This window comes from Sulfitobacter sp. S223 (assembly GCF_025143825.1).
Classification (GTDB): domain Bacteria; phylum Pseudomonadota; class Alphaproteobacteria; order Rhodobacterales; family Rhodobacteraceae; genus Sulfitobacter.
Genome location: NZ_CP083560.1, coordinates 1,192,390 through 1,423,075, shown reverse-complemented (window position 1 = coordinate 1,423,075; position 230,686 = coordinate 1,192,390). Strand labels below are relative to the sequence as shown.

207 protein-coding genes, 4 tRNA genes and 2 pseudogenes (2 of these 213 running past the window's edge) are annotated in these 230,686 nt (G+C 56.9%); 102 read left to right on the top strand and 111 right to left on the bottom strand.

The genetic code is table 11. The annotated features are described in order from the left end of the window. Positions 1–786, top strand: partial view of a 3-deoxy-D-manno-octulosonic acid transferase gene (locus K3757_RS06820; RefSeq protein ID WP_311201751.1) — the 3' portion only. The gene continues 480 nt to the left of window position 1, outside the view; only the last 786 of its 1,266 coding nucleotides appear in the window; its start codon lies off the left edge, out of view; the stop codon is at positions 784–786. Further along, positions 783–1,823 carry a glycosyltransferase family 4 protein gene (locus K3757_RS06815; protein WP_260000427.1) on the top strand — a complete coding sequence of 347 codons (1,041 nt, stop codon included), beginning with the start codon at positions 783–785 and terminating at the stop codon, positions 1,821–1,823. The genes K3757_RS06820 and K3757_RS06815 overlap by 4 nt, the downstream gene beginning before the upstream one ends. Positions 1,824–1,885: 62 nt before the next feature. Here K3757_RS06815 and K3757_RS06810 read toward each other — a convergent pair whose 3' ends face one another. The 6 genes from K3757_RS06810 to K3757_RS06785 all read right to left on the bottom strand — a co-directional run bounded on the left by K3757_RS06810 (position 1,886) and on the right by K3757_RS06785 (position 9,368). Next, positions 1,886–3,049 (bottom strand): M20 aminoacylase family protein, encoded by a 1,164-nt coding sequence (locus K3757_RS06810; protein WP_260000425.1) that lies wholly within the window; start codon positions 3,047–3,049, stop codon positions 1,886–1,888. A gap of 76 nt (positions 3,050–3,125) precedes the next feature. Beyond that, on the bottom strand, positions 3,126–4,292 hold the full coding sequence (locus tag K3757_RS06805; protein WP_260000423.1) for a M20 aminoacylase family protein: 1,167 nt from the start codon (positions 4,290–4,292) through the stop codon (positions 3,126–3,128). A 26-nt stretch (positions 4,293–4,318) separates the two neighbouring features. Next, entirely contained in the window at positions 4,319–5,671 is a 1,353-nt protein-coding gene (locus K3757_RS06800; protein ID WP_260000421.1) for an FAD-binding oxidoreductase, read from the bottom strand. Beyond that, on the bottom strand, positions 5,662–6,825 hold the full coding sequence (gene argE, locus K3757_RS06795) for an acetylornithine deacetylase (protein ID WP_260000419.1): 1,164 nt from the start codon (positions 6,823–6,825) through the stop codon (positions 5,662–5,664). The genes K3757_RS06800 and argE overlap by 10 nt, the downstream gene beginning before the upstream one ends. Next, positions 6,822–7,532: an SDR family NAD(P)-dependent oxidoreductase gene (locus tag K3757_RS06790; protein ID WP_260000417.1), complete on the bottom strand. Its 711-nt coding sequence runs from the start codon at positions 7,530–7,532 to the stop codon at positions 6,822–6,824. The genes argE and K3757_RS06790 overlap by 4 nt, the downstream gene beginning before the upstream one ends. A 3-nt stretch (positions 7,533–7,535) precedes the next feature. Then, positions 7,536–9,368, bottom strand: coding sequence for an ABC transporter ATP-binding protein (locus tag K3757_RS06785; protein ID WP_260000415.1), 1,833 nt, complete (start codon positions 9,366–9,368; stop codon positions 7,536–7,538). 352 nt (positions 9,369–9,720) lie between these two features. Here K3757_RS06785 and K3757_RS06780 point away from each other — a divergent pair, with 352 nt between their 5' ends. From K3757_RS06780 to K3757_RS06770, 3 genes are all read left to right on the top strand, one after another. Next, entirely contained in the window at positions 9,721–11,439 is a 1,719-nt protein-coding gene (locus K3757_RS06780; protein ID WP_260000413.1) for a peptide ABC transporter substrate-binding protein, read from the top strand. 106 nt (positions 11,440–11,545) lie between these two features. Further along, entirely contained in the window at positions 11,546–12,613 is a 1,068-nt protein-coding gene (locus tag K3757_RS06775) for an ABC transporter permease (protein WP_260000411.1), read from the top strand. Then, positions 12,606–13,607, top strand: a complete 1,002-nt coding sequence (locus tag K3757_RS06770; protein ID WP_260000409.1) for an ABC transporter permease — start codon at positions 12,606–12,608, stop codon at positions 13,605–13,607. Before K3757_RS06775 ends, K3757_RS06770 begins: the two co-directional genes overlap by 8 nt. A gap of 89 nt (positions 13,608–13,696) precedes the next feature. Here the strand turns inward: K3757_RS06770 and K3757_RS06765 are convergent, their stop codons facing one another. The 3 genes from K3757_RS06765 to K3757_RS06755 form a co-directional block, all read right to left on the bottom strand. Further along, positions 13,697–14,986 (bottom strand): DUF3422 family protein, encoded by a 1,290-nt coding sequence (locus K3757_RS06765; protein WP_260000407.1) that lies wholly within the window; start codon positions 14,984–14,986, stop codon positions 13,697–13,699. 252 nt (positions 14,987–15,238) lie between these two features. Further along, the gene (locus K3757_RS06760; protein WP_260000405.1) at positions 15,239–16,678 is read right to left on the bottom strand and encodes an NAD(P)(+) transhydrogenase (Re/Si-specific) subunit beta; all 1,440 of its coding nucleotides are present in this window, start codon (positions 16,676–16,678) and stop codon (positions 15,239–15,241) included. Positions 16,679–16,691: 13 nt separating this feature from the next. Then, positions 16,692–18,266 carry a Re/Si-specific NAD(P)(+) transhydrogenase subunit alpha gene (locus K3757_RS06755; RefSeq protein ID WP_260000403.1) on the bottom strand — a complete coding sequence of 525 codons (1,575 nt, stop codon included), beginning with the start codon at positions 18,264–18,266 and terminating at the stop codon, positions 16,692–16,694. 321 nt (positions 18,267–18,587) lie between these two features. Between K3757_RS06755 and K3757_RS06750 the strand changes: the two genes are divergently transcribed. Further along, positions 18,588–19,340 (top strand): SDR family NAD(P)-dependent oxidoreductase, encoded by a 753-nt coding sequence (locus K3757_RS06750; protein WP_260000401.1) that lies wholly within the window; start codon positions 18,588–18,590, stop codon positions 19,338–19,340. Positions 19,341–19,421: 81 nt separating this feature from the next. Here the strand turns inward: K3757_RS06750 and K3757_RS06745 are convergent, their stop codons facing one another. The 5 genes from K3757_RS06745 to K3757_RS06725 all read right to left on the bottom strand — a co-directional run bounded on the left by K3757_RS06745 (position 19,422) and on the right by K3757_RS06725 (position 23,564). Then, the gene (locus tag K3757_RS06745; protein WP_260000399.1) at positions 19,422–20,201 is read right to left on the bottom strand and encodes a gamma-glutamyl-gamma-aminobutyrate hydrolase family protein; all 780 of its coding nucleotides are present in this window, start codon (positions 20,199–20,201) and stop codon (positions 19,422–19,424) included. Positions 20,202–20,324: 123 nt separating this feature from the next. Then, positions 20,325–20,750: a heme-binding protein gene (locus tag K3757_RS06740; protein WP_260000397.1), complete on the bottom strand. Its 426-nt coding sequence runs from the start codon at positions 20,748–20,750 to the stop codon at positions 20,325–20,327. An 86-nt stretch (positions 20,751–20,836) separates the two neighbouring features. After that, entirely contained in the window at positions 20,837–22,966 is a 2,130-nt protein-coding gene (locus K3757_RS06735) for a malate synthase G (protein WP_260000395.1), read from the bottom strand. 116 nt (positions 22,967–23,082) lie between these two features. After that, positions 23,083–23,241, bottom strand: coding sequence for a DUF2256 domain-containing protein (locus K3757_RS06730; RefSeq protein WP_260000393.1), 159 nt, complete (start codon positions 23,239–23,241; stop codon positions 23,083–23,085). 83 nt (positions 23,242–23,324) lie between these two features. Further along, entirely contained in the window at positions 23,325–23,564 is a 240-nt protein-coding gene (locus K3757_RS06725) for a hypothetical protein (protein ID WP_260000391.1), read from the bottom strand. A gap of 123 nt (positions 23,565–23,687) precedes the next feature. Between K3757_RS06725 and pepN the strand changes: the two genes are divergently transcribed. Genes pepN through K3757_RS06705 form a run of 4 tightly spaced genes read left to right on the top strand, consistent with a single transcriptional unit; the run spans position 23,688 to position 27,954 of the window. Then, on the top strand, positions 23,688–26,240 hold the full coding sequence (gene pepN, locus K3757_RS06720; protein WP_260000389.1) for an aminopeptidase N: 2,553 nt from the start codon (positions 23,688–23,690) through the stop codon (positions 26,238–26,240). Next, a complete protein-coding gene (locus K3757_RS06715) occupies positions 26,237–26,974 on the top strand; it encodes an SDR family oxidoreductase (protein WP_260000387.1) in 738 nt (245 codons plus the stop codon). Before pepN ends, K3757_RS06715 begins: the two co-directional genes overlap by 4 nt. Positions 26,975–26,992: 18 nt before the next feature. Next, positions 26,993–27,523 (top strand): hypothetical protein, encoded by a 531-nt coding sequence (locus K3757_RS06710; protein WP_260000385.1) that lies wholly within the window; start codon positions 26,993–26,995, stop codon positions 27,521–27,523. Positions 27,524–27,561: 38 nt separating this feature from the next. Beyond that, positions 27,562–27,954 carry a hypothetical protein gene (locus K3757_RS06705; protein ID WP_260000383.1) on the top strand — a complete coding sequence of 131 codons (393 nt, stop codon included), beginning with the start codon at positions 27,562–27,564 and terminating at the stop codon, positions 27,952–27,954. Positions 27,955–27,959: 5 nt separating this feature from the next. Here K3757_RS06705 and K3757_RS06700 read toward each other — a convergent pair whose 3' ends face one another. Then, positions 27,960–28,808 (bottom strand): lytic transglycosylase domain-containing protein, encoded by an 849-nt coding sequence (locus K3757_RS06700; protein WP_260000381.1) that lies wholly within the window; start codon positions 28,806–28,808, stop codon positions 27,960–27,962. Positions 28,809–29,039: 231 nt separating this feature from the next. On the opposite strand from K3757_RS06700, the gene K3757_RS06695 reads away from it, so the two are divergent. From K3757_RS06695 to gatB, 3 genes are all read left to right on the top strand, one after another. Then, positions 29,040–30,503 (top strand): hypothetical protein, encoded by a 1,464-nt coding sequence (locus K3757_RS06695; RefSeq protein WP_260000379.1) that lies wholly within the window; start codon positions 29,040–29,042, stop codon positions 30,501–30,503. Positions 30,504–30,568: 65 nt separating this feature from the next. Continuing rightward, a complete protein-coding gene (locus K3757_RS06690) occupies positions 30,569–32,119 on the top strand; it encodes an AMP-binding protein (protein WP_260000377.1) in 1,551 nt (516 codons plus the stop codon). A gap of 317 nt (positions 32,120–32,436) precedes the next feature. Next, positions 32,437–33,948: an Asp-tRNA(Asn)/Glu-tRNA(Gln) amidotransferase subunit GatB gene (gene gatB, locus K3757_RS06685; protein WP_260000375.1), complete on the top strand. Its 1,512-nt coding sequence runs from the start codon at positions 32,437–32,439 to the stop codon at positions 33,946–33,948. A gap of 116 nt (positions 33,949–34,064) precedes the next feature. Here the strand turns inward: gatB and K3757_RS06680 are convergent, their stop codons facing one another. Next, positions 34,065–36,743 (bottom strand): PAS domain-containing sensor histidine kinase, encoded by a 2,679-nt coding sequence (locus K3757_RS06680; RefSeq protein ID WP_260000373.1) that lies wholly within the window; start codon positions 36,741–36,743, stop codon positions 34,065–34,067. 383 nt (positions 36,744–37,126) lie between these two features. On the opposite strand from K3757_RS06680, the gene K3757_RS06675 reads away from it, so the two are divergent. Then, positions 37,127–37,606 (top strand): thioesterase family protein, encoded by a 480-nt coding sequence (locus K3757_RS06675; RefSeq protein ID WP_260000371.1) that lies wholly within the window; start codon positions 37,127–37,129, stop codon positions 37,604–37,606. Positions 37,607–37,927: 321 nt separating this feature from the next. Next, complete coding sequence (locus tag K3757_RS06670) at positions 37,928–38,416, top strand: DUF4177 domain-containing protein (protein WP_260000369.1); 489 nt, start codon at positions 37,928–37,930, stop codon at positions 38,414–38,416. Here K3757_RS06670 and K3757_RS06665 read toward each other — a convergent pair. Beyond that, a complete protein-coding gene (locus K3757_RS06665) occupies positions 38,413–38,670 on the bottom strand; it encodes a BolA family transcriptional regulator (RefSeq protein ID WP_260000367.1) in 258 nt (85 codons plus the stop codon). The two genes, K3757_RS06670 and K3757_RS06665, sit on opposite strands and share 4 nt — an antisense overlap. Positions 38,671–38,765: 95 nt before the next feature. On the opposite strand from K3757_RS06665, the gene K3757_RS06660 reads away from it, so the two are divergent. Together K3757_RS06660 and cobS (K3757_RS06655) are read left to right on the top strand one after the other, a co-directional pair. Next, positions 38,766–39,392 carry a J domain-containing protein gene (locus tag K3757_RS06660; protein WP_260000365.1) on the top strand — a complete coding sequence of 209 codons (627 nt, stop codon included), beginning with the start codon at positions 38,766–38,768 and terminating at the stop codon, positions 39,390–39,392. Positions 39,393–39,693: 301 nt separating this feature from the next. Next, positions 39,694–40,680: a cobaltochelatase subunit CobS gene (gene cobS / locus K3757_RS06655; RefSeq protein ID WP_260000363.1), complete on the top strand. Its 987-nt coding sequence runs from the start codon at positions 39,694–39,696 to the stop codon at positions 40,678–40,680. Between the two features lie 72 nt (positions 40,681–40,752). Here the strand turns inward: cobS (K3757_RS06655) and K3757_RS06650 are convergent, their stop codons facing one another. Next, positions 40,753–41,025: a hypothetical protein gene (locus K3757_RS06650; protein ID WP_260000361.1), complete on the bottom strand. Its 273-nt coding sequence runs from the start codon at positions 41,023–41,025 to the stop codon at positions 40,753–40,755. 308 nt (positions 41,026–41,333) lie between these two features. Between K3757_RS06650 and cobT (K3757_RS06645) the strand changes: the two genes are divergently transcribed. From cobT (K3757_RS06645) to K3757_RS06635, 3 genes are read left to right on the top strand one after another with little or no spacing between them, the layout of a single operon-like run. Then, positions 41,334–43,208 carry a cobaltochelatase subunit CobT gene (gene cobT / locus K3757_RS06645; protein WP_260000360.1) on the top strand — a complete coding sequence of 625 codons (1,875 nt, stop codon included), beginning with the start codon at positions 41,334–41,336 and terminating at the stop codon, positions 43,206–43,208. A gap of 43 nt (positions 43,209–43,251) precedes the next feature. Next, on the top strand, positions 43,252–45,042 hold the full coding sequence (locus K3757_RS06640; RefSeq protein WP_260000358.1) for an aminopeptidase P family protein: 1,791 nt from the start codon (positions 43,252–43,254) through the stop codon (positions 45,040–45,042). A gap of 31 nt (positions 45,043–45,073) precedes the next feature. After that, positions 45,074–45,418, top strand: coding sequence for a DUF427 domain-containing protein (locus K3757_RS06635; protein ID WP_260000356.1), 345 nt, complete (start codon positions 45,074–45,076; stop codon positions 45,416–45,418). On the opposite strand, the gene K3757_RS06630 is transcribed toward K3757_RS06635, so the two are convergent. From K3757_RS06630 to K3757_RS06555, 16 genes are all read right to left on the bottom strand, one after another. Further along, a complete protein-coding gene (locus tag K3757_RS06630; RefSeq protein ID WP_260000355.1) occupies positions 45,415–47,103 on the bottom strand; it encodes a chloride channel protein in 1,689 nt (562 codons plus the stop codon). The genes K3757_RS06635 and K3757_RS06630 overlap by 4 nt on opposite strands. A gap of 75 nt (positions 47,104–47,178) precedes the next feature. Continuing rightward, positions 47,179–48,828 (bottom strand): DNA repair protein RecN, encoded by a 1,650-nt coding sequence (gene recN, locus K3757_RS06625; RefSeq protein WP_260000353.1) that lies wholly within the window; start codon positions 48,826–48,828, stop codon positions 47,179–47,181. 36 nt (positions 48,829–48,864) lie between these two features. After that, positions 48,865–49,737 (bottom strand): outer membrane protein assembly factor BamD, encoded by an 873-nt coding sequence (locus tag K3757_RS06620; RefSeq protein WP_260000351.1) that lies wholly within the window; start codon positions 49,735–49,737, stop codon positions 48,865–48,867. 170 nt (positions 49,738–49,907) lie between these two features. Beyond that, positions 49,908–50,831, bottom strand: coding sequence for a UDP-3-O-acyl-N-acetylglucosamine deacetylase (gene lpxC, locus K3757_RS06615; RefSeq protein ID WP_260000349.1), 924 nt, complete (start codon positions 50,829–50,831; stop codon positions 49,908–49,910). Positions 50,832–51,038: 207 nt separating this feature from the next. Next, positions 51,039–52,718, bottom strand: coding sequence for a cell division protein FtsZ (ftsZ, locus tag K3757_RS06610; protein ID WP_260000347.1), 1,680 nt, complete (start codon positions 52,716–52,718; stop codon positions 51,039–51,041). A 535-nt stretch (positions 52,719–53,253) separates the two neighbouring features. Further along, complete coding sequence (ftsA, locus tag K3757_RS06605; RefSeq protein ID WP_260000345.1) at positions 53,254–54,588, bottom strand: cell division protein FtsA; 1,335 nt, start codon at positions 54,586–54,588, stop codon at positions 53,254–53,256. Beyond that, positions 54,585–55,475 (bottom strand): cell division protein FtsQ/DivIB, encoded by an 891-nt coding sequence (locus tag K3757_RS06600; RefSeq protein ID WP_260000343.1) that lies wholly within the window; start codon positions 55,473–55,475, stop codon positions 54,585–54,587. Before K3757_RS06600 ends, ftsA begins: the two co-directional genes overlap by 4 nt. Further along, complete coding sequence (locus K3757_RS06595) at positions 55,463–56,344, bottom strand: D-alanine--D-alanine ligase (protein ID WP_260001204.1); 882 nt, start codon at positions 56,342–56,344, stop codon at positions 55,463–55,465. Before K3757_RS06595 ends, K3757_RS06600 begins: the two co-directional genes overlap by 13 nt. A gap of 125 nt (positions 56,345–56,469) precedes the next feature. Next, entirely contained in the window at positions 56,470–57,387 is a 918-nt protein-coding gene (gene murB, locus K3757_RS06590; protein WP_260000341.1) for a UDP-N-acetylmuramate dehydrogenase, read from the bottom strand. Next, on the bottom strand, positions 57,384–57,662 hold the full coding sequence (locus K3757_RS06585) for a hypothetical protein (protein WP_260000339.1): 279 nt from the start codon (positions 57,660–57,662) through the stop codon (positions 57,384–57,386). Before K3757_RS06585 ends, murB begins: the two co-directional genes overlap by 4 nt. Positions 57,663–57,669: 7 nt before the next feature. After that, positions 57,670–57,930, bottom strand: a complete 261-nt coding sequence (locus K3757_RS06580) for a DUF2484 family protein (RefSeq protein WP_260001202.1) — start codon at positions 57,928–57,930, stop codon at positions 57,670–57,672. Further along, entirely contained in the window at positions 57,930–58,181 is a 252-nt protein-coding gene (locus K3757_RS06575) for a DUF2484 family protein (protein ID WP_260000337.1), read from the bottom strand. The genes K3757_RS06580 and K3757_RS06575 overlap by 1 nt, the downstream gene beginning before the upstream one ends. Then, positions 58,178–59,593, bottom strand: a complete 1,416-nt coding sequence (gene murC / locus K3757_RS06570; protein ID WP_260000334.1) for a UDP-N-acetylmuramate--L-alanine ligase — start codon at positions 59,591–59,593, stop codon at positions 58,178–58,180. The genes K3757_RS06575 and murC overlap by 4 nt, the downstream gene beginning before the upstream one ends. After that, positions 59,590–60,645, bottom strand: coding sequence for a UDP-N-acetylglucosamine--N-acetylmuramyl-(pentapeptide) pyrophosphoryl-undecaprenol N-acetylglucosamine transferase (locus K3757_RS06565; protein WP_409202580.1), 1,056 nt, complete (start codon positions 60,643–60,645; stop codon positions 59,590–59,592). Before K3757_RS06565 ends, murC begins: the two co-directional genes overlap by 4 nt. Before the next feature lie 47 nt (positions 60,646–60,692). Beyond that, positions 60,693–61,859, bottom strand: coding sequence for a putative lipid II flippase FtsW (gene ftsW / locus K3757_RS06560; protein ID WP_260000330.1), 1,167 nt, complete (start codon positions 61,857–61,859; stop codon positions 60,693–60,695). A 123-nt stretch (positions 61,860–61,982) separates the two neighbouring features. Then, positions 61,983–62,507 carry a peroxiredoxin-like family protein gene (locus K3757_RS06555; protein WP_260000328.1) on the bottom strand — a complete coding sequence of 175 codons (525 nt, stop codon included), beginning with the start codon at positions 62,505–62,507 and terminating at the stop codon, positions 61,983–61,985. Between the two features lie 110 nt (positions 62,508–62,617). Here K3757_RS06555 and K3757_RS06550 point away from each other — a divergent pair, with 110 nt between their 5' ends. After that, complete coding sequence (locus K3757_RS06550) at positions 62,618–63,796, top strand: aminoacetone oxidase family FAD-binding enzyme (RefSeq protein WP_260000326.1); 1,179 nt, start codon at positions 62,618–62,620, stop codon at positions 63,794–63,796. A gap of 3 nt (positions 63,797–63,799) precedes the next feature. Here the strand turns inward: K3757_RS06550 and murD are convergent, their stop codons facing one another. After that, on the bottom strand, positions 63,800–65,197 hold the full coding sequence (gene murD, locus K3757_RS06545; RefSeq protein WP_260000325.1) for a UDP-N-acetylmuramoyl-L-alanine--D-glutamate ligase: 1,398 nt from the start codon (positions 65,195–65,197) through the stop codon (positions 63,800–63,802). A 55-nt stretch (positions 65,198–65,252) separates the two neighbouring features. On the opposite strand from murD, the gene K3757_RS06540 reads away from it, so the two are divergent. Beyond that, positions 65,253–66,167, top strand: a complete 915-nt coding sequence (locus K3757_RS06540; protein WP_260000323.1) for a glutaminase — start codon at positions 65,253–65,255, stop codon at positions 66,165–66,167. A 66-nt stretch (positions 66,168–66,233) separates the two neighbouring features. Here K3757_RS06540 and mraY read toward each other — a convergent pair whose 3' ends face one another. The 7 genes from mraY to mraZ form a co-directional block, all read right to left on the bottom strand. Further along, positions 66,234–67,316 (bottom strand): phospho-N-acetylmuramoyl-pentapeptide-transferase, encoded by a 1,083-nt coding sequence (gene mraY, locus K3757_RS06535; RefSeq protein ID WP_260000321.1) that lies wholly within the window; start codon positions 67,314–67,316, stop codon positions 66,234–66,236. Positions 67,317–67,392: 76 nt separating this feature from the next. Further along, on the bottom strand, positions 67,393–68,820 hold the full coding sequence (murF, locus tag K3757_RS06530) for a UDP-N-acetylmuramoyl-tripeptide--D-alanyl-D-alanine ligase (RefSeq protein ID WP_260000318.1): 1,428 nt from the start codon (positions 68,818–68,820) through the stop codon (positions 67,393–67,395). Further along, positions 68,817–70,289, bottom strand: coding sequence for a UDP-N-acetylmuramoyl-L-alanyl-D-glutamate--2,6-diaminopimelate ligase (locus K3757_RS06525; protein WP_260000316.1), 1,473 nt, complete (start codon positions 70,287–70,289; stop codon positions 68,817–68,819). The genes murF and K3757_RS06525 overlap by 4 nt, the downstream gene beginning before the upstream one ends. Positions 70,290–70,317: 28 nt before the next feature. Beyond that, the gene (locus K3757_RS06520) at positions 70,318–72,111 is read right to left on the bottom strand and encodes a penicillin-binding protein 2 (RefSeq protein WP_260000314.1); all 1,794 of its coding nucleotides are present in this window, start codon (positions 72,109–72,111) and stop codon (positions 70,318–70,320) included. Next, positions 72,108–72,458, bottom strand: coding sequence for a cell division protein FtsL (locus K3757_RS06515; protein ID WP_260000312.1), 351 nt, complete (start codon positions 72,456–72,458; stop codon positions 72,108–72,110). The genes K3757_RS06520 and K3757_RS06515 overlap by 4 nt, the downstream gene beginning before the upstream one ends. Next, positions 72,455–73,438, bottom strand: a complete 984-nt coding sequence (gene rsmH / locus K3757_RS06510; protein ID WP_260000310.1) for a 16S rRNA (cytosine(1402)-N(4))-methyltransferase RsmH — start codon at positions 73,436–73,438, stop codon at positions 72,455–72,457. Before rsmH ends, K3757_RS06515 begins: the two co-directional genes overlap by 4 nt. Positions 73,439–73,444: 6 nt before the next feature. After that, complete coding sequence (mraZ, locus tag K3757_RS06505; RefSeq protein ID WP_260000308.1) at positions 73,445–73,948, bottom strand: division/cell wall cluster transcriptional repressor MraZ; 504 nt, start codon at positions 73,946–73,948, stop codon at positions 73,445–73,447. Positions 73,949–74,824: 876 nt separating this feature from the next. Here mraZ and K3757_RS06500 point away from each other — a divergent pair. Then, positions 74,825–75,574 (top strand): hypothetical protein, encoded by a 750-nt coding sequence (locus K3757_RS06500; RefSeq protein ID WP_260000306.1) that lies wholly within the window; start codon positions 74,825–74,827, stop codon positions 75,572–75,574. Positions 75,575–75,579: 5 nt separating this feature from the next. Here the strand turns inward: K3757_RS06500 and K3757_RS06495 are convergent, their stop codons facing one another. Then, positions 75,580–76,653 (bottom strand): Mrp/NBP35 family ATP-binding protein, encoded by a 1,074-nt coding sequence (locus K3757_RS06495; protein WP_260000305.1) that lies wholly within the window; start codon positions 76,651–76,653, stop codon positions 75,580–75,582. Positions 76,654–77,163: 510 nt separating this feature from the next. On the opposite strand from K3757_RS06495, the gene K3757_RS06490 reads away from it, so the two are divergent. Continuing rightward, entirely contained in the window at positions 77,164–77,382 is a 219-nt protein-coding gene (locus tag K3757_RS06490; RefSeq protein WP_260000303.1) for a DUF1127 domain-containing protein, read from the top strand. A 280-nt stretch (positions 77,383–77,662) separates the two neighbouring features. Next, on the top strand, positions 77,663–78,289 hold the full coding sequence (locus K3757_RS06485) for a hypothetical protein (RefSeq protein ID WP_260000301.1): 627 nt from the start codon (positions 77,663–77,665) through the stop codon (positions 78,287–78,289). Between the two features lie 3 nt (positions 78,290–78,292). Here K3757_RS06485 and K3757_RS06480 read toward each other — a convergent pair whose 3' ends face one another. Next, positions 78,293–80,704, bottom strand: a complete 2,412-nt coding sequence (locus tag K3757_RS06480; protein WP_260000299.1) for an ATP-dependent helicase — start codon at positions 80,702–80,704, stop codon at positions 78,293–78,295. A gap of 219 nt (positions 80,705–80,923) precedes the next feature. Here K3757_RS06480 and K3757_RS06475 point away from each other — a divergent pair, with 219 nt between their 5' ends. The 3 genes from K3757_RS06475 (at position 80,924) to K3757_RS06465 (ending at position 86,101) form a co-directional block, all read left to right on the top strand. Continuing rightward, positions 80,924–82,066: an alpha-hydroxy acid oxidase gene (locus K3757_RS06475; protein ID WP_260000296.1), complete on the top strand. Its 1,143-nt coding sequence runs from the start codon at positions 80,924–80,926 to the stop codon at positions 82,064–82,066. 189 nt (positions 82,067–82,255) lie between these two features. Continuing rightward, positions 82,256–85,696: a pyruvate carboxylase gene (locus K3757_RS06470; protein ID WP_260000295.1), complete on the top strand. Its 3,441-nt coding sequence runs from the start codon at positions 82,256–82,258 to the stop codon at positions 85,694–85,696. A 330-nt stretch (positions 85,697–86,026) separates the two neighbouring features. Further along, a tRNA-Gly gene (locus K3757_RS06465) sits at positions 86,027–86,101 on the top strand. Between the two features lie 204 nt (positions 86,102–86,305). Here K3757_RS06465 and comE read toward each other — a convergent pair. From comE to K3757_RS06415, 10 genes are all read right to left on the bottom strand, one after another. Continuing rightward, positions 86,306–86,860 (bottom strand): sulfopyruvate decarboxylase subunit beta, encoded by a 555-nt coding sequence (comE, locus tag K3757_RS06460; RefSeq protein WP_260000293.1) that lies wholly within the window; start codon positions 86,858–86,860, stop codon positions 86,306–86,308. After that, the gene (gene comD / locus K3757_RS06455; RefSeq protein ID WP_260000290.1) at positions 86,857–87,363 is read right to left on the bottom strand and encodes a sulfopyruvate decarboxylase subunit alpha; all 507 of its coding nucleotides are present in this window, start codon (positions 87,361–87,363) and stop codon (positions 86,857–86,859) included. The genes comE and comD overlap by 4 nt, the downstream gene beginning before the upstream one ends. A gap of 31 nt (positions 87,364–87,394) precedes the next feature. Further along, entirely contained in the window at positions 87,395–87,808 is a 414-nt protein-coding gene (locus K3757_RS06450) for a universal stress protein (protein WP_260000288.1), read from the bottom strand. 18 nt (positions 87,809–87,826) lie between these two features. Then, the gene (locus tag K3757_RS06445; protein ID WP_260000286.1) at positions 87,827–88,804 is read right to left on the bottom strand and encodes an alcohol dehydrogenase catalytic domain-containing protein; all 978 of its coding nucleotides are present in this window, start codon (positions 88,802–88,804) and stop codon (positions 87,827–87,829) included. After that, positions 88,801–89,556 carry an SDR family NAD(P)-dependent oxidoreductase gene (locus tag K3757_RS06440; protein WP_260000284.1) on the bottom strand — a complete coding sequence of 252 codons (756 nt, stop codon included), beginning with the start codon at positions 89,554–89,556 and terminating at the stop codon, positions 88,801–88,803. Before K3757_RS06440 ends, K3757_RS06445 begins: the two co-directional genes overlap by 4 nt. Beyond that, on the bottom strand, positions 89,549–90,856 hold the full coding sequence (hisD, locus tag K3757_RS06435; protein ID WP_260000282.1) for a histidinol dehydrogenase: 1,308 nt from the start codon (positions 90,854–90,856) through the stop codon (positions 89,549–89,551). The genes K3757_RS06440 and hisD overlap by 8 nt, the downstream gene beginning before the upstream one ends. Before the next feature lie 10 nt (positions 90,857–90,866). Further along, entirely contained in the window at positions 90,867–92,195 is a 1,329-nt protein-coding gene (locus K3757_RS06430) for a TRAP transporter large permease (RefSeq protein WP_260000280.1), read from the bottom strand. A 10-nt stretch (positions 92,196–92,205) separates the two neighbouring features. Then, complete coding sequence (locus K3757_RS06425) at positions 92,206–92,718, bottom strand: TRAP transporter small permease (RefSeq protein WP_260000278.1); 513 nt, start codon at positions 92,716–92,718, stop codon at positions 92,206–92,208. A 112-nt stretch (positions 92,719–92,830) separates the two neighbouring features. Continuing rightward, the gene (locus K3757_RS06420) at positions 92,831–93,979 is read right to left on the bottom strand and encodes a TRAP transporter substrate-binding protein (RefSeq protein WP_260000275.1); all 1,149 of its coding nucleotides are present in this window, start codon (positions 93,977–93,979) and stop codon (positions 92,831–92,833) included. Between the two features lie 22 nt (positions 93,980–94,001). Next, positions 94,002–94,187 carry a hypothetical protein gene (locus K3757_RS06415; RefSeq protein ID WP_260000273.1) on the bottom strand — a complete coding sequence of 62 codons (186 nt, stop codon included), beginning with the start codon at positions 94,185–94,187 and terminating at the stop codon, positions 94,002–94,004. 152 nt (positions 94,188–94,339) lie between these two features. Here K3757_RS06415 and K3757_RS06410 point away from each other — a divergent pair, with 152 nt between their 5' ends. The 8 genes and pseudogenes from K3757_RS06410 to K3757_RS06375 all read left to right on the top strand — a co-directional run bounded on the left by K3757_RS06410 (position 94,340) and on the right by K3757_RS06375 (position 102,441). Further along, positions 94,340–95,365 carry a LacI family DNA-binding transcriptional regulator gene (locus K3757_RS06410; protein WP_260000271.1) on the top strand — a complete coding sequence of 342 codons (1,026 nt, stop codon included), beginning with the start codon at positions 94,340–94,342 and terminating at the stop codon, positions 95,363–95,365. A 124-nt stretch (positions 95,366–95,489) separates the two neighbouring features. After that, positions 95,490–96,449, top strand: a pseudogene (locus K3757_RS06405) (DNA cytosine methyltransferase). Between the two features lie 9 nt (positions 96,450–96,458). Next, positions 96,459–97,361 (top strand): NaeI family type II restriction endonuclease, encoded by a 903-nt coding sequence (locus tag K3757_RS06400; RefSeq protein WP_260000269.1) that lies wholly within the window; start codon positions 96,459–96,461, stop codon positions 97,359–97,361. A 74-nt stretch (positions 97,362–97,435) separates the two neighbouring features. Continuing rightward, positions 97,436–98,677, top strand: coding sequence for an FAD-binding oxidoreductase (locus K3757_RS06395; protein ID WP_260000267.1), 1,242 nt, complete (start codon positions 97,436–97,438; stop codon positions 98,675–98,677). Between the two features lie 25 nt (positions 98,678–98,702). After that, the gene (locus tag K3757_RS06390) at positions 98,703–99,692 is read left to right on the top strand and encodes a TRAP transporter substrate-binding protein (RefSeq protein WP_260000265.1); all 990 of its coding nucleotides are present in this window, start codon (positions 98,703–98,705) and stop codon (positions 99,690–99,692) included. Between the two features lie 60 nt (positions 99,693–99,752). After that, entirely contained in the window at positions 99,753–100,466 is a 714-nt protein-coding gene (locus K3757_RS06385) for a TRAP transporter small permease (RefSeq protein ID WP_260000263.1), read from the top strand. Further along, positions 100,463–101,776: a TRAP transporter large permease gene (locus K3757_RS06380; RefSeq protein WP_260000261.1), complete on the top strand. Its 1,314-nt coding sequence runs from the start codon at positions 100,463–100,465 to the stop codon at positions 101,774–101,776. The genes K3757_RS06385 and K3757_RS06380 overlap by 4 nt, the downstream gene beginning before the upstream one ends. Further along, a complete protein-coding gene (locus tag K3757_RS06375) occupies positions 101,773–102,441 on the top strand; it encodes a hypothetical protein (protein ID WP_260000259.1) in 669 nt (222 codons plus the stop codon). The genes K3757_RS06380 and K3757_RS06375 overlap by 4 nt, the downstream gene beginning before the upstream one ends. On the opposite strand, the gene K3757_RS06370 is transcribed toward K3757_RS06375, so the two are convergent. Together K3757_RS06370 and K3757_RS06365 are read right to left on the bottom strand one after the other, a co-directional pair. Next, positions 102,434–102,766, bottom strand: a complete 333-nt coding sequence (locus K3757_RS06370; RefSeq protein WP_260000257.1) for a hypothetical protein — start codon at positions 102,764–102,766, stop codon at positions 102,434–102,436. The two genes, K3757_RS06375 and K3757_RS06370, sit on opposite strands and share 8 nt — an antisense overlap. Then, complete coding sequence (locus K3757_RS06365; RefSeq protein WP_260000255.1) at positions 102,766–103,005, bottom strand: Lrp/AsnC ligand binding domain-containing protein; 240 nt, start codon at positions 103,003–103,005, stop codon at positions 102,766–102,768. The genes K3757_RS06370 and K3757_RS06365 overlap by 1 nt, the downstream gene beginning before the upstream one ends. Positions 103,006–103,133: 128 nt before the next feature. Between K3757_RS06365 and hisB the strand changes: the two genes are divergently transcribed. Both hisB and hisH read left to right on the top strand, forming a co-directional pair. Then, the gene (gene hisB / locus K3757_RS06360; RefSeq protein ID WP_260000253.1) at positions 103,134–103,721 is read left to right on the top strand and encodes an imidazoleglycerol-phosphate dehydratase HisB; all 588 of its coding nucleotides are present in this window, start codon (positions 103,134–103,136) and stop codon (positions 103,719–103,721) included. Further along, positions 103,722–104,360, top strand: a complete 639-nt coding sequence (gene hisH / locus K3757_RS06355) for an imidazole glycerol phosphate synthase subunit HisH (protein ID WP_260000251.1) — start codon at positions 103,722–103,724, stop codon at positions 104,358–104,360. 84 nt (positions 104,361–104,444) lie between these two features. Here hisH and K3757_RS06350 read toward each other — a convergent pair whose 3' ends face one another. Next, positions 104,445–104,828 carry a DUF2147 domain-containing protein gene (locus K3757_RS06350; protein WP_260000250.1) on the bottom strand — a complete coding sequence of 128 codons (384 nt, stop codon included), beginning with the start codon at positions 104,826–104,828 and terminating at the stop codon, positions 104,445–104,447. Positions 104,829–104,964: 136 nt separating this feature from the next. On the opposite strand from K3757_RS06350, the gene hisA reads away from it, so the two are divergent. From hisA to K3757_RS06335, 3 genes are read left to right on the top strand one after another with little or no spacing between them, the layout of a single operon-like run. Beyond that, positions 104,965–105,684: a 1-(5-phosphoribosyl)-5-[(5-phosphoribosylamino)methylideneamino]imidazole-4-carboxamide isomerase gene (hisA, locus tag K3757_RS06345; protein WP_260000248.1), complete on the top strand. Its 720-nt coding sequence runs from the start codon at positions 104,965–104,967 to the stop codon at positions 105,682–105,684. 19 nt (positions 105,685–105,703) lie between these two features. After that, the gene (gene hisF, locus K3757_RS06340) at positions 105,704–106,465 is read left to right on the top strand and encodes an imidazole glycerol phosphate synthase subunit HisF (protein ID WP_260000246.1); all 762 of its coding nucleotides are present in this window, start codon (positions 105,704–105,706) and stop codon (positions 106,463–106,465) included. Further along, entirely contained in the window at positions 106,462–106,767 is a 306-nt protein-coding gene (locus K3757_RS06335; protein WP_260000244.1) for a phosphoribosyl-ATP diphosphatase, read from the top strand. Before hisF ends, K3757_RS06335 begins: the two co-directional genes overlap by 4 nt. A gap of 16 nt (positions 106,768–106,783) precedes the next feature. Here the strand turns inward: K3757_RS06335 and K3757_RS06330 are convergent, their stop codons facing one another. The 3 genes from K3757_RS06330 to rlmB form a co-directional block, all read right to left on the bottom strand. Then, positions 106,784–107,251: a CoA-binding protein gene (locus K3757_RS06330; protein ID WP_260000242.1), complete on the bottom strand. Its 468-nt coding sequence runs from the start codon at positions 107,249–107,251 to the stop codon at positions 106,784–106,786. 211 nt (positions 107,252–107,462) lie between these two features. After that, the gene (locus K3757_RS06325; RefSeq protein ID WP_260000240.1) at positions 107,463–107,696 is read right to left on the bottom strand and encodes a hypothetical protein; all 234 of its coding nucleotides are present in this window, start codon (positions 107,694–107,696) and stop codon (positions 107,463–107,465) included. A 65-nt stretch (positions 107,697–107,761) separates the two neighbouring features. Next, on the bottom strand, positions 107,762–108,538 hold the full coding sequence (rlmB, locus tag K3757_RS06320; RefSeq protein WP_260000238.1) for a 23S rRNA (guanosine(2251)-2'-O)-methyltransferase RlmB: 777 nt from the start codon (positions 108,536–108,538) through the stop codon (positions 107,762–107,764). A 186-nt stretch (positions 108,539–108,724) separates the two neighbouring features. On the opposite strand from rlmB, the gene K3757_RS06315 reads away from it, so the two are divergent. The 5 genes from K3757_RS06315 to K3757_RS06295 all read left to right on the top strand — a co-directional run bounded on the left by K3757_RS06315 (position 108,725) and on the right by K3757_RS06295 (position 116,515). Then, positions 108,725–108,808 (top strand) — tRNA-Tyr (locus K3757_RS06315). A 564-nt stretch (positions 108,809–109,372) separates the two neighbouring features. Next, positions 109,373–112,288, top strand: a complete 2,916-nt coding sequence (locus K3757_RS06310; protein WP_311201750.1) for an ABC transporter transmembrane domain-containing protein — start codon at positions 109,373–109,375, stop codon at positions 112,286–112,288. A 165-nt stretch (positions 112,289–112,453) separates the two neighbouring features. Next, positions 112,454–114,322, top strand: coding sequence for a thiamine pyrophosphate-binding protein (locus K3757_RS06305; RefSeq protein WP_260000234.1), 1,869 nt, complete (start codon positions 112,454–112,456; stop codon positions 114,320–114,322). A gap of 42 nt (positions 114,323–114,364) precedes the next feature. After that, positions 114,365–116,011 (top strand): FAD-dependent oxidoreductase, encoded by a 1,647-nt coding sequence (locus K3757_RS06300; RefSeq protein ID WP_260000232.1) that lies wholly within the window; start codon positions 114,365–114,367, stop codon positions 116,009–116,011. Positions 116,012–116,059: 48 nt separating this feature from the next. Beyond that, positions 116,060–116,515 carry a VOC family protein gene (locus K3757_RS06295; protein ID WP_260000230.1) on the top strand — a complete coding sequence of 152 codons (456 nt, stop codon included), beginning with the start codon at positions 116,060–116,062 and terminating at the stop codon, positions 116,513–116,515. Between the two features lie 61 nt (positions 116,516–116,576). Here K3757_RS06295 and K3757_RS06290 read toward each other — a convergent pair whose 3' ends face one another. Beyond that, complete coding sequence (locus K3757_RS06290) at positions 116,577–117,797, bottom strand: NAD(P)/FAD-dependent oxidoreductase (protein ID WP_260000228.1); 1,221 nt, start codon at positions 117,795–117,797, stop codon at positions 116,577–116,579. A 77-nt stretch (positions 117,798–117,874) separates the two neighbouring features. Beyond that, on the bottom strand, positions 117,875–121,213 hold the full coding sequence (locus K3757_RS06285) for an adenylate/guanylate cyclase domain-containing protein (protein WP_260000226.1): 3,339 nt from the start codon (positions 121,211–121,213) through the stop codon (positions 117,875–117,877). Between the two features lie 472 nt (positions 121,214–121,685). Between K3757_RS06285 and K3757_RS06275 the strand changes: the two genes are divergently transcribed. After that, positions 121,686–121,820: a hypothetical protein gene (locus tag K3757_RS06275; RefSeq protein ID WP_260000224.1), complete on the top strand. Its 135-nt coding sequence runs from the start codon at positions 121,686–121,688 to the stop codon at positions 121,818–121,820. Between the two features lie 517 nt (positions 121,821–122,337). Then, positions 122,338–122,552: pseudogene (locus K3757_RS06270) on the top strand (IS3 family transposase); the annotation flags it as partial. 67 nt (positions 122,553–122,619) lie between these two features. On the opposite strand, the gene K3757_RS06265 reads toward K3757_RS06270, so the two are convergent. The 6 genes from K3757_RS06265 to K3757_RS06240 all read right to left on the bottom strand — a co-directional run bounded on the left by K3757_RS06265 (position 122,620) and on the right by K3757_RS06240 (position 132,090). Next, positions 122,620–123,687 (bottom strand): serine protease, encoded by a 1,068-nt coding sequence (locus K3757_RS06265; RefSeq protein ID WP_260000222.1) that lies wholly within the window; start codon positions 123,685–123,687, stop codon positions 122,620–122,622. 62 nt (positions 123,688–123,749) lie between these two features. Then, the gene (locus K3757_RS06260) at positions 123,750–125,951 is read right to left on the bottom strand and encodes a S8 family serine peptidase (RefSeq protein ID WP_260000220.1); all 2,202 of its coding nucleotides are present in this window, start codon (positions 125,949–125,951) and stop codon (positions 123,750–123,752) included. Positions 125,952–125,974: 23 nt separating this feature from the next. Beyond that, positions 125,975–127,216, bottom strand: a complete 1,242-nt coding sequence (locus tag K3757_RS06255; protein WP_260000218.1) for a matrixin family metalloprotease — start codon at positions 127,214–127,216, stop codon at positions 125,975–125,977. A gap of 45 nt (positions 127,217–127,261) precedes the next feature. Further along, the gene (locus K3757_RS06250) at positions 127,262–128,926 is read right to left on the bottom strand and encodes an amidohydrolase family protein (protein WP_260000216.1); all 1,665 of its coding nucleotides are present in this window, start codon (positions 128,924–128,926) and stop codon (positions 127,262–127,264) included. 34 nt (positions 128,927–128,960) lie between these two features. Beyond that, positions 128,961–130,739, bottom strand: coding sequence for a heme peroxidase family protein (locus K3757_RS06245; protein ID WP_260000214.1), 1,779 nt, complete (start codon positions 130,737–130,739; stop codon positions 128,961–128,963). Between the two features lie 508 nt (positions 130,740–131,247). Then, on the bottom strand, positions 131,248–132,090 hold the full coding sequence (locus tag K3757_RS06240) for a LuxR family transcriptional regulator (RefSeq protein WP_260000212.1): 843 nt from the start codon (positions 132,088–132,090) through the stop codon (positions 131,248–131,250). A 587-nt stretch (positions 132,091–132,677) separates the two neighbouring features. On the opposite strand from K3757_RS06240, the gene K3757_RS06235 reads away from it, so the two are divergent. The 13 genes from K3757_RS06235 (at position 132,678) to queF (ending at position 143,867) form a co-directional block, all read left to right on the top strand. Next, positions 132,678–132,854, top strand: coding sequence for a Flp family type IVb pilin (locus K3757_RS06235; RefSeq protein WP_260000210.1), 177 nt, complete (start codon positions 132,678–132,680; stop codon positions 132,852–132,854). A gap of 136 nt (positions 132,855–132,990) precedes the next feature. Further along, entirely contained in the window at positions 132,991–134,013 is a 1,023-nt protein-coding gene (cpaB, locus tag K3757_RS06230; protein WP_260000208.1) for a Flp pilus assembly protein CpaB, read from the top strand. A 9-nt stretch (positions 134,014–134,022) separates the two neighbouring features. Continuing rightward, the gene (locus K3757_RS06225) at positions 134,023–135,543 is read left to right on the top strand and encodes a pilus assembly protein TadG-related protein (protein ID WP_260000206.1); all 1,521 of its coding nucleotides are present in this window, start codon (positions 134,023–134,025) and stop codon (positions 135,541–135,543) included. Beyond that, positions 135,540–136,055 (top strand): TadE/TadG family type IV pilus assembly protein, encoded by a 516-nt coding sequence (locus K3757_RS06220; RefSeq protein ID WP_260000204.1) that lies wholly within the window; start codon positions 135,540–135,542, stop codon positions 136,053–136,055. The genes K3757_RS06225 and K3757_RS06220 overlap by 4 nt, the downstream gene beginning before the upstream one ends. Next, entirely contained in the window at positions 136,052–136,699 is a 648-nt protein-coding gene (locus K3757_RS06215) for a TadE/TadG family type IV pilus assembly protein (RefSeq protein ID WP_260000202.1), read from the top strand. Before K3757_RS06220 ends, K3757_RS06215 begins: the two co-directional genes overlap by 4 nt. Continuing rightward, positions 136,699–137,910 carry an AAA family ATPase gene (locus K3757_RS06210; RefSeq protein ID WP_260000200.1) on the top strand — a complete coding sequence of 404 codons (1,212 nt, stop codon included), beginning with the start codon at positions 136,699–136,701 and terminating at the stop codon, positions 137,908–137,910. Before K3757_RS06215 ends, K3757_RS06210 begins: the two co-directional genes overlap by 1 nt. A 12-nt stretch (positions 137,911–137,922) precedes the next feature. Continuing rightward, positions 137,923–139,320 (top strand): CpaF family protein, encoded by a 1,398-nt coding sequence (locus K3757_RS06205; RefSeq protein WP_260000198.1) that lies wholly within the window; start codon positions 137,923–137,925, stop codon positions 139,318–139,320. After that, entirely contained in the window at positions 139,317–140,285 is a 969-nt protein-coding gene (locus K3757_RS06200) for a type II secretion system F family protein (RefSeq protein ID WP_260000196.1), read from the top strand. Before K3757_RS06205 ends, K3757_RS06200 begins: the two co-directional genes overlap by 4 nt. 15 nt (positions 140,286–140,300) lie before the next feature. Further along, complete coding sequence (locus K3757_RS06195; RefSeq protein ID WP_260000194.1) at positions 140,301–141,284, top strand: type II secretion system F family protein; 984 nt, start codon at positions 140,301–140,303, stop codon at positions 141,282–141,284. 340 nt (positions 141,285–141,624) lie between these two features. Continuing rightward, positions 141,625–142,326, top strand: coding sequence for a 7-cyano-7-deazaguanine synthase QueC (gene queC, locus K3757_RS06190; RefSeq protein ID WP_260000192.1), 702 nt, complete (start codon positions 141,625–141,627; stop codon positions 142,324–142,326). Further along, on the top strand, positions 142,326–142,679 hold the full coding sequence (gene queD, locus K3757_RS06185) for a 6-carboxytetrahydropterin synthase QueD (RefSeq protein ID WP_260000190.1): 354 nt from the start codon (positions 142,326–142,328) through the stop codon (positions 142,677–142,679). The genes queC and queD overlap by 1 nt, the downstream gene beginning before the upstream one ends. After that, entirely contained in the window at positions 142,676–143,386 is a 711-nt protein-coding gene (gene queE, locus K3757_RS06180; protein WP_260000188.1) for a 7-carboxy-7-deazaguanine synthase QueE, read from the top strand. Before queD ends, queE begins: the two co-directional genes overlap by 4 nt. A 19-nt stretch (positions 143,387–143,405) precedes the next feature. Beyond that, a complete protein-coding gene (gene queF, locus K3757_RS06175; protein ID WP_260000185.1) occupies positions 143,406–143,867 on the top strand; it encodes a preQ(1) synthase in 462 nt (153 codons plus the stop codon). A gap of 338 nt (positions 143,868–144,205) precedes the next feature. On the opposite strand, the gene K3757_RS06170 is transcribed toward queF, so the two are convergent. Further along, positions 144,206–144,571: a helix-turn-helix domain-containing protein gene (locus tag K3757_RS06170; protein ID WP_260000184.1), complete on the bottom strand. Its 366-nt coding sequence runs from the start codon at positions 144,569–144,571 to the stop codon at positions 144,206–144,208. 124 nt (positions 144,572–144,695) lie between these two features. Between K3757_RS06170 and K3757_RS06165 the strand changes: the two genes are divergently transcribed. The 8 genes from K3757_RS06165 (at position 144,696) to K3757_RS06130 (ending at position 152,435) form a co-directional block, all read left to right on the top strand. Next, complete coding sequence (locus tag K3757_RS06165; RefSeq protein WP_260000182.1) at positions 144,696–145,337, top strand: NAD(P)H-dependent oxidoreductase; 642 nt, start codon at positions 144,696–144,698, stop codon at positions 145,335–145,337. 393 nt (positions 145,338–145,730) lie between these two features. Next, the gene (hemP, locus tag K3757_RS06160; protein WP_260000180.1) at positions 145,731–145,895 is read left to right on the top strand and encodes a hemin uptake protein HemP; all 165 of its coding nucleotides are present in this window, start codon (positions 145,731–145,733) and stop codon (positions 145,893–145,895) included. Continuing rightward, positions 145,892–146,362: a hypothetical protein gene (locus K3757_RS06155; RefSeq protein ID WP_260000178.1), complete on the top strand. Its 471-nt coding sequence runs from the start codon at positions 145,892–145,894 to the stop codon at positions 146,360–146,362. The genes hemP and K3757_RS06155 overlap by 4 nt, the downstream gene beginning before the upstream one ends. A gap of 12 nt (positions 146,363–146,374) precedes the next feature. Continuing rightward, entirely contained in the window at positions 146,375–147,637 is a 1,263-nt protein-coding gene (locus tag K3757_RS06150; RefSeq protein WP_260000176.1) for an imelysin family protein, read from the top strand. 47 nt (positions 147,638–147,684) lie between these two features. Next, positions 147,685–148,683, top strand: coding sequence for a porin (locus tag K3757_RS06145; RefSeq protein WP_260000174.1), 999 nt, complete (start codon positions 147,685–147,687; stop codon positions 148,681–148,683). Positions 148,684–148,814: 131 nt separating this feature from the next. Next, positions 148,815–150,323 (top strand): di-heme oxidoredictase family protein, encoded by a 1,509-nt coding sequence (locus tag K3757_RS06140; protein WP_409202579.1) that lies wholly within the window; start codon positions 148,815–148,817, stop codon positions 150,321–150,323. Further along, complete coding sequence (locus tag K3757_RS06135; protein ID WP_260000172.1) at positions 150,320–151,336, top strand: imelysin family protein; 1,017 nt, start codon at positions 150,320–150,322, stop codon at positions 151,334–151,336. The genes K3757_RS06140 and K3757_RS06135 overlap by 4 nt, the downstream gene beginning before the upstream one ends. Position 151,337: 1 nt before the next feature. Beyond that, on the top strand, positions 151,338–152,435 hold the full coding sequence (locus K3757_RS06130; protein WP_260000170.1) for a DUF1513 domain-containing protein: 1,098 nt from the start codon (positions 151,338–151,340) through the stop codon (positions 152,433–152,435). Positions 152,436–152,516: 81 nt separating this feature from the next. On the opposite strand, the gene K3757_RS06125 is transcribed toward K3757_RS06130, so the two are convergent. Then, positions 152,517–154,676, bottom strand: coding sequence for a hypothetical protein (locus tag K3757_RS06125; RefSeq protein ID WP_260000169.1), 2,160 nt, complete (start codon positions 154,674–154,676; stop codon positions 152,517–152,519). Between the two features lie 662 nt (positions 154,677–155,338). On the opposite strand from K3757_RS06125, the gene K3757_RS06120 reads away from it, so the two are divergent. Beyond that, entirely contained in the window at positions 155,339–156,343 is a 1,005-nt protein-coding gene (locus tag K3757_RS06120; RefSeq protein WP_260000167.1) for a hypothetical protein, read from the top strand. 85 nt (positions 156,344–156,428) lie between these two features. Here K3757_RS06120 and K3757_RS06115 read toward each other — a convergent pair whose 3' ends face one another. Continuing rightward, on the bottom strand, positions 156,429–157,076 hold the full coding sequence (locus K3757_RS06115; RefSeq protein WP_260000165.1) for a hypothetical protein: 648 nt from the start codon (positions 157,074–157,076) through the stop codon (positions 156,429–156,431). Positions 157,077–157,333: 257 nt separating this feature from the next. Between K3757_RS06115 and K3757_RS06110 the strand changes: the two genes are divergently transcribed. Continuing rightward, the gene (locus K3757_RS06110) at positions 157,334–158,614 is read left to right on the top strand and encodes an O-acetylhomoserine aminocarboxypropyltransferase/cysteine synthase family protein (RefSeq protein WP_260000163.1); all 1,281 of its coding nucleotides are present in this window, start codon (positions 157,334–157,336) and stop codon (positions 158,612–158,614) included. Between the two features lie 152 nt (positions 158,615–158,766). Further along, positions 158,767–161,526: a hypothetical protein gene (locus tag K3757_RS06105; protein WP_260000161.1), complete on the top strand. Its 2,760-nt coding sequence runs from the start codon at positions 158,767–158,769 to the stop codon at positions 161,524–161,526. Between the two features lie 114 nt (positions 161,527–161,640). Here K3757_RS06105 and hppD read toward each other — a convergent pair whose 3' ends face one another. Next, entirely contained in the window at positions 161,641–162,735 is a 1,095-nt protein-coding gene (gene hppD, locus K3757_RS06100; RefSeq protein ID WP_260001198.1) for a 4-hydroxyphenylpyruvate dioxygenase, read from the bottom strand. A gap of 138 nt (positions 162,736–162,873) precedes the next feature. On the opposite strand from hppD, the gene K3757_RS06095 reads away from it, so the two are divergent. Beyond that, complete coding sequence (locus tag K3757_RS06095; protein WP_260000159.1) at positions 162,874–163,329, top strand: Lrp/AsnC family transcriptional regulator; 456 nt, start codon at positions 162,874–162,876, stop codon at positions 163,327–163,329. A 24-nt stretch (positions 163,330–163,353) separates the two neighbouring features. Beyond that, positions 163,354–165,261: a monovalent cation:proton antiporter-2 (CPA2) family protein gene (locus tag K3757_RS06090; RefSeq protein WP_260000157.1), complete on the top strand. Its 1,908-nt coding sequence runs from the start codon at positions 163,354–163,356 to the stop codon at positions 165,259–165,261. 10 nt (positions 165,262–165,271) lie between these two features. On the opposite strand, the gene cobT (K3757_RS06085) is transcribed toward K3757_RS06090, so the two are convergent. Further along, positions 165,272–166,282: a nicotinate-nucleotide--dimethylbenzimidazole phosphoribosyltransferase gene (cobT, locus tag K3757_RS06085; protein ID WP_260000155.1), complete on the bottom strand. Its 1,011-nt coding sequence runs from the start codon at positions 166,280–166,282 to the stop codon at positions 165,272–165,274. 81 nt (positions 166,283–166,363) lie between these two features. On the opposite strand from cobT (K3757_RS06085), the gene cobS (K3757_RS06080) reads away from it, so the two are divergent. Beyond that, positions 166,364–167,113: an adenosylcobinamide-GDP ribazoletransferase gene (gene cobS, locus K3757_RS06080; protein ID WP_260000153.1), complete on the top strand. Its 750-nt coding sequence runs from the start codon at positions 166,364–166,366 to the stop codon at positions 167,111–167,113. A gap of 60 nt (positions 167,114–167,173) precedes the next feature. Here cobS (K3757_RS06080) and K3757_RS06075 read toward each other — a convergent pair whose 3' ends face one another. The 5 genes from K3757_RS06075 to K3757_RS06055 all read right to left on the bottom strand — a co-directional run bounded on the left by K3757_RS06075 (position 167,174) and on the right by K3757_RS06055 (position 172,188). Beyond that, on the bottom strand, positions 167,174–167,686 hold the full coding sequence (locus K3757_RS06075; protein ID WP_260000152.1) for a CarD family transcriptional regulator: 513 nt from the start codon (positions 167,684–167,686) through the stop codon (positions 167,174–167,176). Positions 167,687–167,943: 257 nt separating this feature from the next. Then, positions 167,944–168,279, bottom strand: a complete 336-nt coding sequence (gene fdxA, locus K3757_RS06070) for a ferredoxin FdxA (RefSeq protein WP_260000149.1) — start codon at positions 168,277–168,279, stop codon at positions 167,944–167,946. A 54-nt stretch (positions 168,280–168,333) separates the two neighbouring features. After that, on the bottom strand, positions 168,334–168,723 hold the full coding sequence (locus K3757_RS06065) for an RNA-binding S4 domain-containing protein (protein WP_260000147.1): 390 nt from the start codon (positions 168,721–168,723) through the stop codon (positions 168,334–168,336). Further along, complete coding sequence (locus tag K3757_RS06060) at positions 168,720–171,617, bottom strand: helicase-related protein (protein WP_409202578.1); 2,898 nt, start codon at positions 171,615–171,617, stop codon at positions 168,720–168,722. Before K3757_RS06060 ends, K3757_RS06065 begins: the two co-directional genes overlap by 4 nt. Before the next feature lie 19 nt (positions 171,618–171,636). Then, the gene (locus tag K3757_RS06055) at positions 171,637–172,188 is read right to left on the bottom strand and encodes a tetratricopeptide repeat protein (RefSeq protein ID WP_311201749.1); all 552 of its coding nucleotides are present in this window, start codon (positions 172,186–172,188) and stop codon (positions 171,637–171,639) included. An 80-nt stretch (positions 172,189–172,268) separates the two neighbouring features. Between K3757_RS06055 and K3757_RS06050 the strand changes: the two genes are divergently transcribed. The 5 genes from K3757_RS06050 (at position 172,269) to K3757_RS06030 (ending at position 178,079) form a co-directional block, all read left to right on the top strand. After that, on the top strand, positions 172,269–172,559 hold the full coding sequence (locus K3757_RS06050) for an SCP2 sterol-binding domain-containing protein (protein WP_260000143.1): 291 nt from the start codon (positions 172,269–172,271) through the stop codon (positions 172,557–172,559). Positions 172,560–172,570: 11 nt separating this feature from the next. Further along, positions 172,571–173,518 carry an alpha/beta fold hydrolase gene (locus tag K3757_RS06045; protein ID WP_260000141.1) on the top strand — a complete coding sequence of 316 codons (948 nt, stop codon included), beginning with the start codon at positions 172,571–172,573 and terminating at the stop codon, positions 173,516–173,518. A 38-nt stretch (positions 173,519–173,556) separates the two neighbouring features. After that, the gene (locus K3757_RS06040; protein WP_260000139.1) at positions 173,557–174,582 is read left to right on the top strand and encodes a ligase-associated DNA damage response exonuclease; all 1,026 of its coding nucleotides are present in this window, start codon (positions 173,557–173,559) and stop codon (positions 174,580–174,582) included. Continuing rightward, on the top strand, positions 174,579–176,177 hold the full coding sequence (locus tag K3757_RS06035; protein ID WP_260000137.1) for an ATP-dependent DNA ligase: 1,599 nt from the start codon (positions 174,579–174,581) through the stop codon (positions 176,175–176,177). The genes K3757_RS06040 and K3757_RS06035 overlap by 4 nt, the downstream gene beginning before the upstream one ends. An 81-nt stretch (positions 176,178–176,258) precedes the next feature. Continuing rightward, entirely contained in the window at positions 176,259–178,079 is a 1,821-nt protein-coding gene (locus K3757_RS06030) for a M3 family oligoendopeptidase (protein ID WP_260000136.1), read from the top strand. A gap of 457 nt (positions 178,080–178,536) precedes the next feature. Here the strand turns inward: K3757_RS06030 and K3757_RS06025 are convergent, their stop codons facing one another. The 3 genes from K3757_RS06025 to K3757_RS06015 all read right to left on the bottom strand — a co-directional run bounded on the left by K3757_RS06025 (position 178,537) and on the right by K3757_RS06015 (position 181,070). Then, positions 178,537–178,806: a DksA/TraR family C4-type zinc finger protein gene (locus K3757_RS06025; RefSeq protein WP_260000134.1), complete on the bottom strand. Its 270-nt coding sequence runs from the start codon at positions 178,804–178,806 to the stop codon at positions 178,537–178,539. A gap of 161 nt (positions 178,807–178,967) precedes the next feature. Next, positions 178,968–179,864, bottom strand: coding sequence for an RNA polymerase sigma factor RpoH (rpoH, locus tag K3757_RS06020; RefSeq protein WP_260000132.1), 897 nt, complete (start codon positions 179,862–179,864; stop codon positions 178,968–178,970). Between the two features lie 171 nt (positions 179,865–180,035). Beyond that, positions 180,036–181,070, bottom strand: a complete 1,035-nt coding sequence (locus tag K3757_RS06015; RefSeq protein ID WP_260000130.1) for an RluA family pseudouridine synthase — start codon at positions 181,068–181,070, stop codon at positions 180,036–180,038. Between K3757_RS06015 and K3757_RS06010 the strand changes: the two genes are divergently transcribed. Then, positions 181,069–181,353, top strand: coding sequence for a DUF6476 family protein (locus K3757_RS06010; protein WP_260000128.1), 285 nt, complete (start codon positions 181,069–181,071; stop codon positions 181,351–181,353). The two genes, K3757_RS06015 and K3757_RS06010, sit on opposite strands and share 2 nt — an antisense overlap. Positions 181,354–181,444: 91 nt before the next feature. On the opposite strand, the gene K3757_RS06005 is transcribed toward K3757_RS06010, so the two are convergent. Both K3757_RS06005 and K3757_RS06000 read right to left on the bottom strand, forming a co-directional pair. Then, positions 181,445–181,521 (bottom strand) — tRNA-His (locus K3757_RS06005). Positions 181,522–181,631: 110 nt separating this feature from the next. After that, positions 181,632–182,132: a GNAT family N-acetyltransferase gene (locus K3757_RS06000; RefSeq protein WP_311201748.1), complete on the bottom strand. Its 501-nt coding sequence runs from the start codon at positions 182,130–182,132 to the stop codon at positions 181,632–181,634. 65 nt (positions 182,133–182,197) lie between these two features. Between K3757_RS06000 and K3757_RS05995 the strand changes: the two genes are divergently transcribed. Beyond that, positions 182,198–182,398 carry a DUF6324 family protein gene (locus K3757_RS05995; protein WP_260000126.1) on the top strand — a complete coding sequence of 67 codons (201 nt, stop codon included), beginning with the start codon at positions 182,198–182,200 and terminating at the stop codon, positions 182,396–182,398. Here K3757_RS05995 and K3757_RS05990 read toward each other — a convergent pair. Further along, positions 182,395–182,841, bottom strand: a complete 447-nt coding sequence (locus K3757_RS05990; protein WP_260000124.1) for an MmcB family DNA repair protein — start codon at positions 182,839–182,841, stop codon at positions 182,395–182,397. The genes K3757_RS05995 and K3757_RS05990 overlap by 4 nt on opposite strands. 115 nt (positions 182,842–182,956) lie before the next feature. Between K3757_RS05990 and K3757_RS05985 the strand changes: the two genes are divergently transcribed. After that, positions 182,957–184,237 (top strand): hypothetical protein, encoded by a 1,281-nt coding sequence (locus K3757_RS05985; protein ID WP_260000122.1) that lies wholly within the window; start codon positions 182,957–182,959, stop codon positions 184,235–184,237. Further along, positions 184,234–184,977 (top strand): hypothetical protein, encoded by a 744-nt coding sequence (locus K3757_RS05980; protein ID WP_260000120.1) that lies wholly within the window; start codon positions 184,234–184,236, stop codon positions 184,975–184,977. The genes K3757_RS05985 and K3757_RS05980 overlap by 4 nt, the downstream gene beginning before the upstream one ends. 212 nt (positions 184,978–185,189) lie before the next feature. Here K3757_RS05980 and K3757_RS05975 read toward each other — a convergent pair whose 3' ends face one another. From K3757_RS05975 to K3757_RS05950, 6 genes are all read right to left on the bottom strand, one after another. Further along, positions 185,190–185,417: a hypothetical protein gene (locus K3757_RS05975; protein WP_260000118.1), complete on the bottom strand. Its 228-nt coding sequence runs from the start codon at positions 185,415–185,417 to the stop codon at positions 185,190–185,192. 271 nt (positions 185,418–185,688) lie between these two features. Next, entirely contained in the window at positions 185,689–185,832 is a 144-nt protein-coding gene (locus K3757_RS05970; protein WP_260000116.1) for a hypothetical protein, read from the bottom strand. A gap of 60 nt (positions 185,833–185,892) precedes the next feature. Continuing rightward, positions 185,893–186,381, bottom strand: a complete 489-nt coding sequence (gene nusB / locus K3757_RS05965) for a transcription antitermination factor NusB (protein ID WP_260000114.1) — start codon at positions 186,379–186,381, stop codon at positions 185,893–185,895. Further along, positions 186,378–186,929, bottom strand: a complete 552-nt coding sequence (locus K3757_RS05960) for a 6,7-dimethyl-8-ribityllumazine synthase (protein WP_260000112.1) — start codon at positions 186,927–186,929, stop codon at positions 186,378–186,380. The genes nusB and K3757_RS05960 overlap by 4 nt, the downstream gene beginning before the upstream one ends. A 4-nt stretch (positions 186,930–186,933) precedes the next feature. Continuing rightward, complete coding sequence (gene ribB / locus K3757_RS05955) at positions 186,934–188,055, bottom strand: 3,4-dihydroxy-2-butanone-4-phosphate synthase (RefSeq protein ID WP_260000110.1); 1,122 nt, start codon at positions 188,053–188,055, stop codon at positions 186,934–186,936. Positions 188,056–188,167: 112 nt separating this feature from the next. Then, positions 188,168–188,758, bottom strand: a complete 591-nt coding sequence (locus K3757_RS05950) for a riboflavin synthase (protein WP_260000108.1) — start codon at positions 188,756–188,758, stop codon at positions 188,168–188,170. 101 nt (positions 188,759–188,859) lie between these two features. Here K3757_RS05950 and K3757_RS05945 point away from each other — a divergent pair, with 101 nt between their 5' ends. The 3 genes from K3757_RS05945 (at position 188,860) to K3757_RS05935 (ending at position 193,514) form a co-directional block, all read left to right on the top strand. Then, positions 188,860–190,152 (top strand): capsule biosynthesis protein, encoded by a 1,293-nt coding sequence (locus tag K3757_RS05945; RefSeq protein ID WP_260000106.1) that lies wholly within the window; start codon positions 188,860–188,862, stop codon positions 190,150–190,152. 192 nt (positions 190,153–190,344) lie between these two features. After that, a complete protein-coding gene (locus tag K3757_RS05940) occupies positions 190,345–191,475 on the top strand; it encodes a polysaccharide biosynthesis/export family protein (RefSeq protein ID WP_260000104.1) in 1,131 nt (376 codons plus the stop codon). Between the two features lie 8 nt (positions 191,476–191,483). Next, the gene (locus K3757_RS05935; RefSeq protein WP_260001195.1) at positions 191,484–193,514 is read left to right on the top strand and encodes a capsular polysaccharide biosynthesis protein; all 2,031 of its coding nucleotides are present in this window, start codon (positions 191,484–191,486) and stop codon (positions 193,512–193,514) included. Here K3757_RS05935 and ribD read toward each other — a convergent pair. Both ribD and nrdR read right to left on the bottom strand, forming a co-directional pair. Then, positions 193,511–194,605: a bifunctional diaminohydroxyphosphoribosylaminopyrimidine deaminase/5-amino-6-(5-phosphoribosylamino)uracil reductase RibD gene (gene ribD, locus K3757_RS05930; protein ID WP_260000102.1), complete on the bottom strand. Its 1,095-nt coding sequence runs from the start codon at positions 194,603–194,605 to the stop codon at positions 193,511–193,513. The two genes, K3757_RS05935 and ribD, sit on opposite strands and share 4 nt — an antisense overlap. Positions 194,606–194,612: 7 nt before the next feature. Beyond that, complete coding sequence (gene nrdR, locus K3757_RS05925; protein ID WP_260000099.1) at positions 194,613–195,080, bottom strand: transcriptional regulator NrdR; 468 nt, start codon at positions 195,078–195,080, stop codon at positions 194,613–194,615. A 190-nt stretch (positions 195,081–195,270) separates the two neighbouring features. On the opposite strand from nrdR, the gene K3757_RS05920 reads away from it, so the two are divergent. Further along, entirely contained in the window at positions 195,271–195,942 is a 672-nt protein-coding gene (locus K3757_RS05920) for an SDR family oxidoreductase (protein ID WP_260000097.1), read from the top strand. Here the strand turns inward: K3757_RS05920 and K3757_RS05915 are convergent. The 13 genes from K3757_RS05915 to K3757_RS05855 all read right to left on the bottom strand — a co-directional run bounded on the left by K3757_RS05915 (position 195,939) and on the right by K3757_RS05855 (position 210,333). Next, positions 195,939–196,355, bottom strand: coding sequence for a secondary thiamine-phosphate synthase enzyme YjbQ (locus K3757_RS05915; protein WP_260000095.1), 417 nt, complete (start codon positions 196,353–196,355; stop codon positions 195,939–195,941). The two genes, K3757_RS05920 and K3757_RS05915, sit on opposite strands and share 4 nt — an antisense overlap. Positions 196,356–196,378: 23 nt before the next feature. Next, a complete protein-coding gene (locus tag K3757_RS05910; RefSeq protein WP_260000093.1) occupies positions 196,379–196,801 on the bottom strand; it encodes a hypothetical protein in 423 nt (140 codons plus the stop codon). A 205-nt stretch (positions 196,802–197,006) separates the two neighbouring features. Next, positions 197,007–199,001, bottom strand: coding sequence for an RNA polymerase sigma factor RpoD (gene rpoD / locus K3757_RS05905; protein ID WP_260000091.1), 1,995 nt, complete (start codon positions 198,999–199,001; stop codon positions 197,007–197,009). Between the two features lie 172 nt (positions 199,002–199,173). Continuing rightward, complete coding sequence (gene dnaG / locus K3757_RS05900; protein ID WP_260000089.1) at positions 199,174–201,162, bottom strand: DNA primase; 1,989 nt, start codon at positions 201,160–201,162, stop codon at positions 199,174–199,176. Between the two features lie 51 nt (positions 201,163–201,213). Further along, positions 201,214–201,705 (bottom strand): DMP19 family protein, encoded by a 492-nt coding sequence (locus tag K3757_RS05895; RefSeq protein WP_260000087.1) that lies wholly within the window; start codon positions 201,703–201,705, stop codon positions 201,214–201,216. Further along, the gene (locus K3757_RS05890; protein ID WP_260000085.1) at positions 201,690–201,992 is read right to left on the bottom strand and encodes a hypothetical protein; all 303 of its coding nucleotides are present in this window, start codon (positions 201,990–201,992) and stop codon (positions 201,690–201,692) included. The genes K3757_RS05895 and K3757_RS05890 overlap by 16 nt, the downstream gene beginning before the upstream one ends. A gap of 33 nt (positions 201,993–202,025) precedes the next feature. Then, on the bottom strand, positions 202,026–202,562 hold the full coding sequence (locus tag K3757_RS05885; protein WP_260000083.1) for a sarcosine oxidase subunit gamma: 537 nt from the start codon (positions 202,560–202,562) through the stop codon (positions 202,026–202,028). Further along, complete coding sequence (locus tag K3757_RS05880) at positions 202,555–205,479, bottom strand: sarcosine oxidase subunit alpha family protein (protein ID WP_260000081.1); 2,925 nt, start codon at positions 205,477–205,479, stop codon at positions 202,555–202,557. Before K3757_RS05880 ends, K3757_RS05885 begins: the two co-directional genes overlap by 8 nt. Beyond that, a complete protein-coding gene (locus K3757_RS05875; RefSeq protein ID WP_260000079.1) occupies positions 205,476–205,751 on the bottom strand; it encodes a sarcosine oxidase subunit delta in 276 nt (91 codons plus the stop codon). The genes K3757_RS05880 and K3757_RS05875 overlap by 4 nt, the downstream gene beginning before the upstream one ends. After that, a complete protein-coding gene (locus K3757_RS05870; protein WP_260000077.1) occupies positions 205,748–206,188 on the bottom strand; it encodes a hypothetical protein in 441 nt (146 codons plus the stop codon). Before K3757_RS05870 ends, K3757_RS05875 begins: the two co-directional genes overlap by 4 nt. Before the next feature lie 14 nt (positions 206,189–206,202). After that, positions 206,203–207,456 carry a sarcosine oxidase subunit beta family protein gene (locus tag K3757_RS05865; protein WP_260000075.1) on the bottom strand — a complete coding sequence of 418 codons (1,254 nt, stop codon included), beginning with the start codon at positions 207,454–207,456 and terminating at the stop codon, positions 206,203–206,205. Positions 207,457–207,585: 129 nt separating this feature from the next. Beyond that, positions 207,586–208,644, bottom strand: coding sequence for a bifunctional transcriptional activator/DNA repair enzyme AdaA (locus tag K3757_RS05860; protein ID WP_260000073.1), 1,059 nt, complete (start codon positions 208,642–208,644; stop codon positions 207,586–207,588). Positions 208,645–208,899: 255 nt separating this feature from the next. Further along, complete coding sequence (locus K3757_RS05855) at positions 208,900–210,333, bottom strand: Glu/Leu/Phe/Val dehydrogenase (protein WP_260000071.1); 1,434 nt, start codon at positions 210,331–210,333, stop codon at positions 208,900–208,902. 211 nt (positions 210,334–210,544) lie between these two features. On the opposite strand from K3757_RS05855, the gene K3757_RS05850 reads away from it, so the two are divergent. From K3757_RS05850 to K3757_RS05830, 5 genes are all read left to right on the top strand, one after another. Continuing rightward, entirely contained in the window at positions 210,545–211,012 is a 468-nt protein-coding gene (locus K3757_RS05850; RefSeq protein ID WP_260000069.1) for a YbaK/EbsC family protein, read from the top strand. A gap of 327 nt (positions 211,013–211,339) precedes the next feature. Further along, positions 211,340–212,764, top strand: coding sequence for a TadE/TadG family type IV pilus assembly protein (locus tag K3757_RS05845; protein WP_260000067.1), 1,425 nt, complete (start codon positions 211,340–211,342; stop codon positions 212,762–212,764). 8 nt (positions 212,765–212,772) lie between these two features. After that, positions 212,773–213,303, top strand: a complete 531-nt coding sequence (locus K3757_RS05840; RefSeq protein WP_260000065.1) for a TadE/TadG family type IV pilus assembly protein — start codon at positions 212,773–212,775, stop codon at positions 213,301–213,303. Continuing rightward, entirely contained in the window at positions 213,303–213,860 is a 558-nt protein-coding gene (locus K3757_RS05835; protein WP_260000063.1) for a TadE/TadG family type IV pilus assembly protein, read from the top strand. The genes K3757_RS05840 and K3757_RS05835 overlap by 1 nt, the downstream gene beginning before the upstream one ends. A 654-nt stretch (positions 213,861–214,514) precedes the next feature. Then, a complete protein-coding gene (locus K3757_RS05830) occupies positions 214,515–214,850 on the top strand; it encodes a hypothetical protein (protein ID WP_260000061.1) in 336 nt (111 codons plus the stop codon). A 205-nt stretch (positions 214,851–215,055) separates the two neighbouring features. On the opposite strand, the gene K3757_RS05825 is transcribed toward K3757_RS05830, so the two are convergent. Together K3757_RS05825 and K3757_RS05820 are read right to left on the bottom strand one after the other, a co-directional pair. After that, on the bottom strand, positions 215,056–215,571 hold the full coding sequence (locus tag K3757_RS05825) for a hypothetical protein (RefSeq protein WP_260000060.1): 516 nt from the start codon (positions 215,569–215,571) through the stop codon (positions 215,056–215,058). Between the two features lie 138 nt (positions 215,572–215,709). Continuing rightward, complete coding sequence (locus K3757_RS05820) at positions 215,710–216,660, bottom strand: NAD(P)-dependent oxidoreductase (RefSeq protein WP_260000058.1); 951 nt, start codon at positions 216,658–216,660, stop codon at positions 215,710–215,712. Between the two features lie 221 nt (positions 216,661–216,881). On the opposite strand from K3757_RS05820, the gene K3757_RS05815 reads away from it, so the two are divergent. Then, complete coding sequence (locus K3757_RS05815; RefSeq protein ID WP_260000056.1) at positions 216,882–217,793, top strand: pirin family protein; 912 nt, start codon at positions 216,882–216,884, stop codon at positions 217,791–217,793. A gap of 4 nt (positions 217,794–217,797) precedes the next feature. Here the strand turns inward: K3757_RS05815 and K3757_RS05810 are convergent, their stop codons facing one another. Further along, positions 217,798–218,379: a TetR/AcrR family transcriptional regulator gene (locus tag K3757_RS05810; RefSeq protein WP_260000054.1), complete on the bottom strand. Its 582-nt coding sequence runs from the start codon at positions 218,377–218,379 to the stop codon at positions 217,798–217,800. A gap of 100 nt (positions 218,380–218,479) precedes the next feature. Between K3757_RS05810 and K3757_RS05805 the strand changes: the two genes are divergently transcribed. The 7 genes from K3757_RS05805 to K3757_RS05775 all read left to right on the top strand — a co-directional run bounded on the left by K3757_RS05805 (position 218,480) and on the right by K3757_RS05775 (position 225,600). Then, the gene (locus tag K3757_RS05805; RefSeq protein ID WP_260000052.1) at positions 218,480–218,776 is read left to right on the top strand and encodes a hypothetical protein; all 297 of its coding nucleotides are present in this window, start codon (positions 218,480–218,482) and stop codon (positions 218,774–218,776) included. Between the two features lie 77 nt (positions 218,777–218,853). Next, entirely contained in the window at positions 218,854–220,140 is a 1,287-nt protein-coding gene (locus tag K3757_RS05800) for a homoserine dehydrogenase (RefSeq protein ID WP_260000050.1), read from the top strand. A gap of 30 nt (positions 220,141–220,170) precedes the next feature. Next, positions 220,171–221,922, top strand: coding sequence for a single-stranded-DNA-specific exonuclease RecJ (gene recJ, locus K3757_RS05795; protein WP_260000048.1), 1,752 nt, complete (start codon positions 220,171–220,173; stop codon positions 221,920–221,922). An 80-nt stretch (positions 221,923–222,002) separates the two neighbouring features. Beyond that, positions 222,003–222,077: transfer RNA gene (locus K3757_RS05790), tRNA-Glu, on the top strand. A 331-nt stretch (positions 222,078–222,408) separates the two neighbouring features. Continuing rightward, positions 222,409–223,155 carry a sugar transferase gene (locus K3757_RS05785; RefSeq protein WP_260000046.1) on the top strand — a complete coding sequence of 249 codons (747 nt, stop codon included), beginning with the start codon at positions 222,409–222,411 and terminating at the stop codon, positions 223,153–223,155. Positions 223,156–223,206: 51 nt separating this feature from the next. After that, positions 223,207–224,157, top strand: coding sequence for a CpsD/CapB family tyrosine-protein kinase (locus K3757_RS05780; RefSeq protein ID WP_260000044.1), 951 nt, complete (start codon positions 223,207–223,209; stop codon positions 224,155–224,157). 147 nt (positions 224,158–224,304) lie between these two features. Next, positions 224,305–225,600, top strand: coding sequence for a DUF874 domain-containing protein (locus K3757_RS05775; RefSeq protein ID WP_260000041.1), 1,296 nt, complete (start codon positions 224,305–224,307; stop codon positions 225,598–225,600). Here the strand turns inward: K3757_RS05775 and K3757_RS05770 are convergent, their stop codons facing one another. Next, positions 225,601–226,947, bottom strand: a complete 1,347-nt coding sequence (locus K3757_RS05770) for an oligosaccharide flippase family protein (RefSeq protein WP_260000039.1) — start codon at positions 226,945–226,947, stop codon at positions 225,601–225,603. Between the two features lie 114 nt (positions 226,948–227,061). Between K3757_RS05770 and K3757_RS05765 the strand changes: the two genes are divergently transcribed. Continuing rightward, the gene (locus K3757_RS05765; protein WP_260000037.1) at positions 227,062–228,258 is read left to right on the top strand and encodes a glycosyltransferase; all 1,197 of its coding nucleotides are present in this window, start codon (positions 227,062–227,064) and stop codon (positions 228,256–228,258) included. On the opposite strand, the gene K3757_RS05760 is transcribed toward K3757_RS05765, so the two are convergent. Together K3757_RS05760 and K3757_RS05755 are read right to left on the bottom strand one after the other, a co-directional pair. Then, entirely contained in the window at positions 228,255–229,091 is an 837-nt protein-coding gene (locus K3757_RS05760) for a glycosyltransferase (protein WP_260000034.1), read from the bottom strand. The genes K3757_RS05765 and K3757_RS05760 overlap by 4 nt on opposite strands. Continuing rightward, positions 229,088–230,686 carry the 3' portion of a hypothetical protein gene (locus tag K3757_RS05755; RefSeq protein ID WP_260000031.1) on the bottom strand. Its footprint extends 927 nt past the window's final position, so the window shows 1,599 of its 2,526 coding nt (coding positions 928–2,526); its start codon lies off the right edge, out of view; it ends in the stop codon at positions 229,088–229,090. Before K3757_RS05755 ends, K3757_RS05760 begins: the two co-directional genes overlap by 4 nt.

Genomic DNA, 230,686 nt, shown 5'->3' with positions numbered 1-230,686 from the left:
CTACAGGCTTGGGCCAAACGTCCGCGCCTTGCCGCCTATCTGCTTGAGGTTTTTGATCTCATCCTCACCCAAAATGATGCGATGGCAGAGGCGATGGTTCGTATCCATGCGCCACCAGCGCGGGTGGCACGCGGCCAGAACCTGAAATCCTTTGCGGGCCCATTGCCCCGCGACGAAGACCTCTTATTCGAGGCCCGCGCAGCTTTGGGACACAGACCTGTCTGGGTCGCAGCCTCCACACACGCGGGCGAAGAGCAGATAGCCCTGTCTGCTCATAAAAAGCTGCTCAAGACACATCCCGACCTGATGCTCATTCTTGTGCCCCGCCACCCCGAGCGCGGCACAGAGGTGGCACAGCTGATTGCCGATACGCAGATGGAATACAGCTGCCGCAGCCGTGGGGACATGCCGGGTGGCGCAGTCTATCTGGCCGACACGCTGGGTGAATTGGGCAACTGGTTCGCATTGAGCAAGATCGTCTTTCTTGGCGGCTCATTGATGCCTATTGGCGGCCACAACCCTTTCGAGGTCGCGCAATCCGGCGCTACGGTATTGTCGGGGAACCACGTTTTCAATTTTGCCGAGACCTATTCCGCGATGGAAGCGGCGGGCGCTGCGCGACTGGTCGCTGATGCCGATGATATGGCTGTGCAAGTGGATACGCTGCTGCGTGACGACCACGCCCGCGACAAGGCTGTGGCCGCGTCGAAAGGGTTCGCACAACAAGAGACTGGCAAGCTTGATACAATCGCTGCCCGCCTGATCAAAGCACTGAGGCTCGCATGACCAAACACCCACCGATTGACGTAATCGCCCCGAACTTCAAACGTCGCCTTTCCGGTGTTACGGCCACGGTGGTGCGGCTGGTGCCCGTGCAGGCGCGTGAGATTGCCATTGTGGCCACTGGCCCCGTGTTGCCCGCACATGTGCCGCAAATCCCGCTAAGATCACTGATTACGCTGCCCCGAAAGCACCTGCGCGTCTGGCACGCGCGGCGCAACGTTGAGATGATCGGCGGACTTGCCTTGAAGTACATGTTGGGTAAGCGGCTGAAGCTGATGTTCACCTCAGCCTCCCAACGCAAGCAGTCAGGCCTTACGCGGTGGCTGATCCGGCGCATGGATGCCGTGGTGGCAACCTCTGACAAAACCGCCGCTTACCTTGAGGGGCCCGCCACCGTCATCATGCACGGCATCGACACAGAGACATTCGCCCCTGCGCCAGACCGGACCGTGCTACGCGCGCGCATGGGGCTGCCAACCAAAGGGCCGCTGATCGGCTGCTATGGTCGTATTAGGGCGCAAAAAGGCACCGATGCTTTTGTACATGCAATGATCGATGTCCTGCAAAAGCACACTGACGCCAGCGCGATCGTCATGGGCCGTGCGGTGGGAGAAGACGAAGCCTATCTCTCCGCCCTGAAAAAGCACGTCGAGGCCGCGGGGCTAAAAGAGCGTATCCTGTTCAAACCCGAAGTCCCGACAGAGGCCATGGCAGACTGGTATGCCGCGCTTGATCTCTATGTCGCGCCGCAACGCTGGGAAGGCTTCGGCCTTACCCCGATTGAAGCGATGGCAACAGGCTGTCCTGTCGTGGCCACCCGCGTCGGCGCGTTCGAGCAATTGGTCAAAGAAGATGTCACAGGCAGTTTGGTCGATGCCGATGATATCCCTGCTCTCGCCCATGCGACAGACGCAGCTTTGGCAGATCAGGACCGCTTGAATAAATGGCGTGATGCCTCTCGCGCCCATGTACTGGAAAACTTTTCGATCCAATCCGAAGCTGAAAGCCTGAACGCGATTTACAAACGCCTTCTTGCCTGACCGACGGGTCGGCTCGCACCCAGCCAGTGGCAAGGGGGGGGCCGCAGCCCCCCGCACTTGCGTCAGCTCACTGGCATACGCTGTTCGATGATACCTGCCCACCAGCTACAGCCCGCCGGAATGACATCATCGTTAAAGTTATAGAGCGGATGGTGCACCATCGCTGTGTCGCCGTTGCCGACAAGGATATAAGCACCGGGCCGTTCTTCGAGCATAAAGGCGAAGTCTTCGCCGCCCATGACCAGCGGTGCCTCGTCGCACTCACCAGCCACACTGCGCGCCACGTCAGCGGCAAAAAGAGTTTGCTCTTCGTGGTTGATCATCACCGGATAGTTCCGCTCATAGGTTACCTGCGCTTTGCCGCCCATGGCGGTCGCAATACCAGAGCAAATCTCGTTCACGCGCTTGTCCGCCAGATCGCGCAGCTCCAGCGACATGGTGCGTACGGTGCCTTTGAGATGTACCTTTTGCGGGATCACATTGTAGGCATTGGATGATGTCTGGAACGACGTGATCGAAACAACGATGTTGCCCACCGGATCGGCATTGCGGCTTACAATGCTTTGCAAGGCAGTCACAATCTGAGAGGCGATGACGATCGGATCGACAGTCTCGTTCGGCTTGGCTGCATGGCCGCCCAGCCCTTCGATCTCAATGTCCAGCAGGTCTGTTGCGGCAAAGAACGGTCCGGGGCGAATTGCAAAGCTGCCAGCGGGCATGCCGGGCCAGTTGTGCATGCCGTATACTTCCTGAATCCCCCAGCGATCCATCATCCCGTCTTTGCACATCTCATGCCCCCCACCGCCGCCTTCTTCGGCGGGTTGAAAGATCACCACTGCCGTGCCGTCAAAGTTGCGCGTTTCGGCCAGATATTGCGCTGCCCCCAGCAGCATCGCTGTGTGCCCGTCATGACCACAAGCGTGCATTGCCCCATCGGTTTTCGACGCATACTCAAGACCTGTTGCCTCATGGATCGGCAATGCGTCCATGTCTGCACGCAAGCCTATGACCTTGCCCGATGCGTTCTCACGCCCCTTGATCACGCCAACAACACCTGTGCGCCCGATGCCCTCAACCACTTCGTCACAGCCAAACGCACGCAGCTTTTCAGCGACGGTCGCCGAGGTGCGATGCGTCTCAAACAGGATTTCGGGGTGTTCATGCAGATCACGTCGCCACGCGGTGATATCTGTGTGCAATTCGGCGAAACGATTCTTGACGGGCATGGGGGATTCCTTTGTCTGGTGAGGGGTTTGGGCGGAGCCTAGCCAAGTGTGACCAGAGCCGCCAGAGGGTGCGGCATCACGTCAACGGCATCCGCCGCTCTACCACTTCGGCAAACCAAGAACAGCCTGCGGGAATTGCCTCGTCGTTGAAATCATATTCGGGATGGTGCACCGTTGCCCCGCCCCCGTTGCCAAGCATGATATAGGCGCCGGGCCGCTCTTCGAGCATGTATGAAAAATCTTCTCCTGCCATAATCGGCGGGGTGTCACGGTCCACACCGGGGCTTACCGTTTCGGCTGCATCGGCAGCAAATTCGGTGTTGTCTGCGTAATTTACGGTGGCTGGATAGCCACGTTCGTAGTTGATTTCCGCCTTGCAACAATGCGCCCGCGCTGTCAGGTCCACGATTTCTTCCAGCCGTTTTTGCGCCAGATCACGCACGCCGCTATCCAGCGTTCGAACTGTGCCGCCCAACTGCACACGGTGCGGAATGATGTTGGACGCTTCACTGTCCGACCGCATGATGCAAACCGAAACCACGACCTGTTTCAACGGGTCCACATTCCGGCTGGCGATGGATTGCAATGCCAACACGATATGCGCAGTCGCGACATTCGGATCAACCGCTTCATGCGGGGCCGCCGCATGGCCACCCTGCCCTGTGATCGTAATCTCGAAATCATCCGTCGCAGCAAGCAGCGCGCCGGACCGGATGTGAAAGCTGCCAATATCTGCGCCGGGCATGTTGTGCAGGCCGTAAACCTCATCAATACCCCAACGATCCATCAGCCCGTCTTTGCACATCTCGCGGCCACCACCGCCGCCTTCTTCTGCGGGCTGAAAGATCAGCACAACCTTGCCATCGAAGTTGCGGGTCTCAGCCAGATACTGCGCGGCCCCCAGCAGGATCGCGGTATGGCCGTCATGTCCGCACGCGTGCATCTTGCCGGGAACCTTTGAAGCATATTCCAGCCCTGTTGCTTCTTCGATCGGCAGCGCATCCATATCCGCACGCAAGCCAACCGTACGGCCAGAGCCTGTCGCGCGTCCTTCAATCACGGCAACCACGCCGGTCCGACCTATGCCTGTGGTGATATCTGTAATGCCAAAGCTGCGCAGCTTGTCTTCGATGAACTTAGCAGTCTCGTGGACGTCGAATTGCAGTTCAGGGTACTGGTGCAAATGCCTGCGCCATCCGGTAATTTCTGCGTGCATATCGGCGAACCGGTTCTTGATCGGCATAATTGAAATTCCTTTTTACAATCCGTTTAAACGTCAGGCCCCGGTACCATAGGCGTGCCATCGCTAAAACGTGCGAAGCGAAAGCGGGATAGATCATGGCCTGCGGCGCGTCCCATCGCCAGATCGGCAAGGATGCGACCCATCGCCGGTCCGATGCCGAAGCCATGACCGCTCATCCCTGTGCCCACAATCAAGCCGTCAATGGGCGTATGGTCAACAACCGGCACGATGTCCGGCATGGTATCGATCATCCCGGCCCACGCCGTTTTAATCCTGACAGGCCCCAGATGCGGGAACATATCACTAAAATCACGCGCCAGTTTCGCGATGATGCGCGGAACGGGCTTCGGGTCGAGGATTCGCATCCGCTCAAACGGGGTCTCTTCCTCTGCACTCCAACGCCGCTTTGTGTTCCAAGCATCGGGGAAACCCTGCGGTGCTGCGGGTTTAAGCCTGCAACCAAACGGGTCCAAACGAAGCTGTGCCAAAAATTTGGGCAGCGCACGGAAGGCATCGGGCCCGACAAAAAGCTCTGAGGTCATGTTGGGTGCCAGCGTATATCCTCCGTCTGCGCGGCGGCGAAATGCCAGCCGCTTGGACGAACACGCAGATTGCCCCACATCCGCCAAAGGCTCTGTCGCTGCGACCTGCGAGCGGACGGAAAGCTGTGGCAAAGCAACGCCATGGTTGCGCAAGAACAAAGACGACCATGCGCCGCCGGCAAGAACCACCCGCGGGGCGACGACCCGACCCTTTTCCGTCACTACACCAGCGACCGTCCCATTTGTGATATCCAGACAGCGCACCGCACAGTGTTCGACAATCTGCACACCTTCGCGCGCAGCAATTTCGGCTATAGCGGGCACAGCCACCCACGGCTCCGCGCGGTAATCGGATGCGGTATGCAGTGCCCCAACGGGCTGATCCTTTAAATCGGGATAAAGCTTTGCGATTTCGGCCTTGCTCAGCAAGCGGCTGCTGGCACCATTCGCTGCAGCATGTGGTAGCCAGTTCTCATAACGCGACATCGCAGCCGCATCATAACCAAGATAAGTCACACCGGCCTGTGTCAAACCAATCTGCTGGTTCGTTTCCCGAGAGAGACCTTCCCACAGGTTTTGCGCCTCGGCCATAATAGGCATCTCAGCCGGATCGCGGCCTTGCTGGCGAATCCATCCCCAATTGCGGCTGGATTGCTCTGCGGCGACCAGCCCCTTTTCCAGCACCACAACCTTGGCCCCCGCACGCGCGGCAAAAAGCGCAGTGCAAATGCCAATCACCCCGCCACCAATAACCACGACATCTGCGGCGTCAGGCAAATCACCGCTGTAGCGCGGCGACTGAGACAGGGTGATCGGAAAACTGTTCGCTACAGACAAAGCCGCTCGACCAGCTTGCGCATAAAGTCATGGCCCGCGTCGAATTGGGCAATCTCAATGAATTCGTTCGGCTGGTGGGCCTGCGCAATGTCGCCCGGGCCGCAGATCACCGCGCTATAGCCCGCCTCCTGAAACTGACCTGCCTCGGTGCCGTAGCTGACCTTGTGGCTGGCATTGTCACCGGTAATCTGGCGCACCAGCGTTTCGGCCTCACCGTCCTCTTCGGGCTGCAAGGCCGGTACGTCAAAGCGCGGCGTAATCTCGATTCGTGTCTCAGGCACCACGGCCTGCATCGCTTTTTCGACTTCCCGCACTTTCTCCAGATAATCTATCTTCCACTTTTCCTTGTCTTCACCGGGAACGACGCGGAAATCCATCGCGAAATAACAATCCTTGGCTGTGATGTTATGGGCGGTGCCGCCCGATATCATGCCAACATGCACCGTGGTGAAGGGCGGATCGAACATTGCCGCCAGCTCGGACGGTTTGGCCTCCATGTTCGCCGTGTTTTGCTCATTCGCCCATTCAATCAGCTTGGCCCCTGCCATGATTGCATTCACGCCCGTGTGCAGCAAAGACGAATGGACCTCAAAACCCACCACATGGGTGTTGAAGCCGGAGCCACCCTTATGCCCCGTCACCGCCTGCATGCTGGACGGCTCTCCTACGATCACAGCGCTGCCTTTTGGCACCACCCCCTGCATCGCCTGAATCATCGGTGGCGCTCCAGTGCAGCCGACCTCTTCGTCAAAGCTCAGCGCGATTTGCAGGGGCCTTTTCACGCCTGCGTAATGTGCTTCAACCAGCGCCCAGATGGCCAGCGCGTCAAAACCTTTCATGTCGCAGGTGCCGCGGCCGAAATATTTGCCATCTTTCTCGACCACCGAGAACGGATCAGTGTCCCATGGCTGACCGTCAATCGGGACCACGTCCGTATGCCCCGACAGCACAATCGCGCCTTCTTCGTCGGGGCCGACATGGGCAAACAACGCATGTTTGGGCTGCTCGGGGTCAATATAGCGGTGGGACTTGATGCCGTGGCCCGCCAGATAATCCTCGACCCAATCGATGAGCGGGATATTCGTGTCACGCGACACAGTGGGAAAGCTGATAAGCTTGGTCATCAACTCTAGCGGTGTCATACGATCGGTCACAATCGATATCCTCCTGAAACTGTTAGCACTTCGCCGGTGATAGCGCGCGCCCTTTCACTTGCCAGAAAACACACAGCATCTGCAATATCAGACGGCTCTGCCAACTGGCCTAATGCGGTCATATCGATGAATGCTTGCGTCAATGCTGCATCCCGAGGCGCGTGCGTTGTATTCACAGCACCCGGCGCCACTGCGTTGACGCGGATGCCGTGCTGCCCCAGTTCTTTTGCCATCGCGCGGGTCCACAAATCCAACGCCGCTTTGCTTGCCCCGTACAGGGCAGCACCCTTGGGCGGCAACACCGCATTCACCGACGATATCCCGATAACCGAGGCGCCATGCCCAAGATACGGCAGCGCCGCTGCAACCAGCCCATGAGACGCCAGAACATTCACGTCAAAGATACCGCGAAAGGCGTCCTGATCGAAGCTGTCGACGGGGGAGCCTGCAATTGTACCCGCATTGTTAACGATCAGATCAAGTCGGCCAAACTGCGCAAGAACGGCGTCAATGACCCGCTTGTGGCTTTGCGGATCGGCCAAATCCGCACGTATTGCCAGCATACCTTCGGGGAGGTCATCAGGCCCGGTTGTCAGATACGTGATCGCAACGGCATAGTTGCTGCTCAGCGATGCGGCGATGGCCCGTCCGATACCCCGTGCACCGCCCGTCACAAGTGCAACCTTACTGGAAACGGGGGGTGCCATGGCTTAGTAGCCGCTGTCGGTTATCAGAACCTTATGTCCGTCACCTACATCGCGGTAAACGCTGGGTTCCGCCACATAGCTTACCGGGTGGATCGGCGAAGGAATCGGTTTAAAGTTCAAATCCTTCTCTGCCTTGCGCCTGCGCGGATCGGCGATAGGAACGGCCTTCATCAAGGCCTGAGTATAGGGGTGCTGCGGATTCTCGAATACCTCGCGGCGGGGGCCCAATTCAACAATGCGGCCCAGATACATGACGCCGACATAATGGCTTACCCGTTCGACCACCGCCATGTCGTGCGAGATAAAGAGATAAGACAGCTCCATCTCCTCCTGCAATTCCATCATCAGGTTCAACACTTGCGCCTGCACCGACACGTCCAGTGCCGATACCGCCTCATCCGAAATGATAAGCTTGGGTTTCAATGCAAGGGCGCGTGCGATTGCCACACGCTGGCGCTGGCCACCGGACAGTTCGTGCGGAAACCGGCGCATAAAACTGCGCGGAAGCTCTACGCGGTCAAACAGGGTTTCGACCCATTTGGTCAGTTCAGGCCCCTTCATCAGACCATAGTTATGGATCGGCTCGGCCACCTGATCGGCCAAACCCATTTGGGGATTGAGCGAGGCAAAGGGATCCTGAAAAATCATCTGCATATCAAGGCGCGCTGTACGCAGACCTTTGGCGTCCAGCGCCATGATATCCTTGCCGCCCAGATTAACCTCACCCGACATCGGCTCAACCAGCCGCAGGATCGACCGGCCCGCGGTGGACTTGCCACAACCGCTTTCGCCAACAAGGCTTAGGGTCTGGCCCTTGTTAATAGTGAAGGACAAATCCTCGACCGCGTGCACATTCGCAACCGTGCGGCGCAACAGGCCGCCGGTGACCGGAAAGCGTGTGGTCAGGTTCTTGACGGTCAGCAACACCTCGTTGGTGCCCTTGATCGGAACAATCGGCTTGTCCTCGCTGCCCAGCAGCTTCATCGGCTCGGGATAATCCTTGCCAGTCATCTCACCCAGCTTTGGCACGGCAGCGAGCAACGCCTTGGTATAAGGATGCTGCGGGTTTTCGAAGATTTCCTCGACTGTCCCCTCTTCTACCTTATTACCGCGGAACATGACGACCACGCGGTCCGCCATTTGCGCAACGACAGCCATGTCATGTGTGATGAACATCACAGCTGTTCCGGTTTCGCGCTTGAGACGGTCCATCAATGCCAGAATTTCGGCCTGAATGGTCACGTCCAGCGCGGTTGTCGGCTCATCCGCGATCAAAAGGCGCGGCTCACAAGCCAGCGCCATTGCAATCACTACGCGCTGCCGCATACCGCCCGACAGCTCGTGAGGGTACTGGTTTAGCCGTTTTTCCGCCTCCGGGATGCGCACCTGCTTCATCAGCTCAAGCGCGCGCGCCTCTGCTTCCGATTTGGTCATCCCCTTGTGCAGCCGCAGACCTTCGGTCAGTTGCTTACCCACGGTAAACACGGGGTTCAAAGCGGTCATCGGCTCTTGAAAGATCATCCCGATCTCGTTGCCGCGAATTCCACGCATGTTCTCTTGCTGGGCGGTTGCCAGATCAATCTCGCCGGCATCGCCGCGATCAAACATCAGCTTGCCGGCTGCGATTTCCCCGCCGCCGAATTCAACCAGCCGCATCAACGACAACGATGAGACCGATTTGCCCGACCCTGACTCTCCGACAACGCAAACGGTCTCTCCCGGATGGATATCAAAAGAGACATCTTCAACGCCGACAACCGGTCCGTCCTTTGTCTGGAACTCCACACGAAGACCGTCAATCCGCGCAATCGGTGCCTTGTGAGAATTATCCAGCATGTCATTCCTTTCAGATGCCCCCAAGCGTTTCGGGGTGTTAGCGCCCAAGCTATGCGCAAGCTCAGGGCAGGTCAAACGCTCTGGGTGCATTGTGAAGTGGCAGTCGGGAAAAAAATGTAGACCTCCTGCATTTTCATCGGCAGAGGGCTGGCAGAACGCTTGCAATTTCTCCACTTTCTGTTTCAATCCGGCTACGCGCTCTGGGGGGTGTAGCAGGCAATCGGTGAAATTGTGTTTAATTAACACGAACTTACCATGCGTCACCCGACCCTCCCGCGAGAGCGATCAGAAACGCCCCCATAAGCGGGGCGGTATAGGCACAGTCTTTTCTGTGCCCAACATGGAGTACGATATGAAGATGAAGACCCTTTTGATGGGTGCGATTGCAACGTCCGCATTTGCCCCTATCGCTTTCGCGGATGGCCATGAAGGCGAACGCGGTCGCGATGGCGATGTGAAAGTGCTGTATTGGCAAGCGCCATCCATTATGAACCCCTTCCTGTCCGGCGGCACCAAAGACGTTGAAGCGGCGTCTCTCGTTGTCGAACCGCTGGCACGTTACACCGAAACCGGCGCTTTGGTGCCGTGGCTTGTGACCGAAGTGCCGACAGTGGCGAACGGCGGCGTTTCCGAAGACCTCACCACCATCACGTGGAACATCACGCCGGGCATCGTATGGTCCGACGGCACACCTTTCACTTCCGCTGATGTCAAATTCTCCGCTGAATACTGCATGCACCCCGAAGGCGGTTGCGCACAGGGCGCAAAGTTTGATGGCGTTGAAAGCGTAGAAGCGATTGACGATCTGACTGTCAAAGTTACGTTCGACACGCCCAAGCCAAACCCGTATGGTCCGTTTGTCGGCGGCGAAAGCCCCATCATTCAGGCAGCACAGTTTGCTGAATGCCTTGGCGCACGCGCACCAGAGTGTACCGAAGCAAACTTTAACCCAGTTGGCACCGGTCCGTTCAAAGTAACAGATTTCCGTCCCAATGACGTGATCACGCTGGAAGCCAACGAAAACTTCCGCATCGAAGGCAAGCCAGCCTTCGCTTCCATGACCTTCAAAGGGGGTGGCGACGCTGCTGCTGCCGGTCGCGCGGTTCTGGAAACAGGCGAGTTTGACTACGCGTGGAACCTCCAGCTGGCACCCGACGTCATCGCGAAGATGGAAGAAGCCGGCAAAGGCGTTGCCATCGCAGGTTTCGGCCCGCTGGTTGAGCGTCTGGAAATGAACCTGACCAACCCTTCCGCCGATCTGCCACCAGAGACACGTTCCACAGTGGACGAGCCTCACCCCTTCCTGTCCGACTTTAAAGTCCGCAAGGCGTTGTCGATGGCTATCGACCGCGAACTGCTGACCGAAGTTGGCTATGGCAAGGCGGGCAAACCGACGTGTAACCTCGTTCCTGCTCCTGCGATCTATAACTCTGATAACACAGAGTGTCTGACACAGGACCTTGATGGCGCGAAAGCTCTGCTTGATGAAGCTGGCTGGACCGACAGCGACGGTGACGGCATCCGTGACAAAGACGGCGTGAAGCTTTCGATCCTGTACCAGACATCCACAAACGCTGTGCGTCAGGATTTCCAGGCACTGATCAAAGACTGGTGGGAGCAAATCGGTGTTGAAACCGAGCTGCGTAACCTCGACGGTTCCGTGTTCTTCGGTGGTGACCCAGGTTCGCCTGACACGTTCCAGAAGTTCTATGCTGACGTGGAAATGTATGCCAACACCTTCAACGGCACAGACCCGCAGTCTTACCTGTCGGCCTACCGTTGTGGCAACGAGCCGAAGCCATCCAGCCAGTGGCAGGGTGAAAACATCAACCGCTTCTGCGATCCAGCCTATGACGCCATGCTTGATGAGCTGGCCCAGACCGGTGACATCGACAAGCGTGGCGAAATTGGCCGCAAGCTCAATGACATGGTAACAAAAGAGACCATGACCATTGTACCGTTGGTTAACCGCGCCCGTGTGTCCGCACACTCCAACAGCCTTGGCGGTGTGGTGCTTAATGTTTGGGATTCCGAACTGTGGAATGCCGCAGATTGGTATCGCAAAAAGTGATAACTGTTGTGGTGGGGGCTTCCCCACCATACTTTTAGACCTTATTGGGCGGGGGAGACCCCGCCCTACTTCCAACAAACAGACTGATCAATAAAGGCGCCGCTTGATGCTGAATTTCACCATCCGACGACTGCTTCTCTCCATTCCGACGCTTTTATTTATCAGCCTCGTGATATTTCTATTGCTGCAACTTGCCCCCGGTGACCCGATGGCACAGGTGCCACTTACCGTGCCGCCGGAAGTGAAGCAGAAAATGCGCGAAGCTCTTGGCCTTGGCGCGCCCATCCATGTTCAATACCTAAAATGGCTCTACCAGTTCTTCGTGGTCGAACCGTCGGTCTTTATCGACCACCTGACCAGCAACAGCTTTCTGTTCGGCTGGTTGCCTGACACGCAACTGAGCATGACAACCGATCCCGTCACCGGCGCCATGGTCGAAACACAGCGTGTGATCAGCTGGCAGACCCGTAGCCCGGTCATGGATATCGTGATCCAGCGGATGCCGCAGACCCTTTGGGTTGTTGGCCTAAGCTATGTCGTAGGCATCCTGATCGCGATCCCGATTGGCATCTATTCTGCCTACCGTCACTATTCGCTTTTCGATCAGGCCGGTACATTCGTCACGATGGTCGGCTTTTCGATCCCGCCGTTCTTTACCGGTCCGCTGCTGATCGTGATCTTTTCTGTCACACTGGGCTGGTTGCCGTCGATCTATGACACCACTCTGGTGGTCGATAGCTGGGCAACCTTCAAAATACAGCTCATGCAGATGATCATGCCTGTGATGGTGCTGGCCCTGCAAACCACTGCACAAATCAGCCGCTACATGCGCTCCGCCATGCTCGACAATCTTAATCAGGACTATGTGCGCACGGCCCGCGCCAAGGGCCTTAGCGAAAGCGTGGTTGTCATGGTACATGTGCTGCGCAACTCGATGATCCCCGTGGTGACTATCATTGCTCTGGGTATGCCTGCCATCTTTGGCGGTGCAATCATCACCGAAAACGTCTTCAAGGTGAACGGCATCGGTCAGCTTTTGCTGACGGCACTTTTTGCCAATGACCTGCCGATGGTGATGACACTGACCTTCATCTTCGCCATCCTCATCGTTCTGTTCAACCTCATCGCCGACATCCTTTACGGCGTGCTTGACCCAAGGATCCGCTATGACTGAGCAAGCAATCCCCGCCAGCCCAATCGAAGCCGATCTTGAAATCTACGGCGCGCTTGTCGACAAAGAGCCGTCAAGGCCGCCGCGCAGCCAGTGGCGTGACGTGTGGGATCAATTCCGCAAGCATAAAGGCGCGCTTTTTGGTGGTGGCTTTCTGCTGTTCGTTACGCTTGCCGTTTTGCTGGGGCCGTACCTGTGGACGATTGAGCCGACCAAGCTCGACATCCGGAACAAGGACTGGCGTCCGATCTACACCCTGCTGTGGGACGCTGACGCCAAGGCCGGTTGGCTACACCCGTTCGGAACAGATCAACTGGGCCGTGATATCCTTGCCCAGATGATCTATGGGGGCCGCGTCAGTATGGCTGTTGGCTGGTCGGCGATGATCCTGTCTTTGTTCATCGGGACCGCCATTGGCGTGGCTGCCGGCTACTTCAAACGCGCCGACTTTCTGCTGATGCGCTTTACCGATCTGGTTCTTTCACTGCCGATCCTGCCGCTGACATTGCTGGCCGTGACACTGTTCCGCCAACCGCTTACAGCCGCTTTTGGCAGCCCGGAGGCTGGCATGTTTATCCTCATCGTCTCGGTCATTGCGCTGACCTCCTGGATGCAAACCGCCCGCATCGTGCGCGGTGATATCCTTGCCCTAAAAGAGCGGGAATTCATTCTGGCGGCCCGCTCGATTGGATCTACCTCGGGAAAGATCATCCGCCGCCACCTGCTGCCGAATGTGGTTTCACCCATCATGGTGTCTGCCACGCTGGGCCTTGCCACGGCCATCATCACGGAATCTGCCCTCTCCTTCCTAGGTGTCGGCTTTCCGTCAGATTTCCCCACGTGGGGCAAATTGCTGTCGGACGCTGTGGTACGTATGCAGGAATATCCGGAGCGCGTGTTGCTACCCGGCATCCTGATCTCGCTCACCGTGCTGAGCGTGAACTACCTTGGTGACGGTCTGCGCGACGCGCTGGATCCGCGCATTCGCGGCCGCTGACCCTTTGGGCGCGTACGGGTATCCCTGCGCGCCTAAGACCCCTTCCTAAGACATCGACAAGGACAGCCTGCAAAGCCCGGACAGGCGGATCAACCGATACGTTTTCGTATCCGCCGCACCGCAGCCCAGACCAGCCCCACCACAGGTAAGGTCACCGCCGCAGTCAAAAGCCCCTTGGACAGCCCCGTCATATCGGCAAGTGGATACAGCAGATAGCTGACCAGCGAGACCGCGTAATAGCTGATTGCCACAACTGACAGCCCCTCAACCGTGTGCTGCAAACGCAGTTGCAAATCCGCACGCTTGTCCATGCTTTCCAAAATCGCCTGGTTCTGTGCAGAGCGTTCGACATCCACCCGCGTTCGCAGCAAATCAGATGCCCGCAATGCCCGCGCCGACATCCGCTCCAGCCGCCTCTCCATCGAAATCACCGTCCGCATTGCAGGCTCATACCGGCGCATCATGAATTCGCCAAACCCCTGTCGTCCTGCAAAACGGCTCTCGCGTAGCGCGCGGATGCGCTCGTCTACGATCGCTTTGTAGGCCTCTGTTCCCGCAAAGCGGAATGCGCTTTGGGCAACGACGTTCTCCAGTTCGACCGAAACATCCAGCAGCGCATCCAGCGTCGTCTCTGGGCGAAGCTCCTGAGCACTCATCTTCGCCATAAGGTCGCTTAGTTGCCGATCCAACAGGCCTACCTTTCCGCCAATCTCGCGCGTCAGCGCAAAGCCAAGCATCGACATGGTCTTATAGGTCTCAATCTCCAGTAACCGCTGGATGATGCGCCCCACACGTCGCGTGCCCGTCTGTTCAGGGACAAATACGGCGAACCGTGTATGCCCAGCGGGATCGATGCGAAAGTCGCTGGCCACGATAGCGGCCCCTTCCAACACCTGCGCAGCAGCAAGGCTTTCCGGTACGAACCATTCCCGCAGATGATCCAGCAGATCATCCTCTTTACCGACTTGCCGCATCAGCCGTAACAGACAGGACGTCAGTCGCTGCCCCGGTGCAGCGTCCAACCAATGCGTTGGAAATACGTCAAACTCAGACGGGTCGAAGGGCCGTGCACTCAGCTCATCGCCGAAGGCGGTATAGGTCACAAATTCGGTATGCTGTTCCCACTTCAGGTGAAACTTGCCCATCGCGCCGTAATAATGCGTAGCGTCCGGATCTGGCAGCGGCGCACCGTAGTGTTTCAGCAAGGCCACCAGATGCGCCATATCTGCGCTGCGGTCACGATCCCGCGCAGCAGCATCACCTGCCTGCTTGATCGCTAGAAATGCCACAACCTGCGGCGCGTCGACGTTGGGAAAGGGCCGCGCGTGCAGCTCTCCTGTCAGGGCATAGCGCAGGGGGTGATCGGAAATAGGGGGCATGGTGCGGTTTCTCCAGCGGGTTTACACCTTCATGGCTCAAGAGCGGCCAATAGCTCAATGTTGAAGAGCCTCTTATAACAGTAGTTTGGGCGCACCGTGGTATACTTTTTCGCCTATCGGAAATTGCGGCGCGTTGTTTTCAAAATCTGCGTTAGTCCCACACGGATAAAGCAAAACGCCCTGCTATTTCCGACAGGGCGTTTCAGGTGGTTTACAGACTGACCCCTTAAGAAATCAGCCACATCGCTTACCTTAGTCGATCAGCGGAAGCAGCTTGTCCAAGGACGCTTTTGCATCGCCATAGAACATCCGCGTGTTCTCTTTAAAGAACAGCGGGTTTTCGATGCCGGAGTAACCCGTCCCCTGCCCGCGCTTGGACACAAACACCTGCTTGGCCTTCCAGCATTCCAGAACCGGCATACCGGCGATGGGGCTGTTTGGATCGTCCTGCGCCGCAGGGTTCACGATGTCATTGGAGCCGATAACAATCGCGACGTCCGTATCCGGGAAATCGTCGTTGATCTCGTCCATTTCCATCACGATGTCATAAGGCACCTTTGCTTCGGCCAGAAGAACGTTCATGTGGCCCGGCAGACGCCCCGCAACAGGGTGAATGGCGAAACGCACGTTCTTGCCCTTTGCACGCAGCTTACGCACCAGCTCGGCAACGCCGGTCTGAGCTTGTGCCACCGCCATACCGTAACCCGGGATGATGATGATGCTGTCAGCTTCGTTCAGCGCCGCAGCAACGCCTTCTGACTCAATGGCAATCTGCTCACCTTCAACGGCCATTTGTTCGCCGGCAGGGCCGCCAAAGCCACCAAGGATGACGGACACAAATGACCGGTTCATCGCCTTACACATGATGTAGGAAAGGATCGCACCCGAAGAACCAACCAACGCGCCAACAACGATCAACAGATCATTGCCCAGCGAGAAGCCGATCGCCGCAGCAGCCCAGCCAGAATAGGAGTTCAGCATGGACACAACCACAGGCATATCCGCGCCGCCAATCCCCATGATCAGGTGATAGCCGATAAACAGCGCCGCCAGCGTCATGATGAACAGCGGGAAGAAACCGCCGGTGTTGAAGTACCAAACTAGCGCGATAAGGGACAGACCCGCAGCCGCCGCGTTCAGCATATGACCGCCCGGCAGCTTTTCAGCAGAGGACGTCACACGGCCCGCGAGCTTGCCATAGGCAATCACGGAGCCTGTGAAAGTCACAGCACCGATGAAGACACCCAAGAACAGCTCAACCCGCAGAATGTTCAGCTCTACAGTTGTTTTCTTCGCGATCAGCGCTGCGAAAGTACCCAGCTCTTTGATGTCGCCACCGCTTGCAACAAAATCGGCCACGCGGCCCATCTCGAAGTGTGCGATCAGACCTACGAACACCGCAGCCAGACCGACAAGGCTGTGCATTGCGGCAACCAGTTCCGGCATCTGGGTCATTTGCACCCGTGTTGCCAGCTGGTAACCGATGGCACCGCCGCCAGCGATCAGAATAACCGATAGCAACCAGAAGCCCGAACCGGGGCCGATCAGCGTTGCGGCCACGGCCAAAGCCATACCGACAATGCCGTACCACACAGCGCGCTTGGCGCTTTCCTGCCCGCTCAGCCCCCCCAGCGAGAGGATGAAGAGGATAGCTGCGACCACATAGGCCGCTGTTGTGAAACCAAAATCCATGATCCGCGCTCCCTTAAGATTTCTGGAACATGGCGAGCATGCGCCGTGTCACGAGGAAGCCGCCAAAAATGTTGATCCCGCACATAAACAGGGACAAGGCAGCAAGTAAGATCACAAGGAAGGATGCCGATCCGATCTGCATCAGCGCCCCCAGAATGATGATCGAGGAGATCGCGTTGGTTACCGCCATCAGCGGTGTGTGCAGGCTGTGCGCCACGCCCCAGATCACCTGGAATCCGATAAACACAGACAGCACAAACACGATAAAGTGCTGCATAAAACTTGCCGGAGCGACAAGCCCTACGGCCAGCAGCAACGCACCACCAACACCCAGCAGGATAACCTGGTTCTTGGTCTGCGCCTTGAATGCAGCCGTTTCAGCAGCACGCTTTTCTTCCGCTGTCAGCTCTTTCACAGCCGGCTTTTTCGGCGCGGCCGCGATCGCTGCCACTTTCGGCGGTGGCGGCGGGAAGGTAACTGCCTCTGCATGGGCAATCGTTGCCCCACGGATCACGTCATCTTCCATGTTGTGATTGATAACGCCGTCTTTTTCGGGCGTCAGGTCTGTCATCAAGTGACGGATGTTTGTCGAATAGAGTGTCGACGCCTGCGCGCTCATCCGGCTTGGGAAATCGGTATAGCCGATGATGGTCACGCCATTATCCGTGACGATTTTCTCGTCCATGACAGTCAGCTTGCAGTTGCCGCCCTTTTCAGCCGCCAAATCGACGATAACGGAACCGGGCTTCATCGCCGCGACCATGTCTTCGGTCCACAGCTCTGGCGCTTCGCGGTTGGGGATCAACGCTGTGGTGATCACGATATCAACTTCGGGCGCTAGCTCGCGGAACTTGGCCAACTGTGCTTCGCGGAACTCTGGGCTGGAAACGGAGGCATAGCCGCCAGTCGCGGCACCGTCTGTCTGCTCTTCCTCGAAATCGAGGTAAACAAATTCGGCGCCCATAGATTCGACTTGTTCTGCCACTTCGGGCCGCACATCAAACGCCAGCGTGATCGCACCAAGGCTGGTGGAAGTACCAATCGCGGCCAGACCGGCAACGCCCGCCCCCACAACCAGAACTTTCGCCGGAGGCACCTTGCCCGCCGCTGTGATTTGACCTGTAAAGAAACGGCCAAAGTTGTTGCCTGCTTCAATGACGGCGCGGTAACCCGCAATGTTCGCCATAGAAGATAGCGCGTCCATCTTCTGGGCGCGGCTGATGCGCGGGATCATCTCCATCGCAACAACGGTGGCGCCCTTTTTGGCTGCCGCCTGCATTTTCGCTTCATCCGCCACAGGGCTGAAGAACGAAATCAGCGTCTGACCTTCGCGCAGCTTTTTCATTTCAGTGGTGTTGGGCACGCGCACTTTCGCGACGACGTCGGCCTCTTTCCACAAGGCAGCAGCAGTCTTGACCACGGTCACGCCTGCAGCCGTGTAAGATGCGTCGTCGAAACCCGATGCCGCTCCCGCGCCTGTTTCGATAAGGCACTCGTGCCCCAGTTTTTGTAATTGCAAAGCACTGTCGGGCGTCATTGCCACGCGGCGCTCGCCCTCGAATACCTCTTTAGGTGTCCCGATCTTCACTCAAAATCTCCCAAATTTGCGTTTGGTGCCGAAACTGGCGTGTCGCAGATGATCATTTGACCTACCCCGCAGAATACTGACAAACAAGCGCCCCCCTTACATAAGACGCAGTGTTTTGCGCCTTTTTTCGGCTGTCGGGGAGATTTTTGGCAAAAACCCTACGGCATTTGACCTCGAAACAATATTTCAAGGACTATCAGACCTACGCAACAATGCTGCTGATCTTCGAATTAGAATCACCCCTTTGCCGTTACGTTAAATCTGCTGCCCCTATCGGCAGCAGTATCCCCGCTCTAAGCTCCGGCAAAAGAGGAGGAAACTATGACACTGAACGGAAAACACGCGCTTATTACAGGTGGTGGCACAGGCATTGGGCTGGCCATTGCAAAGATGCTGGTAGCGCAAGGCGCTCATGTCACCATTACAGGCCGTCGGCAGGAAGTACTGGAAGAAGTTGCCACTGAAGGCATGACTGCGATGGCGATGGACGTACGCAACGAAGACGAAGTTGTGGCCAAGATTGCATCCGCCGTTGCCGCGCGCGGTCCGGTCCAGATTTGCATCCCGAATGCCGGTCTCGCGACGGGTAAGGCTGCGCACAAAACTGATATGACGTTCTGGCGTGACATGATGGCCACCAATCTTGATGGTGCCTTTCTGACGATCCGTGAATGCCTGCCCGGCATGCTCAGCACAGATTGGGGACGTGTTATTGCTGTTTCATCCATGGCCGGTCTCAAAGGCCTACCTGGTGCGGCCTGCTATTCCGCGTCAAAGCACGGCATGATCGGCCTGATCCGGTCGCTTAGCGAAGAATATATGGGCAAGCCCTATACCTTTAACTCACTCTGCCCCGGTTATGTCGATACCGAAATCGTCAGCCGCAACACCCAGTCCATTTCAGAACGCGCTGGAATTTCGACTGACGCCGCGCGCGACATGATGGTGAAGGCAAATCGGCACAAGCGACTGATCACAGTAGATGAAGTCTCTGCCGCCGCCGCGTGGCTGGTCGGACCGGATTCCGGCAGTATCAACGGTCAAAGCATCGAGATCGCCGGCGGGATGATGTAAAATTCGTGCCTGAGATGGACTACATGGTTCAGCGGCGTCAACACAGTTTGATGTCGCTGACCATTTTCTGCCCTTCTAAATTCAGACAGCCCGAGCCAGCATTGCGGGACGCACGCCCGCCGACCAGTCATGTGCCGCTTTGCCGAATGCTTCGAATAACGGACGTGAAACCGGGTCTTTTGCCGCCTCGTATTCCGGGTGCCATTGCACCGCGAGCGTGAAGCCTGGTGCTCCATCCACGTAGATCGCTTCGGGTGTGCCATCTTCTGCGTAACCGTCCACAACAATGCGCGGCCCCGCAGCCTTGATGCCCTGCCCGTGCAAGGTATTCGTGCGCACGACATCAGCGCCCATGACCTTGTGAAAAACACCACCGGAGGTGAAGCGCACATTGTGGCGCAGCTCGAACTTTTCCTCCAGCGTGCCGTCTGGCGGCATCCGGTGGTTCATCCGCCCAGGCAGATCGCGAATTTCCGGATACAGCGATCCACCCATCGCCACATTCATCTCCTGAAAGCCGCGGCAAATCCCGAATACAGGCTGGCCCGTCTCGACACACGCACGCGTCAGCGCCAGAACCAAAGCATCACGCGCACGGTCGAATGTGCCATGCGCTTCTGTCTCTTCCTCACCGTATTCCTCGGGGTGCACATTCGGCCGGCCACCGGTCAGCAGGAAACCGTCACAGCAGTCCATCAATTCGCCAACAGAAACCAGGGCAGGATCGGAAGGCACCAGAATTGGCATACATCCCGCCACTTGCGCCACCGCTTGACTGTTCATCATACCGCCAGCATGAACAACATATTGATCGTTCAAGACATGACTGTTGCCGATAATTCCAATAACTGGCCGACCCATAGCGCTAAACTCCGTGATCACAGTAGTTCTTGTTAGTCTAGCGAGGATCGAATGGGGCCTCAACACCACATTCGCACGAATGCCTGTATCACAAGCACCCGCGCTACTTTAATGAGCAGTTGCTCAGATTTCGCCAATCAGCTTGGCGGCTTCGATCCCGGCAATCGCCGCAATTGCATCATTGTCTGACGTGTCACCCGTCACGCCAACAGCTCCGATTACGGCCCCCTTGGAAGAACGCAATAGCACACCGCCCGGAACCGGAACGACCTGTCCGCCGAACACGCCGTTTACCGCCTGCATAAAATAGGCCTGCTGTTCGGCGCGCGCCATCTGCGCCGTGCCAGCCATTCCCAGCATAACAGCGCCATAGGCCTTGCCATGGGCAATCGCGAACCGGCCCGGTGCGGCATCATCCTGACGCTCGAATGCCTGAACGTGGCCTCCCGAATCCAGCACAACCACCGACAGAGGCTTCAGGCCCAACTCTGCCCCCTTTTCAAACGTCTTGCGAATGATTGTCCGCGCCTTGTTCAGTGATACAGTCATTTCTTAATCCTTGTATTTCTTTTGGCTCTAAATATCCCGGGAAGTCTGAAGGGCCGGCCCTTCAGTCCCGCCTTCTCAACCTGCTGTCAGCTTGCGGCTTTCAACTCCAGACGCCGCGCATGCAACACGGGCTCTGTATATCCAGACGGCTGACTTGTCCCCTTCAGAACCAGATCGCAGGCCGCTTTGAATGCGATCCCGTCAAATCCCGGCGCCATTGCACGATACAGCGGATCATCCGCGTTCTGACGATCGACAACCGCAGCCATCTTTTTCAATCCTGCCATTACCTGCGCTTCTGAGATAACGCCGTGATGAAGCCAGTTCGCCAGCGCCTGAGCCGAAATACGGCAGGTGGCGCGGTCCTCCATCAAACCGACATCGTTTATGTCCGGCACCTTTGAGCACCCTACCCCCTGATCAATCCAGCGTACCACGTATCCAAGAATGCCCTGCGCGTTGTTCTCTATCTCGCGGGCAATCTCTTCGGCGCTTAGATTGCGGCCGGCAAGAACCGGTATCGTCAGCAAATCCTCAAGCGTCCCACGCGGGCCACCGGACGCGATCTCGTCCTGACGCGCCATGACATCGACCATATGGTAGTGCATCGCGTGCAACGTCGCCGCTGTTGGCGATGGTACCCAAGCGCAAGTAGCGCCTGCTTTGGGGTGTCCGATCTTCGTCTCGATCATCTCCGCCATACGGTCGGGCATGGCCCACATGCCTTTGCCGATCTGCGCACGCCCCTTCAGGCCGCAGGCCAGTCCGATGTCGACATTGCGATCCTCGTAGGCGCTGATCCACGCCGAGGACTTCATATCGCCCTTGGGCACCATCGGCCCCGCCTCCATCGAGGTGTGAATTTCATCGCCTGTGCGATCAAGGAAGCCTGTATTGATGAAGGCCACCCGCGACTTCGCCGCGCGGATACACTCGGCCAGATTGACCGATGTGCGGCGTTCCTCGTCCATGATACCAAGCTTGACCGTGTTGGCAGGCAAGCCCAGCGCCTTTTCGACATGGCTGAAAATCTCGTCAGCAAAGGCCACTTCTTCGGGGCCATGCATCTTGGGTTTAACCACATAGACGGATCCGGTCAGCGAATTCCCCCCCTCGCGTGCAAAATCGTGCATCGCAATCAGAGTGGTGACCATCGCATCCATCAGCCCTTCGCCGACCTCCAGTCCGTCACGATCCAGTACGGCAGGGTTGGTCATCAGGTGACCGACATTCCGGATCAGCATCAAGGAGCGCCCCTTGAGCGTCAACTGGCTGCCGTCCGGTGCCGTATAGACCCGGTCGGGATTCATCACGCGATTGACCGTTTTGCCGCCCTTCTCAAAGCTTTCGGCCAGATCACCGCGCATAAGGCCAAGCCAATTGTCATAGGCGACCAATTTATCCTCGGCATCCACCGCCGCAACGCTGTCTTCACAATCCATAATTGTGCTCAGCGCGGATTCCATGACCACATCAGCCACATGCGCTGCATCAGTCTTTCCGATTGGATGCGCTGCATCAATTTTGATCTCTACATGCAGGCCGTTATTCTTGAGCAGCACAGCCGCAGGCGCTGCGGCGTCGCCCGTATAGCCCGCAAACTGCGCGGGATCTTTCAACGCCGGAACCAGCGCGCCGTTCTCGACACTATAACCGGTCACATCAATATGGCTGCCGCTGGCCAATGGCGCGGCTTCATCCAGAAACGCCTTTGCACGGGCTACAACGCGGGCACCACGCTCCGCATCATAACCGCCGCCAGCGGGCAAATCGCCCAGCGCATCCGTGCCATAGAATGCATCGTACAACGAACCCCATCGTGCATTGGCCGCATTCAGCGCAAAGCGCGCATTTGTGATAGGCACAACCAGCTGTGGACCAGGGGTCGAATCGATCTCTGCATCTACATTGCGTGTCTCGATCTCGAACGGCGCGCCTTCAGGAACCAGATAACCGATATCACGCAGAAAGGAAGTATAGGCCTCGGCATCATATGCTTTGCCCTGTCGCTCACGATGCCAGCCATCAATCTGCCGCTGTATATATTCGCGCTTTTCCAACAGAGCGCGATTCTTTGGCCCCATGCCGTGGACCAACTCGGAAAAACCGCGCCAGAAAGCGTCTGCCGAGACGGTCAGACCATCCAACGCTTTATGTTCAATGAAGTCGGCCAGCTGCCCATCAACCTGCAGCCCATCGCGATCAACTCTTTGCATGATATTCCATCCTCTGTGCTTCTCGGAAGTTTCCGATAGGAAAGTTCGTTTCGCAAGGGATAATGACAAGCAATCCTGCTAGCAAGAGGTTCTGGTAATATTACTTTACCAGCCACCTATTTCTGCGCCGCACCGCCGCGCTGGCGTTTACATCTCTCGGAACAGTAACGAACGTCATCCCAAACGGCTGCCCACTTTTTGCGCCAACTAAAAGGCCTGTCGCAGGTTAGACATACTTTCTGCGGTAAATCAGATTTTTTTATATGCTTTGGCATAGCCGCTCATTAACACAGTAGACCCAACGTAAGAAGACGCCCCAGAGGGGCGTCCTTCATGCGGCAATCGCAAGCCTTGTATCTCAATCCGACGCGACAGGTGTGTCAGACGAATTAGTGCCGGGTGAATACGTATCAGTCGGCGCCGTTGTTACGGTCGGACCGTCCGAGCTGTCACCATCCCCGACACTACCGACGACAAAGGTATACCCCACGACGCCAATCAGAATTAAAACGCCAATAGCCATGGCACCCCTCACGCCCCACAGGGACGGACGGTGGTGTTTCTCTTGCTTTTCAATGTTTGTGTCAGGTGCAGACATACTCTGGTTTCCTTTTCGCTTTTCCCCGGCCTTGAAGGCTGGGTGTTGCAGACCTAACGTTTGTTACGACATAAGGTTCCGGAACACACCGAACCGCACCGGTTCATCTCAGGAGGCCCCCCCATGCGCGACGCTGCCCCGCAGACAATTTATCTTGAAGACTACACAGCTTTCGGCTGGCAGGTAGAAAGCGTTGCGCTGCATTTCACCCTTGATCCGCATCAGACCCGTGTGCGCAGCCGGATCACTTTTACCCCCAATCCGCAAGCGCCTGCGCAGCCGTTCTTTCTGCACGGAGAAGCGCTCAAGCTGATCAGCGCAAAGATCGACGATCAGAATGTGGACGTCACGCTTAAGCCTGAAGGATTGACCTGTCCGGTGCCTGACGTTCCTTTCGTCTGGGAAACCGAGGTCGAAATTGACCCTGCCGGCAACACCGCACTTGAAGGCCTGTACATGTCTAACGGCATGTATTGCACGCAATGTGAGGCTGAGGGCTTTCGCAAAATCACTTATTACCCCGACCGCCCCGATGTAATGAGCGTGTTCACCGTGACCATCGACGGGCCGCATCCTGTGCTTTTGTCCAACGGCAACCCCGTCAGCACAACCGAGCATCACGCAGAATGGCATGATCCATGGCCCAAGCCCGCCTATCTTTTTGCGCTGGTCGCAGGTGATCTAATTGCCCATGAGGGCCAGTTCACAACCCGTTCGGGTCGTGATGTCGCGCTCAACCTCTATGTACGCCCCGGCGACGAGGCAAAATGTGCGTTCGGGATGCAGGCGCTCAAGGACAGCATGAAATGGGACGAAGACGTCTACGGACGCGAATATGATCTTGACCTGTTCAACATTGTCGCAGTGGATGATTTCAACATGGGCGCAATGGAGAACAAAGGGCTGAACATCTTCAACTCCTCTGCTGTGCTTGCCTCTCAGGCAACTTCGACCGACACAAACTTTGAGCGGATCGAGGCGATCATCGCGCATGAATATTTCCACAACTGGACCGGCAACCGGATTACCTGCCGCGATTGGTTCCAGCTGTGCCTGAAGGAAGGTCTGACTGTTTTCCGCGACAGCCAGTTTACGTCTGACATGCGATCAGAGCCGGTGAAGCGTATCGAAGACGTGATCGATCTGCGCGGTCGGCAGTTCGCTGAAGATCAAGGCCCCCTTGCCCATCCGGTGCGCCCCGAGAGCTTTCAGGAGATCAACAACTTCTACACGGCCACAGTCTATGAAAAGGGCGCAGAGCTTATCCGTATGCTCAAGACCCTCGTCGGTGATCAGGCGTATAGCGATGCGGTCGCCCTCTACTTTGACCGCCACGACGGGCAGGCATGTACCATCGAAGACTGGTTGCGTGTGTTCGAGGACACAACAGGCCGCGATCTGAGCCAATTCAAGCGCTGGTATTCGCAGGCAGGTACGCCACGCGTCAGCGTGTTCGAAGCCTGGAGCGGCAGCACCTATACGCTCACCTTCCGTCAAGACCTTGCGCCCAGTGCCGCCACACCAAAGCCGCTGCCGCAGGTCATCCCGATTGCAACCGGCCTGATTGGCCCTGATGGCACCGAAGTCGCGCCAACCCGCATTCTCGAAATGACCGAGACCACACAAAGCTTCACCTTCGAGGGGCTGGATGCGCGGCCGATCCCGTCAATCCTGCGCGGGTTCTCTGCGCCGGTGGTGCTGGACCATGACATGTCTGAAGGCGCGCGTGCGCATCTGCTTGCGCATGATACAGACAGCTTCAACCGGTGGGAGGCAGGCCGGACATTGGCGCGCAACACGCTAATAGACATGATGACCAAGGGCACGCGACCCAACCCTGCCTATCTGGATGGTATTCGCGCCGTTGTCATGGACGACACGCTTGATCCTGCTTATCGCAGACTGATGCTGGCCCTGCCGGGAGAGGCCAATATGGCCACAGCCTTGTTTGATGCAGGCCACGTCCCAGAGCCGGATATCATCCATGCCGCGCTTGAAATGATGCGCGATGCCATGGCGAAAAAGCTGGCTGATGTCTTGCCTGCGCTTTACGGAGCAAACCAGGTCACAGACGCTTATCAACCCAACGCGCAGCAATCAGGACAGCGGGCATTCGGCAACGCCGTGCTGTCGCTTCTGACGCGCAGCGACGATGGCGCACAGGCACAAGCGCAATACAACAGCGCCGATAACATGACACAGCAACTGGCCGCCCTTGCCAACCTGATCCGCGCGGGCCGCGGCGACAAAGCCGTTAAAGCGTTTGAGGCGCAGTGGAAAGACGACCGACTGGTGATGGATAAATGGTTTGGCCTTCAGGTGATCGAAGCCGACCCGGAAGAAGCTCACGAAATCGCGGCGGCTCTGACAGGGCACCCCGATTTCAACTGGAAGAACCCCAACCGTTTCCGCGCCGTCTTTGGCAGCCTTGCGATGAACCATGCAGGATTTCACCATGCCTCGGGCGCAGGGTACCGTTTGCTTGCGGACTGGTTGATCAAACTTGATCCGGTGAACCCGCAAACCACTGCGCGCATGTGCTCAGCCTTCCAGACATGGAAACGCTATGATGCGGACCGACAATCGCTGATCAAGGCTGAGGTCGCTCGCATTCTGGACACACCGGGGCTGAGCCGCGATACTACTGAAATGCTCACGCGGATTGCCAGCGCATGAGCCGCCCATTGTGCCTGATCACCGGTGCATCTGCGGGTATCGGTGCGGCCTGCGCCCGTTTGGCTGCCGCGCGCGGCTATGATCTGGCGCTGACCTACAACAGCGATCGAGACGGGGCGCAGACGGTGGCAGACGCCTGTACGGCCCTTGGCGCAAAGGTACAGATCATTCAGGCCAATGTCGCCGAGCCGGAAGCGATAGAACGGATCTTTGCGACGGTAGACGCCATGGGCCCTCTTGCCGCGCTGATCAACAATGCTGGCATTGTGGGCCTTGCGACCCGCGCAAGCGAGCTGACCCATGACCGCCTGCGGCACATGTTCGATGTAAACGTGATCGGCGCGATGCTGGTCGCCGCCCAGGCTGTCAAACGCATGGAGCCATTGGGGCGCGGTGTTATCATCAATATCACCTCAGCCGCAGCGCGTCTGGGGTCTGCCAATCAATACGTAGACTACGCTGCCACCAAGGCGGCAATGGACATCTTCACCAAGGGTCTTTCTGATGAGGTCGCCCCGGCAGGGCTGCGCGTTATGGGCGTGGCACCCGGCCTGATTGAGACTGACATCCATGCAAAGGGCGGTGATCCGGACCGCGCCAGTCGCCTCGCAGGCAACGTCCCCATGCAGCGCACTGGCAGCGCTGACGAAGTCGCACAATCCGTTCTCTGGCTTATGTCGGGCGACGCAAGCTATATTACCGGCTCCACCCTAGACGTCACTGGCGGCAGATAACCGAAAAACGAGACACCCATGCTGTATATCCTCATTCTTTGCGGCCTCATCGCCGTCGGCTTCTTTACCTACCGCCGCCTTCAAAACGGAGCCCATATTGCGGGAGACATAATTGATGCGCCCGCCCCTGTACGCGCTGCGGCCAAGCGGCTGGGTTTCCACGCCCAGCCCAACGTCGAATCCATCGCCAGCATCCCGACTGCAGAGCTTTGCGTTGTCGCCATGGCGGTAGCCTTCGCCCAGATGGATGATAAATCAGCCCCGGCGGATGCAATCATTGTCGGCTCTGTCAAAAAGCACCTCCAGCTTGATCCGCAAGAGGCGCAGGACATGATGCTGATAGCGCCATGGCTTGTTGATCAGGGTGGCGGGCCGACACCTGCTTTCGAACGCCTGACCAAACGGCTGAAACAGCTCGATCATGGCCCGTTTTTCGGAAAAATGATGAATGTGATCGGTGACGTAAAGGCAGCCGGCACCAAGGGCATGGCAAGCGCACGGCAATCTGATGCCATGGGCACCCTTGCCCGAATATTCCGCACCGCATGAACCTACCCTACACTTACACAAGCCAAGGGCGCCGCCCGATGACCGCCCTGACCGTCGGATTGGTTTGGGCTATGCTTATGGCTGCGTATATTTGGCTCGACGCTGCGCTGGCTGTGATGCTTGTGCTTGGGGCGTTCACACTTCCTGCACTTTACGACTTGATCATCAATCCGCGCAGCAGCCTCACGCTTGATGCTGACACTCTTCGGTGGCAAAGCGGGCGTCAGCACGCCGAGATCGCCCTGTCAGAAATCGATCACCTGCGGTTTGACACCCGTCTGGATATGTCGGTGCGGCTAAGTGTGGTGCGCCCCTCAGGCGTCAAAATCCGCGTACCCTACCCTGCCACGCCACCCCATGCCGCCTTTGAGGCTCTGGCAAAAGAGGCCGGTCTGAAAACCCGCAGGCACCATTTCTCTTTGATGGGATAGACCGCTTAGGGCCGTGCGCGGGGACGTGTGGCATTGCGGGGCTTACAATAGCTCTGTCGCTTGAGCCAAGCAGCCATATCGCGGCGCTTGGACGTGTTGCGCATCGGGCCCCAGTCAGCAGAGACACCGCGCCATTTACCGTCATAGCCGTGGATGACCCCGTCGCGCTTCACGGTGTGGGCCATAATCCTCGTTGCACAACTTAGGTTCGCGGCCCCGTTCTTAAGCGCTTCGCCGGTGCCCACATTGCATTTATAGCCGCGCGCAGTGGCAGGTAAAATTTGCAGCAGCCCGTACCACCTGCCACCGCCCCCAACAGCCCATGGCTTATACGTACTCTCGTACTTGGCCAGCGCTGACATATACCCGACCCAGAAAGCGCGCCGCTGTGCGTCCTCGTTGGTTGAGTAGGCAGGGCACCAATCCTTGATGTCACGCGGCACCATATCGACCAGCGGACTGCCATGATCCTTGAGAGCAGAAATCGCTGCACGGGTCCAAAGCGCATGTCCCGGCATATGCTGCCAGCGCGTGCGTGGTACGTGGCCTGAACGCACAGGCGGGCGCACGGTGATCGTGGTGGCGTCAATCAATGGCACGGGCGTACTATCGGGAGCGTCCAAAGCAGTATCCGCGACCAAAGCAGGTACCGCCGGAGCGGGAGCCACAGGCGCAGTGACAATTGCCGAGGCTGTCGGCGCCTCTACCGCGACAGGGGCAGCAACCATCGGCGCGAGCCGTGCCGGAGGGCGGATCAGCTCACCAACTTGTGCCGCGGCCGCACCCGCGCTCACACCGAACGCAAGCATTCCCACCACCGCAAGCCGTCCGAACAACCGGAACTCAGACCGCACTATCGTATCTACACATTTCATAAGCGCCAGTATGATCCGCAGGCAACACAGCTGACAAGCAGTTAACCAAGCCCCGACCGCCCGATTGTCATCTGTCGCGCAACACTGCGGCCGATCATTGGCTAATCCACCACCACAGCGCGACAATCTGCCCAATTATGCCATTTATTGTGTGGCAATTGCCCGCCGATGATCGCGACAAGACCGCTCCCGCGCCATTTTCACGCCCCAATGATCTGGAAAATTGACAATAACCGGACAACACCAACTGATGATGGAACACTTATGATGCACATGGGCACGCTGCTGAGCAAACTACCCGGCCTCTATCAGAAAATCAGGGCATCCAAGCCCGACGTTTTCACGCGCGCCGAGTTTTCAAGCCAGCCTGTGACCCCTGCAAAAGCATCTCCTTTTCGCCGGAAAGCCAAGAGTGGTCCGGTCGAAGAAATTACCGATCCGACGCCGACTGAAGCTCTGGAAAGCATTCAACCGATTGTGAAAACACAAGAGATGGTTCATGCCGAATGGGCCACCGCAGCTCTGAACAAGCTTTCCATCCCCTGCCCTGATCCGACGCTTGAAGACCGCATCCGCGATACCCATCGAAATACGGCGCTTCGGTTGGTTCGGCAGGAAGACTGGGACAAGCTTACCTCGTTGATCCAAGCGGCAGACAGCGTCAACAAAATGACACCCGGTGGCATGTCTGTAGCCGAGCTTATGGCGTTCGGGGCGCGCGCTGACGTTGTTTTAGCTGTCGAGCATGCCCTGCTTGACCGTGTACCGGCGGAAGACGCTCCTATGCTTAGCGGCATTGAAGCGTTGGAATTTATTTTGGCTGAAAACACTGGAAACTACGTCATTGCCTGCATCGTGGCACAGGCGCACATGGACATGGCGTGGTCTTGGCGCGGCATCGGCTGGGACGTCGAGGTTGCACCGCGCAACCGTGAAGCATTCGACGCCCATTTCGCCCGCGCACGTGAGATTGTCGAATCGCTTAACGGCGAGCCAAGGCAATCAGCATTGGTGGCCAGCACCTCTTGCGCCTTGCTGCGCGGAGAGAAATGCCAAAGTCGGTCGGTAGCAGACCGCTATCAAGCGCTGATTGACCTGAACCCCCATAACACCGGCCCGCTGCGCGCGCTTGGCACACACATGTTGCCCCGTTGGTATGGCTCATATGCGGGACTGGAGCTGGAAGCGCGCCGCACAGCTGTCCGCACGCAATCAGTCTGGGGCGCAGGCGGCTACACTTGGGTTATGTTTGACGCCATCAGCGTAGATGACGAAGCCTGCGCAAGGCTGGACCTGCCCTTCTTTCTGGAAGGCCTGCGTGATATCATCGAGCGGCGCCCGGAACCGCATACCATCAACCTATTGGCCGCCTATTGCTCCAATACCATGGGTCAGGCTTTTTCGGGAAATGATGCCGCAGACCATATACGCGCCCAGATTGCCGCCTGTGCAAACTGGATCGTGCGCGAACACCTAACAGAATTGCACCCGATGATCTGGGCCCATGCAGCACAAGGCTTTGTCAACAATCTGCGTGTGGCGTCAGCCCACCGTTTTGCCGCCTCCGGACAGGAGGACGCCCTTCGCATCATTGCAAGCTTGTTCAAACCCGAAATATCCGAGGGCAAGCGCATCACGTTTACCGATGAAGGCCCCGTCGCCACCGCAGGTTGACCTCCTACCTCCTCTGGACAGCCCCGCAGGCTCTGCCTAAGCTGCGTTCCTAGGGAGATACCAACATGACATATCAGACAACTGCCGCAGATATTGCACTGCGTGATCAATCTATTACACAACGGATATTTGAGAACCTGGAAACACGGCCAGATGCTATTGTCCTGACTGACGGGATGAGCGGCGCTTCCATGACCGCCGCCGATTTCATGACACAGGTCAAGCAACTTGCCGGTGGTTTGACCGCCCGCGGTATGGGCGCAGGAAAGACCGTGGCGCTGATGTCGCCCAATATTCCGCATTACTGCGTTGTTTTCCACGCGGTTGCATGGGCGGGTGGCACGATCACCACCATCAACCCCACATATACCGCCTCCGAAGTCGCGCACCAGCTGCGCGACAGCGCGGCCGACCTCCTTATCACCATCCCGATGTTCCTTGAGACCGCGCAGCAAGCCGCAAAAGATGCTGCAGGCCAGCAGGTTATCGTCATTGGCGAAGCAGACGGTGTCGAACCTCTTTCCGCTTTTTACGGTGCCCCTATGGACGCACAGTCACAGGTAGATCTGGATGAGCATCCGGTTGTTCTGCCCTATTCCTCCGGCACAACCGGCATGCCCAAAGGCGTCCGCCTTAGCCATCGCAATCTGGTGGTGAATGTGGATCAGGTCATTGAAGGCGGGGATGTGCGGCCCGGCGAAGTCGCCGCTGCCTTTCTGCCGTTCTTTCACATCTATGGTATGAACGTATTGATGAACGTGCACCTTGCGAGTGGCGGCGCGCTGGTCACCATGCCCCGCTTTGATCTGGAGCTGTTTTTGCAAATCTCGCAGGATTATAAGGCCCGCCGCATGTGGATCGTGCCGCCGGTGGCGCTCGCGCTGGCCAAACATCCGATCGTGGACAATTATGACCTCTCCTCTGTCGAGCAGATTTTCTCTGGGGCGGCCCCGCTTGGCGCTGAAGTCTCAGACGCGGTGGCAAAGCGACTGAACTGTGTTTCCTTGCAAGGTTTCGGCATGACCGAGCTGTCGCCGGTGTCACACACAACACCGCTGGCAAAGCCGAAATCCGGCTCCTCCGGAACGGCCCTACCCGGCACACTGTGTCGGATCGTCGATCCGGAAAGCGGTGAAGACCTGCCAGCCGGCAAAGAAGGCGAACTTTGGGTTAAAGGCCCGCAAGTTATGAAAGGCTATCTCAACAACGAGAAAGCCACACGTGAAACACTGACTGAAGATGGCTGGCTCAAAACCGGTGACATCGCCTATATCGACGATGAAGGGTACATGTTCATCGTGGACCGCCTGAAAGAACTGATCAAATACAAAGGCTTCCAAGTCGCCCCAGCCGAGCTTGAGGCAACTTTGGTTAGCATGGACGGCATCGTCGACGCCGCCGTCATCGGCTTGCCGGATGATGAAGCGGGCGAATTGCCGGTTGCTTTCGTGGTCACCGGCAATCCCGCCCCGTCAGAAGCGGATATCAAGGCGCATCTCGCCAAAACGCTGTCGACCTACAAACAGGTCCACCGCGTCACATTCGTAGATGAGATTCCCAAATCCGCGTCCGGCAAGATTTTACGCCGCGTCCTGAAAGCCCAAGCCTTGGCATAATACAAAAAGCGGAGCGCTCATTTCCCAGCGCTCCGCAAATGCTGCCTGGCGTAGACAATCAAGCCTGCCAGCGCGGAAACCGATTAGCGTTCGGTAATTTCCTTCATCCGGTGATATCCAAGGTGCGTCTAGCGCCGTGTTGTTTGATCCCGCCAGTCGGCTCTAGGCCATTCTGTACAATAGGACTCAGAAAGTTGCGGCTTTATCCTTTTGTGATGCTCCAGCCGAACAAGGTCAGGTGGCATTCCTCCTCCCCTCTTGCTCCCTCCAACGCCTCCCGCTAAACCCTGACCAACAGACAGCGAAAGGCGCTTCCCATGCTCGACCTCACCTATGACACACCCAAAGTCCGCACCATTGCGGGGGCAAAGCAAGACTGGGAGCTGGTGATCGGCATGGAGGTCCATGCGCAAGTCTCCTCAAATGCCAAGCTATTCTCGGGCGCCTCCACAAAATTTGGCGCCGAGCCAAACAGCAATGTGGCCTTTGTGGACGCGGCGATGCCGGGGATGCTGCCCACCATCAACGAATTCTGCGTCGAACAGGCTGTGCGCACCGGGCTTGGGCTGAAAGCACAGATCAACCTGTGGTCCGCCTTTGACCGCAAAAACTATTTCTACCCCGACTTGCCGCAGGGCTATCAGATTTCACAGCTTTACCACCCGATCGTGGGCGAAGGCGAAGTGCTGGTGGAAATGGGTGATGGCACCGCACGCATGGTCGGCGTCGAGCGTATCCACCTTGAGCAGGATGCAGGAAAATCAATTCACGACATGGACCCGAATATGTCCTTTGTCGATCTCAACCGCACAGGTGTCGCGCTGATGGAGATCGTCTCCCGTCCCGACATCCGCGGCCCCGAAGAGGCAGCTGCCTACCTTGGCAAACTGCGCCAGATTCTGCGGTATTTGGGCACGTGTAACGGCGACATGCAGTCCGGCGCAATGCGCGCAGACGTTAACGTTTCTATCTGCGCCCCCGGCCAATATGAGAAATACGCAGCAACTGGCGATTTTTCGCATCTTGGCACACGGTGCGAGATCAAAAACATGAACTCCATGCGCTTCATCCAGCAGGCCATCGAAGTTGAGGCAAAGCGCCAGATCGCTATCGTCGAAGGCGGCGGTGAAGTCACGCAGGAAACCCGTCTGTTCGATCCGGACAAGCAGGAAACGCGGTCCATGCGGTCCAAAGAAGAAGCGCACGACTATCGCTACTTCCCCGATCCCGACCTGCTGCCGCTGGTGATTGAACAGGATTGGGTCGACCACATCAAGGACACCCTGCCCGAACTTCCGGATGCCAAAAAAGCACGTTTTATTAATGATTTCAGCCTCAGCGATTATGATGCATCGGTGCTGACAGCCGATCTGGATTCCTCAAGCTATTTTGAGGAAACAGCGAAGGGCCGTGACGGCAAGATGACGGCAAACTGGGTGATTAACGAACTCTTTGGACGCCTCAAGAAAGACGAAAAGGACATCTCCGATTCCCCCGTCAGCCCTGCCGTTCTAGGCGGCGTTGTTGATCTGATCGCCTCCGACACCATCTCAGGCAAAATAGCCAAAGACGTGTTCGAGATCGCATATACCACAGGCCGCGACCCTGCCGAGATCGTCGAGACCGAGGGCCTCAAACAGGTGACCGACACAGGCGCGATCGAGGCAGCAGTCGATGAAATCATTGCAGCCAACCCTGATCAGGTCGCCAAAGCCCAAGCCAACCCAAAGCTGGCCGGCTGGTTCGTCGGTCAGGTGATGAAAGCAACCGGCGGCAAGGCAAACCCGAAGGCCGTGAACGAATTGGTCGCGAAAAAGCTTCAGGGTTAATACTCAGAAAACGGCAGTGCGCAGGACAATATCTGCGCACTGCGGCTCAAAGATCGGCTTTTGCTGAATTCGGGTGCAGCCACAAGTCACTTGCGCAACGAAAGCTTCCCCTTCAGCTAACCCAATAGCTCACGAAACACTTTTGACATTTCGGTCAGGGAATACGGCTTTCGTAGGAACGGCGTTTTACCGTTTGGGATTGCACCGTCCTCGGCATATCCTGATGTAATGATTTGCTTTATTTGCGGGTATAACGCTTTAACCTGAACAAGAAGTTCAGCGCCTGTCATACCGCCGGGCATGATCATATCGGTAAAGACCACATCGATATCCTGCCGTTCAGCCAGAACATCGAGTGCCTCCTGCCCGCTTTCGGTTTCAACAACCTGGTAGGCGAGCTGTTCCAATCTGGCGACAGTGATCCTGCGGACCCGGGCATCATCTTCGACAACCAGTACCGTCTGACGGCCGCCAATGTCGGCGTTCCCGTCTTCATCGGAGGTCGCGCATTCAGTTTTCCCTGTATCGGCAACAGGGAGGAACAGGCTTACCGAGGTGCCATGTCCAAATTCACTGTAGATGTCGAGGTGTCCACCGGACTGCTTGGCGAAACCGTGAACCATGCTCAGCCCGAGGCCCGTGCCTTTGCCTTGTTCTTTGGTCGTGAAGAACGGATCGATAGCTTTTGATCGTGTGTCCACGGACATGCCCATACCGTTATCGGAAACCGTCAACCGCACGTATTGGCCGGGCTCAATACCATAGCTTTGGATGATCTCCGCATTATGAATGCCTATGTTTTTGGTTTCGATGGTCAGACAACCTCCATCTGGCATCGCGTCGCGCGCGTTTAGCGCCAGATTAAGCAGCGCGCTTTTGGTTTGTCCCGGGTCGGCAAGCGTCTTTCCCAGATCAGACGCCAGTTTCTTGCTGAGCGTCACAGTTTCACCGAGTGAACGGACCAGCATTTCAGACAGACCTTCAACCAGATCGTTCAGGTCCAGCACTTTTGGCTGAAGAGGTGATTGGCGCGCAAATGACAAGAGCTGTTTCGTCAGGCTTGCGCCTGCTTCTGTCGCCCCCATCGCCTCGCTTAAAAGGTCCAATGCAAAGTCATCACCACGGACGCGATCAGCCAACAATTCACAATTCCCCAATACGACTGTCAGCAGGTTATTGAAATCATGGGCAACACCACCGGTTAGCTGTCCGATGGCTTCCATTTTTTGTGACTGACGAAGCCGTTCTTCCGTGTGGAATTTTTCGGTTAGATCGGATTGCGCGCCGATAAAATGAGACACATTGCCTTTCTCGTCTCGGACTGGCGAGATGGTAACCTCGACAATCGAACGCGATCCGTCCTTACTATAGTTGTTGAGCGTCTCGCGGACCGGAACTGCATCGCGGATACCAGCCCGGATACGCTTGAGCCCCGGCTGATCACGATCATCGCCTTGGAGAAACCGTGGGTTCCGGCCCAACATTTCTTCCATTGAATACCCTGTCATCCGCTCCATGGCTTTGTTGGCATAGATGATCGGATTGTCGAGCTGGCCGGCATCCGTAATCAGGATTCCTGTCTCTACTTCGGCGATGGCACGGTCGCGCAACTTTAAGGCTTCCGTTTGGTACTGCCGCTCCGTGATATCCTGAATGATGGCAACAAAAACCGACCCTGTCGCCAATTGAACAAGCTGCAACTGCACTTCGACAGGATAGGTAGAGCCGTCTTTTCTTTGGTGTACGGTTTCGAATACCAGACGTTGCTCTTTCCCGTTTCTCAGGGGTTCGACAATCCTGTTAAACTGCCCCGTCGTCATCTCCGGCTTGATGTCGACGGGGGTCATGTTGCAGAATTCTTCGTAGGAGTACCCCATGTTATGGCGGGTACCAAAATTCACATGAATGAATTTCAGCGTTTTCGCATCGAAAATGTAAATTTCATTAAGCGACGTTTCGACAATCTGAGCAAACTGTTTGGCCTCGTTTTCAGCTTGCGATAATTTGCTGACGTCCTGTGCCATAGCAACAAACACGGGCGGTGTTTGTGACGGCATGTACTGTAACTGCGTGCGGACCGGATATGTCGACCCATCCTTTCTTATCTGGGCGGTTTCGATAATTTGGCGATCGACACTTCCATCCAGCAATGGCCCCAATAAATCTTTGACGCTTTCATTATTGATGCCTTGCACAAAATCCTTCGGCAACCGGTGCTTCATTTCATCAATCGTATAGCCCAGGTTTTCTCTTGCAGACTTGTTAGCATCGAGAAGCCGGAAAGTTGTTGCATCCCACACATGGATTTCGTTGATCGTTTCTTCAACGATCTGGGCCAATGACTGAAGACGGTTTTCCTTTTTCACCTGATCGGTAACGTCACGCCCGATACCGCGGTAACCGGCAAAGTCTCCGTTCTTGTCCGTGAACGCTTTGGCGCTGGTTGTAAGCCTGCGGTGTTCACCATCGTCGCGGACAAACGTAAACGTAAAATCCTTCCAGTCCTCACGGGCCAACATTCTGGCTGAATTGTCGCTAAACAGGTGGGATTCTGATGCGAGCCGATTGTTGATGGAAAAATCGTTAATCGACTTGCCAAGAACGCTGTCCGGCGCGACGCTAGTCACTTGCTTTACTTGGTCAGAAACGAACGAGAACCTTAATTCACTGTCGAGCTCAAAAAACCAATCCGATCCGGATTCAGCGAAATCACGAAACCGTTCCTCATTTAGACGCAGCTCTTCAACAAGAAGCTCGGCCTGTTCTATGCTGTCAATTCGGGGCTCTTGCGTCAAACTAGAACACCCGCATTTCCGCACCGTAATTTCATGGTTCGCGTCCTTGAATAACACTGTACCACGCTACCCGAATGCGGAAATTAAACAAGTAGGGCTTCGGTCGATTGGAGGCCATTGAGCGATCTTCACCCCAGACAGATTGGCTCAATTCGGTTGTGTCGTTGATCCCTTTGCCGGCTGGCCCATCCCCACAAACATCGCGGCAGCTGATGTTCTATAGCGTCAATCGGACTGGAACCACGGCCTGATGTGCTTGTGCTCTCGTGCATACAAACAGGCGCTTCAGCTCAGGGAATAGCCGCTCACACCAGTCATTCGGTCCCCCACGTGCATTCAAATACGAACTCGCTCATGGCTCTGCCCCATGCTAACGTCGCGCCATGACAGATATATTTCGCTCAACACCGCTCACCGTCCTGCCCGAATGGATCGACTATAACGGCCACCTCAACATGGCCTATTATTCCGTTCTGATGGATCAATCGGCGGATCAGGCCTATCCGCTGTTGGGCTTTGGCCCCGATTACCGCGACCGCACCGGATGCACGACTTACGTGGCAGAATTCCACATCTGCTATGTCCGTGAATTGCACGAAGGCGATCTGGTCACCTCCACCTTCCACCTGATCGACTATGACGCCAAACGCTTTCATGTCTTTCAAGAGCTGTGGCACAGCGACGGCTGGCTGGCCGCAACAGGCGAAGCGCTCACCCTCCACGTCGATCAATCCGGCGATAAACCCCGCGTGGCCCCGATGCCCAATGACATCCTCGCCAACATGGCCGCGATGAAAGAAGCCCAAAAGGATCTGCCTTTGCCCGAACGCGTTGGGCGCAAAATCGGGATTCCGCGGAAGTAGAAGGCTGACCGTCCGAAACAGGTGTATTCATGCCCCCCTAAGCATTAGGATAGGGAGGTACAGCTGATAGCTAATAATGATGCGATCACGGCCGTCATGGTACGAATGCAACGAGACTTCGATCCTATTTATCACACCGAATACCGCCCTTGGGCGGAACAACGACACGCCTGCATTCTGCCCAAGAAAAATGCCTAACAGCAGCCCTGGAAACGGTACGCCCAGTGTTTGCGGTGTACGTTAAATGACGCCGCCCGTAGGCCCTGTTTCCTTTCTGTGTTCCGCGCGCTAAAACGACGCAACTCAGATCGGAATTCTGCCATGCCCCGTTATGAATACAAAGTCGTTCCAGCCCCGTCCAAGGGGATCAAAGGCAAAGGCGTACGTGGCGCCGAAGCTCGGTTTTCATTCGCGATCCAAGAGCTTATGAATGGCATGGCGGGTTATGGCTGGGAATACCAACGCGCCGAGACGTTGCCATCAGTTGAACGCGCCGGCATCACGGGGACCACGACAGAGTGGCGCAATGTGTTGATCTTTCGCCGCTTGCGCACCGATGACGCGGCAGATTTCCAGCCAGAGCTTCTGCCCGCACCGGAAGAAGATGTTACCGACGCCGATGCCCCCCTTGAAGTTTCACCTGAAACATCGAATGGAGGATCGGAACCGCTGACCGATAACGGTGTCGAGGACACCGAGGTCAACAGTTCGATCGGCGCTTCGCTGAGCATTTTGGCCCTTGCGCGCGGCAGCACGCCGTCTCCCGCCACGGGTGATGACGTGGAACAAGGCGACAGTTCGAAGCCTTAAGGCGTGATATCCAACGACAATGCGTGAATGCGGCCAATCAGATCCGCGCCCAAAGCGCTGTGCACTGCGCGGTGTTTTGCCAAACGGCTCATTCCCGCGAAATCCTGTGCCGTAATCGCCACATCAAAATGCGTCTCACCGCCCTCACGAAACCCCGCATGACCGCGGTGAGCTTCGCTTACATCCGCCACTTCCAACTGCTCTACCGCAAAGGCAGCACGCAACGCGGTCTCGATCTCATTCTTGATAGGCATAAACCCTCCCACGGGGGTGACTTTTTTCGCACAGCCCCCTTCCTTCTGACAGCCACACGTTTAGAGTGATCGCCTTGAGTCGGAAAGGTGTACCCATGCAAAAGAACGATCCCTTTGGTTTTGATATGTCTGTCTCTTCCGCCAAGAAGAAGAATCCGCGCGGCCGACGCGGTATGTCTGGCGCGTCCGAGACGTCTACGCGCGTCTGTGATCATGATGGATGTGAAGAGGCAGGGAAATATCGCGCCCCCAAAGCGCCTGACGTGCTGGATGACTATTTCTGGTTTTGCCAGCAGCATGTGCGCGAATACAATACAAAGTGGAACTTCTTCCACGGCACAACAGAAGCCGAGATGAATGCCCAGTTGTCCGAAGACAAAGTGTGGGACCGGCCCACAAAGCCCATGAGCGATCCAGAAGCCCGCGCTTGGGCGCGCTTGGGTATCGAGGACCCGCATCAGGTCTTGGGCGCAAATGCCACACAGAACCCAGGCAAAGGCCCGCAATCCGGGCGCCGTCTGCCCCCCACCGAAAAGCGCGCGCTGGAAGTTCTGGACGCGAAGGACAACCTGACCAAACCGGAAATCCGCAAGATTTACAAAGGCCTGATCAAAGTTCTTCACCCCGATATGAACGGTGGGGACCGCTCTCAGGAAGAGCAGTTGCAACTGGTAGTTTGGGCTTGGGACCAGCTCAAATCCAGCCGTAACTTCAAAGACTAAATTGGCTCCCCCCCTGCCGGGCCAGATCAAACGCCCGGCGGGGGCAATAGTACAGCCAAGATCACAGGTGTGTGACGTTACGGCGCAGAACGGAGTGTGATCACTTCTGACGAAGTTTCCCCTCTGCCTGTTTCAACGCATTGAATGCTTTTCGAACAATAGCTTACTGCTGTTTCGGTCAGCATGCCGAATTGCCAAGCTTAACGGCGCGAATTTAGGTCTTTCCCTTGAACCTGCGCGCGATATGTTGCACCCAACACAAGGCGGCCCCGCGCGGGCAATAGTATTAGGATTATTAGACATGGCTGACGGCGGACTGGACCTCAACGCAACCCCCACCAAGGATATCTCGGTGCGTGAGGTTTTCGGCATCGACACAGACATGGTCGTAAAGGGTTTTGCTGATCGTACCGACCGGGTGCCTGATCTGGACAGCACCTATAAATTTGATGCTGACACCACGCTGGCCATCTTGGCAGGCTTTTCGCACAACCGTCGTGTTATGGTGCAAGGCTATCACGGTACGGGCAAATCAACCCACATCGAACAGGTGGCAAGCCGCCTGAACTGGCCCACTGTGCGCGTCAACCTCGACAGCCACATCAGCCGGATCGACCTGATCGGTAAAGACGCGATCAAACTGGTAGACGGCAAGCAGGTCACTGATTTCCAGGAAGGCATTCTGCCTTGGGCACTTCGCACACCAACAGCGATTGTATTCGACGAATACGATGCGGGCCGTGCAGATGTGATGTTCGTGATTCAGCGTGTTCTGGAAGTAGACGGCAAGCTTACCCTGCTTGACCAGAACAAGGTTATCACGCCGCACCCTTACTTCCGTATCTTCGCGACAGCGAACACAGTTGGTTTGGGTGACACGACGGGCCTTTACCACGGCACACAACAGATCAACCAAGGCCAGATGGACCGTTGGTCGCTGGTTGCGACGCTCAACTATCTGAGCATTGATGCGGAAACTGCGATCGTTCTGGCCAAGAACCCGCACTTCAATTCTGCCGAAGGCCGCAAGACGATCAAACAGATGGTTACCGTGGCTGACCTTACGCGGACCGCTTTCATGAACGGTGATCTTTCTACCGTTATGTCCCCGCGGACCGTGATTGCATGGGCCCAGAACGCCGAGATCTTCCGCAATGTCGGCTATGCCTTCCGGCTGAGCTTTCTCAACAAATGTGACGAACTTGAGCGTCAGACAGTCGCGGAATTCTACCAGCGCCTGTTTAACGAAGAGCTTCCCGAGAGCGCGGCAAGCGTCAGCCTCGGCTAAGTCACCTCGCATAGTTAGAACGAAAAACCCCGGTGCGATGCACCGGGGTTTTCTTTTTGGCTGTGTGGTCGTTTAGCCGTCGCGCTTGGCATCGCCCTTGTACATGGAACCGTTCACCTCGTCGGTGATCTCGGCTGGCGTATAGGAATACGGGCCTTGGTCCGCTTTTGTCGTATCTTCCATAGAGTCGCCGTAGACAGGCGCGTTGCCGACGTTTTCATCCGGGTCCTCGGCAACTGACTGCTGTGGTGAACCGCTTTGTGGTGCTGCGAAGGCTGCCATCGGGGCAGATGCGATCAGGGCGATCAGGGCGGCGCGGGCGGTGTTTGTCTTCAGGTTAGTCATTGTATTCTCCTTTAAGTCTAGGACGTTAGCAGCGTTTCTTGCTGCGTCAGTCGCTGTTGGGGATACAACGGCTGCACCACTGGTCCGTTCCATAATTTTTTGACTTTTTATCGAAACACGCCCTCAACCCACTGTCCTGAAACAACAAATTTCTGGTAAAAAACTGCAATCATTCTCCCTCTTGCGCTGGCTCATATTGCGCTATCTGAAGTGGGTGGGCGAATTACTTGGTCAAATCGACGGACCTCCTTTGACCCTGCTTGAAAAACCTGCGAAATGTCATTCAACCACTTCCCGACGAGGGCCTCATGAGCAAATCAGACAACCCAGCAGACGCGTTTAAAAAGGCCTTGGCCGAAGCCTCCAAGGTAATGGCGAATGATCCTGATCTGAACGTAAGCTATTCGGTCGATCCATCAGGGCTTACCGGTGACGCCATGCGCCTGCCGCAGGTGACACGCCGTATGACGCGCGATGAGGTCATGCTTGCACGCGGCACCGCCGATGCGCTGGCCCTGAACCGGCGGTATCACAACGGGCAAACCCACGCGCGTTACCAGCCGCAAGGCGAAATGGCGCGGGACCTCTATGAGGCAATGGAAACCGCACGGTGCGAAGCCATGGGCGCGCGCGACATGCCCGGTACCGCTGGCAACATTGATGCAAAGATCAAGAACGAAGCGCTGCGCAAGGGCTACGATCAGGCAACATCTGCTTCTGACGTGCCACTGGCGGTCGCTGCGGGATATCTGGTGCGCCATCTGGCCACAGGCCGCGACATGCCCGCCGGTGCGGAAAACGTCATGGAGCTTTGGCGCGGCTACATCGAGGAGCAATGCGGCGGCACGCTGGATGACCTTGAGAACACTCTGGATGACCAGACAGCTTTCGCCAAATTTTCGCGCCAGATCATCACCGACCTCGGCTATGCAGACCAATTGGGTGACGACCCTGACGGCTTGGACGAAGATCAGGAAGACGAGGCCGAAGAAGGCTCTGACGAGCAGGATGATCCCGACAGCACCGGAAGCGACGATCAGGAAGAGGAGGACGCAGACGCGTCCCCCGAGCAGTCCCAGGAGGAACAGCAGGACGCCAGTCAGGCACAAGTCTCCATGGACGATATGGCCGATCAGGAACTGGGCGAAGAAGCCGAGATGCCCGAAGGCGAAGCGCCGATGGAACCGCCTGCCCCACAGCCTGTTTCTGACGCAGATCCCAACTATACGGTCTATCTCAGCGACCACGATGAAATTGTCGGGGCGGAAGAACTGGCAGAGCCGGTCGAACTGGAACGTTTGCGCGCTTATCTGGATCAGCAGCTTGAACCGCTGAAAGGGGCCGTCAGCCGTCTGGCCAACAAGTTGCAGCGCCGCCTTCAGGCGCAGCAGAACCGCAGCTGGGAATTCGATCTGGAGGAAGGCACCCTCGACGCCGGTCGTTTGGCGCGGATCGTTGCCAACCCCACCACACCGCTGAGCTTCAAGGTCGAAAAAGACACCGAATTCCGCGATACCGTTGTGACCCTGCTGCTGGACAACTCGGGCTCTATGCGCGGGCGGCCGATCTCGATTGCTGCGATCTGTGCCGATGTTCTGGCGCGCACGCTTGAGCGGTGCAACGTAAAGGTAGAAATCCTTGGCTTTACCACGCGGGCGTGGAAGGGCGGACAAGCGCGTGAGGCGTGGCTGAACGATGGCCGTCCCACAGGCCCCGGCCGCCTGAACGATCTGCGCCACATCATTTACAAATCAGCTGACGCACCTTGGCGGCGGACACGGCCCAATCTGGGCCTGATGATGAAAGAAGGCTTGCTGAAGGAAAACATTGATGGTGAAGCGCTTGAATGGGCGCATCGCCGGATGATGGCGCGGTCGGAATCGCGCAAAATTCTGATGGTAATCTCGGACGGCGCGCCTGTGGATGACAGCACCCTGTCTGTAAACCCTGCGAACTTTCTTGAAAAACACCTACGCGATGTGATTGCCATGGTCGAAAAGAAGAAAGCGGTTGAACTGCTTGCCATCGGTATCGGCCATGACGTGACGCGCTACTATGAACGCGCTGTCACCATCACGGATGTTGAACAGCTTGCCGGTGCGATGACCGAACAACTTGCGTCCTTGTTCGACACTGATCCGCGCAAACGGGCACGGGTTTTGGGCATGCGGCGCGCAAGCTGAACCGGCAAAAGCACGATTAACGGCACAATGAAGGAGGGACGTGGTGTTTCAATCATTTGAGGTCACGGCCCGACCGGAACAAGGGCCACCACGGCTCAATGCTTTGCGCATGCAAATTGCCAAAGCGGGACTGGATGGCTTTGTGGTACCACGCGCTGATGCTCATCAGGGGGAATACGTGGCGGCCCGCGATGCGCGCTTGGCCTGGCTGACGGGTTTTACAGGATCCGCAGGGTTTTGTGTGGCTCTGGGCGACGTGGCTGGTGTCTTCATCGACGGTCGGTACCGCACACAAGTAAAAGCGCAGGTAGCAGCGGAATTCACGCCCGTGCATTGGCCCGAGATTTCAATGGCCCAGTGGTTGCGCAGCCAGCTACCCAACGGCGGGCGCATCGGCTTTGACCCTTGGCTTCACACCGCAGACCAGATCACCCAAACCGAAAGCGCATTGGCAGGCAGCGGGATCACTTTGGTCCAAAGCGACAATCTGGTGGATGCGATCTGGGACGATCAACCTGCCCCGCCGATGGAACCTGCAAAGGTGCATCCTTTGGAATTCGCCGGCGAAAGCCATGACGCTAAGCGGACGCGACTGGCCAAAACCCTCAGCGATGCACAGCAGCGCGCGGCCGTGATCACCCTGCCCGACAGCATTTGTTGGCTTCTAAATATTCGCGGCGCGGATATCGAACGTAACCCGGTGGTGCATGCCTTTGCCATATTACATGCTGACAGCACGGTTGATCTATATTCCGAGCCGTCAAAATATACAGGCCTCATGGATCATTTGGGGGAAAATGTACGACTACAATCCCCTGATCGCTTCCTGCCTGCGCTTGAGGCGCTAGGAGGTCCTGTACGGATCGACACGTCCACCGTGCCACAGATCGTCGCCGACACCCTTGGAGAGGCCGCAACCGCAGGAGCAGAGCCATGCGCCTTGCCCAAGGCCTGCAAGAATGTGGCCGAGATCGAAGGGTCTGCTGCTGCGCATTTGCGCGATGGTGCTGCCATCGTTGAACTGTTGTGTTGGCTGGATGCGCAGCCTATCGGCAGCCTGACAGAGATTCAGGTTGTCACCCAGCTGGAAGCCATGCGCCGCCGTGATAACGGCTTGCAGGATATCAGCTTTGAAACCATCGCAGGGACCGGTCCGAACGGGGCGATCATGCACTACCGCGTGACCGAAGAAACCGACACGCGCCTTGAAGAGGGTCACTTGATCGTGCTGGACAGCGGCGGCCAATACCTTGATGGCACCACCGACATCACCCGCACAGTCGCCATCGGCACCCCACCGCTAGAGGCCTGTCATGCCTTTACCCGCGTTCTTGCCGGGATGATTGCCATGAGCCGCCTGCGCTGGCCGACTGGCCTTGCCGGCGCGCACATCGAGGCGATTGGCCGCATGCCGCTTTGGCTGGCTGGTCAGGATTTTGATCATGGTCTGGGCCACGGCGTAGGCGCGTATCTCAGCGTGCATGAAGGGCCACAGCGCCTGAGCAGGATCAGCAAGGTACCGCTTGAACCGGGTATGATCCTTAGTAACGAACCGGGCTATTACCGTGAGGGCGCTTTCGGCATCCGCATCGAAAACCTTCTGGTTGCACAAGAAGCACCCGATTTGCCTGCCGGTGACGCACATCGCAAAATGCTGGACTGGCGCACCTTAGCCTTTGCGCCGATTGATCGACGTTTGATTGTGCCAGAGCTTCTGGAACCGGCAGCTCGGGATTGGCTGAACAGCTATCATGCCGAGGTTGAAACAAAAATCGGCCCGCGGGTTTCAGCCGCTGCAAAACAGTGGTTAAGTGCGGCAACCGCACCTATCTGAGGGGCGCTAATCACGTTGGGGGGAGATATACATGGTTGACTACATTACTATCCGAAAAGCACCGGGCACTTGGGCTATCCGCGCAGGCGGGGCCGTTCTGGGCGAAAGCAGCAATGCGCTGGAGCTTGTCGAAGGGGACTATCCGCCGGTAATCTACTTCCCGCGTGAAGATATCGCGATGGCCTTTCTTGATCCAAGCGACAAGACCTCTCATTGTCCGCACAAAGGCGACGCACGCTACTTTTCCGTCGTCACCAAAAGCCGGACGTTGGAAAACGTTGTTTGGTCTTATGAAGAGCCGAAAGAAGTTGTCGAGCGGATCAAAGACCATCTTGCCTTTCACAACATGGAAGAGATCGCTGTCGAGCAGATCTAGGAATGTTCCTCGGCTGCGGTGGCTGCCAGCGCGCGATTATACGCGCGCAAGGCATCTACATGGAACAACGCGCCCAGCAATTCAGGCGGCGCGGCATCCGCAGACAACCTGACCACTGGTAGAAACAGCGCGCCTGAATTCTCGAACATCGGGATCGCTGTTTCCAGTGTCGTGGCGCCGTCGATATAAAGCCCGTCACCAATCATTTCCCAGCATGTCGTCTCATCCGCTGCGCGTGGATGTTCGGGTGCGCGCATGGTCTTGGATGCTGTAAACATAGCCAAAAGATAGGCCTGCGGACCAGCTGCAAGGTGAATGCCGCGCCGCTCGATCTGGGTCAGGAAAAAGCTGCGGTCAACCAGATTGGAGGCAAGCGCCGTGGACAAACTGACCGCGACCATAACCGCCAGACCAGTCTGCCAGTCACCCGTCAGCTCAAACACAATCAGCGTGGTGGAAATAGGTGCACCCAGCACGGCCGCAGCCACAGCGCCCATGCCCGCCAGTGCATAGAGCGAGGTTGAGCCTGAAACGTTCGGGAAGAACCCTGTGGCGATCAGGCCAAAAGCCAGCCCCACCAGTGCGCCAACCATTAACGAGGGCGAAAAGATACCACCCCCCATGCGGCCGCCCAGTGTGATCGCCACTGCCACCACCTTGAGCACTGCGAAAATCACGACCTCATGGAACACAAGTTCCCCCGTCAAAGCCAGCGAAGTGGTCTCATACCCGACGCCAATGATATGCGGAAACCACAAGGCAATCCCGCCAAGCAAGGCACCTGCTGCCATCGGGCGGATGTAGCGCGGCAATTTGGTGCGGGATTGGATGTAATTGCCAATGTTGTCAGCCCAGAAGACCGCGCGCATCAGGACGACCGCAACCAGACCACAGGTCAGACCCAAAAGCAAAAATGCCGGTAGTTCGACATAAAATTGAAGATCCCCCATGACCGGTAACTTGAATTCTGTCACACCGCCGAATTCCAACCGGTTGATCACAGTCCCTGCAACGCTTGCAATCACAATGGGTGCAAAAGCATGGACAGCAAAGTGGCGCAGCACGACTTCGAGCGCGAAAAGCGCACCGGCGATCGGGGCATTGAAGCTGGCCGATACACCGGCTGCTACGGCACATCCTAAAAGGTCACGCCCCGTGATCCCGTCCGCATTGATCCGGCGGTTGATCCAAGTTGATATAACCGCCGCCAGATGGACGACCGGCCCCTCGCGCCCGGATGATCCGCCGGTCCCCAATGTGACCATAGATGCCAACGCGGACGCCAGACCTGCACGCGTCTCTACCCTGCCCTCATGCAAGGCAGCCCCCTCAATCACATCCGCAACCGATCGCGCGCGCGCATCACGCGTGAAATGGTGAAGGATAAGCCCGGAGACCAGCCCCCCGACAGTCGGAATGATGACAATCCAGTACCACTCCAACCCAATCAGGAAACTATGCAAATGCTGAACATCATCCGTGCCGTACAGCATTGTTTGCAGCCCGTAGATACCCTTTCGGAACAACAGCGCGGCAAAGCCGGCGGCAATACCAACAAGAAGGGCGATGAACCAGAAGGTGATCTTTCCCGGTCCCTTATGCCGCAGAACGCGCCACCCATCGCGGGCACTGCCAACGACTAGGGTCAACTGCTGTGACAAAAGTGAGCGGGAAGGCTCGGTCATGGGGCGCTTTCAATTGCAAGGCACGCGGAAAGGTTACCCTTGCGGAAACCATATTGCGGCTGCTGTTTCAAGCCGTCAGGCGCTCAGCAAGGCGCGAGCGGCCTCTCGGGCGGCATCGGTGATCGTGTCACCGGCCACCATGCGGGCAACTTCGTCCACCCGCTCTTCCGTGGTAAGTGGCACGACATTGGTTGTTGTCATGCCTTTGGTCACTGATTTCTCGACCCGCCAATGATGGGCACCCAACGCCGCTACCTGAGGCGAATGGGTCACGACCAGCACTTGACCACCTTCGGCAATCGCGGCCAATCGACGGCCTACCGCATCGGCCGTGGCCCCGCCCACACCGCGGTCAATTTCGTCGAAGATCAGGGTAAGGCCGGATTGGCCTTGCGTCAGGCACACCTTCAGGGCCAGCAGAAAGCGGCTCAGTTCACCCCCAGAGGCGATCTTGTTGATCGGCCCCGCAGGCGCACCGGGGTTTGTGGCAACTGTAAAGGAAACTGCGTCACGGCCTTCAGGGCCCTCTGCCTCGGGTGTGATCTGCGTCGCAAAAACCGCACGCTCCATCTTTAGTGGTGCAAGCTCACCGCTAACGGCTTTGTCCAGTTTGGCTGCGGCTTTGGCGCGCGCATCGCTGAGCGCTTGCGCTGTAACGTCATAGGCAGTTTCTGCTGCGCGGACTTCTGCAATCAGCTTCGCCTGCTCGGCCTCACCCGCGTCCAGCGCGTTCAACTTGGTGCGGAGCGTATCGGCAAAACCGGCCAGCTCATCCGGCTGCACATCGTGTTTTCGCGCGAGCCCCCGAATAGCAAACAGCCGCTCTTCGGTGTCTTCAAGTTCATGGGCATCGAATGACATCGCCTCAATCGCCTGAACGACGCCTTCCATCGCTGAGTCCAGCTCGATCATCGCGCGGTTCAGCGCGGCCATCGGTTCTTCCAACGTGCCGTCAGCGCGTGCCGCAGCCCCGTCAAGCCACCGGAATGCATCAGCCAACTGCGCCTCTGCACCGCTTTGGCCCATCGCCTCATAGGCGTTAACGACATCTGCACGGATTTTCTCGGCGGCCTGCATCATCCGGCGTTTGGTATCTAGCGCAGCTTCTTCGCCCTCTTCCGGCCTCAGCTTATCCAGTTCAGATACGGCATAGCGCAGGAATTCTTCTTCGGCACGGATCTCTTCTTGCGCCTTGGCAGCGGCGGCCTGCGCTTTGCGGATGCGCGCCATCTCGCTCCAAGCGCTACGCACCTTTGCGCGGGCCGCATCAAGCCCAGCAAAATCATCGAGAATGGTCCGGTGACCTCTGGGATTGAGCAATCCGCGATCATCATGCTGGCCGTGTAGTTCAACCAATGTTTCGCTCAGCGCGCGCAACACCTCACCAGAACAACGCCGGTCATTGACCCAGGCAGTCTTGCGGCCATCTGCGGTGTTGATCCGGCGCAAGATCAGCTCATCCGTTACAGGCAGACCGGCTTCTTCCAGAACTGCCCGCGCTGGGTGATTTTCGTCAAGATCAAACCACGCGGTCACTTCACCTTGTGCAGCGCCCTGACGCACCAGATCGGCGCGCCCGCGCCACCCCAAGACAAAGCCCAGACTATCAAGCAGGATAGATTTCCCCGCGCCCGTCTCACCCGTCAACACATTGAGGCCGGGCTGAAAATTCAGCTCCAGCCTTTCAATGATCAGCATGTCGGATATGTCTAGACCGCGCAGCATCAAACAGGTTCCGTCACAGGCGTGCGGGTGCGCACGTTAGATCCAATCGCCTTTCAGCGTTTGACGGTAAATAGCCGACAACCAGTTGTTGCCAAGCGATTTAAGCTCAAGACCGCGTCCGGTAAGCAGCTTGTAGCTGTCCTCGTACCATTCGGTCGACTGATAGTTGTGACCTAAAATCGCGCCTGCGGTCTGCGCCTCATCCGTCAAACCAAGGCTCAGATATGCCTCTACCAGACGGTGCAGTGCCTCAGCCGTGTGGGTGGTGGTCTGGAAATCCTCAACAACCACGCGGAAGCGGTTAATGGCAGCAGCATAGTGGTCACGGCGCAAATAATAGCGACCGATTTCCATTTCTTTACCGGCGAGGTGATCAAACGCCAGATCGAATTTCAGGATCGAGCCACGCGCATATTCGCTGTCAGGATAGCGCTCAATCACGGAACGCAGGCTTTGCAGTGCCTGAAAGGTCAGACCCTGATCGCGGCCCACATCATCAATCTGATCATAATAGCTGAGGGCCAGCAGATAAGCCGCATAAGCAGCATCGTCATCGTCGGGGTAAAAATCAATGAACCGCTGTGCCGCAGAACGGCTGTTCGGGTAATCCCCATCCTGATGATAGGCAAACGCCTGCATGATCAACGCACGCTTGGCCCACTCCGAATAGGGGTACAAACGCTCAATCTCGGCGAAGTAGAATGCCCCTTCGGCGGGGCGCTTACGGTTCAGTTCAAATTCGCCACGCTCGAAAATTTGTTCAGGCGTGTATGTTTCCAGCGGAATTTCCTGTGGATTGAAGAAATTCTTCGTAAAGCGGCCCGTATCTTGTGAGCCTCCGCACGCTGACAATGCCGCAACAGCCACCAAAGTGACGGAAAGACGTCTTGCAGACCCTCCAAAACCCATCCTTGGCTATCCTTATTCTTTACCGCTACAGTCCATTTCAGAGGCTTAACCCCTGTTTGACTTTGGTGTTAGCACAATAATTAGCGGTGCAAAACGCCCATTTCCTACTTTGTACAAAAGCCCGAAACCATCGCCTCAAGCCTTTGGAAATCTTGTAGGATAATTACCGGTCAGGCAACAGCCGGAATTTCATTCCAGACAAGGCCGTGACCGGGCAAGCGCGCAGCCATTGCGCCGTTACACTGCACCAGACGCACTGCGCCAGGTGTGTCGAACAAGGCGCGCAGCAGTGTGTTGGTCAAGGAGTGGCCTGCACGGACGCCCGTATAGTGGCCCAGCAGAGGGGCACCCGCCAGCGCAAGATCACCCAAAGCATCCAGCATCTTGTGACGCACGGGTTCATCCGCGTGGCGTAGGCCACCTGGGCTCAGAACCGCGTCACCATCAAAAACAACCGCATTTTCACCCGGCATACCACCAAGCGCAAGGCCGTTGGCCTGCATGGCGTCTACATCCGCCTGACGGCAGAAGGTACGACTGTCACACAGCTCACGTGCGAATGAACCATTGTTCATCACCAATGATTTTTGCTGGTGACCAATCGCCGCATCAGCAAAATCGATCTCGAAATCAATGCGAAGCGTGTCGGAGGGCGCGATGGTCGCAACCGCGTCGCCGTCACGCACGGTGACTTCTTTCAACACTTCGAAAGCCATGACCGGGGCAGATTGCATCAGCACGCCGTGCGCCATGATGCCACGCACGAAAGGGGCAGCAGATCCGTCAAGGATCGGCACTTCCGGGCCATCAAGCTCAATCAATGCGTTATGGATGCCACAACCGGCAAGCGCAGCCATAAGGTGCTCAACAGTGGAAACCTGAAGGCCGCTTTTGTTTTCCAGCTTGGTGCAAAGGGGTGAACGGTTCACCGCATCCCAGCGCGCCGGAACCATCCGGTCACCAAGATCGACGTCTGTCCGCTTGAACCAGATACCATAGTTCGGAGCAGCCGGAACAATTGTCGCTGTCGCAGGTTTGCCTGAATGCAGGCCTTTACCTGTAAAGCTGATCGCTGTTTTTACGGTGTTTTGCACGCTGCCGTCCTCGGGTTTGATTCAAGTATGTACTTGATTAACCCTTAACTAGGCTTCCGGTTGCAATCGTTCAAATCAAGGATTGCAACGGTCTGAAACATCACTGTTACAATCCGGCACAAACCCGCCACCTGCAACATAACCTCTTATATCAAAATAGAAAAAGGCCGCCCCAAGGCGGCCTTCCACATCACGAAATGATGTAATTTAGTTTGCCTGACGACGCAAAAACGCTGGAATTTCGATGCGTTCTTGGTCTGGTGCAGCTTCCTGACGGGGCTGCGGAGCAGCAGCAGCCTGCTGACGCTGGACCGGTGGCTGCTGGCGTGGCGGCTGCTGTGCGGGAGCTGCAGCGCGCGGCTGGCCCTCGCCCTCTTGCGCGCCGGTCATACGGTTGATGAGCGAGTTGATCCCGAAACGAGGACGCTCACCTGCCGCTGCTGTCGGTGCTGGCGCGGCTTGCGGTTCTGGTGCGGCGGCAGCACGTGGTTGCTGTGCCGCTGGTGTCGCACGTTGTGCGGCTGCGCGCAGGCGCGCCATCGCTTCTGGTGACGGCGTACCCGGTGTCGGAGCACGCGGCGCGATAAACGCTTCTGGCTCTGCTTCCAGATGATCGTGCTGCTGCTCATACGCGGCAGGCTCAGGCGTATAGGCCGGAGGCGGCATGTCATCGGCGCGCTCTTCAGCATACTCGTTGCGGCGACCTTCAAACAGATCGCGGCTCTCGGTACGGGCAGCTTCACGTGGCGCTTCGTCAAAGAAGCTTGGCGCCCGAGGCTCTTCGTCATGCTCTTCTGCAACAACAGCGACGCTTGCTGCAACTGGTGCAGGTGTCGGCTCTTCTACAGCTTCTTCAATCGCTTCTTGCTTGAGCGGCTTGGACATCGAGCGGCGCGGCACGGGCATATCCGTGTTCACATCCAGCGCATCGATACCTGTCGCAACAACGCTCACGCGCATCATGCCACCCATTGTCTCATCCAATGTGGAACCGACAATGATGTTCGCCTCTGGGTCAACTTCTTCACGAATGCGGTTCGCTGCTTCGTCCAGTTCGAACAAGGTCAGGTCGTGGCCGCCTGTAATGTTGATCAGAACACCCTTGGCACCGCGCAGCGAGATTTCGTCCAATAGCGGGTTAGCAATGGCTTTTTCAGCAGCTTGAATGGCGCGATCTTCGCCTTCGGCCTCACCCGTACCCATCATGGCCTTGCCCATCTCGTCCATCACGGCGCGCACGTCCGCAAAGTCGAGGTTGATAAGGCCGGGGCGAACCATCAGATCGGTGACGCCTTTGACACCCTGATACAGAACATCGTCAGCCATCGAGAAAGCTTCGGTGAAGGTGGTTTTTTCATTCGCCAGACGGAAAAGGTTCTGGTTGGGAATGATGATCAGCGTGTCGACGACTTTTTGCAGTGCTTCCACACCGTCTTCGGCCTGACGCATCCGCTTTGCGCCTTCAAACTGGAAAGGCTTGGTCACAACACCAACGGTCAGAACGCCCAGTTCACGCGCGGCCTGCGCGATGATCGGCGCGGCGCCTGTCCCTGTACCACCGCCCATACCAGCGGTGATAAAGCACATGTGCGCACCGGCAAGGTGATCCACAATCTGCTCAATGCTCTCTTCGGCAGCGGCAGCACCAACAGTTGCGCGGGCGCCCGCGCCCAAACCTTCGGTAACCTTGATGCCCAACTGAACCCGGCTCGTTGACTTGGCCTGTTGGAGCGCCTGCGCATCCGTGTTGGCAACAACGAAATCAACACCATCGAGCTCTTTCTCGATCATGTTATTCACGGCGTTGCCGCCTGCCCCGCCTACACCAAAAACGGTGATGCGTGGCTTGAGGTCGTCCTGTCCCGGCATCGAAAGGTTCAAAGTCATCTTGGTTCCGCCTGTTCTGCTTGCCCGCACCGCGCGAGCGTTTTTTTCCCAAATTTGCTTAATACTAAACGCGCGTTCCGCTCGCGTCACGTAGAAAACATCAGTTTTACACCAAATATAGACAAAATCTCACCCCAATCCGCGAGATTTCGCCCATCGGCACAGATATTGCGGAGACTGCGTAAAACACAACCATCCGCCAAAAAATCACCCGCAACCAAAGGGTGCGCGACGACAACATATCTATCTAATCTGGGTCCTGCTCGACCCGCCGGTGCGCTTATTGATGCTGGACCTCTGGTGGGTCCTGATGCGCTTAACGGGAAGGATACACGAAGGATTCGGTCTTGTCACCCTTTCTGCAAGCGTTTTTGCAAGCAAAAAGCATCTACAGCACCATGCAGGATAGGTTTAAATAGACCAAAGCAGGATCGGCATCCGAAATCGTACATCAGAAAAAAATGGCCCTCCGAAAGGACAACCGATCGGAGGGTCAATTTTAAAATTGTCAAATTTCTGGATGCAGCGAGATGCCTTACCAGTTGTCTTTGAACCACTTGACCGCGCGCTTGAGCGATCGTGCAGGATAGCGGTCAGCGGGGATGTCAAAGTCCCACCATTCGTCCTGCGGATGCGCGGCAAACAGCGCCAAACCGACAGCCGAAGAGAACCCCGGGCCAGTAGCGGCTTGCGGTAGGCCATGAACACGCAAAGGACGGCCAAGGCGCACCTGCTGTCCCAAAATCTTGCTCGCCAATCCATCCAGGCCCGGAATTTGGCTGCCGCCACCCGTCAATACAATCTGTTGGCTGGGAAGATGGTCAAAACCGGCGGCGTCCAGACGCGCGCGGACCTCTTCCAGAATTTCCTCAACGCGCGGGCGCATGATGCCAATCAACTCGGCACGGCTGGCTGTACGGCGGTCATGTTCGTAATCGCCGGTCTCTCCGCCGATTTCGATCATTTCGCGGTCATCCATGCCGGTGGCCTGCACGCCGCCATAGAACGTCTTGATCCGCTCGGCGTTGGCTGTTGGAACCTGCAGTCCCATCGAAATATCAGAGGTGACGTGATCCCCGCCCATGCGAATGCTGTCAGAGTAGATCATGTGTTTCTTGATGAAAATCGACACACCAGTCGCTCCGCCGCCCAGATCAATACAGGCAGCACCCAGCTCCTGTTCGTCTTCCACCAATGCGGCAATACCAGAGACATAGGCGGAGGACGCAATCCCTGCGAGTTCCAGATCGCACCGTTTGATGCAATAGGCCAGATGTTGAATGGCTGCGGCATCCACAGTCAGCATGTGCATATCAACACTTAGCTCGTTGCCGAGCTGGCCACGCGGATCAATCAACCCGCTGCGGTGATCAAGGGCAAAGTTCACCGGTTGAGCATGCAACACTTCACGGCCTTCACCGTATTCCGGCACATCGCAGCTGCTGAGTACACGGGCCACGTCGTCTTCGGTGACCACCTGATCTTCAAGCGTGACCATCGCATCCAGACCATAGCTGCGCGGCTCGCCCCCAGCGAAACAAGCGATTACGTGATCGACACGAATGCCTGCCATCTTTTGCGCCGCTTGCAGCGCTGTGCGAATGGCGCGTTCGGTTTCGCCCATCGCTGCGATTTCACCAAAGCGCACACCGCGCGAACGCGTTGTCGCCGCGCCGATCACGCGAAAGCCGGACTGCCCTGCCAGCGATCCAATCTCACCCTCGTCATCCAGGCGGGCTGAACCGTCAAAGCGCAGCACAAGTGCCGCGATCTTGGAGCTGCCTACGTCCAGAATAGCAACCACACCGCGCTGCATCGCGATCTTGCGCATCTGCCGCATGGTGCGCTGGCTGTTATATAGATCATTCATTGTTTGTTTGCCCTAAACGCTGCCTGTTGGGCCGACCTCTCTTCGGCGGCCTCATTTGTCATTTGCACTGTTGGTCGGCGTGCCAGCCGCATGTCTACCCGCGCTACATCGCGGGTCAGAATATCTTGGGCGCTCTCCAAAGCCAGCACACGCTCCAGCGCGCGCTGGGGTTCTTCGGATGGCAGCAAAATGCGTTGGTCACGGTCCAGAACAACGTCCCAGCGCCGCTCTCCCATACGCACCAATCCGCGCAGCCGTTCCCCCAACGGGGCCGCGGCCTGTATCAGTTCCAGTGCCTCGGCCACATATTTGTCTGCCCCCTCACCCGCGATCAACGGCAGATCAGGACGCGCATAGCGGCTGGTTGCGGCAGCAACGTAGATGCCATTCTCATCCACCAGCGCGAGGCCATCTTCGTTGCGCCATAAAGCAACAGCCTTGCGCGGCTCAATATCGATTTGCAGAACACCACCCGGACGGATCCGCACGGATGCTGTTTTGACAGCCGAGATTTCAGTAACTTTGGCGCGCATGGCGTCAAGGTCGAGATCAAAACTTGAGACCGGAAAATCCAGCGGCAGGGTTTCACGGATGTAGCTGGCCAGCTCATCCTTCGCCCCATCGACAGCCATAAGATTAACCATAAATTCAGGACGGGTTTCGATACTGGCACGGGCCTCGGCCACGGCCGTTTCGATCGCGCCACGGCGCGCTTCGTCTGACAGATACCATGTCCCTAACGCCAGCGTGATGCAAAACGGCACCCCAGCGCGCAGCGCAAGCCGGATACCCGGCGTCAGCATCAGCCGCTGCATCCGCCACGACCAACGCGACGGCGCAGGATCGGGTCTGCCAGCAATCGGTTTCTTGCGGATCAACGACCGCATGATGCGTCCTCCACAATCCAGTTACAAAGCTCTGGAAAGCTCATTCCCGTGGCTTGCGCCTGTTCGGGCGTCAGCGATGTACCGGTCATGCCCGGTTGTGTGTTCGTCTCAAGCAAGATCAATCCGGCCACGCCGCGCGCCTCATCCCAGCGAAAATCGGTACGGCTAACACCACGGCAGCCTAATGCGTTGTGCGCGCGCAGGGCGTAATCAAGACACAGGTCGAAAATCTCTTTCGGGATGTCAGCAGGCACAACGTGGTGTGATCCGCCTTCTTTGTACTTGGCGTCATAGTCATACCAGCCAGTGGTGATGATGTCGGTCACTGTCAGCGCGCGATCGCCCAGTACTGTCGTCGTCAGCTCGCGGCCAGGTGCGAAGGCCTCAACCATGACCATTTCGGGCATTTCCGGACCCAACTGTGGTGGGCCGCTGTTTTCATCGGAAACCAGATAAACTCCGACGGAAGAGCCTTCGTTATTCGGCTTGACCACATAAGGGGCGGTCATGACATGACATTCACGCACCCGCTGGGCTGGCACGATCATGCTGGGCACGACGGGAAGGTCAGCTGCCCGAAAAATGTCTTTGCTACGCTGCTTATCCATTGCGACAGCAGACGCCAGAACACCGGAATGCGTATAAGGAATTTTCAGCCACTCAAGTATGCCCTGAACGCAGCCGTCCTCGCCCCAGCGACCATGCAGGCAATTGAACACCACGTCCGGTTTCATACTTGTCAAAACGGCACAAAGATCGGGGCCTGCATCGACCTCGATCACGTCATTGTATCCGTATTCCCGCAGTGCGGCTGCGCATGCGCGCCCCGTGCTGAGCGAGACCTCGCGCTCGGCCGAGGGTCCACCCATGAGTACCGCCACTGTGGGGTTTGTCCTGCTCGACATACCCTTGTGCCTCAATGTCCCGGGCCTTTTTCGGCCCTTATTTCTTATTGGTTGCCGTTTTTACGGCATTAGCCCATGCGATCTGACGCTTATTTTTCGCCTATTCGCATAATTTCCCACTGTAACGTGATACCGCTGGAATCGTAAACCTTTTTTCGCACTTCCTCGCCTAAACCTTCGAGATCAGCGGCAGTGGCTTCGCCTGTGTTGATCAGGAAATTCGCATGCTTGGGGGACATTTGCGCACCACCAAGGATCGCACCCTTCATCCCCGCATCCTGAATAACCTTCCACGCCTTCAGGTCATGCACGTCATCCGCCAGTCCGGTAGAGCTGAAGCCAGCCGGATTGCGGAAGGTGGAACCAGCACTGCGATCTTTCGTAGGCTGGGATGCATCCCGTTTGGCAAGCTGGTCAATCATACGGGCATGAAGCTGTTCCGGATCACCAGCAGGCGGCGCGAAAGTCGCGCTAACAAGCACCGCGCCTTGCGGTAGTTCACTCTGACGGTATTGGAATTTCAGATCATCAGCCGTCAGCGTCACAAGCTCCCCTGCCCGCGTCACGGCCTGCGCTTCGACAAAATAGTCAGCAGTGTAGCTACCGTAGCAGCCGGCATTCATACGCACCGCGCCGCCAATACTACCTGGAATGGTTCGCAAGAATGTCAGGTCCAGCCCCGCATCCGCCGCCTTGCGCGCCACATGTGCATCCAGCGCGGCGGCACCTGCGGTGACCTGACCACCGTCAATTTCAATTCCGTTAAAACCACGCCCAAGCCGGATTACCGCGGCCCTTAATCCGCCGTCGCGCACGATGAGGTTGGAACCAACGCCCATCGGAAACACTTCGCGATCAGTTGGAAGTTCCCGCAGGAAGCTTTGCAAATCCTCCAGATCAGCAGGCTGGAACAGATAGTCGGCAGGTCCGCCAACGCGCAGCCATGTCAGCTCGGACAGGGGGCGTTTCGGGGTCAATTTCCCCCGCGGGGTCGGCATGCCGCTCATGTTTTGTCTACCTTACTGCTGCGAAAGCTGCGAACGATGCGGCCTATCAGCCAGCCGACGCCCAGTGCCCCGAATGCGTACAAAAGTGCTGCGGCATGAGCTGTTAGTGCAGCCGGGGATAGCGGCATCGCCTCGAGACCAAACCACATCCAAGCCGTGTTCAGCCCCATACCTATCAGTGTAACAATCACAAAGAGCCCGAAGCGCTTTTTATATCCGGCGTATGCGCAGCCGAACATCCAGATCGCCAGACCTGCCACCAGAACCATGAGCATTATAGCGTCACTCCGCAGGGGTGGTGCGAACGCGGCGACCCACCCAGCGGCCCAAATAAATCACAGGCCAGCGCAAGACGGAACACCCACCGGCAAGCACCAGTAACCCGATCCATGGCCCGTGCTGCATCACCACATAGCCGACAATCGGAATTCCGACCGCAATCAGGATATAGGCGTTGCGCCAATGATAATCCTTGCTCGGTGTCATGGCCAATATATTGGCAACCACGGCCCAAAGGCATGCGAGAGTGAGTGAGAGGCTGATCATTCTGGAATCTCCGGATGCTCTCCGCGCAGCCGCGCCACGATATAGCGGAGCGGATTACGGAACATGGATACAAACGCCGCAAGGCCCAACAACGCAAAGATCCAGCCAAACTGGATCCCGGCGAGTACGATCAGCACGGGGGCCGCCAGTAACAGGACCACACCGGGAAAATACTGGTGACGCATCGGCAGCGTCGCGACAAGTGCGGAGGCGAAAACCCAGCCTATGGACAGCCAGATCAGCGTCACGCTGCAGCCCCTTTGAGCGCGCGCAGGGCATCGGGAAGACCATTGGCCCAACTGCTGATTGTGCCCGCCCCAAGGCAGACCACCATATCACCGGGTCGTGCCTGTTCGGCCACCAGTTTGGCCAGATCTTCCGGCCCGTCCACGCGGCGGGCGTGACGGTGACCGTGCTGGATCAATCCTGCCACCAGACTATCGCGGTCCGCGCCCTCAATCGGGTCTTCGCCAGCGGCATAAACATCTGCGATCCCAACGACATCACAGTCATTAAAGCAGGCGCAGAATTCATCAAAGTGATGGCTCAGGCGCGAATAGCGGTGCGGTTGATGGACGGCAATCACGCGCCCCTCGGTCGCCTGACGCGCCGCTTTCAGCACGGCGGCAATCTCGACAGGGTGGTGACCGTAATCGTCAATGATCGTGACACCGTCGACTTCGCCCACGCGCGTAAACCGGCGGTTCACACCACCAAAGCTGGCCAGCGCCGCGCGGATTTCTTCACCCTTCATCCCCAAATGCCGCGCAACGGCTACAGCAGACAGCGCATTAGAGACGTTGTGATCGCCCGGCATCGGCAGCGCGCAATCCTTTATGATGATGTCTTCGTTTTGCAGGTGAATATCAAAATGGGCCACGCCTGCCTTGTAGTGCAGGCCAACCGCGCGGACATCAGCCTGTGCATTGAACCCGTAGGAAATCACACGGCGATCCGTGATCTTGCCAACAAGCGCCTGAACCTCGGCGTTGTCGATGCAGCAGACAGCCACACCGTAGAATGGAATATTGGACGTAAATTCAAGAAAGCCCTGACGCAGGTTCTCGATCGTGCCCCAGTGATCCATATGCTCGGGGTCAATGTTGGTGACGATGGCAATGGTAGCCGGAAGGCGGTTGAACGTCCCGTCGCTTTCATCGGCCTCGACGACCATCCACTCGCCCTCCCCCTTACGCGCGTTCGAGCCGTAGGCGTGGATGATACCGCCGTTAACCACAGTGGGATCAAAGCCGCCGCCATCCAGCAGCGCCGCGACCATCGTCGTCGTGGTTGTTTTGCCGTGTGTGCCTGCGATGGCGATGTTGGACTTGAGGCGCATCAACTCGGCCAGCATTTCTGCACGGCGCACAATTGGCAAACCCTTGAGACGTGCCGCGTCAAGCTCCGGGTTGCCCGGCTTAATCGCTGAGGAAATCACCACAACCTGTGCATTATCGACGTTCTCGGCGGTTTGGCCTTCGAATATGGTCGCGCCTAGCTCTGCCAGCCGGTCGGTGATTGGCGTGGCTTTCAGGTCAGAACCCTGAACCGTATAGCCGTGGTTCAACAATACCTCCGCAATGCCAGACATGCCGATACCGCCGATGCCCACGAAATGAATGGCGCCCACGTCTCCGGGCAGTTTGGTTACGGCGTTCATGAAACAGGCTCCTTGGGGGTAGTGAGTTCTTCGACCATATCGGCAAGCGTTTGTGCCGCTTCTGGCTTACCAAGCGACAAGGCACGGTTCGCCATTGACGTTGCGGCAGGACCGTTTGACAGGATCGTGTGGATGAATTCAGTCAGGGTATCGGGGTTTGCCGCTTCTTCACGGATCATCACGGCGGCTTCGGCCTCGACCAGACCGCGCGCGTTGGCGACCTGATGGTCCCCCGCAGCAGCAGCAAAGGGGATCAAGATAGACGGCCGACCGATCACGGAAATATCGGCAAGCGATGATGCGCCAGAGCGGCTGATCACCAGCTGCGCTTCGGACATGCGGCGCGGCACATCATGAAAGAAGGGCTGCACGTCAGCATCAATGCCATTCTCTGCATAGTATTCCGAGACGCGGGTGGAGTCCTCGTCGCGGGCCTGATGGCTCACGCGGATGTTGCGCAACATATCCATCGGTAATGCCGCAATTGCCGGAGGCACAACATCGCTTAGGATGCGCGCGCCCTGACTGCCGCCCATGACCAATAGCTCCATAGGGTAATCGCCCGGCGCGATATAGCCGGCCCCTGCCCGTTCCAGCACAGCCGAACGAACCGGATTACCGACATGGTAGCCTTCGATACCTTCAGGCAGCGTGGTTGGCCACGTGCCACAGGCCACACGATCCACCCGCTTTGCAAACACCTCGTTCACCCGGCCAAGCACACCGTTTTGTTCATGGATCATCCGTGGCAGGCGCAGCATCCATGCGGCCCCCAAGGCGGGAATGGACGGATAGCCGCCAAAGCCTACAACGACCGCAGGCCGGTCTCGCAACATACGGATCGCAGCACTCACTGTGCCACCTAGAATTCTGAAAGGCACCAATGCTTTTGCAAGCAGGCCACCGCGCGCGAATGTTGCACTTGCGATCTGTTCGACCTCTACCGGTTCGGGGAACCCGCTTGTATAGCGCGCGCCACGTGCATCGGTGCTTAACTTCACCCGCCAGCCGCGCGCCAGCATCACCTCCGCCAGCGCCTGCGCGGGAAACATGTGACCACCGGTCCCACCGGCCGCGATCACCAAAAGAGGCGCGCCGCTCACGTTCGGCCTCGTGACAGCAATGCGCTGATTTCACCCTGTGGACGGGTGCGGGTAAAGGCCAGTAACATGCCCAAAGCGATGCCCGATGCAATGACCGAGCTGCCGCCGTAACTGACGAAAGGCAGCGTCATGCCCTTTGCAGGCAACAAACGCACAGCCACACCCATGTTAATCATGGCTTGCACGCCGAACATACAGGCAAGCCCTGTACCGGCAAGCCGTACAAACGGGTCACGCTCGCGCATCAGGCGCAGCAGTGAGCGAACCACAACGAAGGAATAAAGCGCGATGATGCACAGCACCAGAACAAGCCCGTATTCCTCGGCAGCGACCGCGATAATGAAATCTGTGTGCGCATCGGGTAGCGACCATTTCACTTCGCCCTCGCCCACGCCAACACCGAACAATCCGCCCTCGCGGATGGCGTTGGTGGCATAGCCCAGCTGCGTTGTCGGATCGACATCCACACTTAGGAATCCGTCAATCCTGCGCGCAAAGTGCTCGGAGCTTGAATAGGCTAAGGTCCCAGCCAGAACCACCATTCCGGCCATACCAACCAGCAGCACCATCGGCGCGCCAGCCACGAAATACATCACACCCCAGCCGAACAACACCAGACAGGCCTGACCAAAGTCAGGCTGCAGCGCCAGCATCAGAACAATTGAGATACAGATACCGAAAGACCAGGCCTTGCCCGGAGGGCCGTTGATCTCAAGGCTTGCAGCCATCATCCACGCGGCCACAACCACAAAACCGGGCTTGAGGAATTCGGATGGCTGGACGGAAGCAAATCCAAGACTGTACCAGCGCACAGCGCCCTTACCAAAATCCGTTCCGAAAAACGGCAGCATCATCAGTGCGAAAAATGACAGAGCGAAGCCGATCACAGCAAGTCTGCGCACAACTGTGGGCGTCATCATTGAAGTCAGCATCATGGCAATCATCGCTAAACCGCCAAAGAATGCTTGCCTTTGCACGTAATGGAACGGCTCGAAACCGTTCTTCTCAGCCAAGGGCGGAGACGCAGCAAGGCCCAGCAACATGCCGACGCCAAAAAGCATCAGAATGCATGACAACGCCCATTTATCGAGCGTTCTCCACCACTTGGGTAGGATTGGTTCGCCGTCCCGCATCGGGACCGCGCCATAGACCATTTCTGTCATGGGTACGTGCCTTACACTGCCTGTCTCGCCTCCTTTGCGGAGGTCTACATTTAGTATAACGCGCATTTGCCTGCGCGGCTAGGGTCTTTGAACCCTTTTGCGCACGCAGGCAAGGAGGCTGGATCACCCTGAGTGGGTGCCCCGAATTGGGTAGTCGTTTCCGCGGACGAACTTGATCCCGTTCGCAAGGCTTTGCAGGTCCGGTCGGACAAACGGCGCGTTAGAGACATCGAGGATCTGAATATCCCCTTCTGCGTTGACCACGAACACGCCCGGCTCTGCAAAGGGGCGGTCGGTTTCTTGCGGGCTGCGCGGATCAGACACATATAGACCCAAGCTATTCATCTGTGCCACGCTAAGCCCGTAGCCTATGGCCAGCTTCAGTTCTTTTTCATCGGCGAAAGCCTGCGCCTTTTCTTCAGGATCGGCAGAGACAGCAACCACATCGACACCTAAATCGTTAAACGTCGGCTCAAGCTCTTGCAGACGTGCCAGATAGGATTTGCAGATCGGGCAATGCAGCCCGCGGTACACGACAATGAGCTGCCAATCATGGTCACCGCGTGGCGCGCCAAGGGTCAACGTGCCGCCACCAAGGGCGGAGACATCGTTTTTCGGAAAAGTGCTTCCGGCGGGGAGTGCTGTCATCGGTCATATCCTTTATCTGTTTCCTGATAGGAACTAGGCATAGCAATCGCGCCGACAAGCCTTGTCACAAAGGCTTGACCAGACCCGTCCTCTCAGGCACCCCCCTCGCTATGGAATTCGAGACAGTTATCATAGGGGCCGGTGCCGCTGGCATGATGTGTGCCGCCCATCTGGACGGGCGCACCCTGCTGGTTGACCACGCCAAAGCGCCGGGTGAAAAGATCCGCATCTCTGGCGGCGGACGATGCAATTTCACGAATCTCTATACTGATCCGCAGGCCTTTATCTGCGCCAATCCCCATTTCGCCAAATCCGCTTTGGCGCGTTATACCCAGTGGGACTTTATCGCGCTGGTAGAGGCGCATGGTATTGCGTGGCACGAAAAGACGTTGGGTCAGTTGTTTTGCGATAACAGCGCCAAAGACATCATCGCCATGCTGCGCAAGCTGATGGATGCCCGTGATGTCGAATTGCGGCTGCAAAGCTCTGTCAGCAATGTAAAAAAGATGCCAAACGGTTATACACTTTCCCTGCATTCGGCAGGAAAGACACATGCCGTCACTGCGCGGCGGATCGTCGTTGCGACAGGCGGCAAATCCATCCCCAAGATGGGCGCGACCGGCTTTGCCTATGACATCGCGCAGCAGTTCAACCTGCCAGTAACCGACACGCGGCCTGCACTTGTGCCCTTCACCTTCCCTGACAGCCGCTTTGCCGAAATCTCGGGTGTTTCGACGCCAGCCAAAGCCCATGCAAAAGGACCTGTGTTCGAGGAAGCGCTGCTTTTCACACACCGCGGCCTGTCGGGCCCTGCCGTTTTGCAGGTGTCTTCCTATTGGACCGACGGCCAGCCCGTTACTTTCGACATTGCACCCGAAGGCATGTTGGAGGCTCTGCGTAGCCAGCGCAGCCTTGCCGGCCGCCGCAACATGACGACTGAACTTGCCCGCTTGATGCCCGCCCGACTGGTGGAGCATCTGGCAGGTCTGTTCGATCTAAGCGGTAATCTGGCTGATTGGTCTGACAAACGTCTGGGCGCGCTGGTGGACGGGTTGCGCCAGTGGGAATTGTTCCCCGGCGGCACCGAAGGGTACCGCACGGCCGAAGTCACGCTGGGCGGCGTGGACACTGATGCGCTTAGCTCACGCACGATGGCGGTCAAAACGCAGCCCGATCTTTACTTCATCGGCGAAGCGGTCGACGTGACAGGATGGCTTGGCGGCTACAATTTCCAGTGGGCGTGGTCCTCGGCCATGGCTGCTGCCGCTGACCTGAACTCGGCGCGCTGATCCTCAGTCCAGATGTGCCTGCACAAGCTGCACAAAATCATCACCGCGCTTTTCAAAACTGTCGTATTGATCAAAGCTTGCCGCCGCCGGAGCCAGCAAAACCACATCGCCCGGTTCGGCATCGGCAATGGCACGGGCCACGGCCACTTCCATCGTGGTGCAAACCTCTGCCGTTACTTTCAACTGCATGGCAAAGCCTGCTGCTTCGCGCCCGATCACATAGGCCTTTCGAACCGACCCTGAGGCGGTGGCAAGGCCGTCCAGCCCCCCCTCCTTTTCAAGACCGCCACAAATCCAGCGGACGTTATCAAAGGCCTGCAAGGCTTTCGCAGCGGAATCTACATTTGTGGCCTTACTGTCATTCACAAAGCGCACGCCGTTTTTCTCTCCGATGGTCTGGCTGCGGTGTGGCAGGCCACCAAAGCTGTGGAATGCCGCCTCGATCACTTTTGGCGCCAGCCCCATCGCGCGGCAGGCCGCATAAGCACAGCATGCATTCTGGTGGTTATGCGCGCCCGGTAGCCCGGAGACCCCGCGCAGATCAATTGAAGCTGCCTGTTTGCCATTCCGGTATTCGCTTAGAAAGCCCTTGCGTGCGAAGACCTGCCAGCCCGGTCCGGTCAGCTTGCGCTCCACACTCACGCGGATCACGCGGTCATCGACCGCGCCCTCGCTTAGCTGCCCCGCCAGGAAGGCGCCTTCTTGTTCGTCAACCCCGATCACCGCGCGGTCCGGTCCACCCTCTGCAAACAGCCGACGCTTGGCCGCAAAGTAGCCACCCATGCCTGCGTGACGGTCAAGATGATCGGGGCTAAGGTTCGTGAACACCGCAATATCCGGCGTCAGGCTACGCGCCAGATCGGTTTGATAGCTGGACAGCTCCAACACCACCACACCGCCATTCGGCGCAGGTTCAATATCCAGAACACCGCGCCCGATGTTGCCCGCCAACTGGCTGTTGCGGCCCGCATGCTCAAGAATGTGATGGATCAACGCCGAGGTTGTCGACTTACCGTTTGATCCTGTGATCGCAATGACCCGCGGTGCCACATCAAAACTGTTCCACTCGGAGGTGGCGAAGCTTTGGAAAAACAACCCGATGTCATTGTCCACCGGCACACCGGCTTCCAAGGCTGCGGCCACAACAGGGTTTGGCGCAGGATACAGATGCGGAATGCCCGGGCTTACGATTAGCCGTGCAACACCATCGAACGCACCTGAGCGGGTCAGCTCCAGACATTCAAATCCTTCGGCCTCGGCAGCCTCGCGGGCGCGGGGGTTGTCGTCCCAGCACACCGGTTCCGCCCCGCCCGCCTTTAGTGCACGTGCCGCCGACAGGCCCGAACGCCCAAGGCCCAGTATCGCCACCCGCTGCCCCTGCATGCCCTGTACTGGTATCATCTTGTGTCTCCTGTTAACGGTGCCTGACCCGAACACCCCCGATCCCGGAGGCCTTATGCCATCTCACTTGCCAGAGATTCTGTCTCAACTCAACGCGGACATGCGCAGTGACAGTGACTGGGGTGAAGTTGCGGCGTATATTCCGGAACTTGCCGGTATCGCACCGGACCAGTTCGGGATCGCCGTTGCGACCGCCGATGGCCAGCTCTACAGCGCCGGTGACGCGGAAACGCCGTTCTCCGTCCAGTCTGTGACCAAAGTTTTCACCTTGGCTGTCGCGCTTGGGCGTTCGGGTGACCAGTTGTGGAAACGTGTCGGCCGTGAACCTTCTGGCCGCGCCTTCAACTCCATTGTGCAGTTGGAGGCGGAAGAAGGCCGCCCCCGCAACCCGTTCATCAATGCCGGAGCAATCGTCGTGACCGACGAATTGCTCGCTGGTCGCGCCCCGCGTGAAACCCTGGGCGAGATCGTCCAGTTTGTGCGCACCGCAGCCGAGGATGAAGACATCCACATCAACCAGCGTGTTGCTGAATCAGAGAATGCCCACGGTCACCGCAACTATGCGCTGGCGCACTTCCTCGCCTCTACCGGCAACCTCAAGAATGCGCCGGAAAAGACCCTTGGAACCTATTTCCACCATTGCGCAATTGAGATGACAGCGCGGCAGTTGGCTATGGCAGGCCGCTTTCTGATAGATAGCCCGCAACTGCCGCGCATGATTATGCCGCCGCGCATCAGACGCCTGAACGCGCTGATGCTGACATGCGGTCACTATGACGGGTCAGGAGATTTCGCTTATCGGGTTGGCCTGCCTGCGAAATCCGGGGTCGGCGGTGGCATCCTTGCCATAGTTCCCGGTGTGGCCAGTGTTGCTGTCTGGTCGCCCGGCCTGAACCGCTATGGCAACTCCCTCAAGGGGACCGAAGCCATGGCACTTCTGGCGCGACAAATGGGGTGGTCGATCTTCTGACCTTTTCCCACGCCGCCAGAGGGTACTGGCGGACCGGCCTTAAAGCCGATCCTGCCGGAAATTTGTTTAGCGGACTTTAAGTGTTGCCAGTCCGATCAACGCGAGGATCAGGGAAATAATCCAGAAGCGGATCACGATCTGTGGCTCGGCCCAGCCCTTTTTCTCATAGTGGTGATGGATCGGTGCCATCAGGAAAACGCGTTTACCCGTGCGTTTGAAGTAAAGCACCTGAATGATGACGCTCAGCGCTTCCACCACAAACAAACCACCGACAATGCCCAGAACCAACTCGTGCTTGGTGGCAACCGCGATGGCCCCAAGCGCGCCGCCCAAGGCAAGGCTGCCCGTATCGCCCATGAAAACCGCGGCTGGCGGCGCGTTATACCACAAGAAGCCAAGGCCGCCGCCGAACAGACCGGCAGTAAAGATCAGGATTTCGCCGGTGCCGGGGACATAGTGCACGTCCAAGTATTCGGTGAAATCCACACGACCAACGGCGTAGGCGATCACGCCCAGCGTGCCTGCCGCGATCATCACCGGCATGATTGCCAGCCCGTCGAGCCCGTCCGTGAGGTTCACCGCATTCGCCGCACCGACGATCACGATCATCGCAAACGGCACAAACAGAAATCCTAGGTTCACAAGCGTGTCTTTGAATACCGGCAGTGCCAGTTGGTATTGCAAGGTTTCAGGGTGGTATTGCGCGGCCCAATAGCCGGCAATCCCGGCAATCACAAAGCCCAGCAGCAGCCGCACCTTTGAAGACACGCCTGCCACAGTCTGCTTGCTGACCTTTGCATAATCGTCAGCAAAACCAATGGCGGCAAAGCTCATCGTGACGAACAGGACCATCCAGATGAACGGATTGTCCAACCGCGCCCACAGAAGCGTTGACGTCAGCAGCGCGCCGACGATCAGCAAACCGCCCATCGTCGGAGTGCCTGCCTTGGCAAAATGCCCCTCGGGGCCATCATCGCGGATCGGCTGCCCCTTGCCTTGGGTCCGGCGCAACATGTTGATCAGCGGGCGACCAAAGAGAAACCCGAAGACGAGTGCTGTCAAGAACGCCCCGCCGGCCCGGAAGGTGATGTAGCGGAAAAGGTTGAAAAAATCACCACCGTCCGAGAGAAGGGTCAACCAATACAGCATACATCGTCCTTACTTAATCAGAGGCAGTGGCCCCACATGTGGTGGCCGTTACTGCCGCGCGCCCTTAATACAGGGGTTATTCTTCCGACACCGGATGGCCCATTTTGCGGATGGCGTCAACGACAAGGCCCAACTTCATACTCAAAGAGCCTTTGGCCAGCACCACATCGCCTGCATCAATGCGGTGGCGCAGCCCTTGGCACATCTCTTCCGACGTCTCAAACCATGCACCGCGCTGATGTTCGGGCAACAAATCATACAGCGATTGCATCAACGGGCCGACACAATGGATTACATCCAGTTTCTTGGTCGCCGCCAGATGTGCCAGCCCTGCATGAAGTGCGACTGAATCCGGTCCCAGCTCTTTCATGTCACCCAAGAAAGCGATGCGGCGGCCTTTGCCGTGGCGCCCTACCCCATCCGTCGTGGTGGCCCCTGCCAAGACCTCCAACGAGGCGGCCATTGACGTCGGGTTGGCATTATAGCTGTCATCAATAAGCGATAGCGCTTCGCGCGGCTCGGTCGGGTCAAGCTGGATGACTTCGCGTTGCCCGCGCCCCTTGTAAGGTGTCCAACGACCCAATTCAGTGACCGCCTGCCCCAAATCCGCACCAATCGATTGCACAATCGCAAGCGCGCCCAATGCATTCATCGCAAAGTGACGTCCGGGTGTGGCAAGCTTGAACAACAGTGGTTCATCGCCGACTTGAGCCTGCACAATTGTCGTGTCGCCTTGAATGGTCAGGTCTTTGAGCCTCCACTCATAGCCATGTTCGCCGAAGGCGATGCCGTTCAGGCGGCGGTCTATGGTCTTGGCCGCAAGGATCGCCGCGGTCTCAACATCTGCATTATATACTGCGGGTGCACCGATCGGCAGGCTTTCAAAAATGCTCGCCTTTTCCAAAGCGATCCCCGCGATATCGTCAAAGGCTTCAAGATGGGCAGCAGCGACGGTGGTGATCAGTGCCGCATGGGGTTGTGCCAACATGGTCAGCGGTAAGATCTCACCGGGGTGGTTCATGCCCATCTCAATGATCGCGTATTCCGTATCCGCAGGCATGCGCGCAAGAGTTAGCGGCACGCCCCAGTGGTTGTTATAGCTGGCGACAGAAGCATGTGTGCGCCCTTGCGGCGCGAGCATGGCCAACAGCATCTCTTTGGTAGAGGTCTTGCCGACTGAGCCTGTAATGCCGATGACTTTGGCCTGTGTGCGCCCACGCGCCGCGGCCCCCAGTGCTTCGAGGCCTTTGAGTACATCCTCGACGATCAACAACGGGGCATCATCGCCTACGCCATCAGGGATGCGAGAAACCAATGCTGCCCCTGCTCCGTTCGCCAAAGCCTGCGCTACAAAGTCGTGACCGTCCCTGACATCCTTGAGCGCAACAAACAGATCGCCCGCTGCAATGGTGCGCGTATCAATCGATACACCGTTAACCGACCAGTCACCCTGTACGCGGCCACCGGTTGCGGCCTGTGCCTCTGCTGCTGTCCACAATGTCATGTCAGTCTCCCGTCGAGTGCGGCCACTGCCACGCTGGCTTGTTCCACATCATCAAAGGGCAGCACATCGTCACCGATGGTCTGACCTGTCTCATGCCCCTTGCCTGCAATCAGCAGGGCGTCCCCGGATCCCAGAACATCAATCGCGCGCAAGATAGCCTCGGCGCGGTCCCCTACTTCGGTGGCATCCGGACAGCCAGCCATGACAGCAGCGCGGATACTTGCGGGTACTTCGGAACGGGGGTTGTCGTCGGTCACGAAAACCAGATCGGCGTGCTTGGCCGCTGCCGCCCCCATCAACGGACGCTTTGCGCGGTCACGGTCACCGCCTGCACCGACAATCGCCACTAGACGCCCCATCACATGGGGACGCATCGCAGAAAGTGCTGTGGCTACCGCATCAGGCGTGTGGGCATAGTCAACAAAAACCGCTGCGCTGTTGTCACGTGTTGCGGCCAACTGCATGCGTCCGCGCACAGTGCTTAGATGCGGGATCGTGTCGAACACCTCTGACGGGTCTGCGCCGCAAGCAATCACAAGCGCCGCAGCCAGCAGCACGTTGTCGGCCTGAAAGCCGCCGATCAACTCAAGGCGCTTCTGATAGGCTTTACCGCGCCAGCTAAAGCGCAAATCCTGACCCGTTGCATCAAACCGCTGCGCAGTGAGGTGCAGATCGCCACCGTCACGGCCCACCGTGATCACGTCGCAACCGCGCGCAGACGCGATCGCTGCCATATCAACCCCCTTGGGATCATCAATGTTGATCACGGCAGTTCCGTCTTGCGGAAGTACGCGCGCAAAAAGACCGGCCTTGGCGTCGAAATAGGCCTCAAAGGTTTCGTGATAATCCAGATGGTCTTGCGTGAAATTCGTGAAACCCGCAGCCGTCAGCGTCACACCATCAAGGCGTCGCTGGTCAAGCCCGTGGCTGGATGCCTCCATCGCGGCATGGGTTATGCCGTTTTTGGCGGCATCCGAAAGGGTGCTGTGCAGGGTTATCGGCTCTGGCGTGGTATGGGCAAGCGGCGCGGTCCACGCCCCCTCAACACCAGTCGTGCCAAGGTTAATGGCGGCAAGCCCCATCTCGATCCAGATTTGGCGGACAAAGGTGCTGACCGATGTTTTACCATTTGTGCCCGTTACCGCGATCATCGTCTTTGGCTGGGCACCGAACCACAGAGCAGCTGTGCGGGCCAGCGCCTCACGCGGATCATCCGCGATGACAAGAGCCGCCCCTGCTGCGCGAACAGCATCCCCCGCAAGCTGCGCACCCTGAGCATCGGTCAACACGGCAACGGCACCACGCTCAAGCGCCGCATCAACAAAGCTGGCACCATGGACGACCGAACCGGGCATCGCTGCGAACAGAGTGCCAGGTTCAACCTTGCGGCTGTCTACGCAAAGGTTTGTAAGGGTGGGATTCTCTCCGCCTGCGGCCATAAGCCCCAGTGAATTCAAGGTGGTGCTCATGGGGTGTGCCATAGGGGCCAGTTCCGGCTTAGTTGCTGCTGGTGAGCGTTATACCAGCGACTTCTGCGGGTTCAATGGCAGGTCGCATCCCCAAAAGAGGGGCAACACGGCGGATCATCTCGGCCGCGATTGGCACAGCTGTCCAACCGGCGGTCCGACGCGGTTTGCCGCTGGAGGTTTCTACCGGCTCATCAAGTGTTACGACCAGCACATAGCGCGGATCATGCGCCGGGAACATCGAGGCGAAGGTCGTGATCGTCTTGTCTTTATAATAGCCGCCGCGCGGCTTTGGTTTGTCCGCAGTCCCCGTCTTGCCTGCCACGAAATAACCCGGAACTTCGCCAAAAGAGGCGGTGCCGTCCTCCCCGACCACAACGCTGCGCAGCATCTCGCGCGATGCGGCGGCCACGTCCGCGCGCATGACACGGTCCCCCATTACGGGACCGTTTTGTTTGAGCAGCGTCGGCTTTACGGCCCGTCCCCCATTGGCAATAGCAGCATAACCAGCCGCCAGATGCATGGCGGTGGTCGAAATGCCGTGACCGTAGGAAATGGTAACCGCAGACAAATCCGTATAGCGCGACGGCAAAAGCGGCGTGCTGCCAGAAGCTTCGATGATTTCAAAGGACGACTTATCAAAAAGACCAAGACTGCGCAGAAATTCTTGCTGGCGTTCTTTACCGATCATAAGCGCCAGGCGACCGGTGCCCCGGTTAGACGACTTTTCAATGATCTGGCTTACGCTGATCGTGCCGTAGTTCTTGTTGTGGAATTCACCGATGCGGTGACCGCCCACTTTCATCGGTCCGGCTGTATTTATCATCGTGCTTGCATTCACCAGCCCCAGCTCCATTGCCTGGGCGGCTGCGAAAATCTTGAACGTCGAACCAAGCTCGTAAACACCTTGGACCGAGCGATTGAACAGCGGGCTGTCAGAGGCATCCCCTTCGACCGCGGGGCGCGGCCGGTTGTTGGGATCAAAGCTTGGCAAGGAGACGACGCTGATGACTTCGCCGGTGTGGGCATCCATCAAAATCGAGGTCGCCCCCTTCGCGTTCATCAGCTTCATGCCGCCGTCCAGAACCCGCTCTGACGCGGCCTGAACGCTTAGATCAAGGCTTAGCTCAAGCGGCTTTCCAGCATTGGCAGGATCGCGCAGGTAATCGTCAAAGTATTTCTCTGCACCGGCTACACCGATAACTTCGGCTGCGCGCACACCTTCACGGCCAAAGCTTGCGCCACCCATGATGTGTGCAGCCAGTTTTCCATTCGGATAAAGGCGCATATCACGGGGTGCGAACAGCAGACCGGGGTCACCGATATCATGGACGGCCTGCATCTGCTCAGGGCTGATTTTCTTTTTCACCCACAAGAACTTACGCTTACCAGTGAAGTCTTTGATGAGGCGTTCTTCGTTCAGATCTGGGAATATTTTGGCCAGCTTGCGCGCGGCCCCTTCGCGGTCCACCATATGTGGCGGTTGGGCGTAAAGTGCGTGGGTATCCAGATTGGTCGCAAGAATATTGCCATTGCGATCTACGATGTCTGCGCGGGTATTCGCGATCACAGACCCGGGCGCGTGGGCGCGTGGCTCAACCGGATCGGAGACAGCAAGCAGCCCCATCCGTGCGCCCACAACAGCGAAAGCACAGAAAAAGAAAACGCCCAGCACCAGCAGGCGGCCCTCGGCACGGTTGCGATCACGGTCGCGCATCTGTTCGTGCCGGATACGACGGTTCTGGTGTTCGATCGCATCAGGATTTTCGCCGTTGGCACGCGCCTCAAGGATGCGCGCCAGCGGGCGCAGGGGAGTACGGATCATAGCGGATCCTCCGCGTTCATCGTGGAGACATCAATCGAGTTGGTGATCGGGAGTAAATCAGGGATCGGGTATTGCACTTCGTCCATCTGACCGAACTGGTCCGGGTGCAGCGGCAAAAGCTGGAGACGTTCGAAATTCAGCTCTGCCAGATCGCGCAGCCGGTCAGGACGGTTCTGGAACGCCCACTCGGCGCGCAAAATAGCCAAACGGGCGTATGCCTCGCGTGTTTCGGCATGAAGCCGGTCCGTGTTATTCAACACCGCCTGAGTGGCGTAATTTTCACGGTAGGCCCAAAAAGCCAGCCCGATCACACCCAGAGCAGTCAACACGTAAATAACCGATCTCATTTCTTTTTCCCCTTCATCATCGGCATGCCAATGGCCTTTGCCTCGATGCTGCCCGCTGGTGCATCCGTCCGCGTGGCCACGCGCAGTTTGGCGCTGCGGCTGCGAGGGTTTTCTTCCAGCTCCTGTTCATCCGGCCCAATGGCCTTGCGCGACTTCAGCGTGAACTGTGGTGCGTCCTGCACGGCCTGCGGCGCAAAGCGGTTGGCGTTGCCGCCCGCCCCGGCCCGTGCCGTCAAAAAGCGTTTAACCATCCTGTCCTCGACCGAATGGAACGTGACAACCGCCAGTTGGCCGCCGGGTTTAAGCGCGCGCTCAGCCGCCATCAGCCCGCCCCACAGCTCACCGTATTCATCGTTCACCGCGATGCGCAGTGCCTGAAATGTCCGTGTTGCGGGATGGCTCTGGTTCGGCTTGGGACGCGGCAAACAGCTTTCAACCAGCTTCGCCAGCTCCAGTGTGCGGGTGATGGGCGCGTCGGCGCGGGCCAGCACGATTTTCTTGGCGATCCGGCGGCTTGCGCGTTCTTCACCATAGAGAAAGATGATGTTAGCCAGCTCTTCTTCTGTGGCCTCATTAACCAGATCCGCAGCCGAAGGACCGTCCTGCGACATGCGCATGTCCAGCGGCCCGTCGCGCATGAACGAAAAACCACGTTCAGCAAGATCAAGCTGCATAGAGGAGACACCAAGATCCAGCACAACGCCGTCAAGGTTCTGGGCATATTCATCCATCTTCGAGAACACACCCTGCTGCATCACCAGCCGGTCACCGTATTCGTCCGCCCAAGGCTGCGCCATCTCGAACGCCAACGGATCGCGGTCCACCGCGATCACGCGCTCAGCACCTGCATCCAAAAGACCGCGTGTATAGCCGCCCGCCCCAAAGGTGCCATCCAGCCAGATGCCTTGCACTGGCGCGACAGCTTTCAGAATGGAACGGAGCAGAACCGGTATATGGGGGGAGGTCTGGTTGGCAGCCATGACCCGCTACGCTCCGACCGGGCCATCCAGGAACTGCATCGGATCGAAGTCCTCTGGCAGTTCGTCGAGCCATGCTTCCTGCTTGGCGCGTTCCTGGGTGTCATATGTTTCGGGCTGCCAAATCTGGAAAGTGTCACCCATCCCGATAAAGAAAGCTTCTTTTTCCAAGTCGATTTTTCCGCGCAGCTTTGCGGGAAGAACCAGACGCCCGGTTTCATCGACAGTCGTAGGGAACGACTGTCCGTGGAACAGGGCCTGTAGCATTTTGCGTTCCATTGAGCCGCGCGGCAACGCATCAATCTTGGCGTCCACCTCTTCGATGGCTTCCATGGTATAGCACTCAAGATAGCTGCGGCGGTGATCACCGTAGACAATAACAAGTTCGGGATTCTCGCCGCTTTTCCAGTTCGGATCGGACGCTTCCAGCACACGTCGAAAAGAGGCCGGTATGGAAACCCGCCCCTTCGTATCGACCTTGTGTTGGCTTTCGCCTCTGAACCGTCGGCTCACTGGATTTCCTTAATGCCTGCCCCTGCTGGCTTGGCCTTGTCCTTGGTCGCGCAATTTGCGCCTGTCTTTTTTTCGCCTGCCTGCGCACCCGTCGGTGCATGTCCTGGCGCGGTAGCCTGTAGAATCGGTGCGCACTTGCTGTGCGTCTTGCCGAAAGTAAAAAGGGCGGATTGATCTGCTGCCACTGATCAACCCGCCGCTTTATCCCGCTGTGCGGGGAAGTCCGACTGCGCGCGCCACCTGGGGGGATGTCTGCTCGCTCGCGCGCCGGATCTCTTGGTCTGATGAAATCGAGGTGCCTGTATGAAACCTGCTAGAGTTTATTGTTGCGTGGGGTCGTTTGGTGCCCCTGTTCTCGCTCTCATCCGATAAACAAGGGATGCCATGGGAAATCATGGGCGTCTACAATTATTTTCAAATTCGACTACCGCATTTAGTTCCCCACAGGCATGAAAAACAACATTTAGCGGCCAAATCTGCCAAATCTAGGGTACAATTAGCGCCACTTGGGAGACAAACAACAACATATAGACCAATTCCTGATGGCCCAAAATTTCCCATAATTTCCCAGAAAATTTTGCTCACAAAGTTATCCACAGGAAGTATTCCCCATTTGTTCCTATGTAAATGCCATTTATCGATCCGAATCGCTCAAAACCATTCAATCCGGCCATCATTTCCCATGGCAGAACGTAGCTGGATTCAAAAATCCCATCATTTCCCACACATCAGCCGCATCGGACGCTTGAACAACCCGCTGACCCTGCGCCCTGTGACCCATTTTCCGCACATGCCACGGCCTTCTAAGGCGATCTCCTTGCTTAACCCCTGCCAAACGGTCAAAAAGAACAGCACACAAACGAGGACACGCTCCCGGTGATCACGACACTCAACTTGCTACAAAGGGCCGTTGGTCTTCTTACAAAGCACCCTCTCAGAACAGTGACTGTGCTGGCTCCGGCGCTCGTGTTGATGGCGATTGTAGGATTTGCGGCGGCCATAATTGCCCCCGGCTTCCTCACGTCGGGTGCGCAAGGAACCGCCGCGGGCGGCTCATCTCTCGTGGTTTTGACGGCCTTTGTGCTCAGCTATGCCATGATGGCGATCCTGTGGCACCGCCATACACTTCACGACATGGGAGAGCAGCGCCCCATGACAGTGAGGCTGGTGTTTGGCTATATCTGGCGTGCGCTTGCCTTAACCGCGATACAAATTGCGGTTAACTTCGCATTAATAATTCCGCTTATTCTGAGCATCAGATCAAACGACGCCGACACAGCTGCCCCTGCGCTGGTATCGATTCTGCTATCGACGTTCATCACACAGCTTTTTCTACTTTGGCTGTCGCTCCGGCTCAGCCTGATCCTGCCTGCCGCCGCCTTGGGCAAACCGATCTCGATGGCGAAAAGCTGGCGCTATACAGTCTCGGTTTCCAGGCCGCTCTGGGGTGTCGCTGCGGTTCTTGCGCTCGCGAATACTTTGGCAACCAGCTTTATTACGTTAATAGATTTGGACAGCTCCGGCCACCAGTTGGCGATCGAGATGACAATCTACATCGCACAAGGCCTGCTGATCTTCAGCGTGCTGACCACGCTCTATTCCCTACAGGCCCGCCAGAAAGCCTGACCTGCTCAGGCCATACCGCCTTTTATCAGCCCCTCGGCAATGCGTGCATAGGCTTGCGCCATCGGTCCGTCACCAGCCGCCACTGGCATGCCACCATCCCCGGCAAGCCGCGTCTCCAGGTCAATCGGCAATGTCCCCAGCAGCGGCACGTCCATGCCTGCCGCCTCTGCGGCCACACCGCCCTGCCCGAAGATCGCATGCTCTGAACCACAATCGGGGCACACAAACATAGACATGTTTTCAATCAGGCCCAGCACAGGGGTCTTTAGCGTCGCGAACATATCGAGCGCCTTGCGCGCGTCGATCAGCGCCACATCCTGCGGTGTACTCACGACAATCGCGCCTGACAGTTCAGACTTGGTACACAGGGTCAGCTGCACATCGCCGGTACCAGGCGGCAGATCCACCAAAAGCACATCAAGCTCCCCCCACTCGACCTGCCCCAACATCTGCTGCAAGGCCCCCATCAGCATAGGACCACGCCAGATGGTCGCCTTACCCTCTTCCATCATGAAACCGATAGACATCAGCGTAACGCCGTGAGCCTTCAGCGGGATGATGGTTTTGCCATCTGGGCTGGCCGGACGTTTACTCACGCCCATCATGCGCGGAATACTGGGGCCGTAGATGTCTGCATCCAGCAATCCGACCTTGCGGCCCTGCTTGGCCAGTGCCACGGCGAGGTTGGTGCTGACGGTGGATTTACCAACGCCCCCCTTACCCGAACCGATTGCAAGGATGCGCTGAACACCACTCGGCTTTGTCGGGCCATCCTGTGGTTTGGGGTGCCCGCCGATCTTGAGGCTGGGTGGCGCGGCAGGTTTGGCGGCAGGCCCGTGCGCCGTGAGCGCAACAGTTGCTTTCGTTACACCTGCAATCTCCGAAACAAGCTTTTCCGCAGCATCCCGCAAAGGCGCCATCGACCGCGCAACATCTGCATTTGGTGCCTCGATCACGAAACGCACAGCGCCGTCTTCGACCGAAAGAGCGCGGACCAGATCGTGGTCCATGAGGCTGCGTCCGTCAGGCAAGTTGATCCTGTTCAGGGCCGCTTCTACATCTGCTTTGGTGACGGGCATCGCACTACTCCTTGTGACAGCGCATGACATCGCAGATCAGACAGAAATCGCAAGTCTCGGCGCTGCGGCATGTCATCACTTTCGCCCAAAATCCTGTGCACAAATATTAAGCAACAACCAACATATGCGCATGCCGCATGGCAGCATTGCGCAAAAAAAGATTGTGCAAGCGCAGCAATTAGCGCTAAAACAAATGCATGAAAGCAATCCTCCCGATGGTTTTCTTGAATATCAAAGAGGTTCCCATCCTCCTCCCGGGCATCTCTTTTCTTTAAGGCGGCGACATCTTCCTCCTCCCTGATGTCGTCGCCATTTTTTTATTCCAGCACCCGGCGCGCGATCACAGAACCGTGAGAATCTGTCAGTATTATTGCGTAGAAACAGCCGCATACCAAAATTTCTGCATATGCAAAAAATGCATAGCCGCATTGCAGCATTACGTCTTGAACCAAATGGTCAAATCCCTAAATACTGATCACAACAAGACGTAATCGAGATGAAAGAGAGCCAATGGCATACTTCACAGACACAACCGCAACCGTATCCACACAGCCACGCCGCATTGCAGCAATGTTCGATGCGATCGGTCTGAAGATGCGCCAGCGCAAAGTTTACCGCCAGACATATGATGAGCTGTGCACACTCACAGCACGCGATCTGGCCGATCTGGGCTTCTCGCGCGGTGACTTCCGTCGCCTGTCCCTTGAAGCGGCTGAAATGGTTAAATAAATCCCTATTCCCTGCGGGTCTTTCCTCCCATCGATCCGCAGGGGAATGACGGCACGGCAGAGTCTCACCTCCCTGATGACCCCGCGCTGTGAAAGCTGCATCTTTCCCTCCTCCCATTCGGAAGGGTGCACCTTATAGAGCGGCGGCCCCCACCTCCCTGGGGTCCGCCGTTTTGCATTTCCGGCATAACTGCTTCCGCGCGATAACCTATATCCTGTCGGAAAATCGCCACCTTTTTCGATCATTGTTTAAGGAACGTTGCGAAAAGGCAGGCTATCCAATGAAAATCATCCGTGTTTGTGCCCTTTTCTGGCTTTCTGTTGCGGCCCCCTCCTACGCAGATGTGCATCTGTTTGAAGCGGCAGGTATCACGCAAATCGAAAACATCGGCGCTTTGAAACAGAACCAACGCGCCGGATTGGAAAAATTCGCTGAGGGAAACCGCTATTTCGGTGCCATATTCATCGAGCAAGGCGGTTCAGGTTGGGGCTCTTTCACTGGTGCAAATCGTCTTGAGGACGCATTTGAACTGGCGCGTCGTATTTGCGACAAGTACGCCGATGAAGGAAAATGTGTATTAGCGGGCGTGACCTATCCAGCGGATATGGACACCGTAAATATCCCTCGGAACACGCTAAACAAACGCGCCAGTGAAAAATTCGGGATTTACCAAGGCAGGACAGAAGGACACCGCGCATTTTCCGTGTCCGGCAATACTGCTTTCGGCTGGGCCACACGGCGGGACTCTCTTCAGGAGGCAATCGAAGCAGCACTTACAAAGTGTTACGCCAGCAGCATGGCAAACCTTCTCAAGCTTGAGGTAGATTTGCGCAAACAGGCGATTGAAGACAAGTTTTATACCTGCACAATCATAGACAGTTCGGCACCGGACACGCCCCCCTCATAACTCTTAGAAGGGCACATCATCCGCAGCTGTCAAGAATCGCGCAACGACCTTCTTGTCGCCCGCTTTTTCAAAGGCGACTTCCAGTTTATCACCTTCAATCCCGATGATAGAGCCATAGCCGAACTTCTGGTGGAACACCCGCTCCCCCATAACAAAGCTGCTGGTTGCAGTCATATCAATGGTGACGTTTTTGGATTCGCTTGGCTGGCTCATCCCGCGCGTGCCTGCACGCGCTTGCAAACGCCGCCACCCCGGAGAATTGTAAACATTCGCCTCGGACGCGGCTTCGTGCAGCGTGCTTTGCGGCATGGCCGCGCCGTATCCACCTCCATAAAGGCCAGGAGGTGTCAGCACGTCCACATGCTGTTCGGGCAGTTCATCAATAAATCTGGACGGCATCGCGTTTTGCCACTGGCCAAATACCTGTCGGTTGGCCGCAAACGAAATGGTACAAATCTCTTCTGCGCGGGTGATGCCGACGTAGGCCAGCCGCCGCTCTTCCTCCAAACCCTTCAGTCCGCTTTCATCCATCGACCGCTGCGAGGGGAACAACCCATCTTCCCAACCGGGCAGGAACACGGCGGGAAATTCCAACCCCTTTGCCGCGTGCAGCGTCATGATAGAAACCTTGGCCCCTTCGCTTTCCTGCTCATTGTCCATGATCAGGCTGACATGCTCAAGGAATCCCTGCAAATTCTCGAATTGATCCAGCGCCTTAACCAGCTCTTTGATGTTCTCTAGACGCCCCGCCGCTTCGGGCGTTTTGTCGTTCTGCCAGTGACCGGTATAGCCGCTTTCGTCCAGAATCATCTCTGCCAGTTCAACATGGCTCATCTCTGGCGGGGCAAAGTCCATTCGAACCGGTCCACCGTCGTCCAACACGCTATCGTCATTCACTTCGATCCGCGGGCCACGCAGCTTGGATGACCAACGGTCGATCCCCTCTATCAGCAGCCGTAGTTGCGCGCCGCCCTTCCCGCCAATGCCGTTCTGAGAGAGCAAAATCCGTGCACCCTCAACAAGATTGGTGCCATTTTCCCGCGCCGCGCTTTGAATTTTCTTCTGGGCCACATCCCCAAGTCCGCGCTTGGGCGTGTTCACAATCCGCTCAAACGCAAGATCATCATCAGGAGAGGTCACAACGCGGAAGTAGGCCATCGCGTCCCTGATCTCGAGCCGTTCGTAGAACCGCGGGCCACCAATCACACGATACGGCAAACCGATGGTCAGGAACCGGTCTTCGAACGCGCGCATCTGGTGCGATGCACGCACGAGAATCGCCATGTGATCAAGGCTGAAGGGGCGCAGCCCGCGTGTGCCGCGCTGCATCGATTCGATCTCGTCTCCGATCCAGCGGGCTTCTTCAGCGCCATCCCAATGGCCGATCAGACGGAGTTTCTCTCCGTCCGTTGCCTCTGTCCACAACGTCTTGCCCAAGCGTCCGGCGTTACCGGCAATCACGCCGGAAGCAGCCGCAAGGATATGCGGGGTGGAACGGTAGTTCTGCTCAAGACGCACCACGTGCGAGCCCGGAAAATCCTTTTCAAACCGCAGGATATTGCCAACTTCGGCGCCGCGCCAACCATAGATCGACTGGTCGTCATCGCCCACGCAGCAGATATTCTTGTGACCTGCCGCAAGAAGGCGCAGCCACAGATACTGTGCGACGTTGGTATCCTGATATTCGTCAACAAGGATGTATTTGAACCAGCGTTGATACTGGTTCAACACGTCTTCATGCGTCTGGAAGATCGTGACCATATGCAACAGCAGGTCACCAAAATCAGTGGCGTTCAGTTCCAACAGACGTTTCTGGTAGGCGGCGTAAATTTCCGGGCCGCGATGATTATAGGCCCCGGCATCCGCCGCCGGTATCTTGTCCGGCGTCAATGCGCGGTTCTTCCAGTCGTCAATGATGCCTGCCAGCATCCTTGCGGGCCAACGTTTGTCATCAATGCCTTCGGCGGCTACCAACTGTTTCAGCAGACGAAGCTGGTCATCAGTATCCAAAATAGTGAAGTTTGATTTCAATCCTACCAGTTCGGCGTGGCGGCGCAGCAGCTTTACACAAATCGCGTGGAAAGTGCCGAGCCATGGCATTCCTTCAACCGGTTGGCCAAGCATGGCCCCAACGCGATTTTTCATCTCGCGCGCGGCTTTATTCGTAAACGTCACGGCCAGAATTTCGTTCGGGCGCGCGCGACCGGTGTTAAGCAGATGTACAATCCGTGCGGTCAGCGCACGTGTTTTCCCCGTGCCGGCCCCCGCCAGCATCAAAACCGGACCGTCCATTTTTTCCACAGCTTCACGTTGTGCGGGATTCAGACCATCAAGATACGGTTGTGGACGCGCTGCCATTGCACGCGCGGACAAAGAGGCGCCTTCAAAGGCGGCATTTTCATCAAAACTGCTCATGCCGGGTAAACTAGTCCGAAAGCCGTCGGAATTAAAGAGACGTTCGCACTATGTTCTACATCAATTTTCATGAGGCAGGTTTAGTGTGCCTTGGGCAGGGAAAATGCGCACCCAAAATTGGCATGCCCACGCTTGTGCGTTCCCTGACCTGTGGGATTAGGTGCGCGAAGTGGCAAACTGGTGCTGGACAAAGCATCGCGCTGACCGCCAAATGCTGTCATGGATCTGCATTCAAAATACCCCGCCCTCAGTGATTTGCGCACCCGCGCGCAAAAGCGAATTCCCAAATTCGTTTGGGAATATCTGGACAGTGGGACAGGTGACGAAGCCACGAAGACTCGTAACCGCATCGGCTTGGACAAACTGGGTATGATGCCCTCGATCCTGCACGGTGAGTTCACGCCCGATCTTTCGACAAACTTTCTGGGGCACGACATGCCCCTGCCTTTTGGCATCGCGCCGATTGGCATGTCTGGCCTGATGTGGCCCGACGCAGAGGGCCATCTGGCCCGCGCGGGTGCGCGCGCTGGCATACCTTATAGCATATCCACAGTCGCCACCCAAAGCCCCGAAGATATCGCACCACATCTGGGCGAACACGCATGGTTCCAGATGTATCCGCCCCGTGATGCGGAAATCCGCCGCGATATGCTCGCACGCGCGAAGGCAGCAGGGTTTTCCACGCTAATCCTTACTGTCGATGTCCCCGTCGCCAGCCGCCGCGAACGACAAGTCCGCTCTGGGCTCACCAATCCACCACGGCTGACCCCGCGCCTTTTGGCGCAGGTAGCGATGCGTCCTGCTTGGGCCATGGGCATGGCCCAGCGCGGCATGCCGCATATGCGCGGCTTGGACAAATACGCAAACGCGGCCACAGACGGTCTGTCGCCGACCGCGCATGTGGGCTACCTGCTGCGCACAGCGCCGGACTGGGAATATGTGAACTGGCTGCGCGACGAATGGGACGGCAATTTCTTGATAAAGGGCGTGCTGCGCGCCGAAGACGCCACAAAGCTGGAAGCATTGGGCGCCGACGGTATTTGGGTCTCTAACCACGCTGGCCGACAGTTTGACGGCGCCCCCGCCGCGATAGAAGCATTGCCCGACATCCGCGCCGCGACCAAGTTGCCGCTGGTCTTTGATAGCGGGATCGAAGGCGGGTTGGACATTCTGCGCGCATTGGCGCTTGGCGCTGACTTTGTCATGCTGGGGCGCGCATTCCACTTTGCGTTAGGGGCCTTGGGGCCAAAAGGTGTTGACCACCTGATCGACATTCTGGCCAAGGATATGGCCTCCAATATGGGCCAGATCGGCGCGCGCACATTAAAAGACCTGCCTGAGCCTATTTCGCTTTCGAATTGACGCGATTTCGAGAGCATCGGGTCGCCCACGCATCCTTGCCACAGTCGTAAAAGACGCTTTTGCAGCCGTTTTTGGAATTCTGACGAGGAACTGAAGCTAAATACCGCTTCTACCCAATGACACGCATTGCGGCACTGCAAAGGTTGTGGCTACAAATTGCCGGATATGCGCAACTGCAAAGGCTTCTCCATGACCGAATTCAGCAAAATCCTCATCGCGAACCGTGGCGAGATCGCCATTCGCATCATGCGTGCGGCCAATGAGATGGGTAAAACAACCGTCGCCGTGTTTGCTGAAGAAGACAAACTGGGGCTACACCGCTTCAAGGCAGATGAGGCTTACCGCATCGGTGCGGGGCTTGGCCCCGTCGCAGCCTATCTTAGCATCGACGAAATGATACGCGTGGCAAAAGACTGTGGCGCAGATGCTATTCACCCCGGTTATGGATTGCTTTCGGAGAATCCTGATTTCGTCGATGCCTGCGTTCAAAACGGCATCACCTTCATCGGCCCCAAGGCGGAAACCATGCGCGCGCTTGGCGATAAGGCTTCGGCGCGGCGCGTGGCGATAGAGGCTGGCGTGCCCGTTATCCCCGCCACAGAGGTTCTGGGCGACGATATGGCCGCGATCAAGAAAGAAGCGGCAGACGTCGGCTATCCGCTGATGCTCAAGGCGTCATGGGGCGGCGGCGGGCGCGGGATGCGTCCGATCTACAACGAGGAAGAACTGGAAGAAAAAATTCGTGAGGGCCGCCGCGAGGCCGAAGCCGCCTTTGGCAACGGCGAGGGCTATCTTGAAAAGATGATCCTCAAGGCACGGCACGTCGAGGTACAGATCCTTGGCGACCGTCACGGCGATATCTACCATCTGTATGAGCGTGACTGCTCGGTCCAGCGGCGCAACCAGAAGGTGGTGGAGCGTGCGCCCGCCCCCTACCTGACCGAAGAGCAACGCGCCCATGTTTGTGAGCTGGGTCGCAAAATCTGTGACCATGTCAGCTATGAATGTGCCGGCACCGTAGAGTTCCTGATGGATATGGAGACCGAGGAGTTCTTTTTCATCGAGGTGAATCCGCGGGTACAGGTTGAACACACAGTGACCGAGGAGGTGACTGGCATCGATATTGTGCAGGCGCAAATCCTGATCTCCGAGGGCAAAACAATTGCCGAGGCCACCGGAAAGGCCAGTCAGGCTGATGTCCAGCTATATGGTCACGCCCTGCAAACCCGCATTACCACAGAAGACCCGCTCAATAACTTCATTCCCGACTATGGCCGGATCACTGCGTTTCGTGAGGCCACCGGCATGGGCATCCGTCTGGACGGCGGCACCGCCTATTCCGGCGGCGTCATCACGCGCTATTATGACAGCCTGTTGGTCAAGGTAACGGCAAAGGCGCAAACGCCCGAACTGGCGATCGCACGCATGGACCGCGCTCTGCGCGAATTCCGCATCAGAGGCGTTAGCACGAACATTGCCTTCGTTGAGAACCTGTTGAAGCACCCGACGTTCCTGAACAACACCTACCACACCAAATTCATTGACGAGACGCCCGAGCTGTTCCAGTTCGCCGCGCGCAAGGACCGTGGCACCAAGGTGTTGACCTACATCGCCGATATTACCGTCAATGGTCACCCCGAGACCAAAGACAAACCCCTGCCCGCCCACGCAACCCGTGCGCCACTACCACCCGTAAGCCGCGCAGAGCCGATGATGGGTACCCGCAACCTGTTAGAGCAGAAAGGCCCGCAAGCTGTGGCCGACTGGATGAGCCAGCAGCGCCAGCTTTTGATCACAGACACAACCATGCGCGACGGGCACCAAAGCCTGCTTGCCACCCGTATGCGTAGCCACGACATGATCAAGGTTGCCCCTGCCTACGCTGCCAATCTGCCCACACTGTTTTCTGTCGAATGCTGGGGCGGCGCGACCTTTGACGTGGCCTACCGGTTCTTGCAGGAATGTCCGTGGCAGCGCCTGCGCGACATTCGCGAACGGATGCCGAACATCATGACGCAAATGCTTTTGCGTGCCTCAAACGGCGTCGGCTACACCAACTACCCTGACAATGTGGTCCAACACTTTGTCAAAACCGCCGCGACTTCCGGCGTGGATGTATTCCGCGTTTTCGACAGCCTCAACTGGGTGGAGAACATGCGTGTAGCCATGGATGCCGTGATTGACGCAGGCAAAGTCTGTGAGGGCACGATCTGCTATACTGGCGATATTTTCGATCCTGACCGCGCCAAATACGATCTGAAATACTATGTCGCGATGGGCAAGGAACTGAAAGCGGCAGGCGCCCATGTGCTTGGCCTCAAGGACATGGCAGGTCTTTTAAAACCCGCACAGGCGCGCCAGCTTGTAACCGCGCTGAAGTCAGAGGTTGGATTGCCGCTGCACTTCCACACCCATGACACAGCAGGCATTGCCTGCGCGACAATTCTGGCGGCCAGCGAAGCAGGCGTGGACGCTGTTGACTGCGCGATGGATGCGTTTTCGGGCAATACGTCTCAGGCGACGCTGGGATCGGTGGTTGAGGCGCTGCGCCACACCGATCGTGACACCGGTCTTGATATGACCGCTGTCCGAGAAGTTTCAGACTATTGGGAAGAAGTACGCCACCAGTACGCCGCTTTCGAGACAGGCATGCAGGCGCCCTCCTCCGAGGTTTATCTGCACGAGATGCCAGGCGGGCAGTTCACCAACCTCAAGGCGCAGGCCGCAAGCCTTGGCCTTGATGACCGCTGGCCCGAAGTGGCACGCACCTACCGCGATGTGAACCAGATGTTCGGCGATATCGTTAAGGTAACGCCAAGCTCGAAGGTTGTGGGTGATATGGCGCTGATGATGGTGTCCCAAGGGCTGACGCGCGCGCAGGTCGAAGACCCTGCTACCGATGTGTCCTTCCCCGATTCTGTCATCGACATGATGCGCGGCAATCTGGGCCAACCTCCCGGCGGCTTTCCCGATACAATTGTGAAAAAGGTTCTTAAGGACGAAAAACCCAATCTGGAACGCCCCGGCGCACATTTGGCGCCTGTTGATCTAGAATCAGTGCGCGAGGAGCTGTCGGCCCAATTTGACGGCGCGGTGATTGATGACGAAGATCTTGCAGGCTACCTGATGTATCCAAAGGTCTACACCGATTACATGAGCCGCCATGCCACATATGGGCCCGTGCGCACGCTGCCGACGCCAACGTTCTTCTACGGTATGGAAGCCAGTCAAGAAATCTCTGCTGAAATCGACCCCGGAAAGACACTGGAAATCCGCCTGCAGGCCATTGGCGATACCAATGAGGATGGCGAAGTGAAGGTGTTCTTTGAATTGAACGGTCAGCCACGCGTGATCCGCGTGCCGAACCGTCTGGTTAAAGCCACCACCGCACAGCGCCCCAAAGCGGAAACAGGCAACCCCAACCACATCGGTGCACCGATGCCGGGTGTTGTAGCGTCTGTCGGGGCCGTAGTCGGAGCTGCTGTGAAAGCAGGCGACTTGCTGCTAACCATCGAAGCGATGAAGATGGAGACAGGCCTGCATGCCGAACGTGATGCGGTCGTCAAAGCTGTGCATGTCGTTCCTGGCGGACAGATCGACGCCAAGGACCTGCTGGTAGAGCTGGAATAAAGAGCCGCCCCTCCCCCACGCCGTATCAAGCGGTTTTGCGACGCTGGAAATTCCGGCGTCGCGATTCTTTGTGGGGCTGGGTTTCAGATTGCTGACGTTGAATCAGAGTGTTTGGTCCGGTCGTGACTGGGTCACGTCCCGTGACACCCCGCTCCAGCCTCCCGACGAACACTGTCATGCCGCCCCAAGGGTTAAATGCTTCAAGATTGAGGTGGTCAATCGCTGTCCTGATCAGCGACTTTTGATCCCGAAGCAAAGTTTTTGCAAAAGAGGTGAAATTACCTCTTGCGGCATCCGGCGCGTAGGGCTAAATCACCCCCACTAACGGATGCGGGCGTAGCTCAGGGGTAGAGCATAACCTTGCCAAGGTTAGGGTCGGGCGTTCGAATCGCCTCGCCCGCTCCAGTTAGTCTGATCCACCCCGATCAGAAAACGGTAAGGTCACCTTCGGGCGGCCTTTCGTCGTTTCAGCCCCCCCATCACAAGCATCGGTAAAAGAAGAACAAATTCCGAATCTCCGTGATCTAAACTTGATGAACCGCCGCCCATCCAATTGAGAAGGAATGCGCGACGGCTCATTGCTTAGGGACCTGACCTGACAGGTTTCGATCAGGAAGCGACAGCTTTCATAAAGCGGTCGCGGATCACCACAGGGTCCATCGTAATGACCGGCAATTTGATGTTGCCGCTGTCGCATTTGCACACGATCACGGTCATCTTTTTGCTGTCGATGGCATCTTGCAGTACCTTGCCGGTGTCTACATCGTTACACACAACGACATTCTCGCAGCCGCACGCCTCTGCCACCTTTTCAAGCTTTGTTTTTTTGCCCGCATAGGTCGGCTGGTCACCGGTCGATCCGTAAGAGCCGTTGTCGATGATGAGCAGGATGTAATTATCCGCCACATTGTTTGCGATCGTCGGCAGCGTACCAAGGTTTGTCAGAACAGAACCGTCACCATCGATCGAAATGACCGTTTTAGGTTGTGACAAGGCAAGGCCCAGACCAATGGACGAAGACAGCCCCATGGTCCCCAACATGTAAAAGTTGGTTGGTTGGTCATCGATCATATGCAGTTCTTGGCTCGGTAAACCGATATTGCAGACGACAAGGTGGTCGCGGATGATAGGCGCGATATCGCGCAGGATTTCAGAGCGTATCATTGATCTCCGTAGCCTCCCCAAAAGTTTGCATCGGTCAGGATCGCGACCGGCTTGTTGCACATGAAGGTGTATTTCAGAATTGCATCCAGCTCTTCCACGTCCTTTTGGTGGTGAAAGTGGTAGGTTGGAATTTTCATTTCTGCCAGCAGTGCCTTTGTGTGCACGGCCATCTCGACCTGACAGGCCACAGGTTCGCGCAGTTCACCCCGGTAGCTGATCAGCATCGGCAGAGGCATGCGGTAGTATTGGATCAGCGTTGCCAGCGTATTGATCGTCACGCCTATGGCGGTATTCTGCATGATGATCGCAGGGCGTTTGCCCCCCATGAAAGCACCGGCGCACAGGCCCATACCTTCGTCTTCCTTATTGGAGGGTATGTGAAAGATTTCGTCGCGCGCGTCGATCTCTTCGATCACACCGGCCAGCTGCTTGCAGGGGACGGTGGTGACAAATGAGATGCCATTGGCGACAAGATCATCCGTGATCTTCTTGTCGATGTTCATCTTGTGTGAGCCTTTCCAGAGTTTAATGGGATTAATCGGGTTGGCGGCACACATGCACCGCACAATTGGCATGGCGCACGACCCGCGCGGCGGTCGAGCCGAGCAAGAAGCGTCCGAGCCCCGGGTTATGAGAGCCGATGACGATGAGATCGATCTCATGCTCATTGGCAAAATCGATGATCGCACGCGATGTGTGACCCTTGATCAGTTCAGGCGTGACATGGGGGATGTCTTTCGTTTTTGCCGTTAATTGCGCGCGCGCATCCTCATACCCCGCCTTGACCACATCGGCGTCCAGATAGGCGCTGACAGACCCTTGTGGCAATTCATATACGTGTAAAGCAATGATTGTGCCCCCCGCCGCACGAAGCGCTTCTGCAATGGCCAGCGTGTCAGCGGACAGGCCGTGGTTCAGCGCCATGGGAACCAGAATCTTATGATACATTTGTTTTGCTCCTTTGTCTCAGGTCCACGGATCCAGAATGATCTTGGGCTCTGCGACTTCTCCTTGTCTCAGTGCCGCAAATGCGGCTGCCCCCTCCGAAAGAGGCATATGTAGACACCAGTCAAGCGCACCCAGACTGCCGTCAAATATCGCCGCTGCCGTGTCGCGAAAATCTTGGGCTGTGTACGTGTAGGTGCCGATAAAAGTGATCTCTTGCAATGTCATACGCCGCACATCCAGCCCACCTGCGTCTTCTCCCAGCCCTACATGGGCGATGACACCACCGGGTGATGCCAGTGCGGACGCGGCTGCGCGCGTCGCAGCATAGCCAACAGCGTCAATCAACACTGGATATTGCCCTTCTGCTTTGCTCACTGTCCGCTCGCCCAGCGCCGCAAGAAAGTCGCGGCGTGCTGCGTTTGGCTCGACTATCGTGACATTGCTCACACCCATGGCACGCAAAGCAAGGGCGGCGGCCAGCCCAATGGCCCCGCCCCCGATCACCAGCGCGCGCCTTTCGTCGGTGGGATGACGTGCGGCCAACGCCAGCCGGACCGCGTGCCAACTTACCGCCAACGGCTCGGCCAGAGCGGCACGCGCAAGGGGTATATCATCCGGTACGGTCACCAGATTTCTATTGGGCATCGCAATATACTGGGCAAAGGCCCCTTCACGTGGCGGCATCGAGATGATCTGCCGGTCGGGGCAAAGATTTTCACGTGCCGAGGCACAGGCTGGACACATACCACAGGTTACCAATGGGTTGACCGTAACGCGCCGACCATCCATCTCCCCGCCGACAACCACGCCAGCCGCCTCATGTCCAAGGATCAGCGGCGCAGGACGGCGCGCATCATGACCCAGATAGGCATGCATGTCAGAGCCACAAATACCAACGGCCTCAACGCGGATCAGGTGCTCTCCCTGCTCCGCTACGGCGTCAGGCACATCGCGGTAGCCAAGCACTTCAACCCCTTCATACACCAACGCTTTCATTTTGCGGTAAACCCTCCGTCCACCATCAGCACCTGCCCTGTCACGTAGGATGATGCGTCTGAGCACAGGAAAAGAAGCGGCCCATCCAGATCTTCAAGACGGCCATTACGCCCCATGCAGGTCTGCGCCGCATTACGCGCGGCACGCTCCGGATCACGAAAGACAGCCTCGGTCAGTTCGGTCGGAAAAAAACCCGGCCCGATGGCATTGGCGGTGATCCCGTGCCGCGACCATGCTTCGGCCATTGCGCGGGTCAGTTGGGCGATGCCTGCCTTGCTTGCCCCATATGCAATGCCGCCCGGAAAGGCGCGTGTGGTCTGGAGCGAGGCGAAATTCACAATCCGGCCCCAGCCTTTTTCGCGCATGTCAGGCACAAGTGCTTGTGACAGAAAGAACGGGGCGGACAGATTAAGGGCCAGAGTAACATCCCATCCGTCAGGCGTGACGTCATCTGCTGCCTGACGCGTGTTCACGCCGGCCGCGTGAACCAAGATGTCGGGCGCACCAAATGGGGCTGAGATTGCCGCCGCAAGATCTGCTATCCTTGCGCGGTCGGCGACATCCGCGACCACGCTTGCGCCGCCGGTTTCAGCTTCAAGTGCGGCCAATGCATCATCGCGCCGTGCAACCCCCACCACCTGTGCACCCGCCGCAGCCAGCGCCACCGCAGCACGCCGCCCAAGGCCGGAACTGGCACCCGTCACACAGGCCACCCGCCCGCTTAGGTCAAAGAGCGCGGCCGGGTCAGCCATCTGCGGTCAGATCAAACGTCTCATCGGGAAAGTATTTGGCAAGCCGTACATCAGCTGCGCGGGCATGGCCCTCCATCCCTTCCAAACGGCTGATACGTGCCGTGGCTTGCGCGACTTTTTTCGAGCCTTCCCGCGTCGACCGCTGCCATGTGACGATCTTCATGTACTTATGCACCGACAAGCCGCCTGTATACCCCGCCGCACCCGAAGTCGGCAGAACATGGTTTGTGCCTGATGCCTTATCACCGAAAGAAACCGTGGTTTCCTCTCCGAGGAACAGCGAGCCATAGCAGGTCAAGCGATCCAGCCACCAATCAAGATCCTCAGCCTGCACGGTCAGGTGTTCTGGCGCATAGTCATCCGAGCATGCGGCCATCTCTTCGCGATCAGCGCAAAGGATTACCTCCGCATAGTCGCGCCAAGCAGCAAAGGCGTTCTCGCGGTTCAATTCAGGTAAATCGGCAATCAAATCAGGCACCATCCCCATAACCGTTTCAGCCAACGCCCGGTCATCTGTCACCAGCCAGACCGGCGAATTATAGCCATGCTCGGCCTGAGATACCAAATCCGTCGCAACGATATGCGGGTCCGCGCCTTTGTCAGCAAGAACAAGACTATCAGTCGGGCCCGCAATCATGTCGATCCCGACACGGCCAAACAGGATGCGCTTTGCCTCTGCCACAAACTGGTTGCCCGGCCCGACAAGTATGTTGGCCTCTGGCAGGCCGAACAGACCAAACGTCATTGCAGCCACGCCCTGCACGCCACCCATCGCCATGATCTTGTCCGCGCCACAGATATGGGCTGCGTAGACAATGGCCGGATTGATGCCTTGATCGGGGCGTGGTGGTGAGCATGCGGTGATATGACGGCAACCTGCAACTTTGGCTGTGGTGACAGTCATGATCGCAGAGGCGATATGGCTATAGCGCCCACCCGGCACATAGCAACCGGCCGCATCCACCGGAATCGCCTTCTGACCGGCAATCAGCCCCGGCACGACCTCAAGCTGCACATCCGAAACGGTCGCCTTTTGCGCCTCTGCAAACCGCTTTACGTTATCGTGCGAAAACCTGATATCGGCTTTCAGCTTTTCAGGCACCAGCGCACACGCGGCCGCGATATCGTCCGCATTCAACAGCACATTGCCGTCATAGCCATCAAATTTCTTGGCGTATTCCAAGGCGGTTGCATCACCGCCCGCTTCGATATCACCAAGGATCTTGGTCACAATCTCATGGGTCTTGGATGCACCGGATTCTGCAGTGAGCGTCGCTTTCTTAAGGTATTCACGTGTCATGGGATTGGTCCTACTTATAGATCTCGGGCAGCAAGGTTGTTGAAAGCGCTGGCACGTAGGCGATCAGCAAAACCACAACAAACATGCACAATACGAAGGGAATAGCGCGCGCTGCGATCTTGAGGATCGACTCGCCCGTTATGCCGGAGACGACGAACAGGTTAAGCCCCAGCGGCGGCGTAATGAAACCCACCCCCAACGCTGTGATCATCATAATGCAGAACTGAATTTCGTTCATGCCTATATTATCAGCAAGCGGCTTGAGGATCGGGGCAAGGATCACGATGTTCGGCGTGGTCTCCATCACGCAGCCAGCCGCGATGAGAATACCGATCATCAGCAGGATCAGCAGCCAAGGCTCGTTCGTAAGCTGCGTCACAGAGGTCACAAACCCCTGCGGCACCCCCATGATCGCCAGCGCTTCGGCAAGGGGCGCCGAGAAGGCGATGATCGGCAGGATCACCCCGTTCACCTTGGCCGAGCTGACCAGCATTGCGGGAAAATCTGCAAGCTTGAGCGTGCCAAGGATGAAGCCCATGATGATGGTGACGACAACAGCAGTGGCGCCTGCCTCTGTTGGTGTCAGACGGCCTGAGAAGATGCCGTAAAAGATGATACCTGGCACAATAAACGCATACCAGCCGGATTTAAGCGCACGCCCCAGATTGGCAGCCCACTCCGAGGCAGAGATGTTGCCGCCGCCCTCATAGCCGTGGATGCGGTTGACGATCAGATTTGTCACCAGAATGGAGATCAGGATGGCAAGGCCGGGGATAAGCGCTGCTAGAAATAGCGTCGAGGCAGAGATGCCCAATACCAGACCGATGATGATATAAGCGATAGATGGCGGGATCAGGATGCCGGTACAGGCCCCTGCCGCCACCAACGCGCAGGCATAAGGGCGCGGGTAGCCGCTCTCGACTAGTCGGGCGATGGTCATGCGGCCCACCGCCGCCGCGCCCGCCGCGTCCGAGCCGGAGATGGCCGCGAACATGCCACAGACCAGCACGGTGGCAGAGCCGAAACCGCCCTTAGCGAAATTGGTCAGCGCTTCGGCCACGTCCAGAAACTTGCGCGAAAGCCCGGTACGTACCAACACATCACCGGTCAGGATAAACAACGGCACCGCCGTCAGCGCGAAAGCGTCGATGCCCGCGAACAGGCTTTCTCCCACAAGGCTAAGTGGCAGGTCGCCCGACATCCACAGCATAGTGATTGCTGCAGCGCCGATGGCAGCCCAGACAGGCACAGCCAAAGCGATAAGCGCCACAAAGAGCAACACCGGCAGGTAGAAATCCCACCCCAACTCAACCGTTTGCGCGACCTGGTTCCAAAGCATGATCTACCCCTCAATCAAACAAGGTGTCGCCCTGAAAGACAGGCGTGCCATCCCTCAGGCTGCGCAGATCACGCATAAAAGATTGCAAGAGTCGCCAGATGATCAAGGTGAATCCGACTGGCACCGCCATCAGGAACCAGACCTTCGAGACTCGCAAACCATCCGTGACCGATCCGAATTTGGCCGAGACATGCACCGTCTCGAATGACCAATAAAGCGCGATGATGGCGACCGCGAGCATCACCAGATCACCGAAGATATACAGCAGCGCCTTGGCCCGTGGTGGCAGGTAATGCATGATCACATCAATGCGGATGTGCGCGCGTTCTTTCACCGCTGCCGCAGCGCCGATCCAAGCCAGATAGATAAAGGAATAGCGGACAATCTCCTCTCCCCAGATGGAGGAATAAGAGAACAGTTCGCGGCGGATCACCTCTACGGCCATTGTCGCCACCAGCATGACGTAGAATGTCAGCAGCAACCAGCGTTCGGCATCTCGATCAATTCTGCGCAAAATATCCATACGGCATCCGATCAAAGGGCATGAAGACGCGGCAAAGGTGCAAAGGCATCCGCCAACCACGCCGGATCAGCAAAAGGAACGGACGGGCGCGCTGTCACGCCCGCCCGCAGGCTCAGGCGTCGTGGACGTAGTATTTGCCCTGCGTGCCAGCTGCCTCTTCCATCTTGGCAAAGTTATCCATCGACCCTGCAAGCTCTGTCTTGAAGCTATCCCACTCTGCCAACTGGTAACCACCAGCGGCCTTCCATTCAGCCAACTGGTCATCAGACAGACTGTGGAACTCCACCCCTGCCTTGGCCAGTTCGGCCATTGCATAGGCACGGGCCGAGGGGACTTTCGAAAGGTTTTGGTGGGCCGTCATCTCAGAGCCCCACATGATCCCTTCCTGCACATCCGCAGGCATGGAATTGAACCATTCAAGGTTGCACGAATAGACTTGGCTATCTGGTACAGCTTGCGTGAACGTGACGTGCGACAGGATATCCTTGAACCCGAAGACATAAAGCGCGCCAACGGAAGGATCGAGCGCGTCCGCCACGCCCTGTTTGATCGCGGAGGGTGTCTCTCCCCAAGCAACAGGTGTCGGATTTGCACCGACCATCCGGTAATACTGTTGCAGCATTTTTGACCCGGGCACGCGGAACTTGACGCCAGACAGATCGGATGGCGACAATACCGCCCCCGCACCGCCCTTACGCACAGCAACCACACGCGGGTCGATGTTAACATAAAACAGCGATTTGAAACCGGCTGCTTCGACCTTCGGATGCACTTCGCTGTTCCAGAAATCGGAATTCACAAGGTTGGTAAAGCGCTGGTTCGAGCCACAGAGATAGGGCATGTTGATCAGATCAACCGTTGAAGCAAAAGGTGCGAAGTTGGACAGCGAATGTTGCGCCGCCTGAATGGTACCGCCTTGCACTTTCTGGACCAGATTACCGCCTGACCCCAACTGCCCGCCGGGCGCCAGCTTGACGTAGACTTTGCCGTTGGTTGCGTTCTGGATGTTTTCTTTAAGGTCCAGTTGCATGATGGGATAGCTGCGCGAAGCCCCAAGGACATAAGCTGTGCCGATTGTCATTACGTGTTCCGCCGCCTTCTCGCGGTCACGCTCTTCGTTGGCTGTTTGTGCTGCGGCTTGCGACGACCACAAAACCCCTGCCCCGCCTGCAACCATAGCAGCGGTGAACCCGCCAGTCGCTGTCAGTTTCAGGAAATTGCGGCGCTCGGCTGATGCCAGTTCCTCTCGGTCGTTTGTCATGGTGTCTCCTCCCGGTTGACGGTCAGCTGCCGTTTTTATCCGTGCGGTCAGCTTCTTTTTGCAGAATGGCGACTACGAACAAAACCGTCGCCCCGAACAACACCAACATCTCCCCTACATCGCCTAGAAACGCGGCTCCCGCAAAAGCGCCCAGCGCGACATTCCCGAAATACACGGCAAAGACGATGACGGACGCTGCAAGGAACATGAGGACCCTCCCAAGTGGCTATGTTCACCCTCCAAGCCTAAGCGACCATCGGCTTCAAATGCAAGCGCTTACATTTTTAATTTATAGCGCTCGGATTCTAAATCGTTTTCCAGTATCCTGACGCCTATTGGACCGAAAAATAAGAGATCCTGATGCGCGCTACCCGATCCATTCCAACCCTGGACGATGTTGCCAAAAAGGCAGGCGTTTCGACTGCAACCGTTTCACGGTGCCTCAATTCGCCCGAGCGGGTGGTGCAATCAACGCGCAAGCGGGTGATGAAAGCGGTGGATTCGCTGGGGTATACACCCAATTTCGGCGCGCGGGTTATGGCGGCCAAGCGGACCTTTACCATTGGTGCAATCGTTCCGACGATGGAAAACTCAATTTTTGCCCGCGGCTTACAAGCATTTCAGGAAGCGCTGGATACCCGAGGCTATACCCTTCTGGTCTCTAGCACGGCCTACCGGCCCGAGGCCGAAGAGAAGCAGATCCGCGCGTTGGTGGCACGTGGCGCGGACGGGCTTCTGTTGATCGGACATGACCGCGATCCCGCGCTTTACCGATACCTTGAGCGACAGGCAGTGCCTGCGCTGATCGCATGGGCCTATGCCCCTCATATCAGCCAGCCCGCCATAGGATTCGACAATCGCGCCGCCATGCGCCTGCTTGCCGAAGAGGTCATTGCGCGCGGCCACAAAAGGATCGGCGTGATCTCGGCTATTGTCAAAGGTAACGATCGCGCGTCAGAGCGGCTTGAAGGGATCAAGGACGCTGCAAAGGCTTTGGGAATACCGTCAGACCATCTTTATGTGGTGGAAACGCCCTATGGCATTGAGACGGGCGCTGATGCGATGAACAAGCTTATGCAGGGCCAGCAGCCGCCAACAGTTGTCATGTGCGGCAACGATGTGCTCGCCGCAGGCGCGTTGCGTGCAGCCAAGGCGATGGGGCTGGCTGTGCCCGAAGATATCTCGGTCACCGGATTTGACGATATAGAACTTGCACGGTTTGTGACGCCGACGCTAACAACCGTTCATGTCCCGCACCGGGAGATGGGAACAAAAGCAGCGGCAACCCTTATTGGCCTCGTCGAAGGTGGTCCGGCCGGACCACCGGTCGAGCTGGGCATATCCGTGGAGATCCGTGAATCACTCGGACCCGCAAAAACAGCCTGATGGCTCCATTGCCTTTGCTTGCGCCGACACTTAAGAACAAAAACAGAACTGACGGGGCGACAGCAAAAGCGCTGTTGAACTTGCGCCCTCCAACAGGCCTAATGCGCGAAACGGGAGCAGGCAAATGCTGACATCTATCGAAGTATGTGCTGGTGCCGGCGGTCAGGCGCTGGGGCTGGAAAAGGCTGGCTTTGCCCATACTGCCCTTGTTGAAATTGACAAACATTGCTGCGCCACCCTGCGCCACAACCGCCCCGCGTGGAATGTACTTCAAGAAGACATGCGCGTGTTCAAAGAGCGCAGTGCCGATTACCGCGGCATCGATCTGTTTGCAGGTGGCCTTCCCTGTCCGCCATTCTCCGTCGCGGGCAAACAACTGGGCGAGCAGGATGAACGTAACCTGTTCAACGACGCCATCGACATTATCGCGGATGCCCAACCGCGTGCTGTGATGATCGAAAACGTGCGTGGCTTTCTTGGTGTTGTCTTTCAAGACTACCGCGAACGCTCGTAAACACAGCTCGACAAACTTGGATACCGCACGGACTGGCGCCTTCTAAACGCCTCAGATTTCGGCGTGCCGCAGTTGCGACCGCGTGTGGTGATCGTGGCTGTACAGAAGAACCGGGCAGATCATTTTGACTGGCCTGATCCCAACCCTCATAATCCACCCACTGTAGGCGAGACATTGCGCGACATGATGGCCGAACGCGGCTGGCGCGGCGCAGATGATTGGGCCGACAAAGCAGACGAGATTGCGCCAACCGTCGTCGGCGGCTCCAAAAAGCATGGCGGGCCAGACCTTGGCCCCACCCGCGCGCGCGCGGCATGGGCCACGCTGGGTGTCGAAGGACGCACCGTTGCGCCGGAGGCCCCCGATCCGTTTCACAACGGTATGCCGCGCCTAACTGTGCCAATGGTGGCGCGGATACAGGGTTTCCCCGATGACTGGCACTTTACCGGCGCCAAAACGAATGCCTACCGTCAGGTCGGTAGCGCATTTCCGCCACCGATCGCGCAGGCGGTTTTTGCCCAGATCGCCCCTGCGCTGCGCAAACGTGTGTTGCACAGCGTGACCGGTTGACGCTCGACCATGAAACAGCATGTTCATTATAGCAGCGTCTCTCAAGGACACCCCGATCATGCCCTGCTCAGCGCGCTTGCCTCAGAGATAACCGCGCGGACTGTCGGCGAGCAATCGTTGGCCAGCAGCTTTGCCGCGATGTTGCGCGCGTATGTTGATGACGTGATCATGACGCCGAAAACAGGCCGCCGCGCCTATGAAGAGCTTGAGAAAACGGAAAAGACCTATATCGGCACCCGCGTCGAGATCGAATTGCGCGCGCTGCTTGACTTGGAAAAGGGCCGTCTGGATTGCGTCATTCAAGGCCATGACGTTGACATCAAGAACACCATGGGCGCGAACTGGATGATCCCGACAGAAGCAATTGATGCGCCCTGCATCCTTGTCGCCGCTGATGAGGCGCGCGCTTTGTGCTATTTGGGGCTGGTCGTGGCGCGCCCTGAGTATCTGACTGCTGGACAGAACAAGGACGCAAAACGGTCGATCAGCGCAGAAGGGTTTACGCATATCCTGTGGCTTCTGCGCGACCACCCCTACCCGCCGAACTTCTGGCGCACAGTGCCGCCCGAGGCTGTATCCCGCATCTTTCGCGGACGTGCAGGCAATCACCGGATGGCCGCTCTTTTCCGCGAGGTTCAGGGCCGCCCTATCTCCCGCGACGTGGTGGAGGCCGTGGCCCAGCAGCATGATTTCATGCGGCGCATCCGCGCGGACGGCGGCAAGGGCACACGTGACCATCTGGCCCACGAAGGGCTACTGCTTTTGTCTGGTCACTATGACGCTGATCTGATTGCAGCGCTGGGTCTGCCGCGGTGTAGTCACAGCGAATTCGTTTCCTATCTGCCAACAACGCAATCCGAAATCGATCTGGCCGCTGCCCATGGCATCACCCTCGGAGGTTTGCTGCTTTAGATTTCCGGACGTGACAATTCTTGCGTCGCTGTGCAGGCTACCATTGAACACTCAATGCAAGGACAGGGAACAGAATGCAGATATTGGTCGCAGGCGCCGGGATTGTGGGTATCTCGACAGCCATATGGCTGCAACGTGCAGGCCATCAGGTCACCGTGGTTGACCGCGCGGGGCCCGCAAGTGGTACCAGTCATGGCAACGCAGGGGTTTTGGCCGCAGGTGCAGTGATCCCTGTGACCACCCCCGGCCTGTTGGCAAAAGCGCCCGCCATGCTGATGAACCGCAATGCACCGTTGTTTTTGCGCTGGTCCTACTTGCCCCGACTGCTGCCGTTTCTGCGCAACTACATGTCCTACGCAACCGATGCGCATGTGGACCACTACGGCACAGCCATGTCAGCCCTACTGCACGACACAGTAGAGCAACATCAGGCCCTTGCCGCAGACACACCTGCTGCAAAATTCATCACAACCGAAGATTATTGCTTTGGCTATGCCTCTCACGCCGACTTTGACGCTGATAGGTATGGCTGGGGCAAACGGGACGCACAGGGCGTGCGCTACGAGGTAGTGAGTGGTGAGGACTATGCCGCCTTTGACCCTATCTTCGGCTCTGCCTTCCAGACCGTGGTCCGCTGCAAAAACCATGGCAGGATCAGCGATCCAGGTGCCTATGTTAAAGCGCTGGCAGATCACTTTGTGGCACAAGGCGGCACGCTTGAGATTACAGACATTCAGGATATCGAAATGTCTCAGGGCGGCGTCACAGCGCTCATTACGGCCGATGGCCCGATGCGTGCGGACAAGATCGTCTTCGCCATGGGCCCTTGGTCGCGCGAGATTGCCCATAAACTAGGGGTCAAAGTCCCCTTCGAAAGCGAGCGTGGCTATCACATAGAGCTTACCAATCCCTCTTCCATGCCGCGTGCGCCGATGATGGTCGCGTCCGGAAAATTTGTTATTACCCCGATGGACGGACGCATACGCGCAGCAGGGGTGGTCGAATTCGGCGGCCTCAAGGCTGGCCCTTCGCGCGCACCATTGGACATGCTGCGCAGGCAGGTAAAAAAACTGCTGCCCGATGTAACCTACGACGACGTAGTGGAGTGGATGGGTCACCGTCCTGCCCCTGCTGACAGCCTGCCACTGATCGGCGCAAACGACCCCCAAGGCCGCAGTTATAGCGCCTTCGGCCACCAGCACGTTGGATTGACAGGCGGTCCAAAAACGGGTCGTGTGATCGCGGAGTTGATTTCCGGTAGCGCTCCCAACATGGATATGCGTGCCTTCGACCCCGCCAAATACATCGGCCGCTAGAGCCGTCATTCACTGGGAGATTACAATGAATACATTTACAAAATTGAGCCTGACAGCCGCTGCAGCAGCGCTGGTTTCAGGCGGTGCCATGGCCGGTGGACACGCACAAAAATGGGATATGCCGATGGCCTATGCCGCCACAAATTATCATTCCGAACAAGGTGTGGTTTTTGCTGACAAGGTGCGCGAATACACCGATGGCGCGATCGACATTACCGTACATCCGGGTGGTTCCCTCTTCGGTGGCGGTGATATCAAACGCGCGGTTCAGACCGGTCAGGTCAACATCGGAGAGCGTTTCATGTCCGCGCACGCGAATGAGGCCCCGCTGCTGGGCTGGGACAACCTGCCCTTCCTCGCGACGTCCTATGCGGACAACGCCAAACTCTGGGCTGTGGCAAAAGACACGGTTAATGCACAGCTATCCGACCTGAACATGGTCGCGCTTTATACCTGCCCATGGCCAGGTCAGGGTTTCTATTTCGCAAAAGAAGTGAACTCATCTGCCGATACCCAGGGCGTAAAATTCCGGTCCTATAACTCTGCTACGGCAACGTTTGCCGAAGAACTGGGCATGATCCCCGTCCAGATCGAAGCTGCGGAATTGGCGCAAGCGCTGGCCACTGGTGTTGCTTCCTCATTCATCTCTTCCGGATCAACCGGTTACGACCAGAAAGTATGGGAGCATCTGACCCATTATTACAAAGTCAACGCATGGTTGCCGCGCAACTACGTTGTTGCCAACAAACAGGCGTGGGACGGTCTGGATGCGGACGTTCAGGCAGGTATCATGAAAGCCGCAGACGAAACTGCTGCTTCTTGCGCTGCCAAATCCGAAGAGCTGTCGGATTTCTATTTTGCAGAGCTTGAAAAGAACGGCATGACCGTCACCGATGCTTCACCAGAGTTTCTGGCAGAGCTTGAAGTGATCGGTGCGAAGATGACGGCCGAATGGCTGGAAACAGCAGGCGACAATGGCCAAGCCATCATCGACGCTTACAAAGCAGCAAACTAAGCCCTTCTAGCGCGCCTGCCCCCAAACGGCGGGCGCGTCCAAACTTTAAGGAATTCAGACATGCGCGACTGGTCGCCGGTGCTGGGTCTACCCTTGTGGGTATGGCTTTTCGTGATCCCTTGCCTTTTTGGTGTGCTGTGCTTTTTCGCCAAAGCGCCTTTAGAAAGGCGTTTGCGGCCAGTATGGCGGTTTCTGGATGGCGTTTATTTTGCCAGTGGCGCAATTGCTGCGTTTTTCATGGTGACCATTCTCTGCCTGATCGTGGCGCAGATGGTCGCACGCTGGACCGGCGTGGCACTACCGGGCACAACCGAATTCGCGGGCTACGCAATGGCCGCCACATCCTTTTTCGCCCTGTGCCATGCGCTGACACGCGGCGCGCATATTCGTGTGTCAATCGTGCTCAACTGGAACCGCTTCACCTCTCGTTGGCTCGACATCTTTGCGGTAACCGCAGCGGCGATCATTGCCACCTATTTCGCACGCTTCGCGGTCAAGACGAACATCTTCTCCGAAATGCTTAATGACCGCACACAAGGACAGGACCAAATCCCTGAGTGGGTGATCACGTGGCTGTCACTTCCTGCGACGCCGCTGAGCGACTGGGGGGACGCCATATCCGGCGCCTCTTCTGAACTGGTATTCACCCCTGTCTGGATACCGCAACTGGCCATGTCGGCCGGCGCAATCCTGCTGGCAATCGCGCTTTGGGATACGCTTTACCGCACCATCATCACGGGCCGGAACCCCATCGTATCGGAGGTCGTAGAATGATCGAAGCCTATGCAACCGTTGTCTTTCTATGCGTCCTGTTTGGGTTGTTGGCCTCTTCGATCTGGATCGGTCTTGCCCTGATGGGCGTGGCGTGGGTCGGGCTTGAGCTGTTCACTACCCGCCCTGCCGGTGACGCGATGATCACCACCATCTGGACGTCAAGCAGCAGCTGGACATTGACCGCGCTGCCGCTGTTCATATGGATGGGAGAGATCCTGTACCGCACGCGTCTGTCTCAGGATATGTTTCGCGGGCTGGCCCCGTGGATGCGCTGGCTCCCCGGTGGTTTGCTGCACACAAACATCGCAGGCTGCACGATTTTTGCCGCTGTTTCAGGATCTTCTGCTGCGACGTTAACCACAGTTGGCAAGATGAGCATCCCCGAGCTGCGCAAACGCGGCTACCCTGAATACATGATCATCGGTACACTCGCGGGGGCCGCCACCTTGGGCCTCATGATCCCGCCATCACTCACGCTTATCGTCTATGGCGTTTCGATCAACGAGAGCATTATCAAGCTGTTCATGGCCGGCATTGTGCCCGGTCTGGTCCTTGCCGGACTGTTTATGAGCTATATCGTGGTCTGGCATTTCTTTCGCCCCGGCGAACGCCCGCCACCAGAACCACATATGTCCGTCGGCACAATGCTCGCCGAGAGCCGTTTTCTCATCCCCGTTCTGCTGTTGGTCTTTGCTGTTATCGGGTCGATGTATTTCGGCTGGGCCACGGCGACAGAGGCTGCAGCCGTGGGTGTGCTTGGCTCATTGACGCTTGCGCTTTTTCAAGGTTCGCTCAGCTTCAACACCTTCCTCGAAAGTTTGATGGGGGCCACGCGCACGTCTGCGATGATTGCATTGATCCTGATGGGTGCAGCGTTTTTGTCTCTGTCCATGGGCTTTACCGGTCTGCCGCGCGCACTGGCGGCATGGATCGACGAATTGCAGTTGTCTCCCATCGTGCTAATCGCTGCTTTGACGGTATTTTACATCATCCTCGGCATGTTCCTTGACGGGATTTCCTCGGTGGTGCTGACCATGGCGATCGTAGAGCCGATGATCCGGCAGGCAGGCATTGACGTGATCTGGTTCGGCATTTTCATCGTGGTTGTCGTGGAAATGGCGCAAGTGACACCGCCTATCGGCTTTAACCTGTTCGTGCTGCAAGGCATGACCAAACACGAGATCTCCTACATCTCGAAAGTCGCCCTGCCCATGGTCGGCTTGATGCTGTTGATGGTCGTCATCCTTGTTGTCTTCCCCGAAATAGCCACATGGCTGCCTGATAAGATCAGCGCAAATCAGATAAGATGACGCCGCGTGTGACAGTCCTGCAGCTCGACACCAGCTTCCCTCGCATTGCGGGAGATGTGGGATGCCCTGACAGCTATGCGCGACCGCCGCAGATCATCAAGATATCCGGAGCATCCGTCGGCAGCATCGTTACCGACACGCCGCAAAACATCGACATCACGCCTTTCGCCGAAGCCATGTACCATGCCGAGGGCGATATCATAGTGACCTCTTGTGGGTTTCTCTCATATTGGCAGGATCATCTGGCAAAGCTTTGTGACAGACCCTTCATCAGCTCTTCGCTCGTGGCGCTAGAGCAGCTTGCAGCCGTCATTCCGCCAGAGGCGCTGCAAATCCTGACTTTTGATGCCAACCGCCTGAACGCCGCACACTTTGGACGGTACCCGATCTATGTACACAGCATCCTTGGACTGCTGCCGACGCACCACCTGCGACAGGTTATCAGCCAGAATTTAGATACGCTTGATGAAGCAGCAGCACGCAAAGAGGTCACCGACCTCATGACGCAACAACAAACCCAAGAGCACCAGCATATCCTTTTGGAATGTACCAATCTGCCGCCCTACCGTGCCGCAATCAAAGCGGCCACCGGCCTGCCGGTAACAGATATTTTGACTATGGTTGAGGCTGCCTGCCCCGGCGCCGTCGATCCGCGATTTAATTGATCGGAAACCGCTCTAGGCATAGTGGCGCGTGACGCTGGTAATCTTCCAGTGTGGTTTCCAGATCACGGCGGTCGCGCATCACTTCCATGGCGCGCTTTTTCTCGGTCCAGTTCCCGCTTACGTGCCGTTCAAGGATAAGCACCGATATGCCAATCAGTATATCCTTTTCCGGCTCCCCCATCAAACCTGCCCGAAATAGCGTCACCCCCGTCATCGCCATCATATTGGCGCAGCGGATCGCGGCGGCCTCATCCCCTTCATAGACACGCTGGGCTGCATCCGCAGGCAATGCGACCATCAGCAAAGCAAATGCGAGCGAGCGCATCAAAATACCTTGAAGGTCATGGTAGTCAGCGACCGCTCGATCCCGTCAATGTCCAATAGGTTGTCATTGATATAGACGCCCACATCCTCGCCTGCGGGGACATAAAGCTTCATCAACAGATCATAGTCGCCCGAAGTGGAATATAATTCCGAATGAATCTCGCGCAGGGCAATCGCCTCGGCAACGCGGTAGGTGCTGCCGGGCCGACAACGGATCTGGATGAAAACGCATGTACTCACGGGCGGCTCCTGAAATCGGTGTTGGTGATAGGCTGGCACGAAGCAGCAAGCGCCGCAATCCCTGATCGGGACTTGGCGCGCGGCGCGGCGGTGGTATAAGGACGCAGACCAGCCAACGGAGGCCCCTCATGCGCACGGCCAAGATTACCCGCACCACCGCCGAAACCGATATCAGTGTCGAGATTAACCTCGACGGCACAGGCATTTACGACAACCAGACCGGCGTGGGGTTTTTTGACCATATGCTGGACCAGCTGTCGCGCCATGCGCTGATTGACATGACAGTGCGCTGTTCTGGCGATCTGCACATTGACGATCACCACACCGTCGAAGACGTCGGCATTGCGCTGGGTCAGGCGCTGACCAAGGCTGTCGGCGACAAGCGCGGCATCGTGCGCTACGGCTCCTGCCTGCTGCCGATGGATGACGCATTGGTGCGCGCGGCACTTGATCTATCCGCGCGGCCATTCTTGATCTGGAACGTTGATCTGCCGACGGCAAAAATCGGTGCATTCGATACCGAGCTTGTGCGCGAATTTTTTCAGGCATTTTCGACCCACGGCGGCATCACCCTTCACGTGGATCAATTGCACGGTTTCAACAGCCACCACATCGCTGAAGCCGCGTTCAAGGCTGTGGCCCGCGCATTGCGAGATGCGCTGGAAAGCGATCCGCGCAAAGCTGACGCAATTCCCTCGACAAAAGGCATGCTTTGAATGCTAACCGCGATTATTGATTACGAAAGCGGTAATCTGCATTCGGCGCACAAGGCGTTCGAACGGATGGCGCGCGAAGCGGATGCGGGCGAGGTTGTCGTCACTGCCGATGCCGATGTCATTGCTGGCGCTGACCGGATCGTTCTGCCCGGTGATGGTGCGTTCCCCTCTTGTATGGGCGCCCTCAAAGGCAAAAGCGGCATCTACGCCGCCATGATTGAGGCGGTCGAGCAGAAAGGCCGTCCCTTTCTTGGTATTTGTGTCGGGATGCAGCTGATGGCCACGTGGGGCCGAGAGTATGAAGACACCCGTGGTCTTGACTGGATCGCAGGTGAGGTCACGCGTATCACGCCGTCCGACCCCAAGCTGAAAGTCCCGCATATGGGCTGGAATGATCTGGTTCTTGACGCCCCGCACCCTGTTTTCGACGGGATCAAAACCGGTGACCACACCTATTTTGTGCACAGCTACCACATGGTGGTAAAGAACCCTGCCGAGCGTCTGGCACATGTAGATTATGCCAGCGAAGTCACCGCTGTAATTGGTCGCGATAACATGATCGGAATGCAGTTCCATCCGGAGAAAAGCCAGACGACCGGCCTCCGAATGATCACCAACTTTCTGAAATGGACACCGTAACCGCTTCGGCAAACAGCACAAAACATAGGCGCAGGAGCATCATGCTCCCGCGCCTTTTTAATTCAGCATACGCTTGGTGGTTGATTACTTGACGCGGCTCCAAGTCTGTTTTTTGCAGATAGGGCCAACGCATCCTGATACCTTCAGCGTGTTGCCGGACAATGCCATCTTGGACTTGAACGTCTTGCCTGTAGAAGGCTGCCATATCTGGCCGTTCTTATACGCCCCGCCACCGGAAGGCTGCATGTCCCAGACCAACCTTTTGCCAATGTTCTTGGACTTGTATTCGCCTGTGTCGTTGAATGTCCGGGCGATTGTGCCGCAAAGGGCCGCGCCGCATTTGCTGACTTTCACATGTGCATAGGCACCATCGTCCACTTGCGTTTTCCAAGTACCGACTGCGGGATCGGCAAAGGCCGCCCCTGCAAAACCAAACGCTGCTACAGCAGCTGCTACCATCATCCTCATAAAAGCTCCTCCCTAGAACTGCTGCGGAGTGTTGCGCAGACAGCCACTATTCGGCAAGGCTGACGTGAGGTCGCGTTGCATAGCAGGCCGTTCCATGCAAAACCCCGATCAGAACAGATGAAAGGTGCCATAGCCCATGATCCTCTACCCAGCGATTGATCTCAAAGACGGTCAGGCCGTTCGTCTTGTCCATGGTGATATGGACCGCTCCACTGTGTTCAACGACGACCCGGCCGCACAGGCGCAGGCCTTTGTGGATGCAGGCTGTACGTGGCTGCATCTTGTTGATCTCAATGGCGCATTCGCCGGCACTCCGGTAAACGCAGCCCCTGTCGAAGCGATCCTGAAGCAATGCAAAGTGCCCGCACAGCTGGGCGGTGGTATCCGCGATATGGCGACAATCGAGGCATGGCTCGACAAAGGCCTGGCCCGCGTCATCCTTGGCACTGTGGCTGTTGAAAACCCCGATCTGGTCCGCGAAGCCGCCCGCGCCTTCCCCGGAAAAGTTGCCGTTGGCATCGACGCCCGCAATGGCCGCGTGGCCACAAAAGGCTGGGCCGAAGAGACGGATGTGATGGTCACAGACCTTGCCAAATCATTTGAAGACGCCGGTGTTGCGGCAATTATCTACACAGACATCATGCGCGACGGCGCGATGGGTGGCCCTAACATTGATGCCACGGCGGCGCTTGCGCGCGCTGTTGATATCCCCGTGATCGCCTCTGGCGGCGTGTCATCTTTGGCCGATCTTCAAGCTCTCAAAGCAACGAATGTCATCAGTGGTGCCATCTCTGGTCGCGCTCTGTATGACGGAGCAATCGATCTGGCAGCTGCCTTGACCGCTTTGCGCAACTAACTCACAGTAGGCTCTGCCCATGCTTAAAACCCGCATCATTCCCTGTCTCGATGTCGCTGATGGCCGCGTGGTCAAAGGCGTCAACTTTGTTGGTCTGCGCGATGCGGGTGATCCTGTGGATGCCGCCATCGCCTATGATGCCGCCGGCGCGGACGAACTGTGCTTTCTGGATATCCACGCCACCCATGAAAACCGCGGCACCATGTTCGACATGGTGCGCCGCACGGCCGAGCATTGCTACATTCCACTGACAGTGGGGGGCGGTGTGCGCACAGCAGCCGATGTCCGCGCCTTGCTTCTTGCGGGCGCCGATAAGGTCAGCTTTAACTCCGCCGCCGTGGCCAACCCTGACGTGGTCGCCGAAGCTGCCGACCAATTCGGAAGCCAGTGCATCGTTGCCGCGATTGATGCCAAGACTGTCTCCCCCGGAAAATGGGAAATCTTCACCCATGGTGGGCGCAAATCCACCGGCATAGATGCGGTCGAATTCGCGATAACGATGATGGAAAAAGGCGCAGGTGAAATCCTGCTGACCTCTATGGATCGTGATGGTACGAAACAGGGGTTTAACCTGCCGCTGACGCGCGCCATTTCCGATGCTGTGACGATGCCCGTTATTGCCTCTGGCGGTGTGGGCAACCTTGATCACCTTGTGGACGGCGTTTTGAAGGGTGGCGCCTCTGCGGTTCTGGCCGCTTCGATCTTCCACTTTGGCGAATACACCATCCAGCAAGCCAAACAGCACATGGCAGATGCAGGTATCCCGATGAGGCTGACATGACCCTTGATGATCTTTACGTGACCATTCTTGCGCGCAAGACTTCTGATCCAACCTCTAGCTGGACAGCGCAACTACTTGCCAAGGGGCCAGAGAAATGCGCCGAGAAATTCGGCGAAGAGGCCATTGAAGCGATCATAGAAGCGGTCAAGGACGACAAGACAGCTTTGACCAGTGAAGCGGCCGATGTTCTCTATCACCTGCTGGTTATGCTTGCTGCGCGCGACATTCCGCTAGAAGACGTAATGGCCGAACTCTCTCGCCGCCAGTCGCAATCTGGCATTGCGGAAAAAGCGGCGCGCTGACCCCCTACCCGTTTCTCTAAAGCTTGCTTGAAATCACACCGGTGGCAAACCCACCCATGCGCAGTTCTCCGAAAAGGCGCTGATACTCGATCTTGGGGCAACGGTTCTGGATCACATCAACGCCGCGCGCTTCAGCCTTCGCAGTCGCCTCTGCGTGCTCTACTCCGATCTGCATCCAGATCGTGCGCAGCCCCTCCACATGCTCAAGCGCCTCATCGACAATCTCGGGCACGGCATCAGAGCGGCGGAAAATATCCACCATATCGACAGGGCCTTCAATTTCGGCCAGTGAAGATAGGACGGGGGCACCAAACAAGGTCTTGCCTGCTATCATCGGATTTACAGGTACAATTTTGTATCCCTTAAGCGACAGATAACGCGCCACGAAATAGCTGGCCCGAACAGGGTTATCAGAGACCCCCACGATCGCTACCCGCTTTGTACGTGTCAGAATGTCTTTCAAGAATGCATCAGAATAGCTCATGTTTTGATCCTACTTACCTTGCGCGCATAAAAAAACCTCCCGGATAGTACCGGGAGGTTGAAAGTCGGAACAGGGACAAAAACACGAGTCGGGCGTTCCAAGCCGATCCGCTGTTACATAGGTAAGCGCTACTTCTGCCGAAAAAAGGGGGGCGCACGCATAAAGGGTGCACACTTCTTTTTTGTGCAGAAAACCGCCGATGGCCTTCGACTTAGTCAAAGATATCCTCAACCAAATCAAAGGCTTCTTCTGCCAGCTTGCGAAACAGGCTCTTTCGGCGCTTCACCGGTTTTGTGGGCTTCGCTTTTGGCAGTTTGCGCACGCGTGGCTGGTGGCTGATTGCAGGCCGGACGGGTGCCGCAGCAACCGGAAGCAACTTGAGTTGTTGAAGCGGTGCACCACAGGCACCACACGTCAGGGTGTGGTGACCTGCATCAAGGCGCAACAGCGCCCGCGTACCGCAATGGCAGCAGGTCGCTATTTTTGTTGGATGGGCGATGGCGCTGGTCCCTATTTATGCTCACGCGTAGCATATAATCCGATTGCAGCAGCATTTGAGACGTTGAGCGAGCCAAAGTCGCCACCTGCGTCAATTCGCACCAGAGCATCCACCGTTTCACGGGTCTTTTCGCGCAGGCCCGGCCCCTCGGCACCCAAAACCAACGCCACGGGGCGGTCTCGTTTACCTTCAACCGCAGTCTCGATGGTAACTTCGGCCTCACCATCCAAACCCAACACCAGATAACCCATATTCTGAAGCTCGCGTATCCCGTCCGCCAGATTGCGGATGCGTAGGTAGGGTTGCCGCTCAAGCGCGCCAGACGCGGTTTTAGCCAAAGCACCGGTTTCAGGGGCGGAGTGGTGCCGCGTCCCGATCACAGCGGATGCGCCCAGAACCTCGGCAGAGCGTAGAATCGCCCCCACGTTATGCGGGTCGGTCACGCGATCAAGCAGGATAACACGTGGTGCAGCATCTCCGATGCAGACATCAGCCATCCGGCCCCAATCCAGCGGCTTGACCTCAAGAACAGCCCCCTGATGCACGGACCCCGCATCAATCGGCGGGCGGAATTTACGCGGATCGACAACCTCCGGTGTTATCCCGCTTACGGCCACGGCCTCTTCCAGCTTGGCCAGCGCGTTTGGCGTAACCATCAGCGTCAGCTTTTCGCGTTTGGGATTCACCAGCGCATCACGCACCGCATGCAGACCAAAAAGCCAAAGCGTCTCACGCGCCTCCTGCTTTTTGCCTTGCTCTTTTTCTACGACCCATTTGGGTTTCTTCATTGCCGCCCCCTAAGATTGCGCGCGTTTAGGTCGGTCTACCCCTTTGCGCCGCGCGCGCCAAGCCTTGCCCGACAGCGCCGCAAAATCGCGCGGCCACACCGCATACCAGAACCTCTGCGAAATCCTGAAGAATCTGCCGAATAAAGGTTGACGCCCCCCAGACCCACAGGTAATCACCGCGCCAGTGGGCGACAGGCCGCAAGGTGTGGCAGGGGACTGTAACTCCCTCGCGGAGACGCACGCCTGGTTCGATTCCAGGGTCGCCCACCACTTAGAATTGGTTATCTAACAGATTTGTCGCTGTGAGAGCATCCAGTTGATCTTGACTGTCCCTCAACGTCTGATCCCAACCATCGTTCTGTTCTTCTTCTCTTCTTGGAGCTCCTGAACAGATAGCTGTTCCCGATTTGCTTTTGCACGAGAATACAACACCAGTTCTGCACCTTAACCTGTCACAGCTTAGACATAAGCAAGACTCGCACCCGCTTCAGCACGTTGAATGATCACAAGTTTTCTGGGCCCGCGCTCAACTCTGTCGCAGACGTTGACCCTCAAAATCCCGAAACGGGCCACATCACACAACTAACGCAACAGTGCCGGAAGTGGAAAAACAAGCCCTAAGAGAGCCGCGTTTGCCGAACGCGAATAGGAGATCGTCGCCGTTTTTATAGAGAGCAATCGCGCGAAACTGGATTATCGCAACAGTCCCCCATAAGATGAGCGAGACACAACCGCCGCATTTTCTCGAACGGACACGTCATCGAACGCACGCTATTCGGATTTATCTGGAAGTATTCCAAGCGCGATCAGCTGAAACTGCTTGCGGTGACGCTGGTGCTTTTTCCGCTGCTGTATCTGACCCTCGAATTGCCCAAACGGATAGTCAATGATGCCATCGGCGCGGAGGGTGGCACAGTCACCCTGTTTGGCACCGAGGTCGGGCAGATCACGTTTCTGATGATACTGTGCGGTCTGTTTGTGCTGTCCGTCCTGATCCACGGTGCGATGAAAATGCGCATCAATACAATGAAAGGCGTTCTGGCAGAGCGCCTGCTGCGGCGGTTGCGCTATACGCTGATTGCAAGAATTTTGCGGTTCCCGGCACCCTATTTTGAACGCACCAGTCAAGGGGAGTTGGTCAGCATGGTCACCTCCGAGGCCGAACCCATGGGCGGGTTGATGGGTGATGCGATCGCGCAGCCGGTCCTGCAGGCGGGGCAGATGCTGACAATTCTGGGCTTCCTCTTTATGCAGAGCGTCGCCTTCGGTTTCGCCGCTTGTGCCTTGATCCCATTACAAGCCTGGATCATTCCAAAGATGCAACGCCAGATCAATCTGCTGAACAAGGCACGCGTCATCGAAGTGCGCGCACTGGCTGCCGAAATTGGAGAAAGTGCGGCAGGTGCGGCAACGCTGAGGATGAACCGCGGCTGGCGCTACCGTCTGGCGATAATATCCGCCCGCCTCGGAAAGCTATATCAAGTCCGGTTCCAGATTTACCAAAAGAAGTTCCTGATGAAGTTCATCAACAACTTCATCGGACAGCTAACGCCGTTCTTTTTCTACGCGATTGGTGGCTACCTGACCATCAAAGGAGAGATCTCGGTAGGCGCTCTGGTCGCCGCACTGGCAGCCTACAAGGACCTTTCCAGTCCGTGGAAAGAGCTGCTCACCTACTACAACCAGACCCAAGATATGGCCTTGCGCTGGGAGACCATCACCGAGCGTTTTGCGCCGCAGGGGATGGTTGACGCAGCCCTGTTTGACGGCACGCCGGATCAGAACCCGCGCCTGACCGGAGACATAGAGCTGCATGGCGTAAGCGTTGAGGATGCGGCAGGCACGACCATTCTGGACGATTTGAATGTGACTTTCCCGGCGGCCAGCTCGATTGCGATCACCGCTTCAAGTGAAGAGGACCGGCACGCATTTACAAAGTTGCTGACCCGCGAACTGGTGCCGTCACATGGCGCAGTGACCATCGCCGGCCAAGATCTTGGCGCGCTGCATCAGGTGACAGTCGCCAGCCGCATCGGATATGTCGATTCTTCGCCGGTTTTGTTTGAAGGGTTGCTGGGAGAAAACATCAACATTGCATTGCGCACCTGCCCGCAGCTTAGTGCGCCTGACCCGGCAATCCCGGCGGAAAGCGCGCGCACCGGCAACAGCACCGATCCCGTAGACGTGGCATGGCTTGATCCAGGCGCGGCAGACGTTATGAGCGTGGCCGAATTGCAGGATTGGTGGATTGAGCTGATTGCCAGTATGGGACTGACAGCCCCTCTTTTCGCGCGCGCTATGGAACAAAAGCTGGCCCCGACACGGCACCCCGAACTTGCCAGGGCGCTGGTCGATCTGCGCACGGATATCGCCAAGGCGGTCGACGCTGCGGGCCTTGCCGATCAGGTCAGCTTTTTCGACGAAAGCACGTATAATCCAACCCTTCCCGTGGCGGAAAACCTGATCTTTGCTATGCCGCTGATGCCGATAACAGCGCAGATACTGATTGATCATCCGTCTTTTTTGTCGTTCTTGAGCAAACTGGACCTTGAACGCGACTTGCTGCAACTGGCCGCAGATATCGTTAATCTCTTGCGCCAGATCTTTGGCGTCGACGGCACAGATCATCCACTGTTCCGCAAGCTTGGTCTGGAAACCACGGCCTTTGAAGCAGCGCTTTCCGTTCTGCCCGCGCACCACCGGGGCGCCCGCCTTTCACTCCGGCAAAAGGCCGAATTGCTTGCCGTTCCCTTTGTTATACCGGCAGAAAAGATCGGCCCGGCATTCCCTGCCGAAATCGTCACGCGGGTAATGCAGATACGTCAGGCTCATGCTCCGGCGCTGCAGGAAACTACGCAAACCTTGTTCGCGCCGCTTTCTCGCGAGGCGCCGATAGCAGGGCTCTCCGCGTTGGAGAATGCCTTGTTCGGCAAGATAAGGGACGGCGTGAATGCGGACGCCCTGCGTGCCCTTGTTGGCGAGCGGCTGCGCGCAGCGGGGCTGGAGGGCGGCATACTTCACCAATTGTTTGATCTGCCCGTGACATTGGGGGGCAGCAATCTGCCTGCAACGCTGTCAGAAGCGGTGGCATTTGGCCGTGCGGCAGTCAAACGGCCTGATATCCTGATCCTTGATCGACCACTGGCAAGTTTTGACGTTACCGTTCGTGAGGGGATTCACACCCAGATCCGCAAACTTCTGCCCGATGTCACGATCATTTGTCTGGCCCCTGACTTTGCAGCGCCAGAAAGTTTCGATCATCAGTTCGTGATGCAGCACGGGCGATTGTCCGGAGTGGTCAGCGATGTTCTGGCAAGTGGTGATCAGACCGTCAGCGCAGATTTGGCACGAAAGATGCGCATTCTCGAAAGCGCCGAACTGTTCTCGGGTCTCGCGCGCAAACAATTGCGTCTTCTGGCCTTTGGTGCGCGTTGGTATCATGCCGCCGAAGGTGACTATGTCTTTCGACAGGGCGATGATCCGTCCATCGGGGCGTTTCTGCTCTGGGAAGGAACGGCAGAATTGCTGGACCCCCACCAAGACAACGACCACCGCGTCATCACCATTTCAGAACCGGGCGATCTGGTCGGGGAACTGGGGTTGATCCGGGGCGTTCCGCGCGCGCTCGACATGCGGGCGTCAACCGATCTGACCTGCCTGCGTATCAGTGCGGAAGATTTCCTTGCCGTGGTCAAGAACGACGGCCCCACAGCATACAAGCTGCTGCAGGTTATCGCCAGCTACGTCTGATCGCGCACCGAAACCAATTGGTGCGCGCAAAGGTTAATTGTGTTAATGATTAGACATTAGGGGGTGCCACCCTGCCTGCTTTTACTGCCTTGTGCTTGGCGGCAAAGCTCCAACGGCGCAGTTATTAACTAGTTATTTCATCAACTTTTTAATGACGGAGCATTTATGAAAAACGATTCAATCGGTCGCAGCATCCACGCTGAATATCTTGAAAACCATGTCCAAAACATGACTGTAGCAAAACTGTTGTTGGAGTATCTCAAGCTTGAGGATGTGGAAAAGGTTTTCGGAATACCCGGCGGGGCGGTAATTTACATCGCGGATGAACTCAGGCGTCAACGCGATCAGTTCGATTTCATTATTTGCCGACATGAAACCGGCGCGGCCTACATGGCCGACGGATATCACCGGGTGACTGGCAAGCTGGGCGTGGTTCTGACCACGGCGGGACCTTCTGGCATCAATGCGCTGACCGGATCCATGAACGCCGAGGCTGGAAATTCTGCCGTTCTGACCATCACCGGAGAGGTGCCCGAGCAATATTTCGGTCAGGGATATCTACAGGAAGGTGTCGATGCGCATCTGGATGTGAACGCGATCTACAAGAACGCCGTTCAATCCAGCGCTATGATCCCATCTGCATCCAGCTTTCAGACGCTCATTGAACAAGCGCTTAGAAATGCGATGTCGCGCCCGCGCCGCGCCGCACATGTGAGCATTCCCAACAATGTCGCAGGCACATGCGTTGTACCGAAAGCCACCCCGAAATCAAAAAATGTGGGGCTGCCCTTTCCCAAGTCGCCCGAGAACTACCGCACGGAGCCAAGCGGCGCTGATCCCGCGCGGATGGAACAGGTGTTCGCGGCGCTGGCAGCGGCCAAAAAGCCACTGATCTTTCTGGGCAACGGCGCACGTGCTGCTTTGCGCGATCCAAGGCGCCTGGAAAAGCTGAAGGCCCTTGCCGATCACTTTGCAATACCGGTGATGACCACGCCCGACGGCAAGGGGATCTTTCCGGAAAGTCATCCGATGTCCTTGCGCAATTACGGCATGACACCTTGCCTGTGGCCCGCACTCTATATGAAGGAAAGGGACGACGCCGATCACTATGACGCCCTACTGGTCATCGGATCCAGTTTGGGTGAACTGGCCACGTCGCCCTCAGCGATGCTGCATTACGACAAGATGCTTGTACCCAAACACCACTGCATGCAAATCGACCTGGATCAAAGCGTCATAGGCAGATCTTTCCCCATCACGCTCGGCGTTGTCGGTGACGCAGGTGCGGCAATTGATCAGCTTATCGACCATGCAGTCAATGCCAAGCCGTCCGGAGACACCGATGCCCGGCGCGAGATGGTGATGTCGATCAAGAATTCCACGCCGTTCGAGTTCCCTACGGAACGTGCGGGCAACGCCACGCCGCTGCACCCTGCTGCCGCAATGCGTATCGTCAACGAATTGGTTACGGACGGTCATATCTTTATTGATGCCGGTAACTGTGTCGGCTGGTCGCTCAACAACATGGTGATTGATCCGCCAAATCAGTTTCACATCGCCCTTGGGATGGGGCCGATGGGCTTTGCCGTGGGTGCGGTCGTGGGCGGCAAGATCGGTGCACCGGACAAGGATTGCGTTGCCATCGTCGGTGACGGTGCTTTCATGATGCATGGCTCCGAAATATCGACCGCGGCGCAAAATCGGGTTGGCGCGATCTGGATCGTTCTTAATGACAACGATCTGGCGATGGTCAGCCAGGGAATGGGTGTTCTGTTCCCGCCCGAAGACGAGTGGGACGACTACTATAAACTGGGTGCGCCGGATCTGGTGAAATACTCTGAAGGTTTGGGCGCATATGCCGTCGAAATCACTCAGGAACAGGGGCCGGACGACATGAAGCGGGAATTGTCGATGGCGCTGAACCGTGCCCGCACCGACAACCAACCGCAGGTTGTGGTCCTGCATATCGACACCAAACCGATGCCCAAATACGGCTGGCCCAACCCGCTGCCACAAGCCGATTGTGACGCGTGAAATGGCAGGCACCGAATTTCTGCTGATACAGGGATATTCAAGATGACCAAAGAAGATCAATGCGAACTCGACGTCGCAATTGTGGGCGGTGGGGTGAGCGGTGTCTACAGCGCAATGCGTCTTATGGGTTCCAAGCGCACCGAGAATTCGCCGCTGCCGCAGGGCAAGCTGAACGTCTGCGTCTTTGAACAATCCAACCGGATAGGCGGGCGCCTGTTGTCGTTGCAACCGCCCGGTGTGCCCAACACGCGCGTCGAGGTCGGCGGCATGCGCTACACATCCGAGCATAAGCACGTGATCGGACTTGTCGGGCTATTTGGTCTCACACCAGTGCCCTTCCCCGTCAGCAAACCCCAGAACATAGCCTATCTGCGCAACACGCGATTGCGCATGCAGGATTTGGACGACGCGTCCAAGCTGCCCTACAACCTCATGGAAGACGAGAGTTCAAAGACCACGCTGTCCAAAGGCTTCACCGTCGTTGCCGCCGAACGGTTGTTGCGCACGATGACTGGCAAGAACATCGATCTGGCCACAGTGAACTGGCTCGACATTGCGCGAACTGTCGAATTCGAAGGCAACAACATCGGGGATCTGCCGCTACGGTATCTCATGCAACGCGAGATCAGCCATGAGGCTTACAATTTTGCGGTTGATTCAAGCGGTTACGACAGCATCCTCTACACGTGGAACGGAGCGGACGGGTTCCCCTGGAACCTTGCCGATTTTGGCAAATCGATCACCTATTCCCGTCTTGCCGAAGGGTATCAGGAGGTGCCGCTCAAATGCGCATCCGGTTTTGAGGCGGCAGACGGGAAAATTCACAAGGAACACCGCCTTGTCAGCTTTGACACAACCCGGATGGCGGACGGAAGCACGGGTGTGGAACTGACCCTCCAACACGGAGACGATCTGATTGTCCGCAAGGCGCGCAACCTGATCTTGGCCATGCCACGGCGCGCGCTGGAGCTTTTGACGCCGACCGGATCGGTCATGGCACCCGACAATAAGTCTGTGCGCAACCTTATGGAAGCAGTCACGCCAATACCGCTGTTCAAACTGGCGCTTTGCTACAGTTACGCATGGTGGGAAACGCTGCCGCCGGTAAAGGTCTTGGGCAGCGATGGAAAACCGGTCATGGCGAAAATTACCGAAGGTGAATCCGTAACGGATCTGCCCGTGCGGCAGCTCTACTATTGGGACAAGGACCCGGAGACCGGCAAGGCCGTGGTGCTGATCTATGACGACGGCCTGGCACTATCCTACTGGGCGGGTCTGCGCAGTCAGGAAGTGACCTTCAAGGGTGAAGGCGGCGACGCACCCGGAGACGGATTGCCGGCCTGGAGTGATTTTCCGGCCCCCAAACGTATGGTCGACGAGGTGCATCGACAGATCATGGAAATGCACGGCGTGACCGAAATGCCGGAAATCCCCGCACCCTACGCCGCATCCTATCAGGACTGGGGGGATGACCCGTATGGCGGTGGTGCTAATTTCTGGCGTGTCGGCGTGCGCAGTCACGAGGTCAGCCGCGACATCGTTCAGCCGGTTAAGAACACGCCCGTCTTCATATGCGGCGAATCCTATTCGCATGCCCAAGGATGGGTCGAAGGGGCACTGGCCACCGCCGAAGACATGCTGCAGCACCATCTGGGGCTGATGCCGCCAACCTGGGAAAGTCAGGACTGATTAATCCAAAGTCATTTAACAAGAAGTGGAAAAACAATGCAGCCGATGATGAACCATATCGCCTGGGTCACCGATGATCAGGAAGGCGTTGCCAACTTCCTGCGCACCTATTTTGATTGCGAGATCGGTGAAAGGCGGACCATTGAGGGCGCGTGGGCAGATGAACTGGCGCAGATGAAAAATTGCAAGGTCTACTATCTCCCGGCCGTCTGCCAAGGCACTGCGACACGGATTGCGATCCTGAAATTCATCAACCCCGAACCGATCAACAACCCCGATGTTTCCCAACTTAACCGCAAGGGCCTGCGACATTTCGGTTTTCTGGTCGAGGATATCGCGGCCAAGGTATCGCAGCTCAAATCAGGGGGGTATGAATTCCTGAGTGATGTGGTGACCGCAGAAGGTTTCGAATCCCAAACGGTCTACTTTCGGGGGCCAGAGAACGTGATCGTCCAACTCACGGAATCGATGATGGCCACCCCTCCCCCTCCGCACGGCGGCTAGGGGCAGGCCTTTGGATCATGCACCCTGCCCGAAGCCCCGTGGTTTCGGGCAGGTTGCGATATCAGGCATCAATGGGCGTTGCTGCGTTTGTAATGATGCGCGTTACATTGGCGGGGTCGAAAAACTCCATCACCGGCACCGTCTGGGCAAAAACGCCGAAGTAGGCGTCGATGTCATCCTGCTGACCGGGAAGCGACATGAACAGTTGCATTACTTCTTCCGGCACCTCCGGGTCTAGCCGGGCCAGATCGGCGGTGAAGGCGAAATAGGGACCGAACCGCGCATCGCGGGCTTCGCCGAACGCGCTTACTTTCTGATCCAGATCGCTGTCTTTCAGACCAGATGCAATCGCCTCTGCCAACATTTCCGCCTGAATAAAGGCGTTGGAAATGCCCGACGCAGTTACCGGATCCATGTTCAGCCCCGCATCCCCGATCAATGCCCAGCCTTTGCCACCGGCCGTGCGCATAAACGACGGGGTCCCGCCGGTGCGCACCGGAACGGTTTGCGTTGCTGATTTTAGCCGCGCGTGGAAAGTCGGCGACATGGCCTCCAATTCTTTCCAGTAGTGCCCGTCAATGTCGCCGGTCATGGTCTTGGCGTCGGCACCACGGCAGCAGAAACCGGCAACAACCTCACCGTCGTTGGTTGCCCAAGCAAAGCCCATGCGTCCGGGCCGGGAATAGAACTCGACATCGGGGAATTCTGCTCCCTTGAAATACGAAAAGAAGATCTGCTGGCTTTTGTCGTGGTGATTATATGTCTCCGCCTCGGTCAACTCGGCGATGGTGGAATTGATGCCGTCTGCGCCGACTACAATTTTTGCATGCGCTTCTACGGTATCGCCCTGCATGTTGCGATACCGCAGCCCGACGATGCGGTCATCCTCGGTCAGCAGCCCCAGAACCTTGCAGCCATGCTTGAATTCGACGCCTGCGGCCTTCGCTTCTTCAACTAGCAGATTGTCAATGACATGGCGGCGTGGCGCATAGCTGGTACTCATGCCATCTTCATTGGCGCGGACACTACCGCGCAGTTCCAGACCGCCAAGATCGAGTACATAGTTCTGGTGGGAGGGACAGTTTGTCGCTTCGAGCTTGTCCAGCAACCCCCAACGTTTGAGGCACGCAGTACCTGACTGCCATATAAAATGTGTGGAAGTGACCTTGTCGCTCGGGAACTCGGCCGCATCCAGAAGAAGGACCTTCAAATCCTGTCGGCCCAAGAGCATCGCAAGCGAAGCACCGGCACACCGGCCCCCAACTATAATTGCATCAAACATGGTAAAACCTTCCCTTCCTACCTTAAGAAAAAGCCACTTGAACCATTCAAAGCTGGCAGTGTCCTCTACCAGCCCGGTCAGTCGTTACGGTTCAATTCAGCGATCAACTTCGCGATCGTTCTGCTGTGGCCCGAAGATGCCGACCGTTCGAGTTCTGAGCGGCTTTGTTCCAAATTCTGTCGCGAGCTGTGCGCAAGCGCCTGATCACCGTTCGCAACATGTATTCTCAGAATACCCAATTCCGCCTGAGCCTGCCACACAATTGCGTGATCGTGCCGCGCCCGCTCTGCCGATCGCCGATAGGCCGATTCAGCGCCACTTTTGTCATTGATCGCAGGCGAGGCCAGAATGTCGCCCAAAATGCAATAGGCCAGCGGTTCCGGCCAGCGTTCACCGTTTTTGTCAATGATCGCGATTGCATCCTCACAGACAGTCCGCGCCTGTGCGGTGTCATTGGTCCTTAAAAGCGCCTGTGCCTTCAACGCCAGAAAATAAGGGATGGATATGCCTGCGCCAGTGACCTGAAAGTTCTTTATCGCCTGATCAAGTTCTTCAATGTCGGACACGCTGTTCAACTGTCCGGCGGTCAATATCAGATTGCCCAGCCGCGCGGTATAATCAAACCCATGTGTTTCACTGCTCTGGATCGCTGCGGGAACAGTCTTTTGGATATGTGCGAAATCCCCGTTCAAAAGGTCCAGATTTGCAGACCAGACCGAAACCCACAGGCGTGAATACATATGATCGATTTCTTCGGAAAAGGCGCGCGCCCTTGCCCGCATCTCATCGGCTTGTTGAAAATTTCCCAGCATCCAATGGGCCTGACAGCCATGAACATACCAGACCACCATCAGGTCCAAAGAATATGCATCCCGGAGGGGCCCGTGTCTCTCAGCATCGTAGAAGCGTTCGATCTGCGCGCCATGCTCTAACGCGTCCTTCCAGCGCCCTTCGTAGAACGCTGCCTGGAGCAACATGACATGGGCTACAAGCAGGGCATCATCACTGCCACCCTCCTGTGCAATTTCCATGGCCCGCCGCGCTTTGCTTTGGCTTTCGCCGATCTGCCCGTGGACCTGCTGATACACCCATGCCCCCCAAATCACCCAAATACGTTCGGTGACGTTGTCGGTTTCATCAACCAGCTTTAGCGCTTTGGAGTAAGCCTGATCGACTTCGACAGCGCCCCAGCTCTTGGTCTGCATAAAGCCTATGCCCAACATCCCCAAAAGCAGCATTTCAAGATGCTTCGTCTCGCCTGTCGATGGCAAGGTTTCCAGCAAATCAATGCCCTTTTGGAACCGGTCTATTGCCTCGACAGCAGCACTGATGCGCAGTGCGTTGCGGCCCGCGCCCAAAAGGCACTTCGCAGCCGACATGAAATGACCCGCCGCTTCGTGGTGATAGGCCAGCGTTTCGAGCGAGGCAGACTGCCGTTCCATATGTTCGGCCACTCTGGCATGTATCCTCCGGCGCTGGGACTTCAACAGGCTCTCGTAGGCAGCATCACAAACCAGCGCATGGCAAAAGCTGTAGATTGAAGAGCCTGCTTCGGGCGTCGCTACCAGCTCTGCCTCGATCAACTCATTTAATGAATGTTTCATTTCCGCAGGGCTCTGTAATGTGAGGTCCGACAGAATATCAAAATCAAACGTGCGTCCGATACATGCGGCAATCTGCGCCGTCTTCTTCGCGTGTTCCAGACGGTCAAGTCTCGCCATCAGTGAATCATGCAGACTGGACGGGATCGCAAGGCTGCTGATCGGCCCGGTCAGCCGGTATTCAGTGTCGGTCTCTTCAATCTTGTCCGATTCAATGATCATCTTTGTAAGTTCCTGAACAAAGAGAGGTACGCCATCGGTCTTGCGGAATATCTCGTCAAACAACCGATCTGGAAGCCCCTTCCCTTTCGTTAACTCCATGACGATGGCGTGTGCCGATACTTTGTCGAGACGCGTCAGATTTATCTGGTCATCTATTACAGCGCTTAAGGCCGCAGGGGTTCCATCGGACCGGCCCACCATCAGGAAAAAGGTCTTGCGGGCGTCGGGCAAAGACAGGCAGGCGAGCAGCACTTCGATTGTCGTCTGATCTATCCAATGAATGTCTTCAACAATAATGAGGCTCGGGGCCCCGTTCGGTCGCATCAATAGGTAGCTTGTCAAAAGTTCGATTGTTCGCGCGCGCATTTGTTTCGGGGCCATTTCGAGAGCCCCCAGATGCGCATCGAACTTACGCCCAAGCAGGTTGGCAAAGAGCCTGCCGTTGGCCGGGTCTTTCTCCAGTAATTCTGGCAACAGGCTTCTGAGTTTCTCAAAGGCAATCTCGTCAGCGTCTTCCGGAAGAATGCCTGCATCTTTTTCAAGCTGGAAAATGATCGGATACAGCGCCGTTTGCGTATGATGAGGCGAGCAGAACAGCACCGTCCGCGCGTGGTCACCATCGCCGACACGGTCGTAAAACGCATGTACCAGCCTTGATTTACCGATGCCCGGCTCACCTGTTAGGATGACCGCTACGGCCTTCCCGCCTGCGACCTGTGTCCACCCGTGATACAGCCTGTCCATCTCTGCTTTCCTGCCGACAATCGGTGCCTTTTCGGCACCGGTCGTGGCGGCAAAGCGGTCTTCCGCCGTCAGGGGGTCATCAACCAGAAAGGCGCGCAGATCACCAGAAATCCCCTTGAGGTCCGGCAGCGCGATTTCTGTGGTGCGGAAGACCTGACGCACAAGCTGCTGGGTCGTCTGTGCGATCACAATCTGACCGGGTTCAGCAATTGATTGCAGCCGCGCCGCGATGTTGGGCGTTTCTCCGACAACGTCGCGTTCGCGCGCCTCCGCCTCTCCGACAATCTCTCCCACGACGACGATACCCGATGCGATCCCAGTCCGGACCCCTGCAAAATTGCCGCTGGTCGTACTGATAAGAGCTGTCGCCTTGATGATGGCCCTCGCCGCCATGATCGCGCGCTCCGGGTCGTCTTCGTTGGCGGCAGGAAAACCAAAGTAGCAAAGCACACCGTCGCCCATGAATTTAGCGACGTAACCGCCAAAGCGCAGCACCTCACCGGCGACGGCATTCTGGTAGGCGCGGATCAGGTCACGCATCTCTTCGGGGTCAATTTCGCTCGCTATCTGGGTAGAGCCCACCAAGTCAACGAACATCACCGTAAGGTGCCGCCGCTCGGCCTCTGACGCAAAATCCGGCGACGCCTGATGTGTCGTCGATGGGACGGGCTCGCCTTTAAACGCTCGGATACCGCGCATGATCCGCTTGCGGTCACCCAGAGGAATACCAAGATCAGTCAGATCGCTTTCGTTCAGGTCCGGAAGGATATCCAGTCCGATTTCATTGCTCCGGAAGGTCTCGGCATATCGGTTCAAATTCAGTTCGCTGAGCCAAGTAATTATATCCACGATCACAACCCCACCCGTTTCACATACCATAATCACGCCTCGGCAGTGAGGGCAATTCCGCCAAACAAGCAAACACCGGACCCAAAGGCCGCCGCGCAAATTTCGCCATTCGGGGAACAGTGCGACGTCCAGCATCCAGCGCTGATAGAGAACGCTTGGCGTGCCGCCGCTGCCGCGTTCGAACCCGATAATTCGCTTGACCGCGGTAACATGGTTGAACCGGCAGCAGTGGAACTCATCCTCCGGTTCAACCCGCTCATAGAGCTGTCAATAAGTCTCAGGCGCCCGCAGGATTCGAGACACCATAAATTTGGGATAAGCCTTGTGTCATTCGGACATGCGAAAGGGCGCAGCCGGGACTGTTGCATCAATTTGCCTACACCTCTCGGCCGTGAATGCGCAGCATTGGTGCAGGCAGCTTCGAACAGCTTGCCTATGAAGCGAAGTTCGCCGCTAACACCGGTCATTTATTATGAGTTTGGTCGCACTTGATGGTGATGTTGCGCCATTTTCTGTCGAAGTCCGCGTCATACCGATGATTGAGCCCGCCGATGATCAGCCGATAGGTGGTCGCTTTATCGGTGCAGTTTGCAACTGGCCTATGTAGCCAGACACGATAAATATCCTAGTTGATAAAGGCCTTTGCCGCTTTTGCGTCTCGCCACAAGGTCAGGCGGTCAGGCGCCTATCTGGCAGTTGCCGTCAACCGCACGCCACAGTTTGCGTCACTTGCCACTGAAGCCGATGTACGTTTCGTCAATGTGCCATTCGAAACTGTCACGCCACAGATGTTTTTCGATCCGCTTGGTCAGCTCCGGCCCCAACTTTTGCACCCAGCGACAAAAAGTCGAGCGATCAACCGGAATGCATCGCTCGGCCAAAATACCTATAACGTTTTGATAAGTTAAAGGGTAACACAGGCACCAACGTGCGGCACAGAGTATGATGCCATGTGGAAAAAAATGTTTCTTTAGCAGAGACTTGAGCCGCTTCACTGACCCCAAATCCCAAAAATCTGGTCAGATCACACAACTCATGCAGCAGTCCTTCCCCATCACACATTTGGCTCTGGCATTGCAGTTGATCCAAAGCCACCTGTCCTCGATGCGACAAGACACTGCAAGCAGAAGGGGACGCTTTGGCTGAACGACGGATCGTTTATCTGTCTGCGCCCGGAGCATCGCAACCATGTCTGGTCGTACGACTCCGTGCAATACAATATAGAGAGAGCGGCTATGCCCTTCGGACACTGAATATCCTGGATAAACACAGCCGGGAATGTCCGGTGATCCGAGTGAAACGCAAGCTGAACTCGACTGAGGCCATCGCACTGATCGACCAAAAGTCGAACACACACCAACTTTAAATTCCGACCACGCGCGTGGCACTGCTCAAGCGCTCAGTCGCTACTCCATAGGGTTTTCCGTTTCGTTCTCCACACTGCAACAATCCTGCCACCAAGTCGCAATCAGATCCGCACGCGCGCTGCGGTTTTCCGTCCAGATACCATCGCGATCATCCATGAAGCCGAAGTGATGCACGCCAACAATCTCACCCTCTGCATTGAAAACAGGCGACCCCGATGAGCCCCCTGCCGTATCACAGGTATGGGTAAAATCGCTGCCCGGCGCGCGGCCGTCCACGTTGAGCTGGCGCGCGGCGCAATTGATAAAGGAAACCTGCTTGGGCTGCGATCCCGGATGCTGAATGATAAACAATGGGCCCTCGGAAGACGGGCTTGCAGCAGCGATGTCAACCGGCGGAAATTCCGGGCCTAGCGGACGTGTGAGCCGGATCACCGAGATGTCGAAATCAAAGCTCGTTCTTTGCGCATCATAATTGGCGCACCGCAGTTGCGGTCCCATGACAAGGCGGTTCTCAAGATCGAATTCGTAGCCGAAAACAGCGGTCATGCTGCGGCAGGTCTGGTCGCTATTGATGCAATGCTCGTTTGTGGCCAGAAGATCGGGTGCGATCAGAAATCCTGTACAGGTGCGCGCGAACCCACCGTCGATGAAAGACAGGAACGCGATCGGAGCAGAGCGCGCGCGCACCGCCTCTGGCACCTCCTGCGCGTTGATCGGCATGATTTCGTTCTCGCCCCAAGGGGAATAAAGTGTGCCCTTGGTGCGCTGGATAGCCATCTCTTCGATCAGCAGCGCGCCCGCTTCCGGCTTTGTCTTCGATACCAGCGCAATCCGCACCCGCCCGAGCGGCAGCAAGTCCGTCCAGTATCCTTCCTCACCGATCTCAGACAACGGAATATCGAAACTCTGATCAAGCGCCGAGGTCAACCTGACAAAGGCATCATCCGCAAACCCCTGCCCCTCGGTCCGGAGATACAGGCGGATATAATCGCTTCCCTGTCGGCTGATTTCATCTGTCCACAAGACCGGCGGCGTCGCGGACATTTCGGTCGGGCCGATCCGGATGCTGCTGTTCTGCACTTCACCGTCAACAAATGCTTCCAGCACCGGAGCTTCCTGCGCAAAAAGCGGTGACGCGACTATCCATGCCGCCAGAATCCAACCCCGTCTCATTCGTCGAACAGCGGTGAAGTGTAATCCTTGATGTCGGCGAAAGTGAATTCGCTGACGACGAAATCCGTGCCGTGCCGACTGCGTACTTTTACTGGCGAAGACAGCGTATTCACCAGACAGGACGGATAGCGTTCAAGCGCTGAGCTACGATCACCAAGGCTGCCACCGGTCTGGCGGAACACGATATGACGCTCGCGCGCCTCATTAAATACGAGGCGGCGCACGTTCCACCACTTCTGGAACTTCTGGCTGTTGTCGGTCGTGAGACAGGTGAATTCTACGGGGGCCTCAATGACCTGCCCCGCGATCTTTCGTCCATCAAAAAGGACGAACTGCGCATCGCGCAGGTCGATGGCACGCCCTACATTCAGCCGCCCTGCACGGACGTCGCCGCTAAGCCCCGCAAAGAAATCTGCAGTATAGATCAAGCGGTCCTTGACCACTTTCGGAGACAGTTGCGCCCCTGGAAGGCCATCGCCATAGATGAACTCGCCTGCGGCAAAGATTAGCGAAGCCGCGGCAGACACCTGTGGCGCCGCGATGGAGGTTCCTTTACGACGCGCAAAACGGTTGCCCGACACGGTGGACAGCACGTTCTCGGCAATGGCTCCCAGTTCAAAATCCGGGTTGGTATTGGTGCCCTGCGTCGCGGTTCGCCACGGCATCGGATCTTGCAGATCAGCATTCAGGCCGACAACGGTGATGACATTGTCGAGCTGGTTAAGACAGGCAGGTAAAATCCGGCAGCTTTCGGGATCAAGCGCGCGGCCTTCGTTACCCGCCGCGGCGACAAACAGCATCCGGCCGGCCTGCGCAGCCAGCGCTGCCTCGACCTCATCAAAATTACCGAACAGCGGTATGATGCCAAAGCTCATGTTTGCCACCCGCGTATCATCAGGCATATCGCGCTGGACCTGATCAACCAGTCTTTCGATCTGCGTGTCCGCCACGGCGTTCTTGTCGAATTCCATGAAACTAAGGCGCGCAGACGGGTTTAGCCCGACGATGCCTTTGCCATTGCGCTGCGACACGATGAGCCCGCCGCTTGCTGCCGCGTGATCACCGTCACTCAGCGCCAGATCATCTATCGTTGCGCAATCGGTTGGTGGCGGGGTCGCGGGTTCGCCACCGCTTGACGCTTCGAGAACTTCCGGCACATCAAGCACTGTGCCATCCGTGCTGGCAACCTCGGGCCAGTCACAGTGACCCGCTGAAAGTTTGCTGTCGATCACCACCACACCGACTGACCGCTGGTATTCCGCGGGCATATCTTCTTCGGTGCCGTAGGGATGATTGATCAGCTTGAACAAATCCACTTGGTGCGCGTAATAGGCCTCGTCCCCGACACCATATTTTGACACCGAGCCCACGGGCCGCAGGTTCTTGCCCAGCGTGCGCACGGCCCCGTCGTTCGGCGAGAAATTCGCATTGAAATTCTGCCAGTCGGTGGACAGGACGCCCATGTTCACGAAATCAGGGGCGGCTGTGCTGGACTGGGTCATGCCAAGATTGCTGAGCGCACGTCCGATATCAGAGCTGTCGTCGGCCTTGAGGGCTATCGTGGTGGACAGACGCTTTTGCGGAACCGTGACGCGGATACTGCCGCCGGTCGTGCGAATAGTCGGCGGGTTGTAGCGTGTAACAACCGCCTCGCAGCTATCGCCCCACTGGCGGCAATCAAGCCCCTCGGGAGCCTGAAAATCCTTCGGCGTCCAATCGCCAGACACCACGATGCGCGCCAGCACTGTCACGTTATCAAAGCGGTAGTCCGGTATTTTCACCCGATCGCCGATCTGCGTTGTCCAGCGCCCCTGCGTTGCAGCGAAGCCACCGACATGAGCAGCGAGATTGCTCAGCGTCTCTTTGGCCACGGGTCTGCGTGTGCGCGAACAGGCATCTTCGTTGATGTCACACATGAGCGCATCCATTACCTGCGGAAAATGTGATCCCATAAATACGCCCTCATTGCGGAGCAGCGGCTCCACATAAGGTGTCTGGGACAGGGTCACTTCGCGCACGGAAAGGTTCCCTGAGTTATAGAGTGTTGCGTAAAGCGCGCTTAACTCTATAGCCAACTCGGCGTCGGTTTCGCTGGTGGAACGCCATTCCAGTTCGGCCAGCGGTTGTGTGCCCTGCGCGCTGGCGCTTCCAGCTACAGTCAACAAGGTCAGGGCGGTGATACAGGCAAGATGTGTCATGAGCTTTCCTCCTTGGTGGTGTTTCATGGCGCTGTATGGGTGACAGTTATGGAAAACCAGCTTGCGTCGTAGCCGTGCACGGCGACAACAGCGGTGCCGCGCCCTTCAGGCACGTCAAAGGCACAAGTTTCCTCCGCACCGGTCGAGAACGGACGGCAATCGAAATTGGACACCAAGGCCGGACCGTCCAATGTGACGTAGAGGTCAGGATCCCCCGGATTGGGACCTGCGCCAGTCATCACGGCGCTAAACGGGCTGCCGGACTGGACCGGAAAGGACCCGATCATAATGAACGCGTCCTGACCCACATCCATAGGTCCGAAGGTTTCCGTCACCGCGACCCTACCGCCGTGCAGCGGTGTGCAGATCGACGGGTCAATCGCGAAACCAACAGCCGCCCCGTAGATACAGGCGACACCGTTCTTGTCAGTTTCTGTCAGGCGCAATGTCCAGTCGCCCTGCCCGTTACACTGCGGATAATGCATCACCGAGAAAGCGTCATAATCGGTTACCGGCCGCCAGTCGTCATCCTCGAAGCAGGCACCGGCGTCGGGCCGCACATGTTCGTGACGGGCACCTATTACATGTCCCAGTTCGTGGCGAAGAACACCGCGCAGAGTCAGGTTGCCGTTCGGATCAAGCTCGAAAGAGGACGGGTCGATCACCACGCTTCGATCTGGCCGTGGATCATTGGGAAAGAATGCCGCAGCCAAGAATTGTCCGCCCGCATCGACCGGACGCACGTCGAAAAGAACGCGGGAATTGGCGGTATTGCAATCCGCGTTCTCGCCGGGAAGGTAAATGAAATCAAGATCGGCGACAGCTTCCCAAGCAGCGGCAGCTGCCTCCATCTCTACCACGACAGACGTGTGACGCCCGCCGAACGCGTCGCTGACGCAATAGCTCAGCTGGTTCTTGATGTTGTCACCCCAAAGCTGATCGAGACCACCGTTGGTGATTATCGTAAACTCCGGCACATCACCTTCGGGCACGGGCGGCGAACTGACTATGTTGCGCTCGTAAAATTCCCGCAGCAGCTTTTCGTTGCGGATCGGAGTGTCACCGTTAACGTAATATTTACCTGTTTCAGGAACGAAAGGCGTCCGGTCGCGGAATTCCTCAAACGTCAGTTGCTTGACCTCTTCGCGCGCTTTTTCGGCGGCGGATTTCAGCGCCTCACGCGCCTCTTCCTCTGTGGCCTCCTGCGCCAGCGTGGCGAACGGTAAAGCCACAAGAGCCGTTGCAAAGAATACATGCTTCATCATTGAAAATTGCCTCCATGAAATATCGATCCGGTAAAATTCCGGTCTTTAGCTGTTAAAAATCTTCTCGTAGACAGGATGGCCGGAAAAAAACGCCGCCAGCCTGTCGCGTTGCTGCCCGCCGGAAGCCAGCCCTAGATAGCGCGCCGCGTTGCCCCCCATCACCCGTTCGCTTTGCGCCTCATCAAGCGTGAGGTCGCCTAGCGCTGTCTGCACGCCGGCAAGGTACTGCGGATGGCTGGGTACCCGCCCGATCATCGACCAATCCGAGCCGTACATCATCCGGTCAATCATCAACGGCGTACGCCCGATTAGTGCGGACACCCTTTGCATCACGCGCGGTCGCGCTGGCGACTGCGGGTCAACGGCGTCTGTCCAGTAACTGAGATCGAAGTAAAGATTGGGATATACTTCCAGCATCTCTACCAGCGATTCCTCCCAATCCGTTCCGGTCGTCAAAGCCCCGGCGGGCGCGCTTTCGTCGAAACCGCCAAAATGCGCGAGGTTGAGGCGTAAATCCTTCAGCCCCGGGCGGTCCAGCACCGCGCGCCACCCGTCGGGGGCAGCGAAAACACCTGTATTGGGTCCGGCAGCGATGGAATTATTCGCATGCGCCTTGATCGGCACCTCGTTCTCCGCGCACCAGTCATAAAGCTTGAAGAGTTCGGCATCGAGCGCGGCGCCCCCCGCCAGCGGGGTACGCGGCGCCCAGGTGATCTCTACTCGGTCGTTCCCGGCTGGCAGGAAACCCATGGGTGGATAAAGCTTAACACCGGCAAAGCCCTCCTCCAGCACTGCGCGTTTGACGTGCCGCAGCGTGTCGATGGCAGGATCGTCCTCGGCCTCGAGCGCTGCGCGCAAGGGGCAGAAGGGCGCAAAATTCAGGACGAGCGCATCTGGATAATCCTTTGCAATGGCCGAGAACAGCGTGATCAGGTTTTCCAGCGGGGTAACGTCTTCGTTGGTGCTGAACCACGCGCTGAAATCCACCAAAGAGGGTGAAAACATCCTTATGCCCGTGGGCCCGCCATAGAGCCGTCCGAGTTCTGCTAGAATATCCACTCTAGGCCGTGTTAGCAGCCCGGCCCAACGTATCGTCTGAATGAACGGCGAGCGATGACGGTAGCTCCTGTCCTCGCCTTGGGTCAGCGCACCGGCATTGTCGGGCCTAAATATCTGGGCCGCCAGAATGCGGGCCTGATTTTCCGGCGTTTGCAGCGAATTACGCAGCCCCGCCTGCCCGACCTCTGCGGCGATCTGATCAAACACCTGTTCTTCTTCGGTGCGGGTCGTGCGTAGGCCTGCGGTCTGCTGTCCCATGTCGGCGCTGAACGCGGCCAGTCCGGCGGCCACGTTCTGTTCATCGCGCCGCAGCACGTCGGGTTCCGACAGGGGGGCGAAGCCACGCGTGTTCAACGTTTCCAGCTCTTGCGCGGCCCCCGGCGTGCCAGAGAGCATGATCTTGGTCAGCAGCTTGAGAAAGCCTTCGCTGATCGGCATGTCGTCAACCGGTGCGTGCGGGTCGCGCAGAATGACTTGTTGCAGGAACCCGACAATCGGCACGTCGCGCCCGTTGAAGATATGGGCGTGAATGTCGATTGCCGTGCGGGAGACTTCCGGCTGGAAATACTCCCGAATTGATCCGCATCCGGGCAATAGCGAAAGACCGCCAAGCCCGACCCCCTGTTGCATGAGGCGTCTGCGCGTAATCATAGGTTCCTCCTTCTGACGCGATACGCAGGCCGCACTATTCCATCACCAGCGCGAATTGCATCCACTTGGCGATGCTATCGATCGGGCCGCCGTCCGGGGCCCGAAGCGGGCTGTCCTGCGGTGTGAAATCGAGGCTAAGCGCGGAATCCGGATCGGCCAGCAGCGTCCCGATGAAAGTGCTCGCGACGATCCAGCTTCCAAGCTCACCCAAATGGTTGCCACCTGTCGCCTCGGCTTCGGCCAAGCAGTAGAACCACAGCGGCGTACGCTCGAACATTCGCGATTGCGACCCTTCGAGAAACGCCTTCAGGTCTGGCTTGTTGTCCAGCAGGTCCGCGACATTGACGATTGGGTCACTGTTCAAAGCGCCGACAGATTTCAGGTGTGCATGAAGCGCCTGACCGGTCGGCAACCGCAAGCTTAACCCGCGCCTTAGATTGCGCTTTGCCAGATGGCGGAACAGGGCCTTGATGTTGGGATTCGCCTCATCAACAGCTTCATTGTGCAGATCGCCCAAGGGCGGCGCCAGCAAGGTATCGATATTGCGCGCCACACGTGCCGGAAGACCGTCTGAGTCGTCGCCGTCCGCAACCACGAACCGGTTCCAGTCGATGATCCAGTTTTCCGGCAAACGCTGGCCGCCGCGGAATCCGCCCCCGCCTGTAAACCGGAACAGCTCGTCGAACGGCGCCTTTGGTAAAATTGGCGTGCCGCTGGAGCGCCCGAAGTTCTTGTTGTAGTCATAGGCGTCGCGCACCATCGTATGACCGAAGCGGAAGGCGGCAACGGAAAACTCCAACGCCATCGCATTGCCAAGTGTTTCGGCCCCCACCCGCGTCGCGTGGGCGGCGCGAAAATCGAAGAAATGCTGCGCTTTGGCCGCCAGCACCGCATCAACGACGGCCGGATCGCAGATCCCCTTTAGGTAGCCATCCACGATCAACCACTGGTAATGCAGTCGGGTCAGCGCCTGCGCCGCGTGGAAATCGGGTAGCCAGCCAGTCTCATGGGATTCAAGGTAATCGACGACCTTGTTATGGAACCGCAGGAAGCTCAGATGGAACTGCGCAATCACGAGGTTTTCGTCGTTGCGCATATCACCGATGATCGCCCGCTGCGGCAGACCAGCTTCAAACTTGGCGAAATCGTCGGGCGTAAGCTTGTCACGCAGGATATTGAGATAGGCGTCTTTCACCTCTTGCTGGACCTGCTGGAACCGAGGCAGATCGCGATGCGGATCAAGAGCATCCGGCATTGGCCCGATGTTTTCAGCCGTACCGACGCGCATCTTCTCAGGGTGGGTCGGATGCCGCATACCTGAGATGACCGTAACCACATCGGGGGTGATATCCGCACCAACAGGCAAACCGCCGTAGACACTATCAAGATCGAAACGCGGTGTTCGCGCGTTCTTGAGCTTGGTCTCGATCTCGGCAGCGGACATCGTCGGCACTGCTGTGTCAATCTTGGAGATGTCAGTCTCGCGGTCCGTCCGTGCGGTCAGCTCATGGTCGAGAAACTGGCCCCAGTATGTCATCACTGGCGGCAGTGATGAATCGGGTGTGACTTGTGTGTTGGCATTATCTTCTGCGGGCACCATGAGATCGCCCAGCTCGTCGAGCTCGGCTAGCGCATCATCGGAAATATAATCCCCCGGATTTCCGGAGGGCGGGAAAAGATACCCGAAATCTGCCGACTCGTCGACGGCTACATCGCCGGTCGCAGGAACGAGCGCATTTGGCGCTGCCGTGGCTCTGGTTTCGGGTTTAGAAGTACGGTTGGATCCCCCATGGGATTGGACAAAAAGTGTCATGTTAAGGCCTCAAAATAATTTCAAATAAGGCCCCCATGTTAACCCTACGTTAACATTCCACCTATGGTGGTATTCCATACCCCAATATACCCCTGAAATCGCTAAATTAATCGGCCAAACCGAGCCCGATCCATCTGATTTTCATGACGTCCGAGGCCTCGAATCACTGATTCGATCCCGGTCTAATGCAGGCTTTTGGAAGGATGCGCACTGAACAGAAAAACCCGACACTCAGCCCGACTTAAGTGGCTTCATTTTAGAACAGGTTTGCGGCTCAGCAGGGATTTAGTCGGGTTGCTTTTCATGCCGCATTTTGTTTTTGTTCTACGTCGAGGAATGCAGAAAAGTGTTAAAATCATCTTCTCAAACGTTTCTCGCTAATCGTACATAATCGGGTCTACTTCCGTTGGCTGTTTCCATAATGCGTCGGCATACGGAGGAGCGATTGCAAAAGTGGGCCACCCACTTTGCCAAACCCAGACCCGTTGTAGAATTTGTAGACTCTTTTCTAATTGATACGATGATTTGATTTCTCAATGACGTCTGTTTCTTGGGATAGCTTTGGTTTGTTGTTAAGCTGATACAACAGTTCAACCTGGTTGGTGGCACCCGTCTTTGAAAACGTCGAACTTAAGTGTGAACGCACTGTCGCTGGGCTAATTGATAAAACCTTAGCGATCACATGCACGGTCATTCCCTCAGAGAGCAGCGAGCAAATGCGGTATTCGGACCTACTAAGCTGGGCAGGATTTTCCGGATCAAGAACTGAAAAATGGTTTTCCTTTCTCTCCAAAACTCTCGAAAGCTTGCGTTTTTGGTTGATCGCCTTTGAAACAGAAGCAGGCGCCCGCCGGCTCCATTCACGTGTCAATGTACCAATGAGCATAACCAGAAGATTCAGATCATGTTCAGCAGGTTGGTGGTCAAAATGCAGTTCAATGAAGTCGATATAAGTGCGTGTCGTTTCCAGAGGGCTGATAATGCCTTCAAAGATGTTGCCAGCCACTCCGATGCCTTTATCTGCAAGTTGCTCGAAATCGGACGCTTTTGCTTCCGACAACTTCCAAATACTGCCCACTTTGGCGGTTGAAATGAATTCGCCAACGATTTCGTCCGCGTAAGAGCGGAATTGCGTCGGCCAAATCTTGCCTTTTTGCATGTCACTGCGTGCCACAGAATGCGTACTAAAATCTGCCTTTGACATGCGGACAATTGCGACAACTTCGGCTTTTAAAAGCCGCATCAGCCGATCCAGGACATCCGACAGTTCGCCATTACCATTTAATGCGTATGTCCAATCCGACACCAGCCCGAGGCAATCAGTTGCCACCGGATAGTCTGAAAATTTCATCTTAAAAACTCGCTCCCCCACTCGAACAAACTTATTAAAAAACTCGTATCTAAAAAAACCGGCAACAATTCCGTTAGAAAAATAAACGGACAACGGCCCCCACCGTGACGGTAAGGGTGGGAAGAAAAGCGGCTTAGGGCAACAAAATTCCCTTAGGACTGCGGTAAAATTTGGGCAGAACCCAGTGCGCCTTGTAGAAAGCGACACCCGTCATGAGAACCTACACAATTGTAATATAATATAAAACTTCACAAATTTCAGCAAATCACCTTTATAAGCACCCAGAGTACCTATTTTTTCATGATGTCTTAATATTTCCTCATTTCAGTCAAATTGTTCGACCTCCGAATACAATTAGCGATTCGCAGATCCTCAAATAACTCCCTCTCAATTCGCAAATATTTCTATCCTTAGTTGGATTTTCTAAAATTTGGACAATTTTAAGATGCATTCCTTGAACGTTTGACGGATGCGCAGAACGTCCCTTCCGCCGTAACATTAACCAAGCGCTGAAACACCGTCGTCTCAGGCTTAAGCTGCGGAACCAATCCAACGCGATTTTATAAATAGACCTTTAAGGAAAAAACATGACCAAATTTTTGAAAAACTTCGCCAAAGACCAAAGCGGTGCAGCGATCGTTGAATATGGCCTCGCGCTGTTGGTTGTTGCCTCAATCGCTGTGGGTGCGTTCACCTATCTGGGCACGACCACCAACAACAACGTGACTGGTGCTTGCACGGCTCTGGGCAGCGCGACCTGCTAATTTGCGGGCATGCTAGGCATGACCCATACAAAAATACCCTGCGCCGCTTGATGGCGCAGGGACGACGCCAACGGCCGTATTTGACCTGACCCATTTGGGGTGGCGACATTTGAATTATTGAACATTGGAGACAAAGATGCGGATCAAGCCGATCATTACGACGGTTTTCGGAATTGCGATCGCAGCCGGTTCTGTCTTCGTGACAAAAGAACACCTTCTCGTGCAACCCGAAACCGTCAAAGATGCGACAGGGTCAGAGCTTGTCGATATATACATTGCGCGATCGGAAATCGCCTTTGGTCAGACTATCGAAACACACCATGTCACAATTCACCCATGGCCGCGTGCTGCGCTGCCACCAGGTGCATTCACTGAAATCGCACACCTTGTGCCCGCAGATCGTGATCAGCTACGTCGGGCGAAAGGCCGCTTTTATCCCGGCGAGGTCATGATCGCGACCAAAGTCTCGCTTTTCGGTGAGAAGGTCACATTGGTCCAAAAGCTCGGGGAAAACACCCGCGCCATGTCCATTAAGGTTGACGCTGTCACCGCTGTTGGCGGTTTTGTCACGCCCGGTGATTTTGTCGATATTGTTATGACCGAAGGGTCCGGACAGGACATGCGCGCGGTGACGATCTTGCAGGAAATTCGTGTCATCGGTGTCGATCAACAATCCGAAGAACTGAAAGACCAGCCTGAAATCGCGCGTACAATCACTGTTGAGGTGACACCCGAACAAGGCCAACGGTTGGCTTTGGCACAAAAGGCCGGCTCCTTAAGCCTCACGTTGAGATCGCTTGACGGCGTCGAGGACAAGCCGATGGAAATGGTGCGCCTGCGCGACCTGATGCAAGAGGAAGGACCGGCTGAAAAAGCCTTGATCCAACCAACCGTTAATGTGCGGCGTGGCACTGCTTTTGAGGTTGTGACCATCCGGCGACAAATCGATGAGCCTGATCCTTTGGCATTGCCTGAGACAGTCACCCAAACCGAAGTCGCGACTGATACCGAACTTGCCGCCGAACCGGAGAGTAATGGACAAATCAATTCGGCGCCCAGGTCTGTCAACGAACAGGAAATCAAACTAGTTCCTCTTGATCCCCCTCTGATCACTCCGCGGATCCGCCCGATCAACGTCACCCAGACGATCGAGCAGTAAGAGGTTGAAATGTATTTTTGGCCCATCATATCGCGGTTTCTCAAGGATGATGCGGGTACAATCGCCATCCTCTGGGGGTCGTCGCTGGTCGTGTTCCTTGGGTTCCTTGCCATCACGCTTGACGTTGGTCGAATGAACACGACGCACGCCGAACTTCAGTCTTTTGCAGATAACGTGGCCTTGGCCGCTGCAGGAGAACTGGATGGTCGCAACGATGCAATTACCAGAGCAACCAGCGCAGCCGCCAATTTGATCGACGATAGCCATACGTTTGCGAATGGATCAAAAACCCTCTCGGGTTCTGCCGACTACACTTTGACCTTTCACAAAGCACTGCCTGCATCTGATCTGACTCCGCTTGGTGCGGACATCACCACGAATGCCAACCAAGCGAAGTTCGTTCAGGTCGCACTAACGCCAAAGTCCCTGTCGATGAATCTGGCCTCGGGGCTGGACAAAATGTTGGGCGGGACAGGTTTTGATGCTGCTTCTGTAAAAGCAGAGGCCGTCGCAGGCTACTCACAGGCCGCCTGCGATGTTTCACCTTTGATGTTTTGTCTCCCGACGAATTGGGAAAGCACATTGGGTCTAGGTGATCAGGTACTGCTGCGTAGTGGCGGGAAAGATGCGGCTTGGGGCGCAGGTAATTTCGGCTTCATTGACCTAGACGCATTTCAGGATGCATCTGGCGTTTGTGCTGATGAAGGCGGCAACAAATTAGCATGCCTGATTGCGGCACAAAGCTCTGTCACACAGTGCATCTTGACGAATGGCATTACGACCGAACCCGGTCAGAAAGTGGGTATCACAGACGCTGCATTTAACGTGCGGTTCGACATTTTCCGCTCCGTGCTTAACGGTGAAAAGAACAACGCCGATTTTGCCCCCGCCCCAAATGTGATCAAGGGGATTAAACCGAATGGCGGCAGTGCGTGCATTCAGGGCAACGAAGAAGCCACTGGTACTACGATTGCGCTAGGCCGCGACGCTTGCTTGATCTCTGGAAGCTGTGGGGGCAGCAATCGCTTTGGCGACGGCAGCTGGGACCGCGCGGGTTATCTGAACACAAACCACGATCTGGGAGATGGCGTTGCTGATGGGATCGGTTCCGATACGCATCTACCTGCCCTGACGGGCACGGATGTCCAATTTTCGGGCACAAGGTTTGGCATGTATTTACGAGAAATTGCCTACGGCAACAGCAACGCGAACGCGCCAGCCATTCTTGATCCTTCGCTGCCTGAAACAGGGCGCCCCATGTGCTCCAGCCACATGTCTTCTGATCCCGCGCGGCGTGTGGTCACCGCTGCTGGCGTTGACTGCGGGGCCACGGTGATCAGCGGGCGCACAGAGAATGTTCCAGTCACCCGCTTTGTTTCGTTTTTCCTAACAGAGCCAGTGGGGACGAATGCCGACACGCCACCGAGTTTTGATATCTACGGCGAAGTCGTCGGATTTCCGGACGTCGCTGGTGGTGGGGCGGCCGGCTTTGGCGGCATTTACCGTGATGTTGTGCAGTTGTACCGATGAAACAGCTTAAGCACATTCAGCGGTTCCAGCCGCGTTTCGTCAAAAGGTTTGGCGGCGAGGATGATGGTGCCATCATCGTTGAGTTTGGTATCGTCATGCCAATCATGCTCTTGCTGCTGGCTCTTACTGTCGAAGCCTCGCGGCTGATGTGGTCCTATCAGTCTGTGATTGCGGGGGTGCGCGACGCCGGACGCTATATGGCGCGTGTCACCCCGTCTGACATCTGCGCAGGTGGCGGCAGCGTAGCAAGCCTGAGTTCGACGCTCAAAGACATTGTTCAAAAAGATATCAACGGGAACGCATTATTCCCGATAGGCATAACCGTGAACTCGGTCACACCAAGCTATTCCTGCGTGGCAGGCACCTATCGTGTCAGCCCTGCCCCGGTGGCCCAAGTGACCGCCAATGTGACAGTCCAGTTTCCTCTGGGGGGTGTTTTGGCCCTGTTTGGTGAAGGCATTTCTTCGGTCACGACGAATGTCACGGATAAATCAAGGATATTCGGCCAATGATGATCAAGCCATATATTCTTCGCCCCGCAACGCAGGCCTGCCGCAAATTTCTGCGTGATCAGACCGGGGGCGTGTTGGTTGAATTTGCAATTGTCATATCGCTTTTCATGTTCTTGTTCGCGGCGCTGCTGGATTTTGGTCGTCTATCCTATAGCGGCGTAACCGCTCAAAGCGCCGCTCAGATTGCAGCACGCGTCGCTGCCGTCAGGCCTGCAGCATGTGTCGGCGTGCCACAGACCCACCAGCGGGGTGACAATGCCGCAGCCCCTAGATTTGGAACATCGTGCGGAGCGGCGGATGGTGTCTGCGCCAGCGTGGCCACTGTGTCCTGTGCAGGTGTCGCAACCAATGCGACAGCATCGGAAATTTGGGGGCGCATCAATCCGCTTTTGCCTTACGGTGCATCAATCGACGTGCTGCAATTTTCGTATAGGTTCGACCCAAAGCTCGGATTTCTCGGCGGCCCTTACACACCAATGGTTACTGTCGAGCTTGATTTGGATGATTTCCAGTTCGTTTCGCCTTTGGCTGCGCTGGCAAATGCAGCCGGGGCATCTGGCAGCACACTGCCGTCGTCCACAAGCTATTCCAGTTTCAGCGTTTCACTACCAGCAGAAGATCTTGCAGCAGGGGAGTCCGGATAATGGGCCACCACCAACCACGTTCGATTATAATCGTTTCGGAACGCGTCTCATTTTCGCAAGAGATAAGTGGCGTCTTTTCGATGGAGGATAACAACACGATCACCACGGCGAATGAGTCTTTCAAGATGATGAACGGACGAGCCGGCAGTCTGGTGTTTGATCAAGACGTCGTAATATTTGAAGCCGACCCTGACGATGCAGACGAAATTCAGGCGGTCAAGGAGTTGCTGAAGAAGCGTACCAACGGCACCATCTTTCTGGCACTGACCGGAAACGAAGTCTCCATCACGAAGGCGCGCGAACTCAAGAAGATCGGAATTGATGAAGTTTTACCGCTGTCAATTGATAGCGACGGGATCAGGGCGGCTGTTGATGAAAAACTTAGCGCGATGCGCGCGCCTGAGCAAAACTTGTTCAACGGTTCTTCCGCGCTTGGCCAAGTTATTCCCGTCACGCAATCCCGTGGGGGCATCGGGTCCACGACCATTGCCGTGAACCTCGCCAGCACTTTGGTTGGGCGGGACAAAACAATGTTCAAAAAGGCCACTAGAAAATCCGTCGTCCTACTTGATTTGGACCTTCAGTTTGGAAACTCGAATGTATTTTTAGACCTGGAAGATAAGGGCGGCTTCCTGAATATCATCGACTCTGCCGAAAAGGTGGATGAACGCTTTGTCGGCTCGACACTACAGCGCCACGCACTTGGCTTTGACGTACTTTGCGCTCCGGCTCAGGTAGTCCCGCTCCATTCGATGCGTCCTGATCTGGTTCAGGACATCATCGACATCCTGAAAATGAAATATGACTATATCATCATCGACCTTCCGCGCGCCGTCGTGGATTGGGTTGAACCGGTCCTCAAGAGCGCTTCAAAACTGGTCATCGTGACTGACACCAGCGTCCCTTGTGTACGGCAGGCACGTCGTCTCATGGACCTTTACCGCGAAGATAGTGTGGCGTTGCCAGTTGAAGTGGTCGTCAATCGTGAACGCCGGCCCATGCTGAAATCTGAACATGTCAGGGAAGCTGAGAAGGTTCTTGAAACCAAGTTAATCCACTGGCTGCCGGACAACCCAAAGGTGGCCCGCAGCGCCGTAGATCTAGGCCGACCTATCGTCGATATGAAACCAAAATCGGACTTGGGCAAGGCGCTGACGCTTTTGGCCTCTGCACTATCATATTCAGAACAGACCGTTAATCGCAAAAAATAAGGAGGTAGATCAGTGTTCAATGAATATAGGTCGCGCAGGGCTACTGAGCCATCAAACGTTCTCAAGCTTGAGACGCCGATAAAGATGCCGATGCCGCTGCCCGCAGAAGTGCTGGACGAACCTTCGAATGAAGGGCTGCAGGCTCATCTGGAACTTAAAAGCCGCCTTCATAGCGAGTTGCTGGATCGCCTGAATCTGTCGGTGATTGATAAAGTCGAACGCTCCGAGCTCAAACGGCAGATCGCATCGCTTGCGACCAGCCTGCTGGAAGAAGAAGGCGTTCATATGCGCGCGGACGCGTTCTCGACTCTGGTAGAGGAACTGATGAACGAGGTGATGGGCTATGGCCCGCTTGAACCTCTTTTGGCCGACCCAACTATCAACGACATTCTCGTCAACTCCTTCGATCAGGTTTATGTAGAACGATACGGTTTGTTGGAACGCACGAAAACGCGGTTTCGCGACGAACGTCATTTGCTCCGCATCATCGACAAAATCGTTACCAAGGTAGGTCGACGCATAGACGAGTCCCAGCCATGGGTTGACGCCCGTCTCGAAGACGGCAGCCGTGTGAATGCGATTATCCGGCCTTGCTCGGTTGATGGTCCAGCCCTGTCGATCCGTAAATTTTCGCGCAATCCGCTGACAACGGAAAAGTTGGTTGAACGCGGTGCGTTGGACAAGTCGGCGGTGAAGCTTCTGCAGGCCTTGGTGGAAGCGCGCCTGAACATTCTGATCTCTGGCGGCACTGGGTCCGGTAAAACAACGATGTTGAACGCGGTTTCATCGTATATCGACACGAACCAGCGCATCGTGACGATTGAGGACGCGGCAGAGCTTCAGCTTCAGCAGGAACACGTTGTGCGCCTTGAGACCCGCCCGCCCAACGCTGAGGGCCAGGGGGTTATCTCTCAGCGGGATCTGCTGCGCAACGCGCTACGGATGCGGCCCGATCGCATTATCGTCGGTGAGGTTCGTGGCGCGGAGTGTTTCGACATGCTTCAGGCCATGAATACCGGCCATGACGGGTCGATGACGACGGTACACGCCAACTCTGCGCGTGACGCATTGGGGCGCGTTGAACAGATGGTAACGATGCTGGGCGTCGACTTACCTATCAAAACGATCCGGTCTCAAATCGCGGGTGCTATTCATATCGTTCTCCAGCTCAGCCGCCTCAGCGACGGTAGCCGAAGGGTCATGAGCATATCCGAAATCACGGGCATGGAAGACGATACCATCACGATGCAGGACATCTTCGTTTACAAACGTAGCGGGAAATCATCAGACGGGAAAATCCTGGGTGAGTTCATGCCGACGGGTATCAGGCCGAAGTGCTTTGACCTTTTGATCGCTTCCGGGATCGAAATCGACAACGGAATGTTTATGCGCAAGGAAAGCAGGACATGATCGACCTTCAAACTTTTGATGTGAACCTGCTGATCTACGCGTTGATCTTTCTGGGTGTTTTGCTTGCCTGCGATGGAATTTCCCAAATTCTGTTTCGTCAGGAATCGCAAGGCGATGCCCGCAACAGACGCATGAAGATGATTCAGCGCGGAGCCTCTTCAGAGCAGATCCTGCAATTGCTTCGCGATCCGGCCATGTCGGGTACCGAGAAAAAAGGTGGCCCAATTCTGCAGTTTCGCCGGCTACTGATCCAAGCAGGTGTCACTGTTTCTCCCCTATTGGCCGTCATCGCAATCATCTGTTTTGGTGTGATGGTCTTTGTCGTCGCTTCGCAATACTTGGTGTTGGAGCTGGCATTGGCGGCCAGCGCGGCAGCGGCTTTGATCTTGCCGGCATTTGTTTTGATCGCAATGAAAGAAGCGCGCCTCGCGAAGTTGACCAATCAGCTTCCGGACGCATTGGATCTCATGTCCCGCGGTCTCAAGGTCGGTCATCCGGTCGCCGTAACGGTCGCCAATGTCGCCAAAGACATGCGCGATCCTATCGGAACGGAGTTTGGGATCATTCAAGACCAGATCAATTACGGAGATGACGTCGCCACAGCATTTCATGATTTTGCGCAGCGTGTCGCGACCGAAGATGCCAATTATCTTGCCGTCAGCATTGGCATCCAACATGGAACAGGCGGCAATTTGTCCAAAATCCTGAACGTGCTGTCACAAGTGATCAGGGACCGCCACACGATGCGTAAGAAAATCAAAGCGATTTCAGCAGAAGGCCGCCTGAGCGGCATGATCCTGACCGCTTTGCCGATCTTCATTTACACGACGATCGAGCTATCCTCGCCGTCCTTTTATGGCGATGTAAGAGGCGATCCAATTTTCCCGCTCTTTGCAGCCGCAATTGGCGGTTTGGTCCTCCTACAGGGTTTGATCCTGTACCGGTTGGTCAAGTTCAAGTTTTAGACGAAAGGTATCGAAATGGAATTTATCCGAACCAGTCTGAGCACTCTGCTTGCCCAACCCGATTACCTAATCATGGCAGGTGTCGCGATCAGTGTATTTGTGATCGTTCAAGGCCTGTCAGGAATGATAGCAGAAGAACCGGCAACGACCCGGCGCATGCGTGTAGGCCCCATCAAACAGGCCCATGGAGCTGACTTTGACCTCATTCGGGGGGATGATAGTGATCCGCATGGCCTACTGAAGGCTTTCGTACCAACATCCCGTAAAGAGCGGTCTCGAATGGGGAAACAGCTGCGCCGCGCTGGCATACAAGGCAAAAATGCCGTGCGCCTCTTCTATGGTTTCCGCATGATCATGGGCATTTTCCTACCGGCGCTCTTCTTGATTGCATTGGCGCTTCCCGCCAACGTCCAAGTACAGCTCAACATTGCCAGCCTGCTGAAAAATGTGACTTGGATCAATGCCTTGCAAATCGTGACGTTGCTGATGGTTGTCGGATTTTACGCGCCGTCTATCTGGTTGCACGGCCGGATCAAAGAACGCCGCCAGGCGATTGAAAACAGCCTGCCAAACGCCCTTGATCTTCTGCAGATTGCAATGGAAGCCGGTCTTGGCTTTGACGCGGCGATGACGCGGGTTTCGCATGAACTGGCGCATGCTGCTCCCGAGATCTCGCAGGAATTCATCATACTCCAGTTAGAGCTTCAGGCCGGTAAAGAACGCGATGCCGCTTTGCTGGACATGGCGGAACGTGTTGGGGTCCAGGAACTGACAGCCTTCTCCAGCGTCATTTTACAGTCCAATCAATTCGGGACCAGTGTATCTACCGCGTTGACCCGCTATTCGGCGGACATGCGTCTTGACCGTGAGTTGCGCGCACAAGAAAAGGCAAACCGTCTACCGGTACAAATGTCAGCGGTCATGGCCCTATGCATGATGCCGGTACTTTTGCTAATCTGCTTATCGCCAATGATGATCCGCTGGATGCACATGTTCTGATGTGAGAACGGGCAGGAAACTGGGCGCTGTTTCAAAAATCCAATTCGGTTGATCCGACATGGTGCAGTCATTATGCACAGGCGTCTACATAAGCGATAGCTGTCTATAAGGCCTATGACCTTAAACATATCGGGCATGGTACGACTTATCAAAATGACCGTGTCTCCCACTTGAGTGGTGCAAATCAAACGCAAATGCAGGATACGCGTTTGGTCCGCTCTTACGATGGTTTGATCCTCGCAAAGCGTTGTTTCATAGAACTTGGCATTGGATAAGAAATGGTCTAACTGGCCTCACTCCGGTCGCAGCCTACCCGGATATCAAAACAAGGGTTATAAAAATGAAGACAATTGTCATCTGCTCTGGCGGGCTAGATTCCGTTTCACTAGCGTACATGGTCGCGCAACAACAACAGCTCACCCGCCTTGTGTCATTCGACTACGGCCAACGCCACCGCAAGGAGTTGGATTTTGCGGCGCGCTGTGCGCAGCAGTTGGATGTCCCCCACGATATTATCGATCTGCGCGGGATCGGCGCTGCCCTCACGGGATCGGCGCTAACCAGCGATATTGATGTGCCCGACGGGCATTACGCCGAAGAAAGCATGCGCATTACAGTCGTGCCGAACCGCAATGCCATTATGCTGACAGTAGCCTTTGGCGTGGCGGCGGCAAATGGCGACGATGCCGTTGCTACCGCCGTGCATGGCGGGGATCATTTCATCTACCCGGACTGTCGCCCCAAGTTTACGGAGGCATTCGAGACCATGCAAAAAGCCGCGTTGGATGGTTATGCGGATGTGTCGCTCTACACGCCGTTTGTGCATCGCTCAAAGGCTGACATCGTCACGGAAGGCGCGCGGCACAATACCCCCTTTGCCGACACCTGGTCCTGCTACAAGGGCGGCGAGACCCATTGCGGCCGCTGCGGCACCTGCGTCGAGCGGCGCGAGGCGTTTCATTTGGCGCAAGTTGCCGACCCCACGATCTACGCGGACCCGGATTTCTGGGTCGCCGCAATCGCAAAAAAGGACGGTGTCTGATGTACCGGATCACGAAAGAGTTCCACTTTTCCGCCTCGCACCAATTGGTGCATTTGCCCGATGACCACCAATGCGCGCGGCTACATGGCCACAACTATGTGGTCGTTGTGGAGCTGGCGTCTGAAACATTAAATCGCGACGGGTTTGTTCGTGATTACGGAGAATTGAAGCCACTCAAGACCTACATCGACGACAGGTTTGATCACCGCCACCTAAATGACGTTATGGAAGAGGCATCAACCGGCGAGAATATGGCCAAGCATTTCTACGACTGGTGTAGCGCACGTTGGCCTGAAACCAGCGCCGTGAAGGTAAGCGAAACGCCAAAGACATGGGCGGAATATAGACCATGAGCCAGCTGCGGATCGCTGAAATCTTCGGGCCCACGATACAGGGCGAAGGGGCGCTGATCGGTGAGCCAACGGTTTTTGTGCGCACGGGGGGATGTGATTACCGCTGTGCCTGGTGCGACAGTTTGCATGCCGTCGACTCCGCCTATCGCCACACTTGGGCTGCAATGGACACCGATACCGTCTGGACCGAGGTCCAACGGCTGTCCAAAGGCGTACCGCTCACAGTGTCCCTGTCCGGCGGCAATCCGGCCATTCAGGACTTTACGCAGCTGATCGCTCTTGGTCATGCGCAAGGCTACCGCTTTGCCTGTGAAACCCAAGGGTCGATCCCGAAGGCGTGGTTCGCGCATCTTGATACGCTTGTGCTCAGCCCCAAACCACCTTCAAGCAAAGAAGTCGTGGATTGGGCCGCATTTGATGCTTGCCTTGAAGCGGCAGAGGGCGCGGGTACGGTCGTGATGAAGATCGTGATCTTTGACGACACGGATTATGCGTGGGCGCGCGGAGCAGCAGAAAAATACCCAGACCTGCCGCTTTATCTGCAACCCGGCAATCTGGAGGTCGATCCAGACGTTCCAGTTGATCCACAGCGGTTGGCAGACAAGCTTTTGTGGCTTGTCGACAAGACGATTCACGATAGCTGGTTTGCACCGCGGGTCCTGCCGCAATTGCACGTCCTGCTTTGGGGAAACAAACGCGGGGTCTGACCCGTAGAAGGAGACGTTCATGGAAACGATCTACAGTGATTTGAAACAGCTGGGCGGACAGACCGATCTGCCGTCCTCCCCCGAGGAGGCGACGTTAGAACGGGTTTCAAACCCGCAATCGGATGTCGCCTATTGCGTGCGCTTCACCGCCCCCGAATTCACATCGCTTTGCCCGATGACAGGCCAGCCAGATTTCGCACATCTGGTGATTGACTATGTGCCGGGTGAGTTTTTGGTGGAATCCAAATCGCTCAAACTCTTTCTTGGATCGTTTCGCAACCATGGCGCATTTCACGAAGATTGTACCGTCTCGATTGCACGTCGGCTGGTTGATTTTCTGAACCCACAATGGCTGCGGATCGGCGGCTATTGGTTTCCCCGTGGCGGCATTCCGATTGATGTTTTCTGGCAAACGGGTGCCATGCCAGAGGGCGTGTGGATTCCTGACCAAGGCGTACCGCCATATCGCGGACGGGGTTAATTCACAGAAGGCGGCGATACCGGAAATCTGTTGCAAAATGTTGCGAAACAAGATCGTGGATCAATCTTTATGGTGACCTGCTCTTCTGCAGCGTCCGACGGTTTATGTTCGCCGGTTCTCCGCCAGAGGAAACTAGCGTTAATGAGAAGCCGATTCAGAGGAAAACCAAAGGGGTAATATCCGGCAACGCGCTAACTTCGAGTGCGACACTGAAGTGACAAGTGCTCATCGCTCCACTCCGGGCTAGCAGCGCCTCCATGTCCGACAGACTACGTTCAATTCATGCCTCGGACATAACGCAGATAAATTTGCCCCCGCTCTAAGCCTGCTTCCTTGGCCTATTTGTCCGCCGCAGCGTCATAGGTTTCGCGCGCCGCATCAATGACAGGCAGATTTTTAAGCGCCCAGACACCCAAGGCTGCAACTGGCTCTCGAAATGATTGCCCCAAAGGCGTCAGGTTGTATTCCACCTTGGGCGGGATTGTCTGATGGTAAGTCCGATTTACCAACCCGTCCCGCTCCAGCTCTTTTAACGTCAGGCTTAGCATCCGCTGTGAGATACCCAAGTTCCGCTTTAGCTCATTAAAGCGAAGAGTGCCGTATTGCGCCAACGAGATGACAATAAGAACGCTCCACCGATCGCCGACGCGCGACAGGACGTCATTTATTCTTTTGCAATCAGGACATTGTTCAGAATCCAACATGTCGGTTCCCTCCGTGTGACCGAGGTTAAAAAATGTGCCTACTTGCGGCCCCTCTAAGTGCTGATTAGATCGTCAGTATCGAAAATATACCGCATTCATCGAATGCCGACAAGAGGACGACAAAATGACTGACAAGACATTGCTCGAGCAATTGGACTGGCGCTATGCCACAAAAAAAATGGACCCCGCCCAGCCAGTGCCACAGGATAAAGTCGATGCAATCATCGAAGCGATCCGTATGGCGCCGACTTCTAGCGGCACGCAACCATTCGAGCTAATTGTGGTGACAAATCCCGAAGTCCGCAGCGAAATCCGCAAAGCCGCAGGGGATCAAGCCCAGATCACTGACGGCTCACATCTCTTGGTATTCGCTGCATGGGATGATTACACAGAAGCCCGTATTGATAACGTTGTCGACCTGAACGTCGAGGCCCGTGGCGATCTGCCGATGTTGCACGCCTATTATGACAACCTCAAAAAAAGCTATGTGCCCCGTGACCCCGAAGTGAACTACGCCCACGCCGCGCGGCAGGCCTATATCGCCTTGGGCATTGCGATGGTCGCAGCGGCCGAGCAGGAAGTAGACAGCACCCCGATGGAAGGATTTGATCCAGCCGCCGTCGATAAGATCCTTGGCCTCAAAGAACGCGGTCTGCGTTCTGTTGTTTTGCTGCCGTTGGGCTATCGCGATCCAGAGAATGACTGGCTCCTGCCGATGAAAAAGGTCCGCAAATCGCTCGACACGATTGTGTCTACCGTCGCCTGAACCAAAGGCTTTATTGAGCCAAAATTCTAGTGATCCGTGGCCGCCCCCGACTGAGAACCGTGATAATGCATTCCCGGTTTGACATATGGAGGCGGCCACAATTTTTCTGGCCATCACACAGTTAAGCAAGCTGGCGACACTGGCATTTCACTGCAGCTCCTCTCGCTAACACTCTCAAAATGAAATAATTTTCAAAAATCTAATATCCGACTAAATTTGTCGGATTGACATATCTTACCAAAATACTCAGGTTATGCGAATTGGCCACACTGATACATTCGTGGCGGCAACTGAAACACGCCAATCACCTGAGGAACGCAACATGCACCGATCGATGCCGTCACCAATGATCGTGACACGCAGCTTCACAACCAACCGCAGCACGAGCGCGTCATGAGCATTCAATCGGCCCCCCCCAAACAGGCGCCTACCCCAATCGGCCCGACCTACGCCGCGCGCGACCTCACCGAAGGCAGCAATCAGGCCCAGATCGTTCTGGACGATCAGACCTATACCCTGCGCATCACCCGCGCCGGCAAGTTGATCCTGACAAAATGAGCATCCCACAGGAAAAGCGCGGCGGCGCTGCCGTCGGCCTCATCGCCGAGCTTAGTGGGCTTGAGGCCGCATCAGTCATTTACCTGCGGCTTTGGTCCGATGGCGCGGATGCGCGATTGCAGGTGCGAAACGATTTCACCACCTGTCTGGGCACGGCTCAGGGGCACAAGGCCGTGAGATCGCTTGAAGAGCTATGCTCCGTCTGCGCCAAACATGGTCGCAGGCCGCTTATGCGCCATTCGATCCACTGCAAATGCCTTGGGTCCGATGAATCCTGTTTTGCGAATTTCATCGCGACAGCAACCGAAGGGGAACGCGAAGACGCGATGCTGATCGCCACCCTTCTGGTGCGCCCTGACTTCGCGCCACTTATCGCAGCACTTGCCGCCGATTTTGGTCTCGCGCTCAAGCGGATGCACCTCAGCGCGCCCCGCGAACTCTCGCCTCATTCCCCGACCCTTCACTGATACGGATAAAACATGACCCGACATCTTCTTCTTTCGACCGCAGCACTCCTGGCTTTAGCGGTACCCGCGCTGGCCGTTGAAAAAGCTGACGTTCTTGACACCTATGCTGACATTGCCGCCGCAGCATATGGCGATAGCCTGATCACGGCCCAGCGCCTACAGGCAGCAGTAGAGGCGCTGGTGGCCGATCCGTCCGCAGAAAACCTTGCGGCTGCGCGGCAGGCATGGATCGCAGCGCGCGTCCCCTATCAACAGACTGAAGTGTTCCGGTTCGGCAATGCGATTGTGGATGACTGGGAAGGCAAAGTGAACGCATGGCCTTTGGACGAAGGTCTCATCGACTATGTGGATGCCTCTTATGGCGGGCCATCGGATGAAAACGAACTGGCCGCGCTCAATGTGGTGGCTAACTCAAGATTCTCTCTCTCCGGCAGCCAAATTGATGCAAGCGACATAACACCAAAGCTGCTCGCAGAAGCCCTGCACGAGGCAGACGGTATCGAGGCAAACGTCGCCACAGGCTATCACGCGATAGAATTTCTGCTTTGGGGTCAGGACCTGAATGGCCATAACGATGGTGCGGGCAACCGGCCCTGGACAGACTACGCGACAGGCGATGACTGCTCGAATGGCAACTGTGACCGACGCGGCGATTACCTGATCGCGGCAACAGAGTTGCTTGTTTCCGACCTTGATTACATGGCGGCGCAATGGACTGACAAAGGTGCTGCCCGTGCCGAAGTCATGTCGAATGAAGCAGCTGGCATTTCAGCCATGCTGACCGGCATGGGGTCTCTTTCCTATGGGGAGCAAGCCGGCGAACGGATGCGCCTGGGCTTAATGCTGAACGACCCCGAAGAAGAGCATGACTGTTTTTCTGACAACACGCATAACAGCCACTACTTTGACGGTCTGGGCGTGCAAAACGTCTATCTTGGTGAATATATCCGTGTCGATGGCACACTGGTTACCGGTGCGTCGCTCTCTGACATGGTCGCCGCTACGGATGCCGCATTGGACGCCGAAATGCGCAGCAAGCTGGGCACGACAATGATGGCACTGGCGCGCATCAAAACAGCGGCAGAGGCCGGTTTCGCCTATGACCAGATGCTGGAGCGCGGCAATGCGGCTGGCGAAGCTTTGATTATGGGCGGCGTGAACGGCTTGATCGACCAGACACGGTCAATTGAGCGTGTGGTGACCACGCTTGGCTTGGATCACGTTGCCATTGAAGGATCAGACAGCCTTGACGCACCCGACTCTGTCTTCAAATAGCACCTGCCCCTCCTCCCAAAAGCATTAAATTTCACGAAAGAAACGACATGAAAAAGACAATCATTTTCGCGGCGGCATCGGCCATCTCCACCGCTCAAGCAAGCTATGCCCAAGAGGCAGGTTTCACATGGGAAGGCGAAGTTGAACTCGGTGTTGATGCCACGGTAAGCTCTGATGATCCGACGGCTCAATTTTCCGATACCTACATCTCTGCATCCCTCGCTTTTGAAGCGGCAATCGCGCAGCGTCTGAGCCTTTTTGGTGAACTGACACTGGAATCTGTCATTGATGCCGAAGACAACCGCGCCTTTGACGACATCGGGCTGTATGTCGCTGAGCTGGGGCTGCGCTATAATTTCGGGGACACATTTGTGTCTGTTGGTAAAATTAGCCCGGTCTTCGCAGTTGCATGGGACGAAGCGCCCGGTTTCTATGGCGACGCGCTCGCCGGAGATTACGAGCTGAGCGAAATGATCGGTGCATCGGTCGAGACACCCGTTGGCCCGGGCGCCCTTTCCTTTGCGGTTTTCTATGCCGATGACACCGGCCTTAGCGATAGTATCGCAACAAAGCGCGGCCGCGTATCTGTTGTTGATGGCGGACCGGGCAACACTGGCAAACTTGATAACGTCGCCCTTCAGTACACTCAGGAATTTGGCGATACGACGGCTTGGATCGGCGCGCGCCACCTGTCGGCGGGTGACGGAGACATATCGGATGAGACTGGTGTCGTCGCTGGCCTGACTCATGGGTTCGCAAACGGGTTTAATTTGATCACGGAAGTCGCCCATTTCAACGGTGTCGGCGGCACGGATGACGATGCAACCTACCTCACCACCGGATTGACCTACACACAAAACGTCTGGACGTTTTCAGCGTCTACGACCGTCATTGACCATTCTGCTGCGCCAACGGACAGCATGATCGCGCTTGGTGTTGATCGCAATCTTGCAGAGAATATTGACGCAAGCTTTGGCGTTGCCCGCTTCGATGTCGAAGGTGAGAAATCCACGGCGGTAGGTCTCTCGGCGGTGATTGCATTTTAACCCACAGTCATCCGAAACGTGTTTTCCAAGATACCTACAAGATCAGAAAGCCTCAGCCGGTGAAGAAACAGAAGACAAACATTAAGCGTCAAAAAAGGTTCAAGCCCCACGACCACCTGCTGCTTTTGGCCGTGACGGCAGGCTCGGTTGCGTTGGCAAATGACGCTGCCGGGGCCCCTAATTGGGGCCTCGGCGATCCGCATTTGACTGTGGTGCCGCGCACAGACGCGGAAAGCGCGCGGATCAACGCCGTCACGGCGCCGACAACCGATTTTACATCCCCTCAACGTTTCGAAGAACGCCCCGGAGGCGCAGCAACCGTGCGTGTCTTTCCGGACGCAAATGCGTTTTCCCAGCCCTCCGGCAATATGTCTTTCGAGGACGAGTTGACGTTCAAGCTGGGCAATGGCCTGTTTCGCAAGCTGTGGGTATCCTCACCCTCATCGACACTGGCATCCGACGGGTTAGGTCCGCTTTATAATGCGCGGTCCTGTCAGCGCTGCCATATCAAGGACGGGCGCGGACACCCGCCAGAGAACGCAGATGACAATTCGGTGTCCATGTTTCTGCGGATATCGATCCCTGCGCCGCAGGGTGCCGGAATTCATGAAATCGAAGACTACATCGCAACCCTTCCCGACCCGAACTACGGCTCGCAGTTGCAGGATTTTGCCGTGCAGGGCCATGCGTCTGAATACCGCTTGGACATCACATACACCGAAAACATTGTCACCTTGGCGGATGGTACCGAAGTATCGCTGCGTCACCCCACATATAAGGCGACCAATCTTGGCTATGGCCCCTTACACCCGCAGGCGATGCTGTCGCCCCGCGTGGCGCCACAGATGATTGGGCTTGGCCTGCTGGAGGCGGTGCCCGCAGCAGATATTCTTGCCAATGCGGATCCTGAAGATCTGGATGGCGACGGGATTTCCGGACGCCCCAATGTTGTCTGGTCCCAAGAGTTTGACCGCCCCATGCTGGGCCGCTTCGGGCTGAAAGCCGGCAACCCCACAATTATGGAGCAGTCAGCAAGCGCGTTTGCCGGTGATATCGGCATCTCCAATCCGCTGTTTCCCGCTGGCGCCGGCGAATGCACAGCGGCGCAAACCTTGTGTCAAACCGCAGCTCACGGAGATGGCGATGCGCGCGCAACAGAAATTGACGCCGAGGGGATGGAGCTTGTCTCCTTCTACAGCCGCAATCTGGCTGTTCCGGCGCGCCGCCACGTGGATGACCCTCAGGTTCTTCGCGGCAAGGAAGTCTTCTACGAAACCGGTTGCACGTCGTGCCACACGCCTAGCTTCGTCACTCACCGCCTAAAGGATCAACCCGAGCAAAGCTTTCAACTGATCTGGCCCTTCACTGACATGCTGTTGCACGACATGGGGCCGGATTTGGCCGATAACCGCCCCGAAGCGCGCGCGACAGGCACCGAATGGCGCACGCCGCCACTTTGGGGGATTGGTTTGACGAAACAAGTAAGCGGACACACCTATTTTCTGCACGATGGACGCGCACGGTCAATTTTGGAAGCAGTGTTATGGCACGGCGGCGAGGCGCAGGCGCAGCGCGATGCAGTTGTGAACCTGCCGACTGCCGACCGTGATGCCCTCATCACCTATTTGGAGAGTCTATGAAACAGATCGCCCTAGCGACCGCTGTTGTTTTCGCGCCTGTCGCTTCGATAGCCGAAACCGCAAGCACAGCGGCGCAAGACGTCATTCAGGCGCATATTATGCCGCGATTTGAAACACTGCGCACGGCATCCCGCCAATTGGCCGATGTCGCGGCCAAGGATTGCAGGCCAACATCAGCCACTTTGCGCGCGTCTTATGGCGATGCTTTCGATGCTTGGGTCTTGGCAAGCCACCTGCGCTTTGGTCCCACAGAGACGGATGACCGCGCCTATGCGCTTGCCTTCTGGCCAGACAGTCGCGGGGCAACGCCGCGCGCCCTTGGCGGTCTGATCTCAGAACAGGACCCTATCGGCGCCTCGGTCGCCGACTATGCGGCAGTCTCAATCGCCGCACGGGGTTTTTATGCGCTTGAGTACTTGCTCTATGATGATGCGCTGATGGTTGCTGGGGAGCCGAGCTATCACTGCCAATTGGTGCAAACGATCAGCGCTGATATCGCAGTCATATCGGATGCGATCCTTTCCGACTGGCAGCAATCCTTCGCCGCACAAATGCTCAGCCCCTCCGACGACGGACCTTACAGGACCAACGAAGAGGTGCTTCAAGAACTGTTCAAGGCTTTGACGACCGGATTGCAATTTACGTCCGATACACGGCTTGGTCGTCCGCTTGGCACGTTTGACCGCCCGCGCCCGACCCGCGCCGAGGCGCGCAGATCGGGACGTTCTGCCCGACACGTGGGCCTAAGTCTGCAATCCTTGCAAGATTTGACGGCGCGACTAGCATCAGACGATGCCGCACTTGCGAATACACTGAATGACGCCTTCGAGGATGCACAAAAGAACCTGCTGGCGCTGAATGACCCGACATTCGAAGGTGCTGGCGATCCGCAAAGCCGTCTCAGGATTGAGGTGTTGCAGCAATCTATCGACGCGATCCGCGATAAGGTCGGTCAGGACCTTGGGCCCACTTTGGGGGTCGCTGCCGGTTTCAACTCGTTGGACGGAGACTGACATGAGCAAGACGGTTTCCGGCAGACGGCAATTCATCGGCGGGATGTTGGCTGCAGGATTTATCCCAAAGCCAACTTGGGCGGACGCCGGGTCACCTGCGTTTCTTTCCGCTGCGGCACGGCCGGACGGCGCGTATATTCTATGCGGTATCGGACAGGACCTTTCTATCAAGTTCCAGCTTCCCCTGCCCGCCCGCGGTCATGCGGCAGCGGCGCACCCCAAACGGCCAGAGGCAGTCGCCTTTGCCCGCCGCCCCGGAACATTCGCGGTCGTCATTGATTGCGTAACAGGTCAGCAAAAGGCGGTGCTTTCCTCACCAGAAGGCCGCCATTTTTACGGCCATGGCGCCTTTTCTGCCAATGGAGATCTGCTGTTCACGACCGAGAATGATTTCGAAGTCGGTCGCGGGTGCATCGGAGTTTGGGACGTCAAAAATAGGTATACCCGCGTCGACGAATGGGACAGCGGCGGGGTTGGCCCTCATGATATCAAACGGTTACTAGGCACCGACATTCTGGTGGTAGCGAACGGTGGCATTGATACCCACCCTGACACGGGCCGAACAAAGCTCAATATCCCGACCATGCAGCCGAACCTTACCTATATCGAAAACGGCAGGGTACTTGATACGGTTTCGTTGCCCGAAGGGATGCACAAGAATTCGATCAGGCACTTGGCGCTTAGCCGTGACGGAACGGTAGCATTCGGGATGCAGTGGCAAGGCGAAGGCGATGCGCCTGCGTTGGTGGGCACACACAGGCGCGGATCGCCCATCACCTTGATGCAATCTTTGCCCGATCAACTGCGGGACATGGATGGCTACGTGGGAAGCATTGCGTGCTCGCGAGATGGTCAGAGCATCGCAGTCACTTCACCACGAGGTGGTATTGTGCAAATTTATGACGCGCGTTCTTTGAAGCTGTCAAAGGCCATTCCGTTAGAGGACGTTTGCGGTGTGACCATGATCGGTCCCTCCTTTACCGTGACTTCTGGTACTGGCGAAATGCGCCACATCGGCCTGCGACAGGCGCAGGCGATACATCAATCGGACCTGATGTGGGACAACCATCTGGTACCTGTCATGCCATCGTTTGGCTGAACCTGAACCGCCCGCCAAGATACAAAAAGGCCCCTGCCCCGATTGTGGGACAGAGGCCTTTCTTTTTAAATAGACGGCAGCTTAGATGACGAGGTCATCTTCTTCTGCGGCTTCGTCCAACACATTGATCTCAGCCTTGAGCTGATCTTCTGGAACTGGCTGAAGCACGGGAATGCCGGCGATGTATTCCACATCGTACTGACCGGCTTTTCCATCATCAGGCGCGACTTCGCTCGCGGCCTTCTGCGTGATCTCAAAGTTGTCCAGACGTACAACTTCGTCCGAGGCAGAGATGTCAGAGACAAAGCGGAACTGCAGATCGCCCTGAACATCGTCCAGCGCACCGCCGGAATAGGTCAGCGTCGATGCATCTTTGCCGATCTCGTTGCCTGTCTCGGATCCGACCAGCGCTGTACCCTGATCGTTGACCACGAAATTGTCCAGTGTCTGCCAAGTGTTATCTTCGGTACGAACCTGAAGCGTCATCGAGTCAGCGTAGTAACCTGTTGCTTCGAACACAGCCGCACAATCAGTTGAGGCATCAAAGCTGAAGCTTGTATCGCCTTCTGCCTGAACCGTTGCGGTTTTGAGGATGCCGTCGTTGCAGCCATCTGTGCGCAGAGCGCCATGCTGAACATCCCAGCCTGCATCGCTTTCGATCGCCGCTGAATGGGCAGGGTCATACACACCGTCAAAGTTCTCGGAGAGCAGGACTTTTTCTTCACCCGCAGCATCGCTCACCACTTCTTCGCTCGACGTGATGTTGACGTTATCGATTTTGATATACTCGTCCGGCGCCGTAAGATCGGAAACCACACGGAATTGAGCAGACTCTTCGGCTGTATCAAGGATACCGCCAGAGTAGTTCACTGTGGAGAGAGAGTTACCGAAAGACTGGCCGGTTTCGGAGCCAACAATGGCCGTACCGTAGTCATTCACCTGATAGTTATCCAGCAATACCCAGTCGCCACCATCGATGCTGACTTCAACGCGGAAGCTGTCTGCCGCGGTACCGGAGTTCTCGAATACTGCTGTGTTGTGGGTCATCAGATCCATGGTCAAAGAAACCGGACCGTCAGTTGCCACTTCGGTAAAGCGCATTTCACCTTCGTAGTTGCTGTTTGTCACCAGCTTGTCCCAAGCAGCGACCCAGTTGGTGTGGCCGTCAACGACATTGGATTGCTCGGCATAGGCGATGTCATTGAAATCATCAGAGATTTGGTTCTCGACCAGCGTTGTTGTCACATTGCCATCAACTTCTTCAGAAACAGACACGGAAACATTGTCGAGCTTGATGAATTCGTCCGCCGCAGTCAGGTCAGAGACAAAGCGGAACTGCACTGTGTCTTCGGCTGTATCCAGAACACCGCCTTCATACATGATGTTGCTGGCAGAGTTGCCAAATGTCTGGCCAGTTTCAGAACCGACAATCGCTGTGCCGTGATCATTCACACGGAATTCGTCCAGAAGGACCCAGTCGCCACCGTCGATGCTGACTTCGACACGCAGGCTGTCTGCCATGGCGCCAGAGTTTTCGAACAGCATCGTGTTGTGGACATTTGCGTCAAAGCTCAGTGTGGCTGGGCCATCTGTGCTGACTGTCTTGAGGGCAAGAACACCCTCGTAATCGCTGTTTGTCACCAGTTTATCCCAGGCAGCCACCCAATTGGTCTGGCCTTCTACGACTGATGACTGGTCTGCTGTATGGATGTCGTTGAAGTTGTCAAACAGCACTTCTTTGCTGACCAACACCGGATCTGCGCCCACGGCATCGCCTGACGTCAACACCTGACCGTTGCCGCCATCGCTATCGACGACGGTTGCAAAGCTGTTGATGTCGAGATCGGAAAGGCTCATCGGGCCATTGTCGGAGAACAGGGTGAAGTTTGCCTGATTGACAACACCACCTGTGGAGCTTGCCACTGTGCCGAACTGAATACCCACATCATAGCTGTCTGCAACCTGCGCACCATTTGCCAGCGTATTAACGCCGTTCACAGCCGCTTGAACACTGGTCACGGGGGAGTAGATCGACCCTGTGTTGGCATCGGGGAAGAAGTTCAGGCTGTCGAGCGTGCTGTCATCGGAGAGGTTAAAGAACACACCATCCAGATCAACCGGCATTGTCGGATCAGCGGAGGCTACGATGATAAACAGCGTACCTGTGTCGGTTTCAGAGATCGTGACAATGGTTTGCGGATCGCAACCCAGTGTGACGGAAATGGAATTAGTGGCGCTCATGGCAGGCTCTTCCCAATCATTAACAATTTACGAAGAGACATTAATCATGGTGCCTCAGGAAATTGGAGGGGAAATACCAATTAGAACACTCATCAGACACAATTGCCCTATTTTAGCCATATTGCTTCCCAAATTCTCCCGCGACAGTAGCAAATAGCGAAACAATCAGTGGTGAAACTGGCTTTTTGTGTAATCCAGCCATCCCCTTCAGGACATAAGAAAGGCGAATCAGGATCTTATTCAGCGAACAAGCACAACGCCCCGTGCAAACGTCGCGCGATCATGGCACAGGTCATCCAAATCGGTTTATTCGCGCATTACGATCCGGTTTCCGTTCGTCGCTGGCAGCGTTCTGATCCGCCTCGGTCGCAGGTGCAAAGTTTCCCGACGGTATTAGTGGCCCTGCTAACAATCGTTGAACGGGTGTATCCGCATTGATCCGCATGTTCGGACCATTGCCAACACTGGCAGTTGCAACGTTGGCGGATCGTGCTTCAGCCGCCTTTCTAGCAGCTGCCATAGCGATTTCAGCAAAAGCAAAATCGAACACGGACCCCTCTCAACCTTGGTGAGGCTAAATGCATTCTTTCAAAAGTCGACATGCCCCCTATACTGACGCGCAAAAGCGCATCGCGAAAACGCGGGACAATCGAGGACAGAGCATGGCACCCAACACGGCCACGAACCAACCATTCAATGTGGTCATTGTCGGCCAGCAAGGGCGGCTTGGCTATGAGGCGTTGATCTTTGTCGCCTCCCTGCGCGCTATGAGCCCCGATTTCAAAGGCCGCGTTATTGTCGCTGAACCACAGAACGGGCCGCTCTGGCGCAAGGACCCGACTCTGCGCAATCAGCCCGTCCGCGATGCCCTGACCGAAATGGGCGCCGAGATCATTCCCTTCGAGAACAAGCACTTTGGTGAAGTCTATCCCTTTGGCAACAAGATCGAATTGCTCCAGTCGCTGCCCAAAGGTGAGCCGTTTGTCTTTTTCGATACCGATACTCTTATCACTGGTGATCTAACCTCGGTGCCATTTGATTTCGAGCGTCCCAGCGCGTCTTTGCGGCGCGAGGGTACTTGGCCACACCCGCAGCTTTACGGCCCCGGGTACACGGGCCTTTGGAAGTCTCTCTATGACAAGTTCGGGTTGGACTTCGAAAGCTCGCTGGATATGGACCAGCCGGATGAGTACTGGCGCCGCTATCTCTATTTCAACGCCGGGTTCTTCTATTACAAATGCCCGCATCTGTTTGGCGAACGCTTTCTGGAATATGCACTGGCGATCCGTGACACCCCGCCGGTAGAGCTTTGTGCGCAAAGCTTTGACCCTTGGCTGGATCAGGTGGCCCTGCCGCTGGTCATCCACTCCCTTGGTGGCGGTCGTGACACTTTGCCTGAAGGTCTGCTCGATGGAACCATCAGCTGCCATTACAGACTTTTGCCGCTGCTTTATGCCCGCGAAAGCGATCACGTCGTCGCGGTATTAGAAGCGGTTACTGCCCCCAACAAGCTGAAAAAAGTGTTAAAGACATATGACCCGATCAAGCGGATGATCTATCAGGGACGCGGCACCAAAGCCCGTGCGCTGTTTGACCGCGCCAACCTCCCCCGCAAAGAACAAGCGATCCGCAACCAGCTCAAATCCAACGGTTACTGGATGCGCTAACGTCCAACTTGCGTCTGACTAAACAGGAAAAAGGCCGACATGCGCCGGCCTTTTTTTGATAGAGAGATAATTTGGAGGGTTTCAGTTAGGCTTCTGCGGTTGCCGCTGGTTTCTCCAGCAATGTGTAGGTAGCCACAAAAGTGTTGCTCGCCTGACCACGGGCAATCTGGCCCTGCTCGTTCCGCTTGGAGCGTGCGCCAACAGACTTTTTGATCATGCGACCAATCTGTTGGTTCAGTGAGACGCGGGCACGTTTGACTTTCGCCTCGCCTTCGCTGGCCTCAACACCCAGAGCAAGCTCGTATTGTGTTTTGAAATCAGCGTCTTTGCCGGCTTCGCTGACAACTGTCAGGATGAAGTTTTCGTCAAATCTTCCGGCTGCGTCCAATTTGGTCGCCAATGCGACGACCTGATCAAGCACTTTACGCTTGGCTGCAAGACGCACCGCCAGCGGTTCATCCGCAGCACCTGCTTCAATCACATGTGTCTCTACCAGTTTTTGCATGTAGTGGGTCATGTTCATACCGGCGGCTTTTGCCTGCGCATCCATGAACTTGCGAACTGGGAGTTCCAGCGTGAAGGTTACAGTCGACGCTTTCTCGATCTTTTCAAGACGGCGCGCACGGCCTGTTGCCTTTGCTTCGGCTTTCGCTGCTTTAGCGACTTTCGTCGTCTTATCAGCTTTCACGGCCTTGGTGGTTTTTTCAGTTTTAATTTTTTCAATCTTTGCCATTGTTCGGGGTCTCCTGCCTCGGTACATACTTGTTGTGTATGGTAAGATCGCCGCCCTGTCAACATACATGTTATGTATGAATCGCAAACGATGTGTTTCGCTTCGATAAACGCATGTTCCGCCCTTGCCTGCTTTACTGAAACCGTTTCCCTTCAATCGCAGCCCGGCAATCAGGGTTTCCCTTAAAAAGGGGCTCTCTCTTGTCCGGGCATCGCCAATCCCGTAACGCTATGCACGAAACCCTTAAGGAGACACCGATGACACACGGTTTTGATACACTGCAAATTCATGCAGGCGCACGCCCAGATCCGGCCACCGGCGCCCGCCAGACGCCTATTTACCAAACCACGGCTTACGTCTTTCGCGACGCGGATCACGCTGCAGCGCTGTTCAACCTGCAAGAAGTCGGTTTCATCTACTCACGCCTGACCAATCCTACCGTGGCTGTTCTTCAGGAACGGATTGCCACGCTTGAGGGCGGCGTCGGCGCTGTCTGCTGCTCTTCCGGCCATGCGGCCCAGATCATGGCCCTGTTCCCGTTGATGAGCCCTGGAAAGAACATCGTGGCGTCTACCCGCCTCTACGGCGGTACGGTCACCCAGTTCAGCCACACCATCAAACGCTTTGGCTGGGAATGCAAATTCGTCGATTTTGATGATCTTGACGCTGTAAAAGACGCGATTGACGAAAACACCCGCGCAGTATTCGGCGAAGCCATCGCCAACCCCGGCGGCTACATCATGGACGTGCGTGCGATTGCCGATATCACCGATGCTGCACAAGTTCCGCTGATCATCGACAACACTACCGCCACGCCATACCTGTGCCGCCCGATTGAATTGGGTGCGACGCTGGTTGTGCACTCCACCACCAAATACCTGACCGGGAACGGCACGGTCACCGGCGGCTGCGTTGTGGACAGCGGCAAATTCGACTGGTCCGCGACAGACAAGTTCCCCTCGCTCAGCGCACCGGAGCCTGCCTACCACGGCCTGAAGTTCCATGAGACCTTCGGCAATCTAGCTTATACCTTCCATGGCATCGCCATCGGTCTGCGCGATCTGGGTATGACGATGAACCCGCAAGCGGCGCATTACACGCTTATGGGGACAGAGACATTGAGCCTGCGCATGGACCGCCACGTGGCGAACGCACAAATGATCGCGGCATGGCTCGAAGCGGATGACCGGATTGATTATGTCACATACGCCGGGCTCGAATCGTCACCCTACTACGAGCGCAGCAAGAAGGTCTGCCCCAAGGGGGCCGGTGGCTTGTTCACCTTCGCCGTCAAAGGCGGCTATGACGCCTGCGTCAAGCTGGTGAATGCGCTCGAAGTGTTCAGCCATGTGGCAAACTTGGGCGATACACGCTCGTTGATCATCCACTCCGCCTCCACAACGCACCGCCAGCTGACGCCAGAGCAGCAAGAGGCTGCGGGCGCGGGTGCCAGCGTTGTTCGCGTGTCCATCGGTACCGAAGACGCCAACGACCTGATCGCCGATCTGGATCAGGCCCTGACAAAAGCGACTGCATAACTTAAACACCCCCGCGCCAAATATCGTCGGCGCGGGGGATACCCGCCTGCCCTGCTGAAATCCGCTTGCGGACCTTTTCTTGCGTTGCTGCCTGCGGTAACCTTCGGTTATCGGAAGTTGTTGGTTAATCAGACCCATGGTAAAGGCCGCGCATGAAGCCAAATTTTGCTCTTTCCCTATCCTTCGAAGGCATAAAGCTGCTGCACCGCGCTGCGGGCGGCTGGCGTGAGGTCGGCGAAGTACCTGTCGCCGCAGACGATCTCGCCGGTGAGCTGGCTATGCTGCGCAAAACAGCAGCCGGTCTTGAACCTGGTGGCGTGAGATCAAAGCTGATCATTCCGTCCAGCCAGATCAAATACCTAACCATTGAAACCATCGGCCTTTCCGATGACGCGCGCCGCCAAGAGGCCGAGGCGGCGTTGGAAAACGCGACTCCGTACGATGTTGCGGATTTGGTCTACGACATCAGTCTGGATGGTGCGAAAACCCATGTAGCTGCCGTGGCACGCGAGACGTTGGCCGAGGCAGAAGCCTTTGCCACCGAGCATCGCTTTCACCCCGTCAGCTTTGTCGCCGTGCCTGAGGATGCCCCCTATTTGGGTGAGCCTTTTTTCGGTGTCACGGATGGTGTCGACGCGCTGTTAGAACCCGGTGAGGAAGTCGAACCGGACGGGATTGCCGTAGTCGTCGTAGGCGCCATCGCCACAGAGCCTGAACCTGAGGCAGAGCCGGATACGCAAACAGCGCCGCAAAAACCCGAAGCAGAACACGTCCACGAACCGGCACCCACCATAACGCCGGCACCAGAGAAGAATCCCGACCCTAAGCCGGAGACGGCTCCGCCGGTTGCGCCAACACCTGCCAAAGCGGCTGAACCAGAAAAAGTTGCGGAACCGGAAGCGGCTACACCCAAACCGGAAACCACCCCCAAAGGCGAAGCAGTTGACAGCGCGGTTGCAAAGCCGGTCCCGACGGATGAACCCAAGCAAGATTCAAAACCCGTTGCAAAGGCAGCATCCGTACCCGCACAGGAGCCATCCACTGAGCAGAAGCAACCGGAGCTTAAAAAACCAGAGCCCGCTGCTACCGTACCCGCCACAGGCCAGCGCGCTGCGCCGAAGGTAAGCGTAGCAAAGAAACCGCATGAAGCAGAAACGAGTGCACCGGCAATCGCTGCGACGACAACACAGCCGAAAAAGACATCGTTCGATATTTCGCCAAAGGCGGCTCCCTCCTCGGATCAAGCGTCCGGATTTTCCAGCCGTCGCACGGGGGTAGCAAAACCTCTTGGTGGTGCGCAGCGAATTGTTGTTCCTACGCCAAAACCCGACAGCAGTTCCTTGACGAAACCTGCAGCGGCTGTTGACAGTCCTGAACCCAAACCGGCCAAGACTGGTTTTCTGAGCCGCCGCAAACCGCGCAAGGGTGCAGCAGCAGCCACACCTGCGCCCGTCGCTTCGGTCCCGCAGACCGGCACCGAAGCCGAACGGATGACAATTTTCGGTGCGCGCAGTGATCAGGTCGGAGGAAAGCCACGCTTTCTGGGTCTGATCATGACCGTGATCCTGTTGGTGTTTCTCGCAGGTGTCGCGGCTTGGGCTGCGGTATTCCTTGATAACGGGTTGGCCGGATTGATCAAAAGCGACGAACAACGCACCATTGCTTCTGCGCCAGAGAACCAGATCGACCCCGAGATCATCCGCACGCCTGACGGGCTGGAAAATGGCTCCTCTCCTTCCGGTGAGAACGTGCAGGTCGCTGCTCTTGATCCTGTCCTGTCTGCTGAAGACACCGCTATTCTTGACGCGATGCAGGATGCACAGACAGAACCACAGCGACCTGTCATTACCGAAAAGGAAGCCGCCGCGCGTTATGCCGTATCGGGCATTTGGCCGCTGGCGCCAACAACGCCGCTAAGCCTGCCGGAAGCAGCCGTCGAATCCGTTTATTACAGCAGTGTTGATCCGGTCAGCACAGCCAGTGATGCGCTCGCCCTGCCTGCCCCGGACATTTTTGATACCGATGTCCAGATGGCAGCACTTGTCTCGCCGCCGCCATTCGGCCAGCGCACAAGTTTGAATGCAGCCGGATTGATCACCCCGACGCCCGAGGGCGTTGTCGCGCCAGGTGGCTACACGTTGATCGCGGCCAGCCCGCCACGCAAACCTCCGGCAGCTATCGTCAGATCAGAAGCACAACCTGCTGTCGCTGTGGCCGCCGCTGCCCCATCTCCTCTTTTGAAATTTCGCCCCAAGAACCGCCCGCTTGGCCTTGCAGAGCGAACCGAACGTGCGCAACTTGGCGGTGTGACCCGCATAGAGCTTGCCGGTTTCCGCCCGTCTTTGCGCCCACGGTCAATTCAGGACCGCGCGCGGCAAGCCGAAGAAGCAGCAAAAGCCGCGGAAGAAGCCCGTCTTGAAGCCTCCGCCGCGGCTGCGACCGCAGCAGCGGCAGCAGCTCTTGCACTACCACCGCAGACAACTGCCGCAGCAGCCTCTCCGATCCAGAATGCGACCCGTTTCGCGACCAACCAATCAAAGCGTCCCGACACAAGACCGCGCAACTTTGACCGCATCGTCAAACGTGCGCAACGGGCAGCACCCGCTGCGACAGAAACACGTGTTGCCGCCGCCGCTTCGGTTGCACCGCGCACCGTGGCGCCCTCCATCCCGTCCAAAACATCCGTTGCCCGCAGCGCAACCGTGAAAAACGCAATCAACCTGCGCAAAGTCAATCTGATCGGCGTTTACGGCAAACCGTCCAGCCGCCGCGCACTGGTGCGCCTGTCAAATGGACGCTACCAAAAGGTAAAAGTCGGTGACCGCATTGACGGTGGACGCGTCGCGGCAATCAGCACGTCGGAGCTGCGATACACCAAAGGTGGACGCAACGTGGTTTTGAAGATGCCGTGAGGCTTTAAGCCCGGCCTACTCCTGCGAAATAACAGCCAGTTACGCGATACAGAATAAATGAAATGCGCGGGACAAGGTCCCGCGCACAATCAGTTCACGTAGCTTGACCGTGGCTTATTCCGCCGCCAGCTCTCCGCTGTCGATCTGCTCTTGCTCTATGCTTTCGAACAGCGCCTTGAAGTTCCCCTCGCCAAAGCCGTCATCCCCTTTGCGTTCGATGAACTCGAAAAAGATCGGCCCGATCACCGTCTTGGAGAATATCTGCAACAGGATGCGCGTCTCGCCTCCATCCACGACGCCCTCGCCGTCGATCAGGATGCCATGTTTGCGCATCCGGTCCAGCGGTTCCTCATGCCCAACAACACGTGTTTTGCTCAGCTCGTAATATGTGTCAGGCGGGCCCGGCATGAACTTCAACCCGTTTTCGGCAATGGCATCAGTGGCATCGTAGACGTTGCGTGCACCCACAGCGATATGCTGGATACCTTCGCCGTTGTATTTCTTGAGGTACGCCACGATCTGACCCGTTTCGCCCCGGTCTTCATTCAGCGGGATGCGGATGCGCCCGCAAGGCGAGGTCAATGCACGGCTGAACAATCCCGTAAACTTGCCCTCGATGTCAAAGAACCTGATTTCACGGAAATTAAACAAATCGCCGTAAAACTTGAACCACTTGTCCATGTTCCCTTTGAACACATTATGCGTCAGGTGATCGAGGTAGTAGAACCCCACCCCTTCCGGTTTTGATTGAGCGATCCAGTCATACTCCCAGTTATAGGGCGACGTGTCATAATATTGGTCCACGAAGTACAGAAGCGACCCACCAATCCCCATAATCGCAGGCACATCCAGCACCTTGCCGTCGCCTTTGTACTCTTCGGCACCGTTAGCGACCGCATGGGCCAGCGCCTTTTGCGCGTCCACAACCCGCCACCCCATTGAGGGCGCACACGGGCCATGGTCGTCGACAAAGCGCGCGGCAAAGCTGTCAGCGTCGTGGGTCAATACGTAGGTGATATCTCCCTGCTGCCACAGCTCGATGCCCTTGGTTTTGTGATTTGCCACATGGGTATATCCCATTTTCCGAAACACTTCGCGCAGCTCCTCGGGATTGGGCGATGCGAATTCCACGAATTCGAAGCCATCCGTGCCTGCGGGGTTTTCAGGCGTAATGGTGGATTTCGGTGCATCGTGCGGGAACGGACCCATGGCATATCTCCAAGTCATATGAATTTTCACCAATATACCTGCATCAGATTACGGCTTCCCCGCATTCTTTGACGTACATCTGGTCTTTTTTGCCCAATTACCGCACAATTGTACAATTACATGCGAAAGAACCGCGCCATGACTGACAAAACCGACAAACGCCTACTCGCTGCATTGCAAGAAAATGCACACCTGACGGCGCATGAACTTGGTGAGATACTCAACCTTTCTGCGTCACAGGCTGGGCGACGTCGGCAAAAGCTTGAGGCCGAAGGGGTGATCCGTGGCTATACCGCACGGCTTGATCCTCGGCTGCTGGACCTTACTGTCCAAGGCTTTGTTCAGGTGCATCTTGGCATCCACGGCCCCGAACATTCCGCCAGTTTTGCGCGGTTGATTGCCAATCGTGCCGAGATTGTGAGCGCCTGGACCATGACGGGGGATGCAGATTACCTGCTACGCGTCTATTGTGAAGATCTACCCGCCCTGAACCGGCTGATTCACGAAGTCCTTCTGCCCCACAAGGCCGTTGCCCGTGTCCACAGCCAGATTGTCATGGACCAACTCAAACGCGATGGTCCGCTCCCCGTGTGACCCATAAGCCCCCGAAGGAACCCCATGGAAGGTTTTCTGTTTCAAGCAACTATCTATCTTGCTGCTGCTGTTATCGCGGTGCCGATTGCCGCTCGCCTCGGACTTGGCTCTGTTCTTGGATACCTCGCGGCGGGGATTTTGATTGGTCCCGTTCTGGGCCTTGTCGGGGCTGAGACCAAGGATCTTCAGCACTTCGCAGAATTCGGCGTGGTGATGATGCTATTCCTCATCGGGCTGGAGCTTGAGCCGAAGGCGCTTTGGGACATGCGTCACAAGCTTTTGGGGCTGGGTGGCTTGCAGGTAGGGCTTAGCACACTGGCCCTTATGGGGATCGCCATGGCCTATGATCAGCCATGGGGTGTCGCGTTGGCGATTGGCCTGACCCTTTCGCTGAGTTCCACAGCGATCGTTCTACAAACGTTGACCGAAAAGGGTCTTATGCAGACCAAAGGCGGGCGTTCGGTCTTTTCTGTTCTTTTGGCGCAGGATATCGCAGTGATCCCGATGCTGGCGTTTTTGCCACTGATCGCAGTCACGCTGCCGGTGACCCAGATGGCGCCGGACGGGTCGATCGTCCTGGAAAGCGAAGCAGATGCCGCCCATGGCGCAGGCCACGCAAGCCCCGCAGACGCCGCAATCTCGTTTATCGAGAGCCTGCCAGCTTGGGGCATCACCTTGGTCACCGTCGGCGCGATTGCCGGCATCATCATAACGGGGGTTTTCTTCACCCGACCTGTCTTCCGCTACATCCATGCAGCCAAGTTGCGCGAAATGTACACCGCCCTTGCACTGCTCATCGTTGTAGGCATTTCGTTCACCATGATGCTCGTTGGTCTATCGCCCGCTCTGGGTGCCTTTCTTGCTGGCGTGGTACTGGCCAGCTCAGAATTCCGCCATGAGCTTGAGACCGACCTTGAGCCCTTCAAGGGGCTGCTGTTGGGCCTGTTCTTCATCACCGTCGGCGCGGGTATCAACTTTGAGCTTTTGGCCTCTGATTTTGTGATCATCTTAGGCATCGCCCTGCTGGTGATCCTCGTAAAAGGGCTCATCCTGTTTGTGTTGGGCCGTCTGTTCAAACTTCATGGTCGCGATCAATGGCTTTTTGCGCTGGGTCTGGCGCAGGCCGGCGAGTTCGGTTTTGTGCTTGTCAGCTTCTCGGTTGCGACCGGCGTGATGCCTGACGGGGTCGCCGAAGTGCTGCTGCTTGTTATTGCGCTAACCATGCTGATTACCCCGCTGCTGTTCATCTTGCATGACGTCATATCCAAACGGAGCGCAGATACGACGGGCCGTCCACCCGATGACGAGATCGACGAAGAAGGTCCCGTGATCATTGCAGGCGTGGGACGCTTTGGTCAGATCGTGAACCGTCTGGTACAAGCGTCCGGCTTTGAAACGGTCGTGTTGGACCATAGCCCCCAAACCATATCGGTAATGCGCCGGTTCGGCTTCAAGGCATTCCTGGGCGATCCGACCCGCCCGGACATCCTGCGCAAGGCAGGGCTGGCGGATGCGCGTGTTCTGGTAGTCGCGCTTGATGACACAAAATCAGCCCGTGCGCTGGTCAAGTATGCCCGTGCCCAGCGGCCTGATCTGCACATTGTTGCCCGTGCCCATGACCGGACGGATGTTTATCATCTGTATCAGGCTGGCGCGAATGACATTGTGCGCGAAATGTTCGACAGCTCGCTTCGTGCGGGCCGCTATGTCCTCGAAAACCTCGGGCTTTCCGAATACGAGGCCGCCGAGGCGCAGCGGATATTCTATCACCACGACCGTATGTCCATCCGTGAGCTTGCACAGCTGTGGAAGCCTGAAGTCTCACCAGCGGACAATAAGGCATATGTGGCTCGCGCCAAAGAGCTTGAAAAAGACCTGGAAACAGCCTTCCTTAACCGCGCAGACGAAGAAGAAGCGAAGAAAGCATCCTGAGGTAAGGTGATTAGGCGCCGCTCACGCCTGCTTCGGCAAAGGTCGCCATCCCGCTGTGACACTCTACAGCTGCCTTGACGATATTGATCGCCAGCGCGGCACCAGAAGCTTCGCCCAACCGCAACCCGAGTGTTAACAGCGGCTCCTTGTCCAGCGCCTCCAGCAGACGTGGGTGCGCGCCTTCGGCACTCATGTGGCCCGCGATGCAATGATCCAGCGCGCCATCGCGGGTATAGGCCAGACAAGCCGCCGCCGATGTACAGATGAAACCATCAAGGATCACCGGAATGCGCAGCGCACGTGCCCGCGCAATCGCGCCGACCATCGCTGCCAGCTCACGCCCACCCAGACGGCGCAGGGTCTCTATCCCGTCGCCCTGCCCTTTGTGCAACGCAAGGCCTTCGGCCACCACACGGGTCTTGTTCAAAAGGCCCGCGTCATCCACGCCTGTGCCGCGTCCTGTCCAGTCTTCAGCTTCTCCCCCCAACAGCGCGGCTGAAAGCGCTGCGGCAGGCGTTGTGTTCCCGATCCCCATTTCTCCGACCACCAGCAGATCCGTATCTGCGCGAACGGCATCCCAGCCCGCTGTCAGGGCTGCAACCATATCAGTCTCGGACATCGCCGGACCCTCGGTGAAATCGTCGGTTGGACGATCAAGTTCTAGCGCATGCACGTCCAGATGCGCACCGGCGACGCGCGCCAGTTGATTGATCGCCGCACCGCCATGTTGAAAATTCATGACCATCTGCTCAGTCACTTCGGGCGGAAAAGCAGACACACCTTGTGCGGCCACGCCGTGATTGCCGGCAAAAACGATAATCTGGGGGGCTGTAATGCGGGGTGCCGGATTGCCGCGCCACGCAGCGTACCATTGGGCGACATCCTCAAGCCGACCCAATGCACCCGGGGGTTTGGTCAACTGCCCATTTCGTTCGGCAGCACCTGAAAGCGCTGTGCTATCTTGCTGAGGCAGTGACGCAAGCGCGGCGCGAAACCCGTCTAGATCAGAAAACTCAGCCATCTTTAAAACCCTCATTGCCAGACCGTTCCCGCCTGTTTACCCAATGGGGCGCTGCTCACAAGCGTTGAAAGGGGCAACCCTATGAATAAAAACGACCACATCAGTCAGGTTTGGCTGGCTGCTGTGTTGCTAACACGCCTGCCGCTGCCGCATCTGCCGCAGGATGCTTTCGCGCAGGGCGCGCGGGCGGTCTGGGCTTATCCGTTGATTGGGCTGCTGGTTGGGGTTGCAGGAGCGCTGGTGGGCCAGCTTGCGCTTGGGCTGGGCGTGCCTGTCTTTGGGGCTGCTGCGCTTGTGCTGGCAGCAATGGCGGTCCTGACAGGGGCAATGCACGAAGACGGGCTTGCAGATGTTTTTGACGGATTCTGGGGCGGCTTCAGCCCTGAGCGGCGCCTTGAAATCATGCGAGATAGCCAGATCGGCACCTACGGCGTCTTGGCCTTGGTTGTGGCTTTCACCCTGCGCCTAAGCGCGGTTGCTGCGCTGCTAGAGCATAATCTATCCGCGGTGCTGGCCGCTGCTGCTGTGTCGCGCGCGATGATGCCCGTGTTGATGCGCGCCCTCCCCCATGCCCGCAATGATGGCCTGTCCCGTAGCGTCGGCAAGGCCCCCGCACGCCAGACGAACGTCGCTTGCGGCATTGGAGCGCTCATCGCCTTCTTGTGTCTGGGCTGGGCCTTTGTGGTGCCTATGCTTTTGGCTCTTGTCGTCTGCGCAGCCATGGGCGTTCTGGCCAAACGCAAAATAAGCGGACAGACCGGCGATGTGTTGGGGGCAACACAGCAATTGAGCGAGACAGCCGTTCTTTTGACCTGCGCGAGCCTACTTTAGCTCAACAAAAAAGCCGCGCCAGACAAAGCTGACGCGGCCTTTTTGACTTTATCACGCGGATTATGCGGCGATACGGCTTTCCAGCACATCACCAACCTGCTTGGCCGCCGCAATTTCGTCACCGCCAGAAACAGCAGCAACTTCGCGGGTCAGACGCTCAAGCGCGGCTTCATAAAGCTGACGCTCTGAATAGGACTGCTCGCGCTGGTCATCGGTGCGGTGCAAATCGCGGACCACCTCGGCAATCGCGATCAGATCGCCCGAGTTAATCTTTTGTTCGTACTCTTGCGCACGACGGGACCACATGGCGCGCTTGACCTTGGCCTTGCCCTTGAGGGTTTTCATCGCGTGGGTGATCACATCAGGTGAGCTGAGCGCGCGCATACCAATCTCTGTGGCTTTATGCGTCGGTACACGTAGGGTCATCTTGTCCTTCTCGAAAGAGATCACGAAGAGCTCCAGCGTGATGCCGGCAACTTCCTGTTCTTCAACCGATACGATCTGCCCAACGCCGTGCGCAGGGTAGACAACAAACTCGTTAGGGCGGAAATCAAGCTTTTTCGATTTGGTCATTTTTGGGCTCCTAGGTCGGCCCCCTTGCCAAGGAAGGCACAAAACGCACAGCAACCAGCGGGCAATAGCCCGCGAATGCTGTGCTGAAATTCGGGTGTCAGATGCGCCGTGGCAGGGTGGCGTCTATATGTGTAAAACAAGGTGTCATTGGGCGCACTATAACATAAAAAAGGCCCCTAAGAAAGGGGCCCCTAAAGCAATGCAGCAACGCTAAAGAGCCAGAAAGCCCCATATGCACCGAATCGCCTGTCTTGATTCTAACCGCCCTCGCCGGGTGCCTCGGAAAAGAGATCCATCTTACCTTCTTTGCCATCCATTTCTTCGGCGGCAGGCAGCGGATCTTTCTTGGTGATGATCACCGGCCAAAGCTCGGAGTACTTCCGGTTGAACTCCACCCACTTCTCCATGTCCGGCTCGGTATCAGGGCGGATTGCGTCTGCCGGACACTCGGGTTCGCATACGCCGCAGTCGATGCATTCGTCAGGATGAATCACGAGCATGTTCTCGCCCTCATAAAAACAATCCACCGGGCAAACTTCTACACAGTCGGTGTATTTGCAGGCGATGCAGGCGTCGTTCACGATATAGGTCATGGAGGAATGTCTCAATCAGGTTGGCTTGCGCCGTAGCTAATTCAGCAAGCGCAATCATTCAAGGTGGCGCGCCTTAGAAAGATCAAGCTGTCGCCGGTCACGTTTAGTCGGACGACCTTTTCCTTCAAATGCGGGGTTATGAGGGACTTTTTCCTCGGTTTTGCGTTCAGGGGGCGCCATATCGGTATAAAGAGCCTGCGCTTCGGGCGCAGGACCGCGCCGCGTCCCGCAAGCTTCGACCCGTATCACGCGAATATGATCGTCTTTTGAAAAAGTCAGCACATCACCTGCGGTGATGGTTGTGCTGCGTTTGGAAGCAGGCGTGCCATTGATCCGAACAGCGCCCCCGGCGACAATGCTTGCCGCCAGAGACCGTGTTTTATAAAAACGCGCGTACCACAACCACTTGTCGAGGCGTAGTTTGTCGGCCGACGCTTCGCTCACTTGTCGTTTTTGAGGCCCATCAGAGCCGCGGCAAACGGATTATCGGGATCGATCTTCTTTTCAGCCTTCGGAGGACGGGCAGAGAAGTTCTGGCTTTTGTTGCCACCTTTGCCTCCATCGCGCTGGCCCTTTTTGCCCCGCGGATTAGGCTTGCCCTTACCCTTGGGACGATCACCGCCGGCAGGTTGACGCCGCGGCGCGCGGGCCCATGTGAAGGTGTAGAAGGTTTCCATCTCCGCACCCGCGATTTGAGCGTCAGCTGCTGTGCCCTGCGGCGTTTCACCTTCGGACATCTCGGAGATAGCTGCTTCTACCTCACCCTGATCCTCGGGCTCCGCTGCGATGGGGGCTGTCCCCTCGTCCATGATTGTCCCTGTGCCTTCGGGCACATCGGCCGCAGACGGCGGTACAGGCTGTTCTGTGATCCCACCGGCAGGTGCCGCGTCAGAGACATCCATTATCGGTGTATCAGCAGGCAAATCCTTGGCAGCCTCGGGCATAACTTGCGTGACCGACTTGACCTTGGGCCGTTGACCGGCTTCAGCGTTGTAGCCAAGGCCCTTCATCAGGTCTGCAAATTGCTCAAGCGTTGTGCCAGAGATGGAGAGCATGTCAGCCTTCGCCTCAAACCCGCCGCGCGAATCTTCGCCGCGCAGCATATCTGCCAGACGCTCAAGCATATCGATCCGGATCGCACGGCTGCCTGCATTGCGGTAGCCTGCCATCGTGTCGGCACCAGCTGGCGCGCCTGCTTCTACCGGAATTGTCACCAATCCAGGAGGGGGCGATTCGGGGAACTCGGAAAGACCCTTCGTCAAGGACCACAGCACCAGACGCAGACGCGTTGGCGCGGGCTTCAACAGAAGCGGCAGGAAGATCGTGAACTGACCAAAGCGGATGCCGTGTTTGCGCAATGCGCCGCGCGCATCCTGATCCAACGCTTTAACTTCTTCAGCAATGTCGGCCCGCGAAATCACGCCGAAGTTCTCAACCATACGGAACGCAAAACCACGTGCGAGACCTGTCAGAGCCTCATCTTTCTGCAGAGCGATAAGTGGCTCGAACAGGCTGGCGACCTTGCGGTCAATAAAGTGCTGCAAACGGCGCTGCACTTTTTGGGCAACCTCCGGACCAGCGACATCGTCCACAAATACTTCTACTTGCGGCTTAAGACCGTCAGAGCCCGCAACCAGCTTGCCCACTGCGGAGCTGCCCCAAATAAGGCCGCCCTGCTCGGTGAAATCGATTTCCGTATCCGGCGCATTATAGAAACGATCCGCGCGCAAATGGAACTGCGGCGCCAGCGCCTGCAGGGCGGCTGTTTTGATCGTCTTCGTTTCGGCCGTCCCGGCGCCTTTGTCTGCGCGGAAACGGAAACCGTCCAGCTTGCCTACAAATTCGCCTTCGACGGTCACTTCACCGGTATCATTAACTTCGGCCACCATGGCTTCCTTCTGTCCTAGCCGGCGCAAAAGCACGGATGTGCGCCGGTCTACAAATCTTTGCGTCAGACGTTCGTGCAAGGCGTCCGACAGTCTGTCTTCTACGACACGTGCTTGCCCGCGCCAATGACTTTCGTCACTTGTCCAGCCTTTGCGCTGGGTGACGTACGTCCAAGTGCGAATAAAAGCCAGTCGTTTAGACAACGCATCAATGTCGCCATCGGTTCGATCTATGCGCTTAATTTGTCGCGCAAGCCAGTCATCAGGCAGACTGCCACGCTGGTGCAGATAGTTGTAAATCATCTCCAGCAGATTGGCATGCTCTGCATGGCTGATGCCGCGAAAGTCTGGAATGCGGCAAACATCCCACAACAGCTTTACCGACGGACCATCCGTACAACGCGCCGCAACCTCGGCGTCTTGACCCAACGCCTTGAGCGCACGCAGATCGTCTGCTTCACGCGCCCTGACCAGACGCTCGTTATCCGGCGCCTCTTCAAGCGACATTATCAGACGATCGATTGACCCGAACTGCAAACGGTGATTGCGCCAGTTGATTTTATTCTGCGGCGTGAACTGGTGATCCATGATCGCCCGCGCAACACCTTCATCCAAGGGCGGCGCATCACCGGTAACCCCGAAGGACCCGTTCTTCATTCCGCGCCCTGCCCGCCCCGCGATCTGGGCAAGCTCATTTGGCGCAAGCGGACGCATCCGGCGTCCGTCAAATTTGCTTAGACTGGAAAACGCTACGTGATCCACGTCCAGATTAAGGCCCATTCCAATGGCGTCGGTTGCGACAAGGTAGTCGACCTCGCCGTTCTGATACATCTCAACCTGCGCGTTCCGCGTACGGGGTGAAAGCGCACCCATAACGACGGCCGCACCGCCCTTTTGACGACGGATCAGCTCCGCAATAGCATACACATTCTCAACCGAAAAACCGACAATTGCGCTGCGCGGACGCATCCGACTTATCTTTTTCTGACCTGCATAGGTCAATTCCGACATTCGCTCGCGCCGCACAAACTGTGCCTCTGGTATAAGCGCTGCAATGGTTCCGCGCATGGTATCAGAGCCCATGAAAAGCGTCTCGTGTAGCCCCCGCATCCGCAATAATCGGTCGGTAAAAACATGCCCACGCTCAGGGTCGGCACACAGCTGTATTTCATCTACAGCCGCAAAATCCGCGCCCATCCCTTCGGGCATCGCCTCAACAGTGCAAACCCAATATTGCGTGCGGGGCGGCACAATCCGTTCTTCGCCGGTGACCAATGCCACTACGGAGGGTCCGCGCACCGCAACAATGCGATCATACACCTCGCGTGCCAGCAATCGCAAAGGCAGGCCGATTACCCCTGTCCTGTGCGCCAGCATCCGCTCGATGGCATAGGTTGTCTTGCCGGTATTCGTCGGGCCCAAAACGGCCACGACCCTGCCTTGCGTATTCACCGCAATTTCCTCACTTGGATCAGAGGGTCCGCCCAATACCTTCGGTTTTGAGCTGTTCAAGCGCCTTTTCGGCATTCTCGTGATGCGGGTTTATCGCCAGAACGCGGCGGTAAAGTTGTGCGGCACGACGGCTGTCTCCGAGCTCTTCAAAGAGCACGGCAAGGCCGAAGATCGCGTTGTAATTATCCGGATTAAGCGCCAGAGCCTTTTCCAGATCATCCAGCGCCGGTCCGTATAGTTCGGCGCGGTAATAGGCTGTTGCGCGGGCATGAAACCCTTCGGCGAAATCTGGCGCATGATCGGTCAAAGCGGTCAAATGATCTATTGCCACGCCGAATTCGCCCACAGAGAGCGCTTCACGCCCGCGTTTGAGCAATAAATCCATCGCAGCAGACCCTGACCGCGCCCATTCGCGTTCAACGTCCCGCTGGGCAGCTTGCGCCTGTTCCGCAGGGGCCGTGCGCAGCGTTTCCAACAGCGTATCGATCCGCTCCTGCGCGATCACAGGGTTGCAGAGCAACACAACAGCACCAATTGCCGCAACGGTATGTTTGAGGTTGACGATGTTCATACGCATAACAAAAGTGAATGTAACAGGTGGCGGAGCGATTTCCAGAGACCTCCGCCCCATTTGCCAAAAAAGGGCTAAAAATGAGTGAAGTTATTAACGAAGCTGTGAAAGTACTGGGCGAAAAGATGTCTGGTGTGGATATCGGCGGCACCGTCAAGTTCGATATCGAAGGCGAAGGCTGTGTGATGGTAGACGACAGCGGCGCGCGCGCAGGCGATGAAGAAGCAGACGTAACGCTCAGCGCTGACCCCGAGACATTCCAAGGCATGATGGATGGCGAAACGAACCCGACATCCGCCTTCATGACAGGCAAGCTCAAAGTTGATGGCGACATGGGTATGGCGATGAAGCTGGCCTCCGCCCTCGCATGACCTAACCTGAAATGCCGCTCGCGCCCGCCCCGATTTACACAGACATCCACCCCGGACCGGATCCGGCAGCGGCCTATTGGGTCGAAACCTCTGACGGGGTGAAGATCCGTCTTGGTGTCTGGGAAAAAGCGGGCGCGCGCGGCACTGTTCTTATCTTCCCCGGTCGCACCGAATATATCGAAAAATACGGGGACGCTGCTGCAGAGTTTGCGAAGCGCGGCCTTGCCTCTATTGCGATTGACTGGCGCGGCCAGGGGTTGGCCGACCGGCTGCTTGAAGACCCGCTTACCGGTCACATCGACCACTTCCCCGATTATCAAAAAGACGTCGCAGCAGCGATGCGCGCCGCACGGGCGCTTAACCTGCCCCGCCCCTATTTTATGGTTGCCCACTCTATGGGGGGCTGCATCGGCCTACGGGCTGTCATGGAGGGGCTGGCCGTGCAGGCAGCCGCGTTCACCGGCCCGATGTGGGGCATCTACATGTCGCCACACATGCGCATGCCCGCAAAGCTTCTCAGCACCTTCATGCCGAAATTCAACCAAGGTCACCGCCTGCCGGTTGGCACCACGCGCGAACCTTACGTTCTGACCGCTCCGTTTGACGATAATCTGCTCACCTCAGACGAGGAGATGTTCGACATGATGCGCGACCAAATCACGGCCCACCCCGCGCTCAAGCTTGGCGGGCCGAGCTATATCTGGCTGCGGGAAGCGCTGATTGAGACCAAACATCTGTCCCAGCGCGCCGCCCCGAACCTGCCCTGTATCGCCTATGTCGGCACCAATGAAAGGATCGTCGACATCCCGCGCATCGAGACCCGCATGCAGAACTGGAAAGGTGGCCAATTGCGCAAGGTTGAGGGCGGCGAGCATGAAGTGCTTATGGAAGTTCCCGCCATAAGGCAGCCCATCTTTGACGAGATGACATCCCTGTTTCTCAACACAACCACCGGCTAGGGCTGGCCCTGCGCGCCAAGGCGCCTAGATAGTGGGGCATGACCCATGAGCCCGTACTTACATTTACGCCAGAAGGCATTTACTGTCCTGCCGGAGATTTCTATATTGATCCTTGGCGGCAAGTAGATCGCGCGCTGATCACACACGGCCACTCTGATCACGCACGCTGGGGGATGGGCCGCTATCTGGCCACCCACGATGCCCTGCCCGTTATTCGCCACCGTCTGGGAGAGATTGAAGCCGACGGCATCGCCTATGGTGAGCAGCGGCGCATTGGCGGGGCAACAGTGTCGTTCCACCCCGCAGGCCATGTCCCCGGATCGGCGCAAATCCGTGTTGAGGTTGGTGGTGAGGTTTGGGTCGCATCCGGTGACTACAAAACCATTGACGATGGCCTTAGCACGCCGTTTGAACCCCTTCGCTGCCATCACTTCATCACCGAAAGCACCTTTGGCCTTCCGGTGTTCCGGTGGCAGCCCCAAGACGTTGTCGCGGCACAGTTAAATGATTGGTGGCGCGGCTGCGCACAGGCGGGGAAGACGGCCGTTCTGGGGGCGTACTCCTTGGGCAAGGCGCAAAGATTGATGTCTATGCTGGACCCAGCAATTGGTCCCGTACTGTGCCATACTGCCGTCGAAAAAACCAATGCCGTCATGCGCGCACAAGGCATCACGCTGCCCGACACGGTCTTGGCCGACAAGGATGTCACCGCCAAAACCCACCCCGGTGCAATGGTCATCGCACCACCCTCCGCGCTGGGGTCCGCTTGGTCGAAAAAATTCGGTCCGCAAGAAAGCGGTTTCGCCTCTGGTTGGATGGCGATGCGCGGCGTACGCCGCCGCCGTGCCGGTGACCGCGGCTTTGTGATCTCGGACCATGCAGACTGGTCCGGACTGCTTTGGGCAATCAAACAAACGGGAGCGGAAAACATATACGTAACACACGGTTACACGGATATATTCACCCAATACCTGAACGAAAATGGCTGGAATGCCCGCGTTGTGCCCACCCATTTTGAAGGCGAAAGCCTAGACACCTCCGAAGACAGTGGGGAAGGCTCATGAAGGACTTCGCCCTTCTCTTTAATTCAATTGATCAAAGCACAAAGACAACCATTAAAGTCAACGCCTTAGCAGAGTACTTTAATTCAGGTGAAGACTTGGACAAACTCTGGACCATTGCGCTGTTTTCAGGGCGCCGTCCGAAACGCGCAGTAACCACGACGCGCCTGCGTGAATGGGGCGCAGAGATGGCGGGCATTCCACTGTGGCTTTTTGAGGAATGCTATCCGGTGGTCGGCGATCTGGCAGAAACCATCGCTCTTGTTCTGCCCCCGAACAAGACGACAGACAACCGCTCCCTTTCCGCGTGGATCAGCGACTTGCGGGAAATCTACAAAGCCGATGAAGAGGAAAAGAAGGCCTTCGTGCTGGATGCGTGGGCGCGCCTTGGCGGGACCGAGCGGTTTGTTTTTAACAAGCTGATCACGGGCGGCATGCGCGTGGGCGTCAGCCAGAAACTGATGACCCGCGCCCTAGCCCGCGCCACAGATCGCGACGAAGCGGAACTGGCTCACCGCCTCATGGGTAACTGGCACCCTGATGACACCACATGGCACGCGCTGATCGAGGCGCAGGATGCGACAGCAGACGCCTCACGTCCCTACCCGTTCTATCTGGCCTATGCGCTGGAGGGGGGGCCGGAGAGCCTTGAAGATCTGAGCAACTGGCGGGCAGAATGGAAGTGGGACGGTATTCGCGGTCAACTGATCCTACGCGGCGGTAACCACTTTGTCTGGTCGCGTGGCGAAGAGCTAATGACCGACCGTTTTCCGGAGCTTGCCCGCGCAGTAGATTATTTCCCGGATGGCACTGTTCTGGATGGCGAACTGCTGGTTTGGCCCAAGGGTGACGTGCATCCTGCCAGTTTCAATTCCCTGCAACCACGCATCGGTCGCAAGACTGTGCCGAAGAAGATGCTGATCGAAGCGCCGGTCGTTCTGCACGCATACGATTTGCTTGAATGGGAGGGCGAAGACGTCAGGTCCCACACCTTTGCTCGCCGCCGGGAACTGCTTGAAGCCGCCTGCGCAGATCTGCCTGCCGATGCGCCGGTCAAACTATCGCCTCAGCTACCGTTCGAGGATGTTGCCGGTTTACAAACCTTCCGCGACGGCTCGCGCGACGCTCATGCCGAAGGGCTGATGCTAAAACGCGCGGACAGCCCGTATCTGGCGGGAAGAAAAAAAGGGGATTGGTGGAAATGGAAGCTTGCCCCACTGACCATAGACGCCGTTATGATCTATGCGCAGTCCGGCTCTGGCCGCCGTGCAAATCTTTTCACTGATTTTACCTTTGCCGTGCGCGATGGCGAGGCACTTGTCCCCTTTACCAAAGCCTATTCCGGGCTCACGGATAAGGAGTTCCGTGAAATTACCGCTTGGGTCCGAAAGAACACCCTGCAGCGCTTTGGGCCCGTACGCCAGGTTACGCCGCATCATGTGTTCGAAATCGCTTTTGAAGGTATTCAAGCCTCCAGCCGCCACAAATCAGGTGTCGCCTTGCGGTTCCCCCGGATGTTGCGTTGGCGCAAAGACAAACCCCTTGCAGAGGCCAACACGCTGGACGATCTCAACGAAATGCTGCGGGTTTACGGATAGCGCGCGCTTTGCACCCCATCACGGCTTGCCCCTTAGCCGCCGCATGCCTACCTATGCTGCAAACGATCAAAGGATACATACATGTTTCACCTGCCTACGCCTGTCTATGACGCCAATCCTTCCGGCGCAAAATCCCCCTTTGGCGATCTGCCCGAGTGGAACCTTGACGATCTTTATACGGGTGAGGACGCAACAGAGCTTAAGCGCGATCTGGATTGGCTTGAACAGGCATGCGCCAGCTTCGCCACTGATTACGAGGGCAAGCTTGCTACGTTAGATGCTGCCGGCTTGCTGGATTGCGTACTGCGCAATGAAAAGATCACGCAGATTGCCGGGCGGATCATGTCCTATGCCGGTCTGCGCTACTATCAACTGACAACTGATTCCGGCCGTGCAAAATTCATGTCCGATGTGCAGGAAAAGATCACCAATTTCACCACGCCGCTGGTCTTTTTCACGCTCGAGCTGAACAGGCTTGAGGATGCGCACCTTGATGCGCTGCTGGCAGAGAATGCTGATCTTGCCCGCTACAAGCCCGTGTTCGACCGCATTCGCGCAATGAAACCATATCAGCTTAGCGACGAGATGGAAAAATTCCTGCACGATCTGGGCGTTGTCGGCGACGCATGGGAACGCCTGTTTGACGAAACGATCGCGGGCCTCAAGTTCGACGTGAACGGCGAGACCCTCGGCATTGAGGGCACCCTGAACCTGCTGACCGATTCCAATCGCGACACCCGAGAGGCAGGCGCACGCGAACTGGCGGATGTCTTTGGTGAAAATGTGAAAACCTTCGCCCGTGTTCACAACACACAGGCCAAAGAAAAAGAGATCATGGATCGCTGGCGCGGGATGGAGACAGCGCAAACCGGCCGCCACCTTTCCAATCAGGTCGAGCCTGAAGTCGTAGAAGCCCTGCGCAACGCGGTGGTAAAGGCCTATCCCAAGCTCTCGCACCGCTATTATGCGTTGAAGAAAAAATGGCTGGGTCTGGACAAGATGCAGGTCTGGGACCGCAACGCGCCCCTGCCGATGGAAGACCCCAAAATTGTCGATTGGCCAACCGCTGAAAAAATGGTCATGGATGCCTATACCGCCTTTGATCCGCGCATGGGTGAGCTGGCAAAGCCCTTTTTCAACAAGGGCTGGATCGATGCCGGTGTGAAACCAGGCAAGGCGCCCGGCGCATTCGCGCACCCGACTGTCACGGATGTACACCCCTATGTCATGCTCAACTATCTGGGCAAGCCACGCGATGTCATGACCTTGGCACATGAACTGGGCCATGGTGTTCATCAGGTGTTGGCCGCCGATCAGGGCGAAATGCTTTCCTCTACACCGCTCACACTGGCCGAAACTGCCTCTGTTTTTGGTGAGATGTTGACATTCCGCAAGATGCTGGAGAACGCCAAATCAAAAGCAGAGCGCAAGGTGCTGCTGGCAGGTAAGGTCGAAGACATGATCAACACGGTCGTGCGCCAGATCGCCTTCTACGACTTTGAATGTAAATTACATGCGGCGCGCCGCGGCGGAGAGCTGACGCCAGATGACATAAACGCCTTGTGGATGAGTGTCCAAGCCGAGAGCCTTGGGCCTGAATTTGAGTTCATGGACGGCTACGAAACGTTTTGGGCATATATCCCGCACTTCATCCACTCGCCCTTTTACGTCTATGCTTATGCCTTCGGTGATGGCCTCGTGAACGCGCTTTATGCTGTCTATGCAGAAGGCGCTGAAGGCTTCGAAGACAAATACTTCGATATGCTCAAAGCGGGTGGGTCGAAGCACCACAAAGAGCTGTTGGCCCCCTTCGGTCTTGATGCCTCTGATCCCGCCTTTTGGGACAAGGGTCTGTCGATGATCTCGGGCTTCATCGACGAACTTGAAGCCATGGAAGACTAAACGCGAAAAGACTGCTGCCGGGCGTGTTGATCAGATTTGCTATATCGAAGTCAACACGCTCGGCTAGCCAAAGATGGGTGCATTGCTTAACTGAGAATTTGCAGAAGTATCCAGAAAATAGCCCGCACCGTTGCGGTATAGGGCGCTAAAATAGTACGACCATTTCCGAGGCGGCACTACAATTTGTTGCTGTCTGAAATTGGTGCGAGGGCAATTGCCCGATTGCGATGTTCCAACGCTGGTGCTGACCGCTCGTCAGAACAATCCCACCCTATTTCCGACAATGTAAAATTAGAGCAGTCACTTCTCGTTACCAAAACTCGACACGTCCCTAACTCATACTGGCCGCTAATCATCGAAATACGGGAAGCAGGGACAGGCCAATAACGACAGTAGTGACCATATCTAAGATCTATCGCGGCCGTATGATATTATCGGACCCAGAGAGCTTGAAGAGCTATTTCAACTGACTGTCTTTACTGCCGCGGCGATTGATCCCGCCACGTGACTGAAAAGCTTTGTCTCGTTCGCGCACGCATTCAATACAAAGCTTCACACCGGGCAATGCCTCCCGTCTTGCTTCCGGGATCGGCTCCTCACATTCCGCACAATGGGTCAGGCTTTCCCCAACTGGCACCCGCCGCGCCTTAAGGCGTGAAAGTTCGTCATTGATCGATGCTTCGATCTGCTCTGATACAGCGCCATCCCGCGCCCAACCGCCAGCCATATCTATTTCCTTTCAATATCCTTTGTCGAAAAAGTTTCCGGGATGATACTTCAACCCCAATGACACCAACCATTTCTTTTGGCCAAAAATATACCGGGGGGGGGGCAGCCAAAGGCTTCGGGGGCAGCGCCCCCGCACACAACTAAATAGAACTTACAACTCTACTCAGCCGAAGCCATACCCTTCTCTTGCGCCAACTCACGCATCCGTTTTTGTAACTTCTCGAAGGCCCGCACCTCAATCTGGCGAATCCGTTCGCGGCTGACGTCATACTGACCGCTCAAATCCTCAAGCGTGATTGTCTCATCCGACAGACGCCGCTGCATCAGGATATCTTTCTCGCGATCATTCAATACATCCATCGCTTCGGCCAGCATCTCGCGGCGTGTTTCAAGCTCGTCTCGCGCTTCATAGTCGCTGGCCTGATCCGCGTTGTCATCCTCAAGCCAATCCTGCCACTCCATGGTGCCTTCACCCTCGGAGCCGACAGTCGCATTCAAAGAAGCGTCGCCGCCGGACATCCGTCGGTTCATCGAAATGACCTCGGCCTCTGTCACACCCAACTGGGTCGCGATGGTTTTTACATTCTCAGGACGCAGATCGCCCTCTTCAAGCGCGCCAATCTTGTTCTTGGCCTTACGCAGGTTGAAAAACAACTTCTTCTGGCCCGATGTCGTGCCAAGCTTCACAAGGCTCCATGAGCGCAGGATATATTCCTGAATGCTGGCCCTGATCCACCACATCGCATAGGTCGCAAGGCGAAACCCTTTTTCGGGATCAAACCGTTTGACCGCCTGCATAAGGCCGACATTCGCTTCCGAAATAACCTCGGCCTGCGGCAACCCATAGCCGCGGTAGCCCATAGCGATTTTCGCCGCCAGACGCAGATGCGACGTCACCATGCGGTGCGCAGCTTCAGTGTCTTCCTGCTCAACCCAACGCTTGGCAAGCATGTATTCTTCTTCCGGTTCCAGCAGAGGAAACTTGCGAATTTCCTGCATGTAGCGGTTTAGCCCGCCTTCCGGTGTCGGCGCTGGCAGATTTGCGTAGTTGGCCATGGCTCAAGTCCTTTCCCTGGCGCCCATGTAACAGGGCTTAACATCCATATGGGGTCATTGTCCGAACGATACAAGATCGCGGGATGCTGTTTCGTTTACTGTTACACAACAACGGTGAACAGAAAATGATCCCGTCAATCTATCACGGTTTTGTGCGGTCAGTTTGCGCTATCAAGCCCGAGCGGGCTCAAGCAACGCCAAGAGATCAGCCATATCTTGCGGCAAAGGCGCTTCAAACCGGATCGCTTCGCCGCTGACGGGGTGCGTAAAACCCAAAACTGCGGCATGCAATGCCTGACGCGGGAAGTCCTTGACCGCCTGCGCCAGCGTTTCTGGCAATGCAGCGCGGGCAATCTTGCGTTTGCCGCCATACGTCGGATCACCGACTAGGCCATGCCCTGCATGCGCCAAATGTACACGAATCTGGTGCGTGCGTCCTGTCTCCAGCCAACATTCCATAAGGGCCAGCACAGGCGGTGTGCCAAAACGGGCGACTGTGCGCGCCCTTGTGACAGCGTGTCGGCCCCCGTTAAACAGCACCGCTTGGCGTTGTCTGTCAGTCTTGTGGCGGGCCAGTTGTGTTGTGATCTTCAGGATATTACCAGCTTCGAAATTCGTGCCTTTCACACCGCGCAAACGCGGGTCATTGGCGTCCGGCACACCGTAGACCAACGTCCGGTAATAGCGCTCAACCGTGTGCGCCTCAAACTGTTTGGCCAGCCCGTGATGCGCGGCATCCGACTTTGCCACGACCAACAAGCCCGATGTTTCTTTGTCGATCCGGTGCACAATACCGGGCCGCTTCATCCCGCCGACACCTGACAGGTCATCGCCGCAGTGGGCCAACAGCGCGTTGACCAGCGTCCCCGAAGGCGATCCGGGCGCAGGATGAACAACCATACCCGCAGGCTTGTTAACCACAATCAGGTCAGCGTCCTCATACACAATGTCCAGAGGGATATCTTCGGGCAGGATGTGGCTTTCCTGTGCCTCTTCGACATCGATATCGATCTTTGCACCTTCGCCGACCACAGCACGCGGATCGCGCTGGATTTCGTTGTTGACCAATACGGCTCCCTGCTCGATCAACTTGCTTAGCCTAGTGCGCGAAAGCGCGGCCTCCTCTGGCACATCGCGCGCAAGCGCCTTATCAAGGCGGGGCGGCGGGGTTTCGCCCAGAATGAATGTAATGCGGCGGTGTGACATGGATGATCTTCCCGAACCGGCCAACCTGCGCTTTTTGCGGCGCATGGTCACGGTGCTGACAACAGTGATGATTTTTGGCGTGGTAATCGTTATCGGGCTGCTTGTCACGCGTCTGGGCCGCGATACACCAGTTTTACCCGCGGAAATCACCCTACCAGACGGCGCAACAGCCACCGCGTTCACGCAAGCAGCCGATTGGTACGCCGTTGTAACCGACGATAACCGGATTCTCATCTTTGACCGGATGACAGGCGCGCTGCGCCAAACGGTTGTGGTTCAATAAGGCGTCGCGCGCCCCGAACAGAACAAAACCGCAGCTTTCCAAAGGAAAATGCGGTTTAAATAGTCACAAATACGTTTGACGATATTGAAAGTGGTACCGGGGGATGGTTTCGAACCAACTGCCTCGTGGACCACAACCACGCGCTCTAACCAATTGAGCTACCCCGGCACTGCGGTCCTCATAATCTCGGCTGCACAGGAGGTCAACGCCCCATATCAGAAAATTGCACTGCATTTACGTTTTCAAAACAACCGTAGTTGATCGGTATTTGGCGCAGGCTAAAGTGACAGCCGCATCACCCGCTCGATCAGCGACTGCCCGTAATTCGTAATCGCCTGTTCCTCGATGATCTCCCAACCGTTGCGCAAGTAGAGCGCATTGGCAGCCTCGTGACTTTTATGGGTCCACAACTTCATCTCTGTATAGCCATGCGCGCGCGCAAATTCGGTACAAGTATCGAGCATCAACCGGCCCAAACCCCGCCCCCGCGCCTGCGGGATCAGTTGGAACAGGCGCAACTTCGCAGTTTGTGGTCCCATCCGAACACAGAATATAGAGCCGAGCCGCTGCGAACCGTCCCACGCAACCCAGCCGCGTTCGCTTTCGGGATCATGGCTCTGGAGGAACTCATCCAGAATTTGCGCGACCAACACACCAAAGCTGGAATCAAAGCCCTCACCTTTCTCGTAAAGCTCGATATGCGTGGCAATCAGCCAATCACGGTCAGCTAAGGTAAACGGACGTAATTCTATCTGGGCCATCTCTTTAATCTGACGCACAACGGCTTGCCTTTCAAGCGCTCCGGCGGTAGCGATATCCACCTCGGAAGGCAAAGGAACATCCCATGGGCATCAACGACGAACGCGATATTGAAGCCAACCTGCAAATCGGCCCCACCGACAAGGGAATGGTACGTCTGTTTATCGAAGGCGATGGTATTGAAATCCCTATGGATTTCACCCCTGAAGAAGCTCATGAAATCGCTGAAGAAATCATGGCAGCAGCGGCACGGGCCCGCCAGGCTGGCGGTAAAAAGCGCCGCTAGTCCCAATCGGGATGCATATCTGGATCCCGCAGCACCTGTAGGCGCCGCGCAGCCGTGACCGCAAACTTTTGCACCATGACCTTTCGCCGCGCCGCAGCAAGCTTGGCCTCTGGTGCCATGCGAACGATCTCGGCTGTATAGGCGTCACCGATGATCAGCCCGTGGTCATCCGGCAAAAGCTCTGTCGGGAAGTGTTCGTCCACCGCAAAGAAGAACCGGTCCGCCCATTCAAGGTAGCCCTGCCACTTGCAGTCAGAGGTGAAATCCGCACGGCTGGATTTGCATTCGACCACCCAAATCTCTCCTTTCGGTCCTAGCGCCATGATGTCCACGCGCAGTCCGCGGGTTGGCACCAGTTCTTCAACGCAGGCGAAACCATAGCTTGCCAAATGGCGCGAGACCCCGCGCTGCAAGAGTTGGCCGGGTTGAAGCAAGGGAGGCATTTCAGTCATCCTGCATTTTATGAACATATCATGAACATATGCAAGCCCCCCACCCCGCATTGGTCTTTTGCCTGTGCGTACCTATCTTATGAAGCAGTTTAGTAAGGATACTTAGATGAGCGATCTTGAAGACCCCTCAGCGCGCGCCCGTGGTGTGCGCTACGCGCGCGAGCTTGAAGGACATCTGGGCTGGCTTGATACCTTCTCAGGAACCGCGCTGGGCGTGCTGGCTGTGGCCTCCGGCATCTATACCTATCTTGGCGTATCCTCATTGCTGGATGACAACGGCGCGATGAGCACATTTGCAGCAATTGCCTATTCTGTCGCGGTTTCAGTTGGGATTTTTGTGTTCTGGTCTTACATGCTGCGCCTGTTTCCAGCAGTGCGCGGGGCACGGGCACGGATCGGGCTTATGGGCGCGATGGGGCTTGGGTCAATTGCGATTATCGCGATGTCTAGCTGGCTGAATGCCGCCGCCCTTGCGGGCTCGGCGGCAGTGGAACAACATCTGGCCAAGACAGTACAAGACTATCAAGTCTCGTTGGAGCGCGCCCACGAAACAGCCCTTTCTGCCCAAGGGCTTGAACGCGATGTTGCGCGCGTACGCCAATCCTTTGAAGACCTGAGTGAACAAGAAGCCACCGGCAACTTGTCCGGACTTGCCGGTCGTGGCGCAGTGTTCCGTGTCCTGCGCCAAAAGGCGAGCGAACTGTCAGGACTGGAGACGCAGATCGCTTCGCAAACACCGCTGGTGCAATCCGCGTTCACCGAAGGCAACGCCATTCTGAGCCGCATGCGCGCCCTGACTGTAGAGGCCGGACCAGTTGAGGCCCGCTCGGTCGAGTTTTCCGAACAGGCCGTCAGGCTGGCGGGGCTGATCACCCAAATGCGCCAGCTTTCCGTGGCCTCATTGGTCGAACGCGCAGCCCAGGATCTGTCCGCCTCTGTGGTTCTCCCCGAACTTGACGGCCGCTCGGCGGAAACGAGGGGCGATCAAGCGGCCACAATAACGTCCGTGCTCGAAGTACTGTCGCAACGGGCGCAGACGCTTGCCCGCGCGGCTCAAGCGGTACAATCCCTGCCAGCACCACCCGAAACAACCTATACGCCCATCTCTTCTGCGGACGCCGTGATCCTCTACGCGCGCAACTTTGTGCCATCCTGGGCGGGCGCTATCGCGATTGACCTTCTGCCGGCAGTGCTGGTGTTCATCCTTGCCATCACCCAAAGCGCCATCCGGTTGGGCCGCGAAGGAACCGCCGTCGAAGACAGCCTTACTCTGGCAGAACTGCGCGCAGCCATCGCCGTGATGAAGGAAATGGACCACGCTATGAAAGACGATACCGCTGAAAGAGATTCCGCCATCCCGTTGCCAGCCAAAACCGCCGCCGAATGAGCATCGTCCGTAAACATGTCTCAGTCGGTCGTGTCTTGGCCGGTGTTCTGGTTTTCCAGCTGGTACTGGGCTGCCTGCTGATTATTGGCGATTTGCAGCAGGGCTTTAGCCTGCCGCGTATGGGGCCAAGCTCTCCTTCGTTGTCTGATCCGGTGCGTCCGGGCGATCAGACACGCCGCTTTTCACCTGACCGCGCGGTGCCGTCCAATAGGGAGCCATTGCCAGAACGGCTGACACTAACTGTCGTCGCAGGGGGAGATGCGGTGCTGCTTGAAGGCGCGATCGCGGAGGGTGATGCACCCCGCATTCTCAAACAGATCGAGGAGTTATCCGCGCCCCCCACCCGCGCAATCCTAAACTCTCCCGGTGGGTCCGTTCACGATGCACTGGAACTGGGTCGCGCCTTAAGAGGCGCAGGGCTGAACACCGAAATGCGCGAGGATGACATCTGCTATTCCGCCTGCCCCTACCTGCTTGCGTCCGGCGTTCAGCGCACGATACCGGAAGGCGCTTTCGTAGGGGTGCATCAACACTATTTTGGCGAAAGCACGTTATTGCCGGCCTTCGTCGCCGTTGAAGACATCCAGCGCGGCCAAGGAGAGGTGATGCGTTACCTTGATCAAATGGGCATCGATCCACTGGTCATGCAGCATGCACTGGCGACACCGCCAGACGAAATTTACGTGCTGCTACCCGAAGAATTGGTCCGCTACGACTTTATTGAGGAAGCGGCGCAATAGCCACTTGTTATGCCGCTGTACCAGCCCTACATAAAGCCTGTGGCGGGTTCTGCCCTGCGCGACTGACGTTACATTCCAGTGGCCTTAAGCAAATCCGAGGGAGCTGGCTCTGTTTTAGCCCTGGTTAATTTATCTGGCACCCACCTGTACATACAGGTCCTCGGGAATACAACCGACCCGGCAACGGCGGTCCCGCCACACCTTTTGGACGTTTAGCGCACCCGTAACGCACTACCAAACAGGCGGTGCATCTCTTCGCGTGTGACGTTACCTTCGGGAAGCTCAGATGCATTCACATCGTCCGCGGTGTCCTTCTCCTGAAAAACGACAGGCTCTGGGTTTTGTACCGGTTTTTCCTCTGGGCTGGGAACTGTCCAGTTTATCTCATCATCCTCGCGACGTGACATGACAAACAAAATCATCTTCTCCAATATCGACATCACCGCCCCACTGCTAGTTACTGTATTGAACACCAAATTCTCAATAATCAATCAAAGCGCTGACAAGCTGACGGATCAACATTTTTCTATACATGCGGGAATTTAATTTGAAGGGTACCGTCGGCACCCGCACCCGTTGTAACGACCCCTCTTGCGGTAGCGCCGCGGCCCAACGGGAAAGCGCTATCTATAACACTTTATTAACAATGCATTAACTAATAACCTGCAGCTATGCAGATGTATCTCAAGCGACTGAAGCATTAAGTTTGCCTCACAGAAAAACACCAATAGGTTGCATAAATGCATCTACCAAAAGTGGAATAATGCCCATCACCACCGTGTACACATAGCCGACAAATTGGTGATACGGCGCAGATCGCGCACTTGGATGACCAGCATAACCTTGGGCAGGCATGATCTTGTCCGTCAGGACAGCGCTAAACCTAATTGAGTTTCAGCAATGCTCAGCGCGATCTCAGAATGCATCAGGGCGCGCTTCGCGGGCCATATGATCCAGCACAGCATTCACAAACCGCGATTCTTTGCCATCTGGAAAGAAGGCCGAAGCCAGATCAAGATACTCTGAAATCACAACCTTTGGCGGCGTAGCGTCGTCCAGCATTTCAGCACCAGCAGCGCGGAAAAGGCCCCGAAGTGTCGGATCAATGCGCCCAATCGGCCATTTAGCCACCAGCGCGCGATCTGTCATCTGGTCAATTTTCGCCTGATTGCGGATTGCGTCTTCGAGGACCCGCGTGAAGTGCGCTTCGTCGCCTTCAAGCATTTCCTCGCCGTCCATCATCTCGCCAAAGCGGTAATCAAGAAATTCCAGCCGCACCTTGTCCAGCGTCAGGCTGGAGTGTTCCATCTGGAACAGCGCCTGCACCGCGTAAAGACGCGCGGCCGAGCGCATCTTGCGCTTCATGTTGCCGGTCATATTGTCGGTGCGGCTTGGCGTGCTCATGCGGTGGTGTTTCCGTCTATGTTTCCGGCCATCAATGTGTCCTCGCCGCGCGGCTTGAACCCGATGCCCTTAGGGGTGGAGGACCACTTACGGCCCAGCGCAATCAGATGCAAGGCCGCGAGTGCAGCCCCGCCGCCTTTGTTCTGGCCTTCGGGGTCCGCACGAACATCCGCCTGCCCCTTCGTTTCGACTGTCAAAATGCCGTTGCCAATGCACAGCCCTTGCAAGCCCAACAGCTGCAACGCGCGGGAGCTGTCGTTGCACACTGTCTCATAATGCGTGGTTTCCCCACGAATGACACAGCCCAGCGCGACATAGCCGTCAAAGTTGCTACCATTGTCCGAAATACCGATAGCAGTGGGAATTTCCAGCGCACCCGGCATCTCAACCACGTCATAAGTGGCACCTGCATCTTCCAGCGCCGCCTTGGCGCCAGTCAGCAGGCCCGCAGCAATATCGCTATAATACGGAGAAACGACAATCAGGACCTTTACCGGCTTGTCGAAAACCGGCGCAGGCAGGACAGTGTGATCTTCTGATGCGGCCATGATGCTATTCCTTGGTAATGGGACGGCTGCCAACGATCTTGAGATTGTAAGCTTCCAGACCAGTATATTTGGTACTCGGATTATCTGTGAGCAAAATCAGCTCATGCACGTCCAGCGCGGCCAGAATTTGTGCGCCAAGCCCTGTGCGTTTGATCGTACGCGGCGCTTCGTCTTCGGCATCCAGACGCAGGCGCGGATTCGGTTCGCGGAACAACATCACAACGCCCCGACCTTCTTCCGCAATGATCTGCATCGCACGCGGCAGCTCGTCCGGCGCGCTGGGACCCAAGCCCAAAACATCTTCTAGCGCGTTAAGCGCATGGGTACGGGCCAACACTGGCGCACCATCGCCGATTTCACCTTTGCTCAACACAACATGGTCAGTGCCCGAAATCTGATCTTCAAACACCCGCATGCGCCATTCGCCACCGTGGGCTGATTCCACCATCCGGTCATCGCGCTGCACCAACATGTTGTCATGTTTGTTGCGGTAGGCGATCAGGTCACTGATAGTACCGATTTTCATCTTGTGTTCAGCCGCAAAGGTGACCAGATCGGGCAGACGTGCCATCGTGCCGTCAGGCTTCATGATTTCACAGATCACACCCGCAGGGGCCAGCCCCGCAAGGCGGCTGATATCAACCGAAGCTTCCGTATGCCCCGCCCGCACCAGCACACCGCCATCACGCGCGCGCAGTGGAAACACATGGCCAGGTGTGGCGATGTCAGCAGCGCCGTTAGCCTCATCAATCGCAACAGCTACGGTCAAGGCACGGTCACCGGCAGAAATACCGGTGCTCACGCCCTCGCGTGCTTCGATGCTAACGGTAAAAGCAGTCTCATGGCGTGAAGAATTGTTGGTCGCCATCATCGGCAGCTCAAGCGTGTCGACACGCTCCTGTGTCATTGGCAGACAAATCAGACCACGCCCATGCGTCGCCATGAAGTTGATGGCCTCTGCATCGGCGAATTCAGCGGCAATCACCAGATCGCCTTCATTCTCTCGGTCCTCATGATCGACAAGGATATACATCTCGCCTGCACGACAGGCGGCGATGATGTCTTCGATCGGTGATATCGCGTTGGCGAGTTCCGCTTCAACAGGACCGGGGGTTTCAAAGCTCATGGGAGGCTCCCTTGTTTTCTGACACCGGACCTAGCCGACTATGACGCCCATGACCAGAGCAAGCGCTGCGTTACGGGCAGTGCTTGCCTCTCAGGCATTGGCGCCGCTGCCCTCATCGCTGCATATCAGCCAATCTTGCCACATAGCGCGCAAGCGTGTCGATCTCTAGGTTAACACGGTCGCCCACGACCACATCGCCCCAAGTTGTCGCGATTTTTGTATGGGGGATAAAATTAATCCCGAACGTGCAGTCATCCACTTCGTTCACGGTCAGCGACGTCCCGTTCAGCGCAACAGATCCCTTCGGCGCGATGAATTTGGCCAAAGCTTCCGGTGCCCGAAGGGTAACGCGGGTGCTGTCGCCTTCGTCGTGCATTTCAACGACTTCTGCGACACCATCCACATGGCCTGAAACGATATGTCCGCCCAGTTCGTCACCGACCTTGAGCGCACGCTCGAGGTTCACGCGGCGGCCCACGCGCCAGTCACCAAGATTGGTCATATCCACCGTCTCGCGGCTTACCTGAACTTCATACCAGTCCGGTCCCAGATCAACGACCGTCAGACAGACCCCGTCACTGGCAATGGACGCGCCCATATCAATGCTGCCCGTGTCATAGCCACAGGTGATGCGCGCACGCAGGTCGCCTTCTTGCTTCAGCTCGGATATGGTGCCGATATCGGTGATTATCCCCGTAAACATCGTCTTCCCTTCGGGTTAGAGTGCGCAGACGGCCGCAAGGCCATATTTTCGTCAGAGTTTTGAGACTAAATAACGTGAAGAGCAACCAAAGAAAGCCTGACATGTTATCGCACGCGCCGGATGGCCGGGTATTTCTGTTCCTCCAAGGACCTCACGGACCCTTTTTCAATCGATTGGGCAAGATGCTGCGCGCGGCGGGGGCGGATGTATGGCGTGTCGGCTTTAACGCGGGCGATCGCGCCTTCTGGTTCCATCCAAGCAGCTACATCCCTTATCGCGGCACGGCGGATGCATGGCCTGAAACATTCTCGGCATTGCTAGAGGATAAGGCCATTACCGATATCGTGCTGTACGGTGATACCCGTCCGATCCATGCGCAGGCCGTAGCCGAGGCGCGCGCACGCGGACTGACCATCCACGTCTTCGAAGAAGGCTACATGCGCCCCTATTGGGTGACATATGAACGCGGCGGTACGAACGGCAACTCACGCCTGATGGAAATGAGCATCGAGCAGATGCAAAAGGCGCTGGAGAAATCCGACATGGAGGCGCCCTTGCCCCCCGGTCACTGGGGCGACATGCGCCAACATGTTTTTTACGGTGCGCTTTATCACTGGTTTGTGATGTTCCGGAATGGCGACTATCGCAATTTTCGTCCTCACCGCGACTTGCCTGTGACCAAAGAATTCCAGCTGTACTTCAAGCGGCTTCTGCTTATGCCATGGCAGGCGATTGAACGCCGCATCGCGACACTGCGCATCCGGCTGGGGGGCTTTCCCTATCACCTTGCCCTTCTGCAATTGGAACACGACAGTTCTTTCCAGATGCATTCCCCTTTCAACACCATGAGCGATTTTCTGGAGCTTGTGATTGACGGTTTTGCCCAAGGGGCCCCGCGCCACCATCACTTGGTTGTCAAAGCGCATCCTCTGGAAGATGGCCGCGTCCCTGTGCGGCGTGAGATCAAGCGGCTGGCAAAAGCCCACGGCGTTTCAAGCCGGGTGCATTTTGTGCGAGGGGGCAAACTTGCCCAACTGCTGAATGATGCGCGCACGGCTGTCACGGTAAATTCAACCGCGGGCCAACAGGTGCTTTGGCGCGGCATCCCGCTGAAAGTTTTCGGTAGCGCAGTTTATGCCAAGCCTGAATTCGTATCGGATCAGCCACTGCCGGAATTCTTCAACAACGCTGCCCGCCCCGACAATCGCGCCTATAAGGACTTCCGACGCTATCTGCTTGAAACCAGCCAGCTCCCGGGAGGCTTTTATTCTGCGCGGGGACGCAGACAGCTGATGCGGCAGGTCGTTGATATGATGCTAGGGCCTGATGATCCGTATGAGGCGTTAGAAACCGGCACCGCGCCTCCGCGCCAGCAGTTGCGTGTCGTGAACTAACAGCCACAACCCCTTGTGCTTCCTATCAAAGATCAACCTATATCGCGGCAGCAATGCCACACATCCTGGCCCTCTCCCGCAATGTCGGGCACGCCCGAGTAGATTTTCACAGATAACTCGGCTACGCTCCGATCCAATACGTCGAATTAATCGGCGATCTTGAGGCAGAAAATAGGTCGAGGAGACCGGGCAGTGAAAACCCTTAGCATCCGGTGGGCACACCCCATCGCAGTCATTGCGGCTTGTTCCGTACTGGTATCCTGCGGATTGCCGCAGGTTGGCCCTAACAAGCGCCAGATCTTCGCAGGCTCTGTACAACGTGAAGGCGACGCCTTTATCGTGTCGGTCAATGACCGTGTAACACGGGCGACAGCTGTTGTGCCCGCGCTTGGCTTCTCGTCTGAATTCAAAAATGCAGGCACGCTGGGCTCCGATACAATTCGGGCCGGCGACGTGCTTGGCATCACCATCTATGAGAACGTCGATGATAGCCTTCTGGGTGTCGAAGGTGCCCCGGCTACGCTGGAAGAAGTACAGGTGGACGGCGCTGGCTTCATCTTCATCCCTTATGCCGGTCGGATAAAAGCGGCGGGCAATTCACCCGAAGCGATCCGCCGCATCATCACAGGTAAGCTGGCAGATCAAACGCCTGACCCACAGGTTGAGGTCCGACGCGCAGCCGGCGACGGATCGACCGTCTCGTTGGTGGGGGCAGTCGGTGGTCAGGGCGTCTACCCGATTGAGCGTCCAACACGCACCCTTGCGACCATGCTTGCACGGTCCGGCGGCATCACCATCGAACCCGAGATCGCGCAAATCACGATCATTCGTGGCAGTGCACGCGGCAAAATCTGGTTCGAAGACCTGTACAGACACCCGGAACTCGATATCGCCCTGCGCGGTGGGGACAAAATTCTGGTGGAACAGGATACGCGGTCCTTCACCGCTCTTGGTGCGACAGGTTCCCAAGCCCGCGTCGCATTCGAGACGCAAAACCTTTCTGCCATCGAAGCGATTGCACAAGTTGGCGGCCTGCTCGCCTCCTCTGCTGATCCGACGGGCGTATTTGTGCTCCGTAACGAGCCTGAGGAAGTGGCCGAACAAGTTTTGGGCAGAAACGACCTGCAAGGCGCACAACGTCTGGTCTATGTGCTCAACCTCACAGAGCCGAACGGCATGTTCATGGCCCGTGATTTCGTGATCCGGGATGGCGATACACTTTATGTGACGGAAGCACCGTTCACCCAATGGAGCAAGGTCATCAGCGCGATCACGGGCACGGCAAGCTCCGCCGCCGGTATCACGGCCCTGACCAGCCCCTAAGGCAGACGATGGGCCTTGGACCTGAAACATACAACACCACAGCCGCCGGTTCTGAAAAGGACCGGCGGCTTTTTGTGTATAATGGCGGCTTCCTGACCCAAGGGCGTATCCGCCGCATCCTGCAGCTGTCCGGCTATTCCATCCACATCGGGCTGCCATCAGAGCCGAATGACGCCGTGGCCGTGTGGGGGAACTCCCCCACCGCCCACCGTGGCGAAGGTGTCGCCGAAGCGCGCGACGCCCCGGTCGTGCGGATAGAAGACGCAGCGCTACGCTCTCTCTTTCCCGGTCGCGACGGAGAGCCGCCGCTGGGCCTTGTGATTGATCACCTCGGCGTGCATTTCGACCCTACCAGACCTTCGGATCTCGAAGTGCTGCTGGCGACGCATCCGTTGGACGACACAGCTTTGCTGAACCGCGCACGCGCCTGCATCGCGCGGATCGCAGAAGCCCATCTCAGCAAATACGCTGCCATTCCGCTGGACACGCCCGCACCGCCGCCCGGCTATGTCGTGGTCATCGACCAGACAGAAGGCGATGCATCAGTTATCGCCTCGGGTGCGGACCGTACGCGATTTCTCGAAATGCTGTATTATGCGCAAGAAGAGCACCCCGGCGCGCAAATATTTATCAAGACCCACCCCGAGACTGCCGCAGGTCATCGCAATGGCTATTTCCGCGACAGCGACTTGAATGATCGCATTGCGTTCTTCACCGATCCGATCAGCCCCTACACCTTGTTTGAGGGCGCACGCGCCGTCTACACCGTATCGTCCGGCCTGGGCTTCGAGGCGATTTTCGCAGGCCATAAGCCGCGCGTGTTTGGCCAGCCGTTCTATGCCGGTTGGGGCCTGACAACCGATGCATTCGAAGTTCAGCGCCGCCAGCGCACGCTGACCCGCGCACAACTGTTTGCAGCCGCGATGATCCTTTATCCTCGCTGGTATGACCCCTACCACGACACGCTCTGCGAATTAGAGACCGTCATTGATACGCTAGAGGCGCAGACCCGCTGTTGGCGAGAAGACCGCCGTGGCTGGCACGCGGCAGGGATGAGCCTGTGGAAACGGCCTCATTTGCAGAAATTCTACGGCAGTCGCTTGCCGGTGACTTTTGGCGATGCACCTGCCGACATTTCAGATCGCCCACAAATGGTCTGGGCCGGAAAAGCGGACAACATTTCCAGCGCGATGACCTATGTCGAGGACGGCTTTATCCGATCACGCGGATTGGGTGCTGCGCTTGTCCCTCCAGTGTCGTTGGTCAGCGATGATCTGGGAATTTATTACGACCCAAGCCGCCCCTCGCGCCTTGAGAAATGGATTGAAATACGTTCACAGCTGCGACCGGATCAGGAATTGCGCGCAGCGCGCCTGATCCGCAGCCTGACAGACGCCGGTATTAGCAAATACAACACCGGTGCAGCCCCCCGGAGCTTGCCCGATGGGCACCGTATCCTTGTCTGTGGACAGGTCGCTGATGACGCCTCTATCCGAACAGGGACAAGCGATATCACCTCTAACCAAGCGTTGCTGGATGCCGTCCGCGCAGCTCATCCAAACGCAATAATTCTGTTTAAACCCCACCCAGATGTAGAAGCAGGTCTGCGTGAGGGTGCGCTTACCAATCCGGAACTTGCCAATCTAATTGTGACGGATACTGATCCTGCGACCCTGCTGGCGCAGGTACATGAAGTCCATACCATGACATCCCTTATGGGTTTCGAGGCGCTGCTAAGGGGGCTGCCTGTAACCACCTATGGCGCACCATTCTATGCAGGCTGGGGGCTTACGCGGGACATGTCAGATGTGCCGCCCCGCCGTCGGGCCACCCCGACATTGGAAGGGTTAGTGCATGCCACTCTGATTGACTATCCGCGCTATTTTGACCCCAAAACAGGACTGCCCTGCCCGGTAGAAGTGGCCGTAGAGCGGTTGAGCACTGGAGATATCCCGCAGCGCGGGCGTATCAACTGGATCGTTTCAAAGGTGCAGGGGCATTTCGCTAGCTATGCGCATCTGTGGCGCAAGCGCCGTTAGTCGTGGTTGCGCACCCAATGGTGCAGGATGTCAGGACCTACCACCTGAGTTTTGACCAAATCAAATCGCGGTGCAGCCGCTAAGCGGGACAAACCCATTGCGCCGATGCCCGGCAAGCCTTCAGCGCCAATCACGACACCTGCGGAAAACCCGACCAGATGATCCACAAGGTCAGCTTGCAACAGGCTCGCTGCCACGGCCGAGCCCCCTTCGGAAAATATGCGTGTCAGACCATAACCACCCAAGCGTTGCATGACGTCAGCCATATCCATCTGACCGCCGCGCACAGCGCAGGACAGCAATACCGCCCCCATGCCTTGCCACGCCTCAATCAATGCCTGAGGTGCGTCCGCCCCGTGGCACAAAATCAACGGCACCTCATGCGCGGTCTGGCCCAGCTTGCTGTTGAGAGGAATATCCAGCCGCCGCGAAACAACAACGCGCGCGGGCTGTCGTTTGACGCCCATTTCCCGCACTGTAAGCGAAGGATCATCTGCGCGGGCCGTACCGCCGCCGATCATCACTGCGTCATGGCGACTGCGCATGGCATGAACCACCCGCCGCGCAGGTGCTTGGGTAATCCACTGGCTTTCCCCTGTCGCGGTCGCAATCCGGCCGTCAAAGGATGCTGCCAGTTTCAGCGTCAACATTGGACGCCCCTGCTCCACACGGCTGAGGAATCCTTGATGATCCCGCAGCGCTTCATTGTAAAGAACGCCAGTTTCAACCGTGATACCTGCAGCACTCAGCATCTCAAGACCTCGCCCCGACACACGATCATCACTGTCTTGCAATGCGACAATAACGCGTGCCAACCCAGCATCAATCAATGCTTGGGCACAGGGCGGTGTCTGACCTTGATGGGAACATGGTTCCAGCGTGACGTAGGCTGTGGCACCACGCGCGGCATCGCCTGCCTGTGCCAGCGCCTGAGGTTCTGCATGGGGCCGCCCTGTGGGCGCAGTCCAACCGCGCCCGACAATACGACCGTCGTTCACAATCACACAGCCCACCGCGGGGTTGGGCCATGTATTGCCTTGCCCGCGCCGCCCCAGGGACAGCGCAAGCGCCATATAGCGATTATCATTCACCTGAAGCTCAGCCTTCGGGTGGCGTATCGGGCCGCAGTTCCTGAACGAACTTGTCAAAGTCATCTGCCGCTTGGAAGTTTTTATAAACGCTGGCAAACCGCACATAGGCAACGGTATCGATCCGCGCCAGTGCCTCCATCACGATCTCACCGATCTGCTTGGAGCCGATGTCTGTCTCGCCCATGCTTTCCAGCCGCCGAACAATGCCACTGATCATCTGGTCAATCCGCTCGGGTTCGATCGGGCGCTTTTGCATGGAGATGCGAATGGAGCGCTCCAGCTTGTCGCGATCAAAATCTTCGCGCTTGCCGGACGTCTTGATCACCACCAGATCACGTAGTTGCACGCGTTCATAGGTTGTGAAGCGCCCGCCGCAGGCAGGGCAAAACCGGCGACGGCGGATCGACACGTGATCCTCCGCTGGCCGACTGTCTTTGACTTGAGTGTCGATATTTCCGCAAAACGGGCAGCGCATTGGCTTGTCCCCTTATTCTTGATCCGCCTCTTTTGTGGGATCACCGCCCCACTTATCCACAGGTATACGCCACCCCCAAGGTTTTGGGTAGTCCAGATTTTCAACCCAAGATGATGGGTGTGATCGAATGGACCCTTTTCAGGTCTGATGCGTTTGATTTGCAACGCAACGACAGAAAAGGATTAACATCATGACCAAGACAGTCTTCATCACGGGCGCCTCAAGTGGCATCGGCGCAGCAACAGCGATAGCCGTCGCAAAGGCGGGCTGGAACGTAGGCCTTTTTGCGCGCAGCGAGGAAAAGCTGCAAAAGCTGGCAGACGAGATCGGCGATCAGGCGCTGGTGTTGACGGGCGATGCCACCAAGCTGGAAGAGCAAAAGACAGCGATGGACAAGCTCAAGGATAAATTCGGCAGCATTGATGCAGTCTTTGCAAACGCCGGACGGGGGACATCCGGAGCGGGCGTAGAAGAGGGCCATCCAGACGACTGGGATGGAATGGTCGATCTGAACATCAAAGGCGCGCTTTACACGGCACACGCTGCCATGCCGCACCTCAAGCCAGTGAAAGGTCAGTTTCTGGTCACAGGTTCGATGGCTGGACGCAATCACCTGAAAGGGTCCGTTTACGGCGCAACCAAATGGTTCATTCACGGATTCGCGGGGAATCTGGCACAGGAAATGGCAGAATGGGGCGGGCGCTGCATGGTCGTATCACCGGGCATGGTAGACACCGCGTTCTTTGACAGCCCCAAACCGGACAAGCTCCAACCTGAGGACGTGGCAGAGGCAATTGTCTACGCGATGAATGCTCCGCAACGTGCGAACGTCAGGGAAATCTACATCGCGCCGACGAATTAATCCGCGCGAAAATGCGCCGCCACCTGTCGGGTGTGCGGCGCATCCCGATGCTCGAACAGATAAATACCCTGCCAAGTTCCCAAGACCATGCGCCCTTGCTGTATGGGGATGCTCAGACTGACAGGCAGCATGGCAGCCTTTATGTGGGCAGGCATATCGTCCGGCCCTTCAAGGGTATGTGACAGATAGGTCATTTCCGGCGCATCACCACGTGGGACAAGCCGCGAAAAATAGGCAAGAAGATCGCGTTGCACATCAGGATCGGCATTCTCCTGTATCAGGAGTGACGCTGACGTATGCCTAACAAGCAACGTAAGCAGCCCGTCACCCGAACCATTCAGCCACGTGGCGATGGGGCAGGTGACCTCATACAGCCCCTGCCCGCGCGTAGCTATTTCAAATCTGGTTTGCATCACGGGGCGAAGGCCGTCCGACTTTATTTACGACGGAGCATCAGTTCGCCGAGGTCGTAGTCGGCTGGGCGGCAAAACTGGATAGCGTGATTGGCTGGCAAGCCGACACCGACGCGCGTTGTGCTCAACGTGAGTGATGTGGTCGGCTCTTGCGTCAGGCTGTTGACGTCAGTTGTGAAAATTACGGATTTTCGGCCCGGATAGCTGCGCGAAGGCGCGCGGCCTTCACTGATGTAGATACGGCCGTAGTACCTCAATTTGCGTTCAGCATAATCAGCAGCGGCACACCAGATGCCGCGCGCTCCCTTTCCGTCCGACTCAATCACCTCAAAAGTGGTGGAGGTAAGAGGCACGACATCAAGATAATTTATGGCACGGTAGGTTTGAGACTGTGCCGCAACGGGCACGGCGAGGGCAACAAGAGCAGCTAGGATCGTTGGGCGCATCGGGTTTCTCCTTTTGGTGTCCCTTAAAGATAGGATCGAAGCTGTAAAATCCAAATCAAAGACTGGTGATTACGGCTCATTTCCCGCTTCAGGTGCCAACCAGCGGAAACAGTATTTCGTTTTAAAACATTGGTTTGAAAACGAAAAAGCCCCGCCCGAAGCAAATGCTCGGACGGGGCTAAAAAAACGGGAAAGCCCGCAGGTCTTACTGGTCGAGGAAGCTGCGCAACTTGCGTGAGCGTGACGGATGCTTGAGCTTACGCAGCGCTTTGGCTTCGATCTGGCGGATACGCTCGCGCGTAACACTGAACTGCTGACCAACCTCTTCGAGGGTATGGTCGGTATTCATGCCGATACCAAAACGCATCCGCAGCACACGTTCTTCGCGCGGTGTCAGGCTGGCCAGAACACGCGTTGTGGTTTCCTTGAGGTTTTCCTGAATGGCGCTGTCCAAAGGCAGCACGGCGTTCTTATCCTCGATGAAATCGCCAAGCTGGCTGTCTTCTTCATCGCCGATGGGTGTTTCAAGACTGATCGGCTCTTTGGCGATTTTCATCACCTTGCGAACCTTCTCAAGCGGCATTTGCAGCTTTTCGGCCAATTCTTCCGGCGTCGGTTCGCGCCCGATTTCGTGCAGCATCTGGCGACCCGTACGAACCAGTTTGTTGATCGTTTCAATCATGTGCACAGGAATACGGATGGTGCGCGCCTGATCCGCAATGGACCGTGTGATTGCCTGACGGATCCACCAAGTGGCATAAGTCGAGAATTTATACCCGCGGCGATATTCGAACTTATCCACGGCCTTCATCAGGCCGATGTTCCCTTCCTGAATCAGATCAAGGAATTGCAGACCACGGTTGGTATATTTCTTGGCGATCGAGATGACCAAACGCAGGTTTGCCTCGACCATTTCCTTCTTGGCCTGACGGGCTTCTTTTTCGCCCTTCTGGACCTGCTGAACGATGCGGCGGAATTCAGAGATATCCAGACCCACGTACTGACCGACTTGCGCCATGTCTGCGCGCAGCTCTTCTACTTTGTCAGAGGAACGTTCAATAAACATCTGCCAGCCACGGCCGGCTTTCTCTGCCATTCGCTCCATCCAGTTTGGATCAAGCTCATAGCCGCGATAGGCGTCCACAAATTCCTTGCGGTTAATGCGGGCCTGATCCGCCAATTTCACCATGGCAGAGTCGATCTGCATGATCCGGCGGTTGATGCCGTAAAGCTGGTCGATCAGCGCTTCAATACGGTTGTTGTGCAGGTGCAGATCATTCACCAGCAACACGATCTCGGCGCGCAGTTTTTGATATGCTTCTTCGTTCTTGGCCGAGAATGTTCCATCCTCGTTCAAGGTCGCAGAAATCCGGCTATCCTGCATTTCGCTCAATTTGACATAGTCGTCTGCGATGATGTCGAGCGCTTCAAGAACCTGCGGCTTCAGTGCGGCTTCCATCGCGGCGAGCGACATATTGGCCTGTTCGTCCTCGTCCTCATCATCGTCATCATCGCTAGAGATCGGATTGCCGTCTGCGTCGAGTTCTTGCTGACCTTCGGTCTTAGCCCCCGCAACAGCAGGTGCGCCACCTACGGGAACAACAGGGGTCGTTGTCTCTTCTTCACCCATCGTGGTGCCAAAGGTCGCTTCAAGGTCGATCACATCGCGGAGCAGGATGTCTTCGGAAAGCAATTCGTCGCGCCAGATGGTGATCGCCTGAAAGGTAAGCGGGCTTTCGCAAAGCCCCGCGATCATCGTGTTGCGGCCCGCTTCGATGCGCTTCGCAATCGCGATCTCGCCTTCGCGGCTCAACAGTTCGACGCTGCCCATTTCGCGCAAGTACATGCGGACCGGATCGTCTGTGCGGTCCAGCTTTTCTGACGTGCCAGAGCCGAGCGTGATTTCACGCGCGCCTTCGGTCGTCGTCAGATCGGTGCCGCCTTTGGCTTCTTCTTCTTCGGCTTCTTCGTCTTCGATGATGTTGATGCCCATCTCAGAAAGCATCGACATCACGTCTTCGATCTGTTCCGAAGACACCTGATCAGGCGGCAATACAGTGTTGAGCTGATCGTAGGTAATATAGCCCTTTTCACGGGCCTCCCCGATCATCTTCTTGACGGCGGCCTGGCTCATATCCAGCGAATGGCCGGAATCCTGATCGTCGTTTTTGGCGTCTTCGTTGGTGTCTTTGGCAGCCATCAAGAGCTCCTCTACGTCCCTAAGCGAATCACCTAGCGGTGATTCGGTTTTTCGAATCATGCGGGGTTTGGGGTGATTCTTAAACCCGCATCCTTATATTTCCGCTAAATGCGTTCATTTGGTTACCGCAGCGCCACAAATAAGGCTGTTCCCGCCCCTAAAAGCACGACCATTATCCCTTTTTCCCGCCTTTGGAAAAATCGATCTGCTCGAAGAAACTGCGGCTCTTGGCTACCTCCTCGCGGTCCAACCGCGCGCCATTGTCGGCGATAACATATTCCGCTTTGTCTTCTTGACCAGTGCGTTGCGCACGATCAGCCGCTTTTGCCGCCTCAGCCAGTCGCCATGTTAGCCCTTCGTCGGCCTCCCCTGTCAGATCATCTGCGGCGTCTTTCACTTCTTCCATCAGCCCGCGCACAGCTTCCAGCTTTGCAAGCTCCTCGGCGATTGTCGTTTTGGCCATCTCGGCATCACCGGGTTTGCGGATACACGGCGTGATAGCGACATGGCGTTGGGACAGCAGATTTTCAAGGGTATCGGGCCCCAGAACATCCTCAATTCTGCCGCGCAATACGTCAGCACCATCCAGCGAATGGCGCAAAATCAGATCGCGCAGGCGGGCGTGATCACCATCCAGACAGGCCATGCTTTCAAGCCCGCTCTCGAACGGCTCGACCACATCGGGGCAACTGATGCAGGCCGCGAGAATAACAGCTTCGCGCAGGTGGTCGGTTGCGCGTGCATCGGCCGCAATGGCCAGCATAGAGGCCTTCGCCCCTGCCGACGGGCCCTGCGGCGCACGGCTGTTCCATGGCTGGCCAGATTGCCGCTCCTTGCGCGGGCTAAAGCTTTTATCGCCCCCCTTGCCGCTTGATTTGGAGCGAAACAGATCCCAGCGCAGGTCCTTGATTGCCTGACCGTAGTGACTACGGATGCTGGGGTCTTTGATCAGCATGATCTTTTCGCGCAGGGATTTATCCAGCGCCGCCTTGCGTTCGGGGCTGTCAAACACCTTGCCCTCGGTTTCGCGTTGCCACAGCAGCTGTACCATCGGGACCGCTGCATCCAGCAGCGTCTGAACAGCCGCTGCGCCGGACGATTTCAAAAGATCGTCGGGATCCTGTCCTTCCGGCATCATCGCAAAACGCAGGCTGCGACCAGCCTCAAGCAACGGCAGGGCCAGATCAATCAGGCGCAAGGCTGCGCGTTGGCCTGCGGTGTCCCCGTCGAGCGTGATAATCGGCTCATCACTGATACGCCACAGCATCGCCAACTGGTTTTCGGTAATTGCAGTACCCAGCGGTGCAACAGAAGCACCAAATCCCGCCTCGCTTAGGGCAATCACGTCCATGTAGCCTTCGGCCACCAGCAATGGTTGTCCCTTGCCGGCTGCCACCCGCGCATCCCGCACGTTATAAAGGCTGCGCCCCTTATCAAACAGCTCTGTCTCGGGCGAGTTGAGGTATTTCGCCTTATCGTCAGGATCCATCGCGCGGCCACCGAAGGCTATTGCGCGTCCCCGCGCATCACGGATCGGATACATGATGCGACCACGGAAAGTATCATAGGGCTTGCCGCCCTTGCTCGACGGTTTGGCCAGTCCGGCACCCAGGATCAATTCATCCGGGATGTCCTTGCCCTTCAACGCATCCCAGAGACCTTGCCAGCTGTCAGGCGCAAACCCGATCTCCCAGCGGTCACAAACCGCTTGAGGCAAACCACGCCGCTCCAGATAATCACGCGCTGATGACGCCCCGCCAGTGCGTAGCTGCAAGCGAAACCACTTGACCGCCAGCTCCATCACATCGGCAAGTTCGGTCCGCTTGTCGGATTTCTCCTGCGCACGTGGATCAAGCTGCGGCATAGGCATCCCGGCCTCACGGGCCAAAATTTCTACCGCCTCCATAAAGCTGACGTTTTCCGTCTCTCGCACGAAAGAAATCGCATCGCCTTTGGCGTGACAGCCGAAGCAATAATAGAACCCTTTGCGATCATCTACATGGAAGCTGGCTGATTTTTCCTGATGGAAGGGGCACGGTGCCCACATATCACCCTTGCCTTGATTGGACTTACGCGCATCCCACATGACTTTGCGCCCGACAACCTGACTGAGGCTGGAGCGTGTGCGCAATTCATCAAGGAAACCGGGTGGAAGACTCATACTTATCCATATGGTCAGCGCGCGGTCAGAGTCCAGAAGCGCGCGTCGAATTCACCCCTGCAAAAGTCCGCGTTCAGGCAACAAAAGGGTGTCTTTATGGGCGCGGCAGTATCGCAGTAACACGACATCCACCTCCGGCAGTTTTTCATCCGCCGCAGCATCACAATCGGCAAACTCGCGCCCTGCTACCGCCAGAATGGATTGGGCCTGCGCCAGCACATCGCCAAGCGTTTCCAGACCTACGGCATTTAGTGCCGCAATAGTATCATCCACATAGGCGACACCTCTGTTCACAAAATACTGTGCGTGGCCACCGTCAGCAATTTCCCCTGTATAAATCAGGATCAGGTGCACGTTGTATTCAGCCACACTAAGGCCAAATCTCGCGGCTCTGCTATCAATCCGCGGCTGCCAGAACGCGCTCAGCGCGGCGACCGCATCGACCGGATCAGTATCTGTCAACAACCTGTCGAAATAGTCGGGCGCAAGCCTTGGCTTGCCACCCTGTCGTGGTAAGCCGAGCATGTCTATTGCGCGAGGCATTGCTCTTTCCACGCAGCACCCAGATCGGCCGATTTCACCTCGGCCATGGTCAGGCCGTAAACCCACGGCGTCACCAACGGGATCACCGCATTGTATTTCTCAGGCCATTCGGGCGCGGCATCGGCGACATGAGCTGCGACCTTACGCTCTTTGACACGTGCAACACGTGCGCCCTGCACGGCCGACACAACGTCGCCCTGATATCCACAATCTTTTTCCTTTGCTGTGGCAGCAACCGCAGGGGCGGCCAGAGCGGCGCAGGCAACAACACTTAAAACACGGATCATAACATACTCCAGAATATCACATTTGCGCGCAGCTTACCCCCGCGCGGCCACAGCTTCCAGAGCGGTCCGCAAATCGTGAACAAGCGTTTGCGCCATTGAGCGGAAAACCGCGATCATAAAGGCATCTTCGCTGATACGGGTGATGCTGGCATTCATATGGCCCAACTGCGAGCGCGCAGTGGCCCCAATCTGAAAAACCCGCAGCCGCATATCCACCGGCACCAAACGCGCCAAAGCATCATCCGCGCGCCCCCCCCGCAGGCATACAACGGCCCACGCATCTGACTGGTCTACCAAGGCGGCATAGGCACCCTGCCCTGTTTCGGGACGATCCCCCATCAACAGCGCCTCACCCTGTCCCACCCAGACACACCGCCGCGTACCATCACCGGTGGACTGCCCCGGCGCAGGAAACGACAAGCCGAGCATCTGGTCCAACGTCTCCTTTGAGGTATCGGCAAAAGGCATCACCGAGGTGATGGGCCCGACTTCCATCTCTGTCACATCCAATTCCCCGATACGGAGCGGCAGCAGCCCGTCAAAGGGGCTCTTTGCGTCAAGTTCAACCACGCAGGCGTCCTCCTTCGGGATCAATAAAAACAGGCGAACAGATTTCGACCTCTAGCGTTAGATCGCGCACGTGGTCGCGCACCACCATACGCTCCCCCATCCGGTCCGGTCCCCCTTTGACAAAGCCAAGTCCGATCATGGTTCCTACGTCCGGCGAATAGCACACCGACGTGACATAGCCTTGATCATTGGCGTGAACATGGGCCGCACCGTCCTCAAAGATATGCGCTCCCGCTGTCAGCTGTTTGACGGCGCTCACAGGCCGCATGCCCACCAGCCTTTCGCGCATCGGGTCCACCAACCCATCGCGCGCGGCCATGACCTTGCCCACGCAATCCTTTTTGTCAGACACCATCCGCTCCATGCAGACATCAAACGCCGTCACGCGGCCATGAATTTCTGCATGGGTGATATGCCCCTTCTCAATGCGCAGCACGTTTAGCGCTTCCATACCATAAGCGCCGCCTTCCAGCGCTTCGGCCCGCTCAACCAGCCGCTCGAACAATGCCGCACCGTAGCGCGCAGGCACGGCCAGTTCATACGCATGCTCACCCGAAAAGGAGATGCGGAACAATCGTGCATCCACGCCCATTACGCGCACAGCGCCGCAAGCCATGAAAGGAAATGCGTCGTTGTCCACCGGATCATTTAACAGTTTGTTCAACAAGCTGCGCGCTTTTGGCCCTGCCACGGCAAACTGCGCCCATTGCTCTGTCACCGAAGTAAACACCACATCCCATTCAGGATGCAGGGCCTGTGTGACAAACTCCAGATGCCGCATAACATCACCCGCCGCAGCCGTGGTGGTGGTCATCAGATAGTGGTTTGGCCCCAGTCGCGCGCAGGTGCCGTCATCCATTACAGTGCCATCTTCGCGCAGCATTAGCCCATAGCGCACGCGATTTTCGCGCAGGGTCGAGAACATGCCCGTGTACACAAAATCCAGCAACTTGGCCGCATCAGGGCCTTGAATATCGATCTTGCCCAGGGTGCTAACATCACAAACGCCCACAGTGCGCCGGACATAACCCACCTCACGATCACACGACTGCCGCCAGGTATCCTCGCCTTTGCGCGGGAAATAACTGGGGCGGTACCATAGACCCGCCTCGATCATCGGCGCGCCCATTTGTACGGATTGTGCGTGTGATGTTGTGAAACGCTCTGGCGCAAAACCTTTGCCCTGCGCCCCTGCCCCAAGAGCCGCAATCGCGACCGGAGAATACGGGGGCCGGAAGGTGGTAGTTCCTGTCTGCTGTATGCCCCGCCCTGTGGCATCGGCCAACACAGCCAGTGCCCCCACGTTAGAGTTCTTGCCCTGATCGGTCGCCATTCCTTGAGTGGTATAGCGCTTCATATGCTCGACCGAGCGGAAGTTCTCGGTCGCGGCCTGCTTGATATCCTTCACCGTTACATCGTTCTGGAAATCAAGCCATGCCCGCCCTTTACCGGCCACTGCCCAGAGCGGCGATATCCTATATCGGGCATCCGCCGCATCGGGCATATCCAATTCCACCGACCTTCCGTCCAGCGCCTTAATCACACGCTGCGCTGCGGCGGCACCCTCGGCCAAACAGCGCGCAGTCGAGAACGTGCCGTTACAGGCACCGGCCGCTTCCAAATTCGGCACGGCGCCCTTTGTGGGAACAAATGCCGCGATATCCTCACGCCACGATGGGCGACCATTCATGTGGCAAGTCAGATGCACTGTGGGGTTCCAGCCTCCGGACATCGCCAGACACTCTGCTGCGATATGTTCGACCTTACCGCTGGCCGTGCGAACCTTGATACTGGACAGACCCAGCCGACCAACCGTGTCGGACACCTGTGCACCCAAATAGACCGGGTACGGCACATCCTCCACGGATGCGTCTGCGCGGCTGTCAATCAACGCGACAACCATCACGCCCGCGTGGTGTAGATCATGTGCCGTGCGGTGGGCATCATCGTTATTGCCGAATACCGCCACTGTTCTTGCGGGGACAACGCCCCAGCGGTTGAGATATGCGCGTACAGCCCCTGCTGTCATTATCCCGGGGCGGTCATTGTTCCGGAACGCTATGGGGCGTTCCAATGCGCCTGCTGCCAATATCGTGTGTGCTGCTGTTATCCGCCAAAAACACTCTAGAGGGGCCTCAGTACGGGGCATGTGATGCGTCACTCGCTCCAACGCGCCATATACACCACCGTCGTAGACGCCTGTCACAGTTGTGCGCGACATCAGGCGCACATTTGGCATCGCTGCAAGTTTGCGCACCTGTTCGGCAACCCATTCCTGCGCAGGCATGTGATCTATATTCTCGACCTCAGCCAGCAACCGGCCGCCGAACTCGGAATCTTCGTCACACAGGATCACGTCCAAACCCGCCTCGGCCGCGACGCGCGCGGCCATCAATCCGGTAGGTCCGGCACCGACCACCAGCAGATCACAAAACGCAAAGGCACGGTCATAGGTGTCGGGGTTATGCTGACCACTCAGCGCACCAAGGCCCGCAGCACGGCGGATAATCGGCTCGTACAGCTTTTCCCAGAACGCCTTGGGCCACATGAAGGTTTTGTAATAGAACCCAGCCCCCAGAAACGGCGCCGCCAGATCGTTCATCGCCATTGCGTCAAAGTGCAACGACGGCCAAGCGGATTGAGAGAACACCTCCAGCCCGTCATAGATTTCCTGCACAGTGGCGCGCACATTCGGCTCCGCCGCTGCACCCCGCCCAACTGTAACAAGCGCATTCGGCTCTTCCGAACCCGCGCTCAACACACCGCGCGGACGGTGGTATTTAAAAGAGCGCCCCATCAAACGCGCACCATTGGCCAGCAAAGCCGAGGCGACAGTATCGCCCGCGCGCCCCTCATAGCTTTCACCGTCAAAGCGAAACACAACGGGCGCGCCCAGACTCCGGACAGAGACCCTCATGTGCTTGTCCCCTGCGCAACATCTGACACCAAGTCAGCCCCATGGACCTCGTGGGTTACCGTATCGCGCGTCACGACCAGCCACGCGCCACAGCCCGCCTCATGGTGCCACAAATCGCGGGTGCGTCCGGCGGGGTTTTCACGCAGATGCACGTAGTCATCCCACGCCTGCGCCCCCGCATCCAATGCGGGCCGTGCAAGGGCAACAGCGGCCCCCTTGTAATAGAACTCACGCCGGTCCCGTACACCGCACAAAGGGCAAGGTATTCTCACGCTTTTCGCCTCCCGCAGGACCGGATCACCTGATCGGTCACCAATTTATTATCCGTAGAGAAACCGCGCCCCAACTTATAGAAGTCATTCGAAAACGCGCCTTCGCAGAAATTGCCAGCAAAGTTTTCCCCGAAAACTCCAATAGCGCGCTGACCGACCGGCTCTTTGAACGCAGCACCGGGAAGAGGCAGCGACACATCGACCACCAGCGTTTGACCCGCGGCACGCGCATCACGCAGGATCACACCACGGCCATAGTTTTCGCCAATATCGCTGCGCATCTGCTTGGCGGTCAGGGCAATAAACTCGCAGGTGGCCGCAGAATGGCACGTAGTGTCCCCCGCAGGCACAGGGTCCCAGGCGGCCAAAGCGCCAAGCATGAAAATCCCGATCCCTGCCTGACATGCTTTCGCGCGTACGTTCCGTATAAAATACATCAGCCCAAATCCCCTCAGTGCAAATTATGTTGAGAGCCGGTGCCCTCTTCATCCATCAATCCCGCACCTGTCCGGAAACGGTCCAGCCTGAATTTGGCCGCAGGTGCATGGTGCTGCCCCGTTGCCATCAAATGCGCGAACGAATTGCCAGAGCCCGGCACAGCCTTGAACCCGCCGTAGCACCAGCCGCAATTCACGAACAAACCTTCTGTCTCGGTCTTGTCGATGATGGGCGAGCCGTCGGGCGTCATATCCATTATCCCGCCCCAAGACCGCAGCACCTTTGCCTTGCCGATCATTGGCATCAGGGTCATGCCTGCTTCCATCACATGCTCGACCATCGGAAGATTGCCCCGCGCGGCATAAGAGGCATAAAAATCCAGATCACCGCCGAAGACCAATCCGCCCTTGTCCGACTGGCTGATATAGAAGTGCCCCATGCCGAAACTGATCACATTGTCGATGACCGGCTTCAGCCCCTCTGTCACGAAGGCCTGCAAAACGTGGCTTTCAATCGGCAGGCGCATGCCCGCCATTGCCGCCACTTGGGACGAGCGGCCCGCCACAACCATGCCTACCTTTTTGGCACGGATCGCACCGCGTGTGGTCTGCACACCGGTCACCTTGCCGTTCTCTATGTCAATGCCTGTGACCTCGCATTGCTGTATAAGGTCCACGCCACGCTCGGACGCGCCGCGCGCGTAGCCCCACGCCACCGCGTCATGGCGCGCGGTGCCAGAGCGGCGCTGCAAAAGCCCGCCATAAATCGGAAACCGCGTGTTCTTGAAATCAAGGAAGGGGGCAATCTTGCGCACACCTTCCACATCCAGCAGTTCGGCATCATCCCCCTGCCCTATGATTGAATTTCCGCGCCGCGCATAGGCATCGCGCTGCCCATCCGAATGACACAGCATCAATTGCCCGCGCTGAGAGAGCATCACATTATAGTTCAGCTCCTGTTCAAGCCCTTCCCACAGCTTCAACGAGTGGGAGTAAAATTGCGAATTGCCGTCGAGGAAATAGTTGGCCCTTACGATGGTCGTGTTGCGCCCAACATTGCCGCCGCCCAAATAACTTTTTTCAATCACGGCGATATTTGTCATGCCGTGTTCTTTGGCCAGATAATACGCAGTCGAAAGTCCATGGCCGCCGCCGCCGATGATGATCGCATCATATTCGGCCTTCGGTTCGGCATCGCGCCAATGAGGCTGCCAGCCCTTGTTGCCGCTCAACCCTTCGCGCAGAATACGCCATCCCGAAAACCGCATGCTGACCCCCAGTGTACACTCCTGTCCACTCTGGCAAACCTGCCCTTACCTAGCAATCGCCAAATTACGCCAGAGGTTGATTTGGGCACCGGTCACCGCGGTGCATAAACCTGCCGCTGATAAATTCAGCTAGCGGGCAGCGGCAAACCCGCGCTCAAGCTCGATCAGCTTTTGTTTGCGCCACAGCCCGCCGCCATATCCGGTCAGACTGCCGTCAGCCCCAAGCACCCGGTGGCACGGAATAGCTATGGCAATGGGGTTCGCCCCATTTGCGCGCGCTACGGCGCGGGTCGCGTTCGGCCGCCCCATATAGCGGGCAAGCTCGCCATAGCTGCGGGTCTGCCCTGCAGGGATTTCGCGCAAGGCCTGCCAAACGTTTTGGGTGAAGGGCGTACCAAGCGGACGCAGCGGCGTTTCAAACGCGGCTGTATCACCCGCCATGAATGCGTTCATTTCCCGCTCGATCCGGTCAGTTGATGCAAAGCGGCCAAATCCAAGCGATCCCTTGGCATCCCGCCTGAGTGCGGCCAGCTCTGCGGGTAACGCGCGCCTCTCTGTGAACTCCAGCAAATGCAAGGCGCTCTCTGAGGCAACTGCCACCATCGCCCCCAAAGGCGTTTCAATCCAATCTGCCCGCAAAACCGCATTCTGCACAAAGGCACCTGGCGTCAGCCCCATCCAAGCAGCAAAGGCCGACCGGAAGGCAGAACCGGAACTGTATCCGGCCACCAATTGCGCCTCGATCACCTTCGCGCCGCCGACCAGCTCTGCTGCGCCGCTGCGCAAGCGCGCCAGCCGCGCCATTTCAAGAAAAGTCATGTCAAAATTTCGTTTGAACGCCCGCCGCACCGTCGACAGATCGTAACCCAACGCAATGACATCGGCTTCGCCCCAACGCTTTTCGGAATCCGCCTCTAGCGCAGCAAGCAAAGTTTTCACACAGGGGTCAGACTCCGCAGCCGGAGCCAAAGGGTGACACCGCTTGCAGGCGCGATACCCCGCTTCGATCGCCGCCCCTATCGTGTCATAGAACGTACAGTTTTGCGGATTGGGCTTGCGCGCAGTGCACGTAAGCCGACAAAACACGCCTGTCGACGAAACCCCGACCCAAGCACGGCCGTCCCATGCAGGATCGCGCGCCAATAATGCGGCATAGAGCGTTTCTTCATCTGGCAAATCAAACATCATGCCCACACCCTACCCGCGTGCCGAAGCTCTGTCCGCCGCAAATCAGGCGTCTATTCAATAAACCTCGATAAGGTTTAAGCGGCTTTGATCTGATGCTGCAGAACCCTTTGGGGCCGATCACACTAATGCCTATAAAAACCGACTATTTAGCCGGGGACTAACCCCCAGCCAAATCAACACCTTCGATATACACGCAATTCCGATCTGGCCGACGCGCCGCAAAGCGCGCCAAGCTCGGCCAGAACAGTTTTGATGCTACAGACCTTTTGCCTGATAGCTTGCGGCGACCTTACCAATGCTGACCAGATAGGCCGCTGTGCGCAGATCCGAAACATCGTCACGGCTGTGCCAGACGTTCGCCATGGACTCATAGGCAGTTCGCATCGTGTCATCCAGACCAGACCGTACCAGTTCCAATTCACCTGCGCCGCGCAGATATTTATCCTTGAAGTCGGGGCTAATTGTCCAGTTGATCGAGGTGTCGCGGCTGATGCGCTCAAGCTCGTCCACGATAAGCTGGTGACGGCTTTCCTCCTGACGCCGTCCCATGCGGCCAAAGCGGATATGGCCGAGGTTCTTGACCCACTCAAAATAGCTGACTGTCACGCCGCCGGCGTTGGCGTACATGTCAGGAATGACAACAGTCCCCTTGTCGCGCAGGATTTCATCCGCACCCGCCGTGACCGGACCATTCGCCGCCTCGATGATCAAAGGAGCCTTGATCCGCTTTGCATTACCCAGATTGATCACGCCTTCCAGCGCAGCGGGGATCAGGATATCACACTCCCGCTCCAGCAGGCTGGCTCCGTCTTCGACAAATTCACCTCCAGCAAAGCCCTTTGGCGAACCCTCGGCCGTGATGTGCGCCTTGAGCGCTTCGATGTCGATGCCATCGTCATTCCAGATCGCCCCGTTGTATTCTATCACACCAACCACTGGCGCGCCGTCTTCCTCGCTCAGGAACTTGGCGGCGTGAAAGCCCACATTTCCCAGGCCCTGCACCACCACGCGTTTGCCGTCTAAGGTTCCGGTCAAACCGGCTTTCTTGACGCCATCACTGTCCTGAAAGAAAGCACGCAGGGCGTATTGCACGCCACGACCGGTCGCCTCTGTCCGCCCCTGAATGCCACCGGCATTGATCGGCTTGCCCGTCACACAGCCCGCACTGTTGATGTCGGTTGTGTGCATACGTTTGTACTGATCGGCGATCCATGCCATCTCGCGTTCTCCGGTACCCATATCGGGGGCGGGCACGTTCTGCGCAGGGTTGATCAGGTCGCGTTTGATCAGCTCATAGGCAAAGCGACGGGTGATCATCTCCATTTCATGCACTTCGTATTCTCGCGGGTCCACACACAAGCCCCCTTTGGAGCCGCCAAACGGTGCGTCGACCAACGCGCATTTAAACGTCATCAACGCCGCCAGCGCCTCGACCTCGTCCTGGTTAACACCCAGAGAAAAGCGGATACCGCCTTTGACCGGCTCCATATGCTCTGAGTGCACAGAGCGGTATCCGGTGAATGTTTTGATGTCTCCGCGCAAACGCACACCGAAGCGAACGGTATAAGTAGCGTTGCAAACGCGAATTTTCTCCACAAGGCCGGGCTTGAGATCCATCAGATCAACCGCTCGGTTGAACATAAGGTTTACGCTGTCGCGAAAGCTCGGCTCTTTGGAATTCTGGCTCATAGGATCTGCCTTTATGTGAGATCAGGTTAGGCTTTATACGGATGCAGGGCGAATCCTGCACTTAGTCGGACCTTATGCGGGCACCAAACGAAGTGCTACTTTTTTAATCAGTTTACGAACACTGCAAAACTGCCCCCCGTGTCCGCGCGGCCACTTGACCTTGGTTAGCGCATTTGTCCTTAACAAACTGTAGCAACGTGAGGATCTATCAATGGGCAAAAGCGTCAATCGTGTACGGCAGGCTGCGCAGGCAGCAGGGCTAGAAATCGAGATCATCACTTTACCAACCTCGGCACACACGGCACAGGATGCTGCCGACAGTTGCGGATGCAGTGTTGGGCAGATCGCAAAGTCGATGATTTTTGAGGGGGCGCAGTCAGGGAACCTGATGCTCATCCTTGTCAGTGGCGCGCACCAGCTTGATCTTGATCGTGCGCCAAACCTTTTCGGTGAAGCATTGGTTCGGGCCGACCCCAAACGTGTCCGCGCCGAGACAGGTTTTGCCATTGGCGGGGTCGCCCCCATCGGGCACCTGTGCGACATGCAAACCTATATTGACGCCGCTCTTCTTGAGTTTGAAACGGTCTGGGGTGCCGGTGGCGCACCTGAAACGGTTTTCGAAATCTCCCCACAAGACCTACTGAAGGCTACGCGCGCTATACCCTTTACCAACAAATAGGGCTCGGAAATTTACTTCCTTGCCTGCCTGGCTAATCAAAAATTAACTATATCGGATTAGTTACACACTATAGCGGATTAGACCGATCGGGTTAACCACGACTCGCCCTCCCCCTAAAGAATAGGGTGTGTACGGTTTTCGGGGCGCACTGTTCACGGTCGCGAAACACTCCCCCCGATACGCGCCCATTATACCCGAAAACCCTTTAAAATATGACATTTAGGCAATGATTTGCCTAATTTTGGCCATGTTCACAGGTCATAAGAACTGTCGATAAGCCATAGGTCCCATCACTCCGAGCGGGTCACGGCATGAGAGGTGAAAATAATGTCAAAACTGTTTTCGACGACGTGCGTCCCGGCATTAGCGGGACGGGAAAACAATCCCTACCTGCGTCGTTACGCACAAGAAGAAGACGGCTTTGTAACCGTCTTCGCCGTTGCAATCATCGGGTTGCTGGTCATCATTGCCGGTATCTCTTTCGACATGCAGCGCAACGAGATGGAGCGCGTCCGCGTCCAGAACACTGCCGACCGTGCAGTGCTGGCAGCCGCCGACCTTGATCAGCAACTTACTCCGAGCGAGGTGGTCCAAGACTACTTTGATAAGGCTGGCATTCCCGACCGGGCGAACAGCATTACCGTAGAAGAAGGCCTGAACTTCAGAACTGTTTCCGTGAACTCGGACAGTTCAACGGCCACCAACTTCATGAACATACTCGGGATTGATGAATTGCCTCTGCGCAGCTTCGCCGAAGCCGAAGAGCGCGTGAACAACGTCGAAATCTCAATGGTTCTCGATATTTCCGGCTCGATGAGCGAAGGCGACAAGATGTCCAACCTGCGCGATGCAGCCCGGACATTTGTTGACGCCGTGATCAACGATTCAACCGAAGATCTCGTATCTGTGTCGATCGTCCCTTACTCTGAACATGTGAGCGCAGGCCCCGACCTGATGAGCAGGTTCAATGTGAACTGGAACAACCCTTACAGCCACTGCATGGAATTCTCTGACAGCGATTTTGACACGACGCGTCTGCGCCGTGACAAGCAATACGGTCAGGTCCAGCACTTCCAGTGGGGCTATAACGGGTATGATAACGACCGCAGCACGCCAGTTTGTCCAAACGGTGCAGACGAAGACGTTGTGGCGTTCAGCCAGAATGTCGATGCTCTGAAATACAAGATCGGGCGTCTGGTGCCACGCGGCAGTACCTCCATCTTTGCAGGTATGAAATGGGCCACCGGTCTGCTTGATCCTGATTTCAGAACGATCAATGCTGATTTGGCGCAAGCCGGCAAAACGGATACTGCATTCGCAGCACGCCCAGCAGAATTCGATGACTTCGCAACGCTCAAGACGGTTGTCTTGATGACGGATGGTCAGAACCACTATTCCTACCGCATCAACGATAACTACTATGCCAACTACAGCCATGCGGCACACTGGGACCGGTATAACCTGAACTGGTACCTCTCGCGCTATGTGAGCAGCTACTACCACAATAGCTTCAAGTACCTGAAGTACTGGCCCGACTACGGCGACAGCCTTCTCAGCAACGTCTGTGATGCTGCGAAAGAGAAGAACATCGTCATCTGGTCCATCGGCTTCGAAGTTACCGACCACGGTGCAAACGTTATGCGCGATTGTGCCTCCTCACCCAGCCACTTCTTCCGGGTTGAAGGCGTTGAAATCAAAGAGGCGTTCAGAGCGATTGCACGCCAAATTAACCAGCTGAGGCTCACACAATGATCACGCGTATGAAAAATCACCTGCGCCGCTTCCGGGATGAAGAAAAGGGCGTTCTCTATGTAATCGAATTCGCAATTCTTGCTCCGGTTCTGTTTGGCGCCTTCTTCTTCGGCTTTGAGCTTAGCTTGCACTCGATCCGCCAAATGCAATTGGATCGCGGCCTGGAGGTTACGACCCGCAGCGTGCGTCTGAACACAGGTGTGGAGATCACACACGATGACCTCAAGAAAGCGATCTGCATGAACGCTGGTGGCCTTGACAACTGCGATGAAAACCTGCGGCTCGAAATGTTGCCAATGAACCCGCGCAGCTTTTCTGGGCTAGAAGCAAATCCAGACTGCACTGACGCCCCTCTGGAGGTCAGCCCGGTGCGCGGCTGGTCCTTGGGACAACAACACGAGCTGATGCTGCTGCGCGCCTGCTACAAGTTCGACCCAGTATTCGGATCGATCGGGCTGGGCTATTTGCTGGGACAGGCAAGCAGTGACGGAAAAGGCAAAATGGTCTCGATGAGTGCCTTTGTACAGGAGCCAAAATAATGCAGAACGTTAACCCAAAAACAGCCCTGCGCGGTCATTTCGCCCGCGACGAGAAAGGGTCAGCTTCGATCGAAATGGTCATTATGATCCCGCTGATCTTCTTTGTGGTCCTGTCAATCTTCACACTGTTTGATGCGTTTCGTCAGTACACGATGCACCAAAAGGCCGCTTACACGCTGGGGGATATGATTTCTCGTGAGACGCTGCCGATTGACGGTGACTATATGGATGGCTCGCTTGCCCTGTTCAACACGCTCACCCGTGATCCTCAGGAAAGCACCGTGCGTGTATCCATTGTGCGCTACGACAGCCAGAACGAGATCATGAAGCTTGATTGGTCAAAGACACGCGGCTACGCCACAGAGTTGACCAACCAGTCTGTACGCGACTGGACGGAGAAGCTGCCAGCGATGGTTCACAACGAGCGGATCATTATTGTCGAAACATTCGCCAACTACACACCACCGTTCAGAACAGGTTTGGAGCAGCGCGAAATCAAGAACTTCATCTTTACGCGCCCCCGCTATGCGCCACAGGTGTTGTGGACAGACAGCTGATCGGTCCTGATTGACACATTGAATACCCCCGGACGGCAAAACCGTTTCGGGGGTATTTTTTTGTGGGTATGCACCTGCACACTGCCGTCGGTGCGTAGGCTCGCGTGCCGTCTCGGACTTAACAAAATAAGATACCTCATCGGCGAATAACGGGCATGTTGATTATGGGAAATGCGCCGACCCCATGCTTCCATGAGTTCTTGGAGACGGACGAGACGCACCAGCCAGAGGCGCGCGAGTGGGTTCAGCATGGCTGATCAGATCTATGTAGCGAAGCCACCCCGCCCCTTGTGGCAAGACTATACGATGCAGGAGTTGAAGATGATGCGCGCCTGTATGAACGTCTCGCGGCCAGGAAGAGCGTGATATTGGAACGCGCGATGAAGCCCTTGGTTTCCAGAATGCATTCTTGGCTTAGTTCCTGCCTGATACCTCACAAATATATGCCGGAGGTCATTCCGGGCGCGTTTTTACGGCGATTGATAACTGTCATCCCCCAGTAGCGCGTATGTGCTAGCTAAGCCGGACGTAGCTTGCCGGTTTTGGGGCATATCAGCAAAGAGCGGAAACCAGCCTATAACACGAGCGGCACCTTTTTTTCGCCACACATAGATATAACTATATTTATGAATGCAATGAAAAGGAACTAATCCCGTGAAATCAACACTCTCCAATTCCGTGCCCCTAGGGCTGGTTCTGCTGACACTTTCCGTCGCGCCTGTATTGGCCGATCACGGCAATCCTTGGGCTGGTCCGGACGATAAGGTGAACTCTCAATTCCATGATGCGAATCAGGAAAAGAGCCTGAACACACCGGGCGAAGATGAGATGCACGGACAGGCGAACCGGAACGTTAGCCCCAATGCTGGTGGCAAAGCTGCGGGTCATGCGAGCGCGGATACCGGAGGACGTGGAGTTGGTGGCGGCGGCCACGGCGCTGGCGGCAACGGCAGCGGTCATGGCGGCGGGGGCCATGGGCGCGGCAGTTAAACCACTCCGACGCCACATCCACCATCACCTGCACAAAACCCCAGTCCAAATAGACTGGGGTTTTGTATGCGCATCGTTCCTGATCTCTAACTGAGCCCATTTTTTCAGTCAAAATGTCAACTTGGAGCAATGATGACTTTGTCCGCTTAACCGACCAATCCAATATGCGGACACCCCAGTCTCTGCGATGGCATATTTAAACAGGTTATTTTTCGGCGTTCATGTCGCGCTGCGCCATCATGGCGGCAATGATTTCGGACATGAATTTGGTCTGGTTCGCGGGCGTTACACCACCAATCCCGATGCGGCGCCCCATGCGCCACCATAGGCCAGGGCGCCAGACATTCGGCGCAGAATTTTTAGTACGCAGCAAGAAGCCGTTAGATGGTTTGAATGCAAAGAACCCGCGGTCCATCCCGTCTATGTCGGCAATCAACGCAATCACGGTGCCGTCGCTGTCGCGCAGTTCAGTTTCGGTCAGCTCAATTCGCGTCGCGGTGCCGCGACGCATCCGGTCTGCCATCCACAAGGCCAAAGCGCCCAGCGCGACCAGAAACAGCCGCCATTGCAAGGCAGGCGCTTGACTGACAGCGATATAAATCAACATGAGCCCCAGCAGCCCGAGCATCCCGATACCAAGGTATCTGCGCCCTGAAGCGGCCTGCGCGGTTGCAAGAATTTCGTGAGGGTCCGTCTTTGGTGTAGCTGGCTCTGAGGTCATCTCGGCACTCCTTTTGTCGACCCCTAGACGCTGAACAAACAGCGGGCAAGCCTTCGCGATCTATACGAAGGCTACGCCACAAGTTCTGAAATCTGATTTCACCGCGATTTCAACGCCATGGAACGGGAAGTCGATTCATTACATCAACCGACGCGGCTTCACTTCATAGCCGCGTTCTTCCGGCTCATCGTCCACCAGCTCCATCGGGAAACCATCTGCCAGTATCTGCAGGCCAGTCGCCTCCTCAAGTCGCTCGATCATCCTGTCGGACTGGGCGCGCACGCCATAACGATCCTGCCCGTCTGTCATCATCGCGATCATCAATGGCGATATTTCCAGTGGCACCGCAGCATCATCCGCAAGCTTTTGGAACAGGCCGATATCCTTTTGTATCAGGTCCATCGTAAAGTTAACATCACGCGACCCTGAAAGGATCAACTGGCTTTCAGTTTCATGGACAAAGCTGGTGCCCGATGACATTGCAATCGCCTCATACGTCATTCCAAGATCCATGCCTTGCGCTTTCATCACCGTCAGTGCCTCACACAGTGTCAGCAGGTTGGCGGTCGCAAGGTAATTTGTCATGACCTTGAGGACACTGGCGTTCCCCAACTCGCCCACGTGCAGGATGCGCCGTCCCATGTGGGTAAGCACGGGCAGAACGCGGTCAAAGGTGGCGCGGTCACACCCTGCATAGATGCTGATGTTGCCTGTATCCGCACGGTGGCACCCACCGGAGACAGGGCAATCCACAGCAGCGCCGCCGCGGGCGTGAACCAGACCGGCCAAGCGTTTTATCTCTGACGCGTCAGTGGTCGACATCTCAAGCCATATCTTGCCCTCTTTGACCTCAGGCAACATCTGCTCAACCACGGCTGCGCTGGCTGCGGGACTTGGCAGGCAGGTGATGACCGCATCGCACTCACGCATCATCTGTGAAGGGCTTCCGCCGTCACGTGCACCCTTATCAACCATAGCCTGCACCAATCCAGCATCCAGATCATGCACACTAAGATCCACACCGTTACGTAATAGACTGCCGGACAGCTTACCGCCCACATTGCCCAACCCGATAAAACCAATCTTCATGCGATCCTCCGCTTTCATTTGTGCCAACCTTGCGTTCGCGCCGCGACACGTCCAGCCCAAAACCGACCTTTGGACAACAACGTCCAGCGTTTTCCGGCCCAGCCGATGCAAATCCGCCAGTTGTCTGAGCATCTGCGCACACTGGACCTGCACGCCCCCCATATTGTCCGCGCGGGGGGACAGCCCTATTTACCGAACAGCCCCATTACAGGAGAACCGCTATGTCCCTGAGACCAACTTTAGAGACCCGCGCCGCCCAGCCCACAATGGAGGGCGCTGGCGTGAAACTGCACCGTGCCTTCGGGTTTCAGGACCCTAGCGAGCTTGACCCCTTTCTGCTGTTCGATGATTTCCGCAACGAGCGCCCCATCGACTTCGAAAAGGGCTTTCCATGGCATCCGCACCGCGGGATCGAAACGATCACATATGTGCTAGAAGGCACCGTCGAACATTCTGATAGCCTTGGCAACAATGGCACGCTTGGCGCGGGTGATGTGCAATGGATGACCGCTGGAAGCGGGATTCTGCATCAGGAAATGCCGCATGGAAACCAGCGCGGTCAAATGCATGGCTTTCAGCTGTGGGGCAACCTCCCCTCGGCCCAGAAGATGACCGCGCCGCGGTATCAGGATGTGACATCTGACGCTATTCCAGAGGTGATCGACGATGACGGCACCAAAGTGCGCGTTATCACAGGTGAATTTTGGGGCAAACGTGGCCCCGTAGATGGCATCGCTGCCGATCCGCAATATCTGGATGTATCGGTGCCTGCCGGCGTACGCAAAACCTTCAAGATCGACACCTACCGCCGTGCCTTTGCCTATATTTTCCAAGGGGCCGGAGCCTTTGTCGATGCCAGCCGCCCTTCCGGTGTCCTGCTGGAAAAAGAGGTCGCCGGCGAAGAGCTGAACATCCGCGATATGTCCGGCGACCGCACATTGGTGCGTTTTGGCACAGGCGATGAGGTCACCGTGCAGGCGGGCCCAAAAGGCTTGCGATTTTTGCTAATATCAGGTGCGCCCATTGACGAGCCGGTCGCTTGGCACGGCCCCATCGTTATGAACACCCGCGAGGAGCTTATTCAGGCGGTGAAGGAACTGAACAACGGGACGTTCATAAAACCGGCCCACTAGCCAATTATGTTACCGCGCGGTGGACCATCTCAGAATACTGCGCGGTGATCTGGTCCAAAGACAGACGCCCCCCGCTGCGGAACCAGGTGTTGACACCGGTCAGCATAGCGATGATCGCAAGCGTTGCGATTTTGGTATCACTTACATTGAAAACGCCGCTTGCCACCCCGTCGCGCAATATCTGCTCAAGCCCGTCTTCATAAGTGCGCCGCAAGCCCTCTATGTGGGCAAAGTTTTCAGGGGTCAGGTTGCGCAGCTCCATATAGGCGATGAAAACCGCATCAGGGCGCGCGTGGTGAAAGCGAATGTGGAACGCGACGAATGCTTTTAGACGCGCGTCAGCTGGCTGGGTCGGATCATCTTTCACCGCCGACAAAAGCTCTGTCATGTGGCTTTCCATCAAATCGAACAAGAGCGTCTGTTTGTCGGGCGTGTAATTGTATAGCGCGCCCGCCTGCACCCCCACCTCGGCGGCAATGGCCCGCATAGATACCGCCGCATACCCGCCTGCTGCAAACAGCTTTAGCGCGGCCTCACGGACGCGGGGGCCGGTGATATCTGAGTGTGATCCTGCGGTGCGTGCCATGAGTTAATTATCTGAACGTCTGTTCAAAAAGTAAACCCTTTGCGCCGCACCACAGCAAGACACTTGCAAGATAGCCGCGCTCTGGTGCACACCGTACAGTATGACACGCGCGTTTTTCCCTGCGGTGCTTTGCGCCGGATTGAGCCTTTTGGGTGCTTGTACGCAATTCCCGGCACTGGACCGGACGATCACCCCCGCTCTGGAGGCGGCGGACTATCCTACGCTGGTACCAATGGGTCCTGTTCTGGCATCTGCCGAGGCAACGGGTGTCGAACCCGTTCAAGCGACAGCCACGATGAATGCACGGGTCGCCGCGTTGAAAGCCCGAGCAGCACGCTTGCGCGGATCGGTGCTGAGCGGCGCCGAAAGGCAGCGTCTTGCAAAAGGGCTCCATTAAGACTTCCTGCTCCGTTGCACGGCAGCGATGAAAGGGCTACATCGACGCAAAGCTCAGTCATCAAAGGAAGCACCTACATGTCACAACCTCTTCGCCTCGGGATTGCGGGTTTGGGTACGGTTGGTGCTGGCGTTGTCGGCATCCTGCGCAAACAGGCTGCGTTGATTGAGGCGCGAACAGGCCGCGCCGTCGAAATCTCGGCCGTTTCGGCGCGCAGCAAATCCAAAGACCGCGGTGTAAATCTGTCGTCTTACGCATGGGAGGACGATCCGGTCGCCCTTGCCAAACGCGACGATGTTGATGTGTTCGTGGAATTGATGGGCGGCGAAGACGGGCCCGCAAAAGACGCAACCGAAGCGGCGCTGGCCTTGGGCAAAGATGTGGTCACCGCCAATAAGGCGATGCTGGCCATGTACGGCCAGACGCTGGCCGAAAACGCCGAGGCCAAAGGCTGCGTCATCAAATACGAGGCCGCCGTGGCAGGCGGCATTCCGGTTATCAAAGCACTGGGAGAAGGCCTTGCAGGTAATGAAATTACCCGCGTGATGGGTGTGATGAACGGCTCGTGCAATTATATCCTGACACGTATGGAAGACGCAGGCCTGCCCTATGCCGATGTTTTTGCCGAAGCCGATGGCCTTGGCTATCTGGAGGCAGATCCACAACTGGACGTGGGCGGCATCGATGCAGCACATAAGCTTGCGATTCTGTCCTCTCTCGCCTTCGGCACGCAGGTCAATTTCGCCGGGATCGAGCTTGAAGGGATCGAGCGCGTCTCAATCGAGGATATCCGTGCCGCTGCCGACATGGGCTATAAGATCAAGCTGCTTGGCGTGGCGCAGATGACCGGCCGCGGGCTGGAGCAACGGATGCAGCCGTGCCTTGTGCCTGACAGCTCGCCGCTTGGGCAACTGCAGGGTGGCACGAACATGATTGTGCTGGAAGGCGATGCTGTAGGTCAGATCGTGCTGCGCGGTGCTGGCGCGGGCGCAGGTCCAACCGCAAGCGCTGTTCTATCCGACATTTGCGATATCGCACGTGGGTACCGTGGCGCTGTATTTGGACAGCCGGCAAAAACGCTCGAAGCGGCAAAACCAGCGCTCAGCCAGCGACCGGCCGCCTATTATCTGCGCATGGCTCTGAAGGATAAACCGGGGGCATTGGCAAAGGTCGCGGCCGTTCTGGGCGAAGCAGGCGTGTCCATCGACCGGATGCGCCAGTATGGTCATGTGGACAATTGTGCGCCGGTCTTGATCGTGACGCATAAGACAACACGCCGCGATATTGATCACGCTCTGGCCGCGTTCGGCGATACGTCTGTGGTTGCCGGTGATCCGGTGGCTCTGCGGATTGAGGAAGTCTGATTCGACGCCCCAACAATAAGGAATAGACCAGTGGACCAAGCTGCAGCATTTCTGGGGGTAGAAACCTCTTTGACTGGGCGGCGCTGGGTCGGTCCCGGGGGCGAAACAACACGCGCGTCCGAAGCCTTGCACCAACAAACAGGCCTGCCGATGGCTGTCTGTGCGGTACTGGCACGGCGCGGCGTCGATGCCGCAGGTGCCGAGGCATACCTCGCCCCTGCCCTGCGCGATCTCCTTCCCGATCCGCGTTCCTTGCGTGATATGGAAAAAGCCGCCGCACGCTTTCTTGCTGCGGTCAAAACACGACAGCGCATTGCGATATTTGCCGACTATGACGTGGATGGAGGAAGCTCTGCCGCTCTGTTGCTGATCTGGTTGCGCCAGATGGGCCGCGAGGCAACGCTTTATGTCCCTGACCGCATTGATGAAGGCTATGGCCCCAATGACGAAGCGATGGCCGATCTTGCAGCCCGTCATGACCTGATCGTTTGTGTGGATTGTGGCACGCTTTCCCACGGTCCCATCGCAGCAGCTAAAGGCGCGGATGTGATCGTGCTGGACCACCACTTGGGCGGGGAAACCCTGCCTGACTGTCTGGCCGTGGTGAACCCCAACCGGCAAGATGAAGACGGAGAGCTGGCCCACCTTTGTGCTGCAGCTGTCGTCTTTTTGATGTTGGTGGAGGCGGGACGCCAATTGCGCGAGGCGCAGGTCAAAGGCCCCGATCTAATGTCTCTTCTTGATCTAGTCGCATTGGCGACCGTAGCGGATGTGGCGCCGCTAATCGGTGTGAATCGCGCCTTTGTCCGACAAGGTCTAAAGGTTATGGCACGGCGGGACCGTATTGGTCTTGCAGCGCTAGCTGATGTTGCACGAATGGACACGACGCCTGCCGCCTATCACCTTGGTTTTATGCTGGGACCGCGCATCAATGCAGGTGGCCGTGTCGGCAAAGCCGATCTGGGTGCCCGCCTGCTGGCCACCGAAGACCCGCATGAGGCCGCAGCCCTGTCTGAACGGCTTGATGTGCTCAACACTGAACGCCGTGAAGTGGAGACAGCCGTACGCGCCGCAGCGCTGGCACAAGCGGAGGAGCGTGGCACCGACGGCGCGCTGGTATGGGCCGCTGGCGCTGGCTGGCACCCCGGCGTGGTCGGCATCGTCGCCTCGCGCCTCAAGGAGGCCACAGGGCGTCCCGCAGTGGTAATCGGACTTGATGAGGGAATCGGCAAAGGATCAGGCCGCTCCGTCAGCGGTGTCGATCTGGGGGCCTGCATTCAGAAACTGGCGATGCAGGGCGTTTTACTTAAAGGCGGCGGGCACAAGATGGCAGCGGGCCTCACTGTGGCCGAGGAGAACGTCGAAGACGCGATGGCCCAGCTTTCGGCGCTGTTGGAGAAACAAGGCGCGCACCTGCGTGGACCTTCCGATTTGCGGCTAGAGGGGCTGCTTATGCCCGGTGGTGCCAGCGTTGAGCTGACTGAGGCAGTCGAATCGGCAGGGCCATTTGGTGCAGGCTCCCCTGCCCCAAGATATGTTTTTGCAGATATGCGCATATTCTCGGCCCGCCGCGTGGGCGAAAGCCACCTCAAGCTCAGCTTTGGCGACGGTCATGGCGCACGGCTGGATGCAATCTGCTTTGGCGCGTACGATTCGGCCATTGGCCCCGCGCTTGAGGCGCATGGCGGCGCACATTTCCACCTCGCAGGGCGACTGGACATCAATACGTGGCAGGGTCGGCAGACCGTGCAATTAAGGCTGGAAGACGCAGCCCGCGCCTAAGCCGAAAAAAAACGTCGCAACTCGGTTTTTTCGACTTGCGCCCCTCAAGGGGATTGCTTAGAGAAGCGCTCACTAAGTGTGGCCCGTTCGTCTATCGGTTAGGACGTCAGGTTTTCAACCTGAAAAGAGGGGTTCGACTCCCCTACGGGCTGCCACATTCCCCCAGTTAAAAAATGCTTCTAAAACAGACCTCCATCAGCGGTCACTGATGGCGTAGACTTTCTTCATATCGCTCACAAGAAACAATTTGTTTCGAAAATTCCCCCTGAATTGTGGCGAAAATCTGTTATGTAAGTGTCAGACGTCTGGCATATGTGCGCCTTAGAATGGGCAGCGCCATTCAAATAAAAAGAGAATAGCTGAAACTCGGGCGCGCCGGTGTCCGTGAAGACGAATGCGACCAATCCGGCAATGCCGTATCTGCCAATGCGGAAAAAAGCGGGCCGTGCCTGCAAGAAGACCAAATGACCCTGGGGGGGTTGTACGATGAAGAGATTTAACCTTGATCAGCCCGGTTACGGCATGTCCAATCTTGCCGCAACAAGCGGCGAGATGAATGCACGCATCGCTGTGCTACAAGCCCCCACGCCCCTTTTCCGTCCCACGCCCGAGGCTATGCCGCGGTCCGCCTACCGTGTTGTTGGCAAACGTCTGTTTGAGACGCTTTTGGTGCTTCTAAGTTTGCCGTTTTTCATCCCGATCACTCTGATATGCGCGATCGCGCTTTGGCTTGAAGGGGGAAACCCCTTTTACCGTCAGCAACGGCTTGGCCGGAACGGAAAAGCGTTTTCCATTCTTAAACTGCGCACAATGGTACGCGATGCCGACGCCGTTCTTGAACAATATCTGGCATCCGATCCCAAGATGCGCCGCGAATGGGATGAAAAGCAAAAGTTGATCAATGACCCGCGCGTGACACCCGTGGGTGCCTTGCTGCGTTCGACTTCGCTGGATGAGCTACCACAGCTTTGGAATGTGTTGACCGGCGACATGAGCCTGATTGGCCCCCGTCCGATGATGCCTGAACAATTGCCGATGTATGGCAACCCGGAGCACTATTACGCCCTGCGCCCCGGCATCACCGGCCTGTGGCAAATTTCTGCTCGCAACGAAAACCGCTTTTCATTTCGCAACGAAGTCGATGCGACTTACAACCGCTCGCTTTCAATCTTCGGTGACATCAAGATCATCTTTAAAACAGTCGGTGTCATGCTGCGCAGAACCGGCCACTAGGCAGCAAGCAGCTTCTTTGAATCCCATCCCCTCATGGGCTATAGCAGCCGTATGACCAAACCCCGAAAGCCTGATGCCATGAAGGATAGTTTTTCCTCTTTGCCCGCAAACGGGGGGGCGGTGCGCAGCGACCTTATGGTGCCTGCCGAGGGTAATTTCACGCGTCCGCGCCGCTTTGAAAATGAGCAACGGCAAACTGGTAAAGAATCGGATCTGATACTCGATAACGATACAGTTGAGGCCTTGACCACGCCCTATGTGCCACAATTAACGGTACCCGCCGCAGCGCCGCGCGATTTGTGGGACCTGCTGCACCTGCAAGAGCCCGGCACAGACCAGCATATTCTGGATGGCAGCCAAGCCGCCGAAGACTTCCGCGAGACAGAAGTATCGCGGGCGTTTGATCTTTTGCGGACCCGTTTGCGCCAAACGGCAAAACAGAACGGCTGGACCAATATCGCAGTGGCCTCTCCAACAGCGGGGTGCGGCAATACATTCACGGCTGCCAATCTTGCTGCAAGCCTGTCGCGCGTGCCATCTTCGCGCACAGTCTTGATGGATTTCAACATGCGTAATCCTGGTCTGGCCAAAGCATTGGATATGGACGCAAGCCTGACAGGGGATTTGCGCGACTTTCTGGCAGGTGACGTTGCAATCAGCGATTACATACTACGCGTAAGCGATACACTTGCAGTGGGGCTTACGGATGAGACTCACAGGGATGCGTCCGAAATCATGCAAGACCCTGCAACCGCTGCCAGCCTTGCCGAAATGCGCGCGGCACTGCGCCCTGACATCGTGCTCTATGACATGCCGCCGCTGCTGTCCTTTGATGACACAGCCGCGTTCCTGCCCCAGCTGGACGGCGTGCTGCTGGTATCTGATGGCACACAGACGATGGCCAAACATCTGGCCGAATGCGAACGCATCCTGGACGGTCAGGTTCCACTGCTGGGCGTTATCCTGAACCGCGCCCGTGCATCCAGCATCGAACGCTTCTGACCCATCGGCCGCAAGGCACATCGCACGACTTGAATAAGGTCATATAATGGCCCAAGTCTATTTCTATTACGACGATAACGCCGCCCCCAAGCGAGGCGGCACGTCCAGTTTAAAACGGACATAAAGACAGGTTCGAGCGAGGCACAAATGGGTCCGATCTATACATGGCAGGATTTCCTGGACATGACCCGGCGCAGGCTGGGCGTGATTGCGTTTGTCATCATCGCCGGCTGTTTCGCGTCGCTTTATTGGGCAATGAGCTATGTTCATTTGTACCAGTCATCCGAAGTCATTCAGGTAGAGCAGCCAAAAATCAACGACGACCTTGCCCGGTCCACCGTCGAAGGCTCTTCCGCGCGACGGTTGCAGCTGATCCAACAGCAATTGATGGCTCGGGTCAGCCTCCAGCAGATCATCGACAAATTCAACATCTACGAAAACCTGACCGCGCTCAAACCAAGCGAGAAAGTCCAACTGCTGCGTCAGGCTGTGACAATCAACGGCGTTGCTGCGGCCCGTGAGGGGTTTTCTGACGACGGCACCATTTCCGTCCTGACCATAACGGCCCAGATGGAGCAAGCCCAATTGGCCCGAGATGTGGCCCATGAGTTCGCCGAACAGACGCGCGCTCTCATGGCTGCCCAGCGTCGTGAGCAGACCGCCCAAACTCTTGCCTTTTTCCAGCAACAGGAAAAGGTTGTTCTGGACAATATTGCGGCCCTCGAAGCCGAGCTTGAGACCTACCGAACCGCGAATGATCTGACCATCGAAGGTGGTGTCGAATTCCGCCTCTCCGAGGTCGCCCAGCTTAACGAGGCCATTCTTGACCTCGACCGCGAGATCATCAGCGCCCAATTGGCCCGCACACGGATCGACCGTACGGCACGCGCATCTACAGTTCAGAGGGAGGAACGAGAGCTTGATACTCAGCTCCAGACCCTGACGCAGCAGCGCACCCTGCTTGACCAGCGACGCACCGCCTTGCGCGCGACCATCCAAGGATCTCCTGAAACACAGCGCACATTGGCCGACTTTGACCGCCGCATGGAGCAGCTGCGCACGCAACTCGAAGCTATTGCAGCACGTCGCAACGACGCTCAGGTCGGATTCAACCTCGAAGTCGGCGCGCAGGGCGAACGCCTGACCACCATCGAAGAAGCGCAGGTACCAGACTATCCTATCACGATGAGCAAGAAAAAGCGCGCAATTGTTGGCGCAATGGGCGCAACAGGTCTGGCTTTTGTAATTGCCTGGCTGCTGGAACTGCGCCGTCCGGTAATCCGCTCAGCCCGCCAGATGGAGCGTGAAACCGGTATCCTGCCAGTAGTGTCAATTCCGGAACTTGCCCCCAAGTACCAAAGTTCGAAATGGCGCCTTGCGCGTGAAAAGCGCCGCGCGGCTGGCAAGGCTGGGCGTGCTGCGCGCATGGCGCGCCACTCCTGATCAGGTAAGAGCCGCGAGTGCGGCAATGGCATCGCGATTCACCCAAAGTGCCATCACGGCCAGCGCGCCTGCGCACAGCGCGCAGATCACGTCATGGCGCATGTCCCATGCGTCATGTTTGCGCGCCAACCAGATGACGAACGGATGTGTCAGCAGGTGCGCGACCCCCATGCCCACAATGGCCCCGACCAAGCCAAACAGGCTTACTCCGACAATCAGGCACGTGATCTGAAAAACGGCCCGTGCGGCCGTCACCACAAAAAACCGCCGTGAATCACCAGCCGCAAGTGCTGATTGATCATAGCTCATCCCGATAGCCTGCGGAATTTGCGCGACAGCAAGCAATGTCACAATCGCACCTGCCAGCGTGTAGCGCGCATCATAAAGAAACCCGACCAGCACCGGCCCTGCGAATGCCATAACCAGCAACAGGCCCAGCGTCACCGCGCTTAGCCCCGCGCGCAGCTTGGCGATCTTGGCCGCTTCGTGCTTGGCATCACGGTAGACTGGAATCATGACGCGGCCCGATACCGCCATCCCCAGTTGCAGCGCAAAGCTCGCAAGAAAGAAGGCGATATTATAGACGCCGAGGCTTTCAAGGCTCAGAAACTTGCCCAGCACCGCGCGATCCCCTTGACTGGCGAAGAACCAGAATGCCGTGCTGAGGAAAATCCATTTTCCAAATGTCACCAGCTCGCGGACGGCTTCGTATTCCCAGCGGAAACGGTTTGAAGGACCGGGCAGAAAGACCCACGTCAGCACCAGCTTTGCCAGCGGCGACACCACGCCGCCCAATACCAGCGCCCACACCGATTGCCACCACCACGCCAGCGCCACCATCACCACCAACCCGATCAACTGGGATGTCAGGTCCAGAACCGTGAGCCGTCCCATCAGCAGATGGCGGTGCGCTGTTTCGATCCGGGTTGGATTGAACCCGCTGACAAGCAAAGCTAACGCCGCAACCGGCAAATAGACTGCCAGCTCCGGCGCGTCGTAGAAAACCGAAAACGGATAGGCCAAACCGGTGGCGATCACCCAAAGGCACACACCACGCACCACCTGGATGCTCCACGCCGTGTTCAGGAAATCAGGATCATCGCCGCGCTTGCTTTGTGCAATGGAAGGCGCAATGCCCACGTCCGAAAACAGCATCAGCCCCACCGTGACCAAACTGATCAACGCCATAAGACCAAAAGCTTCTGGGAACAGCAGCCGCGTCAGGATCAGGTTAGAGGCAAGCCGCAGCCCCTGACTGCCGCCATAGCCCAGCAAAATCCAAGATGTGCTGCGAAACACCCGCGCCATCAGGCGCCCGCCGCGCAGCTCCTGCAAAAGACCACCCATTTGCCCTAATCATCTCCGGTTTTGCCGCTAGACCATTGCTAACGCCCCCCCGCCCCTTGTGCCAGAGCCAAGCGGCCCTGTAGAAAGCAACTGAGACACGAAGGACGCACCCTCTTGCACATCGCCTATATCCTCAACAGCTATCCACAACCAAGCCACAGCTTTATCCGGCGCGAAATTCGCGCGCTTGAGGCGCAGGGCCACACCGTCACGCGACTGGCAATGCGCGCAGGTGATGCGCCCTTGGTCGATGTTCAGGATCTCGAAGAAGCGGCGGCCACGCAATATGTGCTCAAGGCCGCACCACTGACGCTGTTGCGCGCGTTGGCCTTAAATTTGTTCGGGTCGCCCCAACTGTTTTTTCCGGCACTCGCGCAGGCGGTACGCTGTGGCCGCCGTTCCGAAGCGGGCGTGATCAAGCATCTGATTTATCTTGTCGAAGCTGCCTATGCCGTGCAGGTCTGTGAGGCGGCAGGCGTCACCCACACCCATGCCCATTTCGGCACAAATGCTGCTGCGGTTGCCATGCTGGCCCGCGCTCTTGGTGGGCCAGAGTATAGCTTTACCGTGCATGGCCCCGAAGAATTTGATGCCCCCCGCGCACTGTCGCTGGGTGAAAAGATCGCGCATTCAAAATACACTGTTGCGATCACCAGTTATGGCCGCAGCCAGCTTAGCCGCTGGGCTGAACCAGATCACTGGAACAAGATCAAAGTGGTGCATTGCGGGATTGAGCCCGCGCACTTCCCTTCGCCAAAACCATTGCCCGACGGCGGGCCGCGCTTTGTCGCCATTGGCAGGTTCGTCGAACAAAAAGGCCAGCTTGTTGCGCTGGACGCGCTGGCCGAGGTCGTCACAACAAGCCCGCAGGCACATCTTACCCTGATCGGTGATGGGGACATGCGCCCCGAGATTGAGGCGCGCATCGCCGCCTTGGGACTGTCAAATCATGTCACCCTCACCGGTTGGGTGGACGAAGCGCGCATTCTGGCAGAGCTGCAAAACGCCCACGCACTGCTGATGCCAAGCTTTGCCGAAGGGCTGCCAATGGTCATCATGGAAGCCATGGCCGCGGGCCGCGCTGTTATCGCGACCTATATTGCAGGTATACCTGAGCTGGTCCTGCCGGGAAAAACAGGCTGGCTCACGCCTGCCGGGGATGCATCCGCTTTGGCCGACGCGATGAACGAATTGGCAGAAGCCACCCCTGAAAAGCTGGCAGAGATGGGACAAGCTGGCCGTGCACGGGTGATGGAACGTCATGACGTGCACCTAGAAGCAGCCAAACTGGCCGCACACATGGCGTCCTAACGCCCCCGCGCCCACCGCTCCTGCCCACGGTGCGGCAGTCTCACACCCAATGCCACCAAGGCAAAAGCGGCGAACCCCACCGGATCACGCAAGGCACGGCGCCACATTGGTAGCGCGTCTTTTGGCAATGGATCGTGGTTAGCCCATAGCGCCGGAAACTGCTCTTTCACCTCTGCCACGCCAATATCCTGACGGCGGCGCACACGGATCAACGGCCATGCCGCCTTGATCATTGGCCAATCATAGCTTGCAGCCACCCGGAACCTCTCTTCCGGCGTAAAGCTGAGGCGGACGAAAGTATCGTCAGAAATAATATCGGGGAACTCCCCCCACCGTCCACGGGCAGCATGGTTGACCGCAAAGACGCCGAACCCGGGCACGCCATGAGTGCAAAACGGCAGGCTGGCCCAAAACCGCGCATAAAACCGTGTAAAAGCACTTCCGGACGCACGCACCACAGGATTTCCGCTGGCATAGCGCGGCGCTAGATTATCCAGCACCGCCGCAAGCTCTGCCAGTAAGGAACCGGATACGACAACATCAGCATCCACATAGATGCGCGCGCCATGCCGTGCGATGCGATCGCCCGCATTAAGCGCGCCCATCTTGCCGCCCCGTTCAAGGTCCAGCACCGTCAGCGGCCAACCTTTGGAGGTAAACCGGCCCGCAAAACTGCGCGCGGCCTGCACAGTTCGATCTGTGCAACCATTAGCCATTACAATCACCTCAACCGCCGCGCCAGTCGCATCAGACGCCAGTAAGGCCTCAAGGCAAGGTTCGATATAGCCCACTTCGTTATGCGCGGGGATCAGGATGCTACACGCGGTGCTCATTGTGCGGCCACCATTGCGTCCCAGCGCGGATTGCTGTCGTCTAGATGCCGCAGCGCACCCCAACTGCCCCATTTTGTCGGCACGTAGACATCTGCATAGGCATTGAACAAACGCCCGCCTGCATCCGCCCAGCCCTGCAAAAGGTCCGTGTAGAGCTGGCCCATTTCGGGCGAATAATTGAAATGATGGAAGAAATCAGTCAGCCGTTCGTCATCCACCTGTGCGCCGATGCCCACCACATGGGTGCCCCCTTCGTACATGATCAGTTCAAGGCCTGCTTCCTGCGCCACCTGCGCGTGATAGGGCCAGATCCGGCTGCGCAGATCACTCACGGTGTCCACGCCCTGCCCGCTGACTGAGCCGTCAGTCAGTTCTTGCGCGGCCAACGCAGTCGCATAGTCATATTGCGCGGCCTCAATCGCTTGTCGCCGCACAGAGCCGTTCAGACCCTGCGCTGTTGCAGCCGCGCGCGCACGCACGAGGCTCTCTTCCAGCCAGCCTGTTACCATCTCGCGACGGGCCTCCAGCCCCAGAATGCCCCCGAAATAGCCCGTGACGGCATAGGCATCAAAAGCGTCCGATGGCTTAGGCGAGCCTTCTGCCACAACCAAGGGCGCGCTCAGAATGTTTTCCTCAAGTCCCAGCCAGCCAGTTTGGGAAGAGATGACGTTAATCAATTGTGCCTCCGCCCCTGCGAATTCAGCGGACCAGATACGCGCCACTTCGGCGGCGCGCATGGCGTAATACTGCGTACCGACATCCGCCTGCCCCCAGCGTTCCTGCGCTTGTGCATCGGCCCAACGGGTCTGCGCGAACTGGAAATTCCATACTTCGTTGGAAAATTCGGCATAGACTTTCTGCGCCGGATCAAGCCTGTTGCGCACCGTTCGCGCGAACGCTGTCACATAAGCATCATCAGCCAAGTGCGGGATATTCAACCAAATATTCTTGCCCAGACTATTGGCCAAAGCCAGCATCACCTCCAGCGGGACGCCTGCATGCGCCCAGCTTGCATCGGTGACCTGCGGGCGATCCTCCCAGCGTGATTGTAGGGTGTTATTGGTTTCCATCCAGTCCATGAACCGCAGTGTGTCAAAGGCGGTCAGGCGCGCGGTCCAGTCCGGATTAAAGATCGCGCCATTTTCCCACATTTGCAGCCGGTCCTCACGAACCACTGTGATGCGGCGCACCGGATTGCCGGCGTTGCTGCGCTGGATGCGGATTTCCACGCTTCCCGCACCGGGCGTATAGTCAAAGCGAACCTCGCCACGGCCATATCGAATGTTGGTTGCGCGGCCTGTCGGCTCTACCACGCCCGATCCTTCAAAGCGCAAGACATATCGCCCCTCCAACGAAGGCGCAGCCGCCTCTGGCAGGTCTGTCAGGATAAACGTCCCGACCGAGCCCGCCTCATGTGGCAGGCTACGCACCCAACCGTCGCTATCAATGTGCCCGCGCCTGACAAGCTCTTCGTATTCAATCCCGCCGAACTGCCGGGGCAAATGACCCAGCCACGGGCGCGCGGTTTTCATAACATCAAGAAACGGTTGTTGCGCAGACCAGTCAGTGACCGGCGCAAGCCCGACAGCAAGTGC

What these genes read in the sequence shown, in the direction of transcription:
- K3757_RS06110 (WP_260000163.1), top strand. Translation starts at nt 157,334, where the DNA reads ATGACACACGGTTTTGATACACTGCAAATTCATGCAGGCGCACGCCCA.
- K3757_RS05865 (WP_260000075.1), bottom strand. Translation starts at nt 207,456, where the DNA reads ATGCGGTTTTCGGGATGGCGTATTCTGCGCGAAGGGTTGAGCGGCAAC.
- K3757_RS05960 (WP_260000112.1), bottom strand. Translation starts at nt 186,929, where the DNA reads ATGGCCGCATCAGAAGATCACACTGTCCTGCCTGCGCCGGTTTTCGAC.
- K3757_RS06740 (WP_260000397.1), bottom strand. Translation starts at nt 20,750, where the DNA reads ATGACTGTATCACTGAACAAGGCGCGGACAATCATTCGCAAGACGTTT.
- K3757_RS06675 (WP_260000371.1), top strand. Translation starts at nt 37,127, where the DNA reads ATGACAGATATATTTCGCTCAACACCGCTCACCGTCCTGCCCGAATGG.
- hisD (WP_260000282.1), bottom strand. Translation starts at nt 90,856, where the DNA reads ATGACACGTGAATACCTTAAGAAAGCGACGCTCACTGCAGAATCCGGT.
- K3757_RS06415 (WP_260000273.1), bottom strand. Translation starts at nt 94,187, where the DNA reads ATGTTCCTTGCAGCGTCCGTCATCGTCTTTGCCGTGTATTTCGGGAAT.
- K3757_RS06300 (WP_260000232.1), top strand. Translation starts at nt 114,365, where the DNA reads ATGACCAAAGAAGATCAATGCGAACTCGACGTCGCAATTGTGGGCGGT.
- K3757_RS06440 (WP_260000284.1), bottom strand. Translation starts at nt 89,556, where the DNA reads ATGGCTGACCCGGCCGCGCTCTTTGACCTAAGCGGGCGGGTGGCCTGT.
- K3757_RS06150 (WP_260000176.1), top strand. Translation starts at nt 146,375, where the DNA reads ATGACCCGACATCTTCTTCTTTCGACCGCAGCACTCCTGGCTTTAGCG.
- K3757_RS06565 (WP_409202580.1), bottom strand. Translation starts at nt 60,645, where the DNA reads ATGTTTCCCGCGCAGGCGCTGGCGGAGGTGATGCTGGCGCGCGGCTGG.
- hisH (WP_260000251.1), top strand. Translation starts at nt 103,722, where the DNA reads ATGCTAACCGCGATTATTGATTACGAAAGCGGTAATCTGCATTCGGCG.
- K3757_RS05780 (WP_260000044.1), top strand. Translation starts at nt 223,207, where the DNA reads ATGACCAAACCCCGAAAGCCTGATGCCATGAAGGATAGTTTTTCCTCT.
- K3757_RS06015 (WP_260000130.1), bottom strand. Translation starts at nt 181,070, where the DNA reads ATGTCACACCGCCGCATTACATTCATTCTGGGCGAAACCCCGCCGCCC.
- K3757_RS06055 (WP_311201749.1), bottom strand. Translation starts at nt 172,188, where the DNA reads ATGAACATCGTCAACCTCAAACATACCGTTGCGGCAATTGGTGCTGTT.
- K3757_RS06600 (WP_260000343.1), bottom strand. Translation starts at nt 55,475, where the DNA reads ATGCGGTCGTTGATCCGCAAGAAACCGATTGCTGGCAGACCCGATCCT.
- K3757_RS05985 (WP_260000122.1), top strand. Translation starts at nt 182,957, where the DNA reads ATGAGCGATCTTGAAGACCCCTCAGCGCGCGCCCGTGGTGTGCGCTAC.
- murF (WP_260000318.1), bottom strand. Translation starts at nt 68,820, where the DNA reads ATGACATTGTGGACAGCAGCAGAGGCACAGGCCGCAACCGGTGGCCGC.
- K3757_RS06480 (WP_260000299.1), bottom strand. Translation starts at nt 80,704, where the DNA reads ATGAGCAGTTTTGATGAAAATGCCGCCTTTGAAGGCGCCTCTTTGTCC.
- K3757_RS06115 (WP_260000165.1), bottom strand. Translation starts at nt 157,076, where the DNA reads ATGGCAAAGATTGAAAAAATTAAAACTGAAAAAACCACCAAGGCCGTG.
- K3757_RS06390 (WP_260000265.1), top strand. Translation starts at nt 98,703, where the DNA reads ATGAATACATTTACAAAATTGAGCCTGACAGCCGCTGCAGCAGCGCTG.
- ftsW (WP_260000330.1), bottom strand. Translation starts at nt 61,859, where the DNA reads ATGACAGAAATGGTCTATGGCGCGGTCCCGATGCGGGACGGCGAACCA.
- K3757_RS06145 (WP_260000174.1), top strand. Translation starts at nt 147,685, where the DNA reads ATGAAAAAGACAATCATTTTCGCGGCGGCATCGGCCATCTCCACCGCT.
- K3757_RS05825 (WP_260000060.1), bottom strand. Translation starts at nt 215,571, where the DNA reads ATGACCTCAGAGCCAGCTACACCAAAGACGGACCCTCACGAAATTCTT.
- K3757_RS05895 (WP_260000087.1), bottom strand. Translation starts at nt 201,705, where the DNA reads ATGCCTCGCGCAATAGACATGCTCGGCTTACCACGACAGGGTGGCAAG.
- ftsA (WP_260000345.1), bottom strand. Translation starts at nt 54,588, where the DNA reads ATGAATGATCTATATAACAGCCAGCGCACCATGCGGCAGATGCGCAAG.
- K3757_RS06210 (WP_260000200.1), top strand. Translation starts at nt 136,699, where the DNA reads ATGGGCCACCACCAACCACGTTCGATTATAATCGTTTCGGAACGCGTC.
- K3757_RS06705 (WP_260000383.1), top strand. Translation starts at nt 27,562, where the DNA reads ATGACCGCCCTGACCGTCGGATTGGTTTGGGCTATGCTTATGGCTGCG.
- K3757_RS06035 (WP_260000137.1), top strand. Translation starts at nt 174,579, where the DNA reads ATGAAGGACTTCGCCCTTCTCTTTAATTCAATTGATCAAAGCACAAAG.
- K3757_RS06385 (WP_260000263.1), top strand. Translation starts at nt 99,753, where the DNA reads ATGCGCGACTGGTCGCCGGTGCTGGGTCTACCCTTGTGGGTATGGCTT.
- K3757_RS06240 (WP_260000212.1), bottom strand. Translation starts at nt 132,090, where the DNA reads ATGAAATTTTCAGACTATCCGGTGGCAACTGATTGCCTCGGGCTGGTG.
- queF (WP_260000185.1), top strand. Translation starts at nt 143,406, where the DNA reads ATGGAAACGATCTACAGTGATTTGAAACAGCTGGGCGGACAGACCGAT.
- K3757_RS06370 (WP_260000257.1), bottom strand. Translation starts at nt 102,766, where the DNA reads ATGCGCTCGCTCGCATTTGCTTTGCTGATGGTCGCATTGCCTGCGGAT.
- K3757_RS06710 (WP_260000385.1), top strand. Translation starts at nt 26,993, where the DNA reads ATGCTGTATATCCTCATTCTTTGCGGCCTCATCGCCGTCGGCTTCTTT.
- K3757_RS05760 (WP_260000034.1), bottom strand. Translation starts at nt 229,091, where the DNA reads ATGAGCACCGCGTGTAGCATCCTGATCCCCGCGCATAACGAAGTGGGC.
- cpaB (WP_260000208.1), top strand. Translation starts at nt 132,991, where the DNA reads ATGCGGATCAAGCCGATCATTACGACGGTTTTCGGAATTGCGATCGCA.
- K3757_RS05840 (WP_260000065.1), top strand. Translation starts at nt 212,773, where the DNA reads ATGAAAAATCACCTGCGCCGCTTCCGGGATGAAGAAAAGGGCGTTCTC.
- murC (WP_260000334.1), bottom strand. Translation starts at nt 59,593, where the DNA reads ATGAACGCCGTAACCAAACTGCCCGGAGACGTGGGCGCCATTCATTTC.
- K3757_RS05975 (WP_260000118.1), bottom strand. Translation starts at nt 185,417, where the DNA reads ATGTCGATATTGGAGAAGATGATTTTGTTTGTCATGTCACGTCGCGAG.
- K3757_RS06095 (WP_260000159.1), top strand. Translation starts at nt 162,874, where the DNA reads ATGACTGACAAAACCGACAAACGCCTACTCGCTGCATTGCAAGAAAAT.
- K3757_RS06660 (WP_260000365.1), top strand. Translation starts at nt 38,766, where the DNA reads ATGCAAAAGAACGATCCCTTTGGTTTTGATATGTCTGTCTCTTCCGCC.
- hemP (WP_260000180.1), top strand. Translation starts at nt 145,731, where the DNA reads ATGAGCATTCAATCGGCCCCCCCCAAACAGGCGCCTACCCCAATCGGC.
- K3757_RS06045 (WP_260000141.1), top strand. Translation starts at nt 172,571, where the DNA reads ATGCCGCTCGCGCCCGCCCCGATTTACACAGACATCCACCCCGGACCG.
- K3757_RS06155 (WP_260000178.1), top strand. Translation starts at nt 145,892, where the DNA reads ATGAGCATCCCACAGGAAAAGCGCGGCGGCGCTGCCGTCGGCCTCATC.
- K3757_RS06730 (WP_260000393.1), bottom strand. Translation starts at nt 23,241, where the DNA reads ATGCCAAAGCATATAAAAAAATCTGATTTACCGCAGAAAGTATGTCTA.
- K3757_RS06780 (WP_260000413.1), top strand. Translation starts at nt 9,721, where the DNA reads ATGAAGATGAAGACCCTTTTGATGGGTGCGATTGCAACGTCCGCATTT.
- K3757_RS06775 (WP_260000411.1), top strand. Translation starts at nt 11,546, where the DNA reads ATGCTGAATTTCACCATCCGACGACTGCTTCTCTCCATTCCGACGCTT.
- K3757_RS06410 (WP_260000271.1), top strand. Translation starts at nt 94,340, where the DNA reads ATGCGCGCTACCCGATCCATTCCAACCCTGGACGATGTTGCCAAAAAG.
- K3757_RS05910 (WP_260000093.1), bottom strand. Translation starts at nt 196,801, where the DNA reads ATGCGCCCAACGATCCTAGCTGCTCTTGTTGCCCTCGCCGTGCCCGTT.
- murD (WP_260000325.1), bottom strand. Translation starts at nt 65,197, where the DNA reads ATGATACCAGTACAGGGCATGCAGGGGCAGCGGGTGGCGATACTGGGC.
- K3757_RS05945 (WP_260000106.1), top strand. Translation starts at nt 188,860, where the DNA reads ATGTTATCGCACGCGCCGGATGGCCGGGTATTTCTGTTCCTCCAAGGA.
- rpoH (WP_260000132.1), bottom strand. Translation starts at nt 179,864, where the DNA reads ATGGCCAACTACGCAAATCTGCCAGCGCCGACACCGGAAGGCGGGCTA.
- K3757_RS06715 (WP_260000387.1), top strand. Translation starts at nt 26,237, where the DNA reads ATGAGCCGCCCATTGTGCCTGATCACCGGTGCATCTGCGGGTATCGGT.
- hppD (WP_260001198.1), bottom strand. Translation starts at nt 162,735, where the DNA reads ATGGGTCCGTTCCCGCACGATGCACCGAAATCCACCATTACGCCTGAA.
- K3757_RS06025 (WP_260000134.1), bottom strand. Translation starts at nt 178,806, where the DNA reads ATGGCTGGCGGTTGGGCGCGGGATGGCGCTGTATCAGAGCAGATCGAA.
- K3757_RS05835 (WP_260000063.1), top strand. Translation starts at nt 213,303, where the DNA reads ATGCAGAACGTTAACCCAAAAACAGCCCTGCGCGGTCATTTCGCCCGC.
- K3757_RS05770 (WP_260000039.1), bottom strand. Translation starts at nt 226,947, where the DNA reads ATGGGTGGTCTTTTGCAGGAGCTGCGCGGCGGGCGCCTGATGGCGCGG.
- K3757_RS06030 (WP_260000136.1), top strand. Translation starts at nt 176,259, where the DNA reads ATGTTTCACCTGCCTACGCCTGTCTATGACGCCAATCCTTCCGGCGCA.
- murB (WP_260000341.1), bottom strand. Translation starts at nt 57,387, where the DNA reads ATGAGCGGCATGCCGACCCCGCGGGGGAAATTGACCCCGAAACGCCCC.
- K3757_RS06695 (WP_260000379.1), top strand. Translation starts at nt 29,040, where the DNA reads ATGATCTGGAAAATTGACAATAACCGGACAACACCAACTGATGATGGA.
- K3757_RS06485 (WP_260000301.1), top strand. Translation starts at nt 77,663, where the DNA reads ATGAAAATCATCCGTGTTTGTGCCCTTTTCTGGCTTTCTGTTGCGGCC.
- K3757_RS06670 (WP_260000369.1), top strand. Translation starts at nt 37,928, where the DNA reads ATGCCCCGTTATGAATACAAAGTCGTTCCAGCCCCGTCCAAGGGGATC.
- hisA (WP_260000248.1), top strand. Translation starts at nt 104,965, where the DNA reads ATGATCCTCTACCCAGCGATTGATCTCAAAGACGGTCAGGCCGTTCGT.
- comE (WP_260000293.1), bottom strand. Translation starts at nt 86,860, where the DNA reads ATGATACGCTCTGAAATCCTGCGCGATATCGCGCCTATCATCCGCGAC.
- K3757_RS06350 (WP_260000250.1), bottom strand. Translation starts at nt 104,828, where the DNA reads ATGAGGATGATGGTAGCAGCTGCTGTAGCAGCGTTTGGTTTTGCAGGG.
- K3757_RS06665 (WP_260000367.1), bottom strand. Translation starts at nt 38,670, where the DNA reads ATGCCTATCAAGAATGAGATCGAGACCGCGTTGCGTGCTGCCTTTGCG.
- K3757_RS06335 (WP_260000244.1), top strand. Translation starts at nt 106,462, where the DNA reads ATGACCCTTGATGATCTTTACGTGACCATTCTTGCGCGCAAGACTTCT.
- K3757_RS05855 (WP_260000071.1), bottom strand. Translation starts at nt 210,333, where the DNA reads ATGAGCCAGAATTCCAAAGAGCCGAGCTTTCGCGACAGCGTAAACCTT.
- K3757_RS06120 (WP_260000167.1), top strand. Translation starts at nt 155,339, where the DNA reads ATGGCACCCAACACGGCCACGAACCAACCATTCAATGTGGTCATTGTC.
- ribB (WP_260000110.1), bottom strand. Translation starts at nt 188,055, where the DNA reads ATGAGCTTTGAAACCCCCGGTCCTGTTGAAGCGGAACTCGCCAACGCG.
- K3757_RS06540 (WP_260000323.1), top strand. Translation starts at nt 65,253, where the DNA reads ATGCCATCTCACTTGCCAGAGATTCTGTCTCAACTCAACGCGGACATG.
- K3757_RS06750 (WP_260000401.1), top strand. Translation starts at nt 18,588, where the DNA reads ATGACACTGAACGGAAAACACGCGCTTATTACAGGTGGTGGCACAGGC.
- K3757_RS06165 (WP_260000182.1), top strand. Translation starts at nt 144,696, where the DNA reads ATGACTGACAAGACATTGCTCGAGCAATTGGACTGGCGCTATGCCACA.
- K3757_RS06425 (WP_260000278.1), bottom strand. Translation starts at nt 92,718, where the DNA reads ATGGATATTTTGCGCAGAATTGATCGAGATGCCGAACGCTGGTTGCTG.
- K3757_RS05785 (WP_260000046.1), top strand. Translation starts at nt 222,409, where the DNA reads ATGAAGAGATTTAACCTTGATCAGCCCGGTTACGGCATGTCCAATCTT.
- recN (WP_260000353.1), bottom strand. Translation starts at nt 48,828, where the DNA reads ATGCTGCGCGGTCTAGACATATCCGACATGCTGATCATTGAAAGGCTG.
- K3757_RS06235 (WP_260000210.1), top strand. Translation starts at nt 132,678, where the DNA reads ATGACCAAATTTTTGAAAAACTTCGCCAAAGACCAAAGCGGTGCAGCG.
- K3757_RS06765 (WP_260000407.1), bottom strand. Translation starts at nt 14,986, where the DNA reads ATGCCCCCTATTTCCGATCACCCCCTGCGCTATGCCCTGACAGGAGAG.
- K3757_RS06090 (WP_260000157.1), top strand. Translation starts at nt 163,354, where the DNA reads ATGGAAGGTTTTCTGTTTCAAGCAACTATCTATCTTGCTGCTGCTGTT.
- cobS (WP_260000363.1), top strand. Translation starts at nt 39,694, where the DNA reads ATGGCTGACGGCGGACTGGACCTCAACGCAACCCCCACCAAGGATATC.
- K3757_RS05890 (WP_260000085.1), bottom strand. Translation starts at nt 201,992, where the DNA reads ATGATCCGTGTTTTAAGTGTTGTTGCCTGCGCCGCTCTGGCCGCCCCT.
- K3757_RS06380 (WP_260000261.1), top strand. Translation starts at nt 100,463, where the DNA reads ATGATCGAAGCCTATGCAACCGTTGTCTTTCTATGCGTCCTGTTTGGG.
- cobT (WP_260000360.1), top strand. Translation starts at nt 41,334, where the DNA reads ATGAGCAAATCAGACAACCCAGCAGACGCGTTTAAAAAGGCCTTGGCC.
- K3757_RS05915 (WP_260000095.1), bottom strand. Translation starts at nt 196,355, where the DNA reads ATGCAAACCAGATTTGAAATAGCTACGCGCGGGCAGGGGCTGTATGAG.
- K3757_RS06525 (WP_260000316.1), bottom strand. Translation starts at nt 70,289, where the DNA reads ATGAGCACCACCTTGAATTCACTGGGGCTTATGGCCGCAGGCGGAGAG.
- K3757_RS06245 (WP_260000214.1), bottom strand. Translation starts at nt 130,739, where the DNA reads ATGACACTTTTTGTCCAATCCCATGGGGGATCCAACCGTACTTCTAAA.
- K3757_RS06040 (WP_260000139.1), top strand. Translation starts at nt 173,557, where the DNA reads ATGACCCATGAGCCCGTACTTACATTTACGCCAGAAGGCATTTACTGT.
- K3757_RS06550 (WP_260000326.1), top strand. Translation starts at nt 62,618, where the DNA reads ATGGAATTCGAGACAGTTATCATAGGGGCCGGTGCCGCTGGCATGATG.
- K3757_RS05880 (WP_260000081.1), bottom strand. Translation starts at nt 205,479, where the DNA reads ATGAGGGTCTCTGTCCGGAGTCTGGGCGCGCCCGTTGTGTTTCGCTTT.
- rsmH (WP_260000310.1), bottom strand. Translation starts at nt 73,438, where the DNA reads ATGGCTGCCAACCAGACCTCCCCCCATATACCGGTTCTGCTCCGTTCC.
- K3757_RS06760 (WP_260000405.1), bottom strand. Translation starts at nt 16,678, where the DNA reads ATGGATTTTGGTTTCACAACAGCGGCCTATGTGGTCGCAGCTATCCTC.
- K3757_RS05995 (WP_260000126.1), top strand. Translation starts at nt 182,198, where the DNA reads ATGGGCATCAACGACGAACGCGATATTGAAGCCAACCTGCAAATCGGC.
- K3757_RS06810 (WP_260000425.1), bottom strand. Translation starts at nt 3,049, where the DNA reads ATGCCCGTCAAGAATCGTTTCGCCGAATTGCACACAGATATCACCGCG.
- K3757_RS05820 (WP_260000058.1), bottom strand. Translation starts at nt 216,660, where the DNA reads ATGAAGATTGGTTTTATCGGGTTGGGCAATGTGGGCGGTAAGCTGTCC.
- K3757_RS06725 (WP_260000391.1), bottom strand. Translation starts at nt 23,564, where the DNA reads ATGTCTGCACCTGACACAAACATTGAAAAGCAAGAGAAACACCACCGT.
- K3757_RS06490 (WP_260000303.1), top strand. Translation starts at nt 77,164, where the DNA reads ATGGCATACTTCACAGACACAACCGCAACCGTATCCACACAGCCACGC.
- K3757_RS06260 (WP_260000220.1), bottom strand. Translation starts at nt 125,951, where the DNA reads ATGACACATCTTGCCTGTATCACCGCCCTGACCTTGTTGACTGTAGCT.
- K3757_RS05860 (WP_260000073.1), bottom strand. Translation starts at nt 208,644, where the DNA reads ATGATGTTTGATTTGCCAGATGAAGAAACGCTCTATGCCGCATTATTG.
- K3757_RS06620 (WP_260000351.1), bottom strand. Translation starts at nt 49,737, where the DNA reads ATGGGTTTTGGAGGGTCTGCAAGACGTCTTTCCGTCACTTTGGTGGCT.
- K3757_RS06400 (WP_260000269.1), top strand. Translation starts at nt 96,459, where the DNA reads ATGAAACAGCATGTTCATTATAGCAGCGTCTCTCAAGGACACCCCGAT.
- K3757_RS05935 (WP_260001195.1), top strand. Translation starts at nt 191,484, where the DNA reads ATGGGCCTTGGACCTGAAACATACAACACCACAGCCGCCGGTTCTGAA.
- K3757_RS06135 (WP_260000172.1), top strand. Translation starts at nt 150,320, where the DNA reads ATGAAACAGATCGCCCTAGCGACCGCTGTTGTTTTCGCGCCTGTCGCT.
- K3757_RS05950 (WP_260000108.1), bottom strand. Translation starts at nt 188,758, where the DNA reads ATGTTTACGGGGATAATCACCGATATCGGCACCATATCCGAGCTGAAG.
- comD (WP_260000290.1), bottom strand. Translation starts at nt 87,363, where the DNA reads ATGAACATCGACAAGAAGATCACGGATGATCTTGTCGCCAATGGCATC.
- mraY (WP_260000321.1), bottom strand. Translation starts at nt 67,316, where the DNA reads ATGCTGTATTGGTTGACCCTTCTCTCGGACGGTGGTGATTTTTTCAAC.
- K3757_RS05920 (WP_260000097.1), top strand. Translation starts at nt 195,271, where the DNA reads ATGACCAAGACAGTCTTCATCACGGGCGCCTCAAGTGGCATCGGCGCA.
- K3757_RS06050 (WP_260000143.1), top strand. Translation starts at nt 172,269, where the DNA reads ATGAGTGAAGTTATTAACGAAGCTGTGAAAGTACTGGGCGAAAAGATG.
- K3757_RS06785 (WP_260000415.1), bottom strand. Translation starts at nt 9,368, where the DNA reads ATGCTGGATAATTCTCACAAGGCACCGATTGCGCGGATTGACGGTCTT.
- K3757_RS06805 (WP_260000423.1), bottom strand. Translation starts at nt 4,292, where the DNA reads ATGCCGATCAAGAACCGGTTCGCCGATATGCACGCAGAAATTACCGGA.
- K3757_RS05850 (WP_260000069.1), top strand. Translation starts at nt 210,545, where the DNA reads ATGGGCAAAAGCGTCAATCGTGTACGGCAGGCTGCGCAGGCAGCAGGG.
- K3757_RS05775 (WP_260000041.1), top strand. Translation starts at nt 224,305, where the DNA reads ATGGGTCCGATCTATACATGGCAGGATTTCCTGGACATGACCCGGCGC.
- fdxA (WP_260000149.1), bottom strand. Translation starts at nt 168,279, where the DNA reads ATGACCTATATCGTGAACGACGCCTGCATCGCCTGCAAATACACCGAC.
- K3757_RS06330 (WP_260000242.1), bottom strand. Translation starts at nt 107,251, where the DNA reads ATGAGCTATTCTGATGCATTCTTGAAAGACATTCTGACACGTACAAAG.
- K3757_RS06010 (WP_260000128.1), top strand. Translation starts at nt 181,069, where the DNA reads ATGGATGATCTTCCCGAACCGGCCAACCTGCGCTTTTTGCGGCGCATG.
- K3757_RS06170 (WP_260000184.1), bottom strand. Translation starts at nt 144,571, where the DNA reads ATGTTGGATTCTGAACAATGTCCTGATTGCAAAAGAATAAATGACGTC.
- K3757_RS06585 (WP_260000339.1), bottom strand. Translation starts at nt 57,662, where the DNA reads ATGCTCATGGTTCTGGTGGCAGGTCTGGCGATCTGGATGTTCGGCTGC.
- K3757_RS06220 (WP_260000204.1), top strand. Translation starts at nt 135,540, where the DNA reads ATGAAACAGCTTAAGCACATTCAGCGGTTCCAGCCGCGTTTCGTCAAA.
- K3757_RS06790 (WP_260000417.1), bottom strand. Translation starts at nt 7,532, where the DNA reads ATGGCACCCCCCGTTTCCAGTAAGGTTGCACTTGTGACGGGCGGTGCA.
- nusB (WP_260000114.1), bottom strand. Translation starts at nt 186,381, where the DNA reads ATGAGCACGCCAAGCCGCACCGACAATATGACCGGCAACATGAAGCGC.
- K3757_RS05970 (WP_260000116.1), bottom strand. Translation starts at nt 185,832, where the DNA reads ATGCCTGCCCAAGGTTATGCTGGTCATCCAAGTGCGCGATCTGCGCCG.
- K3757_RS06495 (WP_260000305.1), bottom strand. Translation starts at nt 76,653, where the DNA reads ATGCCCGTCACCAAAGCAGATGTAGAAGCGGCCCTGAACAGGATCAAC.
- pepN (WP_260000389.1), top strand. Translation starts at nt 23,688, where the DNA reads ATGCGCGACGCTGCCCCGCAGACAATTTATCTTGAAGACTACACAGCT.
- K3757_RS06275 (WP_260000224.1), top strand. Translation starts at nt 121,686, where the DNA reads ATGAGTTTGGTCGCACTTGATGGTGATGTTGCGCCATTTTCTGTCGAA.
- rpoD (WP_260000091.1), bottom strand. Translation starts at nt 199,001, where the DNA reads ATGGCTGCCAAAGACACCAACGAAGACGCCAAAAACGACGATCAGGAT.
- K3757_RS06595 (WP_260001204.1), bottom strand. Translation starts at nt 56,344, where the DNA reads ATGGGTGGACCCTCGGCCGAGCGCGAGGTCTCGCTCAGCACGGGGCGC.
- K3757_RS06475 (WP_260000296.1), top strand. Translation starts at nt 80,924, where the DNA reads ATGGATCTGCATTCAAAATACCCCGCCCTCAGTGATTTGCGCACCCGC.
- hisF (WP_260000246.1), top strand. Translation starts at nt 105,704, where the DNA reads ATGCTTAAAACCCGCATCATTCCCTGTCTCGATGTCGCTGATGGCCGC.
- K3757_RS06105 (WP_260000161.1), top strand. Translation starts at nt 158,767, where the DNA reads ATGAAGCCAAATTTTGCTCTTTCCCTATCCTTCGAAGGCATAAAGCTG.
- K3757_RS06690 (WP_260000377.1), top strand. Translation starts at nt 30,569, where the DNA reads ATGACATATCAGACAACTGCCGCAGATATTGCACTGCGTGATCAATCT.
- K3757_RS06200 (WP_260000196.1), top strand. Translation starts at nt 139,317, where the DNA reads ATGATCGACCTTCAAACTTTTGATGTGAACCTGCTGATCTACGCGTTG.
- K3757_RS06735 (WP_260000395.1), bottom strand. Translation starts at nt 22,966, where the DNA reads ATGCAAAGAGTTGATCGCGATGGGCTGCAGGTTGATGGGCAGCTGGCC.
- K3757_RS06770 (WP_260000409.1), top strand. Translation starts at nt 12,606, where the DNA reads ATGACTGAGCAAGCAATCCCCGCCAGCCCAATCGAAGCCGATCTTGAA.
- K3757_RS06420 (WP_260000275.1), bottom strand. Translation starts at nt 93,979, where the DNA reads ATGACAAACGACCGAGAGGAACTGGCATCAGCCGAGCGCCGCAATTTC.
- dnaG (WP_260000089.1), bottom strand. Translation starts at nt 201,162, where the DNA reads ATGAGTCTTCCACCCGGTTTCCTTGATGAATTGCGCACACGCTCCAGC.
- rlmB (WP_260000238.1), bottom strand. Translation starts at nt 108,538, where the DNA reads ATGAAGAAACCCAAATGGGTCGTAGAAAAAGAGCAAGGCAAAAAGCAG.
- K3757_RS06195 (WP_260000194.1), top strand. Translation starts at nt 140,301, where the DNA reads ATGGAATTTATCCGAACCAGTCTGAGCACTCTGCTTGCCCAACCCGAT.
- K3757_RS06255 (WP_260000218.1), bottom strand. Translation starts at nt 127,216, where the DNA reads ATGATGAAGCATGTATTCTTTGCAACGGCTCTTGTGGCTTTACCGTTC.
- K3757_RS06630 (WP_260000355.1), bottom strand. Translation starts at nt 47,103, where the DNA reads ATGACCGAGCCTTCCCGCTCACTTTTGTCACAGCAGTTGACCCTAGTC.
- K3757_RS06450 (WP_260000288.1), bottom strand. Translation starts at nt 87,808, where the DNA reads ATGTATCATAAGATTCTGGTTCCCATGGCGCTGAACCACGGCCTGTCC.
- queD (WP_260000190.1), top strand. Translation starts at nt 142,326, where the DNA reads ATGTACCGGATCACGAAAGAGTTCCACTTTTCCGCCTCGCACCAATTG.
- K3757_RS06305 (WP_260000234.1), top strand. Translation starts at nt 112,454, where the DNA reads ATGAAAAACGATTCAATCGGTCGCAGCATCCACGCTGAATATCTTGAA.
- cobT (WP_260000155.1), bottom strand. Translation starts at nt 166,282, where the DNA reads ATGGCTGAGTTTTCTGATCTAGACGGGTTTCGCGCCGCGCTTGCGTCA.
- K3757_RS06395 (WP_260000267.1), top strand. Translation starts at nt 97,436, where the DNA reads ATGCAGATATTGGTCGCAGGCGCCGGGATTGTGGGTATCTCGACAGCC.
- K3757_RS05845 (WP_260000067.1), top strand. Translation starts at nt 211,340, where the DNA reads ATGTCAAAACTGTTTTCGACGACGTGCGTCCCGGCATTAGCGGGACGG.
- K3757_RS06430 (WP_260000280.1), bottom strand. Translation starts at nt 92,195, where the DNA reads ATGCTTTGGAACCAGGTCGCGCAAACGGTTGAGTTGGGGTGGGATTTC.
- nrdR (WP_260000099.1), bottom strand. Translation starts at nt 195,080, where the DNA reads ATGCGCTGCCCGTTTTGCGGAAATATCGACACTCAAGTCAAAGACAGT.
- K3757_RS05870 (WP_260000077.1), bottom strand. Translation starts at nt 206,188, where the DNA reads ATGTATTTTATACGGAACGTACGCGCGAAAGCATGTCAGGCAGGGATC.
- K3757_RS06250 (WP_260000216.1), bottom strand. Translation starts at nt 128,926, where the DNA reads ATGATTACGCGCAGACGCCTCATGCAACAGGGGGTCGGGCTTGGCGGT.
- cobS (WP_260000153.1), top strand. Translation starts at nt 166,364, where the DNA reads ATGAATAAAAACGACCACATCAGTCAGGTTTGGCTGGCTGCTGTGTTG.
- K3757_RS06290 (WP_260000228.1), bottom strand. Translation starts at nt 117,797, where the DNA reads ATGTTTGATGCAATTATAGTTGGGGGCCGGTGTGCCGGTGCTTCGCTT.
- K3757_RS05815 (WP_260000056.1), top strand. Translation starts at nt 216,882, where the DNA reads ATGTCCCTGAGACCAACTTTAGAGACCCGCGCCGCCCAGCCCACAATG.
- K3757_RS06295 (WP_260000230.1), top strand. Translation starts at nt 116,060, where the DNA reads ATGAACCATATCGCCTGGGTCACCGATGATCAGGAAGGCGTTGCCAAC.
- K3757_RS06215 (WP_260000202.1), top strand. Translation starts at nt 136,052, where the DNA reads ATGATGATCAAGCCATATATTCTTCGCCCCGCAACGCAGGCCTGCCGC.
- K3757_RS05980 (WP_260000120.1), top strand. Translation starts at nt 184,234, where the DNA reads ATGAGCATCGTCCGTAAACATGTCTCAGTCGGTCGTGTCTTGGCCGGT.
- ftsZ (WP_260000347.1), bottom strand. Translation starts at nt 52,718, where the DNA reads ATGACTTTGAACCTTTCGATGCCGGGACAGGACGACCTCAAGCCACGC.
- K3757_RS06555 (WP_260000328.1), bottom strand. Translation starts at nt 62,507, where the DNA reads ATGACAGCACTCCCCGCCGGAAGCACTTTTCCGAAAAACGATGTCTCC.
- queE (WP_260000188.1), top strand. Translation starts at nt 142,676, where the DNA reads ATGAGCCAGCTGCGGATCGCTGAAATCTTCGGGCCCACGATACAGGGC.
- hisB (WP_260000253.1), top strand. Translation starts at nt 103,134, where the DNA reads ATGCGCACGGCCAAGATTACCCGCACCACCGCCGAAACCGATATCAGT.
- queC (WP_260000192.1), top strand. Translation starts at nt 141,625, where the DNA reads ATGAAGACAATTGTCATCTGCTCTGGCGGGCTAGATTCCGTTTCACTA.
- K3757_RS06650 (WP_260000361.1), bottom strand. Translation starts at nt 41,025, where the DNA reads ATGACTAACCTGAAGACAAACACCGCCCGCGCCGCCCTGATCGCCCTG.
- K3757_RS06445 (WP_260000286.1), bottom strand. Translation starts at nt 88,804, where the DNA reads ATGAAAGCGTTGGTGTATGAAGGGGTTGAAGTGCTTGGCTACCGCGAT.
- gatB (WP_260000375.1), top strand. Translation starts at nt 32,437, where the DNA reads ATGCTCGACCTCACCTATGACACACCCAAAGTCCGCACCATTGCGGGG.
- K3757_RS06815 (WP_260000427.1), top strand. Translation starts at nt 783, where the DNA reads ATGACCAAACACCCACCGATTGACGTAATCGCCCCGAACTTCAAACGT.
- K3757_RS06470 (WP_260000295.1), top strand. Translation starts at nt 82,256, where the DNA reads ATGACCGAATTCAGCAAAATCCTCATCGCGAACCGTGGCGAGATCGCC.
- K3757_RS05805 (WP_260000052.1), top strand. Translation starts at nt 218,480, where the DNA reads ATGACACGCGCGTTTTTCCCTGCGGTGCTTTGCGCCGGATTGAGCCTT.
- K3757_RS06130 (WP_260000170.1), top strand. Translation starts at nt 151,338, where the DNA reads ATGAGCAAGACGGTTTCCGGCAGACGGCAATTCATCGGCGGGATGTTG.
- K3757_RS06520 (WP_260000314.1), bottom strand. Translation starts at nt 72,111, where the DNA reads ATGATCCGTACTCCCCTGCGCCCGCTGGCGCGCATCCTTGAGGCGCGT.
- K3757_RS06375 (WP_260000259.1), top strand. Translation starts at nt 101,773, where the DNA reads ATGACGCCGCGTGTGACAGTCCTGCAGCTCGACACCAGCTTCCCTCGC.
- K3757_RS06225 (WP_260000206.1), top strand. Translation starts at nt 134,023, where the DNA reads ATGTATTTTTGGCCCATCATATCGCGGTTTCTCAAGGATGATGCGGGT.
- K3757_RS06125 (WP_260000169.1), bottom strand. Translation starts at nt 154,676, where the DNA reads ATGAGCGCCACTAATTCCATTTCCGTCACACTGGGTTGCGATCCGCAA.
- K3757_RS05810 (WP_260000054.1), bottom strand. Translation starts at nt 218,379, where the DNA reads ATGGCACGCACCGCAGGATCACACTCAGATATCACCGGCCCCCGCGTC.
- K3757_RS06745 (WP_260000399.1), bottom strand. Translation starts at nt 20,201, where the DNA reads ATGGGTCGGCCAGTTATTGGAATTATCGGCAACAGTCATGTCTTGAAC.
- K3757_RS06515 (WP_260000312.1), bottom strand. Translation starts at nt 72,458, where the DNA reads ATGAGATCGGTTATTTACGTGTTGACTGCTCTGGGTGTGATCGGGCTG.
- K3757_RS06635 (WP_260000356.1), top strand. Translation starts at nt 45,074, where the DNA reads ATGGTTGACTACATTACTATCCGAAAAGCACCGGGCACTTGGGCTATC.
- K3757_RS06075 (WP_260000152.1), bottom strand. Translation starts at nt 167,686, where the DNA reads ATGACCAAATCGAAAAAGCTTGATTTCCGCCCTAACGAGTTTGTTGTC.
- K3757_RS05990 (WP_260000124.1), bottom strand. Translation starts at nt 182,841, where the DNA reads ATGCCTCCCTTGCTTCAACCCGGCCAACTCTTGCAGCGCGGGGTCTCG.
- K3757_RS05800 (WP_260000050.1), top strand. Translation starts at nt 218,854, where the DNA reads ATGTCACAACCTCTTCGCCTCGGGATTGCGGGTTTGGGTACGGTTGGT.